Origin of the sequence: Robbsia sp. KACC 23696 (assembly GCF_039852015.1) — a bacterium.
Lineage (GTDB): Bacteria > Pseudomonadota > Gammaproteobacteria > Burkholderiales > Burkholderiaceae > Robbsia.
In genome coordinates this window covers 1,153,252-1,383,937 of record NZ_CP156626.1, presented here as the reverse complement: position 1 = coordinate 1,383,937, position 230,686 = coordinate 1,153,252, and the positions used below count along the sequence as shown (strand labels likewise).

At 62.5% G+C, this 230,686-nt stretch carries 191 protein-coding genes, 2 tRNA genes and 6 pseudogenes (2 of these 199 running past the window's edge); 97 read left to right on the top strand and 102 right to left on the bottom strand.

Going from position 1 to position 230,686, the window contains the following annotated elements:
• The 5 genes from ABEG21_RS05740 to ABEG21_RS05720 all read right to left on the bottom strand — a co-directional run.
• On the bottom strand, positions 1-929 hold the 5' portion of the coding sequence (locus ABEG21_RS05740) for a YihY/virulence factor BrkB family protein (RefSeq protein ID WP_347556274.1). It extends 91 nt beyond the left edge of the window; the window shows 929 of its 1,020 coding nt (coding positions 1-929); the start codon lies at positions 927-929; its stop codon lies beyond the left edge, outside the window.
• 99 nt (positions 930-1,028) lie between these two features.
• Complete coding sequence (locus ABEG21_RS05735; protein ID WP_347556273.1) at positions 1,029-1,706, bottom strand: response regulator; 678 nt, start codon at positions 1,704-1,706, stop codon at positions 1,029-1,031.
• On the bottom strand, positions 1,703-2,095 hold the full coding sequence (locus ABEG21_RS05730) for a chemotaxis protein (protein WP_347556272.1): 393 nt from the start codon (positions 2,093-2,095) through the stop codon (positions 1,703-1,705). The genes ABEG21_RS05735 and ABEG21_RS05730 overlap by 4 nt, the downstream gene beginning before the upstream one ends.
• Before the next feature lie 231 nt (positions 2,096-2,326).
• Positions 2,327-3,724, bottom strand: a complete 1,398-nt coding sequence (gene otsA / locus ABEG21_RS05725) for an alpha,alpha-trehalose-phosphate synthase (UDP-forming) (RefSeq protein WP_347556271.1) — start codon at positions 3,722-3,724, stop codon at positions 2,327-2,329.
• Positions 3,725-3,877: 153 nt separating this feature from the next.
• Positions 3,878-6,913 (bottom strand): ATP-binding protein, encoded by a 3,036-nt coding sequence (locus ABEG21_RS05720; RefSeq protein WP_347556270.1) that lies wholly within the window; start codon positions 6,911-6,913, stop codon positions 3,878-3,880.
• An 894-nt stretch (positions 6,914-7,807) separates the two neighbouring features.
• Here ABEG21_RS05720 and ABEG21_RS05715 point away from each other — a divergent pair.
• The gene (locus ABEG21_RS05715) at positions 7,808-7,966 is read left to right on the top strand and encodes a hypothetical protein (protein ID WP_347556269.1); all 159 of its coding nucleotides are present in this window, start codon (positions 7,808-7,810) and stop codon (positions 7,964-7,966) included.
• A gap of 105 nt (positions 7,967-8,071) precedes the next feature.
• Here the strand turns inward: ABEG21_RS05715 and ABEG21_RS05710 are convergent, their stop codons facing one another.
• The 5 genes from ABEG21_RS05710 to ABEG21_RS05690 form a co-directional block, all read right to left on the bottom strand.
• A complete protein-coding gene (locus ABEG21_RS05710) occupies positions 8,072-9,460 on the bottom strand; it encodes a sigma-54 dependent transcriptional regulator (protein ID WP_347556268.1) in 1,389 nt (462 codons plus the stop codon).
• Between the two features lie 388 nt (positions 9,461-9,848).
• Positions 9,849-10,103 (bottom strand): hypothetical protein, encoded by a 255-nt coding sequence (locus tag ABEG21_RS05705; protein ID WP_347556267.1) that lies wholly within the window; start codon positions 10,101-10,103, stop codon positions 9,849-9,851.
• Between the two features lie 41 nt (positions 10,104-10,144).
• Positions 10,145-10,483, bottom strand: a complete 339-nt coding sequence (locus ABEG21_RS05700) for a hypothetical protein (RefSeq protein WP_347556266.1) — start codon at positions 10,481-10,483, stop codon at positions 10,145-10,147.
• On the bottom strand, positions 10,480-10,857 hold the full coding sequence (locus ABEG21_RS05695) for a phage holin family protein (protein ID WP_347556265.1): 378 nt from the start codon (positions 10,855-10,857) through the stop codon (positions 10,480-10,482). The genes ABEG21_RS05700 and ABEG21_RS05695 overlap by 4 nt, the downstream gene beginning before the upstream one ends.
• A 70-nt stretch (positions 10,858-10,927) precedes the next feature.
• The gene (locus ABEG21_RS05690; RefSeq protein ID WP_347556264.1) at positions 10,928-11,245 is read right to left on the bottom strand and encodes a DUF883 family protein; all 318 of its coding nucleotides are present in this window, start codon (positions 11,243-11,245) and stop codon (positions 10,928-10,930) included.
• Positions 11,246-11,731: 486 nt separating this feature from the next.
• On the opposite strand from ABEG21_RS05690, the gene ABEG21_RS05685 reads away from it, so the two are divergent.
• Positions 11,732-12,841: a sigma-54 dependent transcriptional regulator gene (locus tag ABEG21_RS05685; protein ID WP_347556263.1), complete on the top strand. Its 1,110-nt coding sequence runs from the start codon at positions 11,732-11,734 to the stop codon at positions 12,839-12,841.
• A gap of 53 nt (positions 12,842-12,894) precedes the next feature.
• Here ABEG21_RS05685 and ABEG21_RS05680 read toward each other — a convergent pair whose 3' ends face one another.
• Positions 12,895-14,718: an ABC transporter permease subunit gene (locus ABEG21_RS05680; RefSeq protein WP_347556262.1), complete on the bottom strand. Its 1,824-nt coding sequence runs from the start codon at positions 14,716-14,718 to the stop codon at positions 12,895-12,897.
• 383 nt (positions 14,719-15,101) lie between these two features.
• On the opposite strand from ABEG21_RS05680, the gene ABEG21_RS05675 reads away from it, so the two are divergent.
• The gene (locus ABEG21_RS05675) at positions 15,102-15,368 is read left to right on the top strand and encodes a hypothetical protein (RefSeq protein WP_347556261.1); all 267 of its coding nucleotides are present in this window, start codon (positions 15,102-15,104) and stop codon (positions 15,366-15,368) included.
• 91 nt (positions 15,369-15,459) lie between these two features.
• Here ABEG21_RS05675 and ABEG21_RS05670 read toward each other — a convergent pair whose 3' ends face one another.
• A complete protein-coding gene (locus ABEG21_RS05670) occupies positions 15,460-17,025 on the bottom strand; it encodes an ATP-binding protein (protein ID WP_347556260.1) in 1,566 nt (521 codons plus the stop codon).
• A 4-nt stretch (positions 17,026-17,029) separates the two neighbouring features.
• The gene (locus ABEG21_RS05665; protein WP_347556259.1) at positions 17,030-17,770 is read right to left on the bottom strand and encodes a response regulator; all 741 of its coding nucleotides are present in this window, start codon (positions 17,768-17,770) and stop codon (positions 17,030-17,032) included.
• Positions 17,771-18,021: 251 nt separating this feature from the next.
• Between ABEG21_RS05665 and ABEG21_RS05660 the strand changes: the two genes are divergently transcribed.
• The 5 genes from ABEG21_RS05660 (at position 18,022) to ABEG21_RS05640 (ending at position 22,278) form a co-directional block, all read left to right on the top strand.
• Complete coding sequence (locus ABEG21_RS05660; RefSeq protein WP_347556258.1) at positions 18,022-18,693, top strand: periplasmic heavy metal sensor; 672 nt, start codon at positions 18,022-18,024, stop codon at positions 18,691-18,693.
• A gap of 354 nt (positions 18,694-19,047) precedes the next feature.
• Positions 19,048-19,821 (top strand): ABC transporter substrate-binding protein, encoded by a 774-nt coding sequence (locus ABEG21_RS05655; protein ID WP_347556257.1) that lies wholly within the window; start codon positions 19,048-19,050, stop codon positions 19,819-19,821.
• A gap of 244 nt (positions 19,822-20,065) precedes the next feature.
• Positions 20,066-20,755: a histidine ABC transporter permease HisQ gene (gene hisQ, locus ABEG21_RS05650; RefSeq protein ID WP_347556647.1), complete on the top strand. Its 690-nt coding sequence runs from the start codon at positions 20,066-20,068 to the stop codon at positions 20,753-20,755.
• Positions 20,752-21,465, top strand: coding sequence for an ABC transporter permease (locus ABEG21_RS05645; protein WP_347556256.1), 714 nt, complete (start codon positions 20,752-20,754; stop codon positions 21,463-21,465). Before hisQ ends, ABEG21_RS05645 begins: the two co-directional genes overlap by 4 nt.
• 45 nt (positions 21,466-21,510) lie before the next feature.
• Entirely contained in the window at positions 21,511-22,278 is a 768-nt protein-coding gene (locus tag ABEG21_RS05640; RefSeq protein ID WP_347556255.1) for an ATP-binding cassette domain-containing protein, read from the top strand.
• Between the two features lie 101 nt (positions 22,279-22,379).
• On the opposite strand, the pseudogene glk reads toward ABEG21_RS05640, so the two are convergent.
• From glk to ABEG21_RS05620, 4 genes and pseudogenes are all read right to left on the bottom strand, one after another.
• Positions 22,380-23,414 (bottom strand): annotated as a pseudogene (gene glk / locus ABEG21_RS05635) (glucokinase); the annotation flags it as partial.
• Positions 23,395-24,081 carry a 6-phosphogluconolactonase gene (pgl, locus tag ABEG21_RS05630; protein WP_347556254.1) on the bottom strand — a complete coding sequence of 229 codons (687 nt, stop codon included), beginning with the start codon at positions 24,079-24,081 and terminating at the stop codon, positions 23,395-23,397. The pseudogene glk and the gene pgl, both read right to left, overlap by 20 nt.
• 40 nt (positions 24,082-24,121) lie before the next feature.
• Positions 24,122-25,660, bottom strand: coding sequence for a glucose-6-phosphate dehydrogenase (gene zwf / locus ABEG21_RS05625; protein WP_347556253.1), 1,539 nt, complete (start codon positions 25,658-25,660; stop codon positions 24,122-24,124).
• A 108-nt stretch (positions 25,661-25,768) separates the two neighbouring features.
• Entirely contained in the window at positions 25,769-27,070 is a 1,302-nt protein-coding gene (locus ABEG21_RS05620; protein ID WP_347556252.1) for a Bcr/CflA family multidrug efflux MFS transporter, read from the bottom strand.
• A gap of 368 nt (positions 27,071-27,438) precedes the next feature.
• Between ABEG21_RS05620 and hemL the strand changes: the two genes are divergently transcribed.
• The 7 genes from hemL to ABEG21_RS05585 all read left to right on the top strand — a co-directional run bounded on the left by hemL (position 27,439) and on the right by ABEG21_RS05585 (position 34,498).
• The gene (gene hemL, locus ABEG21_RS05615; protein ID WP_347556251.1) at positions 27,439-28,737 is read left to right on the top strand and encodes a glutamate-1-semialdehyde 2,1-aminomutase; all 1,299 of its coding nucleotides are present in this window, start codon (positions 27,439-27,441) and stop codon (positions 28,735-28,737) included.
• Positions 28,737-29,963 carry a bifunctional diaminohydroxyphosphoribosylaminopyrimidine deaminase/5-amino-6-(5-phosphoribosylamino)uracil reductase RibD gene (gene ribD / locus ABEG21_RS05610; protein ID WP_347556250.1) on the top strand — a complete coding sequence of 409 codons (1,227 nt, stop codon included), beginning with the start codon at positions 28,737-28,739 and terminating at the stop codon, positions 29,961-29,963. Before hemL ends, ribD begins: the two co-directional genes overlap by 1 nt.
• 108 nt (positions 29,964-30,071) lie before the next feature.
• Entirely contained in the window at positions 30,072-30,719 is a 648-nt protein-coding gene (locus ABEG21_RS05605; RefSeq protein WP_347556249.1) for a riboflavin synthase, read from the top strand.
• Between the two features lie 95 nt (positions 30,720-30,814).
• Positions 30,815-32,014: a bifunctional 3,4-dihydroxy-2-butanone-4-phosphate synthase/GTP cyclohydrolase II gene (gene ribBA, locus ABEG21_RS05600; protein WP_347556248.1), complete on the top strand. Its 1,200-nt coding sequence runs from the start codon at positions 30,815-30,817 to the stop codon at positions 32,012-32,014.
• A 212-nt stretch (positions 32,015-32,226) separates the two neighbouring features.
• Positions 32,227-32,730, top strand: a complete 504-nt coding sequence (ribH, locus tag ABEG21_RS05595) for a 6,7-dimethyl-8-ribityllumazine synthase (protein ID WP_347556247.1) — start codon at positions 32,227-32,229, stop codon at positions 32,728-32,730.
• Positions 32,727-33,161 carry a transcription antitermination factor NusB gene (nusB, locus tag ABEG21_RS05590; RefSeq protein WP_347556246.1) on the top strand — a complete coding sequence of 145 codons (435 nt, stop codon included), beginning with the start codon at positions 32,727-32,729 and terminating at the stop codon, positions 33,159-33,161. Before ribH ends, nusB begins: the two co-directional genes overlap by 4 nt.
• 206 nt (positions 33,162-33,367) lie before the next feature.
• The gene (locus ABEG21_RS05585; RefSeq protein WP_347556646.1) at positions 33,368-34,498 is read left to right on the top strand and encodes a pyridoxal phosphate-dependent aminotransferase; all 1,131 of its coding nucleotides are present in this window, start codon (positions 33,368-33,370) and stop codon (positions 34,496-34,498) included.
• A gap of 57 nt (positions 34,499-34,555) precedes the next feature.
• Here ABEG21_RS05585 and ABEG21_RS05580 read toward each other — a convergent pair whose 3' ends face one another.
• A complete protein-coding gene (locus tag ABEG21_RS05580) occupies positions 34,556-35,647 on the bottom strand; it encodes a transglycosylase SLT domain-containing protein (RefSeq protein WP_347556245.1) in 1,092 nt (363 codons plus the stop codon).
• Positions 35,648-36,400: 753 nt separating this feature from the next.
• Here ABEG21_RS05580 and ABEG21_RS05575 point away from each other — a divergent pair.
• Complete coding sequence (locus ABEG21_RS05575; RefSeq protein WP_347556244.1) at positions 36,401-38,044, top strand: UbiD family decarboxylase; 1,644 nt, start codon at positions 36,401-36,403, stop codon at positions 38,042-38,044.
• Positions 38,045-38,186: 142 nt separating this feature from the next.
• Here the strand turns inward: ABEG21_RS05575 and ABEG21_RS05570 are convergent, their stop codons facing one another.
• The gene (locus ABEG21_RS05570; RefSeq protein ID WP_347556645.1) at positions 38,187-38,474 is read right to left on the bottom strand and encodes a hypothetical protein; all 288 of its coding nucleotides are present in this window, start codon (positions 38,472-38,474) and stop codon (positions 38,187-38,189) included.
• 141 nt (positions 38,475-38,615) lie between these two features.
• On the opposite strand from ABEG21_RS05570, the gene ABEG21_RS05565 reads away from it, so the two are divergent.
• The gene (locus ABEG21_RS05565) at positions 38,616-40,487 is read left to right on the top strand and encodes an SH3 domain-containing protein (RefSeq protein WP_347556243.1); all 1,872 of its coding nucleotides are present in this window, start codon (positions 38,616-38,618) and stop codon (positions 40,485-40,487) included.
• Positions 40,488-40,923: 436 nt separating this feature from the next.
• Entirely contained in the window at positions 40,924-41,664 is a 741-nt protein-coding gene (locus ABEG21_RS05560) for a hypothetical protein (protein WP_347556242.1), read from the top strand.
• A gap of 12 nt (positions 41,665-41,676) precedes the next feature.
• On the opposite strand, the gene ABEG21_RS05555 is transcribed toward ABEG21_RS05560, so the two are convergent.
• Entirely contained in the window at positions 41,677-42,363 is a 687-nt protein-coding gene (locus tag ABEG21_RS05555) for a DUF1439 domain-containing protein (protein WP_347556241.1), read from the bottom strand.
• A gap of 237 nt (positions 42,364-42,600) precedes the next feature.
• On the opposite strand from ABEG21_RS05555, the gene trmB reads away from it, so the two are divergent.
• The gene (trmB, locus tag ABEG21_RS05550) at positions 42,601-43,374 is read left to right on the top strand and encodes a tRNA (guanosine(46)-N7)-methyltransferase TrmB (protein WP_347556240.1); all 774 of its coding nucleotides are present in this window, start codon (positions 42,601-42,603) and stop codon (positions 43,372-43,374) included.
• A 34-nt stretch (positions 43,375-43,408) separates the two neighbouring features.
• On the opposite strand, the gene ABEG21_RS05545 is transcribed toward trmB, so the two are convergent.
• Positions 43,409-44,323: an undecaprenyl-diphosphate phosphatase gene (locus ABEG21_RS05545; protein ID WP_347556239.1), complete on the bottom strand. Its 915-nt coding sequence runs from the start codon at positions 44,321-44,323 to the stop codon at positions 43,409-43,411.
• Positions 44,324-44,508: 185 nt separating this feature from the next.
• On the opposite strand from ABEG21_RS05545, the gene ABEG21_RS05540 reads away from it, so the two are divergent.
• From ABEG21_RS05540 to ABEG21_RS05505, 8 genes and pseudogenes are all read left to right on the top strand, one after another.
• On the top strand, positions 44,509-45,162 hold the full coding sequence (locus tag ABEG21_RS05540; protein ID WP_347556238.1) for a protein-L-isoaspartate O-methyltransferase: 654 nt from the start codon (positions 44,509-44,511) through the stop codon (positions 45,160-45,162).
• A 109-nt stretch (positions 45,163-45,271) separates the two neighbouring features.
• A complete protein-coding gene (locus ABEG21_RS05535; protein WP_347556237.1) occupies positions 45,272-45,595 on the top strand; it encodes a rhodanese-like domain-containing protein in 324 nt (107 codons plus the stop codon).
• A gap of 86 nt (positions 45,596-45,681) precedes the next feature.
• The gene (locus tag ABEG21_RS05530; protein WP_347556236.1) at positions 45,682-46,248 is read left to right on the top strand and encodes a YaeQ family protein; all 567 of its coding nucleotides are present in this window, start codon (positions 45,682-45,684) and stop codon (positions 46,246-46,248) included.
• Positions 46,249-46,300: 52 nt separating this feature from the next.
• Positions 46,301-46,627, top strand: a complete 327-nt coding sequence (locus ABEG21_RS05525; protein ID WP_347556235.1) for a putative quinol monooxygenase — start codon at positions 46,301-46,303, stop codon at positions 46,625-46,627.
• A gap of 102 nt (positions 46,628-46,729) precedes the next feature.
• Positions 46,730-46,803 (top strand) — tRNA-Gly (locus ABEG21_RS05520).
• Between the two features lie 176 nt (positions 46,804-46,979).
• Positions 46,980-47,957: a LysR family transcriptional regulator gene (locus tag ABEG21_RS05515; RefSeq protein ID WP_347556234.1), complete on the top strand. Its 978-nt coding sequence runs from the start codon at positions 46,980-46,982 to the stop codon at positions 47,955-47,957.
• Positions 47,958-48,166: 209 nt separating this feature from the next.
• The gene (locus ABEG21_RS05510) at positions 48,167-48,679 is read left to right on the top strand and encodes a flavin reductase family protein (RefSeq protein WP_347556233.1); all 513 of its coding nucleotides are present in this window, start codon (positions 48,167-48,169) and stop codon (positions 48,677-48,679) included.
• Positions 48,680-48,689: 10 nt separating this feature from the next.
• Positions 48,690-49,847, top strand: a pseudogene (locus ABEG21_RS05505) (iron-containing alcohol dehydrogenase); the annotation flags it as partial.
• On the opposite strand, the gene ABEG21_RS05500 reads toward ABEG21_RS05505, so the two are convergent.
• The 6 genes from ABEG21_RS05500 to ABEG21_RS05475 all read right to left on the bottom strand — a co-directional run bounded on the left by ABEG21_RS05500 (position 49,792) and on the right by ABEG21_RS05475 (position 57,956).
• Entirely contained in the window at positions 49,792-50,658 is an 867-nt protein-coding gene (locus tag ABEG21_RS05500) for an O-antigen ligase family protein (RefSeq protein WP_347556644.1), read from the bottom strand. The pseudogene ABEG21_RS05505 and the gene ABEG21_RS05500 sit on opposite strands and share 56 nt — an antisense overlap.
• Before the next feature lie 401 nt (positions 50,659-51,059).
• On the bottom strand, positions 51,060-52,226 hold the full coding sequence (locus ABEG21_RS05495) for a glycosyltransferase family 9 protein (protein ID WP_347556232.1): 1,167 nt from the start codon (positions 52,224-52,226) through the stop codon (positions 51,060-51,062).
• Positions 52,227-52,549: 323 nt separating this feature from the next.
• A complete protein-coding gene (locus ABEG21_RS05490) occupies positions 52,550-54,127 on the bottom strand; it encodes a 3-deoxy-D-manno-octulosonic acid transferase (protein WP_347556643.1) in 1,578 nt (525 codons plus the stop codon).
• Between the two features lie 82 nt (positions 54,128-54,209).
• Positions 54,210-55,091 (bottom strand): Kdo hydroxylase family protein, encoded by an 882-nt coding sequence (locus ABEG21_RS05485; protein ID WP_347556231.1) that lies wholly within the window; start codon positions 55,089-55,091, stop codon positions 54,210-54,212.
• Between the two features lie 233 nt (positions 55,092-55,324).
• Positions 55,325-56,344, bottom strand: coding sequence for a lipopolysaccharide heptosyltransferase I (waaC, locus tag ABEG21_RS05480; RefSeq protein ID WP_347556230.1), 1,020 nt, complete (start codon positions 56,342-56,344; stop codon positions 55,325-55,327).
• Positions 56,345-56,561: 217 nt separating this feature from the next.
• Positions 56,562-57,956 carry a phosphomannomutase/phosphoglucomutase gene (locus ABEG21_RS05475; RefSeq protein ID WP_347556229.1) on the bottom strand — a complete coding sequence of 465 codons (1,395 nt, stop codon included), beginning with the start codon at positions 57,954-57,956 and terminating at the stop codon, positions 56,562-56,564.
• Positions 57,957-58,288: 332 nt separating this feature from the next.
• On the opposite strand from ABEG21_RS05475, the gene ABEG21_RS05470 reads away from it, so the two are divergent.
• The 6 genes and pseudogenes from ABEG21_RS05470 to ABEG21_RS05445 all read left to right on the top strand — a co-directional run bounded on the left by ABEG21_RS05470 (position 58,289) and on the right by ABEG21_RS05445 (position 65,222).
• Positions 58,289-59,806 carry an oligosaccharide flippase family protein gene (locus ABEG21_RS05470; RefSeq protein WP_347556642.1) on the top strand — a complete coding sequence of 506 codons (1,518 nt, stop codon included), beginning with the start codon at positions 58,289-58,291 and terminating at the stop codon, positions 59,804-59,806.
• A pseudogene (locus tag ABEG21_RS05465) lies at positions 59,803-60,060 on the top strand (glycosyltransferase); the annotation flags it as partial. The gene ABEG21_RS05470 and the pseudogene ABEG21_RS05465, both read left to right, overlap by 4 nt.
• 747 nt (positions 60,061-60,807) lie before the next feature.
• Positions 60,808-61,974 (top strand): glycosyltransferase family 4 protein, encoded by a 1,167-nt coding sequence (locus tag ABEG21_RS05460; RefSeq protein WP_347556641.1) that lies wholly within the window; start codon positions 60,808-60,810, stop codon positions 61,972-61,974.
• Positions 61,971-63,068 carry a UDP-glucose 4-epimerase GalE gene (gene galE, locus ABEG21_RS05455; RefSeq protein ID WP_347556228.1) on the top strand — a complete coding sequence of 366 codons (1,098 nt, stop codon included), beginning with the start codon at positions 61,971-61,973 and terminating at the stop codon, positions 63,066-63,068. Before ABEG21_RS05460 ends, galE begins: the two co-directional genes overlap by 4 nt.
• 61 nt (positions 63,069-63,129) lie before the next feature.
• Complete coding sequence (locus tag ABEG21_RS05450; protein ID WP_347556227.1) at positions 63,130-64,245, top strand: glycosyl transferase; 1,116 nt, start codon at positions 63,130-63,132, stop codon at positions 64,243-64,245.
• Positions 64,246-64,364: 119 nt separating this feature from the next.
• Positions 64,365-65,222 carry a hypothetical protein gene (locus tag ABEG21_RS05445; RefSeq protein WP_347556226.1) on the top strand — a complete coding sequence of 286 codons (858 nt, stop codon included), beginning with the start codon at positions 64,365-64,367 and terminating at the stop codon, positions 65,220-65,222.
• Between the two features lie 103 nt (positions 65,223-65,325).
• Here ABEG21_RS05445 and ABEG21_RS05440 read toward each other — a convergent pair whose 3' ends face one another.
• The 6 genes from ABEG21_RS05440 to ABEG21_RS05415 form a co-directional block, all read right to left on the bottom strand.
• Positions 65,326-66,513 (bottom strand): glycosyltransferase family 1 protein, encoded by a 1,188-nt coding sequence (locus ABEG21_RS05440; RefSeq protein WP_347556225.1) that lies wholly within the window; start codon positions 66,511-66,513, stop codon positions 65,326-65,328.
• A gap of 215 nt (positions 66,514-66,728) precedes the next feature.
• Complete coding sequence (locus ABEG21_RS05435; RefSeq protein WP_347556224.1) at positions 66,729-67,757, bottom strand: glycosyltransferase; 1,029 nt, start codon at positions 67,755-67,757, stop codon at positions 66,729-66,731.
• A 138-nt stretch (positions 67,758-67,895) separates the two neighbouring features.
• Complete coding sequence (rfbD, locus tag ABEG21_RS05430) at positions 67,896-68,798, bottom strand: dTDP-4-dehydrorhamnose reductase (protein ID WP_347556223.1); 903 nt, start codon at positions 68,796-68,798, stop codon at positions 67,896-67,898.
• A gap of 140 nt (positions 68,799-68,938) precedes the next feature.
• On the bottom strand, positions 68,939-70,948 hold the full coding sequence (locus ABEG21_RS05425) for a nucleoside-diphosphate sugar epimerase/dehydratase (RefSeq protein ID WP_347556222.1): 2,010 nt from the start codon (positions 70,946-70,948) through the stop codon (positions 68,939-68,941).
• 25 nt (positions 70,949-70,973) lie between these two features.
• Positions 70,974-72,158, bottom strand: coding sequence for a glycosyltransferase family 4 protein (locus ABEG21_RS05420; protein WP_347556221.1), 1,185 nt, complete (start codon positions 72,156-72,158; stop codon positions 70,974-70,976).
• Positions 72,155-73,138 carry an NAD-dependent epimerase/dehydratase family protein gene (locus ABEG21_RS05415; RefSeq protein ID WP_347556220.1) on the bottom strand — a complete coding sequence of 328 codons (984 nt, stop codon included), beginning with the start codon at positions 73,136-73,138 and terminating at the stop codon, positions 72,155-72,157. Before ABEG21_RS05415 ends, ABEG21_RS05420 begins: the two co-directional genes overlap by 4 nt.
• Positions 73,139-73,237: 99 nt before the next feature.
• On the opposite strand from ABEG21_RS05415, the gene ABEG21_RS05410 reads away from it, so the two are divergent.
• From ABEG21_RS05410 to ABEG21_RS05355, 12 genes are all read left to right on the top strand, one after another.
• Positions 73,238-74,359 carry an AGE family epimerase/isomerase gene (locus ABEG21_RS05410; RefSeq protein WP_347556219.1) on the top strand — a complete coding sequence of 374 codons (1,122 nt, stop codon included), beginning with the start codon at positions 73,238-73,240 and terminating at the stop codon, positions 74,357-74,359.
• Positions 74,359-75,468, top strand: a complete 1,110-nt coding sequence (locus ABEG21_RS05405) for a glycosyltransferase family 4 protein (RefSeq protein WP_347556218.1) — start codon at positions 74,359-74,361, stop codon at positions 75,466-75,468. Before ABEG21_RS05410 ends, ABEG21_RS05405 begins: the two co-directional genes overlap by 1 nt.
• Positions 75,446-76,735, top strand: coding sequence for a glycosyltransferase family 1 protein (locus ABEG21_RS05400; protein WP_347556217.1), 1,290 nt, complete (start codon positions 75,446-75,448; stop codon positions 76,733-76,735). The genes ABEG21_RS05405 and ABEG21_RS05400 overlap by 23 nt, the downstream gene beginning before the upstream one ends.
• Before the next feature lie 48 nt (positions 76,736-76,783).
• A complete protein-coding gene (locus ABEG21_RS05395; RefSeq protein WP_347556216.1) occupies positions 76,784-77,953 on the top strand; it encodes a glycosyltransferase family 1 protein in 1,170 nt (389 codons plus the stop codon).
• 153 nt (positions 77,954-78,106) lie between these two features.
• Entirely contained in the window at positions 78,107-79,795 is a 1,689-nt protein-coding gene (locus ABEG21_RS05390; protein WP_347556215.1) for a sugar phosphate nucleotidyltransferase, read from the top strand.
• Position 79,796: 1 nt separating this feature from the next.
• On the top strand, positions 79,797-80,201 hold the full coding sequence (locus ABEG21_RS05385) for a GtrA family protein (protein ID WP_347556214.1): 405 nt from the start codon (positions 79,797-79,799) through the stop codon (positions 80,199-80,201).
• Complete coding sequence (locus ABEG21_RS05380) at positions 80,198-80,896, top strand: glycosyltransferase family 2 protein (protein WP_347556213.1); 699 nt, start codon at positions 80,198-80,200, stop codon at positions 80,894-80,896. Before ABEG21_RS05385 ends, ABEG21_RS05380 begins: the two co-directional genes overlap by 4 nt.
• Positions 80,893-81,495, top strand: coding sequence for a phosphatidylinositol-specific phospholipase C/glycerophosphodiester phosphodiesterase family protein (locus ABEG21_RS05375; RefSeq protein WP_347556212.1), 603 nt, complete (start codon positions 80,893-80,895; stop codon positions 81,493-81,495). Before ABEG21_RS05380 ends, ABEG21_RS05375 begins: the two co-directional genes overlap by 4 nt.
• The gene (locus ABEG21_RS05370; protein WP_347556211.1) at positions 81,492-83,558 is read left to right on the top strand and encodes a uridine kinase; all 2,067 of its coding nucleotides are present in this window, start codon (positions 81,492-81,494) and stop codon (positions 83,556-83,558) included. The genes ABEG21_RS05375 and ABEG21_RS05370 overlap by 4 nt, the downstream gene beginning before the upstream one ends.
• Positions 83,555-84,304 carry an HAD family hydrolase gene (locus tag ABEG21_RS05365; protein WP_347556210.1) on the top strand — a complete coding sequence of 250 codons (750 nt, stop codon included), beginning with the start codon at positions 83,555-83,557 and terminating at the stop codon, positions 84,302-84,304. Before ABEG21_RS05370 ends, ABEG21_RS05365 begins: the two co-directional genes overlap by 4 nt.
• A complete protein-coding gene (locus tag ABEG21_RS05360; RefSeq protein WP_347556209.1) occupies positions 84,301-85,329 on the top strand; it encodes a class II aldolase/adducin family protein in 1,029 nt (342 codons plus the stop codon). Before ABEG21_RS05365 ends, ABEG21_RS05360 begins: the two co-directional genes overlap by 4 nt.
• 336 nt (positions 85,330-85,665) lie before the next feature.
• Positions 85,666-86,658: an acyltransferase gene (locus ABEG21_RS05355; protein WP_347556208.1), complete on the top strand. Its 993-nt coding sequence runs from the start codon at positions 85,666-85,668 to the stop codon at positions 86,656-86,658.
• A gap of 132 nt (positions 86,659-86,790) precedes the next feature.
• Here ABEG21_RS05355 and ABEG21_RS05350 read toward each other — a convergent pair whose 3' ends face one another.
• The 8 genes from ABEG21_RS05350 to ABEG21_RS05315 form a co-directional block, all read right to left on the bottom strand.
• Positions 86,791-88,422, bottom strand: coding sequence for a hypothetical protein (locus ABEG21_RS05350; RefSeq protein ID WP_347556207.1), 1,632 nt, complete (start codon positions 88,420-88,422; stop codon positions 86,791-86,793).
• Positions 88,423-88,544: 122 nt separating this feature from the next.
• Positions 88,545-91,391 carry a glycosyltransferase gene (locus tag ABEG21_RS05345; RefSeq protein ID WP_347556206.1) on the bottom strand — a complete coding sequence of 949 codons (2,847 nt, stop codon included), beginning with the start codon at positions 91,389-91,391 and terminating at the stop codon, positions 88,545-88,547.
• Positions 91,392-91,507: 116 nt separating this feature from the next.
• Complete coding sequence (locus ABEG21_RS05340) at positions 91,508-92,524, bottom strand: FkbM family methyltransferase (protein ID WP_347556205.1); 1,017 nt, start codon at positions 92,522-92,524, stop codon at positions 91,508-91,510.
• 70 nt (positions 92,525-92,594) lie between these two features.
• Positions 92,595-93,818, bottom strand: coding sequence for an ABC transporter ATP-binding protein (locus ABEG21_RS05335; RefSeq protein WP_347556640.1), 1,224 nt, complete (start codon positions 93,816-93,818; stop codon positions 92,595-92,597).
• Between the two features lie 126 nt (positions 93,819-93,944).
• Positions 93,945-94,979, bottom strand: a complete 1,035-nt coding sequence (gmd, locus tag ABEG21_RS05330; RefSeq protein ID WP_347556204.1) for a GDP-mannose 4,6-dehydratase — start codon at positions 94,977-94,979, stop codon at positions 93,945-93,947.
• A gap of 221 nt (positions 94,980-95,200) precedes the next feature.
• Positions 95,201-95,995: an ABC transporter permease gene (locus ABEG21_RS05325; protein WP_347556203.1), complete on the bottom strand. Its 795-nt coding sequence runs from the start codon at positions 95,993-95,995 to the stop codon at positions 95,201-95,203.
• A gap of 227 nt (positions 95,996-96,222) precedes the next feature.
• The gene (locus ABEG21_RS05320) at positions 96,223-97,929 is read right to left on the bottom strand and encodes a hypothetical protein (RefSeq protein WP_347556202.1); all 1,707 of its coding nucleotides are present in this window, start codon (positions 97,927-97,929) and stop codon (positions 96,223-96,225) included.
• Positions 97,930-97,993: 64 nt separating this feature from the next.
• Positions 97,994-98,962, bottom strand: coding sequence for a GDP-mannose 4,6-dehydratase (locus tag ABEG21_RS05315; RefSeq protein WP_347556639.1), 969 nt, complete (start codon positions 98,960-98,962; stop codon positions 97,994-97,996).
• A gap of 499 nt (positions 98,963-99,461) precedes the next feature.
• On the opposite strand from ABEG21_RS05315, the gene ABEG21_RS05310 reads away from it, so the two are divergent.
• Positions 99,462-100,400 (top strand): symmetrical bis(5'-nucleosyl)-tetraphosphatase, encoded by a 939-nt coding sequence (locus ABEG21_RS05310; protein ID WP_347556201.1) that lies wholly within the window; start codon positions 99,462-99,464, stop codon positions 100,398-100,400.
• Between the two features lie 86 nt (positions 100,401-100,486).
• Here ABEG21_RS05310 and ABEG21_RS05305 read toward each other — a convergent pair whose 3' ends face one another.
• The 5 genes from ABEG21_RS05305 to ABEG21_RS05285 all read right to left on the bottom strand — a co-directional run bounded on the left by ABEG21_RS05305 (position 100,487) and on the right by ABEG21_RS05285 (position 104,919).
• Positions 100,487-101,365, bottom strand: coding sequence for a lysophospholipid acyltransferase family protein (locus ABEG21_RS05305; protein WP_347556200.1), 879 nt, complete (start codon positions 101,363-101,365; stop codon positions 100,487-100,489).
• 93 nt (positions 101,366-101,458) lie between these two features.
• Positions 101,459-102,214 carry an amidohydrolase family protein gene (locus tag ABEG21_RS05300; protein ID WP_347556638.1) on the bottom strand — a complete coding sequence of 252 codons (756 nt, stop codon included), beginning with the start codon at positions 102,212-102,214 and terminating at the stop codon, positions 101,459-101,461.
• Between the two features lie 397 nt (positions 102,215-102,611).
• Positions 102,612-103,829, bottom strand: coding sequence for a hypothetical protein (locus ABEG21_RS05295; protein WP_347556199.1), 1,218 nt, complete (start codon positions 103,827-103,829; stop codon positions 102,612-102,614).
• Positions 103,829-104,338 carry a Holliday junction resolvase RuvX gene (gene ruvX / locus ABEG21_RS05290; protein WP_347556637.1) on the bottom strand — a complete coding sequence of 170 codons (510 nt, stop codon included), beginning with the start codon at positions 104,336-104,338 and terminating at the stop codon, positions 103,829-103,831. The genes ABEG21_RS05295 and ruvX overlap by 1 nt, the downstream gene beginning before the upstream one ends.
• Before the next feature lie 5 nt (positions 104,339-104,343).
• Complete coding sequence (locus ABEG21_RS05285) at positions 104,344-104,919, bottom strand: YqgE/AlgH family protein (protein WP_347556198.1); 576 nt, start codon at positions 104,917-104,919, stop codon at positions 104,344-104,346.
• A gap of 31 nt (positions 104,920-104,950) precedes the next feature.
• Here ABEG21_RS05285 and ABEG21_RS05280 point away from each other — a divergent pair, with 31 nt between their 5' ends.
• Positions 104,951-106,534 carry a deoxyribodipyrimidine photo-lyase gene (locus ABEG21_RS05280; RefSeq protein ID WP_347556197.1) on the top strand — a complete coding sequence of 528 codons (1,584 nt, stop codon included), beginning with the start codon at positions 104,951-104,953 and terminating at the stop codon, positions 106,532-106,534.
• A gap of 97 nt (positions 106,535-106,631) precedes the next feature.
• Here ABEG21_RS05280 and ABEG21_RS05275 read toward each other — a convergent pair whose 3' ends face one another.
• The gene (locus ABEG21_RS05275) at positions 106,632-106,802 is read right to left on the bottom strand and encodes a rubredoxin (RefSeq protein WP_024902812.1); all 171 of its coding nucleotides are present in this window, start codon (positions 106,800-106,802) and stop codon (positions 106,632-106,634) included.
• A gap of 129 nt (positions 106,803-106,931) precedes the next feature.
• Between ABEG21_RS05275 and ABEG21_RS05270 the strand changes: the two are divergent.
• Positions 106,932-107,375: pseudogene (locus ABEG21_RS05270) on the top strand (bifunctional hydroxymethylpyrimidine kinase/phosphomethylpyrimidine kinase); the annotation flags it as partial.
• A 477-nt stretch (positions 107,376-107,852) separates the two neighbouring features.
• Positions 107,853-108,020 (top strand): annotated as a pseudogene (locus tag ABEG21_RS05265) (bifunctional hydroxymethylpyrimidine kinase/phosphomethylpyrimidine kinase); the annotation flags it as partial.
• Positions 108,021-108,447: 427 nt separating this feature from the next.
• Here ABEG21_RS05265 and groL read toward each other — a convergent pair.
• Together groL and groES are read right to left on the bottom strand one after the other, a co-directional pair.
• Positions 108,448-110,097 carry a chaperonin GroEL gene (groL, locus tag ABEG21_RS05260; RefSeq protein WP_347556196.1) on the bottom strand — a complete coding sequence of 550 codons (1,650 nt, stop codon included), beginning with the start codon at positions 110,095-110,097 and terminating at the stop codon, positions 108,448-108,450.
• A 188-nt stretch (positions 110,098-110,285) separates the two neighbouring features.
• Positions 110,286-110,576, bottom strand: a complete 291-nt coding sequence (gene groES, locus ABEG21_RS05255; RefSeq protein WP_347556195.1) for a co-chaperone GroES — start codon at positions 110,574-110,576, stop codon at positions 110,286-110,288.
• 545 nt (positions 110,577-111,121) lie between these two features.
• Here groES and ABEG21_RS05250 point away from each other — a divergent pair.
• The 4 genes from ABEG21_RS05250 to ABEG21_RS05235 all read left to right on the top strand — a co-directional run bounded on the left by ABEG21_RS05250 (position 111,122) and on the right by ABEG21_RS05235 (position 115,907).
• Positions 111,122-112,315 (top strand): porin, encoded by a 1,194-nt coding sequence (locus tag ABEG21_RS05250; RefSeq protein ID WP_347556194.1) that lies wholly within the window; start codon positions 111,122-111,124, stop codon positions 112,313-112,315.
• A 1-nt stretch (position 112,316) separates the two neighbouring features.
• Positions 112,317-113,153 (top strand): ABC transporter ATP-binding protein, encoded by an 837-nt coding sequence (locus ABEG21_RS05245; RefSeq protein ID WP_347556193.1) that lies wholly within the window; start codon positions 112,317-112,319, stop codon positions 113,151-113,153.
• A gap of 37 nt (positions 113,154-113,190) precedes the next feature.
• Entirely contained in the window at positions 113,191-114,141 is a 951-nt protein-coding gene (locus ABEG21_RS05240) for an ABC transporter substrate-binding protein (protein WP_347556636.1), read from the top strand.
• Positions 114,142-114,251: 110 nt separating this feature from the next.
• Positions 114,252-115,907, top strand: a complete 1,656-nt coding sequence (locus ABEG21_RS05235) for an iron ABC transporter permease (RefSeq protein ID WP_347556192.1) — start codon at positions 114,252-114,254, stop codon at positions 115,905-115,907.
• A 60-nt stretch (positions 115,908-115,967) separates the two neighbouring features.
• Here the strand turns inward: ABEG21_RS05235 and ABEG21_RS05230 are convergent, their stop codons facing one another.
• Positions 115,968-117,143 carry a hypothetical protein gene (locus ABEG21_RS05230; protein WP_347556191.1) on the bottom strand — a complete coding sequence of 392 codons (1,176 nt, stop codon included), beginning with the start codon at positions 117,141-117,143 and terminating at the stop codon, positions 115,968-115,970.
• A gap of 420 nt (positions 117,144-117,563) precedes the next feature.
• Here ABEG21_RS05230 and ABEG21_RS05225 point away from each other — a divergent pair, with 420 nt between their 5' ends.
• Positions 117,564-117,815, top strand: coding sequence for a GlsB/YeaQ/YmgE family stress response membrane protein (locus ABEG21_RS05225; RefSeq protein WP_347556190.1), 252 nt, complete (start codon positions 117,564-117,566; stop codon positions 117,813-117,815).
• A 32-nt stretch (positions 117,816-117,847) separates the two neighbouring features.
• On the opposite strand, the gene ABEG21_RS05220 is transcribed toward ABEG21_RS05225, so the two are convergent.
• Complete coding sequence (locus tag ABEG21_RS05220) at positions 117,848-118,285, bottom strand: NUDIX hydrolase (protein ID WP_347556635.1); 438 nt, start codon at positions 118,283-118,285, stop codon at positions 117,848-117,850.
• A 249-nt stretch (positions 118,286-118,534) separates the two neighbouring features.
• On the opposite strand from ABEG21_RS05220, the gene ABEG21_RS05215 reads away from it, so the two are divergent.
• From ABEG21_RS05215 to ABEG21_RS05205, 3 genes and pseudogenes are all read left to right on the top strand, one after another.
• On the top strand, positions 118,535-119,557 hold the full coding sequence (locus ABEG21_RS05215; RefSeq protein ID WP_347556189.1) for a zinc ABC transporter substrate-binding protein: 1,023 nt from the start codon (positions 118,535-118,537) through the stop codon (positions 119,555-119,557).
• A gap of 1 nt (position 119,558) precedes the next feature.
• Positions 119,559-120,404 (top strand): ABC transporter ATP-binding protein, encoded by an 846-nt coding sequence (locus tag ABEG21_RS05210; protein WP_347556188.1) that lies wholly within the window; start codon positions 119,559-119,561, stop codon positions 120,402-120,404.
• Positions 120,397-121,167 (top strand): annotated as a pseudogene (locus ABEG21_RS05205) (metal ABC transporter permease); the annotation flags it as partial. The gene ABEG21_RS05210 and the pseudogene ABEG21_RS05205, both read left to right, overlap by 8 nt.
• Before the next feature lie 147 nt (positions 121,168-121,314).
• On the opposite strand, the gene fghA reads toward ABEG21_RS05205, so the two are convergent.
• From fghA to ABEG21_RS05185, 4 genes are all read right to left on the bottom strand, one after another.
• Entirely contained in the window at positions 121,315-122,211 is an 897-nt protein-coding gene (gene fghA, locus ABEG21_RS05200) for an S-formylglutathione hydrolase (RefSeq protein ID WP_347556187.1), read from the bottom strand.
• Positions 122,212-122,364: 153 nt separating this feature from the next.
• Positions 122,365-123,870 carry an efflux transporter outer membrane subunit gene (locus ABEG21_RS05195; protein ID WP_347556634.1) on the bottom strand — a complete coding sequence of 502 codons (1,506 nt, stop codon included), beginning with the start codon at positions 123,868-123,870 and terminating at the stop codon, positions 122,365-122,367.
• A 100-nt stretch (positions 123,871-123,970) separates the two neighbouring features.
• Positions 123,971-127,156, bottom strand: coding sequence for an efflux RND transporter permease subunit (locus ABEG21_RS05190; RefSeq protein WP_347556186.1), 3,186 nt, complete (start codon positions 127,154-127,156; stop codon positions 123,971-123,973).
• Between the two features lie 19 nt (positions 127,157-127,175).
• Positions 127,176-128,423: an efflux RND transporter periplasmic adaptor subunit gene (locus ABEG21_RS05185; RefSeq protein WP_347556185.1), complete on the bottom strand. Its 1,248-nt coding sequence runs from the start codon at positions 128,421-128,423 to the stop codon at positions 127,176-127,178.
• On the opposite strand from ABEG21_RS05185, the gene ABEG21_RS05180 reads away from it, so the two are divergent.
• The 3 genes from ABEG21_RS05180 (at position 128,334) to ABEG21_RS05170 (ending at position 130,912) form a co-directional block, all read left to right on the top strand.
• Positions 128,334-128,591 (top strand): hypothetical protein, encoded by a 258-nt coding sequence (locus ABEG21_RS05180; protein WP_347556842.1) that lies wholly within the window; start codon positions 128,334-128,336, stop codon positions 128,589-128,591. The two genes, ABEG21_RS05185 and ABEG21_RS05180, sit on opposite strands and share 90 nt — an antisense overlap.
• A gap of 310 nt (positions 128,592-128,901) precedes the next feature.
• On the top strand, positions 128,902-129,561 hold the full coding sequence (locus ABEG21_RS05175) for a TetR family transcriptional regulator (RefSeq protein ID WP_347556184.1): 660 nt from the start codon (positions 128,902-128,904) through the stop codon (positions 129,559-129,561).
• Between the two features lie 127 nt (positions 129,562-129,688).
• Complete coding sequence (locus ABEG21_RS05170; protein ID WP_347556183.1) at positions 129,689-130,912, top strand: XdhC family protein; 1,224 nt, start codon at positions 129,689-129,691, stop codon at positions 130,910-130,912.
• 1 nt (position 130,913) lies between these two features.
• On the opposite strand, the gene ABEG21_RS05165 is transcribed toward ABEG21_RS05170, so the two are convergent.
• The 5 genes from ABEG21_RS05165 to ABEG21_RS05145 all read right to left on the bottom strand — a co-directional run bounded on the left by ABEG21_RS05165 (position 130,914) and on the right by ABEG21_RS05145 (position 136,020).
• Positions 130,914-131,384 (bottom strand): carboxypeptidase-like regulatory domain-containing protein, encoded by a 471-nt coding sequence (locus ABEG21_RS05165; RefSeq protein WP_347556182.1) that lies wholly within the window; start codon positions 131,382-131,384, stop codon positions 130,914-130,916.
• Between the two features lie 130 nt (positions 131,385-131,514).
• Positions 131,515-133,077 carry a DegQ family serine endoprotease gene (locus ABEG21_RS05160; protein ID WP_347556181.1) on the bottom strand — a complete coding sequence of 521 codons (1,563 nt, stop codon included), beginning with the start codon at positions 133,075-133,077 and terminating at the stop codon, positions 131,515-131,517.
• Positions 133,078-133,198: 121 nt separating this feature from the next.
• Positions 133,199-134,638: an ATP-binding protein gene (locus ABEG21_RS05155; RefSeq protein WP_347556180.1), complete on the bottom strand. Its 1,440-nt coding sequence runs from the start codon at positions 134,636-134,638 to the stop codon at positions 133,199-133,201.
• 8 nt (positions 134,639-134,646) lie between these two features.
• On the bottom strand, positions 134,647-135,396 hold the full coding sequence (locus ABEG21_RS05150) for a response regulator transcription factor (protein ID WP_347556179.1): 750 nt from the start codon (positions 135,394-135,396) through the stop codon (positions 134,647-134,649).
• On the bottom strand, positions 135,397-136,020 hold the full coding sequence (locus ABEG21_RS05145) for a nucleoside 2-deoxyribosyltransferase (protein WP_347556178.1): 624 nt from the start codon (positions 136,018-136,020) through the stop codon (positions 135,397-135,399).
• Between the two features lie 209 nt (positions 136,021-136,229).
• Between ABEG21_RS05145 and dacB the strand changes: the two genes are divergently transcribed.
• Entirely contained in the window at positions 136,230-137,948 is a 1,719-nt protein-coding gene (dacB, locus tag ABEG21_RS05140) for a D-alanyl-D-alanine carboxypeptidase/D-alanyl-D-alanine-endopeptidase (RefSeq protein ID WP_347556177.1), read from the top strand.
• Between the two features lie 71 nt (positions 137,949-138,019).
• Here dacB and ABEG21_RS05135 read toward each other — a convergent pair whose 3' ends face one another.
• From ABEG21_RS05135 to ABEG21_RS05105, 7 genes are all read right to left on the bottom strand, one after another.
• Positions 138,020-139,240 (bottom strand): 5-(carboxyamino)imidazole ribonucleotide synthase, encoded by a 1,221-nt coding sequence (locus tag ABEG21_RS05135; RefSeq protein WP_347556176.1) that lies wholly within the window; start codon positions 139,238-139,240, stop codon positions 138,020-138,022.
• A gap of 2 nt (positions 139,241-139,242) precedes the next feature.
• Positions 139,243-139,761: a 5-(carboxyamino)imidazole ribonucleotide mutase gene (gene purE / locus ABEG21_RS05130; protein WP_347556175.1), complete on the bottom strand. Its 519-nt coding sequence runs from the start codon at positions 139,759-139,761 to the stop codon at positions 139,243-139,245.
• Positions 139,762-139,847: 86 nt separating this feature from the next.
• Positions 139,848-140,741, bottom strand: coding sequence for a phosphoribosylaminoimidazolesuccinocarboxamide synthase (locus ABEG21_RS05125; RefSeq protein ID WP_347556174.1), 894 nt, complete (start codon positions 140,739-140,741; stop codon positions 139,848-139,850).
• A gap of 170 nt (positions 140,742-140,911) precedes the next feature.
• A complete protein-coding gene (locus tag ABEG21_RS05120) occupies positions 140,912-143,236 on the bottom strand; it encodes a S8 family serine peptidase (protein ID WP_347556173.1) in 2,325 nt (774 codons plus the stop codon).
• A 427-nt stretch (positions 143,237-143,663) separates the two neighbouring features.
• Positions 143,664-144,728 (bottom strand): class II fructose-bisphosphate aldolase, encoded by a 1,065-nt coding sequence (fba, locus tag ABEG21_RS05115; protein WP_347556172.1) that lies wholly within the window; start codon positions 144,726-144,728, stop codon positions 143,664-143,666.
• 89 nt (positions 144,729-144,817) lie between these two features.
• Complete coding sequence (gene pyk, locus ABEG21_RS05110) at positions 144,818-146,248, bottom strand: pyruvate kinase (RefSeq protein ID WP_347556633.1); 1,431 nt, start codon at positions 146,246-146,248, stop codon at positions 144,818-144,820.
• 135 nt (positions 146,249-146,383) lie between these two features.
• Complete coding sequence (locus ABEG21_RS05105; RefSeq protein ID WP_347556171.1) at positions 146,384-147,616, bottom strand: phosphoglycerate kinase; 1,233 nt, start codon at positions 147,614-147,616, stop codon at positions 146,384-146,386.
• A gap of 425 nt (positions 147,617-148,041) precedes the next feature.
• Between ABEG21_RS05105 and ABEG21_RS05100 the strand changes: the two genes are divergently transcribed.
• The 9 genes from ABEG21_RS05100 (at position 148,042) to ABEG21_RS05060 (ending at position 157,750) form a co-directional block, all read left to right on the top strand.
• Positions 148,042-148,236: a zinc-finger domain-containing protein gene (locus ABEG21_RS05100; RefSeq protein ID WP_347556170.1), complete on the top strand. Its 195-nt coding sequence runs from the start codon at positions 148,042-148,044 to the stop codon at positions 148,234-148,236.
• A 206-nt stretch (positions 148,237-148,442) separates the two neighbouring features.
• Positions 148,443-149,468, top strand: a complete 1,026-nt coding sequence (gene waaF / locus ABEG21_RS05095) for a lipopolysaccharide heptosyltransferase II (RefSeq protein WP_347556169.1) — start codon at positions 148,443-148,445, stop codon at positions 149,466-149,468.
• A 57-nt stretch (positions 149,469-149,525) separates the two neighbouring features.
• A complete protein-coding gene (locus tag ABEG21_RS05090; protein ID WP_347556168.1) occupies positions 149,526-149,966 on the top strand; it encodes a nuclear transport factor 2 family protein in 441 nt (146 codons plus the stop codon).
• Complete coding sequence (locus ABEG21_RS05085) at positions 149,950-150,990, top strand: alpha/beta fold hydrolase (protein WP_347556167.1); 1,041 nt, start codon at positions 149,950-149,952, stop codon at positions 150,988-150,990. Before ABEG21_RS05090 ends, ABEG21_RS05085 begins: the two co-directional genes overlap by 17 nt.
• Before the next feature lies 1 nt (position 150,991).
• Positions 150,992-151,732: a DUF2946 family protein gene (locus ABEG21_RS05080; RefSeq protein ID WP_347556166.1), complete on the top strand. Its 741-nt coding sequence runs from the start codon at positions 150,992-150,994 to the stop codon at positions 151,730-151,732.
• Positions 151,733-151,807: 75 nt separating this feature from the next.
• Positions 151,808-152,383, top strand: a complete 576-nt coding sequence (gene moaC, locus ABEG21_RS05075) for a cyclic pyranopterin monophosphate synthase MoaC (protein WP_347556165.1) — start codon at positions 151,808-151,810, stop codon at positions 152,381-152,383.
• Between the two features lie 387 nt (positions 152,384-152,770).
• Positions 152,771-154,000, top strand: coding sequence for an OpgC domain-containing protein (locus ABEG21_RS05070; RefSeq protein ID WP_347556164.1), 1,230 nt, complete (start codon positions 152,771-152,773; stop codon positions 153,998-154,000).
• Positions 154,001-154,178: 178 nt separating this feature from the next.
• A complete protein-coding gene (locus ABEG21_RS05065) occupies positions 154,179-156,107 on the top strand; it encodes a Wzy polymerase domain-containing protein (protein ID WP_347556163.1) in 1,929 nt (642 codons plus the stop codon).
• A gap of 218 nt (positions 156,108-156,325) precedes the next feature.
• A complete protein-coding gene (locus ABEG21_RS05060) occupies positions 156,326-157,750 on the top strand; it encodes a chloride channel protein (RefSeq protein ID WP_347556162.1) in 1,425 nt (474 codons plus the stop codon).
• Here the strand turns inward: ABEG21_RS05060 and minE are convergent.
• The 3 genes from minE to minC are packed head-to-tail and all read right to left on the bottom strand — an operon-like array spanning position 157,741 to position 159,667.
• A complete protein-coding gene (gene minE, locus ABEG21_RS05055; RefSeq protein WP_347556161.1) occupies positions 157,741-157,995 on the bottom strand; it encodes a cell division topological specificity factor MinE in 255 nt (84 codons plus the stop codon). The genes ABEG21_RS05060 and minE overlap by 10 nt on opposite strands.
• A 9-nt stretch (positions 157,996-158,004) precedes the next feature.
• A complete protein-coding gene (gene minD / locus ABEG21_RS05050) occupies positions 158,005-158,820 on the bottom strand; it encodes a septum site-determining protein MinD (RefSeq protein ID WP_347556160.1) in 816 nt (271 codons plus the stop codon).
• A 43-nt stretch (positions 158,821-158,863) separates the two neighbouring features.
• Positions 158,864-159,667, bottom strand: a complete 804-nt coding sequence (minC, locus tag ABEG21_RS05045) for a septum site-determining protein MinC (RefSeq protein ID WP_347556159.1) — start codon at positions 159,665-159,667, stop codon at positions 158,864-158,866.
• Between the two features lie 353 nt (positions 159,668-160,020).
• Here minC and ABEG21_RS05040 point away from each other — a divergent pair, with 353 nt between their 5' ends.
• Entirely contained in the window at positions 160,021-160,317 is a 297-nt protein-coding gene (locus ABEG21_RS05040; RefSeq protein WP_347556158.1) for a hypothetical protein, read from the top strand.
• 53 nt (positions 160,318-160,370) lie between these two features.
• Here ABEG21_RS05040 and ABEG21_RS05035 read toward each other — a convergent pair whose 3' ends face one another.
• The 7 genes from ABEG21_RS05035 to ABEG21_RS05005 form a co-directional block, all read right to left on the bottom strand.
• On the bottom strand, positions 160,371-161,807 hold the full coding sequence (locus ABEG21_RS05035) for a YihY/virulence factor BrkB family protein (protein ID WP_347556157.1): 1,437 nt from the start codon (positions 161,805-161,807) through the stop codon (positions 160,371-160,373).
• 199 nt (positions 161,808-162,006) lie between these two features.
• Positions 162,007-163,116: a flagellar motor protein MotB gene (gene motB, locus ABEG21_RS05030; RefSeq protein WP_347556156.1), complete on the bottom strand. Its 1,110-nt coding sequence runs from the start codon at positions 163,114-163,116 to the stop codon at positions 162,007-162,009.
• Positions 163,113-163,976 carry a flagellar motor stator protein MotA gene (gene motA / locus ABEG21_RS05025; RefSeq protein ID WP_347556155.1) on the bottom strand — a complete coding sequence of 288 codons (864 nt, stop codon included), beginning with the start codon at positions 163,974-163,976 and terminating at the stop codon, positions 163,113-163,115. Before motA ends, motB begins: the two co-directional genes overlap by 4 nt.
• Before the next feature lie 245 nt (positions 163,977-164,221).
• Entirely contained in the window at positions 164,222-165,613 is a 1,392-nt protein-coding gene (locus ABEG21_RS05020) for an arsenic transporter (RefSeq protein WP_347556154.1), read from the bottom strand.
• A gap of 63 nt (positions 165,614-165,676) precedes the next feature.
• Positions 165,677-166,081, bottom strand: a complete 405-nt coding sequence (locus ABEG21_RS05015) for an RcnB family protein (protein WP_347556153.1) — start codon at positions 166,079-166,081, stop codon at positions 165,677-165,679.
• Between the two features lie 189 nt (positions 166,082-166,270).
• Positions 166,271-167,572 (bottom strand): multidrug efflux MFS transporter, encoded by a 1,302-nt coding sequence (locus ABEG21_RS05010; protein WP_347556152.1) that lies wholly within the window; start codon positions 167,570-167,572, stop codon positions 166,271-166,273.
• Between the two features lie 75 nt (positions 167,573-167,647).
• On the bottom strand, positions 167,648-168,343 hold the full coding sequence (locus ABEG21_RS05005) for a GntR family transcriptional regulator (RefSeq protein WP_347556151.1): 696 nt from the start codon (positions 168,341-168,343) through the stop codon (positions 167,648-167,650).
• Positions 168,344-168,499: 156 nt separating this feature from the next.
• Between ABEG21_RS05005 and ABEG21_RS05000 the strand changes: the two genes are divergently transcribed.
• Positions 168,500-169,411: a YihY/virulence factor BrkB family protein gene (locus tag ABEG21_RS05000; RefSeq protein ID WP_347556150.1), complete on the top strand. Its 912-nt coding sequence runs from the start codon at positions 168,500-168,502 to the stop codon at positions 169,409-169,411.
• 128 nt (positions 169,412-169,539) lie between these two features.
• Here ABEG21_RS05000 and ABEG21_RS04995 read toward each other — a convergent pair whose 3' ends face one another.
• The 6 genes from ABEG21_RS04995 to ABEG21_RS04970 form a co-directional block, all read right to left on the bottom strand.
• Complete coding sequence (locus ABEG21_RS04995) at positions 169,540-169,746, bottom strand: hypothetical protein (RefSeq protein ID WP_347556149.1); 207 nt, start codon at positions 169,744-169,746, stop codon at positions 169,540-169,542.
• 181 nt (positions 169,747-169,927) lie between these two features.
• Complete coding sequence (locus ABEG21_RS04990) at positions 169,928-170,416, bottom strand: lysine decarboxylase (protein ID WP_347556632.1); 489 nt, start codon at positions 170,414-170,416, stop codon at positions 169,928-169,930.
• Between the two features lie 148 nt (positions 170,417-170,564).
• Positions 170,565-171,377, bottom strand: a complete 813-nt coding sequence (locus ABEG21_RS04985; protein WP_347556148.1) for an ABC transporter permease subunit — start codon at positions 171,375-171,377, stop codon at positions 170,565-170,567.
• Positions 171,378-171,424: 47 nt separating this feature from the next.
• On the bottom strand, positions 171,425-172,564 hold the full coding sequence (locus tag ABEG21_RS04980) for an extracellular solute-binding protein (protein WP_347556147.1): 1,140 nt from the start codon (positions 172,562-172,564) through the stop codon (positions 171,425-171,427).
• A gap of 73 nt (positions 172,565-172,637) precedes the next feature.
• A complete protein-coding gene (locus tag ABEG21_RS04975) occupies positions 172,638-173,804 on the bottom strand; it encodes an ABC transporter ATP-binding protein (protein ID WP_347556146.1) in 1,167 nt (388 codons plus the stop codon).
• A 21-nt stretch (positions 173,805-173,825) separates the two neighbouring features.
• Positions 173,826-174,599 (bottom strand): ABC transporter permease subunit, encoded by a 774-nt coding sequence (locus ABEG21_RS04970; RefSeq protein ID WP_347556631.1) that lies wholly within the window; start codon positions 174,597-174,599, stop codon positions 173,826-173,828.
• Positions 174,600-174,909: 310 nt separating this feature from the next.
• On the opposite strand from ABEG21_RS04970, the gene ABEG21_RS04965 reads away from it, so the two are divergent.
• From ABEG21_RS04965 to ABEG21_RS04950, 4 genes are all read left to right on the top strand, one after another.
• Entirely contained in the window at positions 174,910-175,809 is a 900-nt protein-coding gene (locus ABEG21_RS04965; protein WP_347556145.1) for a LysR substrate-binding domain-containing protein, read from the top strand.
• A gap of 102 nt (positions 175,810-175,911) precedes the next feature.
• Positions 175,912-176,304, top strand: coding sequence for a helix-turn-helix domain-containing protein (locus ABEG21_RS04960; RefSeq protein WP_347556144.1), 393 nt, complete (start codon positions 175,912-175,914; stop codon positions 176,302-176,304).
• A 381-nt stretch (positions 176,305-176,685) separates the two neighbouring features.
• Complete coding sequence (locus ABEG21_RS04955) at positions 176,686-177,675, top strand: endo alpha-1,4 polygalactosaminidase (RefSeq protein WP_347556143.1); 990 nt, start codon at positions 176,686-176,688, stop codon at positions 177,673-177,675.
• A gap of 231 nt (positions 177,676-177,906) precedes the next feature.
• Positions 177,907-178,557 carry a hypothetical protein gene (locus tag ABEG21_RS04950; RefSeq protein WP_347556142.1) on the top strand — a complete coding sequence of 217 codons (651 nt, stop codon included), beginning with the start codon at positions 177,907-177,909 and terminating at the stop codon, positions 178,555-178,557.
• Positions 178,558-178,694: 137 nt separating this feature from the next.
• Here ABEG21_RS04950 and ABEG21_RS04945 read toward each other — a convergent pair.
• From ABEG21_RS04945 to ABEG21_RS04935, 3 genes are all read right to left on the bottom strand, one after another.
• Positions 178,695-178,784: transfer RNA gene (locus ABEG21_RS04945), tRNA-Ser, on the bottom strand.
• A gap of 164 nt (positions 178,785-178,948) precedes the next feature.
• Positions 178,949-180,241, bottom strand: a complete 1,293-nt coding sequence (gene serS, locus ABEG21_RS04940; RefSeq protein ID WP_347556141.1) for a serine--tRNA ligase — start codon at positions 180,239-180,241, stop codon at positions 178,949-178,951.
• A 190-nt stretch (positions 180,242-180,431) separates the two neighbouring features.
• Positions 180,432-181,328: a CerR family C-terminal domain-containing protein gene (locus ABEG21_RS04935; RefSeq protein ID WP_347556140.1), complete on the bottom strand. Its 897-nt coding sequence runs from the start codon at positions 181,326-181,328 to the stop codon at positions 180,432-180,434.
• 102 nt (positions 181,329-181,430) lie between these two features.
• Between ABEG21_RS04935 and ABEG21_RS04930 the strand changes: the two genes are divergently transcribed.
• The 14 genes from ABEG21_RS04930 (at position 181,431) to ABEG21_RS04865 (ending at position 197,101) form a co-directional block, all read left to right on the top strand.
• Positions 181,431-182,765: an HlyD family secretion protein gene (locus tag ABEG21_RS04930; RefSeq protein WP_347556139.1), complete on the top strand. Its 1,335-nt coding sequence runs from the start codon at positions 181,431-181,433 to the stop codon at positions 182,763-182,765.
• Entirely contained in the window at positions 182,758-184,359 is a 1,602-nt protein-coding gene (locus tag ABEG21_RS04925) for an MDR family MFS transporter (RefSeq protein ID WP_347556138.1), read from the top strand. The genes ABEG21_RS04930 and ABEG21_RS04925 overlap by 8 nt, the downstream gene beginning before the upstream one ends.
• A 200-nt stretch (positions 184,360-184,559) precedes the next feature.
• Positions 184,560-185,960, top strand: coding sequence for an efflux transporter outer membrane subunit (locus tag ABEG21_RS04920; RefSeq protein WP_347556630.1), 1,401 nt, complete (start codon positions 184,560-184,562; stop codon positions 185,958-185,960).
• A 65-nt stretch (positions 185,961-186,025) separates the two neighbouring features.
• A complete protein-coding gene (locus tag ABEG21_RS04915; protein ID WP_347556137.1) occupies positions 186,026-186,499 on the top strand; it encodes an Lrp/AsnC family transcriptional regulator in 474 nt (157 codons plus the stop codon).
• 350 nt (positions 186,500-186,849) lie between these two features.
• Positions 186,850-187,743, top strand: a complete 894-nt coding sequence (locus ABEG21_RS04910) for a GntR family transcriptional regulator (RefSeq protein WP_347556136.1) — start codon at positions 186,850-186,852, stop codon at positions 187,741-187,743.
• Positions 187,740-188,531: an ABC transporter ATP-binding protein gene (locus tag ABEG21_RS04905; RefSeq protein WP_347556135.1), complete on the top strand. Its 792-nt coding sequence runs from the start codon at positions 187,740-187,742 to the stop codon at positions 188,529-188,531. The genes ABEG21_RS04910 and ABEG21_RS04905 overlap by 4 nt, the downstream gene beginning before the upstream one ends.
• A 2-nt stretch (positions 188,532-188,533) precedes the next feature.
• Positions 188,534-189,451, top strand: coding sequence for an ABC transporter permease (locus tag ABEG21_RS04900; RefSeq protein ID WP_347556134.1), 918 nt, complete (start codon positions 188,534-188,536; stop codon positions 189,449-189,451).
• Positions 189,452-189,569: 118 nt separating this feature from the next.
• Complete coding sequence (locus tag ABEG21_RS04895) at positions 189,570-190,631, top strand: ABC transporter substrate-binding protein (protein WP_347556133.1); 1,062 nt, start codon at positions 189,570-189,572, stop codon at positions 190,629-190,631.
• 20 nt (positions 190,632-190,651) lie between these two features.
• Complete coding sequence (locus ABEG21_RS04890) at positions 190,652-191,653, top strand: zinc-binding dehydrogenase (RefSeq protein WP_347556629.1); 1,002 nt, start codon at positions 190,652-190,654, stop codon at positions 191,651-191,653.
• Positions 191,654-191,772: 119 nt separating this feature from the next.
• Entirely contained in the window at positions 191,773-192,210 is a 438-nt protein-coding gene (locus ABEG21_RS04885; RefSeq protein WP_347556132.1) for a PaaI family thioesterase, read from the top strand.
• Between the two features lie 58 nt (positions 192,211-192,268).
• Positions 192,269-193,180 carry a VOC family protein gene (locus tag ABEG21_RS04880; RefSeq protein WP_347556131.1) on the top strand — a complete coding sequence of 304 codons (912 nt, stop codon included), beginning with the start codon at positions 192,269-192,271 and terminating at the stop codon, positions 193,178-193,180.
• Positions 193,177-194,748, top strand: coding sequence for a class I adenylate-forming enzyme family protein (locus ABEG21_RS04875; RefSeq protein WP_347556130.1), 1,572 nt, complete (start codon positions 193,177-193,179; stop codon positions 194,746-194,748). The genes ABEG21_RS04880 and ABEG21_RS04875 overlap by 4 nt, the downstream gene beginning before the upstream one ends.
• 622 nt (positions 194,749-195,370) lie before the next feature.
• The gene (locus ABEG21_RS04870) at positions 195,371-195,685 is read left to right on the top strand and encodes a hypothetical protein (protein ID WP_347556129.1); all 315 of its coding nucleotides are present in this window, start codon (positions 195,371-195,373) and stop codon (positions 195,683-195,685) included.
• 204 nt (positions 195,686-195,889) lie between these two features.
• The gene (locus tag ABEG21_RS04865; RefSeq protein ID WP_347556128.1) at positions 195,890-197,101 is read left to right on the top strand and encodes an SGNH/GDSL hydrolase family protein; all 1,212 of its coding nucleotides are present in this window, start codon (positions 195,890-195,892) and stop codon (positions 197,099-197,101) included.
• 61 nt (positions 197,102-197,162) lie between these two features.
• On the opposite strand, the gene ABEG21_RS04860 is transcribed toward ABEG21_RS04865, so the two are convergent.
• From ABEG21_RS04860 to ABEG21_RS04850, 3 genes are all read right to left on the bottom strand, one after another.
• Positions 197,163-198,488 (bottom strand): replication-associated recombination protein A, encoded by a 1,326-nt coding sequence (locus ABEG21_RS04860; RefSeq protein WP_347556127.1) that lies wholly within the window; start codon positions 198,486-198,488, stop codon positions 197,163-197,165.
• Between the two features lie 5 nt (positions 198,489-198,493).
• Positions 198,494-199,279, bottom strand: a complete 786-nt coding sequence (gene lolA, locus ABEG21_RS04855) for an outer membrane lipoprotein chaperone LolA (RefSeq protein ID WP_347556126.1) — start codon at positions 199,277-199,279, stop codon at positions 198,494-198,496.
• Positions 199,280-199,355: 76 nt separating this feature from the next.
• Positions 199,356-201,686, bottom strand: a complete 2,331-nt coding sequence (locus tag ABEG21_RS04850) for a DNA translocase FtsK 4TM domain-containing protein (RefSeq protein ID WP_347556125.1) — start codon at positions 201,684-201,686, stop codon at positions 199,356-199,358.
• A 453-nt stretch (positions 201,687-202,139) separates the two neighbouring features.
• Here ABEG21_RS04850 and trxB point away from each other — a divergent pair, with 453 nt between their 5' ends.
• Together trxB and ABEG21_RS04840 are read left to right on the top strand one after the other, a co-directional pair.
• Entirely contained in the window at positions 202,140-203,117 is a 978-nt protein-coding gene (trxB, locus tag ABEG21_RS04845; RefSeq protein WP_347556124.1) for a thioredoxin-disulfide reductase, read from the top strand.
• 11 nt (positions 203,118-203,128) lie between these two features.
• Complete coding sequence (locus ABEG21_RS04840) at positions 203,129-203,806, top strand: Smr/MutS family protein (RefSeq protein ID WP_347556123.1); 678 nt, start codon at positions 203,129-203,131, stop codon at positions 203,804-203,806.
• A 64-nt stretch (positions 203,807-203,870) separates the two neighbouring features.
• Here the strand turns inward: ABEG21_RS04840 and ABEG21_RS04835 are convergent, their stop codons facing one another.
• A complete protein-coding gene (locus tag ABEG21_RS04835; protein WP_347556122.1) occupies positions 203,871-204,209 on the bottom strand; it encodes a P-II family nitrogen regulator in 339 nt (112 codons plus the stop codon).
• A gap of 37 nt (positions 204,210-204,246) precedes the next feature.
• Positions 204,247-206,043 (bottom strand): NAD+ synthase, encoded by a 1,797-nt coding sequence (locus ABEG21_RS04830; protein WP_347556121.1) that lies wholly within the window; start codon positions 206,041-206,043, stop codon positions 204,247-204,249.
• Between the two features lie 137 nt (positions 206,044-206,180).
• Between ABEG21_RS04830 and ABEG21_RS04825 the strand changes: the two genes are divergently transcribed.
• Positions 206,181-207,461, top strand: coding sequence for a GNAT family N-acetyltransferase (locus ABEG21_RS04825; protein ID WP_347556120.1), 1,281 nt, complete (start codon positions 206,181-206,183; stop codon positions 207,459-207,461).
• A gap of 186 nt (positions 207,462-207,647) precedes the next feature.
• On the top strand, positions 207,648-208,250 hold the full coding sequence (locus tag ABEG21_RS04820) for an L-histidine N(alpha)-methyltransferase (protein ID WP_347556119.1): 603 nt from the start codon (positions 207,648-207,650) through the stop codon (positions 208,248-208,250).
• Positions 208,251-208,366: 116 nt separating this feature from the next.
• Here ABEG21_RS04820 and ppa read toward each other — a convergent pair whose 3' ends face one another.
• The 4 genes from ppa to hemC form a co-directional block, all read right to left on the bottom strand.
• A complete protein-coding gene (gene ppa, locus ABEG21_RS04815) occupies positions 208,367-208,897 on the bottom strand; it encodes an inorganic diphosphatase (protein ID WP_347556118.1) in 531 nt (176 codons plus the stop codon).
• 88 nt (positions 208,898-208,985) lie between these two features.
• A complete protein-coding gene (locus tag ABEG21_RS04810) occupies positions 208,986-210,176 on the bottom strand; it encodes a heme biosynthesis protein HemY (protein ID WP_347556117.1) in 1,191 nt (396 codons plus the stop codon).
• A gap of 4 nt (positions 210,177-210,180) precedes the next feature.
• On the bottom strand, positions 210,181-212,487 hold the full coding sequence (gene hemDX, locus ABEG21_RS04805) for a fused uroporphyrinogen-III synthase HemD/membrane protein HemX (protein ID WP_347556116.1): 2,307 nt from the start codon (positions 212,485-212,487) through the stop codon (positions 210,181-210,183).
• Positions 212,484-213,641, bottom strand: a complete 1,158-nt coding sequence (hemC, locus tag ABEG21_RS04800; RefSeq protein WP_347556115.1) for a hydroxymethylbilane synthase — start codon at positions 213,639-213,641, stop codon at positions 212,484-212,486. The genes hemDX and hemC overlap by 4 nt, the downstream gene beginning before the upstream one ends.
• Positions 213,642-214,129: 488 nt before the next feature.
• Between hemC and argH the strand changes: the two genes are divergently transcribed.
• Entirely contained in the window at positions 214,130-215,548 is a 1,419-nt protein-coding gene (gene argH, locus ABEG21_RS04795) for an argininosuccinate lyase (RefSeq protein WP_347556114.1), read from the top strand.
• A 49-nt stretch (positions 215,549-215,597) separates the two neighbouring features.
• On the opposite strand, the gene ABEG21_RS04790 is transcribed toward argH, so the two are convergent.
• The 6 genes from ABEG21_RS04790 to apbC all read right to left on the bottom strand — a co-directional run bounded on the left by ABEG21_RS04790 (position 215,598) and on the right by apbC (position 225,769).
• Positions 215,598-217,229, bottom strand: coding sequence for an AcvB/VirJ family lysyl-phosphatidylglycerol hydrolase (locus ABEG21_RS04790; protein WP_347556113.1), 1,632 nt, complete (start codon positions 217,227-217,229; stop codon positions 215,598-215,600).
• 211 nt (positions 217,230-217,440) lie between these two features.
• Positions 217,441-220,182: a bifunctional lysylphosphatidylglycerol flippase/synthetase MprF gene (gene mprF, locus ABEG21_RS04785; RefSeq protein ID WP_347556112.1), complete on the bottom strand. Its 2,742-nt coding sequence runs from the start codon at positions 220,180-220,182 to the stop codon at positions 217,441-217,443.
• Between the two features lie 338 nt (positions 220,183-220,520).
• Complete coding sequence (locus ABEG21_RS04780) at positions 220,521-222,788, bottom strand: arginine/lysine/ornithine decarboxylase (protein ID WP_347556111.1); 2,268 nt, start codon at positions 222,786-222,788, stop codon at positions 220,521-220,523.
• 238 nt (positions 222,789-223,026) lie between these two features.
• Positions 223,027-223,596: a dCTP deaminase gene (dcd, locus tag ABEG21_RS04775; RefSeq protein ID WP_347556110.1), complete on the bottom strand. Its 570-nt coding sequence runs from the start codon at positions 223,594-223,596 to the stop codon at positions 223,027-223,029.
• 190 nt (positions 223,597-223,786) lie between these two features.
• Positions 223,787-224,647 carry a superoxide dismutase family protein gene (locus tag ABEG21_RS04770; RefSeq protein ID WP_347556109.1) on the bottom strand — a complete coding sequence of 287 codons (861 nt, stop codon included), beginning with the start codon at positions 224,645-224,647 and terminating at the stop codon, positions 223,787-223,789.
• A gap of 15 nt (positions 224,648-224,662) precedes the next feature.
• On the bottom strand, positions 224,663-225,769 hold the full coding sequence (gene apbC, locus ABEG21_RS04765; RefSeq protein WP_347556108.1) for an iron-sulfur cluster carrier protein ApbC: 1,107 nt from the start codon (positions 225,767-225,769) through the stop codon (positions 224,663-224,665).
• 509 nt (positions 225,770-226,278) lie between these two features.
• Between apbC and ABEG21_RS04760 the strand changes: the two genes are divergently transcribed.
• Both ABEG21_RS04760 and metG read left to right on the top strand, forming a co-directional pair.
• Positions 226,279-226,881, top strand: a complete 603-nt coding sequence (locus tag ABEG21_RS04760; RefSeq protein ID WP_347556628.1) for an OmpA family protein — start codon at positions 226,279-226,281, stop codon at positions 226,879-226,881.
• Positions 226,882-227,123: 242 nt separating this feature from the next.
• Positions 227,124-229,277, top strand: coding sequence for a methionine--tRNA ligase (metG, locus tag ABEG21_RS04755; RefSeq protein ID WP_347556107.1), 2,154 nt, complete (start codon positions 227,124-227,126; stop codon positions 229,275-229,277).
• Positions 229,278-229,367: 90 nt separating this feature from the next.
• Here the strand turns inward: metG and ABEG21_RS04750 are convergent, their stop codons facing one another.
• Positions 229,368-230,686 carry the 3' portion of a translocation/assembly module TamB domain-containing protein gene (locus ABEG21_RS04750; protein WP_347556106.1) on the bottom strand. 3,070 nt of this gene lie beyond the right edge of the window, so 1,319 of the gene's 4,389 nt are visible here — the last part of the coding sequence; its start codon lies off the right edge, out of view; the stop codon is at positions 229,368-229,370.

The window sequence follows — 230,686 nt, the reverse complement described above, 5'->3', positions numbered from 1 at the left end:
ACCGCCGCGGAATAAAAGAGCCACATCAGCACCACGGCAAATGAGCCGGCAGCCCCGAAAGAATTCGCGGTCCCGGCATGCGCCAGATAAAAGCTAAACACGTTCTTGCCGGCGGAAAATAACACGGCGCTAGTGAAGCCGCCGTAGCTCGCACAGCGCCACTCGAGCAAGGCGTCCGGTACCAATTTCAACACTGCGGTAAAGGCGCCGAGCAAGATCACAAAGCTCAATACGCGCTGAATAATGTCCGCCCACAACACGGCATGCGAAGCGTCGCCGATCATCCAGCGCTCCGCCACTTTGACTACCGTGTCCAGTACCAGCATGAACACGATCAGAAACCCTGCGCCAATGACCAAGGCGAAGGAGATCAGCCGCGCACGAATCAGTTTGGTGATCGTCGCACGAGCGCCGCGCCCCGTAGCGGCCAAGGGCGGACAGATGTCATTCAGCGCGGTATTCAACGACGCGAACGTTGCCGATGCGCCGACGGCGACGACCACCATCGATACGAGCGTCGTGCCGGCGACAACGCGTGCGTTCCACGCACTGCTGATCATCGCCTGAATGCCGGCCGCGGCCTGATCGCCTACGTAATCCTGGATTTCTGCAACCAGACGCCCCTGTGCCGCCTCGGCGCCGTAGAAGAAGCTGACGATGGCAATGATCAACACCAACGTAGGAGCGAGAGAAAAGGCGGAGTAGAACGCAATCGACGCCGACAGCGAGGCGCATCGGTGTTGAAACCACCACTTCACCGGCTCGGAAATCAATGCGCATTTGCGCAACACCGGCGACGCCATCGAGCCTTCCGCGTCTGCTTGCGCGGGCTTGGCTAGATTAGCGGATGGGCCGAGTGAACGCGTCTCGGCGGCGAGCAGCACATCGTCGCGAGGCAGCGCTCCGCGCTTTGAGAGAGGGTTGGACACGTTGCATTCCGATCGGTCGTGACTTCAAACAGGCTGAGCCGCACTCGCCGCCAACGTCACGACCGAGTGCCGCATATCAAACAGTGCAGGGCGCGCCGCTCAACATACGGCAGACAAGCCGAGACGACGCTCGGTGAGGTGATCGTCGCAAGCCGGCTCGCCTTCCCGGTCGGAACGGCCGAATCGGCTCGGCATATCGCCAAGGTGGGAGGCGTAACGCGCCAATAGCGATTCTATCAAAGCCGGGTCACTCGGTTTCACCACGTGGTGATCGAAACCGGCTGCCTTCGCTCGCGCGACATCCTCCGGCATGCCGTAACCGGTGACCGCCACGAGCAGCGCATGCGGCGACGTGACGTCGTCGCTCGGCGCTTCCGGCAAGTGAGATTGCGCTTGCGCCGACGGTTCCGAAGCAGCAGGCGCGCGCTCGGCGAAGGGTTGGGCGCAAGTCGCGCGCGTTTGCGCCTCTCCCGCACGCAGCTTGCTCGCCACGTCGTACCCACTCATGCCTGGGAGACCGATATCCAGCAATACCGCATCGGGACAATAGCCGGCTGCCACCCGAACCGCTTGATGGCCGTCATAGGCGAGGCGCACATCGTAGCCCCAGCACTCCACCAGCAGCGACAATGCCGCCGCCGCATCGGTGTTGTCGTCGACAACCAACACGCGGAGCTTTCGCTCGACCGTTGCGCGCGGCTCCGCTGCCTCATAGGCCGCTGGTGCGCGCCGATACCATGGCGTCATCGCCTCAACCGGATCACGCGCGGCCATCATGCGCGCCTTCTCGCGGCCGAGTCGAGCTCCGCCTGTTCAACGGCATCGTCATTATCATCAGCGGGGTCCACGCCGCTCTCGTCGGCAATGTCGGCGAGCGTATCGGTGCCATCCGGCATCACGTCGGCGTCCAGCACGGTTGTCCCGTCACCGTCGGCCGCTGCGCGCTCCCCGGTTCCCGCCCGATCGGTATCGCTATTCAATTCGAGATCGCCGGTTTCGAGTGCGTGCGCATCGAGCGCATCGTCCACATCGCCCGGGTGACGTACGGCGCCTTGCATATCGCTACCTGAATCACTGGAATCGCTCGGACCGAGCGCCCCGGTACCATGGCCGCGGCCAAGCACCTGCTGACCTTCTTCCGGGGGATTCAATGTGCTTCCTGACATCGCATGCCCTCCTGCATTCGTGTTCGGCCGCCCCGCCTTCTCACCCGCGCGACATTGCGAGTGGGCAACGACCTGTTTGAGTGATCAGACGCAAAAGACGTACCAGCACGACATGACGGCAGCATGACACGGGGCTTGGCGGATTTCGGGGTCGTTCGGCGGTGAAACCGTGCAATTCCGTCAAAAGCACGCAAGCTTTACCGCCCCGTCAGATGGCCAAGATACCGTGCGTCACGCCGTCTGGCGCTTGGCACGCGGGCGTTTCACGGCGCGCAGATCGCGCATGAAGGTATCGCGCCAGACCGACAGATTGTTTTCGCGCAAGCGCTCCATCATGTCCCGATAGCGCGACTGCCGCTCGGGCAGGGCCATCGTCAGCGCCCGCTCCAGCGCCTCGCTCATCTGCGCCACGTCGAACGGATTGACGACGAGGGCACCCTGCATCTCATCGATGGCGCCCGCAAACTGCGACAGCACCAATACGCCCGGATCGTCTGGATCCTGTGCCGCCACATATTCCTTGGCGACTAGATTCATCCCGTCGCGCAAAGGCGTGACAAATCCGACCTGCGACGCGCGGAACAAAGCCATCAGGACGTTGCGCTCGTATTTGCGATTCAAGTATTGGATCGGCGTCCAATCGAGCTGCGCGAAGCGACCGTTGATACGGCCTGCCTCGCCCTCCAGCCGCTGTCGAATACGCTGATAGGTACTGACATCGGAACGTGTCGGCGGGGCGATCTGCACCAGGGACACGCGACCTTGCAAGCCCGGCGATGACAGCATCAAGCGCTCGAACGCGGCGAAGCGCTCGCCCAATCCCTTGGAATAATCGAGGCGATCCACGCTCATGATGAGCGCGCGGCCGCGCATGCTTTCGCGGACACTGGCGACCAAGCGTCGGTTCGAATAGTCGCGCGCGGACGCGGCAATGGCATCGGGATACACGCCGATGGGATAGGCCCCCACCTGCGCGGTCCGTCCGAATGCCTGGACACGGCCGTCGTCCAAGGCGACCCCGCCTGCATCGCGAACGATATAATCCTTGAACGATTGGGCGTCTTGCGCAGTCTGGAAACCGATGACATCGTATTGCATCAACGCCTCGACCAGAGCGCGATGCGGGGGCACCGTGTACAGCACTTCCGGTGCGGGAAACGGGATGTGCAAAAAATAGCCGATCGGCTGCTTCACGCCCAACTTGCGCAGGGCGGCGGCAAACGGAATCAAGTGATAGTCATGTACCCAGATCACGTCGTCGGGCTGCAGCAGCAAGGACAGTTGCTGAGCGAGTGCCTCGTTGACGCGCAGATAGCCGGCATATTCCTGCCGGTCATACCGTAGCAGGTCATTGCGGTAGTGGAACGCAGGCCACAAGGTGTTGTTTGAGAAGCCGCGGTAGTACTGGTCGTAGTCCCGCTTGGTCAAACCTACCGTCGCGAATGTCACATTGCCACGCTCTTCGGCCGTCGGCGCTAGCACCTCAGGGACGATCTCGCCGTTCCAGCCGAACCAAAGGCCGCCTGTTTCCTTCAAGGCATCCAAGACGCCGATCGCCAGCCCGCCAGCCGCCGGCTTGCCTTCCGCGCTGGGCGCGACCCGATTCGATACCACTACCAGTCGACTCATCCACCTACCCGCTTTGATATGACGATTCAATAAATCATGCAAAAATCGTGCCGGAATTGTAAGAAGTGACAAGATTAGCGGATGTGCGCGGCCCATACGCACGGTGCGACGGGGTTCTGTCCGGACAGCATCGTCCTAGAAACGGCTGCAGCCTTACTCGGCCACCGCGGAGCGCCCGCTCAATGCCAGCATATCGACCAGCTGAGAGGACGCGACCGGCTTGACTAGATAGGCATCGAATCCAGCCGTCAATGCGCGTGCGCGATCTTCAACCCCGGCGTAAGCCGTCACGGCGACGGCGAACATCGTGCTCAGCGGCGGATCCATCTCGCGCACCGATTGCATCAAGGCACAGCCGTCGCGGCCCGGTAAGCCGATATCCGACACCAATACATGAGGCTCCCACGCGGAGAGCACCTGAATCGCGGTCTCGGCGTCGTCGACGAGACGGACATCGGCGCCTTCGTCCCCCAACGCCTCCGCGATGATCTCCGCGGCCGCTTGATCGTCCTCGACGACCAGAACGCGCATGCCATGCAAGCGCCCCTCTTTGTAGGCGACGGAATGCTCGCCGCTCACAGGGCCGGTATGCGGCGCCCCACCGTCGGGCGACGTGACGACATACCACCCGCCGCCTCCAGGCGTACTCGCCGCAGACTCCTCGGACGGCACGACATCGCCATCGTTCACTGCCGCATATCGCAGGGTCGGCCGCGCCGGGAAACCGACACGGAAGGTCGCCCCTTCGCCAAGGCCCGCGCTTTCGACCGCCGCGAAACCCCCGTGCAACTCGGCGAGATGGCGCACGATCGCGAGGCCGAGGCCAAGCCCCGAATGGCGCCGCTCAATCGACGAATCGGCCTGGCGGAAGCGATCGAAGACGAAAGGCAGGAAAGCCGGCGCAATGCCTTCGCCGGTATCGGTCACCGACAGCACGAACATCCCGCCGCGGGCCGCGCTCAGACCGTCCACCATTTCGCTCGACGCCATGGCATCGACCGCGCCCGGCGCCACTACTGCTACCGACGCCGCCGACGCTGCCGACGCGGCAGGTGCAACGGCGAAATCGGCCGGATCCCATGCGGTTGGCGAGCGCGGGCCCGCCGCCATGGTTCCGGACTGAACGGATTGGACCGCGACCACGACGGTGCCACCCTCTGGCGTGAACTTCAGTGCGTTCGATAGCAGGTTCCAGGCGATCTGCTGGATTCGCTCCGGATCGCCGTTGACGGGAGCAGCCGTGAGTCGCTGGCGCCCTGCTTCCAGGCCGGCGTCCCGCCCCGGCACCCGCGTATCGGAGAGCGGGGCCACGCCCGTCGGCAGATCGTTCTCGACGACCAGCGAGATGGACTTGGCTTCGGCGGTGGGCCGCAGGGACTCCGCCGTGGCGCGGGCAATATCGAGCAAGTCAACCGGCCGGATGACGAGGCGCGTCTTGCCTTTTACAAACGCGGAAACGTCGAGAATGTCCTCGACGACGCGCGTCTGCGCGCGGACATTGCGGCGCAATACGTCGAGCCCACGCGCCTGCGTTTGCGGATCCGTCTTACGCAACATGATTTCCAGCCAGCCATGCATCGCATTCAACGGCGTACGCAGCTCATGCGACACGGTGGCGAGGAATTCCTCCTTCAATCGGCTGGCCTCCTCCGCTGCACGCCGGGCATCGATCGCATCGGCCAGCAGTTGTTGCCGCTCGGCATCCACGATCTTCATCGCGGAGATATCGACGAAAACCGCGATCGCGCCGACGACACTATGATCCTGATCGATCACCGGGGCCGCATACGCCATGACCGTCCATTCGCGTTGCGCCGTGCGCAATGTCAACTCGGTAGGCGCGATGGCACATCGTCCACGGACGGCGCGATGCAAGGGCGAATCGTTTTCTTCGAGTAACGCATCGCCCTGCCAGATCTCATAGCCGTTCTGGGCGCCCCCAGCGAATGAAAACTCGGCGGCCCGCTCGAGCCCGAGCATCGTCGTCAAGGCCAGGTTCGGGCGCACATGCAGGCAGTCCGGAGAATCGGCAATGACCATGCCCACCGGCGCGATATCGAAGATCGCCTGCAGTTCCTGCGCGCGGCGTACCAACTGCGCGCCGAGATGACGCACGCGCCGCTCGCTGAGTCGTCGCTCGCCGATGTCCCGCAGGACGATGACGGCGCGCGTCGCCGTGCCGGCATCTTCGGGATGGGCGGCCTCAGGCAAGCTCACCGGAAAAGCGGCCAGCGACACGTCGAACTCGCGGCCATCACGTGAGCGCATCGTCAGATCCCGGTCGATCACGCGCTCGCCGGACAAGACCATTTTCACCGTCTGCGAGAGAATCGCATGCCGGTCCGGATTGACCAAAATCCCGATCGATTCCCCGACGACATCCTCGAAATCGAACGAAAACAACGTCCGCGCGCCGGGGTTCCAGCTGCGAATCACTTCATCGGGCGAGATGCCGATGATGGCGTCGACCGTCGCGCCGTTGACGTGCCGGGCTTGCCGGTCGCGCGCCAGTCGGGTCCGCATTGCACGACCGTCGCGCAAGGTCAGACCGACGGCATCAACAACACCCATCGCATCGCGCAAGGCGAGCGGCGCGATCATTAACGGCAAACCCTCTCCCGCCGCGCCCCGCTCCACACGCGGCTCGCGCCCTCGCGCATAGGCGTTCGCCGTGCCGCGACGCAGTATCGGCATCGGGTAGGAAATGGCATCGTCGCTATCCAGGCCGGTAAAGCGCGAGAGGGGCTGTCGCGGGTCGAGCGCCGAACTGGGATCTAGCGGGTCCACCGGTTTGCCGTCCGCTGTCCAGAGCGGCAGCAAGGCACGCATCGGCGCTCCCTGCGCCTCATGCGATCGAATGCCCAACAGCGATTCGGCCGCGGCGTTCAAATACAGCACCGTCCCGGACAGCGAAGCAATCACGGCCCCCGTCTCGGATTCACCGTAGCGGCTTATGGCCTGCGCCCGAATTTGCTGGAGACGACGCGCGCGAAGACGGCGTCCCCGCACGCCCCGCCACACCCCCACGGCGGCGAGTGCCACCAGCGCGGCAGACGCTGCAACGCCCGCCCACGGTGGCATGAACGACAACATCGTCGGCATCGGGTGCGCCACGGTCTCGGCGGCGAAGGCCGGCATGCACGCCCCCGCGCCAACGACAATCGATACCCGCAGCACGCTCAGCGGCATGGGCAGCGCCGGTAACCAAGCGCGCTTGGGGCGGCTCGGTGGTGTGATCGCAGCGGGACGAAGAGAAAACAGAAGCATGCGCGACGAGACGGGAAAATTCGTGCCGCCGGGCGCCCATTTTGGGAAAAACCCGGCCGGGCCGCGTTTACTTCGGCGTTTGAACGAAAGCGCCAGACGAAGGCGACGCTGCCTACTTTACCACTCTGCTTCGCAACGGGACTACCGCACCAGTAAAAATAACCTTAAGCAAAGGCCACAGCGCCTGCTTAACGATTACGCAGGCTCGCACCACGACGCATACGCGCCGAGGCGCGTTGCATAGGCATCGCCGGACGTGACGCAGCCGTGGGTTGCTCTGGACCGCGCGGGGGATCGCCGATGGGCGGCATATCCGGCACCGGCGGTTCCATCGGCGGCGACACCGGATCGGGCGGCTCGATCGGCGGCGACGGTGGGATCGGGGGCACCTCGGGCGGAGTTGGGGGCACCGGGGTCTGGAGGTGCATGCGTGTTCCCCCTAGCAGACCGCAGCGCTGCAGCGGGGCGGCCCCCTCCGCGCTGCCTGGTCCATCGCCGCGCGTTGCGCGATGCGACACGAAGCTCGAATCGATTGTCGCCATTTGCTTCCCCTTGTTTTATGACACGGACAGCCTGCCCGTTTCCAGTCCATCCGCAAGTTGTATGCCCTCCGGGTTTGGCCGTAGATTGCGCAGCGGCGATCGTCACTTCGGGCCGGCAATGGGGGATGGCATAGCGTTTGCTAAAAGTCCGGCAGCGCATCCGCGCGAGGCCGGGACGAGTCCTGGTCTAAAGCCTGCGATGCAGCCGAGTCGCGGTCGAATACCGAAACCTTGGCTGCACGTCCACCATCAACGCACTTCAAGAGAGATGATCATGTCGCACACCGTCCGTCGTCCCCGTCTAAACGAGGATCGGCCTTTCCGGGAGCACGGCAAAGAACGCAAAGCCCAGCGCATGCAAAACACGAAGCGGATGCGCGTGCGCGAACGGGCGTCGATGCAGGAAGATCGGGCACCGGAAGCGCGTTGGTAAGCGCGGTGCGGGAACGAAAACGGGGCGCTCGATAGCGCCCCGTTTTCCGTGATACTCGTCATGCTGTGACCACTTTAATCGCAGCAGGCGTCAGCCGACGCCAGATCAGGCGAGTTCTGTCGACGAGTCGCTTTCGCCCGCCGCATTGCGCGCGTCGTCGCCGTACTCGACCAGGCGGTTGTAGAGCGTTTTCAAACTGATGCCCAGAATTTCGGCGGCACGCGTCTTCACGCCACCGCATTGATCCAAGGTGGCAAGAATCAGCTGCCGGTCCGCTTCCGCCAACGACGTACCGAAGGGGATGGTCACCGCCGTGCCGGCCGACGGCTTTGCCAGCGAGATCTGCAATGGCACCGCCGCCGTGTTTACATCATCCGATGCGGACATGATGTAAGCGCGCTGCACGTAGTTCTTCAACTCGCGGACATTGCCGGGCCAGTTATACGCCAGCATCGATTCGATACCAGTCGCCGGGAAGCGCTTCTTCGTGTTGTACCGCTCGTTAAGGCCGCCGAGGAAGCTATCGGCCAGCAACTGCACGTCGTTATCGCGCTCGCGCAGCGGCGGCAACTGTATCGGGAAAACATTCAAGCGGTGATACAAATCGAGCCGCAGCTTGCCTTCCAGAACAGCCTGCTCCGGGTCGCGATTGGTCGCCGCGATCAGACGCACGTCGGTCTCGATTTCCTTCGCCGTACCGACGCGCATGAAGGTCCCGGTTTCCAGCACGCGGAGCAGCTTGACTTGCAGCTCGATCGGCATCTCGGTGATTTCGTCGAGGAACAGCGTACCGCCGTTCGCGCGTTCGAAATAGCCCTTGTGCTGCCGGTCGGCGCCGGTAAAGCTACCGCGTTCGTGGCCGAACATTTCCGACTCGATCAAGTTCGGCGATATCGCACCGCAGTTCACCGCAAGGAATTCGTGTTTCCGACGCAGGCTCAGCTCGTGTACGGTCTGCGCCGCCAGCTCCTTGCCCGTGCCGCTCTCGCCGATCAGCAACACCGACGCCGCCGTCGGGGCGACGCGATTGATCTGGTCATAGACGCTTTGCATCGCCGACGAGCTGCCCAACATCAGACCGAAGCGGCCGAAGCGTCGCAATTCACCTCGCAGGCTGCCGATCTCGGCCTTCAGATCACCGGCACGCGGAATGCGATTGATGATCGCCTTGACGCGCTGGAAATTGACCGGCTTGACCAAGTAATCGGTCGCGCCCATCTTCAGCGCGTTCACCGCGGACTCGACCGTCGCATGCCCAGTGAAGACGATGATTTCGACACCGGTGCGCGGGTCCAGATCCTCGAACAGCTCCACGCCATTGCCGTCGGGCAACTTCAGATCGGTGAAGACCACATCGGGAATTTGCCGCACGATTTGAATGCGCGCCTCCCGGAGATCTCCGGCCGTGGCGATCGTTAGTCCATCACTGGCAATCACGTCCACCAATGCCTCACGGGTATTGATGTCGTCGTCGACTACGAGAATATGTGGCATGTTTGACTGTTGTAATAGACGGTTCCGCCACGAAAGCCTCACCCTTCCACGCGCCGCGCCTGGGTGACAGCACGCCAGCAAGGCCGCGCTCGGCGACGCGCGCCGACCACGTCGATGCAGCGTCAAACAGTGCGAATCCTCAACGGGACACACTCTGCAGACCCTGCGCCGACAGGATGAGACCGATCGATTATACGGATTATGGAGAGGGATGACAGGGCGCCTCCCCGAACTCTCTGCGCGCCCTACCGGCTGGTGCCGGTTCGCCTGGAAGCCGTTTCGCGGCGACAGCATCCGCCGTCGCCTACGAAAAGCCGACCCACAACCGTCGCATCCGCAGCCTGCTGCGCTGTAGCGCCTGCCTTCTGCGGATGGGTGCTACCCGCAATTACGCGCGGGGAAAGACCCATTCGTCCGGGGTCGAGCCTACGGCCTCGCTGTTCGACGCCGGCAACGGGCGCTTGCTCCGACGCGGCGTTTCGCCGTTGGACGCCGCGGCCGGCGCGCCCCCTTCGTTCTCCCATCGGGACAGTGGACGCGCTTGCTGCGCCTCGCCGGACGAGGCCAGGCTATGTCGCCACAACCAGACCGCGGCGCCGCCCAGCAAAGCCGCGGCAGCCACTACGCCAGATTTTCGATTCATATTGTGTCTCCTGAGAAGGGGTGCCAGCAGGGGTGATTCGGTTACCGAAAATGTTTCACGATGCGCCACACGGCAAACGCGCGCGCAGCCAGTCCCGGCAAGGAGCTGATGCGGGGGCGCAGACGCCACGCGAGTAAAGCGAGAACCGGCGCGGCCGGATACAGCCACTGCCGGCGCTGCCCGGCACCCTGCCGGATGCGATCGATGGTGCGCAGCGGGCCCGCCAAGGTCTGCGCCGACTGCCGCAAACCGATGCGTTGCAAGGCGATTTCGTCGAGTAAGCGCTCGCGGCGCACTGCCAGCGGCGGCTTCTTCGGATGGGATTTCGCCGTGGATTTGGCGGCATCGGCGCCGCTACCGTGTTTCTGCGGCGCGTTCATTCCAAGGTCTCCACCGCGCGGCGATCCTTTTCGAACTCGCTCAGACTGTGATTGAACAGTGTGGTCGGCTTCCTGACGCGGTAAAGGAAAAAGACGACGGCAAGAATCGCCACCACCAAGGCCCCGCCGGCAATCCAGCCGATGGACGCCAGACGGTAAGGCGTGTCCCAATAACTCGCGATCACGAGCACCGCGGCAAAGATCACCGCAAGGAAGACGAAAAAGCAGGCGACCAGAGCAGCCACCAGCAAGGCCAGCACGCGATCGCGCTCTTCCGTGATTTCCAACGCCAATAGCCGTAACCGGCTACTGGTGGTCGCAATCGCCCCGGAAATCAGATGACTAAGGGATTGCACCAGGCTTGCCTGTGCCATACACGCGCTCCTCCAAGGGGAGATGAATTGTGACCATGAAGCGGAATCAATGAGGACAGAGCCGGCGCGATTAACGCGTCAGTAATGCCCCGATGACAATTCCGCCGACAACCGCTGCACCCAAGGCCTGCCACGGATTGGCGCGAACATATTCATCGGCGCTGGTGGCCGCACTGGCGCATTTGGCGGCACCGGCAGCTTGCGTATCACGCGTCCGTGCGCGCAGCACGCCCAGTTGCTCCGTCAGCTTTTCCCGCAGGGCATCCAATTGCTCACCACTCGCCGAGGCGGTCAGACGCAGCAGCTCCTGCGTATCCGACGCGAGCACGCGCAGGTCTTCGTTTACCTTCGCGCGTCCCAATGCCAACTGCACCGATGAATGTGCCATCTCCCCTCCTGAATATGGTTGTCCGTTCTAACATCCCGCCGCAAACGATCACGACGAAACGGCTGAAGCGGCTATGGAATGAAACTTTAAGCATTTTTCATGCCATATATTCATTTTTTGTAAAAAAGCAGTACACTTCTCATTAAACGCTAAGCGGGGTGCTGCGACACCTTGCGGCACAGCGTCGGCATCGCCCCCCGCTAGAGACGCAATGGGCGATCCAATGCCCGTACACTAGGCGTTTCTCGCCTCGGACGTCGAATTCGCGCAGGCATCGAGCGCGGTCTCTGGCGACGATTTCGGCGTATGGGGAGGCCTTGCTTTTGTCGTAATATTTACCGTCGCAATGTAATGGGCGAGAAAACGGCAAGCGCGGTAGGATCGCTGGATACGTTGGCATTGCGTATTCAGCGTCCGTGACGATGTTGCAGAGCAGAACGCACAGGCACAGACCTGTTTTTGTATCGCTGAGGGAACTCACTATTTATGGCGTCATCAGATTCGGCGCAAGCCGCGGCTTCTTCCTCTCCTGCTTCGCCGGACGCGGTTCCGTCCGACGCGGCGGGCACCGCTACGCGCAAGCCGGAATCGGCCCGCAAGCGGGGAAGCGCGAAGCAGACGATCAAAAGTTACGGCTCGCTGTTCGGCGGCTCGGACGCCATGTTGTCGCTCTATGAACAGATCGACCGCGTTGCGGCGACCGACGCGACGGCGCTGATCATCGGCGAGAGCGGTACCGGGAAAGAATTGATCGCACGGACGATCCACGATTTCAGTGCGCGTCGCGATGCGCCGTTCATCGCGGTCAACTGCGGCGCGATTCCGGACAATCTGATCGAAGCCGAGCTGTTCGGTCATGAGCGCGGCAGCTTTACCGGCGCGGCCCAGGCACGAATCGGCTATTTCGAACACGCGCGCGGCGGCACCATCTTCCTCGACGAAGTCACGGAGATGGCACCGGTGCGCCAGGTCAAGTTGCTCCGCGCGTTGGAGACCGGGACCTTCTTCCGCGTGGGCGGCAGCGAGGAAGTGGCGAGCGATGTGCGCATCCTGGCAGCAACGAACCGCGACCCCGCCACGGCCGTGAAGGAAAATGGCCTGCGCGAGGATTTGATGTATCGGTTGGCGGTCTTTCCGCTACGCGCGCCGCCATTACGCGAACGCGATAGTGACCGGGAGTTGCTCGCCGAGCACTTCCTGGCGCAATTGAACGTTCAGCATGGCACCGAGAAGCTGCTGTCGAAGACCGCGATCGAGACGCTTCGTGGCTATTCGTGGCCAGGCAATGTCCGCGAACTGAAGAACGCGGTCTATCGCGCCTACATTCTCGCGGAAGACAGTGTCGAGCTTCCGCACCCTCACCTCAATACGCGCAACCGCAAGGCGATCACGCAGGGTGACAGCATGAGCATCTGGGTGGGGACACCGCTCGCCGATGCACAGCGCCAGATCATCCTGGCAACGCTGCGTCATTGCGGCGGCGACAAACGGAAAACCGCGAAGGCGCTGGGAGTCAGCCTGAAGACACTGTACAACCGCCTCGGCACCTATGAGGAAACGGCGGACGGCCTCGACAGCGACGAGCTATCGTCGTAACGGCCGAACCAAACGGCAGCACGCCGCACGAGCTTCCGTGCGGCGCCGCCGGTTCAGTCGAAACGCAGACGCCGTTCGGCGAAAGCATACAGCGGACGCCATAGCAGGCGATTGAAGAGCGTCACGTACAAGGCCATGACGGCGACGCCGAGCATGATGTGCGCGAAATCGCCCGCCTGCGTCTTTTCCGCGATATACGCACCCAGCCCGTGGCTGACTACACGCTCCGGGCCCCACTGCACCGCCTCGGCGACGATGCTCGCATTCCATGCCCCGCCGGAAGCGGTGATGGCACCGGTGATGTAATACGGCAGCACGCCCGGCAACATCACCTTGAACCACCACTGACGTCCACGAATCCGCAGATTGGTGGCGACCTCACGGAAATCGTTCGGAAATGCCGACGCGCCCGCGACGACATTGAACAGGATGTACCACTGCGTACCTAGCACGATCAGCGGCGACAGCCAGATGTCCGGATTCAACTGAAAGCGGACGATGACGATCACGAAGACCGGGAACAGCAGGTTCGCCGGAAACGCCGCGAGAAACTGCGCGAGCGGTTGAACCTTCTCCGCCAACGCCGGGCGCAAACCCACGATCACCCCTATCGGCACCCAGACAATCGAGGCGAGCAAGGTCAGCACCGTGACGCGAAGCAAGGTCAGGAACCCGAGCCCCAGCACCTCCAACACATCCGCGCCACTGACCGACGCGGACATGAAATGAACGGTGCGCCACGCCAAATAGGCGGTCAGCAATACCAGCAGCCCCGCCAACAGGATATCGCCCTGACGCTGTGACAGACGCGGCGCACGCGCGGTCGAGGTCGCAAGCAGTCGGGCGGACGCGACCGTGGCCCGCACTCCACCCGATGCCAGCGTCCGGTCACGCCAGCGCGCCACCGTCAAGGCGGCCGGCCATCGCATCGGCAGCCGCGCCGCCACGGCCAAGACCCACCCTGCCGGCACCAGCAATTGATGGATCAAACGGGTACGCCGAATCAGGTCCAGCAACCAGGACTGCGGCGCATGCTGGCTTCCCGTCGTCTCCATCCGAAACTTATCGGCCCAGGCGACCAAAGGGCGGAACAGCAATTGGTCATACAGCAAGATCACGATGAGCATCGTCGCGATCACCCAGCCGATCGCCGCGCCGTTCTGCAGCGCGATCGCCTGGGAGAGATAGGCGCCCACGCCGGGCAAGGCAAAGGTGTGATTGCCGACCGTGATGGCCTCCGATGCGACAACGAAGAACCAGCCACCGGACATGCTCATCATCATGTTCCAGATCAGACCCGGCATCGCATACGGCACATCGAGCTTCCAGAAGCGCTGCCACGGCGTCAACTGGAAGTTGCGCGACACCTCGGTCAGATCGCGCGGCAGCGTGCGCAGCGATTGGTAAAAGCTGAAGGTCATATTCCACGCCTGGCTCGTGAAGATCGCGAAGATCGCGGCGAGCTCGGCACCGAGGACACGCCCCGGAAACAGTGCCAGGAAGAAGGTAACAGTGAACGAGATATAGCCGAGCACCGGGACCGACTGCAGGATGTCCAGAATCGGCACCAGGACCTTCTCGGCGCGGCGACTTTTAGCCGCCAGCGTGCCGTAGACCAAGGTGAAGATCAGCGATGCGACCATCGCAGCCAGCATCCGCAGCGTCGTGCGCATGGCATATTCGGGCAAGCGCGTGGGGTCCAACGAGATGACCTCGGCGTCGAGCGTCGACATCGGCGCCAAGGTCTGATGCAGACCGATCGCGACCATCGCAATCGCGCAAAGAATCATTGGAAATGCCAGGAAATCCCAGCGATTTGGCCTCACGCGCCAGGCTGATGCGGTACTGCCGCCCAGCGTGTCTTTGTTATCTGGCACTGACCCACCCCTCCCTAGGAAAAAGCATTGCGGACAAGGCAAATCGATGCGATGCTGTGGACGAAAGCAAGCTGATAAAGCCTTGCTGCGGCTGGAATCTCCGGCCCGGTCACCCTCGTCATAGAGAGCCTGCCCGCCCGTTTCGGCCCGATGCTGCTTCCTCCGCGCCGCCCAGTGCTGATCTGTTTCGCCTGTTTTGCCCGTTTCGATTCGATATCGCCGCTGATCCCTTCCAGACAAAGGATGGTTTGCGGCGACGGCCAGACACTACACCATGCCACGCTGACGGCACAACCGTTAGTCTGAAATTGGCGCGGTAACAGCGTGTTGGTTGCACCGGTAATCAATGTATCATCGTCACTCGCCCAAGCTGGAGATCTGAGATGAAAGGCAACTACGTGGTGGTATTTCGCGACGAAAATGCGGAAGCGTCCGATCCGATCATGGCCGAATACGGCCCGTATCAAACTCGCTTGTCTTCCACGACGTGGATTTTGGACTCGGTCGATGAAGCGGAGGAATTGCGTGAAGCCATCCTCGCACGGCTGGGCAAGCATGGCACCGTGTACGTATTCGAGACCTCCGGCGTCGCCTACAGCACCGTAGACAGCGATGCGAGCACGGCCTTGCGGACGCAATTCCCGCACTGAGCCCGTCCGGGGTCGCTTCGACGTGTTGCCGCGCCTGCGCGGCAACACGGACAGCCCAGCCGACCCCGGCATTCGCCCGGCGAGCCTGTCATCAGAGGCTGCTGCGGACGCTTTCGGTTTGGGCTTGCGGCGGGAAGCGCAGCTCCACATGCAAACCACTCGCCGTCACGGCGGCCCCCTCGATTTCTCCCCCGCTTGTCGCGTCGCCCTCGGATGACGGCCGATGCTGGCCATTCGACAAGAGACAGATCCCCCCGGCGCGGCTCGCGAGTCGCTCAACAATGGCCAGGCCCAGACCGCAGTGCGCCGAGCCGCCACGCGCCGGATCGAGCCGGACGAAGGGACGGCTCGCGGTCCCAAGCGACGCATCCGGAATGCCGGCACCATTGTCCGACACCCGAATAAACCACCGCGCCGCCGATTCGTTTTCGCCATAGCGCTGATCGACGCCGACCGGCGACGCGCATCGTCCGGTCGTAATACACACCGGCGGACTACCGTAGTTGTAGGCGTTATCGACCAGATTCGTCAGCAGCCGATCGAGCGTGGCGACGCTGAGTTGAAAATCGTCCCCGGCCTGCAGGATCAGTTGCAGCGGCGCACGCTGCGGCCAGGCGGTCTGGTAGTTCTTGGCGAAGCGCTCGCAATAGGCATCGACGCTATGCCGCGCGCTCTGGTCCGCTCCATCGTGGGCGAACACCAGAAACTGGTCGACGATATGCGCGAGCGAATCCACGTCGCGGACGAAGCCGTCACGCTGTTTGTCGTTGTCGACCATCTCCGCACGCAGCCGCAGTCGTGCCAGCGGTGCTTTCAGATCGTGCGCGACACCGGCGAGCATGATGCCGCGGTCCGTTTCGTTCTGCGAGATATCGGCGATCATCCGATTGAAGCGCCGGGTCAGCATGCGAAATTCCGCGGGCCCCTCTTCCTTCAACGGCGCCACGTCGCGACCTTGACCGAAGCGCGAAGCCGCCACCGCCAGCTTGCGGATCGGATCCTGCAAGCGCCAGGCGGCAAACAGGGCCAATAGCACGACCGCGGAAAAACTCGACGCCAGCCAGATGAACAGGCGATCCCCCTTCGGTCGCGGCGGCGGCGGTGGCCGCACGGCCATCACGACCCAGCTCGGTTGGCCGGGCGACAATACCCACAACATCGAATCCTTGCCGATCGACGGCGGACTGATGCGAACTTGCGAGCCGTGCGGCAGCCTTGCCTGCAATTGGTCGCGGAAATGCTCGACCGGTGTGTTGTCGTCCGCGGCGTCGTCGACTGGCGGCGGCGGCACCAGCGCGGAATTCAGCGGCACCGTACGCAAACGCCAAGGCAGCGGCTCGGTGGATCCCCGAGCCTCATGCTGCTCCACCGCCTCGATTAGAAAGCGCGCCTCTTCGACCGCGTAACTGCTGCGCATGGCGCTGCGCTCGGCGCTGGTCACCGCATACCACGCGAAATGCGGAAACAGCAGCGCCAGAATCACCAGCATGGCCAGACGCACGAACAGGGAATCGAACGTGCGGCGCACGCGGGCACGGCGCGATCCGCGCTGACGCGCCGACGCGTTGCTTCCCGCGCTGCGACCGATGCGCAGGAATGGTCTGCCCCCAGCCGGAGAGGCCGGAGGACTGAGCGGCGTGTCGGACGCGCGTTTCATCGACTCAGCGCGGGGTGTCGGTCGCCAGCGAGGCCGATTCCGGATCGCCCTCCGGCACGAACACGTAGCCGCGGCCCCGGACAGTTTGAATAAAGCGCGGCAGCGACGGATCCTGTTCCAGGATGCGGCGCAGGCGCCAGACCTGCACGTCGATGCCGCGGTCGGTGCCGTCGTATTCCGGACCGTGCAGCAATTCGAGCAGGCGTTCCCGCGCCAGCGTCCGCATCGGCTGCGAGACGAAAACCTTCAACAGCGCGAATTCGCCGCCCGACAACGGCAACACCTGCCCGTCGCGACTCAGCGTGCGAGCTTGGAAATCCAAGGAAAAACGCCCGAAATTGTAGGGCGCGCGCTGTTCCGGCGCGGCACTCGGCACATTGCGGCGGCGCCGCAGCACGGCCTGGATGCGTGCGAGCAATTCGCGCGGATTGAACGGCTTGCCGATATAGTCGTCGGCACCCAGCTCCAGCCCGACGATCCGATCGACGTCGTCGGCCCGCGCCGTCAGCATGATGACCGGAATGTCGTCGCCGGCGCCACGCAATTGCCGCAACGCGGCCAGTCCGTCGACACCCGGCATCATCAGATCCAGCACGATCAGATCGGGCCGCTCGCGTTCGAGCCGTCGTTCGAGGCCGCCGCCGTCGTGCAGCACCGATACTTCGATACCTTGGCGTTGGAGGTAGTCGCGCAGTAAGTCGCGCAGTTCGGGGTCGTCGTCGACGATCAGGATTTGCGTAGTCATGGCAGAATTTTATCGGGGCTTTCGCGGGAGGGCGACTTATTCGGTACAACGCGGCCGACAAAGCGGTTACGTCATATTACGCGCTCGCGGGTCGCGTAATCGCTGGTAACGTTCTGCTGCAATTGTGCCGCACGTCGTAACACCTTCGTCGCCATCATCGCTTACGCTTTAGCAAGGTCATCGCCGAGACGGGACGCGCTTACCGCGAGGAAGCCTGCCGCCGGCAGACCGCAGACACAGGGAGAATGACTATGTTGAAGAAGACCCGGACCGCTATTACCGTCGCCGCCGCGATGTTGACGCTCGGCGTCGGCGCGCAAGCGGCGTACGCTCAGGATGCCGCATCCACCCCGTCGGCCGGCATGCCCACCGCCGCTGCGCCCGACGCACAGCCGGATGGCATGCACAAGGGGCCGGGCGGCCCGCATGGCGAGCGCCATGGTCCGCGTCGTGGCCCTGGCGGTCCGGGAGGCCCCGGCGGGCCTGGTGGCCCGGGCTTTGCACACATGATGGATCGGCTGCACGCCAGCCTGCACTTGAATGCGACGCAGGAAAGCGCATGGCAAAACGCGCAGCAGACCAGCCGCAAGAACTTCGACACGATGCGCACGCAGCACCAGGTCGTCGAGAAGCAGTTGCGTGAAGCATCGCAACAGCCGATTCTGGACCTGGCGGCCCTGCAGACGCAGCGTCAACAGCTCGAATCGAACGACCTCGATCTGCGCAACAGCACTGAGAAGGCTTTCGTCGATTTCTACAGCACCTTGGACGACCAACAGAAGAAGCTGGTCAGCGACAGCATCAAGGGTTCGTGGAAGCACATGATGGGGCCGCACGGTCACCGCCCGCCGCCGCCGCGCGGCGGTGCGACGCCGGGCGACGCACCGCCGTCCCCGCCGTCGGATGCGCCTCCGGCAAAGTAATCGCCGCTGCCGTTTGATTAACCGCCGATACCCTTTCGAGGGATCGGCGGTTTTACATTAACCTTTCGCCGAATTAAGCCAATCGATCGATTTTCCCCAAATGCCGATTATGCGCGTCAGATAATCCTGATATTGCAGTGTCGCGCAAGTCCCATTTCCCTTCCGCTAAAGCAATTAGAGGCATCCCCCTAAGCGTTTCCCCTAAAAGCACCGCTCACGACGATGACAGGGCGATGACTCGCGGTAAAATGCGCCCGCAAAGAGAATAGCCCCATGCACTCAGCACATTTTTGGCTGCCTAAAATGTCGCTGCTGTTTGCTTGGCGACACGTCTATATGTTTTCGAGGAATTTCATGAAGAAATTGGCATTGTGTTTTGCAATGGCATTGATTGCCACGGGTGCGAGCGCGAAGGAATGGAAGACCGTGCGGATTGGGGTGGATCCGAGCTATGCGCCGTTTGAATCGAAGGCACCGGACGGCAAGATCGTCGGCTTCGATGTCGATCTCGGCAATGCGCTTTGCGCGAAAATGCAAGCCAAGTGCGAATGGGTTCCGACCGATTTCGACGGCTTGATCCCGGCACTGCGCGCACGCAAGATCGACGCGATCATGTCGTCGTTGTCGATCACGGCAGAACGCGAGAAGGCGATCGCCTTCTCGGCAAAGCTGTTCGACGCACCGGCACGCATGATCGCGAAGTCCGGCTCGCCGCTGAAGCCGACGCCGGAATCGCTGAAGGGCAAGACCGTGGGCGTCGAGCAAGGCACGACGCAGGAAGCCTATGCGAAGAAGTTCTGGCAACCGAAGGGCGTCAATGTCACGTCCTACCAAAACCAGGATCAGGTCTACGCGGACTTGAAGTCGGGCCGTCTGGACGCGACGCTGCAGGATGAAGTGCAGGCCGACGTCGGCTTCCTGAAGACGCCGAACGGTCAGGGTTATGCCTTCGCCGGTCCGGAAGTCGAAGATGCGGAAACGATCGGCGCCGGCACGGGCGTGGGTCTGCGCAAGGAAGATAAGGACCTGGTCGCCAAGTTCAATACGGCGATCGCCGCGATCCACAAGGATGGCGAATACGACACGCTGCAGAAGAAGTACTTCGACTTCTCGATCTACAAGAAATAAAATCCCGGGTCGGACCTGCCCGCTTATCGGGCAGGCACAATGACTGATCGGCGCCGCGCGCCGGTCTACCCCGTGCGGGCCGCAGCGACGGTCTGCATGAGACGAAGTGGCCTCGGGTGTTGGTCGCGGGGGCGTTGCCCCACGGCAGCGCCGCCCATTCATCGGCCACACCCAACGCCAGACTCGCGCGGGTACGCGGCATCGGCCATCCCCCCGGATGGCCCCCAAGATGGACCCCCATTCTATGTTTCTCTACGGCTATGGGCCGGTGATCCTCGAAGGTGCCTGGCAAACAGTGCAACTCGCGGTATTGTCGGTCGTCGTTTCAGTGCTGATCGGTCTTATCGGCGCCTGGGGCAAGCTTGCCAGCAACCCGGTACCGCGTTTGTGCGCGACCGTGTACACCACATTGATCCGCAGCGTCCCGGACCTGGTCCTGATGCTGCTGATTTTCTACGGCATCCAGATCTGGATGAATATGCTGACCGACGCGCTCGATCTCGATCAGGTCGACATCGACCCGTTCGTCGCCGGCGTACTGACGATCGGCTTCATCTACGGCGCCTACTTCACCGAAACGTTTCGGGGCGCCTTCCTCGCGGTGCCGCGCGGCCAACTGGAAGCGGCCTCGGCGTATGGCATGCAGCCGTTCCAGGCCTTCCGCCGCATTCTGTTTCCGCAAATGATGCGGCATGCGCTGCCCGGCATCGGCAACAACTGGCAGGTGGTGGTCAAAGCCACCGCGCTGGTATCGATCATCGGCCTCTCCGATATCGTCAAGGCAACGCAGGACGCCGGCAAGGGCAGCATGCGCTATTTCCTGTTCACGATCGTTGCCGCCGTGCTCTATCTGGTGATCACGACGGCGTCGAATCTCGTTCTGCATGCGCTCGAACGGCGCTACAGCGCCGGCGTACGGAAGGCGGAACTGTGATCGATCTGATACACGACTACTGGCGCCAGTTCCTATTCTCGGACGGCTTCCATTACACCGGCCTCGTCATCACGTTGTGGTTGCTGGCGTTTTCGATCACGGCCGGCTTCTGCCTGTCCCTGCCATTGGCGATCGCGCGCGTGTCGCCGCGCTGGTGGCTCCGTGCGCCGGTCTGGTGCTACACCTATGTGTTCCGCGGCACGCCGCTGTTCGTGCAACTGCTGATCATCTATACGGGCTTGTACGGGCTGCAGGTCGTCCGCGATCACGAGACGCTGAATGCGTTCTTCCGCAACGGCATGAATTGCACCTTGCTGGCCTTCACGCTGAACACCTGCGCCTATACGACGGAAATCTTCGCCGGCGCCATCAAGGCGACGCCGTACGGTGAGATCGAAGCCGCGCGGGCCTATGGCATGTCGCCTTTCACGCTGTACCGCCGAGTGATTCTGCCCTCGGCACTCCGGCGCGCCTTGCCGTACTACAGCAACGAAGTGATCCTGATGCTGCATGCCACCACCGTGGCCTTTACGGCGACGGTCCCTGATATCCTGAAAGTGGCGCGCGATGCGAACGCTGCCACCTACTTGACGCTGCAATCGTTCACGCTCGCCGCCCTGCTGTATATGGCGATCTCGTTCCTGCTCGTCTACCTGTTCCGTCGCGCCGAACGCCGTTGGCTGGCCTATCTCGCCGCGCCGTCCCATTAGACCTATCCGATCGTGACTTTTACCGCAGCATCCGACCCCGCCGCCATGTTCAAACTGATCGCCGACGACATTCATAAAAGCTATGGCGAGCACGAAGTGCTGAAAGGCGTCTCCCTGCGCCTACGCGCAGGCGATGTCACCAGCATCATCGGCTCGAGCGGTTCGGGCAAGAGCACGTTCCTGCGTTGCATCAATTTCCTCGAACGTCCCAGCAGCGGCCGCATCCTGCTCGATGGCGAGGAGGTGAAGACCGCACCGGCGCGCGATGGCGCGCTGCGCGTCGTCGACCCGCGCCAGTTGCAGCGCGTGCGCAGCCGGCTTGCCATGGTGTTCCAGCATTTCAATCTCTGGGCGCATATGACGGTGCTCGAAAACGTCATCGAGGCGCCGATCCATGTATTGGGCGTCCCGCGAAAGGAAGCGATCGAACGCGCGCGCCGATATCTGGAAAAAGTCGGCCTCGGCCCGCAGGTGGAGAAGAAATATCCCGCGCATATGTCCGGCGGCCAGCAGCAGCGCGTGGCGATCGCCCGCGCGCTGGCCATGGATCCGGAAATCATGCTGTTCGACGAGCCGACGTCGGCGCTGGATCCGGAACTGGTCGGCGAAGTGTTGAAGGTGATGCAGACGCTGGCCGAAGAAGGTCGCACGATGATCGTCGTCACCCATGAAATGAGCTTCGCGCGCAACGTCGCTAATCAGGTCGTGTTCCTGCACCAGGGCAAGATTGAAGAGGCAGGCGTCCCGCACGAGGTGTTCACGCAACCGCGCAGCGAGCGGCTAAAGCAATTCCTGTCCGGGACGCTGAAGTAGGCGCCCTCGACGCGGTACCCGGACGCAAAAAAGAGCGGCACCGATGACCTTCGGTGCCGCTCTTTTTTATTAGACGCGCCTTACTGCGCGAGCGTCGCCGTCAGGATCTCGGAGGCGCCGATAAAGGCGGGATTCTCCGCGGTGATCACATAGGTCGGAATGATCGACAGGTAGCGCACGAAGCGTCCCTTCTGCTCGAAACGCTCGCGGAACGGCGATGTGTAGAACCGTTCGCCAAGCTTCGGCACGACTCCCCCGCCCAGATAGATGCCGCCTTGCGCGCCGAACGTAATGGCGACATTGCCGGCAAAGCTTCCCAGCACGCCGCAAAAGACGTCGACGGTTTCATTGGCCAGCGCATCACCCTGTTTCGCCCGCTCGACGATGGCGGCGCTGTCCAAGGGCTCGGCCGGCGTCCCGTTCCGCGCGGCCAATGCCGCGTGGATCAGTTCGATGCCGGGTCCCGATGCCACGCGCTCGAACGAAACATGCCCCCATTTCGCCCGCGCGAACGCCAGGATGTGATCTTCCCGTGCATCGAGCGGCGCGAAGCTGGCGTGACCGCCCTCGCTGGCGATTGGCGTCCACTGCTTGTCCACGTAGACCAGTCCGGCGACACCGAGTCCGGTGCCGGCGCCGAGCACGCCGCGCACTTCACCCACCGTGCCGACCGACGTGGGGTGCACGATCCCGGTGCCGACCTGCCGCACCTGATCGGCGCGCAAGGCCGGCACTGCCTGCGCCAGCGCGGCGAAATCGTTGACGACCTTCAGCGTTTCCAACTTCAGCGTCTTGCGCGTGGCTTCGATCGAGAAACGCCAATCGTGATTCGTCATCGTCACCTCATCGCCATCGATCGGATTGGCAATGGCAATGGCCGCGTGACGCGCCGGACCGTATTGCTTCAAGTCCGCGGCGACATCCCCGAAGAAAGCGCCGACGGCGTCGGCGATTCCCGGATAGTCGGCACACGGATAGGTGTGGATCTTGCCGATGCGACCCGGCCCGCATTCCAATGCGAAACGCGCATTGGTGCCGCCGATATCGGCCAGCAGGCGCGGGCCGTCGGCATGCGCGCCCGTCGATTGCGCCGACTGCGCGATGGCCTGCTTATCCTCAGGCGTACCAGTAGGCATCGAGCTTCACTCCCCCGTCATTGGCTAACCGCGAAATCGCGGTACGTTGCGGCGCGGCCGCGGCGCTTTCGAGCACCGCACGCTTTGTCGCGCCGCTGATTTGCAAAAACGTCACCGGCACGCGCCGCAGCGCATGCAGTGACAGACTGATTCGTGCATGCGGCGCACTGCTTGGTTCCGTATAGACGAAACGATCGCGTGTCGTGGTGGCATAGCCCCACTGCGGCGCGTCGGCAAACAGCGAGGCGGTATGACCATCCTCGCCCATGCCCAGAATGGCGACATCCGGCGCGGCAATACCGCTCGCGCCGTTCAGCAGCGCCAGCATCGCCTCGGGCGTTCGCGTGGTGTCGACGATCGGCAGGAAACGCGCCGCGGCGGCGGCATCGCGCAGCAAGGTCTGTTGCAACAGGCCCGCATTGCTTGCCTCGTCGCCGGCCGGCACCCAACGATCATCGACCAGCGTGATATCGATTTGCGACCACGCCAGCGGCGTCTTCGCGAGATGCGCGAAAAAGCGCGCGGGGCTTTTGCCGCCGGATACCGCCAATGTCGCGCGTCCTTGCGGGCCACGCTGCGCCAGCACGGCACGCAGGGCGTCGGCAACGGCCACCGACAGCGCCTCTGCTTGCGCGTCGCCGTCGTCGAACGTTTTCAGATAGAGCATCGACGTCCTCTCCTTGGGATTTCAATCATCGCGCCCGAGATCAATTCTCTTCTTCGAGCCAATAGGTGCCGTCGTGCGCCAACATCGCGCTGGCTGCCGGCGGGCCCCAGGTCCCGGCAGCATAGCCTTTCGGCTTGCGGCCCGGCTTCGACCACTCGTCGAGAATCGGCATCACATACTTCCACGCCGCTTCCTGTTCGTCACGTCGCACGAACAGCGCGAGACGGCCGTGGATCACGTCGAGCAGCAAGCGCTCGTACGCTTCCATCTGCGTGCCCTTGAAGAAGTCGTTGAAGTTCAAATCCATATACACGCTTTGCAACTGCATGCCTTCGCCCGGCTGCTTCGACTGGCAGTAGAGGCGGATGGTCTCATGCGGTTGCAAACGGATCACGAGACGGTTCGGCGGCGCCGTGGACACGCTCGGACCCGCCAACGCCGAGTGCGGCACCGGGCGGAAATTGACGACGATTTCGGCCGTCTTGTCGGCGAGCCGCTTACCGGTACGCAGATAGAACGGTACACCGGCCCAGCGCCAGTTCTCGATCTCGACCTTCAAGGCGACGAAAGTCTCGGTCTGGCTTTCTTCCTTCACGCCCTGCTCTTCGAGATAGCCTGGCACCGATTCGCCCCGCGTCACGCCCTTCAGGTATTGCCCGCGCACCGCCACCTTCTGCACATCGGACGGTGACAATTGCTTCAGCGCGCGCAGCACCCGCAGCTTTTCGTCCCGGACGCTGTCGGTATCCAGCGCATGCGGCGGCTCCATCGCCACGATCGCGAGCAATTGCAGCAAATGGTTCTGCACCATGTCGCGCAGAGCACCCACGCCATCGTAGAAATCGCCCCGGGTCTCGACGCCCAGCTCTTCGGCGATCGTGATCTGGATGCTTTGAATGAATTCACGGCGCCACAGCGGCTCGAACAGGATATTGCCGAAGCGCAGCGCCATCAGGTTCTGCACCGGCTCCTTACCGAGGTAGTGGTCGATCCGATAGATCTGATGTTCCTCGAAGATCTCGCCCACCGCATCGTTGATCGCGCGCGACGACGCGAGGTCATAGCCGAGCGGCTTCTCCAGCACGATGCGCGCGCCTTCGTTCAGCTTCTGACCAGCAAGAGCCTGACAGATGGGAACGAACAGCGACGGCACCGTCGCGAGATAGAACACGCGCGTGCCGCCAAAACCGGATAATGCCTTGGTCAGCTTGGCGAAGTCGTCCTTCGCCGCGTCCAGTCGGACATATTCGATCAGATCGAGGAAGCCCTTCCAGACGGCATCGTCATATTCCTTGCTCTTGACGAGGTGCGGCTTGACGTTTTCCTCGACCCATTTGAGATAGCCGTCGCGATCCGGCGATTTGCGCGCCACGGCGACGATTTTGCCGTTGGGATCGATCAGCTTGTCGCGGTGCGCCTGATACAGCGCCGGCAGGATCTTGCGGTGCGCCAGATCGCCGGTGCCGCCGAACAGCACGAACGTGAAACCGTTCTCGTCGCTCGATGCGGCGTGCGTGTTCGGCTTGGCGGCAGCGCTCCCGCGCGGTGCCGTGCCTTCAGTCGTGTTGTCGGTCTGCATAACTGCGTCGCCCTTCTTGGTTGGGATGATGCGTCGGATCGCTCTGACAGCAGTTTACCCATAAAAGGCGACGTTAGCTGATTACACGGCGCGGCATGGCCGGCGTGTTCAAGAACGCGGAGGGTGCGCGACGATGCCGTCGGCGCTCGACTCCTGATCGTGCAGCCGTTCGGCGGCGGGGGCATTGACCACGGCCTCGCGTGCCGCCTGACGATGGAAACGCAGCAACAGCGTGCGGCCGATGAAGGCGCAGACGCCGCATAGCACGATCAGGCCACCCAGGGCCAGCGGCGTGCCGTTGGACAGCACGCCGAGCAAGCCGCCCGCGCTGGCCCCCAGGCCGAATTGCACGGCGCCGAACAGCGCGGCGGCGGCACCGGCATTGTTCGGATAGCGTTGCATCAGGTCCGTCACGCAGTTGGCGCCCAGCACGCCGGTGGTTGAGACGACGAAGAACAGCGCGACCGCTAGCAAGGGCAAGCCGCCGATGCCGGTGAGGCAGACGAAGCCCGTCACCAGCGCAGCGGCGATCGACACGCCCGAGGCCCACGAAATCATCCGCATCGTGCCGAGCTTCGTCACCAGCTTCGCATTCAGAAAATTGCCGCCGACCAGGCCGACGATGTTCGCCGCGAAGAAGAAGCCGTAATGTTCCGGCGCCACGTGGTAATACGCGATATAGACGAAAGGCGTGCCGGCGATATAGCAGAACATCGCCGCATACGACATGCCGCCGCAGAGCAGATGCGCGAGCGCGGTCTTGTCCGTCAGAAGATGCCCATAGGCACGAAACGACTGGCGCAACGCCGATTTCGCGCGCTTTTCGATCGGCCAGGTTTCCGGAACCCGCTTCCACACCAGGACGCTGCAGACCAGGCCGTAGACCAGCAGCACGGCGAAAACCGCACGCCAGCCGCCCACATGCAGCAATTGACCGCCGATCAGCGGCGCCATCAGCGGCCCCACCGACGTGACGATCTGCAGGAAGGACAGCACCTTGGCCGCCTGGGACGGCGCATGCGAGTCACGCGCGATCGCCCGCGCCAGCACGGCAGCGGCGCCGGCCCCGAGCGCTTCCAAAAAGCGGAACATCGCGAGCGATGTCACCGTGGGCGCCAACAGGCAGGCCAAGGTCGACGCCGTATACAAGAGGATGCCGATCGTCAGGATCGGCCGGCGACCGTAGGCGTCGGACAGCGGGCCGTAGAGCAACATGCCGACGGAGAAGCCGGCCAGGAACGTCGTCAGCGTGAATTGCACGTAGGCGGGCGCGACGCCGAAACTCTGCGCCATCTGCGGCAGGCTGGGAAGATACATATCGACACCCAGCGGGCCGACGGCCGCCAGTGCACCGAGCAGCAGAAGCAAGCGGCGCGCACTGCGCGCCGCCGGGGGAGCATACGTTGACATGGGAACGGGAGAGAGGGTGCCGGGACGCGGCGCGGGCCTGATGGCACGAAGGCATCGATTATAAGGCAGCGCTCCCCCGCCTTCGCCGCCTGACGGGGTAAAACAACTCAAAAGCCGACGATAGCGGCGCCAGGCCGCGCTACCGATCGTCGCAGCGTCGGTCGCGCCCGACGTCGCCGACGCGCGGGACCTTGCCTCGGACCGCGCCGGGCGCAGGGAGAAGCGCCTTGCAGACGGCCCCTGCGGTACAATCCGCGGAGACCCTTCGCATTCCCGGCATTGCGCGGCCGAGGTCGGTGGAACGGGCCCTGACGGCCCTCCCCGCCCGCTTTGCCGCGCCGCCTTCATCGCTTCCACACGCTTTCGCCATGTCCCAGAATCAGGTTCTCTTCAATCGCGCGCTCGACAGCATTCCGGGCGGTGTCAATTCGCCGGTTCGCGCTTTCGGCTCCGTCGGCGGTACGCCCCGTTTCGTCAAGCGCGCGCGCGGTGCTTACTTCTGGGATGCCGACGACAAGCGTTACATCGATTACATCGGCTCCTGGGGCCCGATGATCCTGGGTCATACGCACCCCGACGTGCTGGCGGCGGTGCAACGCGTCCTGGTCGACGGTTTCAGCTTCGGCGCGCCGACCGAAGGCGAGATCGAGATCGCCGAAACGATCCGCAAGCTGGTCCCATCGATCGAGCAGGTGCGGATGGTCTCATCGGGCACCGAGGCGACGATGAGCGCCTTGCGCCTGGCGCGTGGCTTCACCGGCCGCGAGCGCATCATCAAGTTCGAGGGCTGTTATCACGGCCACGCCGACAGCTTGCTGGTCAAGGCCGGCTCCGGCCTGCTGACCTTCGGCAATCCGACGTCGGCCGGCGTTCCCGCCGATACGGCACGCCATACCCTGGTCCTCGAATACAACAACGTCGAGCAGATCGAGGAGGCGTTCCGCTCCTTCGGCGACGACATCGCCGCCGTGATCGTCGAACCGGTCGCCGGCAATATGAATCTGGTGCCGGGCAGCGCGCCCTTCCTGAACGCGCTTCGCGCCCTGTGCACGCAGCACGGCAGCGTGCTGATTTTCGACGAGGTCATGTCCGGCTTCCGCGTCGCCCTGGGCGGTGCGCAGGCGTTGTACGGCATCACGCCGGATCTGACCTGCCTCGGCAAGATCATCGGTGGCGGCATGCCGGCCGCCGCCTTCGGCGGTCGCCGCGACATCATGGCAAAGATTTCCCCGCTCGGGCCGGTGTATCAGGCGGGCACGCTGTCGGGCAACCCGGTGGCGGTGGCGGCGGGTCTCGCCACGCTGAACCTGATCTCGGCGCCCGGTTTCTTCGAAGACCTGGGTGCGCGCACGGAACGGCTGACGCAGGGCATGACGCTGGCGGCAAAAGACGCCGGCGTCGTTTTCAGCGCGGCGACGGTGGGCGGCATGTTCGGTCTGTATTTCGCCGACAGCGCGCCGCAGCGTTTCAGCGATGTACAACGCGGCAGCATCCCCCGCTTCAACGCCTTCTTCCACAAGATGCTCGATGCCGGCGTGTATTTCGCGCCGTCGGCGTTCGAAGCCGGTTTCGTCTCCAGCGCTCACGATGACGCGGTGCTGGACGCCACGATCGCCGCGGCACGCGACGCGTTCGCGCACGTGGCGCAACTCGACCTGGGTGCCTGATGTTCTCGAATGCCGATTTCGCCTATATGCAGCGTGCGCTGGCCCTGGCGGAACGCGGCTTGTTCACGACCACGCCGAATCCTCGCGTGGGCTGCGTGCTGGTCAAGGACGGCAATATCATCGGCGAAGGCTTTACCCAGCCGGTCGGACAGGATCACGCGGAAGTGCAGGCGCTGAAGGATGCGCGCAGCCGCGGGCTGTCGCCGGAGGGCGCCACGGCCTACGTGACGCTGGAACCGTGCAGCCATTTCGGCCGAACGCCGCCGTGCGCGCGCACGCTGGTGGAAGCCGGCGTCAAGCGGGTCATCGCGGCGATGGAAGATCCGAATCCGGCGGTGTCGGGGCGCGGGCTCGCCATTTTGCGTGACGCCGGCATCGTCGTTCGCTGCGGCCTGCTGGAAAAAGCCGCCGCCGAATTGAATATCGGCTTCGTCTCACGGATGACGCGCGGCCGGCCCTGGGTGCGCCTGAAAGCGGCCGCATCGCTCGATGGCTTCACGGCGCTCCCCACCGGGGAGAGCCAGTGGATCACCGGCGAGGCGGCCCGTCAGGACGGACATCGCTGGCGCGCCCGTGCCTGCGCTATTCTCACCGGCGCCGGTACCGCGCGTCAGGACGATCCGCAATTAACGGTACGCGGGGTGGACACGCCCCGTCAGCCGCTGCGCGTGCTCGTCGACAGCCGGCTGTCGGTCCCGCCGACGGCACGCCTGCTCGACGGCGAGCCGCCATTGATCATCCACGCGGGGCCGCCGACATCGGCGAACCGCCAGCCCGGGTCGGACGACGGCAATGCGGACAAATCGATGGACGCTTTCCTGCTGCGCGCGGAAGCGTTGCAGGCCCGCGGTGCGACACTGGTCTCCCTGCCGAACGACGAGGGCAAGGTCGATCTGTCGGCCTTGATGCAATTGCTCGGTCAGCGCGGCATCAATGAGCTGCATGTCGAAGCCGGCACGAAATTGAGCGGCTCGCTGATCCGCGAGGGCTGCGTCGACGAATGGTTGATGTATCTGGCTCCGAGCTTGCTGGGACAGGGCTTTGGCCTGTTCGACATGCCGGCGGCGGACCGATTGATCGATCGCCGCCAACTGGTGTTCGAAAGCGTCGAGCGGATCGGCGAGGACATCCGCATCATCGCGCGGGCCGTCGGTGGCACGAGCGAGGCCGACGACAGTAATGACAGCAACGATGTCGACCCCAATGGCGGCGCGAGAGACCGCTGATAGAGATAGACAAGCCGCGTCGCAACATGGCGGCACGGTTGAGATGACCGTAAGACAGGCCGCTAGCGGCCGGCGATGCACCGAATTCACGAAAGGACAGGAAGCGCGATGTTTACAGGCATAGTGGCGGCCGTGGGCCGCATTCAGACAGTCACGCCGCTGGCAAAGGCCGACGATGTCGGCGAAGCGGGCGTACGCCTGCGCGTCGAAGCCGGCGCCTTGGCCCTCGACGACGTGGCCCTGGGCGACAGTATCGCGATTCAAGGCGCCTGCATGACGGCGATCGCCATCGACACGGCGGCAAATTGCTTCGACGTCGACGTCTCGCATGAAAGCCTGCGCCTGACGGCGGGCTTGGACCAACCCGGCCCGGTCAACCTCGAAAAAGCGTTGCGGGCCAACGACCGACTCGGTGGCCATCTGGTCAGCGGGCACGTCGATGGGCTGGGCGAGGTGCATCGTTTCGAGCCGGTCGGCGAGTCGCATCTGCTTGAAATCATCGCCTCGCACGATATCGGCCGCTACCTCGCCTATAAAGGGTCGGTCACCGTCAACGGCGTCAGTCTGACCGTCAACCGTGTCGACGACACGGTGCGCGACGGGAGCGCCTGCCTGTTTGCGATCAATCTGATCCCGCATACGATCGAGGTCACGACGCTGCATGCACTGCGTCCTGGTAGCCGGGTGAACCTCGAAATCGACCTGATCGCGCGCTACGTGGAACGGATGATGTCGGCGCCTGCGGCGCAACAGTAATACCCATCGGCGCGTATTAGCGGTCGCGTCGGCGCCCGCTTCGCGTAAAATACGTTTTTTTTCAACGGTCGCTCCGCGCGCCCTGCCCTATTGCCATGAAGCTTGCGACCACTCCTGAGATCGTTGCCGAATTGTCGGCGGGCCGCATGGTCATCCTCGTCGACGAGGAAGACCGTGAAAACGAGGGCGATATCGTCCTGGCCGCCGATTTCGTCACGCCGGAAGCGATCAATTTCATGGCCACGCACGCGCGCGGCCTGATCTGCCTGACCTTGACCGCGCATCGCTGCCGCCAACTCGAATTGCCGCTGATGACCGCGCGCAACGGTACCCAGTACGGCACGGCGTTCACGATGAGCATCGAGGCGGCGGAAGGGGTGACCACCGGCATTTCGGCACCGGACCGGGCGCGCACGATCCGCACCGCGGTCGCGCCGCACGCGCGCGCCAGCGATATCGTCCAGCCCGGCCATATCTTCCCGGTCATGGCGCAGGACGGCGGAGTGCTGGTGCGCGCCGGCCATACCGAAGCCGGATGCGATCTCACCGCAATGGCGGGGCTGACGCCCGCATCGGTCATCTGCGAGATCATCAAGGAAGACGGCACGATGGCGCGGCTGCCGGATCTGATGATCTTCGCCGAGACGCACGGCCTGAAGATCGGCACCATCGCCGATTTGATTCAGCATCGTCTGCGACATGAGTCCGTTATCGAGCGGGTCTCACGTCGGGAAATGCATACGCCATATGGCACCTTCGAAGCGACCTTGTACCGCGACACGCCAACCGGCGCGCCGCACCTGGCCTTGACGCGCGGCACGCCGAGCCCGGACACCGAGACGCTGGTCCGGGTGCACGAGCCGCTGTCGGCGCTGGACCTGCTCGAAACGCAGGCATCGGTCCATTCGTGGACGATCGATGCCGCCTTGCGCGAGATCGCCCAGCATCATGACGCGAACGGCGGTGCCGGCGCGGTGGTCATGTTGAATTGCGACGGGACGCGCGAACGGTTCTTCGAGGCATTCAGCGCGCTGGAAGATCCGGAAGCGGCGGCACGACGGGCACGCCGTCCGATGGATTTCAAGACGTACGGCGTGGGCGCGCAGATCCTGCGCGATCTGGGCATCGGTCGGATGCAAGTCCTGTCGACGCCGCGCAAGCTTGGCAGCATGTCCGGCTTCCACCTGGAAGTGACCGGTTTTATCGCCAAGCCGGGCGCCGCTCCGATCATGCCGGAGCATGCCTGTTTGACGGACGAAGCACCCGCCGGGCTGACCGACGACAGCTACGCATAATCCCGCCATCCGTCCCGCATGCATCGCGGCCCGCGTAAGCCGGCCAGCGCGTACGGGACGGATCGCACCTGGCGCTGCCGGCCTCGCGCCGGCTGACAGCCGTAGTTTTCCACACGCGGACACATCACCCGGCCGCGGCGACCGCATGGATCGCCGGAGGCGCCGGGAGACGCACCACACCGCGCCCCCACCCTCTTCATACGGAACCCCACATGGAAACCGGTAAATACGAACTGAATATCGACGGCGCCGGACTGCGGATCGGCATCGTGCAATCGCGCTTCAACACGCCCGTCGTCACCGCATTGCACGATGCGTGCATCGATGAATTGGAAAAGCTCGGAGTGTCGGGCGAAGACGTCCTGCTGGTCACGGTGCCGGGCGCACTGGAAATCCCGTTGGCCCTGTCCAAGCTGGCGCAAAGCAACCAATTCGACGCCCTGATCGCTCTCGGCGCCGTCATCCGCGGCGAGACCTATCACTTCGAACTGGTGTCGAACGAGTCGGGCGCCGGCATTACGCGCATCGGTCTGGATTTCGATCTGCCGATCGCCAATGCCGTATTGACGACCGAAACCGACGCACAAGCCGAAGCACGTACCGACGAGAAAGGTCGTGAGGCAGCCCGTTGCGCCGTCGAAATGGCGAATCTGGTCAACGCCCTGTCCGGCCTGTCGGAGTATGGCGACGAAGGCGAAGACGGAGCCGATGCATGAGAAACGCACGACGCCGCGCGCGCGAACTCGCGACGCAAGCGCTCTATCAATGGCTCGTCGCAGGGAGTGCCGCCAGCGACATCGATGCGCACATCCGCGGCACGCAAAACTTCGAGAAGGCCGACGGCGAGCACTTCGATGCGCTGCTCTATGGCGTCTCGAAGGAGCAGCCGCAACTGGAAGCGACGATCGCTCCCTGCCTGGATCGCCCTGTCGCGGAATTGTCGCCGGTCGAGCGCGCCGTGCTGCTGGTCGGCACCTATGAGCTGCTGCACCACCTCGACATTCCGTATCGCGTCGTGATCAACGAGGCGGTCGAGCTGGCAAAGACGTTCGGCGGGACCGACGGCTATAAGTTCGTGAACGGGGTGCTGGACAAGGTCGCGGCCAAACTGCGACCCGACGAAGCGCAGGCCAGCCGCCGCGGCTGACCGCGGAAGTCCCCTCGGACGGACCGACGCATCGCCGGTCATGCTGTCCGGGGCGGTATCGGCAATTGGCCTTGCCCTTGCCGACGCCTGATTGGAGCACAGTCTTGACTGAATCAGTGTTGCCGTCGGATCTGCCGACGGAATCGTCTTCGACCACGCTCGCCTCGCTGGCAGCCCGCGTCGACGACATCGCCCCGTTCCATGTCATGGAACTGTCGAAGCGGGCCGCCGCACTGGCCGCATCCGGCCGCGACATCATCTCGATGAATATCGGCGAGCCGGACTTCACCGCACCGGAACCGGTCATCGCCGCCGCCGCCGAGGCCCTTCGGCGCGGCGACACCCAATACACGCATGCACTCGGTATTCCCGCGCTCCGGGAAGCCATTGCCGCCCATTATCGCGAAGCGTTCGGCGTCGATGTGGCCGCCGAACGGATCATCGTCACGGCCGGCGCATCGGGCGCCCTGCTGCTGGCCTGCGCCGCACTGGTGAATCCGGGCGATGAGATTCTAATGCCGGATCCCAGCTATCCTTGCAATCGACATTTCGTCTCGGCCTTCGGTGGCACGTCGCGCATGATTCCGAGCGGGCCGGCCCAGCGCTTCCAGCTGTCGGCGGCCGACGTGGCCGGTCAATGGCGCGAGCGCACGCGCGGCGTGCTCCTCGCCTCGCCATCGAATCCGACCGGTACGACGATCGATGCCGCCGAACTCGGCCGCATCGTGGACATCGTGCGCGCACGCGGCGGCGTGACGATCGTCGATGAGATCTATCAGGGACTGACCTATGACGGTCCGGCGCAAACGGCGCTGACCTTGGGCGACGACATCGTCACCGTCAACAGCTTCTCGAAATATTTCGCGATGACCGGGTGGCGTCTGGGTTGGATCGTGGCACCGACCTCCTGGGTCCCGGCATTCGAAAAGTTGACCCAGAACCTGTTCATCTGCGCGTCCGCCGTTGCCCAGCATGCGGCCCTGGCCTGCTTCACGCCGATGGCACGCAATATCTGCGAACAACGGCGCCTGGCGCTGAAGGCGCGGCGCGATTATCTGGTGCCGGCATTGAAAGCGATCGGTTTCGACGTTCCGGTGATTCCGGACGGCGCGTTTTATGTCTATGCGGATTGCAGTGGCGTCAGTCATCCGGCGTCGCAAGACGCGGATGCTCTGTCTCATGCACTGCTGGAAGAAGCGGGCGTGGCCGCGGTGCCGGGGCTGGACTTCGGCACCGATGCGCCGCGGCGTTATCTGCGATTCTCGTACGCGACCGCGTTACCGAGAATCGAGGAAGCCGTGGCACGGATGGATGCGCTGTTCAAGCAGCATCGCTGAGGCGATCAGGGCCCGACATCGCGGGCCCTGACAGGGTCAAGCGCTCGAGCGCTGGACTTAGGTACGGCTGGAGACCATCGACACCGTCGTTGCCGGCTTATCCGCCACCGGCTTGATGACGGCATTACCGCCGGCATCGTTAGCGTGTGTCGTACCGGCCGCGCCCACATCGTGTGTTTGCACGACCTTCGGCTTCACCGATGCCGTCAGCACGGGCGCCGGCCGTTTTGCGGTCAGCGTTCCGCCGCTACGCAAGGCATCACGCAACTTGTCGCGTTCCGCTACGACACGGGCACCGTAGCCATTGTCGCCGGCCGTCGTCGAACCGACGTAACGGCGCAGACCACCGGCGACGGAACCGGTCTGGATGATGTAGTCCTTCAGGATCAATGCCCCCACACGCAGATTCGGCACCGGCTCCAGCGCCGCTTGCGGGCCACCGTAAGAACCGAACTTATCCGCATGCACGACCGGCATCACTTGCATCAGACCGCGTGCGCCCACACCACTTTCGGCATAAGGATTGAAACCCGACTCCACGGCCATCACGGCCAGCAGGAGCAAGGGATCGATGCCAACGTCACGCCCCGTCTGAAACGCGGCGTGCACCAGCACGTCGATTGGCTCCTGCGCGATGTGATAGCGCTGGGCGATCGCAGCCGCGACACGCTGCTGATCGCGACCGGATGCGGCGCCGAACCGGTCGAAACGCGCTTCGGCAACCACTTGCGTCGGCCGTGCGAGACGGACGACTGACGGCAGATTGCTGGGATCGAGCGGCGCCCCGAATACGCCCAGCGATGGGGACTGTGCTGCATCGGCGGCATTCGCGCCCGTCGGCAGTAACGCCGCGGCATGCATCGATGCGGCGCTGCTACCCGAACCCAAGCCCGCCGGTGCGACGGACAACACGTTCATTGCTGCAAAACCACCTACATTGTCACGCGTCGACGCATTGGCCGAATGCAAGAACTTCGCACCCAGCGCCGTACGCCAGGTCGGCTGCATCCACAATGCCAAGACGCTGGCAATTGCCACCAGGCCAATAACGCTGGCGCACTGGTGTCCTACCCGCGCTCCCCGACGCACGAGCGTACGCACGGCATCGGGGACGCGCCTGGCCGGCTGGCCAGAAACTGCTATGTCCATGTATCGAGTCTCCCTCTCAAGGCGCCGTAACCCGCACATACGAACATTCAGGCAACAAAAAGCCCGTCCTTCCCCGTGGAAAGACCTGTCACGCATGCCGAATCACGGCTTGGAAGATGTCCGAGGTGCATCGTGCGCATCAGCGATACGCGCCGGAGCAAACCCGGGTGGCACCGCCGGACAACCTTCCTGATCAGGCAGCAACGTCCAAGGACGGTACGGCTGCCTGCCGCTTCCTTCCCAAGCCCGTGCAATACATTGCGAAGGCCTGGCGTCTGACCGCACGATCGAAGAAAGCTGCGGATCGGAATCCGGCGCCTATGTAGAACGATAAGACCGCATACCACTTTAAAACAGTTGCGGAAATTGCGTCCGGCGCCGGTGTGTTCGCCCGCACAGCATTGGGGTGGCGGGGGGCGAAGGACCGCTATCATGGCCCGCTAGCACGATGACTCAGTGCAGCAGGGTCCCCGGATATGGCCTCGGCGTCAGTGACGCCGGTGTGGTTGACAGCGGATTCTAACAGGCGATCCCGCACGGTCAACACTAAGAAGTGTCAATATGATGACTTTTAGTAATATAGCTTACGTTTGAAACATATTCGATCTGGGTGAAAACCCGGCATTTCCCTTGCCGGTCGGACCTGGATCGCTTGCCGCCTCCGACTGTGGCCCCGGCACGTGTCATTGAACGTTACACAGGTAAAATGAGCGTTTTTTGCCTCCGAGCTTCGGAGGCCGTTCGCGGAGCGATATGAAATACCAGGATCTGCGCGATTTCATGGGGCAGCTCGAGCGCCTCGGAGAGTTGCGGCGCGTGCAGGCGGGCGTGTCGACGCACCTCGAGATCACCCAGGTGTGCGAGCGCGCCCTGCACGCCGGTGGCCCCGCCCTCTTGTTCGAGCAGGTGCACGGCGGCACGCCGGCCCCGGGTCGGACCATGATGCCGGTGCTCGGCAACCTGTTCGGCACGACACGCCGGGTAGCGCTGGGCATGGGCATCGACGCGCCGGCGCAGGCCGATCCCGCGCACGGCGGGGTGGGCGCCCTGTCCGCCGGGGTCAATATCGGCAGCGACACGGCCACGCTGGAAGCGCTACGCGACGTCGGGCGCCTGCTCTCCGCGCTAAAAGAACCGGAACCGCCGCGCGCGTTGAAGGATATCGGCCGTCTGGCCTCGCTGGCGAAGGCCGTCTGGGATATGGCGCCGAAGGTCGTCAGCAGCCCGCCCTGCCAGGAAATCGTGATCGAAGGCAACGATGTCGATCTGGATGCGCTGCCGATTCAACACTGCTGGCCCGGCGATGCCGCCCCGCTGCTCAGCTGGGGCCTGACCATTACGCGCGGTCCGAACAAGCCGCGGCAGAATCTGGGCATCTATCGGCAGCAGAAGATCGGTCGCAACAAACTGATCATGCGCTGGCTCGCCCATCGGGGCGGCGCCCTGGATTTTCGGGAGTTCGCGGCCGCGAATCCAGGCAAGCCCTATCCTGTCGCCGTGGCATTAGGCGCCGATCCGGCCACCATTCTCGGCGCGGTGACGCCGGTGCCGGATACGCTGTCCGAATACCAGTTCGCCGGCCTGCTGCGCGGCGCGCGCACCGAGTTGGCCCGGTGCCTGACGCCGGGTCTCGAAGGACTGCAGGTGCCGGCGCGCGCCGAAATCGTACTGGAAGGCTTTATCTATCCCAGTGACACCGCGCCGCTGCCAGCCGATACGCCCGGCGCGCCGCCCCGGCCCTCGCAGGGCCCGACCGCCGGCTACGAGCATGCGCTGGAAGGACCATTCGGCGACCACACCGGCTATTACAACGAACAGGAATGGTTCCCGGTCTTCACCGTCGAGCGCATCACGACGCGACGCGATCCGATCTATCACTCGACGCATACCGGAAAACCCCCTGACGAGCCCGCCGTCCTTGGCGTCGCCTTCAACGAAATTTTCGTGCCGCTGCTGCAGAAGCAGTTTCCCGAAATCACGGACTTCTACCTGCCGCCCGAGGGTTGCAGCTATCGAATGGCCATCGTGCAGATGAAGAAGAGCTATCCCGGCCATGCCAAGCGGGTGATGTTCGGCGTCTGGAGCTTCTTGCGTCAGTTCATGTATACGAAGTTCATCGTCGTCGTCGACGAAGACGTGCGGATCCGCGACTGGAAGGAAGTCATCTGGGCGATTACGACGCGCGTCGATCCGTCACGCGACACGTTGCTCGTCGACAACACGCCGATCGATTATCTGGATTTCGCGTCGCCCGTCGCCGGATTGGGATCGAAGATGGGCATCGATGCCACAAACAAATGGCCTGGCGAGACGCAGCGCGAATGGGGGCTGCCAATCGTCATGGACGAGGCCGTCAAAGCGCGTGTCGATGGTTTGTGCAAAAACCTGGGCTTTTAACAAAAGCGAAAGGGTCGACCCACCAGGCGGTCGACCCTTATTGAAACGACGTTTCCTGACCCGGCAGGCGGCGGCGCCCCACGCCGATTAGGCGGCGGACCGCGCCCGCACTCTCAGAGTCGAGAGCGCGGACTGGCTGTGCTTAGCGGTGCCATCCCGGACCGTAGCCGTAACCGTGATGCCAATACCGCGGACCGCCATAATAACGCGGGCCGTATCCGTAGTAACGCGGCGGCGGCGGACCGTAATACACCGGCGGCGGGGCGTAATAGGCGGGCGGCGGCGGTGCATAGTAAACAGGGGGCGGCGCGTAGTAACCCGGCACGCCGATACCGATCCCGACCGACACGTGAGCTTGCGCCGGGGCGGCGGCGAAGAGTGCTGCGCCGCCAAGCAGGACCGCGGCGGCTGATACGATGGAATGCTTCATCACGATAGTTCTCCCGATGTCCAGTGGTTCGAACAGTCCCAGGCTTTTTCGCACTGGAACGCGCAACACACTGAACCCATATGTACTGTAGCGAAAAGCGGCGAAAGGAAGCGCAAGGAAATGTTGCAAATTGCAAAAAGGATGACAGCCGTCCGTGATGCCGAGGCGCCTGCGCCTGCACGCGTCCCCTGCGCTTTCGACCCTGTTTGCCACGCTCGATCCGATGCGAGGTCGCATGATACCGGCATCGCCGGGAAGCCGCCGCGCATCGCCGGCGAGGAACACGCCGTTATATTCCGTATTGCGCGAGGCGCCTGTCTATTGGGTGCCACCTTGCTGGCTGCGTGTTCCACCGGTCCGACGGCGTCGTCTTCGCCGGCCGCGCACACGAGCGCTTATATCGCGCCGGCCGGCGTATCGTCGGACGCGCTTCCTCCGGAAACGGTGCTGTCAAAGACCGCATCGATCTTCCCGCTGGACCGCTACGACCAAAACGTCGACCGCTGGATCGATCCGACTCGGCCGGACTATCGGACACCGTTACTACCGGCCGATGTGCAGCAACAGGCGCTGCAAGCGCTGCTTGCCGGCTATTTCGGTCGCGCCGACTCGGGCGCGCACATCAAGGAACCGCGTGCCCTCGCCTCCCGAGACGCGGCACGGACGACCTCTTCGCCGTGGGATCCAGACTACGTCGCGGAGACCCTGGGTCCGGCGGGTCGCATAGCCCTGGCCGCGCGAATCGAAGCGAAGTTGCGAATGTTCTCGACGAATGGCCCGCGCCAGGGGTTTGGCCAAAATCTGCGTCCGTATCCCGAAGCCTGGCTGTCCGCGATCCGCGCCAATATCGCGCTTCCCGGCTTGCTTCACGGCATGGACGGTAACGAGGCGACAAACGCGGGCTACCAGGCATCGCGGCGCGCGATCTCGGTCGTCCAGGCATCGATCCGCTTGCTGCCCACCGACGATCCGTTTTTCTATGACCCGCGTCTGCCTGGCGAAGGCTATCCCTTCGACAATCTGCAGGAATCGACCATTGCGCCGGGCACGCCGCTGTACGTCGTCGGGCAGACGCGGGATCGTGCCTGGGACTATGTCCTCTCCCCCGGCTTGAGCGGCTGGGTCCGCAGCGAGACAGTCGGGAGCGTCGATGCGCCTTTCGTCGGTCGCTGGCGTGGCGCCGCCTATGCGCAACTGGTCGCGGTCACCGGACGGGATGTGACGCTGCTCGACACCGCGGACATTTATCGTTTCGATGCGCCGATCGGCACCGTTCTACCGGCCGGACCGACGCCGGGCACCGTGCTGGCACCGGCCCTCGACCCGATGCGTCGCGCCGTCATCGTCACCGCCGTCGCACCGGCCGCGCAATGGCAGCCGATGCCATTGGCTCCTACCCCGCAAAACATGGCCGCCCTGATGAAAGCGTTGCAGGGACGCCCCTATGGCTGGGGCGGCACCGGCTTCTATAACGATTGCTCACTGGACCTGCACGACTTGATGCTGCCGTTCGGCCTCGTGCTGCCCCGCCACTCGTCTTTCCAGGTAGAAGGGCCGGCCATGGTCGATCTTTCCGACCAGGACGAGTCGGCACGCCTGGCCTTCCTGATGACGCACGGCCGGCCTTTTTTCACGATCATCCATATCGCCGGGCACGTGATGCTGTACCTGGGAAATGGCATGGTCGACGGTCGGCAGGTGGCATTGGTCTATGAAGACATGTGGGGCTTGGCACCGGGCGATCGCAGCCGTCGGGCCATCGTCGGACAATCGGCGATCATGCCGCTCCTGTCGACGTTCCCCGAAGATCCGGCGTTGCAAGGCCAGGCGGGAGGCAAGATCTTCCGTCTCGGCTTCAATGCGCAGGGTCTCGCGCCGCTACCGTTGGCGGATTCCCGCGCCGTCGATCCATCTGCCGGGCGTCCGATCGCGGGCGGCGCGGCCCCGAGTGCCGACGGCACGTTCGACGGCATTCACACCGTCACCCCTGACACGCCGGCCGACGGTCATTGATGCAATAGCAATAAATGACCAGGCGAATGCCGCCTTGCCGGGGGGTATTGTGGGGGCCGTCCCGCCGGATGCGCCGGAGGGTGTAAAATTTCCTGTCGTATTTTCACATCGCACTGCCACGGCAAGTGGCTGTTTTCACGGAAAATTTCTTCGATTTTTCACACTTCGCCGCTACACTGATCTTGCGATGTGGCAGACAGTTGTATGACTGCTCAAAGGTCTAGCCACCGGCCGTGCCGGGCGGCGATAGATCTGATATCGCACTATTCGAGCGGTGCGTTGAGCGTGTCTCGCGACCGACAGGCCTCCTGTCATCACGTCCAGCTTCCGGCATTCCCGGACGTCCGATGGGACCTCGTTCAACGATCCGTTGGACACGCTTGCAATATCGACGGTCTGCGTCGATCCAAGCGTGCCGCGCTGAAAACGTCTCCGCATGACGCTCCTACAGTCCCCACCTTCGCTGCGCACCCGGTACGATTCCGACGAACCCGCGAAGGCCGCTCCGCAAATCCAGCGCGTCACCGACGCGCAGCGACAGATCGATCCGGAAATCGATCCTGCCTACGACAAAGCCAGTTATACCCGCCGTGAAAAGATCGCCGACATGGATCTATTGGATGCGCACGGCATGATGCGGCACGGCGTGCGGTTGGCTGCAGGCGCACTCGGCATCGCCGCGATCGGTCTTCTTATCGGCTTTCATGCGTGGCAGGACCATATGACGCTTGCCGCGGCGGCCGGTGGCGGCAACGATCTGGTGCTCGTCGAAACGGTCTCCGACGATGCGACGACCTTGCTGCTTGCCGGCACCGTCGCGAAGTTGATCGGCGTACCGCGCAATGCCGTAATTCAACGCTTGGACGCGCAACCCGCCGCACCGGCCTCCGGAAAAGTCGCCGCCGCCGTCCATACGATGCGCGAACCGGCTGCGTCGGCCCAACCGGTATGGCTCGCCCGCGCCGTCGATTCGGTCGCGGCGCTGCCGGCGACGCTGTCGCCGTCGCGCTTGATCGATCCGATCACGCAGGCAGTACGGGATCGCGTCCAGCAGGGCTTGCAGCTTGCGGGGATCGCCGACGAAATCGCCAACGTATCGGCACTGATCGATCGCTTCCAAAACACGATCGGACGCACGCTTCCCGATGCATTGGAACGGGCGACACCGCGCCGTTGATCGGCTGACGGATCAGGTCTGTTCCACGATCTTCACGCGCACGCCGGTCCGCTCGACGGTGATATCCGCCGGCGCATAGCGGACGCCCGCGAAGGACAGCTCCTCCGGCTTGAAGGTATGGAGCGGATAGCCTTCCAGCAATTGCGCAACCGCCAAATCCAAGGCCGCTCGCACCTCTCCCTGATAGGCCGGATTCAGATCCGGGAAGTCGAGACTTTCGATCGCTGGTTGCCGCAAGACCACGGCGAGGCGTTGCGCATCGTAGCTGGCGCCCGCCGTCACCGAGAAGCGGCCATCGGCCGGCGCCTGTAACAGCGGACTCTCGATATGCGCATGGGCGGCGACGGCCATCCGGTTCTGCTCCGGGCGTGTACCCACCATCGGCTGATCGACGAGCAAATTGAGCAGCCCGGAGACCTGGCGTCGTATCGGGAAGCGTCGCGCGACGGCTTGCTGAATCTGCGGCAGTGTAAAGGTGTAATGCGTGGGGATAAACGGAAACGTCGCGCAGGCGCCTAGCGGCAGCACGCTCGACAGTGCACCGAAAACGCCGATCTGCAGGACGCGTCGTCGCGTCAGATCGGCATCGCCGCGCAGACCGGTCGCACGCGGCGTCGCCCCGACATGGCCCGTTTCCTGTCCGGCACCCGATTCCAACGGCACCGCCCCGCCCTGCTCATTACGATTCGAACGTCTCACGCCACACTTTCTCCGATGCGGCACCATCGCGGACCCACGGCGGACCGCTTGAAAGCCGCGATCCGCGGCCGGCACCTTGCCGCGCGCGGATAAAACCAGCCACGGCGGCACTTCGGGCGATCTTACCGCGAGCCGGCCATCTCGGCACGCTTCCCGTCGCCTCGGATACCGGGTAAAGTCTTGGGTTTTCTATGGCTTACGTCTGTAAAGGACGTGCCAACGCCTGGCTGCTGAAGTATGACCTCCACTCCGCACACCCCCACCGACGACGATCGCAAAGACGACATCGCCCAGCCGTCCTTGCCTGACGATGCCAGCGAGACCAATGCGCCGGATGGCGTCGCCCACCGCCGCCGTATCCGCAGCTTCGTCACGCGTGCAGGCCGGGTATCCACCGGTCAGCGCCGCGCCATCGAGGAACTCGGTGAACGCTTCGTGCTCTCGCACACGCCCGCGCCGATCGACTGGCCGACGGTGTTCGGCCGAACCGCACCGCGCATTTTCGAGATCGGCTTCGGCATGGGCGCGACGACGGCGGAGATCGCTGCCCGCCGCCCGGACGATGACTTTATCGGCGTCGAAGTGCACGAACCCGGCGTCGGCGCCCTGCTGAAGCTGATCGGCGAACGCGCGTTGCCGAATGTGCGGATTCTCCAGCACGATGCGGTGGAAGTGCTCGAACAGCAAATCGAAGACGGCACGCTCGACGGCGTGCATATCTACTTCCCAGATCCCTGGCACAAGGCGCGGCACAACAAGCGGCGCCTGGTCCAACCGCCGTTTGTCGCCTTGCTCGTCCGCAAGATGCGCCCCGGCGGCTATATCCATCTGGCGACCGATTGGGAACCGTATGCGGAGCAGATGCTGGAAGTGCTGAGCGGCAACGCGGACCTGCGCAATACCGCCACCGACTATGCGCCCCGCCCCGACTATCGCCCGACGACCAAGTTCGAGCAGCGCGGCTTGAACCTGGGACACGGTGTATGGGATCTGGTGTTCACGCGCATCTGAGCGTTTCGCCTGCCGGACGCGGCGTCCGCAGGCGTCAAGCGGTCTGCCACTCGCCGAAGCCGTACGCGGCGATCAGGATCACGAGACCGAAGACGATCCGATAATAGGCGAACACGGTGAAATCGTGATTCGCGATGAATCGCAGCAACCAGCGCACACAGATCAAGGCCGATATCAGCGCCGCGATCAAACCGATCAGCAGCAGTCCGAGATCGTCCGCCTGCAGCGTGTGACGGGCCTTGTACAGATCGTGCGCCGATGCGCCGAAAATGATCGGAATCGCGAGAAAAAACGAGAATTCGGTGGCAACCTTGCGTTCGAGGCCGAACAGCATGCCGCCGATGATCGTCGCCCCTGAGCGCGACGTGCCGGGGATCAAGGCCAGACATTGCGCAAATCCCACTTTCAGCGCATCGGTCCAGCGCAGCGCTTCCAGCGAATGCACGCGCGCCATTGCGTGATGCGCCGCCTCGTGGGCGTGCCCCTCGGGCGCCGGCGTGCGTGCGTCGCCTCCCGCCGCCAGGGCGACGCGGCCGCGGCTTCGTTCACGTCGCTCCACCCACAGAATCACTAAGCCGCCGACGATCGCCGCCAACGCCACCGGGACCGGCGAGAACAGGTGTTCCTTGATAATGCCACCCAAAAGCAGGCCGAACACCACCGCAGGCAGACAGGCGATCACGACATTCAGCGCGAAACGGCGCGCGTGCACGTCGTCGGCCCGGGTAAGACCGCTGACCGTCGCGCCGATCTTGCGGCGAAATTCCCAGCAGACCGCCAAGATCGCGCCGAACTGAATCACGACATCGAACAGTTTCGCGCGCGCATCGTCGAAGTTGAGCAGACTGCCCACCAGGATCAGATGGCCGGTACTCGAAATCGGCAGGAATTCGGTCAAGCCTTCGACGATTCCCATCACGATCGCCTTCAACACCAAAATCACATCCACAGTCGCTCCCCCGATAAAAACACACGTCAGACGCAAAATTTGAAAAGCTGCATCGACAAAAAGTGTAAGGATATTGTCAGACTTCGCATTATCCGACACTTAGGCCCGCGACGTTGCGTCGCAACAAGCGTGTTTTGCTACAATCGGGGCACGAAATTGGGTTAGGCACACGAGGTGGGCGAGAGATGAACTACGAACAAGCGCGTTTCAACATGATCGAGCAGCAAATTCGGCCGTGGGAAGTGTTGAATCTGGACGTACTCGACCTGCTGTCGGTGATCAAGCGAGAGAATTTCGTACCCGAGGCCTACCGCAATCAGGCCTTCGCCGATCTGGATGTGCCACTGCCGCACGGGCAGCACATGCTGTCACCGAAGATAGAAGCGCGTATCCTGCAGGAGCTGGCAGTGCGCAAGCACGAACAGGTACTGGAAATCGGGACAGGCTCCGGCTATATGGCGGCCTTGCTGGCGGCGCGCGCGCAGCGCGTACTGAGCGTCGAGGTGCATGAGGACATCGCGGCCTTTGCACAGCACAATCTGATCGCCAACGCCGTGGCGAACGTCGACGTGGCGGTGGGCGATGCCGCGCGCGGCTGGGAAGCGGCGGCGCCCTACGACGTCATCGTCGTATCGGGCGGTTTGCCGATCCTGCCGCAGGCCCTTCTGGAGCAACTGAAGGTCGGCGGCCGGCTATCGGCTTTCGTCGGTGACGCACCGGTCATGAAGGCACAGATCGTCACGCGCCTGAGCGAGACCGAATTCCGCATTGTCGAGATTTTCGAGACCTACGTCGCGCCGTTGGAACACGCGCTGCAACCGCCGCGCTTCAAGTTCTGACCTGCCAGTCACGCCCACCGTGCGCGGGGATCGAATCGGATCCGTGCGTGCGGGAGAAAAACGCAATGCACGCGGCTGACGGCAACGTCGGCCTCTACGGATGAATTCGATGGAACAACTCGCCCCGGCCGCACTGGCCGAACGTCTGGCCGATCATTCCCGCCCGGCTCCGATCCTGCTCGATGTTCGGGAACCGTGGGAAATTCAGACGGTATCGTTGCCGAACGTCACGGCGATCCCGATGAACCAGATTCCGGCGCGTATCGATGAGCTCGATCCGGAAGCGGAAATCGTCTGCGTTTGCCACCACGGCGGGCGCAGCGCACAAGTGGCGATGTTCCTGGGATCGCGCGGTTTCACGCATCTCTACAATCTGCAGGGCGGCATGGACGCCTATGCCCGGATCGTCGATCCGAGCCTGCCGACGTACTGATCGCGCTATTGCCGGATTGCGGCGATGAGTGGAGTATCATGCGGCCTCTATGACTTTTTACGGCCCACCCGGTCTCTCCCCCCGCCATGGCATTGAAAGCCACCATCCATAAAGCGGAACTGGTGATCGCCGACATGGATCGCCCGTATTACGGCGATCATGCACTGACGATTGCGAAGCATCCTTCCGAAAACGACGAACGCATGATGGTGCGGCTGATCGTATTCGGCCTGCTGGCCTCTGAATCGCTGACCTTCACAAAAGGCCTGAGCGATGCGGACGAGCCGGATCTGTGGCAAAAGGATTTGACCGGGCACATCGAGAAGTGGGTCGATATCGGACAGCCCGACGAGCGTCGCATGACGCGCGCGGCGGCACGTGCGGATCTGGCACTGGTCGTGGCGCATGGTGGGCGCGCTGCCGATGTCTGGTGGCAGCAGAACGAGAACAAGGTATCCCGGCTCGACAAGTTGGAAGTCTGGAAACTCAACGACGACGTGCCGGGTGCCTTGATCGAATTGGCGGCGCGCAGCATGCGCCTCTCGTTGAACCGCCAGGATGACCAATTGTGGGTCAGCAGCATGGATAGCGACACATCGGTGCTGGTGGAGTGGACCGTGTTGAAGGCGGCTCGCAACGGTCAAACGCGCTAGACTGTTGCGAATGGTGCGCTGTAGCGCCGACTTCAACCGATCAGGAGCTTGTATGACTTCCCCAACGTCCTCCGCCGCCAACGTCTTTGTCGTTATCGCCGAATTCACCGTAAAAGCCGGTCAACTCGACGCGTTCTTGAAAGTCGCTGCCGGCGATGCCGATGGCTCTTTCAACAATGAGGAAGGCTGCCTGGCGTTCGACGTGCTGGTGTCCGAGGACGATGAGACGCGCGTGACGTTCCACGAGGTCTATCGTGATCGTGCGGCGTTCGAAGTGCACAAGACGCAGGCGCATTACCTCGAATATGCGAAGAACGCGCCGCCGCTACTCGACGGTACACCGACGGTGCGGTTCTATCTGTCGAAGCCGCGCGCTTGATAAGACATCGGCAGTGGCGCCGGCGCTTTAACGATGTGCAACGCTCGGAGATCCATTTCCAGCTTGCCTGCGCCGGTCAGTCCGTTTATGATGTTGAGCTTCGCGGGCGTCGTATAATGGTAATACCCTAGCTTCCCAAGCTAGAGCCGTGGGTTCGATTCCCATCGCCCGCTCCAGATTCAAAAGGCCCGGAAGGCCTGTCAGATAGGAAATCCTATGTGGCGAGCCTTCCGGGCTTTTGTTTTTCTGGCCCGTCCTGAAAACGATTATCCGTAGACCCCCGAGGCGAAACGATTCCCTATCTAAGATAGACTCATAGGCGTTTCGAATAAAACCAACGGAGACGCGTCCCATGGCGCACGGCAATCTCGACAGGCGGAGCGAGGGCCTGGACGCTGCATCGTCGGTGACGATGCGCTTCGATCTCGTCGAGCTGGAAACCTTTCTCGTCGTTGTCGAGTTGGGCAGCTTCAGTGCCGCTGCGAAGCGCCTGCACATCTCTCAACCGTCGGTGACGAGCCGCGTGCAACGCCTTGAATCCGCCCTTCGCGTACGCCTTTTGATACGCACCACGCGGCATGTCGAACCGACGCCTGCCGGCAAGCGGCTAGGCGCCCGCGCCGAAATCGCCTTGCGCGACCTTCGCGGGCTGCTGCAGGAATTCCAGAACGATGCCGATGCCGCGCGCCTGCGCGTCACGATCGCCGCCACGCCGATGATCTCCGCCGTCATGCTGCCGGCACTGATCCATTCCTTCTGTCAGCGTTATCCCGACGTGCAGATACAGCTGCGCGATGTCCAATACGAAGAGGTCGTCGCGAAGATCGAAGCCAACGAAGCGGATTTCGCCGTGGTCGCGTTCGACAATGAGTCGAGTAAGCTCAGCTTCCAACCGCTGACCGAAGAAGACATGCTCGTCGTGGCGCCGAGCACCCACCCGTTTGCCCATGCCGGCAATATCACACTGCAACAACTCGCCCAGATGCCGCTGATGCTTCTAGAGCGCTACTCGCTGCTGCGCGATACCTTGAGTGCCGCCCTCACGGCGCATGGTTTGTCATTGCGCCCCATGCATCAAGCCAGCAATCTGAGTACCTTGCTCGGCATGGTCGATGCCGGGCTGGGGGCCACCTTTTTGCCGCGCTCGATGGCGCAACGCTACGCGCGCGACACACGTGCGACGCTCCGGGTGACCGACATCCGTCTGCAGCGTCGCTTCGGCATCCTGCGTTCGCGCGACGCCGTTCTAAGCGCGGCTGCCCTCTGTTTCTTGGAACATCTCCAAACCAATTTCGGCGCCGCGATGATCGACGACGTTACGCCGGCATAAGTGCATAAGGCCCACACACCATGGTGCATACCTGTTATCACTGATACGCCTAGCCTATCAAATCGGCATTTATTTGTTTTTTCGATCAATCGATTGCGACATCGAAATTGTCCCGGTGCGTGCTCGCTTCTACACTCGATGTATGGACGGTGGGCATGATGTGCCTTAATCAAGCCGACCAGAGCCGAGCCGAAATCCGGAGACGTTTCATGACATTAAAAGACAAACAAGCTTTTCGCGATGCGTTGAGCGCCTTTCCCAGCGGCGTCACCATCGTCTCGACGACCGATGAAGACGGCCGCCATTGGGGCTTCACTGCCAGCGCGTTTTCGTCGGTTTCGATGGAGCCGCCGCTCGTGCTTGTCTGCATCGCCAACACGGCCGATTCGCATCCCGCCTTCGTCAAAGCGCAACGCTACACGATCAACATTCTGTCGAAGGGCCAGCACGACATCGCCATGCATTTCGCAAAGAAAGGCGCGGACAAATTCGGCGGCCCGCACGCCTTCCGCTTTGGCACGGACGACGCACCGCATCCCCCCGTGCTGCCAGGATCGAAGGCGGCGCTCGTCTGCACCGCGCACGATGTGTACGAAGCCGGTGACCATACGGTGCTGATCGGTGCGCTCGAGTCCGTCGAGCTGGAGGACGCGGAACCGCTGCTCTACTACAACCGCGCTTTCCGTAATATGGAAGATCTTCCTGACGCCCCCCTGCCCTGAGGCACCGCTCATGAACGCATTCCGTTTTACCACCGTTCCCTCGCTGATCGTCGAGTACGGTGCCGCGCGTCGCTTGGGCGCCCTGCTGCGTGAACACCATTCTGATCTGACGCGCCTGGTCCTGGTCACGGATCGCTTTCTTCGGGAAAGCGGCTTGATCGCGTCGGCGCTCGACAGTCTTGCCGCGCATGGTTGGCAGACGACCGTCATCGACGACGTGATCGCCGACCCGCCCGATCACGTCGTCCGCGATGCCGCCGAGCGGGCAAAAGCCAGCGCGGCGCAGATCGTCGTCGGCCTGGGCGGCGGCTCCTCGATGGACGTCGCGAAATTGATCGCCGTGCTCTGCGCCTCGGCGCAGCCTTTGCACGAGATGTACGGCGTCGGCAACGTCCACGGTCCACGCCTGCCACTCGTGCTGATGCCGACCACCGCCGGCACCGGCTCCGAGGTCACGGCGATTTCGATCGTGACAACCGGCCAGACCACGAAAAGCGGCGTGGTATCGCCGCTGCTCTACGCCGATCTCGCCCTGCTCGACGCCGAACTCACCCTGGGCCTTCCGGCAGCGGCAACCGCCGCGACCGGCATCGATGCAATGGTCCACGCGATCGAGGCTTACACCTCGACGCGCCTGAAGAATCCCCTCTCGGACATGCTCGCCAAGGAAGCGCTGCGGCTGCTGCATGCAAACCTGCTGACCGCCTGCCGCGACGGTCGGGATCGCGCGGCACGCGAAGCAATGCTGTTGGGCGCAACCCTCGCAGGACAGGCGTTTTCGAATGCCCCTGTCGCCGCGGTGCACGCACTGGCCTATCCGCTAGGCGGGCACTTCCACGTCCCACACGGCTTATCGAATGCCTTGGTGCTGATGCCGGTCCTACGCTTCAACGCCGAAGCCGCCGCGCCGCTGTACGCGGAGCTGGCCGACGTCATCGGGCGCCCGGTGGCGGCCAACGCTAGCGCGGCGGCAAAGACCGACGCTTTCATACAGGCCATGGAGACATTGGTCATTGCCACCGGCATTCCCCGCACGCTGCGTGAAGTCGGCGTGGAAACAGGCCATCTACCGATGCTCGCCGCGGACGCGATGAAGCAGCAGCGCCTGCTGATCAACAACCCGCGCGAGATGACGGAGCCGTCGGCGCTTGCGATCTATCAGGCCGCGCTCGACCTAACAGCCAGCCAAAGTTCGCCCAGAAGGCCAGCATCGTCGACTGCCACATCAGATCGTCCGTCTGATTCTTGGTGATCAGGCCGACGAGCAAGGCCAGGCCCGCACACATGATCCAGACATTGCCGCCCGCGCTAAGCGTGGCGCGAAACATCATCGAGAACAACGCACATTGCAGTACGAGACCGATGATGCCGACCTGCAGCACTGTGTTGAGGAACAGGTTGTGCGCATGCGTGGTGGCTTGCGGCTCCGCCGTGGTCAGCCATTGCGGCGCTTGCGCGCTGTAGGTGCGCTTCGGCAAGCGTTTGCCGAATCCGATGCCCAGCAACGGCCGATCTTTTACTTTGTCCAGATAGAAACGCCATATCAACGGTCGCGTGTCTTGCGAGACGATGGTTTGCAGTGTCGGGGCGATCGACATCCCATGCTCGGCGGTAATCGCCACAGGGGGCGCCCGCTCTCTACTGGAATAGACGATCATCAACACGGCACACGCACCTAATACGGCAGCCGCGCCCATCGCCCGAGCCCAATGCCGCCTCAGTACGGGCCAATAACCCACCACCAGCACGCATGCCGCGCTCACATAAAAAAAGCGATTCAGCGTGGCAAAGCCTATCGCCAACGCGCAGATCAGACCGAGTACGCCCAGCACGCGCGTTTCGCGCCGGGCGCTCCATAGAATAGCGATCGGCAACACAAAGAGCGGGATCGTACTCGCCTGGCCGACTCCGCCGTAGTAATGCAGCCAGCCTAGTTTTGGCTGCTCGCTCGGCAGCGAATGAAAACCGATAAGGCTCATCGCCGCCAGCAGCAGCGAAGCACCCAACCAACTGAATTCGACCCAGCGCGCCGCGCCCGTGGCGATCTCGGGCGGACCTGCGGCAGGCGCCTGGCAAGCGCCGGCTTGCACGCCGCCCCGCCCCGACGCCAGATGATAAAACCCAATGAAAATCAGAAAGGGGTAGCCGATTTCATCGAACCATCCGGCTGCGCTGAGACGAGGATCGGTCGACCATAAAAGCGAGACTGCCGCCCATCCGGCCCATGCACCAAAGGCGCAGAGGAGATAACACGGCGGGAAGCGGATCGCACGCACACGATTACGCGCTTCGATCCCGATCAGCCCCAGCGCACATGCCATCAATCCGATATCCATGTACACCAGAGCCGTCACATGCCCGAACATCACGCCCCATGCCATCACACATGCGCTGAATAACAAGACGCCGGTTGCGACTGACTGCTGCATGCGACTGAATCCAATAAAGTGCCAAGGCCGAGCTGAACAACGTCCAACGCAATACCGCTCATACACAATGCGCCGGTCGGCGCGCGATTGATGCATTCATCCAGCGCGCGATCGCAGCGACGGGCCCAGCGCACCGGACTGCTGAATATCTTCTGCTGGTTCCGACAAGGCAACGGTTCAAGCGTCTGGGTGGCATAGGGAACATCGGCCCAGAATTCACCGGCACCATGCACCAGCACGCTCCCGGGCCCGAAGAGTGCCAACGTCGGCACCTCGACCATCCGCCCTAGATGGGCCATGCCGGTATCAGGGCATACCAGCGCGCGCGCATGGGCGAGAAGCTGCCACTGTTGCCCGAGATTTAACTGGCCGGCGTAACTCGAAAAATGTCCCTCGGGATCGATCTCCCGCACGAGCGACACTTCGCTATCGAGTCCACTCCAGACCACGCGCATGCCCTGCGCTTCCAGCGAATAAGCCAGCGACCGCCATCGCGACGTTACCCAATGCTTGACGTCACTGCTCGCGCCAGGATGCAGTACGACATAGGGGGAACCCGGCAAATCGAAAGGGGCAAAAAGAGGAACCGGCCATTCGTGCTTGGCGTAACGCGGCGGCGGCGGCCCCTCCACCAAGCGGGCGACGATGTCACCCCATGCGCCCGGTGTGGGCGGATAGGGTCGCAGCTCATCGATGGGCCGACGCTTCCAGGCAGGCATGTCGGCATCCTGCGCCACGATCCACCGACTCCCGGCAGCGAGGGCAAGCCAGGCATACCGGTTATCGCCCAGCACGAAGGCCAGGTCGTAAGGACCACTTGCGATAATGTCGGCGACGGTATCGCCGTCACGCGGTTCGTATGGCAAGACGGTAATGCCGTACGGCTGCCCCGCGAACAGCGAAAGCAGCGACGGGGAACACGTGAGCGCGATATGCGCATCCGGATAGGTCAAGCGCAGCTTTTTTAGCAAGGGCGCCAACAAGAGCGCGTCACCCAGTCGCAATCGATGCACGATCAAAATACGCGCGATGTCCGTGGGACGCCGACGTCTTGCTTTACAGAAAACGCCTGGAAACACGCTACGTAAAATGCGAATACGCCCCGTCAAACGACTCATGAATGCACTTCTCAAAGGTTCGGCGATATCCCTGCGAGCGGTTGCGCCGTCAGGGGGCCTTACAGCGAGGCGAATATCTCCTACCCTGGATTCAAGCGGTCGAATGCGCTTCCTTGCGTCACCTTACAATAATCGGAAAACCAACTCTCCCGATATCTTCGGGAATTCGCTTTTTACGACGGCTATGAAGCAAATTTGAGATTTCTCTCAATCGATACGGGCGACGGGTTGCGCAGGCAGGCGAGGATGGGCACGTGCCAAGAAGTAGCACGTCCTGATGAGGTAAGCGAAGGGAGAGGATCGTCGCGGCGCGACGACCGTAGTCACGCCGTCTTCAGGAATTCCGCTAAAAACGCGACGGTCCGCGCGGTGGCGCCGCGATCCTTTTCCGCGAATTGACGCGCGGCCAAGCCCATTGCCTGGCGGCGACTGTGATCGCGCAGCAGCGACGCGACAGCATCACCCAATGCATCCGGCGTCGCCACACGCATCGCGGCACCCACACCAATCGCATTGGCACTGGCCTGCGTGAAGTTATACGTATGCGGCCCCACCAATACCGGCGTGCCGGCGGCAGCCGCTTCGATCAGGTTCTGGCCGCCGGTCGGCACCAGACTGCCACCGATAAAGGCCAAGTCCGACGCGCCATAGTACGCGGGCAACTCCCCCATCGAATCGCCGATCAATACATCGACATCCTCCGGAAGCACGTCGCGCGGTGCGCGCGAGGGTGCCCCTTCCGCCCACTCGGAGCGACGCACCGTCTTGTACCGCGCCGACGCCAGAGCGTGCACTTCATTGAAACGCTGCGGATGGCGCGGCACGAGAATCAGCAAGGCACGCGTCCCATCCGGTCCCGCACGATCGTCCGCGGTGCCTGCCCCCATCGGCGTGAAGGCACGCGGCGCCGCTTCCGTAACGCGCGTCGATGCGGCAACCGCTCCCGCTTCGTCCCGTTCGACCACGGCCGCTTCCGCGATCGATGTCGGCGCCACCGTGGCTGCACTCACTACCGCGTGGTCCGCATCGATCACCTCGGCGTGATGCGTCGTTGGCACCGCCTGGGTCGCGTGAGCAGACGCCGATGCCGATGCCTCGTCGACGACTGCGCTCGCATGCCGCCATGCCTTCGCCGCCTCGCGTTGCCGCGCGAAGGCATCCAGCACCAGCGCTTCCTCGCCTTCGCGCGTACTCGCCGCCACCCACACCGGGCGATCGCCGATGGCCAGACGCCAGCGCGCGCCCGCATCGATCAACGAGGTATCGCACGGCACATCGAATTTGAGATTGCCCAATACGGCGGTACGCCGCGCGCCCAATTCCTCCAGGCGATGCGCGTCGGCTTCCGTCTGCGCCAAGACCGCGCTCAGACCGGCGAACACGCTACGCGCCGCTTCACCAAAACGTTGCGCCCGACGGAAGGACTTCTCCGACATCCGCCCGTTCACCATGACTAGCGGCACGCCGGCCTGCGCGCATTCGTCGATCAGCGTCGGCCATACTTCGGTTTCCATGACCACGCCCAGTGTCGGACGCTTGCGCTTCAGGAAGCGACGCACGGCACCGCGCATATCGTAGGGGAGATAGCATCGCGTCACCCGATCGCCGAACAAGGACACATTCGTGGCACGGCCTGCCGGCGTCATGCACGTGACCAGCAGCTCCGCATCGGGATGCGCCTGACGCAGCGCATCGACCAGCGGCTGACTTGCACGCGTCTCGCCGACCGATACCGCATGCACCCAGATCAGCGGCTTCGCGTCTTTCCGACGCGTGACGAAACCGAAGCGTTCGCCGATATGGCGGATATAGCCCGGCTCGCGTCGGGCGCGCCAGATCAGGCGGCACACCGCCACCGGCGCGGCAAGCCACCACAGGGTGCGATACAGCGCTCTCAGCAAATGGACGGATGGGGATGGCATCGGACATTCCTCCTCGGCGGAAAGCGGGTGGTTCGAATCGGCCGCTCTCGCGCGGCGACCGTCATACAAGGACCTTGCCTGTCAGACGTTCAAGGACACCCAAAGGGGCACACGCCGGTTCGACCATCGACGCAGCCGGCAAAAAGAACGTTTGTTCCATCATGAACTGGCCGGACATCACGGCGTGCGAAGTTTGATCCGAGAAACACACCCATACACAGCCCGGCGGAAAACGCATTTCCTCCTGCGCGCAATGCTGCTGATACTGGAGATCGGCCTTCATCGCATCATGCAAACCCAGCATCAAATGGTCGTACGGCGTACGGCGTGATTTAGTAATCCGCAACGTCTCGAGCAACCACGCACTGCCCGGCTTCTGCGCGGGGATCTTTGGAACGAACGTTTTAGCGACATCGTCGAACGCTTCCCCTACTCGCCACACCCGCGGCTCACCCACAGGGTTTACATTAGCAAACACGCGCAGGATTCGTTCCCCATGGTTCGGGCGCGACGGAAAGGCATCCACATGCAGGCGACTATCGTCGGCACGCCATGAGGTTTTACGCGTTTCCACACGATGCAAACGCAAGCTGGTGGGAGCCGCGCGCAGCTTGCCGTCGTACTCCGGCAGCAAACCGCCGATCAAGCCGCGCGCCAAGGTTTGATAGCGCGCGATCAAGCCGCGCACGCGCGCCTGACGGCTGTCGTCGCCGAGCACGCCGACCAGACGTGAGCCATCCGGCGAGAGGCTGATGTTCTTGCGTTTGGGATCGGCGATGGCGGGATCGAGCAGCGATCGCTCGTCCGCATCCAGTGTGAAAGCGAGATGGGGGAAATACAGCACGCGGCCACGTTCCAATGCGGCCACCACATCGGTCCGCGGTGCGGACAGGCCATTGGCTTGCCAATCGCCTTCGAGAGTCAATATTTGCGAAGCACTCATGCTGCTGCCTGGAAAGTCGGGGAAACCATAGCGGATCAGGCTGCAGGATAGCCGATTCCGGAACGGCCGACCAACCGCCCCCCTTCGTGTCACCGTTTATGGCTGCAGCGCAGACGCGCGACGGTAAGTCGGGGGGCGTGCCTGATGGCGACATAGCCGTGTCGGACGCGCACCGCGCCGACACGGCGGCTGCAGGCGAACGCATGACATCGCGTCGCCGTCGCAGCCGTGGTTCAAAGCAAGCCGAAACGGCTGACGGCTTGTTTCACATCGCTGAGATGCGGCGGGCGATTCGCCGCGCCGATCTCGACGACCTTCGTCGACCAATAGCCGCCGGTCCGCCAGGCGGTCGAGAAGTTGTACAGCTCGACGGTAGGCCGGCGCAGCGCCGCCGCGATATGGACCAAGCCCGTATCGACGCCGACGACGGCCGCTGCCCCATCGAGCAAACCGACCACCGCATCGAGCGCCAGCTTCGGAGGCACCAGCGCGGCGTCGCCGAAATGGCTGGCGATCCGCTCGCTGCAGGCTTTCTCTTCGTCATTGCCCCACGGCAGCACCAGCGATGCACCGCGACGCGCCAAGGCCTCGCCCAGCGCGATCCATTCGCTTTCCGGCCATTGCTTGTCCTTGCGTGAACTCGCATGGACAAAAACGACGTAGGGCACCGGCAGATTCAGACCGAGCTGCGCCAGGGCCAATGCACCGGCGTCGTGATCGAGACCGAAATCGATTTCAGCGTGGTCCGCGCCGGGCGCCGGCATGCCGAGCGCGCTCGCGACCAACTGACGCGAACGTTCGACCACGTGCGTACGACGTTCGATTTGTACCGATCGCTTGTAGAAATAGCGTGCCGGCCATTCATAACCGGCACCGTCGGTGCGATTTCCGAGCCCGATTACCGGCCCGATACCGCGGGAGGCGATCCAGGCCGTCTTTATCAAGCCTTGGCAATCGATGATCGCGTCGTAGCGCTCCGCGCGGAACGTCCGTTTGAACGCCGCGTATTGCGTCCGCGTCGTCGCCGACAGCGGGGAATGCCGCCAGCGCCGCAGCGCCACCGGGATCACCCGGCGCACGCCGGAGACAAGTTTGACCAGATCGACGAAGGATTCTTCGACGACCCAATCGATTTCGGCGTCCGGATGGTGGCGCAGAATATCGGCGACGACGGGCATGTTATGCACGACGTCACCCAGGGAGGACACCCTGACGATGGCAACCTTCAGTCGAGGGCGATGCGGATCGGTCATGCGAGCGGAGAATGCGAGAGGAACGACCAGAAGCGGGCAGCGAACGGTGCGCCGCCAGCGTGCGCTTTTGCACGCGCTTCGCGGAAAGGGGAGATTCTACCGCCTGCGACTGGTCGCAAACGGGAATTTTTCGCGCTGTCCGGGGAAACGCCCGACCAGCCCGTCACGCCCGCGGCCGAATGCCCGACATCGGCGCCGGCCGGGGCAGGACGCGCGATCAGAACGGTAACTTGACGTCGGACCGCTCGGCCAGGATAACGCGACGGAAGTCGTCCTGGATGCGCTTCAGCGCTTCTTCGGTGTCGGCTTCGAAGCGCAGCACGACGACCGGCGTCGTGTTCGACGAACGGGCCAGACCGAAACCGTCCGGATATTCGACACGCAGACCGTCGATCGTGATGATGTCGTCTGCACCGGTAAACTTCGCGTTCGCCCGCAGCTTGTCGATCAGCGCGACGTTCTCGCCCTCTTCCAGCTTGATCTGCAGTTCCGGCGTGCTCAGCGATTCCGGCAAGTCGTTCAACAGCTTGCTCGGGTCGCTGACGCGCGACAGGATTTCCAGCAGACGCGCGCCCGTGTACAGGCCGTCGTCGAAACCGTACCAGCGGTCCTTGAAGAACACGTGGCCGCTCATTTCGCCGGCCAGCGGCGCGCCCGTTTCCTTCAGCTTGGCCTTGACCAACGAATGGCCGGTCTTCCACATCAGCGGATCGCCGCCGTGCTTGCGCACCCACTTCGCCAGGTTACGCGTGCACTTGACGTCATAAATGATCTGGCCGCCCGGCGTACGCGAGAGGATTTCCTCGGCGAACAGCATCAGTTGACGGTCCGGATAGATGATCTTGCCGTCCTTGGTCACCACGCCCAGGCGGTCGCCGTCGCCGTCGAAGGCGAAGCCGATTTCCATGTCCGACGTTTCCAGCGCGGCAATCACGTCCTGCAGGTTTTCCGCGTGCGCCGGATCCGGGTGATGGTTCGGGAAGGTGCCGTCCACATCGCAAAACAGCGGCTTGATCTCGGCGCCCAATGCCTTGAACAGCTTCGGCGCGATCGCGCCCGCCACGCCGTTACCGGCGTCGAGGACCAGCTTCATGCCACGTGCCGGCTTGATGTCGCTGACGATCCGCTCGATGTATTCGTCGGTGATGTCATAGCTTTCCAGCGTGCCCGACCCGGTCTCGAAACGCTCGTCGACGATGCGTTGATACAGGCCCTGGATGGCGTCGCCATAGATGGCTTGACCGCGCAGCACCATCTTGAAACCGTTGTAGTCCGGCGGATTGTGGCTACCGGTCACGACGATGCAGGAATCCACATTACGCTCGCCGCCTTTCAGCTTCAGCGGCACGTTGGTGGCGAAATAGCCGACCGGCGTCGGGACCATGCCGATGTCGACCACATCGACGCCTGCCGCTTGCAGCCCTTCCGCCAGCGCGGCGGACAGTTCCGGACCGGACAAGCGACCATCCCGGCCAATTACGACCGCGCTGCCACCCTGGGCGCGCACATCGCTGCCGAAAGCCTTGCCGATCTGACGGGCGACGTCCGCGTCCAACGTCTTGCCGATCACGCCGCGAATGTCATACGCCTTAAAAATCGTCTTGGAGATCATTGCTTGCTTTCACCTTTATTGGAAATGTCATCGGTAGCGCGAACCGTCGCGCCGCCTGAGCGTGCCCCTTCACCTTACTCTTTCAATATAATCGCGGATTGTGGATCGTCCGTGACCTGTATTGAATTGTTACAGCTTGCGGTCACCCGAAATAGCAGGTCGATAGTTATTCTATGCGAAGCCAGAAGGCCTCGTCGCTCGTCGGCAAAAAACCATTCCATCATGACGCGACGGCCCGAAAATGCCGTCTACCAAGGCATCCGTTGAAGGCTTCTCCCCGCGTGCGACATACCGCGCCCGATACCGCCACCGCCGCCGTCCCCTCGGGCGCGGTGCGCGCCGCCGCGCATAACCTTTTCTGGCTGGCAGCCGAGCGGCTGACGCAGTTGGGCGTCGCCATCGTCGTATCGGGCCTGCTTGCCCGCTATCTGGGCGCGGACCTCTTCGGCAAGTGGCAGTACGCGAACACGCTGCTGACGGTGGTCGCACCGCTGACCTGGATCTGTGGCGCCGAGATTCTGGTGCCGGCGATCGTCGCCGCGTTGCACGCGCGAACGGATCCGGTCGCGGCGAAAGCGACAGACGCGTCACAGTCGGTCGCCCGGACGCCCGGACGTGACGCCGACGCCGACGCAAACGCCTCGCCCCACCGCCGCCCCCCGATGCTGGGCACCATCCTCGGCAGCGCGTTCGCCTTGCGCTTCGGCGTGTCCGCGATTGCCTTGCTGCTGGTCTGGGGCGCCTTGGCCGGGCTGGTTTTCGGAATGGGCCCAGGCGCGACGGACATCGATCCCCAAGTCGCCGCCATGCTCGCGGGGCTGGCCGCGACGATGCTGTTCCGCGAGCCTTTCGGCGTTATTTCCACCTGGCTCCAGGCGCGGACCTATTCCAAGCCGGCCCTGGTGCTGAGCCTCGGTACGGCCCTTGCCAAAGCCGTGGTGCTGGCGCTGCTGGTCAAGCTGGCGGTCCCAGCCGGCGCGCTCGGCTGGCTCTGGGCGGCGGAATCCGCCGTCATCGCCGCAGGCCTCGCCCTCTACTACCGTCGATTCTGGCGCCGTCATCCCGTCGATGCACAAGATCAGGCCGTCCGCGCGGAGATTCGCTGGCGCGTCGATGGGGGCCTGCTTCGCACTTATCTGCACTCGGGGGCCGTGTTCTGGATCGGCCTCGTCTGCATGTACGTCTTCATGAAACTCGACCGGCTGGTGCTTCAGCACTATGCCGACTATGCGACGCTCGGCCGTTACGCCGCCTCGCAGCAGTTGACCGAAAACTGGATCACCGTCGCCTTGATGCTCGCGCAGACGGTGGGACCGGCCTTCATCTATCGGGCAGAAAACGCCGCTGCGCTGCAACGCAATCTCTGGCGGCTCCTGACCCTGACGCTGATCGCCATGAGTGTGGGCGCCCTGCTGCTGTCGGCGGCCGCGCCCTGGATCGTGCGGCTCGTCTTCGGTCCGGGCTTCGATGCCGCCGCCAGTTATCTTGCCTGGGCAAGCTGGATCGGCGTGCTGGCCGGACTCGAAGCCATCGCCAATCTGATTGCGTTGAAGTTTCAGGCGCGGCGACTGGTCCTGGGCAAGTGGCTGACTGCAATGGTGTTGGCCTTCGGCGTCGATATCGCGCTGGTGCCGCACTATGGCGGCTATGGCGCGCTGGCCGGGCTGGCTGTCGGCTACGTCGCCGCGTTGATCGCCGATCTGCGCTTTGCGCGCAGCGCGATCCGGCGCATGCGGCTCGTCGAGCAGCACGCGGTCGCCGACGCACGTGCGGGCCTGCCGGGCGCCGCCTTGCACGCCGGCCCCGTCGAGACGCCGGGCGGCGACGCTTCTACTACGGAAACACGATGAGCGATTTGCTTCACCCCGCACAGTTGGACGTGCTGATGCCGGTGTTCAATGCGCAGGACGACGCCTGGCGCACGTTGGCGGCGCTCGACGAACCGGCGCTGGCGCGCGTGCGGGTGCTGATCGTCGACGACGGCAGTACGCCACCGTTCGTGGCGCCGCCCACATCGACGCTTGCCGCGAACGTGCATATCGACATCCTGCGCCTGTCGCCGAACGGCGGCATCGAGGCGGCGCTGGCGGCAGGGACACAGGCTTTGCTGGGCGATTCGGCGGCGGTCAACGCGGCGCACGCGGCCGACGTGACGCACCTGGCGCCCGCGTCGCACGTGACGCACGTTTCCCAGCGGGACGACTTGTCCCAGCGGTTTATCGCGCGCCTCGATGCCGGCGATATTCCGCTGCGGGGTGCGCGAACGGCGCAACTCGCTTATCTCGCGGCACATCCGCGCGTCGGCGCGATCGGCATGGCCGTCGATGTGGTGAATCGCGAGGGCCTGCGCCTCTACACGCTGCGCCCCCCGCTCGATCCGGAGACGATCCGCCGGCAATGTTTCGCTCGGAGCTGTTTCATTCATCCGGCGATGACAATCCGCGCCAGCGCCTTGGCGGAGGCCGGCGGATACACGGCCGACTATCCCGCTGCCGAAGATCTCGATCTGTTTCTGCGCATCCTGCGCCGCCACGATTGCGCGAATCTGCCCGATATCGGCTTGCGCTATGAGATCAACGAGCAGGGCATCAGCGCGACGCGACGCCAGCGGCAGATCGACTCCACGCTGCGCTTGTTCCGCCGCGAGTGGACGCTGACGCAAGCGGCGAATCCCTATTACTGGCTCGGTATCGCAAAACACGTCGTGCATCGCGTGGTGCCCTATACCGTGCTGCAAGGAATCAAACGCACGTTGTTCGGCGGCGGCACGCGGGGGAGTGCCGCCCCCGCGGCCCCCGCGTCGACAGCGGCTTCCGCAACGAACGCGTCCGATACCGCGCCGCGCGCCGCGATCCCGTCCCCTGACAAAGCTGTCGCTGGATTGCATCTCTGCCTGGTGTCGAACACCGCCTGGTCGATCTACAACTATCGGCAAGGCCTGCTGCAGACGCTACTGGCGCAGAAGGTGCGCATCACGATCATTGCGCCGGAAGACCGGACCTTCGCGCTTTTGCGCGAAATGGGCTGCGCGTGCCTGCCGCTCAAGATGGCGTCCAAGGGCACGCGCCCCTTGCAGGATGGCGCCACGTTGTTGCAGCTTTACGGACTCTATCGGCGCCTCCGACCGGACACGGTGTTTCATTACACGATCAAGCCGAACATTTACGGCACGTTGGCCGCCGCGCTCGCGCGGGTGCCGTCGGTCGCCGTCACCACGGGCCTGGGCTATGTTTTCCTGCACGACACGCCGGCGGCACGGGTCGCCCGTGCGCTGTATCGGATGGCGTTCCGCTTTCCGCGTGAGGTCTGGTTTCTAAATCCCGATGACCGTAGCGCTTTTCTCGACGGCAAGCTGCTCGCGCATCCGAAGCGTGCGCGCTTGTTGCGCGGGGAAGGCGTCGATCTGCAGCATTTCGCGATGACGCCGCCGCCCGCCCGCCCGCCCTTCCGCTTCCTGTTGATCGGTCGTTTGTTATGGGACAAAGGCGTTGGCGAATATGTCGATGCCGCACGAAAGCTGCGCGCCGAATTCCCCGACGTCGAATGGCAATTGCTCGGTCCGGTAGGCGTCGAGAACCCGTCGGCCATCTCGCGCGCCGAGGTCGATGCCTGGGTGGCGGAAGGTGTGATGACCTATCTGGGCGAGGCGCACGATGTCCGCCCCGCGATTGCGCAGGCCGACTGCATCGTTCTGCCCTCGTATCGCGAAGGGGTGCCGCGCACCTTGATGGAGGCTGCCGCGATGGGCCGCATCGCCATTGCGACCCGCGTTCCGGGATGCGTCGAAGTGGTCGAGGATCAAGTCAATGGCATACTGTGTGAGGTCCGGGATGCCGACGCATTGGCCGATGCCATGCGCGCGGTATTGACATGGCCTTCCGCGCGCCGACGCGAAGTGGAGCGGGCGGCGCGGCAGAAGGCGGAGCGGGAATTCGATGAGCGCGTGGTATTGCAGCAATACCAGCGCACGCTCTCGGACATCACGGGACGAACATTTTCGGTGGAGTACGACAGATGAACAGTATTGCGCAGACACAATCGGGTGCGAGTCAGGCTCTGGGCGGATCGGGGCGCGACAGCGCCGTGAAGGGACGCATCCTCGTCACCGGCGGCGCCGGCTATATTGGTGCGCATACCTGCGTCGAATTGATGAACGCCGGATATGACGTCGTGATCGTCGACAATCTGATCAACAGCAAGCGCGAAGCTGTCCGACGCATCGAACGGATCGTCGGTCGCCCGGTGACTTTCGTCGAAGGTGACGTGCGGGACGCCACCTTGCTCGATGGCATTTTCACCGCCGCGCCGATCACCGGCGTCATCCATTTCGCCGCGCTGAAGGCAGTGGGCGAATCGGTACAAAAGCCGCTCGCCTATTACCGCAACAATATGGAAGGCCTGCTGAACGTCCTCGATGCAATGGAGCGTCATAAGGTCAAGCACTTCGTCTTCAGCTCGTCGGCGACCGTCTATGGCGACCCCGCCTCGGTGCCGATCGACGAAAGCTTCCCGTTGTCGGCGACGAATCCGTACGGTCAGTCCAAGCTGATTGCCGAGCAGATCCTGCGCGACTTGCTGGTGGCGGACAAATCCTGGCGCATTGCCACGCTGCGGTATTTCAATCCGGTGGGTTCGCATGAGAGCGGCCTGATCGGTGAGGATCCGGCCGGCATCCCGAATAATCTGATGCCGTATGTTGCGCAGGTGGCCGTCGGACGTCTGGCGAAACTGCGCGTGTTCGGCGGCGATTACCCCACGCACGACGGCACCGGCGTGCGCGACTATATTCACGTCGTCGATCTGGCCCGTGGCCACCTGGCGGCGCTCGATGCCCTGGTGAAGCTCGACGACAGCTTTGTCGTGAATCTGGGCACCGGTTTGGGCTATAGCGTGCTGGATGCGATTCGTGCCTTCGAGGCCGCATCGGGCCGCCCGGTGCCGTATGAAATCGTCGACCGACGTCCTGGCGATATCGCCGCGTGCTATGCCGACCCGGCAAAGGCCGCCGAACTGATCGGCTGGCGCGCGGAGTATGATCTTGCCCGGATGTGCGTCGATCAATGGCGTTGGCAGTCGCAGAATCCGCACGGCTTCGCGGACGCGCCGGCCTGACCCCGTGTTTGTGCCGACGCCTTGACGGGCGCCGGCACCGCTCCCCCTAACCCTCCGTGTCATGCTCAGTCTTGCTCTAGGCTTCTTTGTCTCGCTGTTGATCACGTTGCTGATCGTCCGTTATGCCCATCTTCACGCCGAACTCTCGGCGGATCGTGACCTGAACGGGGTACAGAAATTCCACGCACAACCGGTGCCGCGCATTGGCGGTGTCGGTATCTTCATCGGCCTCGTCCTGGCCACGCTGCAACTCTATTTCACCCGATACGCCCGCGTCGCCGATGGCTTGCTGATCATGACGGCCTGCGGTCTGCCGGCCTTTGCGTCCGGACTGGTCGAGGATCTGACCAAGCGCGTGACGCCGGTGGTGCGGCTGCTGGCGACGATGCTCTCCGCCTTGCTGTGCTGGTGGCTGATGGGCGTGCGCATCACGCATGTCGACGTGGCGTGGATCGATCCCTGGTTCGGCATGGCATTGATCGGCGTGCCGTTGACGGTGATCGCCGTGTCCGGGCTTGCAAACGCGATCAATATCATCGACGGGTTCAACGGCCTGGCCTCGATGGTCGCTTTTATGATGTTCGTTTCGCTGGCCTATGTGGCCTTTCAAGTGGGCGACCCGGTGGTGTTGTCGGGCTCGTTGATCATGATGGGCGCGATCCTCGGTTTCTTCCTGTGGAACTATCCGGCCGGGCTGATTTTTCTGGGCGATGGCGGCGCGTATTTTCTCGGTTTCATCCTGGGGGAGCTGGCGATTTTGCTGGTGATGCGCAATCCCACCGTCTCGCCCTGGTATCCGGTACTGCTGGCGATGTATCCGATCTTCGAAGTGTGCTTTTCGATTTATCGGAAACGCTTTGTTCGCGGGATTTCGCCCGGCATTCCCGACGGCGTGCACCTGCATATGCTGGTCTACAAGCGCCTGATGCGCTGGGTCGTCGGCGCGAAGACGGCACGGGAAATGACGCAGCGCAACTCGTTGACGTCGCCCTACCTGTGGATGCTGTGCCTGCTGGCGGTGATCCCGGCCACGCTGTTCTGGCGCTCGACGGGCGTGCTGTTCGCGTTTGTCGTGCTGTTCGCGCTGGTGTATGTCTGGCTGTATGTCAGCATCGTGCGATTTAAAGCGCCCAAGTGGCTGATTTTCAGGAAAGGAAAAGCGTCGGGGTCGGTTTGATCGCTTACCTGCGGTAATCCAATTATTAGCGCGGTAACCTGCGCGGTTTTCGCGAAAGCTAGAATCCGGTTCTTATTACGCATCGCCAACGATGCAGGTAAGGATTACGGATATCTGACATGCGCGTCGTCGTTTGCATCACGTCCTACAATCGCGTGGATTGCGCGCGGATATTGGCGGAGATCATCAAACTAAATTGGCAGGCGCCCTGGCCTATCGTCCATGCCACGGCGGCGGCCGATTACGAGCGCACGCTCGAAGACCTCATCGTCTACCGTGATCCGAAGCCACTGGCGCAAGGCGCGCTGGATCTGCTGAAAGTATCGATCGAGGCCGCTATCACGCATTACGCGGCGGACTACATTGTCCACTTGGAGGCCGATACGTGGATCCTCGATCAGCAAGTCGTGCTCCGATATTTGGCACAGCTGTCCAGCAATCCTGCCGCGCTCGTCGCCGCTTCATCGTGGAGCGCGGATCGCCTTCCTAAGTGGCAAGCATCTCGTAATCCCGCGCGGCGAGCCCGTGCGCTATGGGCGCGATTGCTGCGACGCGTCGGAATCCCTTACGGCCTCGTGGATCAGGCATCGCTGGCCACCCAATTCTTTATCGCGAAATGCACGCCTGAAATGCGCGCGATGTTTTCCTCAATGGAAATCGCGGAGCAGGACTGGCTCGAGCGGCTTTTCTATGAGCGGGTGGTCGCCTGCTTCGGACAAGGCGCCATTATCGGCATGCCGGAACGCGAACCCGTCCACCCCCAGTTCCGCAACGCATGCGATGCACTGAGCTTGATTAGCCATCATTGGCCAAGCGTTGCTGACGCGCCGCCAGATGCGTTCCGGTTCTCGGAACGCGTCATGGGGAAGAAAGAAGGATTGGCAGCGGCGGCACTGACGGCGCATGGACCGAATATGACACGCTTGCTGAGTAGTGACGATCTCAGTTACTACAATGGGAACGCGGCACGGCGTTAGCGCGAATGTGCCACGACGCGAAGGACGTAAGCGGCGGCGGGCCCCTCTCGCCTACGCGCGGAGTCTACTCGCCCCCCCCTGATCGGCGAGCGGCAAGCTCAGGTCAGGCCTCGATCGCCACGCCGGTCAGCGCTTGCGCCGTCACGAGCGCGCTGCGATGCCAGCAGAAACGTGACAGGTGCGTCGCCATTTCAGCCGACAAGGACGCGGGTTTCTGCTCGGTCACGTTGAGCATGTCCAGCATGCGTGCACGAATCTCGGTTTGGCACAGCGGATCGTCTACATAAATCGCACACTCCCCCGCCGCCTCCGGCACCGACGCAACGCGACTCGCCAGCACCGGCGTCCCGCAGGCATACGCTTCCAGCGGCGGCATGCCGAAGCCTTCGTAAAGCGGCAGGAAGGCTAGGAAACGCGCGGCGCTGTAGAACGCCGCCATCTCTTCGTCCGCAACGAAACGTGTCGGGCGCAAGATGCGGATGCCCTTTGCTGCTGCACGGGCGATGGCGGCCTCGATGTCGTCGCTCTGCCACCCATCGGCACCGATGATGACCAGCGAGAGGTTTCGCGTTTTTTCGGGAGGCAGCGCTGCAAATGCCCGGATGACGTTTGCGTGATTCTTGCGCGGCTCCAGATTACCAACGGACAACACGAAATCGTCGGTGAAGACACCGCAGGATTCGCGGATACGGCGGCTGTCGTCGGCCGACATCGGACGATAGCATTGCCGATCGACGGCGGGCGTGGCGACGGTGATCCGCGTCGGATCGATGCCGAAGTGATGTGCGATCCGGTCCCTGCTGAACCGTGAAACTGTCACGATGGCACTGGCGTGCATCATGACATGTGGCAAGCTGTAGTCCAGCTGCGCGACATTCCCCTGCTCCACGCAACCACGCATATCGAGATGCGCCATGTCATGGATCACCACGGCCGACGCGCGCTTGTGCATCGGTAGCATTTTGAACGCAGGGAAATAGTAGACACCTGACGGCATGACCCGATCCATTGCCAGCGGCAGCGATCTTTTCAGGATCTGATGCGCGAGGTTCTTTTTCAACGGATGCATTGCGACGCTTGGATCGCGATGATCGAGACCTAGTGCGTCCGCGCGCGGAAGCAGACGCTTCGGTGCGAGCAGAGAATAGGACAAGACGCCGCGAGAGGCAAAGTCATCGAACGCCTTGATAATGCCTAGCGCGTAATGGCCAATGCCGCTGGGGCGATCCGCCAGAATCGATGCAGCGTCGACGATCAGCTTTGGAAACGTACCGCGGCGGTTTGGTGTCATGTACTCGTCAGCTCGGTCGTTTTGACGAGATATCGATCGAGATCGGTAACAACGCGATTCGATCCTTCTCTACGTCACCGCGCCGATTCTAGAGATGCATCACCTATCAAACAATACTCAAGCCCTTACCGCGCATTTGCTATCCTGCTATCCTGCTAGCCAACTCGGCCATCATGGCATCGATGCACACACCGCATGGCTGCCGCAAACGCCAGTCAGCGAACCTTGCGCGCAAGAATGGAAAACTTCAGCCAACAGCGCAATGCGCGCCAGGCCTGGCTCGTATTCCGCGCCTCTTGGAGAAAGACCGGGCCATAACCTGCGTTCACGAATTGCGTCGCATAGCGCGCTCGCGCACTGTCTTCCGTAATACGGCGGCTGACGAGTCGTAGGAGGAATTCTGCATCGAGCGCCGCTTGTCGAAACAACGCCCGCCGAAACGCCGGGGTTGCGTTCTCCTTGCGCGCTACGTCCACGAGCTCGGCCAGTCCACGGAGATATCCCGAAACCTGCTCCCGCACCCGCTGCTGCGATGGGGAGTTGCAGAGCGACGTCGGGTTGGTACGATAGGCGTACTGCGGCTCCGCTATAAATGCCATGCGTTGTGCATGGCGTGCGATATGCAACGTCCAGATCATGTCTTCGTGGACGATACCCGCCTCGAAACGCAGCCCTATCTTCTCGACAAACGCGCGACGCAAGCATTGCAGCCAGACGTAGTGTGGCCATTCCTGGTGTTGCACTGCATGCGCCACCCACGTTTTTCCATCGCAGACGCGCTCCCATGGCTGTTTCGAGAGCAAGGGCGCGGCGCGCTCGAAATCCGGCGCTTGCGCGAAGGCAATGCCATTGCCCAATACGATGTCTAGATGTTCTGCCCGTCCGCGAGCGATCATGCAAGCGAGCATGCCGGATCTTAGGAGATCATCACCGTCGGCGAACAGAATCCATTCACCGCGCGCCAAGGACAATCCGGTGTTGCGGGCAACCGAGGGTCCGCTATTGGGCTGCGAGACAACGATCAAGCGAGGGTCCCGCTCGGCGATGGCCTCGATGACCGAAAGGCTGCCATCCGTTGCGCCATCGCAGACCGCAATGACCTCGAAGGACACGCCCTCCTGGTTCAGTATCGACTCCAGCAGCGCGCCGATATACGACTCGCAGTTGTAGACAGGAACGATGACACTGGCATCGAGTGCCGGGCCCTCGGAGCGTGACTCCGGCCGGACGACAGATTGGTGCATAGAGATCAGGAAAAACGGCGCCCCGAGGGCGCGGCGATGTCACGGGACGCAAGCAAGCGCATATTGTATAAGCGTCATGCCGTCGGTCAACGCACCATTACGGCGCCTGCAGCGTTTTTCCCTCCACTGCCGGAAGACCTAGATGCTTTCGAGGCAATGACGCAGCGCGACTTCCCACTGCGGCGGCTGGATACCAAAGGTTTGCTGCAATTTCTCCGTCGAAAGACGGGAATTCGACGGACGTTTGGCGGGAACTGGATATTCCGAAGCCGGAATTGCCGTCACCTCGCATCCCAGGCCTTTCAACGCGAAGATCGTCTTGGCGTATTCCGCCCAGTTGGTTTCCCCACCGGCGACCAAGTGGTACACCCCACTCTTGGCCTCCCACCAAACGAGCCCCTTATCGCTTGTGCCGCCTGACAACTGCGGAGACGCGGCCTGTGCCACGATGTGTGCGGTGATATCGGCGATCGTGCGTGCGGACGTTGGTGCACCCCATTGGTCACCCACTACCTTCAGCGCGGGCCGATCAGCGGCGAGACGGAGCATCGTCTTGACGAAATTGCCGCCTTGCACGCCATATACCCAGCTGGTCCGGAAGATGACATGCGCGCAACCACTGGCGCGGATGGCTTCCTCGCCGGCCAGCTTTGACGCGCCATAGACGTTCTGCGGATCGGTGGGATCAGCTTCCGTATAGATCCCGTTCTTATCGCCAGCGTAGACGTAGTCGGTCGAATAATGAATCAACGGGATACCGCCACGCTTCGCCTCTTCCGCCAGAATTCCCGGTGCCGTGGCGTTGATCGCGTGCGCGGCATCGCGCTCGGTTTCGGCCTTATCGACAGCCGTGTAGGCGGCGGGATTGACGATCAGGGAGGGCGACACACTTCGCACCACCTCACGAATCTTGTCGGGGCTCGACAGATCCAGTCCCGCACGGTCCAAGGCGACAACCGTGCCCAGTCCTTGAAGGCTGCGCGCCAGTTCGAAGCCGACTTGGCCATTGACGCCGGTGAGAAGAATGCGCTTGTCTGACATAGCGGGTTCCGTGATCGTTTTATTCGAATGCCGCCCTGCTCGCTCGCCTGCCCGTCCTCGGCCGACTATCAGTGAGGTCGGGCCGGCCCGACGCGGGAGCGGCTCTGATAAAACAGTGTAACGGAATCGCTGCGGTGTGCTCAGTGCGCCGGTAATGCGGCGGCATGGGCCGCCAGCGCAAGCGATGCGGGCGACGTGGACGATGCATGCGAGGGCGGTGCATATTCCTCGACCCATTTCACCAACTCCGCACGTACTAAGTCGTCGTCGGGTACGTGGGCCGCCGTCAACCAGTCGAGTACGGACGGCAGGAAGTCATCCGATACAACGCGCGTGCGCGCAATCAGCAACTTTGCATGATGCGTTGGGCGAGTGGTCTCCTCGTCGGCCAGCAGTTCCTCGAACAGTTTCTCGCCGGGGCGCAGACCGGTATAGGAGATGCCGATTTGCTCTTCGGTGAAGCCGTATAAGCGAATCAGGTCGCGTGCCAAATCAACGATCCGCATAGGTCGACCCATGTCCAATACGAAGATTTCTCCGCCGCGGCCCATGCTGGATGCCTGGAGCACCAATTGCGATGCCTCCGGAATAGTCATGAAGAAACGCGTGATGTCGGGATGCGTCACCGTCACCGGGCCGCCCTTCGCAATCTGTTCCTGGAACTTCGGAATCACGCTGCCGGCGCTACCCAAGACATTGCCGAACCGCACGATCTCGAATTGCAGCGACGTATGCTCGGCAGCGGCGTATGGGGTGTCGGCATCGGCGTCCGCTTCCGTGGAGGCGAGACTTTGCGTCGGCTGGGCGCGCTGCTGCAGCGACTGGCAGACCATTTCGGCGAGCCGCTTGCTGGCGCCCATCACATTGGTCGGATTGACCGCTTTGTCGGTGGAAATAAGCACAAAACGCCTGACGCCCGAGCGCATGGCAGCGCTGGCTGTCTGGTACGTGCCGTAGACGTTGTTGCGGACCGACTGCCAAGCGTTGACGTCCTCCATCAGCGGCACATGCTTATACGCAGCCGCATGGAACACAACCGACGGCCGGTACCGCGTCATGATCTTTTCCAGCAAAAGCCCGTCCTTGACATCACCGATCACCTCGATGATCGGCAACTCAGGATGGCGCTCTCGGAACTCCTCGCCCAGCCGATATATCGAAAACTCGGATTGGTCATAGGCGACCAACAGTGATGGCGTGAATTGTGCGATCTGGCGGCACAACTCCGAGCCGATCGATCCCCCCGCGCCGGTCACCATGACAACACGGTTGTGCAACAACTCGCCGACATGCTCCGCATCGATCGATACCGCATCGCGCCCGAGCAGGTCTTCGAGATCGATATTGCGCACCCGCGACAGAAAATTCCCTTCGGCAGACTCGGTCAGTTGGGGTAGCGTCATGACGCGCGCCGGCGAGCGCATACACAGCGCTGCAACACGGCGCTTTTGCTCGGCCGTGGCGCCCGGCATTGCAATGATGATATGGGTGGCGGTACGCCCGATGCCGGAGCTACTCGTCAATTGGTCTATCGCATTGACCGGGCCAAGCACGCGATAACCATAAATTTCCCGGCCGATCTTTGCGCTGTCGTCGTCAAGTAGGCCCAGCAAGCGCCACTCCGGCGAGTACGAAAGCTCGCGCGCCAAAGCGGCGCCCGCCCTCCCCGCGCCTAAGATCAGCACGGGTTTGCCACGCCTAACGCTTTGGCCGCCCCGCGCGCCACGATCCAGATAGAACTCTTTCGCCGCCCGGTAGCATGCGCGGGCCCCCCCCATCACTAAGAGGAGCAGGATGGGCGAGACGATCAATACGGAACGCGGTACCAGCGGTGTCGGTTGTACCAGGACACTGCCGATCATTGTCACGAAGGCAGCGGCAATGACGGCTTTTGCAATTCGAATCAAATCCGGCAGGCTGGCGAACAGCCACATTCCGCGATACAGACCTAACAAACAAAATGCCACCGCGTAAATCGGTAATACCCAGATGAGTTGCGTGCAGACCGGGCTAACGTACTCGGTGGGGAGAGCGCCGTTGAACCGGATCAGATAGGAAATAACCCAGACAGCCGCGACCGCGACGACATCGAACGCTAGCGCAGCAAATGTGCGCCATGTGGTGGTGTTGTGGTTTTTAGTTTCTATCATGCTTGTCGAACAATTCGGCCTGCCCTCAACGCGTCGCAGAAGCACGCGCATACTGCGCCCACCGACGGTCGATGACGACTCCGAGCCCGGCCAATCCAAAGAAACAAAGGGCTATGGCTAACGCCCGGCATAATGGCACATCCCAGCCCGGCCCCTTGTAAGAAGTCGCAACAATCTGATAAACCAAGGCGCAGGCTCCGGCGAATAGCATCATTCCGTACCAGATCAGCAACACGCCGCGACGCGACCATCCCATACGGACCATGCGCTGGTAGTAATGCTCGCGGTGCGCTTCCCAGAATCGCTCCCCACGAAACAGCCGGCGCAACAATGTTACGGTCGCATCGGTCGCAAACGGCGCAAATACCAAGAAGGGGAATGCTGCCGACCACGCACCATGCGTCCATCCCAGCCAACCCAGCGCTGCCGCCAAAAAGCCCAGCGGAACCGATCCGGCATCGCCCAGGAACAGTTTCGCGGGCGGTGCGTTCCACAATAGGAAACCAACCGCCGCACCGGCGATCGCACTGCTAGCCAGCGCTACGTCCCGCAAAGCCAAGAGCTGGTCCGTCGCTCCGTCCGTCTGCACCGCATTGTGCATCGCAAAAAATGCTGCAACGGCATAGATTGAAAATCCGATGGCGGCCATCCCCCCTGCCAAACCGTCCATGCCGTCCATAAAGTTATAGAGGTTCATGGTCCAGACGAAGGCGATCACCACAAACCCCATGATCATCATGGCTAAAAAGCCGCTGTTCTGCACGTCTAATGCGGTGGCCACGGCCGCTATCGCCGAACGACCCGACCCGAGAGACCCGCTCACGCCGACCAGCACCAGCGCGCTAAGCAAGTGCGCCGCAAAGCGCACCCGGGCAGGCAAGCCTCGACGGTCGTCGATTTGCGACATCAAAACGAGTCCCAACGCGACGGTAGCCGCTAAGCGGAAGCTAGGAGCTAAAACGGCCCCAACACACAGACACGCCGGCAGCAGGCCCAAACCGCCCACACGAGGCGTGGGACGCGTATGTAATGAGCGATGATTTGGCACATCGGTTGCAATATCCCATGCCCATCCGGTCTTCAGCAGAATCGCCAGGATGATCCAGCAGATCCCCCCCGCAGCGACGCCGACCGCCAGCGCCTGCGTAACACCCACCGTTCCGCCCGCGGTGACCCAGCCGCCGGACAGTCCCCAAATCGAAGCTGTCATCGTCCTGTCTCACGTTGTAACTGATAGTCGGCCACGGTGTCCATGAGTCCGCGCGACACGGAAAACGGTGGCGACCAGTGCAGCGTGCGACGAATATGTCGAATATCGAGCCGTAACGGCGTGACTAGGCGTTGAATCTGATCACCGCGACCGCTTAGCTTGCCGAGGATGCGCAGCAGGAGCACCGGAACGGGCAGCAGCCTGCTCCGGACATGCACGTTCTCGGCAATGCGTTGGATAAGGCCCGGAACGGTCAAGTCCTCACCATCGGCCACGTTGAACGTCTGCCCTACTGCTGCGGGATGGGTAGAGCACAGTTGGATCGCATCGACCAAATTGCCGACGAAAACCATGCTCCGCGGGGCATCGATCGCACCCAAAGGCAAAGGCCAACCCAATGCGGCCAATCGGATCAACTGTCTGAAATTGGCCTTGACCCCCGGGCCATAGACCAACGGCGGACGAATGACGACGATTTCGAGACCGGTCTCAGCGCCGTACGCATGCAGGGCCTGCTCCGCCTCCCACTTCGAGATGCCATAGGCATCCACCGGTGCCGGCGTATCGGATTCTGACCAAGGGTGCGGTGGCGTACCGGGCTCGGCTTCGCCCATCGCCTTAATGCTACTGATAAAGACAAAACGCGTCGCACCGGCCGCGACGGCTGCTTTTGCAACCCGCAGCGTGCCGGTGACATTGGTTTCGCGATAGGCCGTCAACAACGTTTCCAGCGGCTGGCCGCCCTCGTCGCGCTGATGCACCCGCGCCGCGAGATGGACAACGCAATCGATGTGCGTGTTTGCTGGCCAGGCGCTTGCCGCATCGACGAAATCCGGCGCAAGGGTGCGCCACACGGTAACGCCCGAGGCACACCCTTGCGACTGGCCGCTGAGGGCATAAACGGTCGCGCCGGATTGCAGCAAGGCGCGGCTTAAGGCACGCCCGACAAACCCGCTCGCGCCTGTGATCAAAATTCTCATATTATCTACGTGGTGCTGTAAGACAAAAGCGTGGACACACCCTGGTAGCTATGCGAAGCTCACGGTCGACCTGTTTTTTTACCCTGCAAACGTCAGATTATGCAACAGTCTTCCGCCCCCGGGACACGCGCCGCGATACAAGACGGACTAGGCCTGCAAGGGCACTATGCCGAGGTCGTGGTCCCCATGTGGCGTGGACGCGGCTTCCACCAAGCCATCGGTATCCCGCTGGAAGCGGTGCTGGCCGATCCACTCGCCCCGCCCCTGCCCATCACGCGATTCCGCGCGATGGCCTGTGCCCGGCAGCTTTACGTCTTCTCGGTCGCCAACGACCAGGAACACGCAAAGGGTTTGTTCGACACCTTGGTAAATCGTTTTTCCGACACGCAACATGGCGGGTTTTACTACAGCGTCGACCCGGACGCTCACCCGTTTGAAACGGAAAAAGATCTCTACACACATGCCTTCGTGATTTTTGCTTGTGCGGCGTACTACCGTCTTCTAGGCGACAAACAAGCATTGGCGGTGATCGAGCGCACCCTCGACGTCGTGAACGGCCTCTTCCCGGTCGATCCGGCAAACGGGCTGACGGTCTCCAAATGCAGTCAAGATTTCGCGACGGTCACGGAACTGGCGCGGCAAAATCCGCTGATGCATTTGACCGAGGCATATTTGGAAGCCGAAGCCGCCACCGGCGATGCCCGCTTCGGCGCGGCGCTCGCGACCTTATTGCAGCGCTTCACGCAAGCCTTCGTCGACGCGGAGACGCACTGCATCATGGAGTTGCCGTTACCGTCGGAGAACAATTGGTTGGAGCCGGGGCATCAATTCGAATGGCACTTCCTGCACAATGCCAGTTCGCATCCGGCGTTTGAGACAAGTGGGCTCGCCGCGCATTTGCCTTTTTCGTATGCCTTCGCACAGACGCATGGCGTGATGCCGGACACTGGTGGTGTGGTGGCCGCCCTAAAGCGCGACGGCACCGTGCGCGACCCCAACCAACGGATTTGGGCACAGACCGAGTACCTCCGCGCCATGGCCTGCCATGAAGACGACGGACAACGCGCGCAATTGCCGCAGCAAATCGCCCGTTTCGCGAGCCGTTTCCTGCATGATGGCGGATGGCATGAAATGCTCGACAACGACAATCGCGTGATTCGCGCGGAAATGCCCTCCACGACAGCGTACCACTTGGTTGGTGCCTATCAAGTTCTGACCTGATGCGCGTTCTTCATTTCTATAAAACCTACAAGCCCGATTCGCACGGCGGTGCCGAACAGCTGATTTGGCAGTTGTGTACCGGGGCCGCGCAGCGGGGGATACAAGCGGACGTGCTCACGGTGAGTAAGCACACGGGCACGTCCGACCTAGGCGATCATAAGCACTATCGCGTGCGGGAAGATATCGCGGTGGCATCGGCCAATTTCTCAGCGGCGGCCTTTGGCGCGTTCCGGGCGCATGCGGCAACTGCGGATGTGATTCATTATCATTTCCCCTATCCGTTTGCCGATATGGTGCACTTCGTTACGCGTGTCCGTAAACCGACCGTGCTGACGTATCACTCGGATATCGTTAAGCAGAAGAATTTGTTGCGCGTATATCGTCCGTTGATGAACCGTTTTCTGTCGAGTGTCGACCGAATCGTGGCCACCTCGCCGAACTATGTTGAAACGAGCGAAACACTTCGGCCGTTCCGCAACAAAATCGACGTCGTGCCGATCGGGATCGACCGCGATGCCTATCCACAACCCGATGCGGCAACGCTGGCCAACTGGCGCGACCGCTTCGGTCCGCGCTTCTTTCTGTTCATCGGCAATCTGCGCTACTACAAAGGCTTGCATGTCTTGCTGGACGCGCTGGCGGGTAGTCGATATCCGGTGGTGATCGTCGGAAACGGTCGCGAAGAACACGCGCTAAAAGCACAAGCCAGCCGTCTAGGTCTGCAACATACCCACTTCGTCGGCTCGGTCGACGAAGTCGACAAGGTAGCGCTGCTGCAGCTTTGCGAAGCGTTACTGTTTCCGTCGCATCTACGCTCCGAAGCGTTTGGTATCTCCTTGCTGGAAGCGGCAATGTATGGGAAACCGATGGTGTCCTGCGAAATCGGTACCGGCACCAGCTATGTGAATATTGCAGACGAAACGGGCTTGGTGATTCCTCCGGAACGGCCGGATCTGCTGCGCAATGCCATCGATTGGCTCTGGAATCACCCGGCAGAGGCCAAAACGATGGGTGAGGCCGCCGCTCGCCGCTACGCGACGCGCTTCACGGGACAGCAGATGGTGTCCGGGTATATCGATATTTACCGTGCGCTGGCGCCGGGCCGCTAAACAGACACGCATGCCGTCAAATATCCCGCGGCTCCGCCCGGCCCCAGACAACGCCCCGCTGCTCGAAAAAACCATGCTTGAACCCGATCGTGTCGCCGCATTGCCGGTAGCGACACCTCCCGCCGTCCTGCCGTACCGGATAGCCTTCGGCACGACGGTGCTTGAACGTGCCTTACATTCAAATGGGCATCTGGACGGCATCGGCACGTACACGGCCGAGATGCTTCGCCACTTGCCCGCTGCGGGCATCGTACCGACGAAAGTCGCCTTCGAAGGATTTCGCGGTACCGCGATCGGAGCGGATGTGAGGCCGCTGGCCGGAACCTTCAGTCGAAACTTGCTAAAAAGCGCCCTGCTCGGCCTGCCGTTTTCCGGCAATGCCGAGATGGGTCGTGATTTCGACTTGTTTCACGCGACCGATCACCATATCCCCCGTTACGCCTCGCTGCCCGTGTTGGCCAACCTAATGGATCCGGTTCCCCTCATGAATCCGGAGTGGTCCGACGCGCACTTACGCCAGGTGAAAAACTGGTTCTTTCGCCGCTCGGCGGGATGGGCGGATCACTATGTGACGATCTCTCATTTTGTCGTCGATGACTTGGTTCGCTATTTCGATGTTCCGCGCGAGAAAATTTCGGTTGTCGAACTGGGGGTCGACGAGATCTATTTCGAGCGCCTGTCAGACGCTGTACGGGAACAGACAATGGCAGCATTGGGCATCGCGGGCCCCTTCTTCCTGTTCGTCGGTACGCTGCAACCACGCAAGAACGTATTGCATTTAATCGAGGCATTTAATCGTCTTGCGGAAGCCACCCGACGCGCCTGCCCCTTGATTGTTGCCGGACGGGCGGGCTGGTCTTCGGAGCGCGAGCGCGAGGCGCTGGCGCGGCTTGCGGCAAACGGCACCGGCCGGTGGCTGGACTATGTCACGCCGCTGCAGAAGCGGGCCCTGCTACAAAGCGCGCGAGCACTCGTCCTGCCCTCGCTCTACGAAGGTTTCGGTTTGCCGGTACTGGAAGCCTTTGCATCGGGCTTACCGGTCATCGCATCGAACAGCAGCTCCATTCCCGAGGTTGCCGGCGAGGCCGCCTGTCTGATGGATCCTCAAGACAGCACCGGATTGACCGAGGCGCTTGCGCGCATGCACAGCGACGACGCTTGGCATCTTCGCTGCGCTGAAGCCGGCAGCGTGCGTGCGCGCGCATTCACGTGGTCCAATACGGCTCAGAAGACGATTTCGCTCTATCGCCGTATTCTCGACCGCTGAGACCGCCTAGCGCGTTGCGAAAAAACGACACCTCTGATGGCTTACCCTATGTCGACCACGAATATCTCTCCCGCACCGACCCGCTCGATCCGAGTGGGTCTGGGCGTTTCCGTCCTTGAGCGCGCAATGCAGACGGATGGCCATCTCGACGGCATCGGGATGTACACCTCCGAATTGGTGAAATACCTGCCGACGGCGAATATCGCGCCGCAACGCTTCGCTTTCCAAGGGCGCAGCGGCCTCAACGCGGGACCGAACGTGCAGATCATGCCGGGATCGGTGACCGTCAATTTACTGCGCAGCGCGGCATTCGGCATGTCGTTCCCTTCGCCGCCAGGCTTCGAACAGCAGCTCGATCTATTTCATGCGCCGGATCATCTGGTGCCCCGGTTCCGCAATATCCCGGTGTTGGCGAGTGTGATGGACCCCATTCCCTTGATGCATCCGGAATGGACACGCGTGAAGTACCAGGCACTTAAGAACTGGGTGCTACGCCGCACAGTGCAATCGGCCGATCACTTCGTGACCATCTCGCAATTCGTGATCGACGACATCGCAACCCACTTCCGCATCCCGCGCGAACGGATCTCAGCGGTAGAACTGGGCGTCGATGACGCGTATTTCGAGACGATGCCCGAGGAAGAGCGCCAAGGACATCTCGCTACCTTAGGCCTCCCGCCTGCCTTCTTGCTGTTTATCGGGACGCTGCAACCTCGGAAAAACGTGCTGCGTCTGATTCAGGCATTCGAGCAATTGCCGGTCGATATCCAACGTGCTTGTCCCTTGGTGGTCGCCGGACGGGAAGGCTGGTCATCTGAGCCGGACCGCGCCGCGCTTGCTCGGCTGACGGAGAAAAAAACGGGACGCTGGCTTAACTACGTGACGCCGCGTCAAAAAATGGCCTTGCTGCAATCCGCCCGCGCGTTGGTGTTTCCCTCGCTGTATGAGGGCTTTGGCTTGCCGGTGCTTGAAGCGTTCGCATCAGGCTTACCTGTCGTCGCCTCCAACACGACGTCGATTCCCGAAGTCGCCGGCGATGCGGCACTGTTGGTCGATCCGCTGAATGTGGAACAATTGACGCATGCCATGCGCCGGATCGTTGAAGACGAGGCGCTGCACGCTGCGTTGACCGTCGCTGGACGTGCCCGCGCGGCGCAGTTCACGTGGTCCCGGACGGCAGAGCGGACTGCTGCCTTATATCAACGTATTCTTGCTTGATCCAGCCGAATCGGCATTGGCGAAGCAACACCGTACGATCGACGCAAACGCGTTCTGTCCACGGTACGCCTGCCCTATACTGACGCCATTTGATTGACTCGTGCGATCCGCGCCACCTTTGGCGTGGGTCGACAAGACTGATACAGGTGCTCCGTGCAGATTATCGTGCCGATGTCCGGCTTCGGCGAGCGTTTCCGCAAAGCAGGATACACGCTCCCCAAACCTCTGATTCCGGTGGAAGGCAAGCCGATCATCGCTCATGTGATCGACCTGTTTCCGGGGGAAACGCGTTTTATCTTCATCTGCAATCAGGATCATCTCGATAACCCTGATTTTCAGATGCGCGAAACGCTGCAACGCTATTGTCCGACAGGCAAAGTCGTCGGCATCCCCTCGCATAAGCTCGGCCCGGTCCATGCCGTACAGTCAGTCCGTCAAGAAATCGCATTGGACGAGCCGACCATCGTCAATTACTGCGATTTCACCTGTTATTGGGATTGGCAGAATTTCAAGGAATTTGCGCGGCTGACGGCCTGCGACGGCATCATCCCCGCCTACCGCGGTTTCCATCCGCACACGCTCGGCACGACAAATTACGCCTATATGCGCGAGACCGACGGCTGGGTCGAGGATATCCAGGAAAAACAGCCCTACACGAACGACCGCATGAACGAGTTCGCGTCCAGTGGCACCTATTATTTCAGCAGTGGCAAGACGATGCTCGATGCGTTCGACGCCACCGTCGCGCGCCAACTGAATGTAAACGGCGAGTACTACGTCAGCTTGACGTATAAGCCCTTGCTCGACGCCAGCAAGCCAGTTGCCGTGTATCCGCTGCAGCACTTCATGCAATGGGGCACGCCGGAAGATGTCACCGAGTACACGCGCTGGTCGGAGACGTTTAAGCGGCTGCAAAAAGACGACGTCGCCACCCGTGCGCCTGTCGCGCAAAGCGCGCGCACGGGCGCCGTTGTCGTACCGATGGCCGGCCTGGGTCAACGCTTTGCTAAAGAGGGTTATCGGGAAACCAAACCCCTGATCGCGGTATCCGGTGCCCCCATGGTCGAACAAGCGGTCGACGACCTGCCGGCAGCGCGCATCTATAGCTTTGTTTTACGCGAGGACATGCCCGGACACGATGCCATCGCAGCGACGCTGTCGGCACGTTATCCCAACACGTCCATCGTGAACTTGCCCGGCGTCACGGACGGCCAAGCGCGCAGTGCCTTGCTCGGCCTTGAAGCACTGCTGAAACAGTGGGGCGACGACATTGGCCCCGTCACCTTTGGTGCCTGTGACAACGGTGCCGTCTACGTGCATCGGACGCTGGATGCCTTATTTGCAGACGCCGATGTCGATGTCGCCGTGTGGGCGACACGCGGCCATCCGAACGCGGCACGTCATCCAAAGATGTTTGGTTGGATCGATGCCGATGCGCAGGGTGTCATTCGCCACATATCGGTGAAGCAGCCACTGTCCGATCCGCGACGCGACCCTATCGTCATCGGCACCTTTACGTTCCGCCGCGCTTCGCAAGCAGTCGAAGCAATGCAACGGTTGTTTGCGCGCGATGGCAAGGTCAACGGCGAGTTCTATCTGGATTCCTGCGTCGAAGATGCGATCGCCCTCGGCCTCCAGTGTCGCCTTTTCGAGGTCGATGCTTATCTCTGTTGGGGCACTCCGGACGATCTGCGCACGTTTGAATATTGGCAGTCGTGTTTCGACAAATGGCCCAGCCACCCTTACCGGCTCGCCAACGATCCGCGCGTACCGGCAAGTGCGCTACCTGCGCTGGAAGCACGCTTTGAAAAGAGCGTCCCCGCACCCCTGACGCGGTCGTGACATGGTCCGTCGCGAATTGCTCACCTTCCTGGTCGTCGGCATCCTGACCGTTTGCGTCGATTACACGATTTATCGATTGATGTATGCCGCAGTGCCGCATCAGCCAACCTTGACCAAAGGCATCGGATTTATCGGCGGCACGCTCTTTGCCTACTTTGCGAACCGCTTGCTGACGTTCCGGTCCGCGACGCCGATGCGGGGCGCCATGGTCCGTTTTGCGGCCTTGTATGCCTGCACGCTCGGTATCAATGTGCTGCTTAATCGCCTAACGTTGTCCTGGCTGCAGGGTTGGCACGATGCCGTCGTCTTGGCATTTTTGGTCGCCACCGGCACATCGGCCGTCATGAACTTCGTCGGCATGAAATGGTTCGTCTTTCATGCCCGCCCCTTGAGAACGCCTGCGTGAAACTCTCACTGATCATCCCTTGTTATAACGAGGCCGCAAACCTGCCGGGACTGTTGGCACGGTGTGCAGAGGTAGCGAAGGCTGCCGATGTCGAAGTCATCCTCGTCGACAATGGTTCGACCGATACGTCGCCGAGCGTCCTGCGCGATTTACTGCCGCGCTTTCCGGGCTGCCGTAGCGTGCGGGTCGAGCAGAATCAAGGCTACGGTTTCGGCATTCTCTCCGGCTTACGCGCGGCAACCGGCGACGTTCTCGCTTGGACGCATGCCGATATGCAGACCGATCCGATGGATGCGATTACCGGACTGCGTTTCTTCGAAAAACACGGCCTGGATATCTTCGTCAAGGGCAGCCGTTATGGTCGGCCGGTCTCGGACCGCGTCTTCACCATCGGCATGAGCTTTTTCGAAACGCTACTACTGCGCCAGCCTCTTTGGGATATCAATGCCCAGCCGACGATGTTTTCACGCGCATCTTTCGAGACATGGCGTAATCCGCCTTACGATTTCTCGCTAGATCTGTTTGCCTATTTCGAGGCGCGACGTAGCGGTAAGCGTGTCTATCGCTTCCCCGTGCGCTTCGGCGAACGCGCGCATGGCGTATCGCATTGGAACGTCAACTGGGCGGCCAAGCGCAAATTTATCAAACGCACGATTCAATTCAGTCTCGAACTCCGTCGGAGCCTCAATCAATGAACCTGATTCGCCATCGCCGCAATACGCTGCAGGAACTGGCCGACACGCCAACGCACTATGGGATCGAAGTGGATATTCGCAGCCAGGGCGACCGGCTCGTAATCCATCATGACCCTTACGTAGATGGCACGTCGTTTGATGCATGGATCGATACATATCGCCATGGCACCTTGATTCTGAACGTCAAGGAAGAAGGACTGGAACCCCGTTTGATCGCACTGATGCAAGAAAAAGGCATCGACGATTATTTCTTCCTGGATCAGTCTTTCCCCTTCCTGATGAAGTACGCCGAAGCGGCAGCCGGTCGCTCGGCCGTGCGTGTCTCGGAATTCGAATCCGTTGAAACGGCTTTGACGCTGGCTGGCCGCGTGCAGTGGATCTGGGTGGATTGCTTTACCCATTTCCCCCTGTCGGCCGCCGATGCCAACCGCCTCCAGGCCGCCGGCTTCAAGCTCTGCCTGGTGTCGCCTGAGTTGCAACAGCGCAGCGCCGAGGACGAAATTCCAGCGTTGCGTGCCTTGTTGCGCGAACGCGGTATCACGGCTGATGCCGTCTGCACGAAACGCACCGACCTGTGGGAAGCCACGCAAGAAGGATGAAAAAAACCGTTTGCGATCCGCGGTTCCTGATCGGCCTGGTGCTGCGCATCCTGTTCATCGGACTCGCCTCATCGAGTGCCGTCACACAGTGGTATGCGCCGTTCCTCGACAATAGCCTTGCTCATTTCACGCTAGATCCCTGGCAGAACTGGATCGATCATGGGGGCACGCCGCTGGCATTTCCCTATGGCTATGTTATGTGGATCTGCTTCCTGCCACTCGGCACCTTAGCCCATGCCTTGGGCTTGCCCGCGGCGCTTGCTTACAGCGTAACCCTCTTGCTCAGCGACTTGGCGCTGTTCTGGCTACTGTCGCAAATCAGCGGCGCGCGGCATCGGTTATTACTCGCCGCGTATTGGCTATCGCCCATCGTGCTGGTGGCGACCTACCTGCTCGGATTGAACGATCTGGTACCGGTGACCTTCCTGATCGGCGCGCTGTGGTTGTTCAAGCGGCGACGTTTCTTTGTGGCCGGCGTGACCTTGGTCGCCGCGATTTCGGCCAAGCTCAGCATGGTCATCGCGCTGCCGTTCTTTTTGGTCTACCTGCTTAATAACAAGCCATTGCGGCCGCTGATCCGTTACTTCGTGCACGGCGTACTAGCCGGTACGGTCGTCTTGCTGCTTCCGTTCTTTACCTTGTCCCGCGGCGGCACGGCAATGCTGGTGCAGAATCCCGAGGTGAATAAAGTCTTCGGACTGACCCTCGACTTCGGCACGACATTTACCGTCTTCTTAGTGCCGCTTGCTTATACCTTGGTGCTCTACTCCGCGTGGCGGATTCGTCGCATCAACTTCGATCTGTTCCAAGCGATGTTCGGCCTGGCCTTCATGGTCGTCGTGCTAATGACGCCCGCCTCACCAGGGTGGTTTGTCTGGTTGCTGCCTTTGCTGCTCACGCAGCGCGCAATGACCGATGGCATTGCATCGGCATTGACGATGTTGTTCGCTTCCTTGTACGCGATTAGCAGCTTGTTGAGCTTGCCACCCGACGCACTGCATTTCCTAGGCACGCCCATCCACGCCTTGCAGCCGCAGTGGCTCGCTACGGCTTTTGCCGGCCGTGTTCCGGGCCTACTGCATACGGTGGTCATGGCCGTCGGCGTCATTGTGGCACTGCGTATTTGGCGCGAAACGATTGTTCGCAGCGATTTCTTCCGCTTCAGTCGTAAGCCCTTTGTATTGGGCGTAGGCGGCGACTCGGGCGCAGGCAAAGATACCTATGCCGAAGCGATGCTCGACCTGTTCGGCCATCAGTCGGTCACCGCGCTGACAGGCGACGACTACCACTTGTGGGACAGAAAGAAGCCGATGTGGCAGGCGCTGACGCATCTGAACCCAAAAGCGAACGACCTTGAGCGTTTCTCGGACGACTTGGTCTCGCTCATCGACGGCAAGACGATTCACGCACGGCACTACGATCACGCCACGGGCAAGATGACTCACCCGCGCCGTATCCGCAGCAATGATTTCATCATTGCCAGTGGCCTGCACGTCTTCTTCCTTCCCAATCTGCGCCGTTGCTTCGACCTGAGCATCTTTCTCGATATCGACGAGGATCTACGTCGCTACTTCAAGATCGAGCGCGATGTTCATCAACGCGGACACACATTAGAGCAAGTAGAGGCATCGTTTGCACGTCGCGCTTCGGACACGCAGCGCTTCATTCGGCCACAAGCTGCGCATGCCGATGTCATTTTCTCGCTGCAGCCGATTCATCCACGCATGCTCGACGATGCCGCGCGCGGTGACACCTTGCGTTTCAAGCTTGCCGTTGCGTCCCGGCATGGCATTCGGGACATGACTTTGACCCGTACGTTGATCGGCATATGTGGACTACATGTGGACTCGGTCCAGCATGAGGATCCGAGCCGCACCGCTTTTGTCATCGAAGGTGAAACGTCGGCAGCCGACATCGCTTTGTCGGCATCGATCGTTTGCCCGCGTATTCTGGAATTCCTCGACGTGACGCCGAAGTGGCGTGACGGCCCGGCAGGTCTGATGCAGTTGATTACGCTGACGCATATCAACCAGGCCTTAACCAATCGTATCTTTAAATCATGAAAGTCCTCGCGCCCAATCGCTTCGACCGTCGTCCGGACGCCATTCTCTTCGATACGGACAATACGCTCTATCACTACGATCCGGCGCATGCTGCGGCGATGGCTGCGGTCCGTGAGAAGGTGACATCCCAGCTGTCGATCTCTGCTGCCGTGTTTGAGAAAGCGTTCGATGAAGCCCGACGTCAAGTCAAAGCGCGACTCAAGCATACGGCCTCCTCGCACAGCCGATTGCTGTATATGCAGCGCATGCTCGAGCTGATGGGGCTTGGTTCTCAGGTACTGTTGGCGCTCGATTTCGAGCAGACCTACTGGCGTACGTTTTTAAGCAATGCCACGCTGTTCGAAGACGTCAAGACACTACTCGACGACTTGCGGCTCATGGGGATTCCCACGGCAATCGTCACGGACCTCACCGCGCAGATCCAGTTCCGAAAGATCGTCTACTTCGGTCTGGACCATTACTTCGACTACATCGTGACCAGCGAAGAAGTCGCCTACGACAAGCCGCACGCCGCACCGTTTAAGATGGCGCTGGAGAAGCTGCAACCAAAGGGCGATTGCATCTGGATGATCGGCGACAACCCCGTGAACGACATTCAGGGTGCGCGCAAGGAAATCAATGCGGTCACGATCCAGAAGCTGCACGACGGCGTCGTCGCAGCCGAAGGCGAAGATCGCGCCGACGCTACGTTCCGACATTTTTCGGAACTGCGGACCTTTATTGCGCAATGGAACCGAGGTGCATGATGACATCCGACGCTAATCTGCAGCGCGATACGGTCAACGATTTCTGTCGTCGGATTGGAGAGGATCCGCTCTTGGTACAAGGTGCCGGCGGCAATGTGTCCTGGAAAGACGAGACGACGATGTGGGTGAAGGCATCGGGGCGTTGGCTCGCGCATGCAGCCGACACCGACATTTTTGTCCCGGTCGCGTTGACGCCGCTGCGTGAAGCCGTGGCGGCGGGCGATTTTGCGATTACGCCTGAGGTAGTCGGAGAATCGACGCTGAAACCGTCGATCGAAACCCTGCTGCACGCGTTGATGCCACACCGCTATGTGGCGCATCTGCATGCGGTAGAGCCGCTGGCGCACTTGGTGCGTGACGGCGGGGTCGCGTCCTTATCGAAGGCACTCAATGGTCGGCTGACGTGGCAATCCGTGCCCTACCGGAAGCCGGGAGCAGCGCTGGCGCAAGGCGTGTCAGATGCGCTGCGGCTAGACCCTAATGTCGATATCGTCTTGCTTGAAAACCATGGCATCGTCATTGGTGCCGAATCCGTGCTGGCATTGGAGAAACGCTTACGTGACATCGCCGAATGGACGGCTGTGCCGGTAAGCGGCATTCCTATTGGCGACACTAAATCGCGGGATTCGCACTTTGCGCATCCGGCTTACCATCGTATCGATAACAACACCATTCAACTGTTGGCATTCGATGATGCACGCTTCGCACGCCTGCAACGTGACTGGGCACTGTTCCCGGATCACGTCGTCTTTTTGGGGGCGGCACCGGTGGTTTTCCATAATGGAGACGTAGCCGGTCAGGCGCTTGCCGGTCAGACGGCTTTGCCTGAACTGATCTTCGTCAAAAACGACGGAATCTTCGCAACGGACACCTTCAACATCGCTAAAGTCGTACAGTTGCAATGCTATTACGATGTGATGTCACGTCAACAGGATGACGACCCCATTCACACGCTCAGCGATGTCGACGTTAGCGAGTTGCTTAACTGGGATGCCGAACGGTACCGGCAGTCGTTGAATAAGTGAACTGGTAACAGCCAATCTGTCATTCCGAGCTAAAACCTTCCACTCGGATTGGCCGTGGGTTACAAGGAATACCTAGAACGGTCGATGTCTGTAATGTCGATAGCGAGAGCTAGAACGTCTATTTATCGTAATAAAACGGGTGGATCATCCACGGGATAGATGAAAGGCTCGTTTTCAACGGGCACTCCGCAATTTTATTGATTAAAAATTTTTTTGTAAAATACGGGAGATTGTTTTGATAACCAAATCTTGCGATTAAATCAAGATCACTCCGTTCCGCCTCGCAGTCTTGTTTTGATATAACTGCGATATTGTAATTAATCGATAAAGCCGAATATGGGTATATACAGACTACTTCTCGCAATTATGGTGCTCCTGTCGCACTTAGGCATTGTGATACTTGGTCACAACCAAGGGATATCGGCCGTCGTTTCGTTTTTTATGATTAGCGGGTTTTCCATGACAGCCCTTATTCAACGGAACTATAACGCGCCGACACGAATCTACGCGTTTTACGTCGATAGAGTAATGCGGCTCTTCCCTCAGTTTATCTTCTACATGCTGGCCACCACTGTACTCATATTGCTGGTTAAACCTGAGTCACCATTCCTATCCGGGATAACGATGGGTAAAGCCGTACTTAACTACGCAATGCTGCCGCTTAACTTCTACATGCTCGGCTTTGGAGACGCATTATTGATGCCGCAGGCTTGGTCCCTCGGGCTTGAGGCGTGTTTCTATATTTCGATTCCGGTCCTATTGATATTTCAACTTGAACTTCTTGCATTTATAATATCCGTAGGCATTTTTGTTTTGGCATGTTTTAATGTTATCAATCCGGATTTTTTTGGCTATCGACTATTGCCCGGAACACTTTTTATGTTTTTAATTGGGAGCTTTTTCTATAAGCGCCAAAACTTTATTCGAACAATACTATTAGCCGTATCGTACGTACTCTCCATAGGATTCTTTTTATCTTTAACTTATCATGCAGGTTCGAAAATATCGCCGGCCGTTCACGATGTACTTGTTGGAATAATCGTCGGCTTGCCAATAGTGGCATGGCTCACCAAAATGAAGCTCGGAAAAATCGATTTCATGCTTGGAAATCTTAGCTACGGCGTATTTCTCAACCATTTCTTCTTGATATGGTCGTTTCGAGCGTTTGGTATCGAACCGCATGGATTTCTCCGCGTTTCAGCACTTATCGCACTCTCGATCGCGCTTGCCCTTATTACGTTTTGGTTCATAGAAAGGCCCGTGATTCAATACAGAAGACGAATTCGATACCAACCGAATGCCACCGCGACTCCCGTGGGCACTTCTTAAGTAATCTAAATTCGACTCAGTTTCCTAAACGAGACCGTTCGCGAGCGGTACGCAACTAGCGCTCCGAGTACGATCGATGGAACGCACTTACGGCCTCTCCGACGCTAAGCGACTGTTTAGGTCACTACGCCGTTAGTGATAAAACGGGCTAGCAACGTACCAAGCATTATTCGCCGTCATTAGTTTCTGCAGCGTGTCGTCACGGTAATACCAAATCGCGAGACCGCCAGACCGACATTGATGAATCGACCTGCCCTCGACGGGCAGCCGCGACGTAGAAATCGTTGCTGCGGTCGAATCCTCAGACGCTTTGACAATCGCGAAGTTATAGAACCGTGGGAAGAGACTGGGGTTATTGAACGTACCTGCGTTCATCATCCAGAAAAACGGATGCAAGGTGTCATCGATCTGAAGCATATGATGAGTTGGCAAAACGTACTGAATCGAACGGGCGAACCAATATCCGCCAATTCCGTCGCGCAATCCTGCCCCGCTTGCATCCAGCTCCTTGATACAGTCAATCGCAACTTGTTCTACTGGGACCCCAGACCCATATCGGAGAGAGTCGCTCAAGGAGGCATAGCGCGCCTGCGCTCGCATAACCCCGGCACTAGATAATGCAAGCGTCAGGACTACAGCCGCCGAGATCCAGTACACGCGTTGCAACACCAGCGGCCTCCACGCCTGGTCCAAGCTCACTAGCGCGAGGACGACAAACATCGAAAAAGGAAAAGCAAAATACCGCATCGAGTAAGCATCGACGAATCCGCCAGATGCCACAGCGCCTGCTGCTGTAAAAAACACGCTGCTCGTCGCGAACAACAGCGACCATCGCATGTTCGCTCCAATTGTTACATTTGACGTTTCTTCCTTACCATAAACCAGTATTTGCACGAACGAATAAGTCATAGAAAGCACAATCATAAAAGCAAACACTTTCCCAAATTGACTACCTCGCGTCAGTAACGCTCCCAAATCGGTAAAAAGCCAATGGAGGGAGTTGCGCGCGCCCGCAAATGAGAGCGGGACGCGTCCACTGAGTGCATCGTGAAAGGTGATCACACGGTGAAGAAGAGCCGCCAAAATTTGCCCGACGACGATACCAAGCATGAAGATGGTAATTCCCCTTCGCGACATCGCCGATGGCCGAACGGCCTTAAATGCGAGACTACAACCCAGCGCAAACAGGACAGGCACGGCAACGGCAATCGTATACAAGGCGCTGGAAAGTGTTGCGACCGCTCCCACTATGGCAAGCAAGACGCCGATAACGACCGGCTTTGAACTAACCCGTGAAATTAGCAGCGCAGCAGTTACCAAGCCAAACAAACTCACACTCACGTGAACATTGTTTGAGTTTAGAAAAAGCCACATTCCGGCCCGTGCTGAGTTGACAACGGCTAGTGCAAGCGCCAGCAGAATAGCCGCATAAAACGTCGAAGAACACCTACGGAGTAACGTTCTTCCTAACCATATCGCTGCTAACGCACACACGAGACCTTGAGCAACTGATACGACAAAAAGCCTTGCAGCTGCACCATGCACAAACCAAGTCGCCATCCAGTAAAAAAGCAGGTCTGGAACATAGCCAGGCGCTGGCGGCATCTTCCAGTCGCGCCAGCGGGCCCCGTGACTTAGGCTAGTAAATAGATCGTCGAAAAAGATCCGGTCACTATCTAAATGCAACTTATAGCAAAGTAATGCGAACGCAGCGGCAAGTGCAGCAAATGCAACGACAGGCAGCAGCTTTGGCGTAATACGCATCGGCATTCCTCCGCAGAATGGGCGTGAAGAAAATGTTTGTCCTGCAGAATCTCGCCTGCGCATCGCGACAAAATACGACGGCGTCAAAATGCCCCAGCGAGTGGCAGTCGTGCGCGATATTGTCAGGATTTCGCCGCGAGAGGCACCACGATCACGGTATCTCTTTCGTCCAACGTAATACAGCGCTCGTACGGACCATGCTGCCAGGTTTGGCCCAGCACATCCAGCAGCAAGCTAACCGCATAGCGCGCCACGTCGTTCTCGTCGCGATAAAACGGCATCACGAACGTCGACACAGAATAATCGCGGAGCAACGCTTTCAAATGGGCTTTGGCGACAGCGTCCAACGTCTTGCCATGCCAAGCCGTAGTGTCGAGCAATACACGCGTCAGGGAATCGGCCGGCGCAAGCTGGTCGCGGATCATCTCGCCCACGGCCATGCCATCGGACGGATGCACTGCCAGCCCAAGCCGCGTGACGGCAGCGCCTGCGGGCGCGATATCTCGGTGTCGACGCGCGCGGTGGAACCGTTCGATCGCCTGCCAATACAGCCGCGCCGCTTGCTCGGTCGAATGATGGGCAAGCGCATAGTCACGCGACGCCCGACCACGCGCCGGCAATTGCTCCCGCTCACGCCACAACGTGTTGAACATCTCGCGCAGGCGCGGCACATCGACGTCATCCGGCAGCATCGTAACGGCCTCCGTGGACAGCTCGGCCAAGCTTCCATGCGCGTTTACCACTACCGGGACGCCTGCCATCATCACGTCCAGCACTGCCGCAGAGGTTTCACCACGCGATTGACGCCGCAGTTGGATCGCAGCATCCGCCGCACCAAGCCATTGATGGTATTCTTCGGTTGACGCGTAGCCGGTGATACGAACATTCTTTATATCGGTACGCGCAGCGATCTTTTCGCCCAAGGCTTTGCCGAATGGGCCTGCATCGTTCTGGCCAACAAAGACGAGATGGCACTGCCGATTCCGACCCGGCTCACTCAAGCACCATGCGTCGTAAATGCGGTCCGACAATTTGGTATTCGCAACGAAGCCAAATGAGCAGATGACAAAATCATCAACGCCTACGCCCAACGAAGGGCGAACTTGTTCTCGCGCAGCGATCCCCGTATCGGGCCGCGCCAATGGCACCACCGCCCACCGTTTATCATACGCGGGGCCATACCACGCTTCGGCCAGCTCACCGCTATGCCGAGAGTGACTGATGATGCCGTCGGCATTATCCAAGGTACGTCGATTACTAGGGTACTGGTAAATCGACGCCTCTAGATCGCCACGCTCCAAATGCGCAACGAGCGCCGCCGCGCCATGTGAGTACAACAATTCACGCGAAAACTTATCCGCTTCCTGCGCGGTCAACTGCATGTGCCAAGCCAAGCCACTCAAGAAGAAGTCATGCAGGACGACCGTGCCGGGAATTACCGACAACAGCGCAGGCATGTGGCCGTGGAAGCTGGAGTTACCGAAGTGGTACAGCACACGCTCGTAGTCGTGCGCATATTCGACGAAGAGCGGGACCGAGATAACACGCGTGCCTTCGGGCAAGCCGACCGTGGACACGTCCGGGTCTGGGCAGACGACATCGATCTGATAGTACTTCGACAGGGCGGATAGCAATCCAGCGCTGTAGTCGGCAATGCCGCTGCGGGACGGCGGCATCGGCGACACATACGCCAAGCGCGGTCGGCTCGACGGTCCGCCGTGTCCCTGTTCAGGTCGCGTACGCAGATGACCGGCTAGCGTGCGCTCAAGTGCCACCCACGCCTTTTCAGCACTGATCTTCCACGAGAAGCGACTCGACTGGGTTGTGCTCCATGCGCGTAGATCAGCAAGGAAAGCCGTGTCGGTCAACGCTTTCGCGATCAAATCGCGGATCGACGTCGTCGAGTGAGGATCGAATTGCGCGTCGTCTCGACCGATGACCTCGGGAATACTGGTGCAATTCGAGCCAATCACTGGCGCACCGCAGCGCATGGCTTCAAGCGCCGGAAGACCAAAACCTTCATGCCACGACGGGAAAACAAATAGCGTGCACTCGTTGTACAACGCGATCATTTCCTGGTCGCTCACGAAGCCCGTCAGCACCAGCGCATCGCTCTCTAAGCCCAGCGTTTTTGCCAATGACTCCAGCTTTATGCGCTCGTCCGGCTTAACGGAACAGACGATCGCAAGTTGATGCGCAGCACGGATCGACCCCGGCAATTCGGCGAACGCCGTGATAAGGCCCTCGATATTCTTGCGGAAATCGATGCCACCGGTATACATCACAAACGGCCGCGTCAGCGCAAATTTCGACCGTGCCGCGCTTCGACTGCCATCGGCCGCATCAAGCTTGCGGAACGGTGCATCAGCATCACACAGCACGTTCTCGACGATGTCGGCAGGTGCACCTAGCAAAGAGATGGCTTCCTGCCGCGACGATTCGGAAATAGCGAGTTGCAGATCTGCCTTCGCCAACTCCGATATCTTTCTGCGATACCAGTCGTCGACCTGCGCATGTGCCAAATACATCTTGGCATGTTGCAGCGGAATCAGATCGTATAGCGTCACTGCCGTCATCACCGGCGAAGTCGGGTCGACACTCGCCACGGCATCCGAGTCATAGCCTTCCATCAGGCTGGCAATGTGCACGGCGTCAGGCTTGATCGCTTCGATCAAGGCCAGGCGGAGCGCTTCGGCCGCCATTCTCCGCCAAGCCCGCTCGGGCAGCGGTACATGTCCGGCGAAACGCGGCAACTCCCACACATGCACCCGCGACGGCGGCACCCACTGTGCAAAGCGTTGACGAATGTCGGCAATCGAATCGGGGAAGTTGCCGTTCAGACCAAGATGCACCTCGTGACCGCGGGCGCGTTCCGCCATGGCGAGGGCCAGCGCCATCGAGTACCGGCCAATGCCCCGTGTACGGCTGCTGGGCGTCTGACAGGCCTGTAAGTCGATTAAAAGTTTCATTGTCTTTATTAGCGGCGACGTCCACGCACGTCGAACGGGCGGACCATTTCACGATGCGATCCGGGAGCCAGTCCCGGGGCTGCCTGGCATGACATTCCCGTCACGCACACGGCGCGCTAACGCGCGATCCCGCGAATCTTACGGACGGCAGCCAGCGCAACCGGCCGCAGCTTCATCCAGACCGCTTTTGCAGCGGGACTCCGCCCCGTCAATCGGCTGCCGGCTTCTATCACTTTCAAGAAATAGGGGTAAACACGATATCCCACTGCGCGCACGACACGTCGCGTATTCCAGGTGTTATTCAGTCGCACCAACAGTGTGTGGCTTTCCGCTTCCACTGCAGCAATACGGAGCGTCAATCGAGCGTTCTCGGCCTGGGACGCAGCGTAACCCCGTGTCAACCGCATCACTTCTTGCTGGCGACGCACTTCATCGCTACGCGCAGCGTCTTCTGCCGCCGATACGAAATCATCGAACACATTCGGCGGCACCTCGAAGTACTGCTTACGGTGTACTTGCTCCTTCGCCAGATAGTAGAGATTCAAGCCGTCGAAATAGACGCGCTCATAACCGGCGCCCAACAACGCCGGCTCCCACTCGCACTCCACCAACTCCGGCGATCCCGGTTTGGTCGCTTCGATTACGACAACCCACGGCCGCCACTTCTGGAAATCCATGCCCGCGAGGACACGTACCTCCTCTCCTTCGACGTCGACTTTCAAGAAGTGAATGTCACTGACACCGTAGTGCGTCAGCAATTCGGACAACGTGATCATCGGCACTTCCACGTCGATGACAGTGAAGCCCTGCTCCCGGTACTTCTGCGCCAGCTCGGCATTGGCAGTAGATAATCCGGACGCTTCTACTTCGTGAAAGACCAGCTTCCCTGGTTGGTCGGATATCGCAACATTGACGTTGGTATCCTCTGGGCGGCGACGACAGCATGCGTCGTACCATGTCTTTACTGCATCGATATTGACGCCGCGCCAGCCCTGCTCGTAGAACGTGCGCGTCACGGAAAAAACATCCGGATCTTGTGCGCCGACGTCGACGTACACGCCGTTATCGACGTCGCGGAGCGCGCGGCGCAGCATCACGTCTTCAAAGTTTTGCGCGTAAGTGACGAAGGTCATGGTGGGATCTTTACGTTAAAAAATTCTGTAATGCCATAGACATGCGGATCATGGGCACGCTACCCAGGCATCACGCGCGCTGCACATCCACAGTAGGGTCAAGCCAAGCGAGGCCAGCGAAATGGTCACGGGAAAAATTGGTGACTTGGAATACCAAAGCCAAATCGCGCCATTCGTGATTGCTATCGAAGTGTGTATCGGCACCGACTATTGCCGTGCTCACGGAATAGGTCCCTTCACCCAAATTTGCCAGAAAATCAAAATTGAACGTCAGCCGTTCCCCTCCTACGACGTTTTCGATCGAACAGGATTTGATTTCCGTGTTCGTTCCATACATAACTTGACCAAGGCGGTCTTTGATCATGTAACCAAGGACAAGCCGCGGCAACGCTTTGTTGACAAGGATACCGACTGAAAGCCGCACTGCCGCGCCAACATCAATGATCTCCACCGATTGACCACTGGCGTTCAACAATGCGATGTCACGGAGTTCGGCGCTACCATCCCCCGAGATAGTCTGCGTGCGGCCATCTTCGCGAAGTGTCTGACGGATCGTTTCACCGGTCTTATCGCCGAGCAAGGCATTGTAGTAGTCCATCACCGCCTCGGGATCGCCTTCCATCGCTAGACGGCCACCCTGCAACAAGATCGCGCGATCGCAGATAGATTGGATCGCAGCCTTATCGTGCGAGACGATCAGCAAGGTAGTACCTTGCTTACGGAACTCGCGGATTCGCTCGAAGCTTTTGTGCTGGAAATGGGCATCTCCGACCGACAACGCCTCGTCAACGATCAAGATATCGGGACGATAGGCCGTGGCGAGACTGAATGCCAAGCGCATTTGCATGCCGCTGGAATAGGTACGAACGGCTTCGTCGATCTGTGCGCCGATTTCAGCAAATGCCTCAATCTGTGGAAAGGCCGCCGTGATTTCCTGCTTGCTCAATCCAAGCAGTTGCCCCGCCATGTACACATTTTGGCGGCCACTAAAATCAGGATGGAAGCCCATGCCCAGTTCGAGCATTGCAGCAACACGGCCCGTCATCGTGACGCTACCACTGGTGGGGTGCGTGGTCCCAGTGATCATTTTCAGGAGCGTGCTTTTGCCCGCACCGTTGATCCCGATGACGCCCACGGCTTCGCCGGGGCGGACTTCAAAGCTGATGTCCGTCAACACTGACTTCAGTTGATGTCGGCTGATACGTCGCGGCGACAGCCACTCTAACAAGCGGCCAAAGCGGGACGCATAGATCTTGTAAGACTTGCTGACACTACGAACTGAAATTTGCCCCATGCCCGATACGCCTTGCGGATGCAGAAAAATACAGGAAGACGCGCGCTCGGACATCCGGTGCCGACAAGCCGCCACACTATGCGGTGAGAGACCCGGAAACGCGCGCTTCCGTGCGCGGTAACCGTTTTAGAACGAGAAACCGATTTGGTTACGGCGCAGATCCGCGTCCACCATCATCTTGCACAGCTGTTCCAGCGACGTTTCCGGCTTCCAACCCAATACTTTGAAAGCTTTCTCCGGATCACCAATCAGCAGTTCAACTTCCGCCGGACGATGGAATTTCGGGTTGACCTTCACAACCGTCTTGCCGGAGGAGACGTCGACCGCTACTTCGTCAAGATCCTTGCCACGCCACTCGAGATCGACGCCCGTTGCTTTGAATGCCATCGTGACGAAATCTCGCACCGTTTCGGTGCGATTTGTCGCGAGCACGAAGGTGTCGGGTTCATCGGCTTGCAACATCCGATACATGCCGTCGACGTATTCCTTTGCGAAGCCCCAATCCCGCTTTGCATCCATGTTGCCAAGCTCAAGGACCGATTGCATACCGAGCGAGATCTTGGCCACGGAGTCCGTGATTTTCCGCGTGACGAATTCACGCCCGCGCAGCGGGGATTCGTGGTTGAACAAAATGCCGCTGGAGCCGAAAATATTGTAGGACTCGCGGTAGTTCACCGTGATCCAGTGGGCGTACAGCTTGGCGACGCCATACGGACTACGCGGATAGAAGGGCGTATCTTCCTTTTGCGGTACGGCTTGGACCTTACCGAACATCTCAGACGTCGACGCTTGATAAAAGCGAATCGAACGATCGACGATACGAATGGCTTCCAGCATGTTCAATGCGCCGACACCGGTAATTTCTGCCGTTGTCGCAGGCTGCTCGAAGGACACGCCGACGAAGCTTTGCGCCGCCAGGTTGTACACCTCGCGCGGTTTAGCCATTTCCAAGATTCGGATCGTCGCACCCAGATCCGTCAAGTCATGCTCGATCAGATGCAGGTTCGGGTGTTCGAGCACCCCAACTTCATTGAGGCGCCAGAAATTGACCGAACTCGTACGACGGTATGTGCCGTATACGGTGTAGCCTTTTTCCAGCAAAAGCTGCGTCAAATAAGCACCGTCTTGGCCGGTGATGCCGGTAACAACTGCACTAGTCAAGGATGGCTCCCTTCCTGATAAAACATTGAAAACGCGGGGCTGACGGTCGCGGCCCTCGGAGAATAGGGCAATTCTAAACCGCCATGAATCGGGTAGCTATAAATCATCGTCCAAGAAGAGGCCGCTAATATCCACGATCAACACATTGCCTGCCGGAAAAACGCCCGGGAACGGGCAAAATGAGTCAAAAAAGCAACACTTTCCTAATAGTGGCACGGGCATCACAGCTCGTCGATCATGTCCGCAGCGTGTTTGCGATAAAGCCGCAGCGCCAAAGCGATCAAGAGAGCCGCCTCCACAAGGACTACGGCAATGTCCGTCCATGCAGGCCATTGATGTAAAACAAAAATTGCTTGGTAGTTCACGACCAGCATGGCCATTGGATTGACTTTCAGTAGCCAATGCAATGGGTGCGGTAGCGCGGAGACGGGGTAAACGATCGGTGTCATCCAGAACCAAAAGCTAATGGCAATGGTCATCAACTGCCCGACGTCTCGGAAAAAGACATTCAATACCCCTAGCGTCAACCCTAACCCCACGGAAAATGCTACTTGCACCAGCAATACAGGCAAAAATCCTATAAAACTGAGCCCTGGGAAATTTCCGCTAGTAATAAGAAACACCAGAAACAAACCAAATACGATCGCGAAATTGATCAATGCCGACAACACTACAATAGACGGCAGCGCCACCTTGGGGAAACTGATCTTTTTCAGTAAGTTCGCATTGTCGATGAAGACCGTCAGCGACCGATTCACGATTTCAGAAAAGAGACCCCAGGTCAACGTACCGGCACAAAGATATATGCTATAGGCAAACGAATTCGACTCGCCCGGCATGCGCGCACGCATGACTTCCGAAAAAATCACTGTGTAGACGATGATCATCGCAAGGGGCTGCAGGATCAACCACAACGCGCCGAGCATGCTCGAACGATAACGGGTCTGGAATTCGCGCTTAACGCTGCCGAGGATAAATCCGCGGTATCGAAAGGCAGCAGACAATAACGCAGCCAAGTCCGGTCCTTACAAAGTGCCAGTGGAGAGCGGTGACCCCGCCTAGAAGACAAAATTTAACCCAGCGCCGCTCTCGCGCGCTGATATTACAGCAAATTACCTCGCGGGCCCGGTATTGTACCGAAAGTTGATAGCCCGGCAAAAACGATCTTGTCCGGCGATGCTGCATTAAAAGCTAGTCTGCTCTTCGTCACCAAATGTGCCGCTAGCAGGTAGTGTTGCCGCTCCTAATGCGAGGTATCGCTTACCGCTTGCGCAATCTCGATACTGTCGAGCGCAAGCTGCCCGATGCCGTCATAGTAGACCTGTAATTCGACCCCCTCAGTCCGAGTAGGTACGGTGATATCAGTCGTCATGCGCTGGGCAAGTGCCAGAAGACGTCCGTGCGCGAGCGTAACGCGCGCCGAGCCGCCGAATACACCCATTCGCCAGTCAAAGTCTTTCGCCTGCGCTGGAGGTACTACCGAGGCGGCAGCACTCGCGTCGGCGCTTCGTCGATAACGCAGCGTCACTCGATAACGGCCCGGCGGCAGCGCGATATAGGGGCCATATGACAGAAAGTCGGCGCGCGAGGCTGGGGTAGCGACTCGCGCAGTCCCGGTCACCTTACCGACAATCCCAGGAAGCTCTCTTCCCTGCCATACGAAATCTTTACGACACGTAGGCTGCTCGTCAAAAGAAAGCGCTGCGCATTGACGATCAACCTTGTAAACGATCGGCGCACCGCTAAGGCGGAACGCCCACAACCGCCAACCGAAATAGGCATCCATTACGAGCAGAAAAACCAATAGGACGGCTGGGATCCGCTGCTTACGCCAGGTCATCAAGAACGGGATCAGGAAAACGAAGATCGTCGCCGCTTTCATAAACCCAGAAAAATTCCAAATCACAGAATCGCCAAAACTCATGTAGAGCATGACGATCACAAATGACACCGCGCTCACTTCGAATAGGCCCGGGAACCGTTGGATCAGTTGCTGTCGGCTACATACCGCGCGTACCTGAGCGATAAAAACAGCAGCCATGGCAAGCAACAAGACGACAAAGAAGACAAGATCGACCCCGGCAATACGCGACCACTTACCTTCCGACACGCTCGGATAGTGCCCCGCTAGTCCTGCCGAAAGATGGTGAACCAAACTCTCGAATGGCGGCCCGAGGATACCGGCAGCCTGCGAAGACGGGGCTTTATGGAAATGCAGTCGGATGAATATCTGCCAGACTGCGAAGACCAGCACTGGAATCGCCTGCCAGAACGCCGCCCGAACGAGCTCCGGAATCGGCATGCGCTGCCGCGACGCATTCAACGAAGGCACGACCCCACGCAATAACACGCCGGCACCCAGGGCCAACGGCAACACGACGAACGTCTCGCGCGACAGCGCGGCCATGGCCAATGAAATGGCATATAGCAGGTTGCGTCCTCGGACAAAGGCGACCATGCCCAGGATGACCCACGCATCGGCAAAGGCATCCGGCAAACCGTTGAGCAGCGTCAACTGCGTGCCTGGGCCGAAAGTCCAAAGCAGGATCCAAAATGGCGATACCCCCGCCGACTGGAAAAATCGTGCGCCAACAAAGGTTGCCAACAAAATCAGCAACAAGTCCGCCGCGTAGTACAGCTCAGGACTCACCCATGATTGGCCCAAAACGCTTGCCAGCCCCTTGGCAAACAAGGGCAAGCCGATGCGCTGATAGCGGTAGGCATCCGAATCGATGAACCGACTGGTGCCATGGAGATCCAGCAGATCGTTCGCCGCGTCGTAATAGAACTGCCCGTCCCAACCGGCTTCGGTCCCAGGCAGGTAAAGCGGCGTCAGTCCCTTTTCCTGCAACAACGGCGGCATGCCCCAGCGTTTTGCCTGCATCAGGTGATGCGAGAACTCGCCCGACAAACGCCCATGCACGTACACGCCCATGATGCTGAGTGACACTGCCAGCGCGAGTAAGACGCAAAGCCCCGCGCCAAGATAAGACCTAGAAGTGCGCATTCGTCGATCAATTCCGGCCGTTACCATTTCCCGGCACTTCCGCCAGCATCCAAGCAAGCGTATCGCGCAGCGCGATCGGATGCGCATCGGGCACTAAGCGGCGCAGCTTTTCAGCGCTGCCGATCAGAAACTTGATCTCGTTAGCGCGAACAAAGGCCGGATTGACTTGCACGTCGATCGACTGCCCGGACAACTCCCGGCACAGATCGATCACGTTGCCAAGCGCATGCTCGCTTTCACTGCAGATATTAACCGTCTGACCAATAGCCGCCTGGTTTTCCAGTAAGCCCTTATAGACGTCCGCCACATACCGCACATCCGAGAAATCCCGAACCACGTCCAGATTGCCCAATTCGATACGGTCTTTCTTCTGAATGAAATGCGAGACGATCTTCGGAATCAAAAAGCGCACACTCTGGTGCTGCCCGGTGTAATTGAACGGCCGTGTGATCACGATCGGCAAACGATCTTCCCAGGTGCGGACCAAGCACTCCATGGCCAACTTGCTCGCGCCGTAATGATTGACCGGCGCGGCAACGCAACGCTCGTCGATCGTTCCGGCCGCATTGCCATAGATGTTGGCGCTGCTGGCGATGACGATCCGTTCGGGCACGTGTCCCACCTTTGCGCAAGCTTGCAATAGGTTCAGCGTTCCAAGGACATTGCTGCGATAGAAGCCTAGTGCGTCGTCATCGGCAACAAACGTCCGGGCCGCCAAATGCACGATATGGCTGGGGCGCACCCGGTCGATCAATGCAATGCAGGCGGCTTCGTCGGTAATATCGAGTGACAGAATGGACGGATCCGTTCCATCGGTCTGCGCCGTCGTTCCTTCCGGCACGCGTGTGCCGGAGACCCGATACCCCGATGCGGAGAGCGTCTGCGCTAAATATTCGCCGGTAAAACCTCTAATCCCCGTGATCAGCGCATGCCGAGTGGTCGACTGGGCATCAGAAGGCGATAAACTCAATTCAATTTCTCCGCATCAAAAAGGGATACTGCGACGATGCCGCTCGTCCGCTATGCGCTAAAACCGCCAAACAGCGCACCACACGGCACCTGCTGACGGCGAAAATAACCATCGCTTCGTCGACGGCCTGATGATACTGGACTTCAGGGGTCGGACGAAAATTGCGCAATTCGGAGCAGCCGCCAATGCGCGTCATCTTAAACAAAGGCGCATCGCTCGCCTATCTGCCTTGTGGTACCGGTTTCGCTTGCCGCGGGTGATCCGGAACAACGCGTTACTTGGATACCGGCACATGGCGTCAAGCAGCGGATCCACGTACATGCTATTTCGTTTTCCGGCAAAATAGCAGTGCTGAGCGCGTTCTCCCTGTTGCGTGCCTCCGTCACGGTGACAGTAAATCCGTGGGGACATTCGGCGGTGTCTGGCTCACGGGCCATCCTCTTGATTTTTAGTGTTTTTGGCCATGCCTGTTTTGCTTTCCGAGTCCGCTCCCGACGGCGACCTGATGACATTATCCGCTCCCGGCGCGCAATCCCCCAGGAGTTACGCCGTCCCCAGCGTCCCCATCGCCATCGGTGATCTCCAGGGCTGTCGCGATGCATTCGATCGTTTGCTTGATCAGATCGACGCCGACGATGAGCGACGAATCGCGAACGGGGAAACGCTTGGTCGCTCACCGTTGTGGATCGCAGGCGACCTCGTCAACCGCGGCCATGACTCGCTTGGTACCTTACGTCGACTGATCGCTTTAGGCGACCGCGTCATCTCGATTCTCGGTAATCACGACCTGCATCTATTGGCCGTTGCCGCCGGTGTCCGCACGATGAAACGGGGCGACACGATCGCCGATATTCTAGGTGCCCCCGATTCAGCCGCTTTGATCGATTGGGTCCGGCATCGACCGATGGCGCACTTTGCAAACAACATGCTGCTGGTGCACGCCGGCGTCCCGCCACAATGGGACGCGCACACCACCCTAAGACTGGCCGGCGAACTCGAAGCCGGCTTACGTAGCGACGATTGGCGCACGTTCATTGCCCGCATCTATGCCGGTAACGGCAATGTGTGGCGAGAAGACCTCGTTGGCGACGATCGCTTGCGCGTGATTGCCAACGCCTTGACGCGAATGCGCTTTTGCAATGCTGCCGGCGAAATGGAATTCAAGGCAAATGGCGGCTTAGAGTCTGCGTTGCCCGGCTATATGCCGTGGTTCGATGTCCCGGACCGTAGCACCAACGACATCACGGTGATCTTCGGGCACTGGGCAGCATTGGGCCTTATCACCCGCGATCGCCTGTTGGGCCTCGATAGCGGCTGCGTGTGGGGCCACGCGCTCAGCGCGCGGCGTCTCACAACCGACCCGGAACAACGCACCTTGTTTCAAGTTCCCTGCGATACGTCCAGTGCAGCACACAGCGTGTCCCACGTCCCGGAAGGCAACTGATCCCGCTGAAGACGCGGGGAAGCCACTCCACGTGGATGCCGGCTCCGTCGTCTACGTCGCCATCCGCCCCGCGACAGTGGCACCCTTCAATGATCCTGCGGCGCTTCTAGCGGTGCCTGCATTTCCTGCAGCATCCCCGCGATCGCCGCGTGCGCCGCTTGTGATGCGCTGCGTCTATCGGCGAGACCGGTGAGCGCTTGGCCCACATACAGATGCGCTACGATCGGGCCCTCTTTTAACACGGCCCGCAACGTATCGCCCAAGGACATATCGCCGATATAAGCCGGTGCCAGAGACTGTTCACCGCGCCGCCCGGCATGGGGACGCTCGTAGAGCAGACAGACCGGCTGCACAGGCGCATCGGCTGCAACTGCCGCCTGGAAGATGTTGGCGTGAAACGGCATGATCGTACGCCCGGCACCCGTCGTCCCCTCGGGGAACAGACATACCAAACCGCCGCGCCTCAAGACATTGGATAACTGATCGACGATACGTTTGGCATCGCCACGACGTTCCCGCTGAATAAACACCGTGCCGATCGCCGTCGCTAAAAAGCCGATTACCGGCCAGCGCGCTATCTCGGATTTCGCGACGAATGGCGTTGGACGCCAGGCATTGATCACATAGATGTCGAGCCAGGAAACGTGGTTCGACACCACCATCGCTCCTTGATCCAGCACGGAAACACCCGCAGGCAAGTGCACCTTCAACGTCACACCGCACAGCGCCAGCAATTGGTCGGCCCAAAGGCGCACCATCTGTTGCTGCCTGCCCGCGTCCACCCGTTTGTAGCGCGTCACGATCAGCCAGACACCCTTGACGATATGCGCAATCAAGCGATATTTCGCCAACGCAGGCGCGCGGCGGACCGCGATGTCTCCGTCGTCGACCGGGGACGGGGCTGATACGACGTGCGGCACATCGGCACGATCCGCTTCGGGCGCGGGACTCACTGGACGTTGCATGAAAGACCGTAAACGAGGGACAGGGAACCAGCGCGGAGCATCACACACCGGTCACAAGGAGAGGGAGCATTACGTCTGTCCGTGAAACGCATATTACCGATCCTGCACGCAATCCGTATAGCCTCGCGAATCCCATAATTGAGACATTTTCAGTCCTGCCAGCCAGGTTTCTCGGATAGGCGCGGGTAGCTCGAAGCCTGCAAATGGCGACGCCGCACGATGGTCACTTGCGTTTTCACCTGCGCCATTGCCGTCCTCTACCTGCCAGTAATCGTCCGGATCAAAGAGAGCGAGGTCCGCAACGGCACCCAAGGCGATGCACCCAGCACGACCGCCGACGATCGCCGCGGGCTTCGACGTGATGCGAGACAAGGCCTCGGCCAAAGGCACGCGTTCCTCTGAAGCCCATTTAATCGTTAATGCGAGCAGCAGCGCAAAACTCGGCGCCCCCGCCGGCGCCTGCGCAAACGGCACCTGTTTATCTCGCGCACGGTGCGGCGTGTGATCGGAGCAGATCGCATCGATCGTGCCGTCCGCCAGCCCGTGACGCAGCGCCTCACGATCGCCGGCTGCGCGCAAAGGCGGATCAAAGCGGAAACGGCTGTCGAACCAGCCGATATCGACATCGATCAGATGCAGCTGATGCGCCGCGACGTCGCAGGTCAAGGCAAGGCCGTCGGCTTTCGCGTCGCGCACGCGCATCACCCCTTCCGCCGACGACAGTCGGGACAAATGTACCGCCGCCTGCGTCTCGCGCATCGATGCCACCACAGCGTCTATCGCCTGCGTTTCCGCCGCCTCGGGCACCCCGGGCAAGCCCAGACGCACGGCGAAAGGCCCGCTCGCCATCACGCCGCCTGCCGCCAGCGCACGGTCCCGCGGCCTGACCCATAACGGCACGCCGGCAGCCTTTGCGCGCGACATCGCGGCTTGCAAGCCGGCACGATCGGCGATGCCGTCGAAGCCTGCGTCGAACGTCGGGGAGCCCCAGGCAAAGGGCGCTGTATCGGAATCGACGTCGACGTCGGGGAAATGGGCATCACTCAGCGCGCCCCCGTCGCGATCGCGATCGCGCCCGTCAGCCTCGGCACGCCGATGCATCGCTGCACGACAATCGACCCGCGCGATCCCCGGACTTACAAACGCCGCAATGCCGCACGCCGCGGCTTCCGGCCACGCAGCCGCGGCGGACCCATATCGCGCGCAGAGATCGACCATGGCCGGCATCAGCATCAAACCCCGCGCATCAATGTGTTGCGCGGTGGAACGCGCGAAGCCCGCAGGTTCGGCGCCGATGCCCGCGATGACGCCCGCGTCTAGATAAACATCCGTTTGGACGCGACGCAGGCCCGCGCCGACAGTGCTCGGCAGCAAGACCGTCGCCCCTTGAATCAGCGTCGGTATCGGCCGTGGTGGCAACGTTTCGCCCATCGCTATCGCCCACCCCCGGGTTGATCGGCGGGACGTCGAGCGAATCGTCGGTGTATGGCATGCCCTGCCAACCGATGACGCGATGGACGTTCTCATCGGCGCATCCCGCCAACACCGCGAAAACCGCCATCCAGACCGCTTGGACGACAAGATTCGGCGGCGGCGTCAGTGCAAACGCGTCCCCATCGGCATCCGTCCTTTCGCCAAACCGCACATAGGCTGCTGACGTGTCACCTGCTTGCGCCCGGTCCGTGGACAGCACCACCACCGCATCCATATCGGCCAGGCCAATCTCGGGATCGGCGTACCAAGTCGCTCCTAACTGCGCGATCGCCTCGAAAGACAGTGCGGTCGGTCCGACGACCCGGATTTCCGGCGCGCCCAAGGTCGTCAAGGCATGCAAAGTCGAGCGTGCGACGCCGGAACCGGCGATATCACCGAGAATCGCCACCCGCAGCGCCGCCAAATCCGGCTTGCGTTGCACGATGTCGAGAATATTGCATAGCGCGCGTATCGGGTGCGCATAGCTGCCGTCGCCGGCATTCACAATTTGTTGATGCGCCGCGCAATGGGCGGCGAACAGAAAAGGCGCGCCGTTTTGCCCATGCTGGAGGATCAGATAGCGCGCATCAGCGAGCGCGGGGAGCCAGTCGATCAGACGGCGCGAAGACACGCCATCGCCCGCAACGCCTGCGCCACCGACTAGCGGTTGGGACGCCAGCGATGTCGCTTCCGCCCCAACGAATCCGGGGCAAAACCGGACATCGGCGCCGAGCGCCAGGGCGGCGGCCACGCAGGCGGCCTGCTCCTCCATATCGACGAACATCGGCACGACGCAGGACCCGGCAAGCACACCGTGACCGGCATCATCGCTGCCCGGTGCCGGCGAGACGCTTCCCGCCGTCAGATAAACGAGATAGCGCGCAGCCCAGCGCAGCAGATGCTCCAGGTGCCGACGCGGCAAGCCATCCAAGGTCAGCAGATGTCGCAGCCCCCCATCCGATCCGGCCTGCGGATGCGACGCCCAACTCATCAGGCGCCGCCCTGGCCGCTGAGATCGACTTGGCTAGTGCCGCCGTCGTTCAGGTATTGCTGCAGAATCAAGCTGGCCGCGGCATCATCGATGCGCGGTCCCCGACCGCCCCGCCCGGCACCGCCGCCACTCCGTCCACGACCGCCGCCGCCCTGTCCCGCCTCACGCGCCAATTGCCGTGCTTCGACTGACGTATAACGCTCGTCGACCCACACCACGGGCACATTGAAGCGACCATTCAACTGGTTGCCGAATCGGCGGGCGAGCTGCGTCATCTCATGGGCCGCGCCGTCCGGGTGAAAAGGCAGACCGACGACGAGAACCGCCGGGCGCCACTCGGCAATGACTTTGCCGATTTCCGCAAAACGGTAATCGCGGGAACGGTTTTCGATGATCGCCAGCGGGCGCGCGGAGCCGGTCAGCGTATTGCCGACCGCCAGGCCGATGCGCTTCTCGCCGTAGTCGAATCCCAGTACGACCGAGGCATCGGAAACAAACGCCGGTGCAATGCCAGTCAAGCGTGCCCCGCCTCGCCGGACAACATCGACAAGGAGACGCCCAGCAAGGCCAGTGCGGCCTCCTGTCGCTGCTCGGCCGGAACATCGAAGATGATCGACGGGTCGGCATCGACCGTCAGCCAGCCGTTCTGCGCGATTTCGTTCTCGAGCTGCCCCGCGCCCCAGCCGGTATGCCCCAGCGTCAGCAGGAACTTTTTCGGTCCCTGCCCGCTTGCCACCGCTTCGAGCACGTCTTTCGACGTGGTCATTTCGAGCCCACCCGGTACCGTCATCGACGACGTATATTCGCCGCCCGGTTCGTGCAAGACGAAGCCGCGTTCGGTCTGAACAGGCCCGCCGAAGTACACTGGGAGGGAGGACAGGGTCGCGCTGTCGAGTTTCAGATCGATCCGATCGAATAACGACTTCAAGTCGATATCGGTGGGGCGATTGATCACGAGGCCGAGCGCGCCCTTCTCGCTGTGTTCACAGCAATAGATGACAGTACCCGAGAAATTCGAGTCCGCCATGCCGGGCATAGCGATCAGGAATTGGTTCGTCAGGTTAATGCGATCGGCAGAGGACTTGGACATGATGCAATTTTAGCAAAGACACGGTAACGGTATGCCCGAATTCAGTAACGCCCTGGTGTGGTTCCGGCGCGACCTGCGTACTCGCGACCAGACAGCACTCTACCATGCGCTGGAGGCCGCGCAGCAGGTCCACTGTGTGTTCATCTTCGACCGCGCCATCCTGGACGGGCTTCCCGCCAACGATGCGCGGGTCGCTTTCATTCACGAAAGTCTGGTCGAACTGCAGCGCACCTTGCAGCAGCACGGCGGCGGTCTGTGGATCGGCGAAGGCGATCCCGTCGAGCTGGTGCCCGCGCTCGCGCAGCAATTGCACGTCGACGCGGTCTTCCTCAACCACGATTACGAACCCGCGGCCATCGCCCGTGATGCGCAAGTCGCGGACCGGCTGGACGATGTCGATATCGTGCTGCGGTCCTTCAAAGACCAGGCAATTTTCGAGAAAAACGAGGTCCTGACGGGCGCCGGCAAGCCTTACAGCGTCTACACGCCGTACAAACGGGCCTGGTTGCTGGCCGCGCAAGGCGATCGCGCCTTCGCCGCGCGGCCGTCCGAGCGACATCTGGACCGGCTTGCCGCACCGCCGGCCCGCGCGCCAGCTTTCAAAGACCTGAAAGGGCGCCTGCATCCCCGCGAGCTGCCGTCGCTGCAGGCGATGGGCTTCGGCGAGGCGCAGACGCCCCTGCCGGCCGGCGAAGACAACGCATTGACGCTGCTGGAGCAATTCGAGAGCCGCGTGGGCGACTATCATCGCACCCGGGATTTCCCGGCGCTCGCCTCCACCAGTCTGCTGTCGACGCATCTGCGGCATGGCACGATCTCCCCGCGCGCGCTGGCCCGCACGGCCTATGCCGCCAGTCACGCGGCGCGCGACCGCGAGGGCGCGGAGACCTGGCTGTCGGAACTGGTCTGGCGCGATTTCTTTTTCCAGATCCTGTTCCACAACCCGCGTCTGGTCGTCGAGGACGAGCGCGAATTCGACGAGGACGAACACGCGGAGAAGGACGCGCTTCCCCGCCATCTCCGTACGCCGAAGCCGGCCCGCTACGCCTACAAACCGGAATATGACCGGATCCAATGGCAGAGCGGCAAGACCGCCGAGGCGCATTTCGCGGCCTGGTGCGAGGCGCGGACCGGCTATCCGCTGGTGGATGCGGCCATGCGGCAGATCAACCAGACCGGCTTCATGCATAACCGTCTGCGGATGGTGGCGGCAACCTTCCTGATCAAGGACCTCGGTATCGACTGGCGTCGCGGCGAAGCCTACTTCGAGCGGTTGCTAAATGACTTCGACTTGTCCGCCAACAACGGCAATTGGCAATGGGCGGCGTCGAGCGGCTGCGATGCGCAGCCCTGGTTCCGTATCTTCAATCCGCTGACGCAATCGGAAAAATTCGACGCCAAGGGCACCTTCATCCGCGAATGGGTGCCCGAGCTTGCCGCGCTCGACGACAAATCGATCCACGCGCCCTGGCTCGCAAAGCCCGAGATCCTGGCCCGGGCCGGCATCACGCTCGACAAGCACTACCCGCGTCCGCTCGTCGACCACGCCGAGGCGCGTCAGCGAACGCTGGAGCGCTACGACGTCGTCAAAAAGGTCGGCACCGAAGAAAACTGAGCCAGGCGATCGCACCACGCAAAAAGCCGGACCGCGTCGTGCTGACGGGGTCCGGCCCTATCGATCCATCGCGCGTCGTCAAGACACGCGTTGCGGATCAGATCTGAACCATCTCGAAATCTTCCTTGCGGGCCCCACACTCAGGGCAGGTCCAGTTGATTGGCACGTCATCCCACTTCGTGCCGGGCGCAATGCCCTCTTCCGGCAGTCCTGCCTCTTCGTCATAAATCCAACCGCAAATCAGGCACATCCAGCTTTGATATTCCATTCTTTCGATGCGTCCTACGACGATCCGCTACAATGCAAACCATGATGGTAACGGTTTGGCGCATCGACGAAAAGCCCGACTGGGCTTTTCTCATCGCGCGGAGCACCTGACCGCGCAATAAATTGACGCATGATAAGTTCCCCCCCTCCCATAGTTTTGACTTTCGGCATTGCCGATCCCACCGGCGCCACGGGCATTCAGGCGGACTTGGCCACCTTTGCGAGCATGGGCTGCCACGGCGTGAGCGTCCTGACCGGATACGCGGTCCGCGATTCCCGGGATTGCCTGGGCGTCACGGCCGTGGATCCCGAGCATGTCGCGGCACAAGCCCGCATGTTGCTGGAGGACATGCCTGTGGCGGCCTTCAAGATCGGCGCCACGGTACGCGCCGAGATCGCCAGCGCCATTGCCGAGGTCGTCGCCGACTACGACACCCTCCCGCTGATCCTGCACCCCGATCTGGGCCGCGATGCCAATGGCCATATGCTGGCCGACGAGCATCTGTGCGCGGCGATCGGTGAGCTGCTGGTGCCGCAATCGTCGATCGTCGTGGCCGATGCCTTCCTGGCGCGCCAATTGGCGAGCTACGAGGGCCTGGGCGCCGGCTTCACCGCCGATTTCATCGACGAGGAGCTGATCGAGGAAGCGATGCTGTCCGAAGAGCGGCTCGCCGAGCGCGTGTCCGACCGGCTGGCGCAGCGTTCGGCCGAGCAACGCGACGGCTGGCCCTCCACCGCCGCGATGCCGGCCGGCGCGGGGCTGGACGACCCGATGGGTGCCGATGCCGCCACCGCCGAGGCGGTTGCGCGCATCATCGACGCCGGCGCGGAATTCGTGCTGTTGTCCGCAGCCCACGGCAGCGACTACGCCCATACCGTGTTCAGCGAGCGTGGCCGCATCGGCCATCATCGCTTTGCCGGTGCGGCACCGATGATGGGACCGTGGCACGGCGTGGCGGGTCGGAACAGCCGGGATATCGGACAAGGCGGCAGTTCGGCCGCGGTCGCCGAGGGACGTGTGTCGTTCGCGCGCTCCCAGCCGGGCAGCGGCATCGGCTTCAGCGACACGCTCGCGGCGGCCGTCGCGGCGTTGCTGGCGCTCGGCCACACCGCCCCGGATGCGATTGCCGAAGCGCAACGCTATCTGGCGCAGGCGATGCGGCATGGTTTCCGCCCGGGCATGGGCGCGTGGATCCCGCATCGCTATTTCTGGAGCCGCGGCCCCGGCGCGCCGGGACTGCGTCCCCACGCGGGCAACGATAGCGACGACGAAGGCAACGCCGATCTCGCCGCGCCGCCGGCAGAAGTCGAGAGCACGGAAGAGGCGTCCGACACGCCGACACAGCCTGCCAGTGGCGAGATCATCATCGCCGAGCGTCGGGTCGCACCGATCGATGCCTGGTCGATGCAAGGCTCGCGTCACTAAGCGCGATCGGAGAAGCGGCGCTTGATGCGCCGTCCATAAAAAAACGCTGGTGGATCCAAGGATCCCCAGCGTTTTTTCTTTGTCCGCGGCCCGACTGAGACCGCGGAACACCGTGCGGTGAAGGCACGTGCCGATGAACTCGCCATCGACGCCCCCGCAATAAGACAGACAAGCGAACCTGCCGTCGTCTCGCGAGGTATGCCCCCACGGGCAAGGATATTTACATATCCATGCCCATGCCGCCCATGCCGCCCATCCCGCCCGGCATGCCACCACCTGCCGGCGCGTCGTCCTTCGGCAGATCGACCACGGCGCAGTCCGTCATCAGGACCAGGCCAGCAACCGAAGCGGCGTTTTGCAGCGCGCTACGCGTCACCTTGGTCGGATCGACCACACCCGCTGCGACCAGGTCTTCGTACTTGCTGGTTGCTGCGTTGTAGCCGACGTTGCCGCTTTCTGCCTTCACAGCAGCCACGACGACGCTGGCTTCTTCGCCACCGTTCGACACGATCTGACGCAGCGGCTCTTCCATCGCGCGCAGCACGATCTTGATGCCTGCGTCTTGATCGGCGTTAGCGCCCTTGACCGTTGCCACTGCTGCCAGTGCGCGGATCAGTGCCGTACCGCCGCCAGGAACGATGCCTTCTTCGACAGCAGCGCGCGTTGCGTGCAATGCATCTTCCACGCGTGCCTTCTTTTCCTTCATTTCGACTTCGGTCGCAGCACCGACGCGGATCAGTGCAACACCGCCTGCCAACTTGGCAACGCGCTCTTGCAGCTTTTCACGGTCGTAGTCCGACGTAGCTTCTTCGATTTGCGCGCGGATTTGCTTGACGCGTGCTTCGATGTTCACCGACTCGCCTGCGCCGTCGATGATCGTCGTGTTTTCCTTGCCGATTTCGACACGTGCTGCGTGGCCGAGGTGTTCCAGCGTGGTCTTTTCCAGCGTCAGGCCGGTTTCTTCCGCGATCACTTGACCACCGGTCAGGATAGCGATGTCTTCCAGCATGGCCTTGCGGCGGTCGCCGAAGCCCGGAGCCTTGACGGCAACGGTCTTCAGGATGCCACGGATGCTGTTGACGACCAGCGTTGCCAATGCTTCGCCTTCGACATCTTCAGCGATGATCAGCAGCGGACGGCTCGACTTAGCAACTTGTTCCAGCACCGGCAGCAGGTCACGGATGTTCGAGATCTTCTTGTCGAACAGCAGGACGTACGGATTTTCAAGAACGGCAACTTGCTTTTCCGGGTTCGTCACGAAGTACGGCGACAGGTAGCCGCGGTCGAATTGCATCCCTTCTACCACTTCCAGTTCGTCTTCCAGCGACTTGCCGTCTTCGACGGTGATGACGCCTTCCTTACCAACCTTGTCCATCGCGGCAGCAATCTTCTTGCCGACGGATTCGTCGCTGTTGGCCGAGATCGAACCAACTTGTTCGATTTCCTTGCTGGTCGTGCACGGCTTGCTCAGCTTCTTCAGCTCGGCAACCGCTGCCACGACGGCCAGATCGATACCGCGCTTCAAGTCCATCGGGTTCAGGCCCGCGACCACAGCCTTTTGGCCTTCGCGAACGATGGCTTGTGCCAGCACCGTTGCCGTCGTCGTACCGTCACCGGCGTTGTCGCTGGTCTTGGAAGCAACTTCCTTGACCATTTGCGCGCCCAGGTTCTGGAAGCGGTCCTTCAGTTCGATTTCCTTCGCAACCGAAACACCATCCTTCGTGACCGTCGGGCCACCGAAGCTACGCTCCAGCACCACGAAACGACCCTTCGGGCCCAGCGTAACCTTTACTGCGTTGGCCAGGATGTTGATACCCTCGACCATCTTCGCGCGGGGCGAATCACCAAAAGCGACTTCTTTAGCTGCCATGTTCTCAAACTCCTAGAATGCTTTGTACTTGTCGAACAACAGGATTCCGGCACGATGCGGCGCGGGCTCACGGCCCTCTTTCACTGCGCTGCGCGCAACTCGCGCATCCGTACCGGTGCGGCGCATTCCCGTTCGGCGCCGCGCACTGAAGCGTGGCCGGCCAACACAGGGAATGCGCGACGCGCCTATTACTTGTTCACGACCGCCATGATGTCTTCTTCACGCATCACCAGCAGTTCCTGACCATCGACCTTGACGGTCTGGCCAGCGTACTTGCCGAACAACACGCGATCGCCAACCTTGACGTCGAGGGCCACACGGCCGCCCTTGTCATCACGCTTGCCATCACCGATGGCCAGCACTTCACCTTGGTCCGGCTTTTCAGCTGCCGAATCCGGCAGAACGATACCCGAAGCCGTCTTGGTTTCTTGGTCGAGACGCTTGACGATGATGCGATCGTGCAAGGGACGCAGGTTCATACACACTCCTTTCAATTCAAAACAGGACATGACCACGAGGTAAATCGCGCGTGGCGCGATGCTTCTGCATCGGCGCCCGGTTGACTCCGCGCCACCTGAGACAGGCAGCTGTGGCGGGACGAAAGCCGCGTTTCCGCGGCCCGACGTGGTACTGACAGCCCGAAACCCCCGCCAGATGGCCCTTTCAGGCCTTTCCCGGCGTCTTCTGGGAAGGCTGTTAGCACTCTCCGCCAACGAGTGCTAAGTATAGGGGCGACCTATGGCAATTTCAAGGCGCAGATGCAATTTCCGGGAAAACCTGACCGGACGGCCGTAGGACCGGGTCGCGGGGCAAGCCAAGACGCGTGTATCGCGAACCGGGAGCCTATAAATACGCGAGAAGGAGGGAGAGGACCTATTCCCATCCCCGCCTTGCCTCCCTTCAGCCGTCTCACACACTGTCACGCCCCAGTCATTTCGATTTATTACATTGCAGGCTCAATCGAATCCCATAGAGGACCTGACCTGAAATGAAGAACTTCCCGCTTTGCGTGGAGGGCACCCCTGTGTCCAACGCGTCCATGATCGCCGCTTCGGCAGCATCGTTTGTCCCGCGCTTTCGCGCAACGCCGTCCGCCCGTGCGGTTCGCCGTGCCCTCGCCGCCCTCCTTCCCCTTGCCGTCCTTGCAGCCCCGCACGCCCATGCAGCGTCCAACGTGACCTTGTACGGCCTGATCGACTCCGGCGCCGAATTCCTGACCTCGGCAGCACGCGAGGCGTCAGGCAGCAAGGACAACGTCGTTCGTGCCACCTCCGGCAATATGTCCGGCTCGCGCTGGGGCCTGAAAGGCAATGAAGATCTGGGCGGCGGCACGCAGGCCCTGTTCCTGTTGGAAAACGGCTTCGACATCACCAGCGGCAAATCCCTGCAAGGCAGCCGCGAGTTCGGTCGTCTGGCGTATATGGGCCTGTCGAACAAGACCTACGGTCGCTTCACCTTGGGACGCCAGGGCGGGATCTTCCTCGACTGGGTCAGCAAGTACAACCCGCTCGGCAATGCCGTCTACGCGGTCAAGATGCAAGATCCGGTCTTCTCGGACCGGCTCGACAACACGGCGCGTTACGAGAACGCCTTCGGCCCCTTCCATGTATTGGCCCAGTATTCCAAGGGCTATGACGATGTGAGCTTCGGCACGTCCACGGCCGGCGACAACCGGCGTGCGCAAGTGATCGAAGGGGGCGTCGAATACCGTGGCGGCCCGTTCAGCGCCGTGCTGGCCTATGACCAGAAGAACGGCGGCTCGACAGCGCTCAACGCCGCCAGCACGGCGAAAGTCGGTGGCTATGAAGGCAATGTGAACCGTAGCGTCGCGCTGGCGGCCAAGTACAAGTTCGCCAAGGTCGACGTCTCCGGCGGCTGGCGCTATCGGGACGGGCGCGCCACGCATTTGACGACGCTGACGACGGAAGCCACCGAGATCTCGAACTTCTACTGGCTCGGCGCGACGTACAAATACACGCCTTCATTGTGGCTGTCGGCCACCGCGATGTATCAGGACTTCAAGGATACGAACCGCGATCCGTGGTCCTTCCAGATCAGCAGCGACTACTTTCTGTCGAAGCGCACCGATGTCTATGTCAACGTCGGCTATGTCCTGAATCGCCATGGCTCGAACCTCGGTCTGAATGGCTTCGGCACCGACGTCGTGGCCGGCAGCAATCAGTTCGGCACGATGGTCGGCATCCGGCATCGCTTCTAATATGGCGGCCGACGACGCCTCCGATGTCCTCGATACGCGCCCGCGCGACGCGGGCATCGCGATCCACATCGATCGGTTGAGCCATGCGTTCGTGCCGATGCCCGTGTCCGACGATGCGGCATGGGTGTTGGACGCGCTGACACTGACTGTGCCGGCCGGCACGACGATGGCCCTGCTCGGCCCCTCCGGCTGCGGCAAGAGCACCTTGCTCAAGTTGCTGGCCGGGCTGCTGCAGCCCTCCTGCGGCGCCATTCGCTTCGGTACGCGCTATGTCGCCAGCGGCGCGGTGCGCTCGCCCGCACAGACGCCGTCGGACGCGGCGGACTTTCCGCCGAATGTCTGGGTGCCGCCCGAGGGGCGCTCGCTCGGCATGGTGTTCCAGGACTACGCCCTATGGCCGCACATGACCGTGGCCGGCAACGTGTCTTTCCCCTTGGAAATGCGTGGTGTATCGCGCGCGGAGCGACGCGATCGCGTCCATGACGCATTGACGATGGTCGGCCTCGCGCATCTGGCGGAGCGTCGACCGCAAGCGCTGTCCGGCGGACAGCAGCAGCGCGTCGCGTTGGCGCGGGCCATCGTCGCGGCACCGGACGTGTTGCTGTTCGATGAACCGCTGTCGAACCTCGACCGCGATCTGCGTGTCCGTCTCTGCGAAGACATCGGCGCGATGCTGCGGCGTCTCGGCACCACCGCCGTCTATGTCACCCACGATCCCGAAGAAGCGCATGCCCTGGCGTCTCACATCGCCACGCTCGCCCACGGCCGCGTAGCGTCCGTGCGCCCCGCTCACCTCATTGAAGCTTTTCATCATGACGATCCCCGACGCGCTGGTTAAACTGTTCGCCAGACACGCTTTCCTCCCTTTTCTGACCATGTTGCTCGTCTCTCCCGCCGCGCCGGCGCATGCCGATACGCACGCCATTACTGTTTATACGGCCGGTCCAGGCACGCTGAGCCGTAAGCTCGCCGCGGGCTTCGAAAAGAAGACCGGCATCAAAGTCGATCTGTTCCAGGCCACCACCGGCAAGGTCATGGCGCGCCTGGAGGCCGAGCAGGCGAATCCGCGCGCGGACGTGCTGATTTCGGCGTCGTGGGATGCGGCGCACGACCTCGATGCGCGTGGCTGGCTCGCGCCGTGGCAGACGGCCGGCAGCCATGAAGCCGACGCCGTTCCCGCGCCGTTCAAGGCGCCGCACTACGTCGCGCAAGGCATCTCGGCGCTTGGCATCGTGTGGAACAGCCAGAGCAAGACACCGGAGCCGACCGATTGGCATGACCTGACGCTGCCCGCCTTCCGTGACAAGGTCACGATGCCGGACCCGGCGCTGTCGGGTGCATCGGCGGACCTGTTGCTGGGTCTGCAAGCGCGCCTCGGCACACAGGCCTGGCAATTGTTCGACGCGTTGAAGCAGAACGGCATGCAGATATCCGGCCCGAATGCGCAAGCATTGAATCCGGTGCTGCAAGGCGCGAAAGCGGCAGTATTCGGCGCCGTGGATTACGTTGCCTACGCCGCGGCGGCACAAGGCGAATCGATCAAGGTGATCTTTCCGTCCAGCGGCACCGTGATCGCCCCGCGTCCGATGATGGTGCTGAAAACATCCGCGCATCAAGCGGAAGCGCGCGCCTTCATCGACTATGTGCTGTCGAAGGAAGGTCAACAGGCGGTCGGCGAAGCGTGGCTAATCCCGGCACGCACCGACATCGCGCTGAAGCGCGCATCGTTCAACGATCTGCGCCTGCTGCCGCAAGACGGCGCGACCGGGCATGACAATCGCGCCGACGTGCTGGCGCGATTCAAGACGCTGTTTGCACAGCCGTGAGTCACATCGTCGACGCGCAAGGTCGGCGCGACACCGACAACCGGCCACATCCCGACCATCCCGTCGGCGCACGACGGTCCCCACGGCACGACGCATCACCGCAGCGCGGCGTGCGTCTGGCATCTATCGCGCCCGCGCTGCTGTGGCTGATCTTGTCGATCGTGGTAGCGCTGCCGATTGTCTTCATCGTTTTGCAGGCGATCTTCCCGGCGCTCGCCGATGGCCGCTTCACGCAGCCATTTGCCGCGCTGCCGGCGACGCTCGGTGCACGACAAACCTGGACCCTGCTAGGTAATACGGTGCGGCTCGGCATTGCGGTGGCGTGCGCCGCAACGCTCATCGGGACCGCGCTGGGTGCGGTGCGCGGCCTGTTCGCCTTGCCGTTCGCACGCGTCTGGGACGTGCTCTTCCTGATCCCCTTCTTGATTCCGCCCTATCTCGCGGCACTCAGCTGGATGCTGCTGTTGCAACCGGCCGGCTATCTGCAGCAGCTGACGGGCCTCCATCCCGGCAACGCCTTGTTCTCGTTTACCGGCATTGTCTTCGTCATGACGATGACCACGTTCCCCGTGGTCTATTTCGCGGTCTCGCGCGCCTTCGCGCAGATCGGCGGACGTCTGGCCGACGTCGCGCGCGTCCATGGTGCCTCACCGTGGCGCGCATTCGCACGCGTGACGCTGCCGCTCGCCGTCCCAGCGATCGCCGCCAGCGCACTGCTGGCCTTTACGATGTCGGTGGAGGAATTCGGCGCACCGGCAGCACTGGGGGCACGCGCCGGCGTCACCGTGTTGGTGACCGCCATCGAGTCGCGCTTCTCGGATTGGCCCATCGACTTGCCCGGCGCATCGATCCTCTCGATGCTGCTGGCCGGACTGGCGATCGGCGCGTTCGCCCTGCAGCAACGTACGCTGTCCGGTCGCGATGTCTCGGTGGAAAACGGCAAGCCGGCGGCGGTAGCGGCACGCGCCCTCGGCGTCTGGCGCTGGCCGGTGACGCTGCTATTCGGCCTGTTTGCACTGTGCGCCACGGGGGCCCCGCTCGGCGCGATTCTGGCCACGGCGCTGTCGCATACGCTGTCCGGCGGTCTGCATCTCTCGAACCTGACGCCGGCGCATTTCACCATTTTGTTTTCGCAAGGCGAAGATGGGCTGAGCGCGATCGCCACCAGCGCCGGACTGGCGGCCGCCACCGCCGTGTTGACGGCGGCCCTGGGCCTGGCGTGCGCGTGGTATGCGGTGCGTTCGACGCTGCGCGGTCGCGCTGCATTGGACGCGCTGAGCTTGCTGCCGCACGCGTTGCCCGGCGTCGTCGTGGCCGTCGGACTGATCCTCGCCTGGAATCAACGGTTCTGGCCGGTCACGCCCTATGGCACGTGGTGCATCCTATTGCTGTCGTATAGCTGTCTGATGCTGCCCTATCCGGTCCGCTATGCAGGCATGGCGTTGCGGCAATCCGGCGCGTCATTGGAAGCCGCCGCGCGCGTGCACGGCGCCTCCGCCGCCCGCACGGCATGGCGGATCACCTTGCCGCTGGTGGCGCCGTCCCTGGTCGCGGCATCGATGATCGTTTTTGCCACCGCTTCGCGCGAGCTGGTGACATCGCTGTTGCTCGCCCCTAGCGGCCTGCAGACGGTCTCGATCTTTGTCTGGCGTCAGTTCGAACAAGGCTCCATCGGCGATGGCATGGCAATGGGACTGGTGTCGATTCTGGTCTCCGCGACGCTGCTCGGCATCGCATCCCGTCTGACGTCGTCGCGCGCGCCGTGAGACGCTGCGAGCAGCGCGCTGACATCATGACGGGGGGACGCGGCTACCGCCGCGCCTGCTTCAGCCGTGCACGGCAACCCATTCGGCGATCCGCGCCACGCGCTGGCGTCGGAACGCCTGCGATGCGGCGTAGTTGCGATGCTCGATACGAATCAGATCGATCGGCGTCATCCTTGCCGCCTGCAACATCCAGGCGAACGGACCATCGCGTCGCAACGAGGGACGCGTCGAGATCGCCGAGAAATACACATCGCCCCATGCAGTGGCGATCATATCGATCTGGTAATAGCTTTCGTCGCGAAATGTCCGCGCGAGGCGGCGCGCCGCCTCGTCGACCCGCGCCAGCACCGCGTCGGACAGCGGCAACTGCGTCGGTAGCGCGATGCCGTCGTCGGGGCCGGCCGCAGCGGGCGCGCCACCGGTACGCTGCGTCATCATTGCCTGCTTCACCTGCGCCCCACGCCGGCCGCGCGCGCCCATCGTGACGCCCTCGCTGTGGCTGACGCCCAAGCCGGCGCATATCGGCAATACCGTCCATTTGCCATCGCGAAACAGGACGCCAACCGATAAGGGCAGCCCCCCGACGCACTGCTGAACGAGGAAATGATCGTCGTACGGCGAGATCTCGGCGGCGAAGCGGGCGATCTCGTCGGGCGTGACGAAGGGCAGCGCCCGCACCTGAAACCCGGCACCGGCCGCATTCGGCCGCAATACGACGGGCGTCGCACCAAACCGTTGCCGCGCCGCCTGATACGCCTCGTCGGGCTCGGCGATATTGGCAAGGATCGTCGGCACCGGCATCAGCAGGTCACCGGCGATCTGCTGCACCACGGCCGCCTGCGCATACAGGTCGAAGGCGAGCGCCGCCGTCAGCGTCGAACTGCGGTTATCCGGAAAATCGAAAAACCGCGCCAGACCGTGAAACGTCCCGTCTTCGCCATCCTGCGCCTGCATCAACGAGAACACGATCCCGCCCCCATCCATCAACGCCGTCATGCATTCGACCGCACTGATCGCGCGGCCGTTCCGCAACAGATGCGCCGCGACCGGCAAGCTGTCATGCGACGCCGGCTTGTCGATCCTGATCGTACCGTCCGGCGCGATCAGAACGACCGCCTTCACGACGATATCGTCGGGCGCCCCGTCGCGTAACGTTTCGCGAAGATGGTCATACCCTTGGCACGATGCCCGCCATTCCACGGAACGCCCGCCAAACAAAATCGTCACCATCGGCATGCGGTGCGCCTCCTTGATCGATGTATGCGCGCGCTCGGACGCGCGGGATGGTGCATCGACAACCTGCACCGGACGTAGCGCGTAAAAATGACGCAGCGCCATCGGCGACGGACAGCGCGTCGCCGCCTGGCGCACCGCGACGCAGGACCGGAAAACGTGCCCGCACGGCTTTACTGCTTCGTCATCCTTAGCACTGACAAGCCCCTATTTTATGCAGAACGCGCGGTCGGCAGCGCTACGAAAGTTCGTAAGCTGAATGGGATTTCGCCTAGCCGGTACGCGGGGTGGTCGGCGCGACCGCCCGACCGTTTGCGTAACGCTGCGCGATGTTTCGGCGCGGCGACACGCACCGCGTCCACCGCAAATGGTTGCTTATGGCAAGATAGAGCGATCCCTTATATGGAAAGGAGTGGCGCCGTCATGTTTTCTTTTATCGGAACCGTGGTCGTCGGCCTGATCGTCGGGCTGCTTGCCCGCGCGTTGAAGCCGGGCGACGATAAGATGGGCCTCTTATGGACGATCGTCCTCGGTATCGCCGGCTCCGTCGTCGCCGGCTATGTCGGGCGCGCGCTGCACTGGTATGCACCGGGCCAGGGTGCCGGCTGGATCGCATCGATCATCGGCGCGATCGTTCTGCTCGTCCTCTACGGCATCGTGCGCCGTCGCACATAATGCCTCCGGCAGCCCCGTCCGAGGGCTGCCACTCAGGCCAGTCGCCGGTATAGATCGCGCAGCTTGACGTCGTCGCGCAGGACCCGCGCCATGTTGCGCCCCGTGTACCGCGGCACCGCGTCCAGCGCAATCCACGCGAATTCGTCCATTTCCGGAATCATGCGGCCGTTCCTTCGGCTCGGGAAGAGCGACGTGCAAATACACGCACCAATATCGATGTCCTCGCTGGCGACGCGTTGCGCGAACAGATGCAACGATTTGTCGCTCCGATAGGCATAGACGCCCAGATCACTGAGTCCCGCACCGGCGAGCACGAGCCCCGTTTCCTCCCACAGCTCGCGCAGCGCCGCATCGCGCGGCAGCTCACCGGGGTCCGCCATCCCTTTGGGGATATCCCAATGGTCGGTTTCCGTGGCGTGGCATAAAAGGATTTCCGCGCGCTCGTTCAATAACAGCACGCCCGCCGACATCGTCTTCCCCACTCCGCCTCCTTCGCTTCGCCCGATCCCCGCACCCTTCGCACCCGCTGCAGCCGCGGCCCGCGGCGCGGACGCGCTACCCGCGAGCCCGGTATTTCCGTGGGCTCCATCGCAGAGTCTACGCAACAACGCGCTGTGATGCGCAATGCGTCGATTACAGCCTGTCTCAGCCGATCTGTAGACGCACTTGAAGGTTATGATATATTATTACATTCGTCGCTCCAGCCCATCCTCGATACCATGCCCGTCAATCGTCCTCGCTTTGCCGTCGCCGCTTCGTTACCGTCCGTCTCCTCGCAACGCCGCCCCACGCCCCTTGACGCAAGCACGCGGCTGATGCGCCGCGTGAGCGTTGCCGTCGGCCTCGGCGTCGCCGCCTTGGTATCGGCGCCCGCCGCCTTTGCCGCGCCGACAGCTGCTGCATCGACGGCCGCCACCGCTCCGACCGCTGCACCCGCTGCGCCGTTACGCGTGGTCGCCGCCGAGAATTTCTACGGCAATCTGGTACGCGCGCTTGGCGGCAGCCATGTTCGCGTGGACAGCATTCTGTCGAATCCCAATCAGGACCCGCATAGCTTCGAGGCCAGCCCGTCGGTCGCGCGCGCGCTGTCCGCCGCCGATCTCGTCGTCTATAACGGCATCGATTACGACCCCTGGATGCTGAAGCTGCTGTCGGCATCGCCGCGCGGCGCGCGCCAGCAGATCGTCGCCGCCGACGTATTGGGCAAGCACGAAGGCGACAACCCCCATCTTTGGTACGATCCGGCGACGATGCCGGCGCTGGCCAAGGCGATCAGCGCCTATCTGCAGGCGCATGACCCGGCCCATGCGCCGGAGTACCGTCAACGCCTGCAGCAGACGCTCGACGCGCAACAAGCCATCGTCACGCAAGTCGCGGCGATGCGTGCGCGTTACGCCGGCATCAAGGTCAGCGCCACCGAGCCGGTATTCGGCTATATGGCGCAGGCGGTCGGCCTCGACATGCAGAATCAGCGCTTCCAGCTCGCCGTGATGAACGAGACCGAGCCCGCCGCCAGCGATGTGGCGCGTTTCGAACAGGGCCTGAAAGCCAAGGAAACCAAGGTGTTGATCTACAATGCGCAAACGTCCGACCAAATGAGTCGCCGCTTGCAGCAAGTGGCGAAGCAGGCGGGCGTGCCGGTGGTGCCGGTCACGGAGACCGAACCGCCTGGAGTCAGCTATCCACAATGGATGTTGAATCAATTGAACGCCTTGGACAATGCGCTGAAACACGCGCCGTAATATGCAAGCAGCATCAGAAAACGCCGGCGCGCCGGCGATCGGTATCGATCACCTCAGCATTACGCTCGCGGGCAGGCGCGTCCTAGACGACGTCTCCCTATCGATCGAGCCGGGCGAATTCATCGGCGTCCTAGGCCCGAACGGCGCCGGCAAGACCACGCTGATGCGCGCGCTGCTGGGCCTGGTGCCCGCCACCGCCGGCAGCATTTCCCTGTTCGGCGCGCCGGTCGCGGCCGGCCTGTCGCGCATCGGCTATATGCCGCAAGTACGAGCGATGCAGGCGGCGCAACGCATCTCCGGGCGCGATTTCGTCGCCTGTGTCGTCGACGGTCAACGGTGGGGCTGGCCGTCGCTGGCGGCCCGCTTCGGACGTGGCGCGCGCGCGGAAGCACAGCGCCAGGCCGTCGACGATGCGCTCGATATCGTCGGCGCGCGCAAGCTCGCGGATCGGGCGATCGGCGATATGTCGGGCGGGGAGCGCCAGCGCCTGCTGCTCGCGCAATGCCTGATCGGCAAGCCGCGGATCCTGCTGCTGGACGAACCGCTGATCAGCCTCGATCCGCATCGGCAACAATCAGTGGTCGATCTGGTGACCGACGTCACCCGCACGCTCGGCATCACGACGCTATTCACCGCACACGAACTGAACCCGCTGCTCGGCGCGATCGATCGCGTGCTGTATCTGGGCAGCGGCGCCGCCGCGCTCGGCACCGTCGACGATGTCATCACGGCACCGATTCTCAGCCGCCTCTACGGTGCGCCGATCGATGTCATGCGCATCCAGGGCCGCATTTTCGTGATGTCGGGCAGTCAATTGATGGAAAAGGACGCGCACCACCATGCTTGAGTTCGATTTCATGCGCCACGCCTTCGCGGCGGCCGGGATCGTCGCGGTGGTGGCGGGCGTCGTCGGCTACTTCCTCGTTCTGCGCGGCCAGACCTTCGCCGGCCATGCGCTGGCGCACGTCGGCTTTACCGGCGCCACCGGCGCGGTGCTGCTCGGCTTGTCGCCACTGACCGGCATCGTCGGCTTTACCTTGCTCGCCGGTCTCGGCATGGGCGCCTTGGGCGAGAAACTGTCGGGCCGCGACGTGGCCATCGGCACGATCCTCGCGCTATCGCTCGGCACCGGCATGCTTTTCATGCGGTTTTTCACGTCGTATGCGGGTCAGGTCACGGCGCTGCTGTTCGGCAACGTGCTCGGCGTCGACGATCGCACGCTGATGGCGCTGGCGCTGCTCGGCATCGTGACACTGCTGGCGCTGGCGCTGATTTCGCGTCGCCTGATTTTCGCGACGCTGCAGCCGGAACTGGCGGAAGCAAAAGGCATCTCGCTGCGCGGCATGTCGATGCTGTTCCTCGGCATCGTCGCACTGGCCACCGCGCTGGCGACGCAGATCGTCGGCGTGCTGTTGATTTTTACGCTGATGGTCAGCCCGGCCGCTGCCGCGCAATTGCTGACGCCCCGGCTGGGACGCGGTATCGTGCTGGCCACGGTGCTGGCGCTGATCAGCGCCTGGGCCGGCATCACGCTGGCCTTCTACACCGATTGGCCGACCAGCTTCTGGATCACCGCCGTCAGCGGCGCGATGTATTTGATCAGCGTGCTGATCGCCAAGGCGCGTAGCACCCGCGCCGCCCCCGAAGGGCCCGCGACCAACGACGGGCACGGGCATGATCATGCGCATCATCACTGAGCCACATCGGGCCCTGACGTTCCAGGGCCTTTTCACATCGACGGTCGGCTTACGCGCCGATTAGATCACGGCCTTCAGCAAGGCCGCGTGATGATCGATGTGATCGGCGATATACGATGAGATGAAGTAATAGCCGTGGTCATAGCCCGGCTGCCGACGCACGGTCAGAGCCTGACCGGCAAGCCGGCACGCGGCTTCGAAGCGCTCCGGTTGCAACTGCCCATCGGCGAGAAACTTATCGGCGAGTCCTTGATCGATCAGGATCGGCGTGCCGTTCGCACTGCGTTTGCCCTGCTCGATCAAAGCGGTCGCGTCGTATGCCGCCCAGGTGCTTCGATCCGCCCCCAGATAGCCGGTGAAGGCTTTCTGCCCCCACGCACATTGACTGGGCGAGGCGATCGGCGCAAAAGCGGAAATCGTCCGGAAAAGCGCCGGATGACGCAGCCCCAGCACCAGCGCGCCATGGCCACCCATCGAATGGCCGAAGATCCCGAAACGCGCGCCATCCACCGGCAGCTGCGCGGCGACCAAGGCGGTCAGTTCGTCGACGATATAGGAATACATCCGATAGTGCGCCGACCACGGCGCGACGGTCGCATCCAGATAAAAGCCGGCGCCGACACCGAAATCCCAGGCATCGCTGTCGCCGGGCAGATTAGCGCCGCGCGGACTCGTATCCGGTGCGATCAGCGCCAGACCATGCCGCGCGGCGTGCTGTTGCGCGGCGCCCTTGGTCGGGAACGTTTCTTCGGTGCAGGTCAGGCCGGCGAGATAAAACAAGGCCGGCACCTTGACGGTCGCATCGGCTGCGGCAACCGCGCCCGTATGGCGGTCGACGACCGATGGCGGCAGGAATACCGAGAAGCGCATCGGCAGGCCGATGGTCTCGGACGAGTGTTCATAAAAGCGCTGAATACCGCCGAAGGCGCGGTGTTCCGAAATCAATTTCATCGTCATAGGCCTCTTGTTGCTCCGACGCACAAAACAAAACAGCCCGTCCCACTTGCGTGACACGGGCTGAGCGCGCGCTCGCGGACCGATCAGTGTACACGGGGCGACCAAACCGTCGATCCCCCGCGTGCCACGGCTCGGCGCCGCACAGACGCTTTCTTACTTCGCGGCGGTCTGACCTGCCTTGTCGTCCGCATGCTTCAGCGGATTGCCGTACTGATCGACACCCCAATCCGGATCGCTGTCGGGCGCACGCGGCGTGTCGCCGGTGTGGGCCAACCAGCCGCCGCCGAGGTACTGGTACAACTGCACCAGATTCGAATCGCGCGCCTGCTGCGCACTGACGAGCGTTTGCTGCGCCGTGTACAGATTGGTTTGCGCCGTCAGCACGTTCAGATAGCTGTCGGTACCGCTCTTGTAGCGCAGCTCCGACAGATCGAGGTAAGTCTGCTGCGAGGAGACATAGCGCTGCAAGGCATCGATCTGCAGATCATACGTCCCACGCGCCGCCAAACCATCGGACACTTCCTGGAACGCCGTCTGGATCGCCTTCTCGTAATTGGCGACCGCGATGTTCTTCTCGGCTTCCGTGTAATGCAGATTCGCCAGATTCTGGCCACCGGAGAAGATCGGCAAGGAGATCGACGGTCCGAAGCTCCAGTACGCCTGGCCCGGCTTCAGCAACTGGCCCAACGACGCACTCGCCGCGCCGGCCGAACCGGTCAGCGTGATCTTCGGGAAGAACTCCGCACGCGCCGCGCCGATATTGGCGTTTTGCGACAGCAGCTTGTTCTCGGCTTCGACGATGTCCGGACGACGCATCAGCAGATCCGACGGCAAGCCGGCCGGGATATCGGCGATGATGCCCTGCTTGTCCAGCGGCAACGGTTGCGCCAGATCGTCAGGCAACGGCGCGCCCACCAGAAGTTGCAACTGATTGAGCGCCTGCGCACGCGACCGGATCTGCGCTTGCAGATTCGACTGCGCCTGATCGACGACCCCTTCCGATTGCTTCAGGTCCAGCTCGCTGCCCACGCCGTTGTCGAATTGCAGCTTCGCGATGCGATACGACTCGCCCGCCGTCTTCAACGTGTTCTGCGTGACCGCCAGCTGCGCGTCGTACGCCCGCACGGTCAGGAATTGCACGGCAACCTGCGAGACCAGCGAGATCTCGGTTGCCTTGCGGGCTTCCGCCGTCGCCAGGTAGGTCTGCAACGCGGCATTGCTCAGGCTACGGACGCGGCCGAAGAAATCGAGCTCCCACTGGGCGTTACCCAGCGCCTGATAGGTGTTGCTCACCGTCGGCTGACGCGTGTACGTCAAGTCGGCCGGCGTGCGGGTACGCGTGCCGTTGCCTTCCGCCGTCAAGGTCGGGAACAGCGCCGCACGCTCGATGCGGTACTGCTCACGCGATGCCACGACGTTCAACACCGCGACCCGCAGGTCACGGTTGTTCTTCAACGCCATCCCGATCAGCTGCTTGAGCTGCGGGTCCGTGAAGAACTCGTTCCAGCCCAGATCCGCGGCCGCAACCTGCGTGGCCGACTGCTGCGCCGGCGGCTGCGTGTCATACGGACCACCGGTGGGGTAGCCCGCCTGTACCGGCGATGCCGGACGATGATACTTCGGCGCCAAGGTACAGGCGCCGAGTACCGCCACCGTCATCACGGCCAGCACGCCGGCCGAGACGACGGATGCCGGGCGATGGCGCGCCGTGCGGCCTTCCGCTGCCGACTGCCCCGTCCACGATTGTTGTTTCTTCATATCAGTGTTCATCCTTCCGGTCGGTCGGCTCGGCCTTGCGGTTGTTGCCGTCATTGCCACCGCTCGTACCCGCCGCGCGATGCGCCTTCTCGTGCTCGGAGAACCGGCCCGCGATCACCACGTAGAACATCGGCACCAACGGCACGGCCAGGAAGATCGCGGTCAACATCCCGCCGATCACGCCCGTACCGATCGAGTGCTGGCTGCCGGACCCGGCACCGTTACTGATCGCCAGCGGCAACACCCCGAGGATGAAGGCCATCGACGTCATCACGATCGGTCGTACCCGCAGACGAACCGCTTCCACCGCCGCATCGAAGATGCTCATGCCTTCTTCATGCAGATCCTTGGCGAACTCGACGATCAGAATCGCGTTCTTCGCCGCCAGACCCACGGTCGTCAGCAAGCCCACCTGGAAGAACACGTCGCTCTCCAGGCCCCGCAGCGATGTCGCGATCAGCGCGCCGAGAATACCCAGCGGCACCACCAGAATCACCGAGAACGGGATCGACCAGCTTTCGTACAGTGCGGCCAAGCACAGGAACACGATCAGCACGGACAACGCATACAGTGCCGGTGCTTGCGAACCCGACGCCTGCTCCTGGTACGACAGCCCCGTCCATTGGTAGCCGATACCGGTCGGCAACTTGGCCGCCAGCTTCGCCATTTCCGCCATGGCCTGACCCGAGCTATAGCCGGCTGCGGCTTCACCTTGGATTTCGACCGACGACACGCCGTTATAGCGTTCCAACTTCTGCGGACCGTACGTCCAGTGCCCCATCGCGAACGACGAGAACGGCACCATCGTTCCGGCCGTGTTGCGCACGTACCAGTCGTTGACGTCTTCCGGATTCATCCGGAACGGCGCCGCGCCTTGCAGGTACACCTTCTTGACCCGACCGCGATCGATAAAGTCGTTGACGTACGACGACGCCCATGCGATCGACATCGTCTGGTCGATATCGGACAGCGACAGACCCAATGCGCTGGCCTTGTCCTTGTCGATGTCGACCTTGTACGTCGGCGCATCGTCGAGACCGTTCGGGCGCACGCGCGTCAGGATCGGATCCTGCGCCGCCATCCCCAGCAGCTGGTTACGCGCGGCGATCAACGCCGTGTGACCCAAAGCCGCCTGGTCGATCAGTTCGAAGTCGAAGCCCGCGCCGGTACCTAGTTCCGGAATCGACGGCGGGTTCACCGGGAAGATCATCGCGTCCTTCACTTGCGAGAAGTGCATGAACGAGCGACCGACCAGGGCCTGAATCGTCTGGCTTGCCTTCTTCCGTTCGCTCCAGTCCTTCAAGCGCACGAACGCAAGACCCGAGTTCTGACCGCGACCGGCGAAGCTGAAGCCGTTGACGGTGAAGACGGATTCGACGTTGTCCTTCTCGTCATTCATGAAGTAGTCGTTGACCTGCTTCAACACGCCTTCGGTACGCTCCTGCGTCGAGCCCGGCGGCGTCTGAATGATGACGAACATCGTGCCCTGGTCTTCCTCGGGGAGGAAGGACGTCGGCAACTTCCAGAACATGAAGCCCACGAGGACGCAGATCAAACCGTACAGCACGAAGTAGAAACCCGAGCGGCGAATGATGTGCTTCACGCCGACGATCGTACCGTCGCGACTCTTGTTGAAGTTACGGTTGAACCAGCCGAAGAAACCGGTCGTCTTCTCGTGACCCTTCTCCACCGGCTTCAGCAACGTCGCGCACAGTGCCGGCGTCAGAATCAACGCGACCAGAACCGACAGCGCCATCGCGGACACGATCGTCAGCGAGAACTGCCGATAAATCGCGCCGACGGAACCGGACGAGAATGCCATCGGCACGAACACTGCCGCCAGCACCATCGCCACACCCACCAGCGCGCCGGTGATCTGTTCCATCGCCTTGCGCGTGGCTTCCTTCGGCCCGAGACCTTCCTCGGCCATCACCCGCTCGACGTTTTCCACCACGACGATGGCATCGTCGACGAGCAGGCCGATAGCCAGCACCATCCCGAACATCGACAGCGTATTGATCGAGAAGCCGGCGGCCTGCATGATCGCGAACGTACCCAGCAGCACCACCGGCACGGCGATCGTCGGAATCAACGTCGCGCGGATGTTCTGCAGGAACAGGTACATGACCAGGAACACCAGGACGATACCTTCCAGCAGCGTCTTGACCACTTCCTCGATCGACAGCTTCACGAACGGCGTGGTGTCGTACGGATACTTGACGACCATGCCATGCGGGAAGTACGCCGACAACTGCTGCACCTTGTCACGCACGGCCTGCGCCGTATCGAGCGCATTCGCGCCCGTTGCGAGCTGGATACCGAAACCGGCGGTGGGCTGCCCGTTATACTTCGTGTTGAAGTTGTAGTTTTCCGAACCGAGGCCGATCGTCGAGACATCGCCCAGACGGACCGTCGCACCGGTGGTCGTCGTCTTCAGGATGATGTTGCGGAACTGCTCAGGCGTCTGCAAGCGGACGTTTTCGGTGATGGCAGCGGTCAATTGCTGGCCCGGCACCGACGGCGTACCGCCCAACTGACCGGACGCGATCTGCACGTTCTGGTTGGTCAGCGCGGTCTTCACGTCGACCGGCGTCAGTCCATAGCTGTTCAGCTTGTTCGGGTCCAGCCAGATCCGCATCGAATACTGCGAACCGAACAACTGCACCTGGCCGACACCGTTCACACGGCTGACCGGATCCTGAATGTTCGACGCGACGTAGTTCGACAAGTCGGTCTTGTTCATCGAGCCGTCTTCGGACACGAAGGCCATCACCAGCAAGAAGCTGCTGCTGGACTTCACGACCTTGATCCCCTGCTGCTGCACTTCCTGAGGCAACAGCGGCTGGGCCAGCGACAGCTTGTTCTGGACCTGCACCTGCGCGATGTCCGGGTTCGTACCCGCCGCGAACGTCAGCGTGATGGTCGCATTACCCGAGTTGTCGCTGGTCGACGCCATGTACAGCAAATGGTCGATACCATTCATCTGCTGCTCGATGACCTGCGTCACCGTGTCTTCCACCGTCTGCGCGGACGCGCCCGGATAGGTCACCGACAACTGCACCGCGGGCGGCGCAATGGTCGGATATTGCGAAATAGGCAATCGCGTGATCGAGAGAATCCCCGCGATCATCAGCACGATTGCGATCACCCATGCAAAGATGGGACGATCGATAAAAAACTTTGCCATATTGGGTCAGCCCCTGTCTTTACTGTGCAGCGGACGCGCCGGATGCCGTGGCGGCACCCGAAGCGCCCGAGGCCGGCGACGTTACAACGGCGCTCGATGCGGCATCGGCGGTCTTACCGTCGCTACCACCCATCGCACCGCTGGTGTCTTCCAGATCCTTCGAGGCGGCCGGCAGCTTCGCATCCACCGGTTGCACGGTCGCGCCCGGCTTGGCCTTCTGCGTCCCTTCGACGATCACGCGATCACCGGCTTGCAGGCCGCTCGTCACGACCCAGGAGGAACCCAGTGCCTGCGACGTCGTCAGCGCGTGCACCTGCACCTTGTTGTTCGCATCGACCACCATCGCGATCGGCGCGCCCTTCTGGTCATGCGTCACGCCCTGCATCGGCACGATGAAAGCGTGGTCGTTGATAGCCTGTTGAATGCGCGCGCGGACGAACATCCCCGGCAGCAGATCCCGTTTCGCATTCGGGAAAACCGCGCGAACCGTCGTCGTGCCGGTGCTCTGATCGACCGATACGTCGGTAAATTCGAGCTTGCCCTCGTCCGGCAGCGTCGTGCCGTCGGACAGCACGACCTTGACCTTCGCCGCGTTTTCGCCGGCGTCCTTCAGCGAGCCTGTCTCGATATTGCGGCGCAGGCGCAGCAATTGATCGCTCGACTGCGTCAAGTCGACGTACAGCGGCGAGATCTGCTGAACCAGCGCCATATTCGTCGCCGCGCTGGATTGGACGTAGGCGCCCTCGGTCACCAGCGCCGCACCGATACGACCGGTGATCGGCGAGCGAACCGTGCAATAGCCCAGATTGATTTCCGCGGTGCGCACGGCGGCGCGGCCCGCTTCGACATCGGCCTTCGCCGAGCCGGCGGTCGCGACCGCGTCGTCATAGGACTGCTTGCTGACTGCATTTGCAGCAACAAGTGTCTTATAACGATTCGCCTGCGATTGCGCCGATGTCAGCGTCGCCTGCGCCTTTGCCAACGTCGCCTTGGCGCTCATCAGCGTGGCTTCGTACGGTGCCGGATCGATTTGGAACAGGACCTGGCCGGCCTTGACCTCGGCACCCTGCTGGAAGAAACGCTTCAGAACGATGCCGTCCACGCGTGCATGAACTTCGGCCACCAGGAAGGACGAAGCACGCCCCGGCAGTTCGGTGTTCACGGCAACCGCCTGGGGTTGGACAGTCATCACACCGACCTGCGTCGGCGGCTGCTGCCCGGCCGCCGGTTGGTCTTTCTTTCCGCAGGCAGCGAGCGTGAGCATCATTGCCCCCGAAGCGGCGCAAATAAGACGGTACTTGACCCGATCAACGCGCATGGAACGACCTCTGACAAAAAATTGTTCTTTAAAAACCGCTGTTTTATCACCGTGAAGACGGCGGCCTACTCTATCTATCGCGTCAGAGACTACTGGCTTTCAACGCCGTGGGTGTGACCGCGCCAAAACAACCCTATTCCTGACAAGGTTTTTTTCGACGCGAAACCCGATTTTGTAAGCAATTCCGCACCGGCTAACGCCAAGCGCGGCGGCGTCCGTTCTTAAAATTGTCTTTAAAAACAGATGCCTCCGCGCAGAGTGGATGTTATTATATATACATTCACTAATGTATGTATTACCGTGCATTAATTCCCCAATGGCAAAACGCCGCAGGACGTGCCTACCCGGCTGTGCTGAGGGCCGGCCGACGCCCGTAAGCAAGCGCCGGAAAGACCGTCAACTTTTTTGAGATCAGCGCAGGCGCGCCATGCCCAGAAGAACGAAAGAAGAAGCGCTAGAGACCCGCAATCTGATCCTCGACACCGCGGAGCGCATGTTCTCCGAGCGCGGCGTCGCGCACACTTCCCTGGCGGACATCGCCGGCGCGGCCGATTTGACCCGTGGAGCAATCTACTGGCATTTCAAAAATAAGTGTGAATTGTTCGTCGCGATGGTCGATCGGGAACTGCTGCCGCTCGACGAACTGATGGCCGAGTCGATCGATGCGCGAGAGCCGGATCCGCTCGGCCGTCTGCGCGCGATTCTGGTGCAATGTCTGCTCGATATCGTCCAGAACCCGCGCCGTCGCACCGTGATCGAAATATTGGTGCTGAAGTGGGAACATACGGTGGATATGCAGCCAGTCATCGAGCGCAAGCGCGACAATGCGCGCCGCACGATCGATGCGATGCAGCGCGCGCTGGCCAATGCGGTCGATAAAAACCAATTGCCCGATACGCTCGATACGGCATTTGCCGCCTCGTTTCTTCATGCGATGATTGTCGGTACGGTGACCGACCACATGGCCGCCTACACGCCTCGGGCGCTGCTCGACGATGCGCAGCGGCTGATCGACGGATTCGTCGACATGTTGCGCCGCTCCCCCGCCCTGCTGCATCTCCCGCAGGCCGGCACCGGATTGGCCTAGCTGTCTGCGGCGCCGGCGGTTCCCGCCTGTTCTCACGCTGCGTGGCGTGAATTTTGCTGCTAGTGTCGCTTGATATAGGCTGCGGATCCCCGTGCGCCCGGACTCTCTCGAACAAGGTGCGCCTCGCATGGACAACGTCGACCTCACTGTGATCGAAACCGCTGAAAAATGGCGTCGAGCGGGTCAGCGCGTCATATTGGGAACGGTGGTTCGGACATGGGGCTCCGCACCGCGCCCCGTGGGATCGATGGTCGCGGTACGCGATGATGGCCTCATCGTCGGCTCCGTCTCCGGCGGCTGTATCGAAGACGATCTGGCCGATCGCGCTATCCGGGGCGTACTGACGCCGGACGATGGGCTGCCCTGCGTGGTGCGCTACGGCGTGGATGCAGAGGAGGCCCAGCGCTTCGGTCTACCGTGCGGCGGCACCCTGGTGCTGGTGCTGGAACCGATCGGTGCACGCAGCGCACTCGCCGACTTGATAGCGGCGCTGCGCCAGCCCGCACCGCCGCGGACGGCCGAGGAAATCACCGGCGTCGCGGCCGTGGCGCCACTCGGCTTCCGACGCACGCTGCTCTGCCGCGATCTCGATATGCGAACCGGGGCGGTACGGTTGCGCGACGGCACGTCGGGGGCTGCGCATCACGAACCGGACGACACCGTCGGGGCGACCGACTCCAGCACGGACGTCGATGCCGATATAACGGCCGTCCAGCCGCGTGATTTCGCGTTCGACGGCAAGACCTTGACCACGCTGCACGGCGCCGCCTATCGGATGGTATTGATCGGTGCCGGCGAGATCGCCTCGCACCTGGCCCGGATGGCGGTGCCGCTGGGCTATCAGGTCATCGTCTGCGAACCGCGCGAACAGTATGCCGGTTCATGGGAGGTCGACGGAGTGGATCTGACTCGCGCCATGCCGGACGACGTCGTGCTCGGCATGGGGGTAGACGCCCGCACCGCCATCATCGCGCTAACGCACGATCCGAAACTCGACGACCTCGCGCTGATCGATGCGCTACAGTCAGAGGCTTTCTACGTGGGCGCCATCGGATCCCGCGGACATCGCGAACAACGGGTCGCCCGTCTTGCCTTGTTCGACGTCTCTCCCGAGCAACTGGACACCCTCCATTCGCCGGTCGGCCTCTACCTGGGCGCGCAGACCCCGGCCGAAATCGCCGTCTCGATTCTCGCCGAGGTCACCGCCTACCGTCACAATGTGCCGGTTCTGCAGTCCCATGCGATTCGGGCCCGTGCAAAACCGGAACGTTCGGTTTCGCACGGGCCCGACGACAAGCCGGCCTGCGGTTTGGTGCCGCCTGGCGATATCGCTCAGGCGGACAGCCTCTGATTTATGCGTGCTTCCAGCTGAAGCTCAGGCGTGCATGGCCTTTGCTGGTCACGTTCGTCGTGTGCGAGACTTCCTTGCCGGCGTAAGTGGCATGCACCGTATAGTGGCCCGGCTGCAGGCGCACGAGCATATACGGGCCCTTCGCCGACGTTTCCAGCACGGTCGCGCCTTTCGAGTCGGTAATCTTCACCGCAACATCGGCAACAAAGTTACGGTCGCCGCCGATAAAGCTCAGCGACAGCGGCCAATGCGCCGCCGCTTTTTTGATCGCATCGGACTCGTCCTTACCGACACCGCCCGACAGGAAGGTCACATCGCCTTGCTGCGCCGCGGCGGGCAGACTGCCCTGATCGGTCGACTGTGCATGCACCGCCGGTGCAACTGCCGTCAGCGTTGCCGCCAGCGTAAAGGCCAGGACGCTGGCGCCCTTCGTCCATCCGCTTGCGGAAAGGGGCTTCGATCGTTCAACCATCGGTGTTTTCTCCTCATTTATTGTTTGCTTGGGATCAGACCGTCGGCGGACCCAGGGACTGGGTTGCCGCCGAACTATCGATCCGACCATGCAAAAGCGATGCCAGCTAGATCGCCGGCACGCCACAGGCTTAATTGTTAGCCGCGCCGCTCAAATCCACCGGGACGAAAATCTGCGAGTCGTCGCGTTGGATCAACAAGGCCACGCTGCTGCCGGCCTGGGCGATTCGATCGCGCAATTGCGCCACCGTCGTGACCGGCGAACCGTTGATCGAGAGGATCACGTCCCCCGGTTGAATACCGGCATTCTCCGCCGCACCCACCGCCTGCTGCACCAGCAAGCCGCCGCTGATCTGTGCCTGATCGCGTTCCTGCGGCGTCAGCGGCCGAACCGCAACGCCCAGGCGTCCTTGCGGCTGATCCGGCGTTGCAGTCGGCTTCGCATCGCCGTCCTTGGCGCCCAGCTTGGCCACCGTCACGTCGATCGTCTTGCGCGCCTTATCGCGCCACACCACGATCGATGCCTTGGATCCCGGTGCGATATTGGCCACCTCGGCCGGCACCGCCGCCGAATCCTCGACGGTATCGCCGTTGACCGACAGGATCACATCGCCAGGCTTGATACCAGCCTTCGCCGCCGGACCGCCCGGTTCGACGGACGCGACCAGCGCGCCATTCGAATTCGGCAGACCGAAGGAGTTTGCCAGTGTCTGGTTCATTTCCTGGATCGTCACGCCGATCCGGCCGCGACTCACATGGCCATCCTTGACCAGCGCCTGCTCGACCTTCATCGCCACGTCGATGGGAATGGCGAAGGAGAGACCTTGGAAGCCGCCCGTCTGGCTGTAGATCATCGAATTGATACCGATGACCTGACCATCCAGGTTGAACAGCGGACCACCGGAATTACCCGGATTCACCGGCACGTCGGTCTGGATGAACGGCACATAGGTGTCGTCCGGCAGCGAACGCGATTTCGCGCTGATGATCCCCGACGTCACGGTGTTGATAAAGCCGTACGGCGAACCGATGGCCACGACCCACTGACCGACCTTGCTCTTGTTCGGATCGCCGATCTGCACCGTCGGCAGATCCTTGGCATCGATCTTCAGCACGGCGACATCGGTCGGCTTGTCGACGCCCACCACCTTGGCGCGGAACTCACGCTTGTCCGTCAGCTTGACCGTGACGACATTCGCCCCGTCGACGACGTGCGCATTGGTCAGGATATAGCCGTTCGCATTGACGATGAAACCGGAGCCCAGGCTCATGCTCGGCGCATCTTGCTGCTGCTGATTCGGTACGTCGCCGTAGAAGTGCTTGAAGAACTGGTAGAACGGATCGTCGGGGCTGATCGGCAGCTGTTGCTGCGATTGTCCACGCTTCGACGAGGCGCGCACCTCATGCTTCGCGCTGATGTTCACCACGGCAGGACTATAGGTCTCCGCCAGGCCCGAAAAGTCCGGCACGCCGGTACGTCGGGCTGCTTCGGCGGGCATCAATGCCGGCTGCGCGGGCGCTGTCTGCGCTGCTTGCGGCGCCGGAGCCGATGCCGGCGCGGGGACGCTGGGCGCGGCGTGCGCCGGCTCGACGAAATTCGTTTCGTAATGGTGCGTGCCGGCCAGATAGCCGCCCGCCACCGCCAATGTCAGCACGCCTGCCAGCGCGGTGCGTTTGAATGTCCGTTGCTTCATTCTCGACTCCTCGATCCGATGAGCATGTGCTGCCCTTGGTATCAAGCGTACGAGCAAGCGCTTAAACGGAACTTAAGCACGGTCGCAACGTCGTGCCGGTTCATTGCCGGCGACTAGAAATTCAGACCGAGCGCTGCGACCCGGCTATCTGCACACGGACCGTCAAGCCATGCGGCGCGCGGTCCGCGAGGGTGATCTCGGCGGCGTAACGATCGGCGATCCGTTTCACGATCGCGAGTCCCAGGCCGCTGCCGCGCGGGTTCACCGGATTATCGGCATGCGTGGCATCGGGCGAGCGATAGAACCGATCGAATACGCGGGTTTTGTCGGCATCCGAAATGCCCGGTCCGGTGTCGGCGATTTCGAGCCAGGCGCCTCCGTCGCAGGGCCCGAGCGACACATCGACGCGGCCGCCGCCCGGCGTGTATTTGACCGCGTTGTCGAGCAGATTGCCGATCAGGACCTGCCAATCGTCGGCATCGCCGTCGATGCGAACGCTTTCCGCGCTTCCCATCCCCAGATCGACGCCCTTGTCGATCGCCAACGGTGCCAACAGCGCGACGCAGGACTCGACCATGACGCGCAGGTCGGGGTTCCCGCTCCCCTTGCCCGCCTCGCCCACGATGACACCCGTGACAGGGGAGCCGCCGGAGCCGCCAGGCGGCAACGCCGCCGCGCTGTCTGTACGCGCGCCGACGTTTCGCGCGCCGGCGTCGCCCACCGACGGCGCCATATCCGAGCGGGCGAGCAACAGCAGTTGCTCGACCAGACGCGTGGCGCGTTCGACGCCGTGCTTGAGATCGGTCAACGCTTCGCGCCGTGCGACGTCGTCGCTCGCACGCTCCAGCAACTGGGTCTGGATCCGCAGCGCGGCCAGCGGCGTGCGCAACTCGTGCGCGGCGTCGGCGACGAAGGCTTTCTGCGTATCGAAAGCCACGCTCAAGCGCTGCAGCAAACCATTCAGCGCCTGTACCACGGGGCGGATTTCCGGCGACACATTGCGCTCGGGCAGCGGATCGACCGCCTCGGGCTTGCGCGCCTCCAATGCCCGCGCCAGCCGCGACAAGGGCCGCAAGCCGCGGCCGACGCTGAGCCACACGGCAATGCCCATGACGGGCAACAATACCACCAGCGGCCAGACGGTCCGCCAGGCGGTTTCCGCCGCCAACAGGCTGCGCACGGCCATCGGCTGCGCCAGCTGGACCACGTTGTCGCCGACGATCGCGCTGTAGACGCGCCAGTCGCCGCTCGGGGTGTGCTCGGTGGAAAAACCGAGTTCCGCACGCGGCGCCAGCGGCGAACGGGGATGGGAATAGTAGAGTTGCGCGCCGTCGCGGCTCCAGATCTGGATCACCACGCCGTCGCTGCTCGCCGCGTTATTGCCGAGAACCGAGGAAAACGGCTCCGAGGGCAGCGCCGCCGCCGTCTGTTGCAGTTGATAATCGAACAGCGCATTGGCTTCGGCCTGCGCCTGTCGGTAGATCAGCACGCCGGCCAGGACGATACCCAGCATGACGATGCCGAGCAGCCAGAACAGCAAAACCCGTCGAATCGATCGCATCGGCGCCCTTACTCTCCCGCCCGACCGGACGCATCCGGCGCGGCGGTGGGCGTGGCGGACGTGGCCGACGTCGTTCCGCCGGTGCCGTTGCCCTCGGCGCCTTGCCGCGGAATCAGATAGCCGAGGCCGCGCACGGTCCGAATGAAATCGGCGCCCAGCTTTTTGCGCAGCGCGTGAACATAAACTTCGACGGCGTTGCTGCCGATTTCCTCGCCCCAGCCATAGATTTTCTCTTCGAGCTGCGCTTTCGACAACACCGCGCCCGGCCGTGCCGTCAGCGCCTCCAGTAGCGCATATTCGCGCGCGGAAAGGGCGACCGTCGTACCGTCCACGGCGACCTCGCGGGACGTCGGATCGATCGTCAACGCGCCGAAACGCATCACCGGCTCGCCACGTCCGGCCTGGCGCCGCAGCAGCGCGCGCATCCGCGCGGCCAGCTCGTCGAGGTCGAATGGCTTGACGAGGTAATCGTCGGCGCCGGCATCAAGCCCGCTGACACGGTCGGCCACCGCATCACGCGCGGTGCAGATCAGCACCGGCACCTTGTTGCCCGAGGCGCGCAGGCTGCGCAGCACGTCGAGGCCGTCGCGCTTCGGCAATCCGAGATCCAACAGCACCAGATCGTATTGTTCGAGCCCCAGCGCCGACGAGGCCGCTGCGCCATCGGCGACCCAATCGGTCGCCCAGCCGTCGGCGCGCAACGCCTTACGCACGCCGTCCGCGATCATTCGATCATCCTCTACCAGCAAAATCCGCATTTATCGTGCTCCCTCGGGCATCGCATCGGCCTGCGTTGCGCCCCTGTCCCAGTTAGCGCCTATCCAGCCCGGCACGAAAGGCTGGGTCCGTGCAATCAGCACCGCCCGCATATCCGCCAAGCAGGCATCGACGCCGCCCGCAACCACACGGCTCGAGCAAGACAGCATCAGATTACGCGGCAAGCCAAAGTCCTCGACCTGCCAGTCCGCGCTATCCCGCCCCGCTGCGTCGTGGGCCACCTGCTCGCTGATCGGCTTGTCCGGTGCGCCATAGGCCCAGACGGGGAGCCCCAGCGCCACCGCATAGCCGATTTCGAAGACGGTGCCGGAATCGGGCTCGGCGCCGCGAAAATCCTGCACATTGGCCATGACGGCGTCGCAGCCGCGCAGCAGGGCGATATTCGCGCGATAGATACGCATCGCGCTCCCCGGCGTCGGCGGCAAAGCGGTACTGCCGTCCGGCTGCACGATGTCGTCCGCGTCGGGCGGCAGCGCCGCGTCCAACGGGAAATGGCCCGCGAAGCCGAAAGCGGCGCAACGCGCGCGCAACGCCGCGCCACGGGCAATCGGATCGCGAAAAAACACATCGGGTCCGGCCAAATAGATTTTCAAAGGGGCCTGCATGGCGGCATGAGACGGAGCAAACGAAGTGGGGAGTGTAGCGTGCCGACCGACCGCTCGCGCAAGGCCCTAACGAATTGTCACGAAAGGAGGCGAATTGCCGCGCGCGAGCAAGCCGCATGTAAGCCAGCAGCGGCAACTTATGTCTACAATGTCCGATCCTCTCCCGACCGCCGCCTGCCGCCGGTCCCTTTCAGTCGAGTTGATCTTTCGTGCTGCGTTTTTCCGGTTTGTCGCCTTTCCGTTTTCCTCCCGCTGCGGCCGGCCGTGTGCGGGCCCTCGTCGGATCGCCGCCACGCGCGGCCGCCTCTGCCGTCACGGCGCTCGCCTTGGCCTGCGCCGCGTTGAACGCGTCGGCGGCGCAAACAACGGCCACGCCGACGGAGAAGCGCCACGGGGCGCACGTCGTGCGCGTCGCGGCCCACGCCGACACGCCGAAGAAGCGTCACGCGCGCGCCCGACGGTCCGACGAACCGTCGCCAAAGGCGCGCGTCGCGGCGGCCGAGTCCACGGCGCGTCTTAACGCCCGTGCCGCCAGCGTTCCCGCGCGCGGCCGTCACATCGACGTGCCTGCCGGCCCCTTGCCGCCGGCGGTGATGCGCGGACTGGCACTGGGGCATATCCCGGTCTCATCGGTCAGCGCCCTGGTGGTGCGCCTGGACACGAATCAGCGCGTGCTCGATTACGACACGCAGCGCCCGATGGCGCCGGCCTCGACGATGAAAACGCTGACGACCTACGCCAGCCTGTCGATGCTGGGTGCGGATTACCGCTGGACCACGTCGGCCTTCATCGACGGTCAAGTGCAAAACGGCGTGCTGAACGGCAATCTGTATATCGAGGGCACCGGCGATCCCTTCCTCGTTCCCGAGCAGTTGGTGGACCTGATCAATCAGATTCGCGCCGCCGGTATCAACCGCATCAACGGCGATCTGGTGCTCGACAAGAATTACTTCGATCCCTCGACCGCCAGCGCCGACATCATCGACGAATCGACCGATGCGCCGTATAACGTCGGTCCGGACGCTTTGCTGTATGCGTTCAAATCGTTGACGATCAACGTCGAGCCCGATGTCGACGGCCATGCGCAAGTGTCCATCACGCCGCCGCTGTCGCAATTGCGCGTCACCAACGATATCCGGCCGTTCCGCGGTCCCTGCCGCAGCACGGCCGCCGCGCAACCGCATATCAGCAATGGCCCCGACGGCACGTTGAATGTGGATTTCCAGGGGCCGCTGTCGCTACGTTGCGGCCCGATGCAAAACAACATCGCCGTGATGGACCCCACCCGCTTCTTCTCGGGCGGCTTCCTTGCCTTGTGGCAGCAGGCCGGCGGCACGTTCAACGGCGCGATACGCGAGGCGACGATCCCGGTGGCCGCACGGCGTATCGCCGCGCATCAGAGCCCGACCTTGACCGACATCGTCAAGAGCATGAACAAGGTCAGCAATAACACGATGGCGCGGAATATCTACCTGACCATCGGCGCGGTTGCGTTCAAACCGCCGGCAACCTTGGACGGTGCCGATACCGTCGTCAAGCGCTGGCTGCGGAAGAACAAGATCGAAACCGACGGTCTGGTCATCGACAACGGCTCGGGGCTGGCACGCGATGCGCGGATCAGCACCGATACGATGGGTGAAATGCTGGACTCGGCCTTCCATAGCCCGGTTGCCCAACCGCTGATCGATTCCCTGCCGACGGTCGGCGTCGATGGCACGATGCGTCACCGTCTGGTACGCAGCCCGATTGCCGGACATGCGCAGATCAAGACCGGCACGCTATCGAATGTGCGTGCGATCGCCGGCTTTGTCTATGCCGCGAACGGGCATCCCTATCTGGTGGTGAGTTTCATCAACGACCCGCGCTCGTCCCTCGGCGGCGCCGCGCACGATGCGCTATTGGAGTGGGTGTATAACCAGCCGCAGTGACGGCAAGCGCGCCGCGCGCTAAAAGGCGCGGCGCGTAAAACGCCGCGCTCGGGCGGCGCCTACCGCCTTGCTCAAACGACGGTCGGCAGACCGAGGTCCTGCGCGACCTGACGGGCGCGCTGCTTTGCGCTGGCGGCATCGGGCCCCGTCGCGGTGATATGGCCCATCTTGCGGCCCTTCCGTGCGGCTTCCTTGCCGTACAGATGGATATGCACCTCGGGCAACGCTGCAGCCATGTCCCAGGCCGGCGTGCGTGCCGTCTCGCCGTTGCCGCTCTGAAACCAGATATCGCCCAACACGTTCAGCATCACCGCCGGCGAATGCTGCCGGGTATCGCCGAGCGGCAAACCGGTCATGGCCCGCACCTGCTGCTCGAACTGGCTCGTCACGCAGGCGTCGATCGTATAGTGCCCCGAGTTGTGCGGCCGCGGCGCCATCTCGTTTGCGACCAGCGTGCCATCGGTCAACACGAAGAACTCGATGCACAGCACGCCGACATAGCCGAGCGCCGTCACGATCGTGCGCGCCTGATCGGCGATCTGCGCCGCCAGGCGGGCCTGGCTCAAGCCGCCGGTCATCAGATCCAGCTTGGGCGCGGGCACGACGGTTTCCGCGAGGATGCCGTCGATATGCGTGTTCTGTGCGATTGGATAGACCACCGTGGCGCCGTCCGCGCCGCGCACGACGAGCGCCGACACTTCGTAGTCCAGCGACAGACGCTTTTCCAGGATGCAGGCAGCGCCACCCAACTGGGCGAAGCCATCGCGTACTTCCTGCACCGTCGCGACACGAATCTGCCCCTTGCCGTCATACCCCATGCGGGCGGTTTTCAGGATGCCGGGGAGCACGCCGTTGAACGCACTGTCGTCCAGCGCATCGAGTGCCGTTTGCGATTCGATCACGCGATGCGGTGCGACACCGACACATTGCGCCAGAAACTGTTTCTCGGCGATGCGGTCCTGCGCGATGGCCACCGCACGTCCCGGCGGACTCACGCGCACCGTCTCGGCAAGCTTGTCCAACGCTGCGGCCGGCACGTTTTCGAACTCGGTGGTTACCGCTTCGCACAATTGCGCCAGCGTTTCGAGGGCGTCCGGATCGTCGTATTGCGCCTGGATATGGCGATCGGCAACCATGCCCGCGGGACTGCCGGCATCCGGCTCCAGCACGGCGACCTTATAGCCCATCGCCTGCGCCGCGTGACAGAACATGCGGCCAAGCTGACCGCCGCCCAGCACGCCGAGCCAGGCGCCCGGCAGCACTTTGCGATGTAGGACGTTATCGGTACTCACGATCACGCTTCCTCGTCGAGCGGCAGCGTCATGGCTTCCGCCGCCTTGCGTTGCCTCACACGGAATGCCTCAAGCTGCTCGAGGATGTCCGGTGCATCGGCGGCCAGCAGCGACACCGCGAACAGCGCGGCGTTGGCGGCACCGGCTTCGCCGATGGCAAACGTCGCCACGGGAACGCCCTTCGGCATTTGCACGATCGAGTGCAAGGAGTCCACGCCGCGCAGATACTTACTTGCCACCGGCACGCCGAGTACCGGCACCGTGGTCTTGGCGGCGAGCATGCCCGGCAGGTGCGCGGCACCGCCGGCACCGGCGATGATCGCGCGCAGCCCTCGGGCGCGGGCGCTTTCCGCATAGGCGAACATCTCGTCCGGCATCCGATGCGCGGAGACGACTTTCGCTTCATGGGCAATGCCGAATTCCTTCAGCACCGCCACCGCGTGACGCATCACGTCCCAATCTGAATTGGAACCCATCACGACGCCGATCACCGGCGGCTTGGCTGTTTGTTGTTCGCTCATTGCTGCAAGTCAATTTGGGGGAGTCGGACGGCGGACAGCCGGCGTCATGCGCCGGCTGTCACGCTTCAAGCGTACTGCTGCCGATTTCAGCGCAGGGCCTGGCCAGTTACGCGGGTCAACGCTTCGATGTACTTTTCCGACGTCTTGGCAATCACGTCGGCCGGCAGTGCCGGTGCCGGTGCGGTCTTGCCCCAGGGCTGCGTTTCCAGCCAGTCGCGGACAAACTGCTTGTCGAAAGACGGGGGATTCGAGCCTACCTGGTACTCGTCGGCCGGCCAGAAACGCGAGGAATCGGCGGTCAACACTTCGTCCATCAGCACGATGCGACCGGCGTCGTCGAGGCCGAATTCGAACTTCGTGTCGGCGATGATGATACCGCGCGTGGCGGCGAATGCCGACGCTTCCGTGTAAAGCTTGATCGCGATGTCGCGGATCTGCTCGGCGATATCGCCACCCACGCGCTTGGCTGCATCGTCGAACGTGATGTTTTCATCATGTTCGCCGAGTTCGGCCTTGGCGGCCGGCGTGAAAATCGGTTGCGGGAGTTTTTCCGCGTTGCGCAGACCGGCCGGGAGCTTAACGCCGCAAACCGATTGATCCGCCTGATATTCCTTCCAACCGCTGCCGGCCAGATAGCCGCGCACGACCGCCTCGATCAGGATTGGCTTCAGGCGGCGCGCCACGACGGCACGACCCGACACTTGGTCGATCTCATCGGCTGCGACCACCGATTCCGGCGCGATGCCGGTCAGGTGATTCGGGACGATGTGGCCGAGCTTGGCGAACCAGAAATCGGACAGTTGGTTCAGCACGCGTCCCTTGGCGGGGATCGGTTCACCCATGACGACGTCGAACGCCGAAAGGCGGTCCGAGGTAACAATCAGCAGCTTGTCGTCGTCGACCGCGTAATTTTCGCGGACCTTGCCACGGCCGAGCAGCGGCAGCGAGCGGATTGTCGATTCGTAAAGCGTCGAGGGCATGGGGGTCCTTCCTGTCGTCGTCCGGGAGGCCGCCGGGCCACGCATTGGCCGGGTCCGGGGGCGAAAACGGCGTATTTTAATACTTTTGCCCGACGGGGGGCCGAAATCGCTCAGAACGTGGTGTAAACAGACCACCTATATTCGGCCCCGCCCCCCTGTCACCCCTTGCGTTAGCCGGCGGTCCCGTTTCGCGCCCGTTTCACGGCGGCTTCGGCATCGAGAATACCGGCACCGGGCGGACGCTGACAGATATCCGGGAGGTCTTGCATCGTTTTATTGGCGGAGTCCGTCAGTATGGTCTTGATTTCGTCCGGACGTAAGGTCGGGTTGGCCGCCAGCATCAGAGAGATGACACCGGCCACTTGCGGCGAAGAAAAACTGGTGCCGATGACCTTGGTTTGGAACTCCGTCCCGTCGATCGGTGTACGGCTGGCTACTCGGCCATTTACCGTGAAGGCACTGTCGATCGTGACCGACCAGACATCATCGGCCGGCGCACTGATCGTCACGGCTTTCCCATAGGCGCTGCCCGCATATTTTCGTTGAGGCCGCAGGAAACGACGATCGTTGACATCGGTACCGCCGACAACGATGACACCATCGCAATTGCCTGGAATAGACCACGATGCGGGCGAATCATTATTTCCTGCCGAGGTGACCACGGAGATTCCCTGCGCGTTTGCATACGTGATCGCCTGCTGCAACGGTGCGGGGCATGCCACCAAGACGCGACTACGCGGGTCATTCGTCGGTCGGCCCAAGCTGATGTTTATCACACGCACCTTGACCATCTGAGGGCCATACGATGGGACCGGCTTCCCCGCGACCCAGTAAATGGCTTCGCTCATATCGCTGGCCATGTCCTTGTGCATCAAGAGACCCATGGTGCCCATCATCACCGGCAGCAGGCGGCTTCCCGGATTGACGCCATTCGCCGTGATACCCGGTATGGACGGCGTCGTCGATGCGCCGATGAATCCCGCCACACCGGTGCCATGGAAGAAGTCGTCTACGTCGGAATTCCCCGACGGATCGATCAACCCGACGTTCCGAAATTGCTGGGCGGTCGGTGAAGTCTTACGCATTGCCGAGAAATTCGCCCCGCCTTCGTATCTGGATGCTGTCAGCGACCTATGCTTGACCCATCCACTGTCGATCACCGCCGTCGCGACCGCCTGACGCGCAGCATCGTCCGGCAGCAGTGCCAGGGCTGCGTCTGCTTTGATTCGCGTCAAGTGCCATCGCGGATCGTCGACAGACGCCCCGGTCCCTGGGTCTGCGGTGATGTAGTGCTCGACGATTTCACTGTCCGGATCGGCGGCGAATACGTCGGGATCGCTGACGATATAGTCGAGCAGACGCTGCACTTCTCGACTCGGCACGCGTTGCCCCAGCGTGATCACCGCACTGCCATCGGGAAGGAAGCGATCGATCTTGACCGCTTGTTGGTCGATCGCGCGCGTCAGCATCAATGCGCCACCGAGATCGCCGTCGCGCGCACCGTCGGCATGCATCTTGAGCGCCCGTTTGAGTACGGCGTCGACACGCACGCGATTCCCCTCCGCGTCGTCGTTCTGGCCCTGCGGCTGTAAGGTGATCGTGATTTGCGTCAGCGCCTGCGACGGATCTTCCGCAGCACCGCTGGCGTAAGTCATCACGGAAGCCGGATTACAGAAATCGGGCTCCTGCTTCGCCAAAAGCTGTCGGCGCCGCTCGTCCGCTTCGCGCCGGGCCTTTGCCCGCGCTTCTTCCGCCTCTCGCGCTTTTTGCGCCTCCCTAGCCTCCTGTTCCTGCTGGACCTTCAATCGTTTCTGCTCGTCACGTGCTGGTGCGTCTGCAATCCATTTGCGTCGTTCGTCCAACAGTGTCGCCAACGTTTGCTTTGCATTCTGTATCCGGAGGAGCAACGCCTCGTCCTTGACGACGTCCTTCGAATGAAGCTCGGTTTGAATTTGCTGCGCTTGCGCGGACGCGGCTCTCAAACGGGTGCCGATTTCGCCGGTATCGTGCTTTTTAAGCATGTCATCGGCCAGGGCCAGTGTTGTCTCCTTGCTTCGATCCGACAACGTCTTCGCTGCGACGTTGATGCGTCGTTCTCGTTCTTGTTGATCTTGCAAGGCGACCCGTGCCGCTTCGTCCTTCGCTTTCTGTAGCGCTGCCAGACGGTCCACCTCTTCTTGCGCCTTCCGCAGCGCGGCCAGACGCTCTTGCTCTTCTTGCGCCTTCTGCTGCGCGGCCAAACGCTCCTGCTCTTCCTGCGCCTTCCGCTGCTCGGTCTGACGGTCCTGCTCTTCTTGCGCCTTCCGCAGCGCGGCCAGACGCTCCTGCTCTTCCTGCGCCTTCCGCTGCTCGGTCTGACGGTCCTGCTCTTCTTGCGCCTTCCGCTGCTCGACCAACCGTGCCGCTTCTTCTCTGGCTTTCTGCGCAAGTCCGTTGATGCGCTCCTGCTCGGCGGCGTCGCCCTGTTTCGCCGGAGCCTCCTTATCATTTTGCAAGGGAGTATTTTCGTCCGATGCAGGCTTGTTCGCGTCGCCCCCGCCGCCGCAGCCAGCAAGCGTCGAAGTGAGAATGAATGCCCCGGTGACCGAGACCACGCCCAGTTTTCTTATGAAACGCATTTTTCGGCCACTCGCTAAAAATAAGCTGATTATTGAGGGCGCGACGGCGTTCTTTCTATAAGACAAGACCTAAATTCGCTTAGGTTTTTATGTAAATTACTATGTCATACTAAATGATTGACTTCGCAAGACATTTGCGCAACCGCATCCGCCCCCCCCAAACGCGCACTGCACCCGATAAGCCGGACATCGGTCCGACCCATGGGATGCAGTGCATCGGGGCGGCAGGGCCGTTAAGCCAAGGCGCGCCCAGTCGGCGTCGCGATCGATTCCTGGCTTAGCGCCACGAATCGCAGCTCAACGCTTATTTCACGACTTGGTTCAGCTCACCGGCCTTATAGCGCTCGGCCATCTTTTCCAGCGAAATCGGCTTGATCTTGCCGGCTTGTCCTTCGCAACCGAACGCGATGAAGCGGTCTTTACAGACTTGCGATGCGGCAATCCGGGCCGGCTTCAGGTAGTCGCGCGGATCGAATTTAGACGGGTTTTCGACGAAGTAGCGACGCAAGGCACCGGTGATCGCCAGGCGCAGATCGGTATCGATATTGATCTTGCGCACGCCGTTCTTGATGCCTTCCTGGATTTCCTCGACCGGCACGCCGTAGGTTTCCTTCATGTCGCCGCCGAACTCGCGGATTTCCGCCAACAGTTCCTGCGGCACCGACGACGAACCGTGCATCACCAAGTGCGTGTTCGGAATACGACGGTGGATTTCCTTGATACGCGAAATCGACAGGATGTCGCCCGTGGGCTTCTTCGTGAACTTGTACGCGCCGTGCGACGTCCCGATCGCGATCGCCAATGCATCGCAACCGGTCTGGCGCACGAAGTCGGCAGCCTGCTCCGGATCCGTCAGCAGCTGTTCACGCGTCATCGTGCCTTCCGCACCATGACCGTCTTCCTTGTCGCCCTTCATCGTTTCCAGGGAGCCCAGCACGCCCAGCTCGGCTTCCACCGTCACGCCGATCGAGTGCGCAAGCTCGACCACCTTGCGCGACGTCTCGACGTTGTACTCGTACGACGCGACCGTCTTGCCGTCCGCTTCCAGCGAACCATCCATCATCACGCTGGAGAAGCCGCTACGGATCGCCGCCATGCACACGGCCGGAGATTGACCGTGATCCTGGTGCATCACGACCGGCAGATGCGGATAGGCTTCCACCGCCGCTTCGATCAGATGGCGCAGAAAGGCTTCGCCCGCGTATTTACGCGCGCCGGCCGATGCCTGCATGATCACCGGCGCGTTCACCGCGTTCGCGGCTTCCATGATCGCCTGGACTTGCTCGAGGTTGTTGACGTTGAAAGCCGGCAGGCCGTAACCGTTTTCAGCGGCGTGGTCCAACAGTTGGCGCATCGAGACGATGGGCATGGTTTTTCTCCTTTATATAAAAACTTTTTGCGTGAGGACTACAGCATTCCATTCCGCGCGACGGCATGGCCCGCTTTGGCGGGCCGGCGTTATTCGCCCACCGTCACGATCTTCAGTGCATTCGTACCGCCAGGCTGTCCCATCGGCGAACCGATCGTCAGCACCACGCGATCGCCCGCGCTCGCATATCCCCGTTCGACCAAAACGTTAATGGCATCGGTCAGCACTTTGTCGCGATCGTCGCCGGTTTCCATCGGCAGCGGCGTGACGTTGCGATACAACGCCATCGCCCGCTCTGCCCGAACGCGCGGCGTCATCGCGTAAATCGGCACCTGGGTCCAATGTCGGCTCATCCACAGCGCCGTCGCCCCGGACTCGGTCAAGGCGACGATCGCCTTTGCACCGAGGTGATAGGCCGTAAACATCGCACCGATCGCAATCGACTGGTCGATCCGCTTAAAAGTGCGATCAACGATATCACGATCAAAAGCCACTTCCTGTGTCTTCTCTGCCTCGCAGCAGATTGCGGCCATCGTTTCGATCGTTTCCACCGGATAACGGCCCGCGGCGGTTTCAGCGGACAGCATCACCGCATCGGTCCCGTCCAGCACCGCATTGGCGACGTCCGACACTTCGGCGCGCGTCGGCACCGGCGCCTGGATCATCGATTCCATCATCTGAGTGGCCGTGATGACGACACGATTGGCATCGCGCGCCATCTTGATCATCCGCTTCTGCAAGGCCGGTACGGCCGCATTGCCCACTTCCACGGCAAGATCGCCGCGCGCGACCATGATGCCGTCGGACGCCTCGAGGATTTCGTCGAGCGCCGGAATCGCTTCGGCGCGCTCGATTTTGGCGATCATGCGCGGCTTGATGCCGTGCTCGGCCCCGGCGACGGTGGCCAATTGTCGGGCCATCGTCATATCGGCGGCGCTTTTTGGGAAAGACACCGCGATATAGTCGGCACGGATCGCCATCGCCGTGCGGATGTCGTCCATGTCCTTCGCCGTCAGCGCGGGCGCGGACAAGCCGCCGCCCTGCCGGTTGATGCCCTTGTTGTTCGACAGATCGCCGCCGATCCGGACGCGGGTGTGAATCTCCTCGCCCACCACTTTATCGACGACCAGCACGATCAGTCCGTCGTTCAGCAACAGCACGTCGTTCGGCGACAGATCGCGCGGCAGCTCCGGGTAATCCAGCCCTACCCGCTCGTCGTCGCCCATCTTGCATCCCGCGTCGAGGATAAAAGCCTGGCCGGGGCGCAGCGTCGTCTTGCCGTTCGCGAACTTGCCGACGCGAATCTTCGGACCTTGCAGGTCCGCCATGATCGCGACTTCGCGACCGCAGGCCTGCGCCGCCGCCCTTACGCGCTCCGCACGGTGACGATGGTCGTCCGCGGTGCCATGCGAGAAATTCAGACGGGCGACGTTCATCCCGGCCCGCACCATGCGCGTCAGCGTCTCCGCGTCGTCGGAAGACGGACCGAGCGTGGCGACGATCTTCGTCGCGCGCTGCAAGGTGTGGGCCGGTTGGATCGGGGCCCCGGGCGGCGCGATGAAGTGCGCCGGCGCCGGACCGTGACTGCCGCCGTCGGCGCCATGCGACGGAGGCAAAGAGTCGTGCGTGTCGTTGTTCTCCGTCTTCGTCATGGCTTAGGCCCTCTCTGCAAGAACAGCGACTGCCGGCAAGGTCTTGCCCTCGAGGAATTCGAGGAAAGCGCCACCGCCGGTCGAGATATAGCCTACCTTATCGGAGATGCCGTATTTCGCGATCGCGGCCAGCGTGTCGCCACCACCGGCAATCGAGAAACCGTCCGAGGCGGCGATCGCTTCGGCCAGCGTCTTGGTGCCGTTACCAAAGGCGTCGAATTCGAACACGCCCACCGGACCGTTCCAGACGATCGTCCCAGCCGACTTCAACTGCGTGGCGAGGGCCTTCGCCGTATCCGGACCGATATCGAGGATCGTGTCGCCGGCAGCCACGTCGGCGGCAGCTTTCACCGTCGCCGGCGCCGTCGCGCTGAACTCGGTCGCGGTCACGACATCGGTGGGGATCGGCACCTGGGCGCCGCGGTCGCGCATCATTTCGATGATCTGCTTCGCTTCATCCACCAGATCCGGTTCGGCCAGGGACTTGCCGATCGGCAGTCCGGACGCGAGCATGAAGGTGTTGGCGATGCCGCCGCCCACGATCAGTTGATCCACTTTCGACGCCAGCGACTTCAGGATCGTCAGCTTGCTTGATACCTTCGAGCCCGCGACGATGGCGACCAAGGGGCGCTTCGGCGCATGCAAGGCCTTGCCCAGCGCGTCCAGCTCTTGGGCGAGCAAGGGGCCGGCAACGGCGACCGGCGCGTACTTGGCCACGCCGTGCGTCGTCGCCTCGGCGCGGTGCGCGGTGCCGAATGCATCGTTGACATAGACGTCGATCATCGAGGCGATCCGCTTGGACAGCGTCTCCGAATCCTTTTTCTCGCCGACGTTCACGCGGCAATTTTCCAGCAGCACGACATGACCCGGCTGCACCTCGACGCCGTTTTCGACCCAGTTCTGAATCAGCGGCACCTCGCACCCAAGCAGTTCCGCCAGGCGCTTGGCGACCGGCGCCAACGAGTCTTCCGGCTTGAACTGCCCTTCCGTCGGACGCCCCAGATGCGAGGTCACCATCACCGCCGCCCCTGCCGCCAACGCTGCCTTGATCGCCGGAACCGATGCCTTGATGCGCGTGTCTTCGGTGATATTGCCCTGGTCGTCCTGCGGCACATTGAGATCGGCACGAATAAAGACGCGCTTGCCGGCCAATTGCTTGGCGGCGATCAGATCGTCGAGGCGGCGGATAGTACCAGGGGAGGCAATGGAAGCGTTTGCAGGCGTGTTGGACGTCATGAAGGGTGTCTCGCGTTTCTCGATGTAATCTCGATATGTTTTTGCGGGCGGTCCCCGGCGTCGGGACGAAGAAGGCAGCCAGCATGCCCCTCTCCGCGACGCCCAGCCCGCGCGGCACCGAGTGCGCGCCGAGCCGGACCGCAGCTTTGCGTTACTTGCGTTACGAACGCCGATTATTCTACCGCGATGTGTCCGGCACGCGGCAGATCGATACAACCGGACACAAACCTGGCCGCGCGGCCCCGCAGAAACGCCGGGTGAATTACAATAGACAATATATGAGCGGCGGAGAAGCCGGTCCGGGAACCCTATCCCGGATCGGGCCGAGCCGCCTGGCCGCCCGGCGTCGCTGTCCGCCATCCGCGGCCGCCTCCCCGCCGGGCGCCGCGACGCCCCCATCCGTAACTAGCTGGATTGGCCGTACGATGTCGAACGTGAAAGAGATGCCGCTGGTCGAGGTCGGTGCAAAAGACCTGCCCGTGTATTGCCCCAACCCCGAAATGACCCGTTGGAATGCGCATCCGCGTGTTTTCATCGATGTCACGCACGGCGAGACCAAGTGCCCCTATTGCAGCACGCGGTACAAGCTGCGCGACGGCGAAGTGGTACACGGCCACTGACAGTTGCCGGGCATCGAAGGCTGCGTCGTGCCGGTCGCGCCCTGACGCGGCCGACAGGCAAGCGCCCGCCGGCCCGCTCCGGCAAGGCAGAACGGGTCGCCGCCGCGGCCTTTGCCACTTGCCTGCTGAATGGCCGCCCCCACGAGCGCCGCGCGATGCGAAACCCGCCGCGCGGCAGTTTTTTATTTGAGATGGATTGCTAGCTGATGCGTCGCGCGCTCGTCATCGCCCCGAACTGGATAGGCGATGCGTTGATGGCCCAACCGTTGTTCACGGTATTAAGACGGCTACACCCCCGGCTACAGATCGATGCCGTGGCGCCGGGCGCCGTCGCGCCGGTTTTGGAGCGGATGCCGGAGATCCACACGGTTCACACCACCGACCTGGGGCACGGCAAGCTGCAACTGTGGCAGCGTCGCGCCTTGGCGCAGGAGTTGCGCGATATCGGCTATGACGCCGCCTACGTGCTGCCGAATTCGTTGAAATCGGCGTTGATTCCGTGGATGGCCGGCATTCGACTGCGGATCGGCTATCGCGGCGAGTACCGCTACGGGCTGTTGAATGTGGTGCACGCGCAGCCGCCGAAGGACAGTCGGCCGCCGATGGTGCCGCATTACGTCGCCCTCGCGTATGCGCCCGGCGCGACCTTGTCGGACAGCCTGCCGACGCCACGCCTCGAAACAGACCTGAACGAGAGCGCCCGCGTCTCGCATCGCTTCACGCTGGACAATCGCGTGCCGCTGATCGCGTTCTGCCCGGGCGCTGAATACGGCCCGGCCAAGCGCTGGCCGCCGGAACACTTCGCGCGACTGGCGCAATTGCTCCGTCAATCCTTTCCCTACGCGCAATTTATCGCGCTGGGCTCGCGCAAGGACGCGCCGGTCGCGCAGGCGATCTCGGACGGCGCGCCCTTTGTGCGGAACTTGTGCGGACAGACGGCATTGGGCGAGGCATCGGCGCTGATCGCCCGCGCCGCCTTGGTGGTCAGCAACGATTCCGGGCTGATGCACGTGGCCGCGGCGTTGCGTCGACCGCTGGTGGCGCTGTACGGTTCGACCGATCCGCGCCACACTCCGCCGCTGTCCGATACGGCACAGGTACAATGGCTGCAGTTGGAATGCAGTCCCTGCTTCAAGCGCGAATGCCCGCTCGGCCATTTGAATTGCCTACGCGAGCTCGCGCCGGAGCAGGTTTTCGAAAGCGCGCGCCAGCAACTCGCCTTGCATCGCTGAGTTGCTGGAACGCGCCCGCGCAACGCGATCTCTCGATCCCGATCCCGACGAGCCACGATGCCACGATTCGCCAGACTGTTCGAAGCCGCCGCCGACACGCTGAACGCCTACTATGCCGCCGTTGCCGAGCGCAATCTCGAGGCGGTGATGCAACTTTGGATCGACGAGGAATTCGTCTCGTGTATCCAGGCGGACGGCGCGCATCTGCACGGCCTGGAGAAAATCCGCGCCGGCTATGCGCTGCAATTCAATCAAGGCAGCAAACATATCGAAGCGCTGGATGTGCGCGTCTACGATAGCGTCGGTACCGTCGTCTATGCCGCGGCGGAAATCCATCGCGGCCCGGGTGAGACCGAGTCGATGGTCTTCACCACCTATGTCATGGTGCACGAGCATGGCCGCTGGAAAGTGGCCCATGTGCATGCGAGCACGATGCCGGCCGAGACCGCCAGCCAGTTCGCGGCCAAGTCCCGCAGCCGGCGTGGTCCGCTTCACTGATCCGGACGTCGTGCCGCACCGGAGCGCCCCCCTTCCCCCCTTGCGTTCGCCGGCCTGGTTGCCGGGCGGCCACGCGCAGACGATCGTCCCCTCGCTCTGGCTGCCAAAAGCGGCGGTGCGATATCGTCGCGAACGTTGGACGACACCCGACGGCGACTTCATCGATCTGGATTGGGCTGTTTCCGATACCCTTTCGGACGCGTCGCCAGTAGCGGGCAGCCGGCCGCTGTTCGTGTTGTTTCATGGACTCGAGGGCAGTTCGGACAGCCATTACGCGCGCGCGTTGACGTCGGCCGCGCTCGCACGCGGCTGGCGCGCCGTTATCCCGCATTTCCGCAGTTGTAGCGGTGAGATGAATCTCGCGCCCCGTTTCTATCATTCCGGCGACGCCGAGGAAATCGATTGGATCCTCGCGCGGCTGTCCGCGTCGCTGGCCGCTGGTACCCCGCTGTATGTCGCCGGCGTCTCCCTGGGCGGAAATGCCCTGCTGCGCTGGTTGGGCGAACAGGGGCACGAAGCAAGCCGCAGCGTGCGCGCGGCGGCATCGATTTCCGCGCCGCTGGACTTGGCCGCGGGCGGTCATTCGCTAGCGCGCGGCATCAACCAGATCTATACGCGACACTTCCTGCAAACATTGAAGCAGAAGTCCGCCGCCAAGCTGCGTCAGTATCCACGGCTTTTCAAACAGGAAGCGATGCTGTCCGCGGCGAATCTGCATGCCTTCGACAATGTCGTGACGGCACCGCTGCATGGATTTCGCGATGCCGACGACTACTGGCACCGCGCATCGTCGAAGCCGATCCTGCCCGCCGTTCGCGTGCCGACGCTGGTGCTGAATGCCCGCAACGATCCCTTCTTGCCCCACTCGGCGCTGCCCGTTGCGACGGAGGTTTCATCCGCCATCACGCTGCTGCAACCGCTCCGGGGCGGCCATGTGGGATTTACCGCAAGCGGCGATCAGGCGGACGATACCTGGCTGGCCCGATGCGTGCTGGGTTACCTGGCGCAACACGAGGAGGGTTGAGATGGACCGTATCGTCAAGGAAGCGATGGCGAAATGGCCGAATGTGCCGGCCTGCACCGGCTGGCTGGCGCTCGATCGACGCGGTCGCTTTCGCATGCGCGACGAAGCCTGTCAGGCCGCCGACGCGCCGGGCGAGCCGATCCGCCATGCGGCGCTAAATGCCTTTATCGCCCGCAACTACACGCGCGATGCCGAAGGACGTTGGTTTTTCCAAAACGGCCCGCAACGGGTTTTCGTCGATCTCGACTATGTGCCCCTGGTCGTTCGATTGCACCACGGCACCACCGACGACGGCCTGCCGACGCCGGCCGATGCGCCGCCGGTACTGATCGATCAATGCGCGCAGCCTTTTATTCCGAGCGCCTGCTGGTGTGACGAGCAGGGCAGCATTCTGTTTGCCGGACAGCGCGGACGCCGAATCGACGCGCAGTGGGACCACGCGCCCAGCAGTGCTTCAAGCGGCCCGACGGACAATCCGACCGGCAGCACGCATGACACGGAAGATACGACGAGCACGGTCGCGCTGCTCTACGATCAGGACCTGGATCTGTTCCTGAGGCTGTTTCCAGAAGCCTCCAACAAGATGGCGGCGCTGCTGGAAGCGGCCGACACGGGATCGTCCGACGGCGCCGTCCAGGCAACGCTGCATTGGCCGGGGAAAACGGCTCCGCTGCCCTGCGGCGTCATCGATGCCCACGACGTCCCCGTTCGCTTTGGATTCCATCAGCGCCCCGTCGCCTGAGCGACACGCGGAACGCGCTTTTCGCGGCTTTTCGCGGCTTTCCGCGTTTCTGAAACCGACATCGAGCTCTATCGCATGACTACCGAATCCATGACCCAAAAAGGCGTCTCCGCCATCGCCTCGGCACCGAGTGCGCCCGACGATCTCATCGGTACGGACCCGGCGCCCCCGACGACCGCGTCCCCGCTGACTCACTTCGATGCGTCCGGTCAGGCCCATATGGTCGATGTAGGCGCGAAGGCGGAGACGCGCCGGATCGCGGTGGCGCGCGGCAGCATCGTCATGTTGCCGGCAACGTTGCAGCTCATCGAGAACGGCACGGCGGGTAAAGGCGATGTCATCGGCATTGCGCGCATCGCCGCCATCCAGGGATCGAAGCGCACCGCCGATCTGATTCCCCTCTGTCATCCGCTGGCGCTCACTCGTGTCGCCGCCGATTTCGTGTTGGATCCGGCGCTGCCCGGCGTTCACTGCACCGTCCGCACCGAAACGACCGGCCGCACCGGCGTGGAAATGGAAGCACTGACGGCGGTTCAGGTCGGTCTGCTGACCATTTACGATATGTGCAAGGCGGCCGATCGGGGCATGACGATCACCGACGTTCGCCTTCTGGAAAAACACGGCGGGAAATCGGGCGTCTGGATCGCCTAAGCTGGCACAGTCCCTGCGAAGTAAGCGTGTGGTGTCGATGTCCAATCGATGCGAAACCAGCGAGGCTGCGAGGCCTCCCCTGCAGCTTCTACGCGGATCTCACTGATATCTCAAGCGAACATCGCTTTATCGCCGGAAAGTCGTAACCCTTTGTTACGCAAACGATACTTCGGGTTGACCCGGATAGAAATCGTTTCTAGGCTGGTAAGGGTGTCGCCGGGTAGCGGGGCGTAATTCCGCGTAATGGCGTGAAAAACATGCCGGGTCGTCTGAACGCAAAATTGGCACACAGCACTGCAGCGCCACGCGGATACACCCAGATTCACGTTGGCGATGGCGACAGGGCCCGGCCGGGCGTGTCGCGACGACAGCGGAACGGAGACAAGCATGCCAGCCAGCAACACCGTCGCCCTGGACAGCGCGTCCAGCACAGCCTCTCGCGGCACCATGCCCGGTTCATCGGACAGCCGGCGCAGTGTCGAGGTGGATTTTTTCCGCGGCTTGGCGCTGGTGGTCATCATGCTCGACCATATCCCGGAGAGCCTGGCATCCCACATCACGCTCCATAACTACGCATTCTGCGACGCCGCCGAGATGTTCGTCTTCGTCGGCGGCTATTCCGTCGCGGCGGCTTATACCGCCATCCTGAATCGTCAAGGCGAACGCGCCGCGGCACAGCGATTCTTGAAACGCGGTTTCGAAATCTACCGGGCCTTTCTGTTGCTAGCGGCAATGATGCTGGTGCTTGGCATGGTGTTCCACGGCCTCAAGCTCGATACCGGCGAAGTGATGGCGACTGAATCCGGCACCTTCCTGAACCGACCGCTCGGCATGCTGCTCGACATCGCCACCTTGCGCCGCCAGCCTTTCCTGTCGTCGGTGTTGCCGATGTATCTGCTGTTTGCGCTCGCGGCGCCGGCAATCATGGCGCTTGCCCGTCGTGCGCCCTGGCTGACGCTTGTCATTAGCATCGGCGTCTGGGCCGCCGCACCCTTGCTCGCGGCAGGCTTACCGAGCGCTTACCCGGAAGGCTGGCCGTTCAATCCCTTCGCCTGGCAACTGATGTTCGTGTCGGGCGCCGTTTTCCGGCTCAAGCCGGTGAACGCCGAGATCCTCGCCACCCCTTGGGCGACGGTGATCACGCGCGTGGCCGTCGCCGCGGTGATCGGCTTCGCCATCTGGCATCTTTTCTTCCTGTCGGCACCGACGCCCGGCTATGACAAGCAAAATCTGGCCGTCAGCCGCCTGCTGAATTTCGCCGCCTTGGCATGGTGTGCAAGCTGGATCACGGCCCGGGGCTGGGCGGGTCGTCTCGCCACCGCGCTTCCCGCGCTGGTGCGCACCGGACAACATAGCCTGCCCTGTTTCGTCGCGGGCGCATGTATCTCGGTATCCGTCGATGCGCTGTCGCGCCCGCTCGCCAATGCCCAGCCCTGGCTCGTTGGAGCGATCGACGATGTGACGGCGACGGTGCTGCTGCTCTGCATCGCCGGTATCGCCGCCTCGCTGAAGCGCCGCGCGCGCAAAGCGCCTTCGGCGCGTCATGCGACGACCCCGACCAAGCCCTCGCTCGCGCCTACGGATCGTCGTGCGGCAGCAGTCACTGCCCGCCGTTGAGCGGTGTGATGCGCTCACGTGCGCTTCTTGTCACCCGCGGCGCCCACCGTTTTTGTGCGCACCGCTGTGTTGCGCGTGGATGGCGGCATTGACGGTTCACGCGAAAAGCCGGTCGATCGGTCACAGTCCAACCATCTTTGTGTATAGTCGCCGGTTGCCGTGACCACTTCTTATATCGATGCCGATTTCGACTTCGCGTAGCGGATCCGCCCTCGCGCCCCCGTCCTGGGCGTCTAAAACGCCCGCGCTTCCCCTCGCCTGTCTCGCCTTGCTGGTGTGCGCCTGGCTCGTTCCTTATTCGATCGTCGGCCATACCTATCCGATTCCGACGTTTTACGCGGAATACGCGGCGTTCTGTCTGTACGTCGGCCTCGCGGCCTTGGTCGGCCTCGTCATGTGGCGCACGCCGACGTCGGCGTCCGGCAAAAATGGACCGACGTCGCCGTGGGTAGCCGTCGTGCCACTAGCCCTCGCGGCCGTGCTCTTGCTGCAGACCGTGCTGCTGCCCACCGCCCAACCCTCGATGAATGTCCTGGGTGCCGGGAGCTTATTGGTCGCCGCGCTGGCCATGCACGCCGGGCATTGGCTCGAAAAGCTCGATTGGCGCGCAGAGATCTCGACCTGGATCGCCTGGGCCTTGCTGGCCGGTGGCTGCTTCGCGGTGTTCTGCCAGTGCGTGCAGCTCTTCCACGCCGAGCGCACCTTCGCCCCGTTTGTCGTGTCCTACAACGTGGCGACGTTGCGTCGACCTTTCGGCAATATGGCGCAGGCGAACCACCTTGCCACCTATATATCCTTTGCCCTCGCCGCATCGGTCTATCTGGTGCAGTCACGGCGTCTGCCGCTGGCGCCCTGGATCGTCCTGGCCGCCGTGTACTCCTTCGGTCTTGCGCTGACGGTGTCCCGCACGCCCTGGCTGCAGGTTGCGGTCATCTTGCTGGCGAGCCTGTTGATGGCCTGGGCGGCGCGCCGCGACGTCGCCACTTCGCGTGTGACGCTGGGCAGCGACGGTTTCCTTCTCGACGCCACCGGTCAAGGCGACGACAGCAAATGGATGCGGCTGCGGCGCTGGCTGATCCCGGTGCTGACCTTACTCGTATTCGCCGTCGTGAACGTGCTCGTGCGTAAGCTCAACACCTTCTACGGCTGGCATTTGGACGAGTCGGCCTCGTCGCGCTTTCAGGACGTCGGGCAGATCTCGCCGCGTCTGGCGCTGTGGAAATACGGCTGGACGATGTTCCGCACGCATCCGTTGCTGGGCGTCGGCTGGGGCGAGTTTCCGCGCTTTCAGTACGAATACGTCGAGCAGCTCGGCCATGTGGAAATCGCCAACAACTCGCACGACATCGTCATCGATCTGCTGGCGAAGACCGGCTTGGTCGGCGGCCTGATCGTCGGTATCGGCTTCTTGTGCTGGCTCTGGCGCAATCTCGGCGCGATCGTGCGTCGCGAAGGCGATGTGTTGGCGCGGCTGTTCGGTCTGGCATTGATCGGCGTACTGGCGATGCATGCGCTAGTCGAGTATCCGCAGCAATACCTGTTCTTTCTGTTGCCGGCGGCGTTTCTATTCGGCCTGCTGGAAACGCGATCGATCCGCCGCCTGCCGGTGCCCGCGAGCGTGGCCGGCTATGCGGTGGTCACCGCCGCCGGCGCGGCGATGATCTATCCGGTGCTGGCCGACTATCACCGGGCCGAGACGCTGTATTACGGGAGCGCGCCCGAACAGCAATATCGCAGCGACCCGGCCTGGATCTTTTCCGCCTGGGGACAGTTCGGCCTGAGCACGCTGATGCCGCTCGATCGCGCCGCCATCGATGCGAAGCTCGATGCGCATCGGCAGGCCATCGCATTGCTGCCCGGCGAGGTAGTGTTACGCCGCTATGCCATCTTGCTCGCCCTGGCGGGCGATCAGAATGCCGCGCTCGATCAGGTCATCCGCCTGAAGATCTTCGCGGAATCCCTGCACGATTGGCCCGCGCAGTTGAAATTGCTCTACAGCCTGTGCGCGCAGCGCCCCAATGAACTGAGCGACTTCAGCGCGCAATTGAAAGCGCGCTACGGCGTACCGCCCGGCGATGTGCCCGCGACGGACGACGATGACGACTGACGCGCGCGCGACAGTCGGGCGCCGGGCGCCTTGTCAGGACTGCGCGATATAATTCTGTAGGGCGCTGGCCGCTCCCCCTCGTCATTCGCGTCATACGCGTCGTCCCTACTGGGACGATCGAGGGGCATGGTGTGCATGACGACACCCCACCGTCTTTCAATCCGCTTGCCAAAACGATCCCTCACCGGTCGTTCATGCGCGCTCTTCGACCGTCCACTATGCCGAGATCGTTTGCCTCACTCTCCTCCATGACGCAGCATCGCGTGCACCAACTCTGGCAGGACTACGGCATCATCTGGATGGGTGCGATCGTCGCCGGCTTGATCGCCGTCGGTTATGCCAAGTTGATCGACTACGGCTTCACGCTATTCAGCAGCCTGCGTGACATGTCCATTTGGGCGCCGTTGGTGGTCACGCCCGCCGTCGGCGCCCTCTGCGTGTGGCTCACCCGCACCTTCTTCAAAGGATCGGAAGGCAGCGGCATTCCGCAGGTGGTGGCGATGCTGCATCGCGACGCCTCGCTCGGGAGCACCTTGCTGACGCCGCGCATCATCGTCGGCAAGATCGGCATCTCCTTCATCGCGATTCTCGGCGGGTTCACGATCGGTCGCGAAGGCCCGACCGTTCAGGTTGCGGCGTCCTTGATGTACCAGTTGCGCCGCTTCTATCGCAACTCCACGGTCGCGCTTGAGCGCCAACTGGCGCTGGCCGGTGCCGCCGCCGGTCTGTCGGCCGCCTTCAACACGCCCTTGGCCGGGATCGTATTCGCGATCGAGGAACTGGCGCGCAATTTCGAGCAGCGCGCCAGCGGCGTGGTGATCACGGCGATCATCTTCGCCGGTATCGTCGCGCTTGGCATCAACGGCAACTACACCTATTTCGGCACGATCGAGGTCCGCACCGATTTTCCGAAGATGTTGATTCTGGCGTGCGTCGCCGTGGCCGTCGTCACCGGTATCGCCGGCGGCGGCGCGTGCTGGCTGATCGTCAACAGCACACGCTGGATTCCACAACCGATCGCGCGCATTCGCGCCGAACGGCCGGTCGTATTCGGCGCCCTTTGCGGCCTGCTCGTCGCGGTATTGGGATTATTGTCGTTCGGCGCAAGCTATGGCAGCGGTTATGCGGAAGCCCATGCGGCCTTGGACGGCCGACAGTCGCTGTCGCTGCTCTACCCTTTCCTGAAAATCGCGTCGATGATCGCGTCCTACCTGCCCGGCATTCCCGGCGGCATCTTCGCGCCGTCGCTTGCGATTGGCGCGGGACTCGGCAATCTGCTGCACGAAGTCTTCGGCAGCTTGTCGATTCCACTGCTGATCGCGCTCGGGATGGTGGGCTTCTTGTCGGCGATCACGCAAGCGCCGATTACCGCCTTCGTGATCGTCATGGAGATGATCAACGGGCACGCGCTGGTGATTTCATTGATGGTGACATCGCTGCTGGCCAGCCGCGTGTCGAAACTCTTCGCACCACCCTTCTATGAAACGCTGGCGCTGCGATATGCGGTGCAGCCGGCACCGTCGGCACCGCCGCCGACCGCGGAAAGCGCCACGGCCGCCGCAGTCCACGATCCGTCGTCGGAGGACGACGGCGCAAACAAAAAGATGCCGGATAGCGAAAAACCGCCGACGCCTCAGGTCTGAGGAATCTCAATCTTCACTTCGAGCACTTCCAGGTTGCCCTGGTGCTCGATGTTCAGCTTGATGTCGTCGTCACCGATCTTCACGTATTTGCGAATCACCTCGACAAGCTCCTTCTGCAATGCCGGCAGATAATCCGCCGGCGGCCTGTCGCTGCCGCGCTCGTGCGCAATGATCAGTTGCAGCCGTTCTTTTGCAACGGCCGCGGTTTTTTTCTTTTCGCCCAGCAAAAAAGAAAGAAACGACATATCGTCTCCTTACTTGTTGCCGAAAAGGCGTTGTAACAATCCTGGCTTCGTGTAATCCGTGAAGCGCAGCTCCTTTGTTTCGCCCAGGAAGCGGCCGATCACGTCCTTGTAGGCTTCGGAGACATCGCTGCCTTCGATATGTACTGCCGGCAAGCCTTGATTCGACGCCTGCAGCACCGATTCCGATTCCGGAATCACACCGATCAACGGAATGCGCAGGATTTCCTGGATATCGGTCAGCGACAGCATTTCGCCGTCGTTGACGCGCTTCGGGTTGTAGCGCGTGATCAGCAGATGTTCCTTGATCGCGTCCTTGCCTTCCTTGGCCCGACGCGTCTTCGACGACAGGATGCCGAGGATACGGTCCGAATCGCGCACCGAGGACACTTCCGGATTCGTCACGATCAGCGCTTCGTCGGCGAAATACATGGCCATCAGCGCACCGGATTCGATACCGGCCGGCGAGTCACAGACGATGTACTCGAACTTCGCTTCGATCAGGTCATTGATGACCTTTTCCACGCCTTCCAACGTCAGCGCATCTTTGTCACGCGTTTGCGACGCCGGCAGGATAAAGAGGTTGTCGCACTTCTTGTCCTTGATCAGCGCCTGATTCAGATTGGCTTCGCCCTGAATGACGTTGATCAGGTCATACACGACGCGACGCTCGCAACCCATGATCAGATCGAGGTTACGCAGGCCGACGTCGAAATCGATGACCGCGGTCTTATGGCCGCGCAACGCCAGGCCCGACGCAAAGCTCGCGCTGGTCGTGGTCTTGCCCACGCCACCCTTGCCCGAAGTCACCACGATGATTTTTGCCATACGCTTTTGCCACCTAATGTAAATGGAAGAACCGCTCGTGCCGTCAGGTCAGCCGCAGCGGTTCGAAGATCAATTTTTCGTCATCCAGGCGAACCTGCACCGGCTTGCCGTGCACATCCGCCGCCAAGGGATTTTCCGTCGTCCGATAGATACCGGCGATCGAGATCAGCTCCGGCTCGAGGCACGTACAGAAAATCCGCGCAGCATGATTGCCATGCACCCCCGCCAGCGCACGGCCGCGCAGCGGCGCATAGACGTGAATATTGCCCTCGGCGATCACCTCGGCGCCATTGCTGACCTGGCCGAGTATGACGAGGTCGCCCTCGGCATAGATCCGCTGCCCGGAACGCAAGGGGCGGTCGATGACCAATGTCGGGGTCGCTTTCGACGACGGCGCGCCGGATGCCGGGCTCGACGCGGCGGCATCGCCACCTGTCTCGGTAGTCGCCGTCGCGGCCGCCGCTGTCACGGCCGAGGGCGTTGCAGCGCTGTCCTCGGCCAGCTCGCCATTCCGGCCTCGCTCGCGCGACTCCAGGATCGGCGCATGCTGACTTTCGGCCCAGCCGCGCTGCAACGCGTCGTTCGTGTCGATCACGACGCCCGCGGTGCGCATGCGGAATTCGGTCAATAAGGCCTCGATCTGCACCAGATCAAGACTGGAGAGCGGTGTTTCGAGACGTCGTACGTCGACGGCGACGGACTCACCGGCAAAAAACGCAGGCGTCGATTCGAAACGGCGCGCCAATTCGGCACGTAACGCGCCGACGTCGGCGGTTTTCATCACAAAATGCAATAGATCGACGGTACCACTTCGCAATTCGAAGAACGGCGTTTTTTTGAGCGACATAGATTGCTGACGGGGCTGCAGTCACGGGTTTGTGACAAAGTTTCGCGTATTTTACAGGCATGGCCCCGCTGGTCGAGCGTTGTAACGATTTCTTTTCATTTTATGCGTACCGCCAATGCCCTCGCGCAGGCGTTTGCGCCCCTGTGCGAAGCGGGAGCGCCTTAGCCCAGGCGGCCGGACAGTCGCTGCTACAGTGAGGGAAAATAGCGGGAGGCACGGCGGTTGCCGGCCTTTGCCGAAGCATTCGTTCGCACGCCGTTACGGTATTCGCGGCCGTTACGGGTAAGATAGATAAAAAACTCCGCCGGTCACCGCATCGCACCAACGCGCGGGCCGGCATTAACGATATCTCGATGCAATCCGGAAATTTCTTCGAAGGGCTGGGCAATGTGCTCGGCAGCGTCTTACGGACCATCGTCCACTTGCTGACAGCGGTGATCGGTGGGATCGGCCACGCCCTGCATGAATTCACCCACGGCTTCGCCGACGCCTTGGGCATTCACGCATCCGCCGTCAATATTCTGTTTTTGGTCGTTGGCGTGCTGTTTCTCGTCGCCGGGGTGCGCGCCCTGATTCGCCGCAGCTTTATCGGCGGCATCATCTGGCTGGTCCTAGCGGCCCTGATCCTCGGCAACTTGATCGCCTACTGATCACCGCGCCGCGTCGCCGGTCACGGTGAGCGTCGCGGCGCCGTTGTTCTACCTTATTTCTTCGTCCGATTCGCCAAGCTGGCGATCACGAGACCCGTGCCGGCCGCGAATAGCGCGGTCGCGACCGGGTGTCGGGTGCGCGACGCGACAGCGCGGCCGTACGAGGTTTTCACGCCGGTCACATGCGTGACGCCGCGTTTCGGCGGCGCCGGGCGCTTCTTTCCTTGGAACAAGGCGGCGAGCATCGCCGCGACGACGGCCGACTTTCCACGCCCTTTCGACGGCTCAGCCGTGGCCCCTTTGGCCCCGCGCGCCGGTGCCGCCGGCGGCGTGGCCGCGCGTCGATGCGTCGGCAGCAACAGGCTGATCCCCTGGAGCACCAACGGTGCCGCCTGCGTTGCCAATTTCAGCAGGGTTGGATAGCGCGAGCGGGCAATCGCACGATCGACCGCCGCTTGCAGGCTGCGCGCGGTCGACGGCGGTGCCAGCGGCACCGTCGATGCCGGTGCCAAACTATTCTCCGGATGCTGTACGGCCTGACCTGGTACCAGGCGCGCCGCCGACCTATTCGACCCCGCGCCGCGATGGGCGGTCGCGCTGTCATCGGGAAGATCGAATCCGCCCCGCACGGCCGCGACTTCGGCGCCTAGCAGCAGTACCGCCGCAGAGAAATACAGCCACATCAGCAAAACGGCCAGAGATCCTGCCGCACCGAAAGCGCTGGCGGTCCCGGCATGCGCCAGATACATCGCAAAAAGTTTCTTGCCGATCGTGAACAGCAGCGCCGAGACGGCGCCGCCCCACGCCGCATCGCGCCAGCGCACCAGAGCGGACGCGTCGGGCAGGAATTTGATCAATGCACCGAATGCCGCCAGCATAATGACGAAGCTGACGAGCATCTGCGCGAGATTGCCGAAGAAAACGAAGGGCGTGTTCTGCCAGAGCATGGCGCCGATAAACGTGATCACCGTATCCAGGACGAGGGACACGATCAGCAGGAACGCGACGCCCAGCACAAGGCCGAACGAGATAAGGCGTGTGCGGACCATCTGCACGACGCCGGAGCGCGATTCACGCTTCGGCATCGGGAGGACCACATCGAGAGCGGTATTCAGCGATGAAAACGTCGCGGAGGCCCCGACGACGAGCAGCACGATCGACAGAATCGCAGCAAAGCCGCCACCGCCCTGCTGATGCGCATGTTCGACGATGGCCTGAATCGCGGCGGCGGCGTCGCTACCGAGGAACCCCTGCACCCTGGAAAACAACTGCCCACGTGCCGCTTCGGCGCCGTAGAACCAGCCGGCCACGGCGATCACCATCAGCAGCATCGGCGCGAGGGAAAACGCCGAATAGAACGCGATACCGGCCGCCAGCGTCGTGCATTTATCGGCGCCGAAACGTTTTGCCGCGCGCATGCCCACCGAAACGGACTGCTTACCGTCTTTTTTCAGTTCTCGTGCGATGGATTTGGTATCGACTGCTGGCATGGTGCGGCCCCCGGGAAAGAGACAGGCCGGCACGGTAATGCGCAACGGGCTGAGATGCCCGTCCGATACGCCGTGGCGGCCTTGCGAAGCGAAAGGTTTGCCGGTGATTTAGCACATTTCGTTCCCGGTCCGTCAGCAAGGCGCGATCGCGTGAGGACACCCGACGCGTTAGCCAGAGGTGCCGCGTGGCGGGGTCGGGTCAGTGCGACGCGGCGGCTGGGGCTTCCGCCGGGGCGCTCGCCGCAGCGGGCTTGGCCGCCGTGGCATGGCTGGTCGATGCGGTCGGGGCGGCCGAAGTCGACGGTGCCGCGCTGGTGACGCTGTCGCTGGCCGCCATCGATGCGGCCTTCGCGGCAGCGGTCGGCGTGCCCGAGGCCCCGATCAAATCGGCGGCTTGCTCGCCGTCGCCGACGTCGGTCCGGCCCCCGTCGCGCAGGAAGGCCGCGAGGCTTTCATGGTTCAGCACCAGGATGCTGATCCGTCGATTCATCGGTGCAGCCGGATCCTTGAAATCCAGCGGTAGCGCGTCGGCCAAACCGCGTACCTGAATCACCTTGCGCTCGTTCATGCCGCCCGAGATCAGTTCACGTCGCGCCGCATTCGCCCGTTCGCTGGACAGCTCCCAGTTTGAATACCCCTTCTCCCCGCCGCTGTACGGCGCCGAATCCGTATGCCCGGCGATGGACACGCGGTTTTCCACGTCGTTCAACGCCACGCCGATCTCATAGAGAATCGACTTCGTGTATTGCGCCAGGACCGAACTCCCCGAAGCAAACATCGGCCGGTTCTGCGCGTCGGTAATTTGAATACGCAGGCCTTCGCTGGTGATATCCAGCCGAATCTGGTTCTTGAACGGCTTCAGCTTGATATTCTGATCGATCAGTTGCTCGATCTTCTGCTTCAGCGCGCTCAGCTTGCGCAGATCATCAGCCTTCGTCTGTTGCTGCTTCTTCTCGTCCAGCGGCGACGTCGGCTTGGCCTTCGACTTCACCGGGTCGTCGTGCTTGACGTCGCCGATATTGGTCTTCGTCATGTCCGAGCCGCCGCCTTGCAGAATCGACGTGGCACCGCCCGAATATGCACCGCCCGTCAACGCGACGCGCAGCGGCGTATTGAAGTAATCGGCGATCCCGGCTTTCTCGCCCTTTGTCGTCGAGCCGAGCAACCACATCAGCAGGAAGAAGGCCATCATCGCGGTCACGAAGTCCGCGTAGGCGATTTTCCATGCGCCGCCATGATGTCCGCCGTGATCCCCCTTGGACTTCCGACGGATGATCGTCAGCGAGACGCGATCCTTGTCGTCGCTCATCGCGGCCCCTTGGTCGCCTTGACCGCTTCTTCCAGTTCATTGAAGGAGGGGCGATCCGCGGTGAACAAGACCTTGCGGCCGAATTCCACGGCGATGCTCGGTGCATAACCGCCGAGCGACGCGAGCAACACGCACTTCACGCACTCGTAGGGCTTGCCCGCTTCCTTCGCCTTCGCATTGATCAAGGTCGCCAGCGGGCCGATGAAGCCATAGGCCATCAAGATGCCGAGGAAGGTTCCCACCAGCGCGCCTGCGATCAACTCGCCCAGCACGGCCGGCGGTGCGCCCACCGAGCCCATCGTGTGCACCACGCCCATCACCGCCGCCACGATCCCGAACGCCGGCAAACCGTCGGCCATGCCTTGCAAGGCACCGCCCGGAACGGCGGCCTCGGAGTGATGCGTATCCATTTCCGCGTCCATCAGGTCCTGGATTTCGTGCACGGTCAGGTTGCCCGACGACATCATGCGCAGATAGTCGACGATGAATTCGAGCAGATGATGGTCTGCCACCACGTCCGGATACTTCTGGAAGATCGGGCTGGAATCGGGCGACTCGACATCCGCTTCGAGCGCGATCATGCCGTCCTTACGCGCCTTCTGCAGCAGCTCGTACAGCAGCGAAATCAGTTGCACATAGCGTTCTTTCGTAAAGGCATTGCCCTTGAACGCTTTCGGCAGCGCAGCCATCGTCGCCTTGATCGTCTTGCCGGGATTGCTGATCACGAAGGCGCCGGTGGCCGCGCCCAGGATACAAAGGAGCTCGAGCGGCTGAATCAGCGCGGCGACGTGTCCGCCCGCACCGATGAAGCTGCCGACAACGCAGCCGACGACGAGAACCATCCCAATGATCACAAACATTGATGCACCTTCCGAAGCAAAGAGGGTTCGGGCAACGCCCGGATACCTCGGATTACGACCGGAAAGGGCAAAACTTGAGTGCGACCGTCAGGGCGGCACCCTGCCGCAGCAAGCATTAATGCATTGAATTTGAAGAGAAATTATTCTAACAGTCGCTTTCAAACGATCGCTTCGAAAGGGAATTTTCAGCGTTTTTGTGCGTCTTGGACGCACTGCCGTGGCAAGGGGTCAGCCGATTGGCCTCCTTACTTCAGCCAGGTCTGCACGATGAGGTCCTGCAGCACGAGTCCGGCCAGCGCGGCGAGCAGCGCCGGCACCATGACCACAACGCCGACGCGCAAGAAGCGCCACGCGCTGACATCGAGGTTCTCGCGCCGCAATGCGGTCAGCCACAGCAGCGTCGCCAAGGAGCCGGTGACCGATAGATTCGGCCCGAGATCGATGCCGATGGCGACCGCGCTGGCTGTCAGCGCGGGAACATGCGCCTGGCCGACGATCGTACCGGCAACCAAACCCGCGGGCAGGTTGTTCACCAGATTGCCAAGCAAGGCCGTTGCGATGCCCGCACCGCCCGCGACCATCGCCTGGTTCGTTGCACCGCCGTCCTGTAATCGCTGCTGAAGCCATTGCGCCGCCGCGTGCAAGGCGCCGGTCTGCGCCAACGCTTCGACCAGGACGAACAGTCCCGCCACCATCGGCAGCACGCCCCACGACACGCCTCGCAGGACGTCGAGAACGCCGAATGCATTGGCATCCGCGTTGACATCGGCCCCAGCGGGCTGCTTGCGGCGTGCCGCGATCGAGACGACGGCAAGCACGACGCAGCCGCACACCGCCGTTGGCGCGCCAAGCGCCATATCGCGGGCCGAGGCGGTCAACATGACGACGACCAGTGTAGCGATACCGGCCACGGCCCACCGGCCTGGCAGCGACAGGGTTGCGCCGGCCTCGTCGTGATCGCCATGATCGTCGTGATCGCCCGCATTGCCAACGTCGGATGCGTCTTGCTCTTGTGCCGAGAACGCCTCCCGCAACGCCACGCGTTGCGTGAAACGAAGCGCACCGTATGTCAGGCCGACCGCGAGCAGCGACGGCAAGGCAAAGCGTGCCAACCACGCGCCCAGCGGCGGCATTTGATTTTGAAACACGACGAGATTCGCCGGATTGGCGATCGGCAGGATAAAGCTGGCCGCGTTCGCGACGAAGGCGCAAGCGTAAAGATACGGCAACGGTTCGCGCACCTTTGCCGCTCGCGTGGCCGCCAGAACGGCGGGCGTTAACACCACGGCGGTGGCGTCGTTCGACATCAACGCCGTCACGACGACACCTACCGCATACACCAGCCAAAGCAGTCGATAAGCGCTCCCTCGCGCGCGTCGCGCCGCATGCACGGCAACATAGTCGAACACGCCCGTTTGTCGCGCGATCTCCGACACCAGCATCATGCCCGTCAGGAACAGGTAGACATCCATGCCCTTGAGCACGGCCTGCCCCGCCGCCGCCCACGGCAGCGCGCCACCAAGGCACAAAACCGCTGCGCCGCCCAAGGCAAAAACAGCCTCGGGCAAACGCAACGGTCTTGTCATCACACCCACGATCGATAAGACGATCACGCACCAGATCAATCCAGTCGGCATGAGGCTCCCATATCAATAAGAGGGTGCCAGGACATCATGTCATTCACATCCAAGCGCGTTCGATCAGTGCGAGAGGATGATGCTGGTGATCACGCCCGTCGCCACTGCGGCCAGCACGTAGTCACCATTGACTTGGCGCCATTCATAACCGCGCGGCGGTTGACGCAGGCCATGTGCATGCCAATCGTTCACGACATAGCGGTTGTCGCGATAGTCGTTCGGCAGACGTTGGCCACGACGCCAGTCCTGATGCGGCACCGGCGGACGGCCGCCGTGATTGTCGGCATGCATGTCGCCGCCACGCGGTCCGCCTTGCGGGCCGCCGTGGTCACCGCCTCGCGGTCCCGGGCCGCCATGTTGGTCCGGTCCCCCATGATTGTCCGGTCCCGGACCACCTTGTGCGAAGGCTCCCGCCGACGTGCCCACCAGGGCCGATGCCAGCAACAACGCGATGGCTTTCGATTTCATGTTCTACTCCTTGCAACGTGTTCGTGTGAAACCATCATCGCCTATTTTTCGATCCGTTGCCTTACAGTGCACGTCACAGATGTAACAGCATTGCAGTGATGGGGCGGCGAACGCGCCGATCCCCGACGCCTTGATCGCGCTGTCATCGGCCCCGGGCTGCGGATCATCGTGTGTCATCGCGCCGCACCGTCATGCCCCGCCGGTAGGCGACGACGCTGCATAGCGTTTCGAGAGCACGACATTGGCCGCGGCGCTAAGCGCCATCAATACGGCCGTGCCGATGAAGACCGAGCGCATACCGAATGTGCCGCCCAACATGCCGCCCGCGAGCGGCCCGGTGACCTGCCCCGCGTATTGCGCCGACGTCGAATAGCCGAGCATGCTGCCCGCGATATGCGACGGCACCCGATGCCGGATCACGCTGGCGACGCAAGGCAGCAAGCCGCCCAATGCCAGCCCCATCATGAAACGCAGCAGAACCAACTGCCAGGCGGACTGCACGAAGGCCTGCGGCACCAGCAAAATCGCCGCCGCGATCATGCAGCTGATGATCACGCGCCAATGCCCGATACGGTCGGCGAGCTTACCGAGTCGCGACGCCGACAGCACACTCCCCAGCGCGGCCGCCGACATCGCAAGCCCCGACACCAAGGTGACCTGTGACGCACTGACGAGGTCGCCGACGAACAGCGTGATGATCGGCTCGATCGACATATTGGCGAACATCAACAACATCCCAGTTACGAGCATGGCGATGACCGGCCCCTTCTGCGGGATGGCTGCCCAGCCTTCCTTCCGTGGCGGCGTCGCTGTGTCTCCCGTCGATTGCGTGGCAGCGGTCGCGCCTTTCTTCGGCTGGCGTTGCGAGGCGTCCTCCTTGATCAGGAAAGTGGTGGCTAGAAAGGCGATGAATATCACGCCACCTGCCGCGAGGAAGGTCCAACGAATGCCGATCCATTGCGGCAAGACGCCGCCGATCAACGGTCCGACCAGATTGCCGAGCATGATGCCCGACGACAAGGTACCCAACGCCCAACCGACGCGTGCCTTCGGCGTCTGCGTGGCAACCAGGATCATCGATCCGGACGCATAGCCGCCGAGAATACCGGCCAGCAAGCGGACCGCCACCAATTGCCAGACGTCGTGCACCATGCCGAGCAGCGACATCGCGATCGCCATGCCGAGGCTGGCGCGAATCATCATCAGCTTGCGGCCGTACCGGTCCGCGAGACGCCCCCAGAGCGGCGACAGCAGCGCCGCGCTGAAAAACGTCGCGCCGAATGCCAGGCCTGACCACCGCGCGATCGCCGCCGGGTCATGCACACCCAATTCGGCCACGTACAAAGGCAGGAAGGGCAACAGCAAGGTCATGGCGACCAGCGTCGTAAACGAGCCGAAGACGCATACGGCGAGATTGCGGCGCCACGCCGGATTGAAGTATTCCGGCGCAGCCGGGGCCGGTGCGGGCGAGGATACGGCAGAGCGGGACACGATGTTTTTATCCTGAAGGGGACGGATCCGAACGCAGCCGGGCAACCGGTCTGCAGCGTTCGATAAGCGGCGCGGTCAGCGCAAGGGGTCGTCGACCGCCAACCCTTGCGCGCGAAGATACTGACGATCTTCTCGTAGCGAGAGCAGCAGACGATCGCAGGTGTCGCGGATATGCCGCGTGACGGCGAGCGCCGCCTCGTCGGCCTTGCGCAATTGGATCAGGTCGACGATGCGGCGGTGTTCCTGCCAACTCTGCTCGCGACGCTCCGGCGTCGACACTTCGAGCCATCGCACGCGCGCCAGACGCGTCATCACGCGCTCGATCGATTTGACGATAAAGGGGTTGCCGCTGAGTCGCGCCAGATCCACATGGAAATCGGTGCCGGCCCGGTGCCATTGGTCACGCCATTGCTCGGCCGGCCCGATCGCATTGCAAATATCGCGGACACGGTCGAGACGCGCGCCAAGCGCATCGATGTCCTGATCGCTGGCGCGCACGCACGCGGCCCGCACGCCGGCGATCTCGATCGCCTCCCGATATTCCGCAAGCGCGGCCAGCTCCCCGGTATCGATCGGCATGACGCGCCAGCCGCGCGCGTCGCGCTGGATCAATTCCTCGTTTTCCAGGCGCGTCAACGCGGCACGGATCGGCGTGCGTGACCCGTCGAGTTGCGCTTCCAGCGTCCGCTCGGACAGGCGTTCGCCAGGCCTTAGCGCCAGGCTCAGAATCATCTCGCGCAATTTGTCGTGAATCAGATCGGACTGGTGCATCTACAGGCATTTCAAGATGGTATACCAGTGAAGAATATCACGAACGCACTGGCAAATAAACCGCCTGCGCGACCGACGTTCGGACCCGATTACACGGGTCCGAGCCGGGCACGCAAACTGCGACAGCCGCCTCTCCACCCTGCGACGGAGGCCGCGATGCATACGCGCCTAGGAACGAATCTTCGACGGCTCGGCCAGCATCCCTTCCGTTTTGCTTGGGATACCGCCCGGCACTTTAAAGACAATCAAGGCTTGCTACTGGCGGGGGCAGTCGCGTATTACGCGCTGCTGTCGATCGTGCCCTTGATGATTCTGATCGTCATTGGACTGTCGCATTTCGTGCCGCGCCCGATGCTGCTCGACACGCTGCGGCATTTGCTGGAATGGCTGGTTCCTGGTCAGGCGCGCGCGATCGTGCGGGAGCTGGATACCTTCGTGCAACATCGCGAGGTGCTGGGTTGGCTCCTGCTGGCGACGATGATTTTCTTCAGCTCGCTGGCTTTCACGGTGCTCGAAAAAGCGATGGCCGTGATCTTCACGCATCGGGTCGAGGTGCAGCGGCGGCACGCGGTGATGTCGGCGCTACTGCCCTATTTCTGCAGCATCTGCCTTGGCGCGGGCGTGCTGATCATTACCTTCGTATCGAGCGGGCTGGAAGCGATCGGCGCGAACGGCGTCGTCCTGCTGGGCTATCAGATCCCGCTGGGCGCGGCAACGCGGACCACCTTGTACATTCTGGGATTGGGAGGCGAGGTCTGCGTGCTCACCGCGATTTACCTGGTGCTGCCGTCGCGGCGCCCGTTCTTCAACGACGCACTACTGGGCGCGATCATCGCCGCGGTACTGTGGGAAATCACTCGTCACGTGTTGGTCTGGTACTTCGCGACACTCTCGCAAGTCAGCGTCGTCTACGGGTCGCTGACGACATCGATCATCGTCTTGTTCAGCCTCGAAGCGCTCGCGACCTTGATGCTGTTCGGCGCGCAGATCATCGCCGAATTCGAGCGGCTCGATGGCCGCTTCGCGGGGAAACCGTCTCTGACGCATCGCGCGTCGGAAAGCACTTAGGGCTGTCATCACTGCGCAATCGGATTGGCTCCGCGCTCGCGACACGCAAGCGGCGATCGATGACGCCGCATTCGAGCACGCTCCCCCGCCCTATTCAGCGGGCGAGACGTGCCGAACGAAACAGTCCGCTAGTGTACGGACGAGGGATGATGCCGCGAACGCCTGTCTGCCGCCGCCCCCTGCGGCACCAGCGGTGCGTTTATCGGGGCGAGGGACGGAACAGGCTCCGGCTCGATGGGAAAGGCCGTGATATCGATGTCATGTTCGCGCTGCATCGCGGCATATTCGCCAGCGAAAACGCGTTTCATCAACCGGGAGAAGATTGAGCCGTTCATGGTGAGATCCTATTGGCCGGCACGCGACCCCTATTGCGACCTTACCAATCGTAACAAAATTGAACTGTCAAGTTAGCCGGTGAAAACCCTGTAAGTAGTTGTTTCAAATGACAGGCGTATGTCGATTGCAACAAAAGCCGTGCCGGCGCCCCGCTTCGCCTTGCAAACGGCAAAGCGCGATTCACGCGACATCGGCACGATTGCGCGGTGAATGGGCCAGGTCCGTCGCCAAACGTAACAGCAGGGATTCGACTTCCTCGAAGCACTCCACCCCGGCGATGTCGGGCGCACCTTCGATCGTTAGGACGCGCTTATTCCATTGTCGCCCCAGCGCCATCTCCGAAAGCGTCCCCAAGCCGCCACCCACGGCTATCAGGCACAGCGCCGCGCGCGCGATCAAGGCATTGCGGGTGATGCCGAGACCGGTCGGCAGCGCCACGCTCAGATACGGATTTGCCGCATCGGCATCGTCCTCGGGCAGCAACCCGATCACGAGACCGCCCGCCGATCGAACCCCCGCCGCGCCCGCCTCCATCACGCCGGACTTGCCGCCGCACAGCACCGGCACGCCGGCGAAGGCAAAGGCGGAACCGATCAGCGTCGCGCTGTGTTTTTGGCTCTCGCTAGCCTCACGCGGGCCGATCAGGGAAAGCGGCATCGTGTGCGGCATCGCGGCGGTACGGCCGCGTTGGCGCTCCCGTAGCGCGAACAGCGCGGCACGCGTCGCATCGCTCAGATGCGACAAAGCGTGCGGAAACGTGTCGGCATCATTCAATGATGCGCCAAGTGGGATCGCCGTCTGGCCGACAGCCGCACCGTCAAGCAGAGGTTCGTCTTGCAACACTTTCTCCTAGTGCCAGGATGGCCATACAGACCGCCATCAAAAGCAGCGACAACGCGGCCACCTCGGCGAAATCGGTCTGTCCATCCGACAGTTTCATATACATCAGCAAAGGCAGAATCGTGATCTGCGTCCCGGCCAGCGCCAGCGCCGTCCCGTAAGTGCCAACGGCAATCGACGTCACCAGACACCAGGCGCCGAAGATCGACGGCCACAGTTCGCGCAATGCCACATCGATCAAGGCGCGCCACGGGGGCGCCCCCAATGTCATGGCCGCATCCAAGGGACGACGGTCCAGATTCGCGAGCGTCGGATACAGCATCAGCGCCACGCGCGGCACGAGATAGTAGGCATACGCCACGACAAGTCCCGCAACGCTATAAATCCACGCGCCGATGCGCGCCGGATCGCCACCGACCATCGCCAGCAGAGTCGTGACAAAGCCCGCACGACCAAATGCCAGGATGAAGCCGTATGCCACCACCAGGCCGGAGAACGCGAGCGGCACGCCGAGAATCGCCATCAATACGCGACGCCGACGCGCCGACATGCCCGCGAGGCAGGCCGCCAGCGGCAGACCGATCCCGACGGACACGGTCCCGGCCGCGGCCGCGAGCAACAAGGACTCCAACAAGGCGCGCCGCACGAGGGGGTCGCCGAGCAATGTCATGAACACGGCGCTGCCGCCCTGCGCTGCCGACACGGCCAAGGCGCCGATCGGGAGGACCAGAAACACGAACAGCCCCACCGCTGCCGGCGCCGCTCCCCACCGTCGGACGAGGCCCGTCATGCGCGGACTCACGTTGGGCCGCACGATGTCATTGTCGTCGCGGCGTTTCAATTCGACAGCGCCGCCTGCGCCCACCATTTGTCGATATTCGCTTTTTGCGCCGCGGCCTTTGCAACGTCCAAGGGATGGACCTGCGGTGCATCCGGCATCTTCGCGCGAATGTCCGCCGACAGCGGCACATTCGGAACCGACGGCCGTACATAGCCCTGTGCGAACAAGGCTTGTCCGACATTGCTCATGATCAGGTTCATCCACAGCTGCGCCGCGTACGGATCCGGTGCGTTCTTGACGGCGCTGATCGCATAAGGTGCCGAGACCGACGCTTCCTTCGGAATCACGACGTCGACCGCATCGCCCATCCCATCGGTGTACTTTGCCTTCAGACCATCGTTTTCGTAACCGATCAAGATGGGAATCTCGCCCTTGAGAAACTTTGCGTACGGCGTCGTCCCCTCGACCCGCAGCACATTGCCCGCCGCCTTCAGGCGACCGAAGTAATCGGCACCCGGCTTCGGATTGTCGACATTGCCGCCGAACGCATAGGCCGCCGCGAACACGGCCACCTGCCCTTGTCCGGTCGAGCGCGGATCCAGATAGACGACCGCGTTTTTATATTCCGGCTTCAGCAGATCGTTCCATCCTTGCGGGACGTCCTTGACCAATTTCCGATTGACGAGCAGCGCGACATTCAAGGAATGAATCGCGAACCACTTGCCCTGCGCATCGCGGAAGACATCGGGCAGCGTGTCGAAGTTGACGGGCTTGAATGGCGTGACGACATCCGCCTTCACCGCGTCCAGCGCCGATGCGGCGAAGTAATACGCGGTATCGGCCTGCGGACGACGACGCGCCTTGTCGAGCGCCACCACCGTATTGGCGGAGCCGATATCGTTATAGGTGATTTCGACCTTCGGATAACGGCGCTTGAACTCCGCGAACAGGGCCTTCCAGTTCGCCCACTCGGGACCGGTATCGAACGAGACGACCATGCCTTCGTCGGCCGCCTTTGCGTACAAGGCGGTTTCACCGGGATACAGTTCGGTCGCCGGCGCGGCGATCGCGCTCGGCGTTGCAAAGGGCAAGACGCCGACGCCCAGAAGCGACAGCGTCAATGCGCCGAAGGCGCGACGCAGGAATGGCCGACGCGTCGGCACGCAAAGCGGTAAGGAGGTCGATGCCGTTTTCATAGGTGAGAGGAGCTCGGGAAGTCCATTGATCGAAGCGATTCGGAAAAAGAAAAGCACGTGGCGAGGCACCGCCTCAGCGGTGAACCGGAGGTGCCGATAGCGCACGCGCCAGCACGCGAATGTCGTCCGGCGCAATCGACACCGTGTGCGGCAGCATGTCATCCACAGCCTGCTGCGACAGATGACCGGACGGCATGCCGATGCCGCGCGCTTCACACAGCAAGACATCGTTCGTGTTTTCCGGGATGAAATCGTAGCGACAGGCCGCGCCGAAATAGCGCCTATTGGCAGCCCGCCCGGCAACGACATTCACACCCTGCCGCAACGGATCGGGCAGCACGTGTTCCGGCCGCACGACGATGTCGACCTGTTCTCCGCGTGCGAGACGGCCGGTATCGGCGAACCAGAAACCGAAACCCATATCCACCTGACCATGCGCATGCACCCGTCCGGAAAGCACGCTGGCCGCACCGACAAAGCGCGCTACCGCGGCACTCACCGGTCGTGTGTAGAGGGCGTACGGGCTATCCACTTGCAGCACGCGTCCGCCATCGACGACAGCGATGCGGTCGGCCATGCTGAGCGCTTCCTCCTGATCGTGCGTCACCAGCAGCGTCGTGGCACCGGCGGCGCGCTGAAGGGCGCGGATCTCGTCGCGCAATTGCTGGCGAATCCCGGCATCCAGGGCGCCCAGCGGCTCGTCGAGCAGCAGCACCTTCGGCGCGATCACCAAGGCGCGCGCCAAGGCCACGCGCTGTTGCTGCCCTCCCGACAAGGCGCTCGTGCCGTGCGCCGCATAGGCGGAGAGGCCCACGCGTTCGAGCATGGCTGCCGCTTGCGCGCGTCGCACCGCGCCGGAGACGCCTCGCATCTTCAATCCGTAGGCGACGTTGTCGAGCACGCTCAAATGCGGAAACAAGGCGTACTGCTGGAACACCATACCCACTTCCCGACGCCATACCGGCGTGTTGCCGATATCACGACCGCCGATCGAGATGACGCCCTGCTGTCCGGTGAGGAGCCCGGCGGTCAATCGCAGAATCGTCGATTTCCCGGAGCCACTATGACCAATCACCGCCAGCAATTCTCCTTGCGGCACATCGAACGACACATTGTCGATGCCGTGCGCGCTGTTCGGATAGCGATAGCTGACCGCGTCAAACGCGAGCCCGGACTGTTGCGTGGAGGGTTGCGTGTCCGGGCGCAGGGGCGCGGCGTTGCGCGAGATGGAAAGTGGCATGAAGGATCTCTGGCGTCCGATTCAGTGTTGGCTGCTGCGGCGGGTCCATCCCGCCGCAGCAGAGGACAGCAAGGTGGCCAGCACGGCCAGACAGAGCAAGACGACGGTCGCGGCGCAGGCAACGCCGGTTGCGCCGTAGAAGGCCTGAAGCAATACGACCGGGTAATTGCGATAACGAAAACCGGCGATCAGATTGGACACCTGAAACTCTCCGATCGACAGCGCCGCCACCATGACGAGACCGGAGACGATGCTGTGACGAAGACAGGGCAAGGCCACCGATGTGAACTGCCGCCACGGCGGCGCGCCGAGCGTGGCCGCGCTGGTTTCCAATGCCTCGATACCCAGATGACGCAGATCGCTTAACAGCGTCTGCGTCAGATAAGGCAGCGTCAGCACGACGTGCGCCGCGATCAGAAGCGGCAGGGAGCCGATCCAGGTCATCGGACCATCGCTGAACACGGCGACATAGCCGAAGCCCAGCGTCAGCGCCGGTACGCCTATCGGCAACAAGCTGACCAGTCGCACGAGCAACGACACCGCGCGATGGCCTGCCTGCGCGCCATGATGCAAGGCATAGGCGAGCGGCACGCCGATCACGGCGGTCATCGCGCAGCAGCTCAAGGCCACGATCAAGCTGACGTTGAAGGCACGACGAAAACTGCCGTCCTCGGTCAGCGCCCGGAAGCTGTCGAGGGTGAAGCCGGAAGGCAACAAGGTGTTCGTCCAGCTCTTGCCGAACGCCCCTATCAGCACCAGCATCATCGGCAGCAGCAGATACACGAGGAACAGCATCAAAAATAGCCGCGAGAAAAAGCGCCAGCCCAGTCGCGAGGACGACCCGGTATGCGGGCGTTGCATTGGCATATCAGGACGGACGGCCATCGAGGGCGTCGCGAGGTCGAGCCCTTTCTGGTCCTGCGGACTGGCGATCGTCGAGGGTAACGGGGACATGGAAGGGCACGGAAATCGCGGTATCGAATCGAAGAAGCAACCGGTGCAGTGTCGGCAATCGACATGACAGCGTCATGAAAAGAATCTACAAAGCAGGCACGATACTGTGCGCGTTTCGCACAGCAGCATCCCTTTTCGATACGGCGGCGCGATGAAGCATCACTATCCGAATATGGCCGAGTTGCTGGCATTCACCATATCTGCCAAGCACTTGAACTTCAGCCACGCCGCGCGGGAGCTGGGCCACACGCCCAGCGCCATCAGTCGGCAGATTGCGAATCTGGAATCGTTTTTCGGGGCCGATCTGTTCATTCGGAACGGCCGCCAATTGACGCTGACGCGATCGGGCGCCTTGTATCTTTCACGCGTCGCGGCGCCGTTGCGCGACATCGGCAATGCGTCGGTCGAGTTGCTTGCCGCGCGCGGCGAAGGCGAATTGCTGACGATCGCCAGTGTTCCGACCTTCACCAGCAAATGGCTCGCCCCGCGTCTGCCGGCATTTCTCGCGGCGGCGCCGGGCGTGACCTTGAGCTTCGCAAGGCATCTGGCGCACGGCGATGCCTTCGGTCAGGATCTGGATGCGGCCATTCGCTATGGCGACGGAAAATGGGAAGGGGTGATCAGCGAATACATCGATGGCCGACGATTCGTCGTGGTCTGTGCGCCCGATTTCCGCGATCGCTTCCGCCTGCGTCGCATCGAAGCCGTCATCGACGCGCCCCGTCTGATCCACAGCCAGGCCGAAAACGCCTGGGTCGACTGGGCGCGGCGCTACGGTCTGCACCGGATGCACGCGATGGCGGGGCCGCGTTTCGAGCAATACGCCATCCTGATCCAAGCCGCACAGGCAGGGCTTGGCTTGGCGCTAATTCCAGCCTTCCTGATCGCCGATAATCTGGCGGCGGGCTCCCTGGTCGAGCCATTCGATGCGGGCATCGACGTCGATGACGGACACTATCTGTGCTATTTGCCGGATCGCCTCGCGCTCCGGCCGGGGCTGCGACGCTTTCGAGATTGGCTGATCGGCGAGGCGCACGGAAATAGGTTATGACGGCATCGTCCACCACCAGTGATATATTTGATATATCTAGTGCGATTCCGTACCGCAGCAACACCCTCACGCCCTTACAGAACGGCCAACGCCGCCCCTGCCATGCCCGACGACATTACCGCCGCTCCGTCCGACATCGTCCCGCTGTCCGCGATCAATGCGACACGCCCGATCCTCGAACAGATCACGAATAAATGGTCGGTACTGATCTTGACCGTGCTGTGCACGGCGCCCTCCCGTTTCAACGCGATCAAGCGACGGTTGGATCCAATCACGCACAAAGCGTTGACGGAGGCGCTTCGACGACTCGAACGCAATGGTCTGGTCAACCGGCGGGTCATCGCTTCGTCGCCGGTAGCGGTCGAGTATTCCATCACGCCGCTGGGTCGCACGCTGCAGGGGCCGTTCGTTGCGTTGATCGCTTGGGCGGAAGTACACGGCGGCGGTATCGAGATCGCGCAACAGGCATTCGATGCGCGGGACACGGCGAGTTGATGCGAGGCAGTTTTCTTCGAATGGGATGGCTTCCGCGCATTTGACGCTAGCTGGATGGCTAGCAATGCATTGATACGGTCGATTGGATTTTTAGCGCTTGCCGGCGAGCCGGCATAGCGTGTGTTGGAATGCGACCGACGCCTGCGCCGAAACTTGCAGTGGTATGGTTTCTGCATTAGAAATGGGGGTCTCGTTCGCGCCGTCCGCGCCCTACCATCCGAATGCACCATGCAATTATTCTTTAGAACATTGCAGTCAGACAAAACGTTACGGCCGGTCGGCGCAGTCGCTAGTAACGTCGTCCGCCTTTTCGCCATTTCCCTATCCGGTGTGCTTGCTGCCCGCCTTCGTTCAAGCACAAAACGGCGTGGCTGGCGCCGCATGCTGGTCACGATTCTCTGGACAGGCTTCACGGTAACGGTCGGCGCTTGCGGCGGAGGGGGGAGCTCCAGTAACGACGATTCGAGCAGCGCGGGCGGCGCCAGTGCATCGAGTGCCGCCGCGGTGCCGGGCACCTTGAGCGCCAGTGTTGCCGGATCGCCTTGGCTGACGTATTACGGACGCGCATCGGCGATGGGTTCGCTGGCAACCGTCGCCGATACGTTTCATATCATCGACGTCGACCTCGACCCGGGTCTCGGCACCTTCACCAGCAGCAATGTCACGACGCTGAAGAACGGCGGCAAAAATCTGGTATTGAGTTATTTGAATATCGGTTCGTGCGAATCGTTCCGCACCTATTGGTCGACGGTTCCGTCAGGTTATGTGTCCTGCAGCGCGAATACCGCAGCGCAGCTGGGCAGCTATTCCGGTTTTTCAAATGAAACATGGATGAATCCGGCCAATGCCGATTACCAAAATCTGATCGTCAATTACGTGGCCCCGCAGTTGGTTGCGCAAGGCGCCGACGGTTTCTTTCTCGACAATATGGAAATTGTCGAACATGGTACGGCAACCAGCAATGGCCCATGCAATGCGGCATGCGCGCAAGGCGGTCTTGATCTCGTGCGCATGCTGCGCGCGAAATATCCTTCGCTCGTGATCGTAATGCAGAACGCCACCGGCAATGTGACGCGCCTTGGCACGACGGGCGGCGTGCCGTTTGCCAGCCTGCTCGACGGGATTACCCATGAATCCGTGTATGCCCCCTCCTACGACGCGACGGCGGAGGCGCAGCTGCTCGCGTGGCAGGGCATGCAACTGACGCCCAATGGCCATCCGCTATGGATCGCCACGCTGGATTACGTCGGCAGTTGCGCGCAAACGTCCGCCGCGCAAACCGATTACCAGCGTAGCCGCGCCAAAGGCTTCGTGCCCTATGCATCGGATAAAAGTTCGGGGCTGAATGTCGTGTGTTATTGGGGGTTTTGAAGCAGACGCCGTCGTCGACCGAACGGAAAGCGCATAAGCGCTTTCTTAATGCCGAGCCTTCATTGCCGGCACAATCCTATGCCGTTTGGTCTAATAGATTTTGTGATCCCGGACCGCTATAGTGAGGCATCGACAAACGTCGAAGAAAGCAACTTGGTTTCTTATTCTATTAGTACTCTATATGAATAGCCTTACCAAGGCGCATCAACGTGTATTTTGCAACCAGGCGCCATGATGAGCAACACGCGAACACGACAATCGGATCTGGGTATGCACCGGAAAGTGGATAGCCACGAACATCGCCTCCGACGGGTGGAAGATATTCTTCCAACCTTGGCCACGAAATCCGATCTCAACGAACTCGGCTTGATGACAAAAGCTGATATCAACGAGCTTAGGCTTGCGACGAAAGCCGATCTCAGCGAGTTCAGGCTTGCAACAAAGGCAGAGATCAATGAACTGAGACTTGCAACGCAAGCTGATATCAAGGAGCTCAGTCAGTCCACTAAGGCAGACATCAAGGAACTCAGTCAGTCTACCAAGGCAGACATCAACGAACTTAGTCAATCTACCAAAGCGGAGCTCAATGAGTTCAGTCACTCGACCAAAGCAGAGATCAATGAACTGAGGCTCTCAACAAAGGCGGAGTTCGTCGAACTGCGTCTATCGGTCGACGCAGGATTCGAGCGGGTTTTTAAGCAGATGCACAAAATGGACGCCAGCGCGAAGACGTGGATGTTGGGCACGATGATCGGCATATTCGTTGGCTTTGGCGGACTGTTCCTTGCAATGAATAACAACGGGAAGCGGGAATCCCTCGCTACGACATCTCAAGCGATTGCGCATCACGCGCCCGCGTTGGACGCGCCTTCATTCTCCTAGCCGTCATTGAAAGCGCGCGATAGGAAAGCGACGTGGACCGCCTCGATAGGAAACAATGTCCGCGGCCTACGTTTCGCGCAGACAAAAAAATACCGCCACGAGGGCGGTATTTTCACAAGCGCAAAGCTTGATTTATATGGCGGAGAGGGTGGGATTCGAACCCACGGTACGTTTGCACGTACGCCTGATTTCGAGTCAGGTACATTCGACCACTCTGCCACCTCTCCTGCTTACTACCTCTGCCGGTCGCGCCGCACTCCATCACTGGTAATGCCTTGCTGTTCCGTCAGCGCTTCGCGGGTCGAATCGCGAAGAAGGAAGAGTATAGGTGAGAGTTTGAACTTTGCCAAGCTTTTTTATCAGCGTCGGTCTCTCACCACGATTCAACGCGTTAAACGCTCGGGCGCAACACTTCCAAGCCGCCCATATACGGACGCAATACTTCCGGCACCGTCACGCTGCCATCGGCGTTTTGGTAGTTCTCCAACACCGCCACCAGCGTCCGGCCAACGGCGAGGCCAGAGCCGTTCAGCGTATGCACCAGCTCGACCTTCTTATCGGCGTTGCGGAAGCGCGCCTGCATCCGACGCGCCTGGAAGGCCTCGGTGTTCGAGCAGCTCGAAATCTCGCGATAGGTGTCCTGCGCCGGCAGCCACACTTCCAAATCGTAAGTCTTCGACGCGGAAAAGCCCATATCGCCGGTGCACAGCAAGACCACGCGATACGCCAGACCCAGCTTCTGCAGGATCGTCTCGGCATGCCCGACCATCTCGTCCAGCGCAGCGTACGACGTTGCCGGTTCGACGACCTGCACCATTTCAACCTTGTCGAACTGATGCTGGCGGATCATGCCGCGCGTATCGCGGCCATAGGCCCCTGCCTCCGAGCGGAAACAGGGCGAGTGCGCGGTCAACTTGATCGGCAGTTGCGCCAGATCGAGGATGCTCTCCCGCACCGTGTTCGTCAGCGTGATCTCCGACGTCGAAATCAGATACTGCGTCGTCTTGGTCTCGTCGCCGCCCTTCTGCACCTTAAACATATCGTCGGCGAACTTCGGCAACTGACCGGTGCCGCGCAGTACATCGTCGTTGACGATATAGGGCGTGTAGGCCTCTTCATAGCCGTGCGCGCCGGTGTGCGTGTTCAACATGAATTGCGCGAGCGCCCGATGCAAACGCGCGATCTGACCGCGCAGCACCGTGAACCGGGCCCCGGACAGCTTGGCGCCCGTCTCGAAATCGAGACCTAGCGGCGCGCCGATATCGACGTGGTCCTTTACCTTGAAGTCATAGCTGGGCACCGTGCCGACCCGGCGCACTTCCAGATTCTGCGACTCGTCCTTCCCCACCGGCACATCGGCCGCCGCCAGATTTGGAACGTCCATCAACAGCGCTTCCATCCGCGTACGGATCTCTTCGAGCTTCACTTCCGACGATTTCAGCTCGTCGCCGATACCGCCCATCTCTGCCATGAGCGCGTCGGTGTCTTCACCGTTGCGCTTCATGATGCCGATCTGCTTCGACGCCGTGTTGCGGCGCGCCTGCAGTTCTTCGGTGCGCGTCTGGATCGTGCGGCGCTCCGCCTCCACCGCGTTGAAAGCGGCCACGTCTAGCGTGTATCCGCGGTCGGCGAGGCGCTTGGCCACGCCGTCGATGTCTTTGCGAAGCTGTTGAATATCGAGCATGAGGCTGTCAGGGACGCGATTCGGTGATTCGGTTGCGATGCCGTCGTAGACATCGCGTAAGCGGCGATTTTACCGCAGCAGCGAAACCGAGGGCGTGACAACGCAAGGCAATACGCGGAAGTTTCGGCGCAAATGGCCCTAATCCGCCCCGCTGTCCGGCAGAAAACGCAGAAAACTCGCGCAGGAAACCCTATTTCCGAGTGGCTTCGGTGGCCAATTCGGCGAGCCAGCCGCGCAGTGTCGTCGTGGTCTGTTCCCGGACCATCCTTTTCACGGCGCCGACGCTGTCCGCGTTGAAATCGCTCCAGCCCATCAGATGCAAGGCCATCGGTCGCGCGACGTGGAACACCAACACCTGCCCGAACAACATCAACGACTTCATCCGCAGCGTCGGATTATCGGCAGGCAGGCCGCTCAAGCGAGACAGTAGCGCGGTCGCCGTGCGATTCACCGGGTGGCTGACCTTATTGCGCAGCACCTCGATGCCGTCCTCCGGCGCATGACCGCTTTGCACTCGCGCCATGAACAGATGGCGACTGCGGTAATCGGTCGCGTTCAGCAGATGCTCCGCCAGCACGTCGAGCAGATCGCAAAACAGCGCAATGGCTTCGTCGTCGCTCACGCCCGCCGCCAACTCGGTCTCGACCCGCGCCATGATCGGCTCATAGCGTTCGCGCGACGAACAGGCAATGTGGTCCGCGCAGGCCCGGTACACCCCGTCCTTGTTTTCGAAGTAATACTGCAACGCCGGCGGATTGACGCCGGCGCGCTGCGCGATCTCGCGTGTGGTTGCACCGTCAAAACCGCGCTCGCCGAATACATCGATCGCCGCCTGGATGATCCGCAAACGCGTCTCCTCCCCACGCGCATAGCCACCGCCAGGGGGATGCCGCAGCCGCTTGTCGTCCGTCGCGGAGTCCGTCGCAGCGGCCTGCGCCTCCCCCGACTCATCCACCTCGCGCGCGCGCGTCGCTGCCGCATCCAGGTCTGCGGATCTGGCAACGGAAGCGAACGCGGATGCCGCCGACGGGGCGGTTTTGAGCGCCGACGCGCGACGCGTCGATTTACGGGGAACAGTCGTGGCCACTCTGGGAATCGTCGTTTTGTGGGAGCAGTACGAATAATACCACTTGACACAATTCTTCCAAACGGAATAATTATGCCTATTGGAATAAATTTGGAGCCAAGCGTGGCGACAAGCACTACGCCGCAGACCAGCGGCGGTCCGAACGGACAACCCGCACCCGGTAGCAACAACGGGGCGACCCCGGCCGAGCCGAAGAACAACAAACGCCGGACGCGCGTACTGCTGGGCCTGGTGATCGTCGCCGTGGTCGTCGGCGTGGCGTGGGGCGCGCACTGGTGGTTGGTGGGACGTTTCATCGAATCTACCGACGATGCCTATTTGCGCGCGGACAGCGTGACGATCTCCCCGAAAGTCTCCGGCTATGTCCTGCAGTTGTACGTAGGCGACAACGTGTCGGTCAAAGCCGGCCAACCGTTGCTGAAACTCGACACCCGCCAATATCAAGCGTCGCTGGATCAGGCCAAGGCGACGATCGATGCGCGCCAAGCCGATATCGTGCGTGCGCAAGCCGACATCACGCAGCAGGAAGCGAGCATCGAACAAGCCAAGGCGCAGGCCGAGGCGTCACGGATCAATTACGATCACGCCGCGCGCGAATACGATCGCTATGCACCGCTCGCCGCCACCGGTGCCGAGACCAGCGAGCGCGTCTCCGATCTGCGCAATACGCGTGATCAGGCCCAGGCGACCTATCGCGCCAACCTCGCCGCCGTGAAGGCCGCCGATGCGCAGATCGCCTCGATCAAGGCACAGATCGTTCAGGCGAAGGCGCAGATGGAAGCCAGCCAGGCCAGCATGCGTGATTCCGCCGTCAATGTGGAAGACACGGTCGTGCGTAGCCCGATCGCCGGCCGCATCGGCGACCGTACCGTTCGGGTCGGCCAGTACCTGCAGCCCGGCACGAAGACGATGACGGTGGTGCCGACCGAGCAGGTCTATCTCGTCGCCAACTACAAAGAAACGCAGCTGGGCGCCATGCGCGTCGGGCAGCCGGCTAGCTTGCACGTCGATGCCATGCCGGGCGTCGATCTGCACGGCGTGGTGGACAGCTTCGCACCGGGCACCGGCTCCGAGTTCGCCTTGCTGCCACCGGAGAATGCCACCGGCAACTTCACGAAGATCGTGCAACGCGTGCCGGTCCGTATTCGTATCGATGCCGACGCACAAACGCGCAGCCTGCTATTGCCTGGCATGTCGGTGACGGTCGATATCGACACCAGCGTCACGCCGCAAGCGCAGCCTGCGCAACCGACGACGGCCGCCAGCGATACGACGGCGACCGACGCCACGGCCGCGTCGGCGAACGCATCGACGATGTCACCGACGGCTGCGTCCGGCTCGACTGCATCGGCCGCGTCGGGCACATCGGCCAGCGCGCCTTCGGGCGTGACGTCGGGCCCGACGTCCGCATCGTCGTCGGCAGCGAATCATGGCTGAGGCAGCCGGCGTGCGCCCCGCCGCACCGATCGACGACGACAACCGCCGCGCCAGCACGGCCGACTGGATTGCGGTGCTCGCCGGTGCGCTAGGCGCTTTGATGGCGACGCTCGACATCTCCATCACGAACTCGGCGCTGCCGCAGATTCAAGGGGAAGTTGGCGCTACCGGCACCGAAGGCACCTGGATCTCGACCGGTTATCTGATGTCCGAGATCGTGATGATTCCGCTGGCCGCGTGGCTCACGCGGGTCTTCGGCCTGCGTAATTTTCTGCTGGGTACCGCGGCGTTGTTCACGGTCTTCTCGATCCTCTGCGGCCTATCTCATAATTTGCCGCAGATCATCGGCGGTCGGATCGGCCAGGGATTTACCGGCGGCGCCTTGATTCCGACGGCGCAGACGATTATCCGGATGCGGCTGCCGAGAAAACAGATGCCGGTCGGGATGTCGATCTTCGGCCTGATCGTGCTGCTGGGTCCCTTGCTCGGACCGGTGGTGGGTGGCTGGCTCGCGGAAAACATCAATTGGGCCTGGTGCTTTTACATCAATATCCCTGTCTGCGCCGCGCTGCTGGTGTTGCTATGGGTCGGACTGCCGCCGGAAAAGCCGCAATGGGAGCGCTTCTTCAAAGCGGACTGGCTCGGCATCGTCGGGCTGTCGATCGGGCTCAGCTCGTTGACGGTCGTACTCGAGGAAGGCCAACGCAACCGGTGGTTCGAATCACAGATGATCACGACGCTGGCGATCGTCTCGGCAGTCGGCATGATCCTGATCGCCATCTCGCAATTCGTGGCGCGCGAACCAATGTTGCGGCTTTCGCTGTTCCGCAATCTGCGTTACGCCAGCGTGATCCTGATCGTCTTCGCCGTCGGCATGGGCCTGTATTGCGTGTCCTATTTGCTACCGCAGTTCCTGTCCGGGGTTGCCGGCTATAACGCCGAGCAATCGGGCGTCGTGCTGCTCATCTCAGGACTCCCCGCCTTCATGATCATGCCGGTATTGCCGCGCTTGCTCGGTGCCGTGGATGCGCGCTGGCTCGTCATTACCGGCTTGCTTCTCTTCGGCGGCAGTTGCCTGCTCGATACCGCGCTGACCGCACAGAGCGTCGGCCACGATTTCACGTACTCGCAATTGATGCGCGGATTCGGACAGATGCTGGCGATGATGCCGTTGAATCAAGCGTCGATGGCCGCCGTTTCCCGCGAGGAAGCCGGTGACGCATCGGGGATGTACAACATGGCGCGCAACCTCGGCGGCTCCGTGGGCCTCGCGCTGATCGGTATTTTCCTGGACCGTCACACCACGCTGCACGACAACGTCCTGCGCGAGGCGGTGACGAATAATTCGGTGCTGGCCAACGCCCGGATCGACGGCAGTGCCGCCAGCTTCATCGCGCAAGGCAGCGACCCGGCTTATGCCCACATGCAGGCGCTCGGTCAGTTTGCACAGCAGATTCATGTGCAGGCCACCGTGATGACCTATTCGGAAACGTTTTTCCTGCTGGCATTCGCACTGTTGATCTGCATCCCGCTCGCCCTCTTCCTCCGGTCGCCACGCGGCATGGGCGGATCCGCGTCGGGCGGCGGCCATTGATCATCGTGAAACGCAATTTTGATATGGGCAGCATGACTTCCACCCGCTCCTCCTCGCGCGTATCGGCCTTGACCGATACGACGCCGACGGCCTCGATGCCGCCATCGTCGCTCGCACATTACGCACAACACGCAACGCGCACACCTGCCGTGTCGCGCGCCGCGCGTTCGCCCCGCCCGTTTGCCGTCGCGCTGATCGCGATGTCGGCGGCCGCGACGCTCGGACTGACCGGCTGCACGGTCGGCCCGGACTACAAGGGGGCACCGAATGCGGCCCCCGATACCTTGAAAGCGAATACGTTCCGTCGCACGCCGGACCAGGGAATCGCGACCGCCCCCGGCGTTGCGCAATGGTGGACCACGCTGAACGATGCCGAACTAAACAGCCTGATCACGCGCGCCCTCGCCCAGAATCTGGACATCAAGGCAGCCGAAGCGCGCCTGCGTGCTTCTCGTGCCTCGCTGTCCAAGGAGCAGGCGAACGAGATGCCGAAGGTCAGCGGCAGCGGCACGGTGATCCGTGCGCGTCGCCCGGACTCGCTGAGTAATCTGCTCGGCGGCAGCGGCCCGATCCAGAATTTCTCGGCTTCGTTCCTCGCCAGTTGGGAAGTTGACCTGTTCGGCGGCACCCGCCGCGCGATAGAAGCCGCCCGTGCCGACGCCCAGGCGAGCGAAGCGAATGTGGCGGATGCCCACGTCTCGTTGGCGGCCGAAGTCGCCCAAGCCTATATCGATCTGCGTGCCCAGCAGCAGCGGATCGCGCTGTCGCAGCAATCGGCGGGCGCGGAGCAGAAGATACTCGAGCTGACCCAGCAACGTCGCGATCGCGGCACGGCCGGGGACGTCGATGTCGAACGCACGCGGACGCAAGTGGACACGACGCGCGCCTCGATCGCGCCGATCAGCGCCGACCTCGGCGAATCGCTCGATCGTCTGGCCGTGCTGTGCGGCATGGAACCCGGTGCCTTGGATGCGGAGCTGACAGCGTCGGCACCGTTGCCGGTGGTGCCGGCCGAAGTTGCCATCGGCGATCCGACGACGATGTTGCAGCGCCGCCCCGACATCCGTGCCGCCGAACGCAAGCTCGCGGAAACCACTGCGCAGATCGGGGAACAAAAGGCCGCGTTCTTTCCGAAACTGACGCTCTATGGCGATCTCGGGTTCAGCGCCACGCAGCCGGCGCATTTGTTCCGCAAGAGCAATGCCTCCTGGCTCGGGGTCCCGTACCTGTCCTGGAACATCCTCGATTTCGGACGCAACCTGGCGTCGGTCCATGCGGCAGAGGCCCAGCGCGACGCGGCGGAAGCGGACTATCGCAAGACGGTGCTGGAAGCCTTGCGCGATGCCGACACGGCCCTGTCGCGCTATGGCCATCAGCGCGAGAATGTCGTGCAGCTCATGGAAGTGCAGGCATCCGCGACGCGCTCGGCCGGCTTGGTCGAACAGCGCTATCGTGCCGGCACCGCCAGCATGATCGATTGGCTCGACGCGGAACGGACGCGCTTGTCCGCCGAGCGCGACACGATCTCGGGCCAGGCGCAACTGGTGCAGGATTTCGTCACGATCCAGAAAAGCCTGGGTCTGGGCTGGACCGACCATTAGACGGCGACCGGCGAACGCTCTACCATGTGCCGATAGTGCCGGACCGGCCGGCTATTGGAATTTCGATGGAAGATACCTCGCTCGATGCAATCGACCGCAAGCTGTTGGCGCGATTGCAGCAAGATGCCACCACGCCCGTCAATGAACTGGCGGAAGCGGTCAACCTGACCACCACGCCGTGTTGGCGCCGCGTGCAAAGGCTGGAAAAGGAGGGCTATATCCTGAAACGGGTGGCCCTCTTGAATGCGGCCAAGCTCGGCGTGGGCGTCACCGTCTTTGTGCAAGTCAAGACGAGCAACCATTCGAAGGAATGGTTCAACCACTTCAAAGCCGTCGTACAGGCCATCCCGGAAGTGGTGGAGTTTTATCGGATGAGCGGCGCCTACGACTACATGCTGCGCGTGATCGTGCCCGACATTGTCGGCTATGACCGCGTCTACCAGCGACTCATCGCCCAGATCCCCCTGGCCGACGTGACGGCGAGCTTCGCGATGGAACAATTGAAATACACCACCGAATTGCCGCTGCAAGGCGTCTGAGACAGACAAGTCGCGACCGACGACTTCTGGACACAGGCTTTCCCCTCCTTCGCTTTAACGCCCCGCTCGCCGGCGCCGCCATGCGCGCCACCGTATCGCCCCGCGCGATACTTCCCGTCAGCGCCATATTCTGGCGCACACACCCGTTACGGCAATGCGCCAAATCTGCCGGAAGTCTCGCCTAGCCGCTTCATGCTGTGCTTCTGAGCCGCTTACGAGATGGCGCTCATATATCTTAAACGCGCAATGGATATCTTTTTTTATTCGTTGCCGACGCTATTTTTGTGGGTCTTAATAACGCTTCCGAACGCCTCGCAAGACAGACTCGTAAGCTGCTCACGGAGACGATTATGCCCCTCGCAGAAACCGTGCTGGATCATCGCTCGAACGCCGCCCAGGCGACGCCCGACACAGACGATGTCGCGCCCCGACCGTTCGGCGCGAGCACGCCCGATACGTCGCTCAGCCGCGGCGACGATGCCTACATGCGCCTGCGCAACGACATCATTGCGTGCCGGCTGATGCCCTCGAGCACGATCACCGAGCCCGAGCTGATGCAGGCCTATGACATCGGCAAGAACAGCTGCCGGATCGCCTTGGTCCGCCTGGTGCACGAAGGTTTCGTGAAGTCGCTGCCGCGTCAGGGTTATCGCGTTGCCCCCATTACGCTGAAGGACGTGGAGGAAGTGTTCGCGATTCGCGAGGAGCTCGAACCGTTGGCGGCACGGCTGGCCGTCGGTCGGGTCGACATCGACCATCTGCGTCGTCTGGAAGCAGCGTGCCGCGTGAAACACCCGGTGCCCCTTCCGGAACAGATCGATGTCTTCCTCGATGCCAATAAGGAATTCCATCTGGCGATCGCGGCCGCCAGCGGCAATCAACGCCTGCTGAAGACGCTGGCCTCGCTGATGGACGAGATGTCCCGTCTGGTGGCGTTGGGTTTCGGCGTGCAGCAGACGAAGCCTGAAATCAAACACGATCACAATGCGATGATCGACGCCTTTATCGCAGGCGACGGCAAACGTGCCGAACTGATCGCGCGCCGCCATATCGAGACATTCCGTGCGATGACGATGGAAAAGGTCTACGCCAGCCTGTCGCAAGCCGGCGCCGTCGTGCCGACGCCGCGCGGCGCCCAACGGCGCGCCACGTCGTCCGCACCGGCCTTGTCGGACGTCGGCGCCACGCGCGAATTGGGGCCGGCCGGCAACGATGCGCCGGGCGTAAGCGAGGCGCGGGCATGAACCTCAGCGACGACGCTGTCACCGCACCGCATACCGTGCCACACGCACCCCACGCCGCGCCAGCCCTCGCGTTACGGGGCATCGGCAAACGCTATGGGGACAGCACGGTGCTGTCGGGTATCGATATGGATGTCGGAAGAGGCGAAATCGTGGCGCTGCTCGGCGCCTCCGGCTGCGGCAAGAGCACCTTGTTGAATATCGTCGCCGGACTGCTGGCACCGGACGGCGGCACGCTGGCCTACAACGGCACGCCGGCCGCACGCTTCGACGGTTGGCGCGAGATCGCCTATATGTTCCAGGACGATCGCCTCTTGCCCTGGCGCACCGCGCGCGACAACGTCGCGTTCGGCTTGGAGGCGCAGCGGCTCGACAAAGCGACACGACAGGCACGCGCGGACGCCGCGCTGGCGCTCGTCGGTCTGGCGCATGCAAGCGATGCTTATCCGCACGAGATGTCGGGCGGCATGCGCAGTCGCGCGGCGCTCGCACGCAGTCTGGTGGTGTCGCCGTCGATCCTGTTGATGGACGAGCCGTTCTCGAAACTCGATCCGCAGACCCGTGCGTCGATGCATCAGGAGGTGCTGCGCATCCAAGCGATGCAAGGCACGACGGTCCTGTTCGTCACGCACGACGTCGAGGAAGCGGTCGTCCTGGCAAATCGCATCGTCGTGCTGGCGCCGCATCCCGGTCGAATCAAGGCGATTCACGACAATACGCTGCCAGCACCGCGCGCGGCCACTTCACCGGCCGTGGCCGAAGCGATCCGCACATTGCGCCTGGAGATCTGAGCATGGCCCCGCCGCTTCCCACCACACCAGGAAACAGCGATTCGTTGTCCTCACCAACGGCTTCATCGTCGACCGTACTCGATGCGGCCGGGCATTCAGCCGAGCATTCGGCCGCCGAATCGAAAACATCGCGCCGACGCGCCCGGGCCGCGGCCCGCCGCAGCGGCAGTTGGCAGGGACTGGTCGCGCAAAGACTGGCGTTCGTCGCGCTGTTGCTCGGCATCTGGTGGTTCGCCTCGCTCCGAACGCCCTCCTTCGTGCTGCCGTCGCCCTTGCGTGTCGGCACCGCGATGATCGCGCTCTGGCATACCGACACCTTCGGCCACGATCTTGCCATCACCTTATATCGCGTCTGTTGCGGCTTCGTGCTGGCGACGGTGATCGGCACGCCGATCGGCATCGCCCTCGGCGCAAGTCGCGCACTGGCGCGCTTCTTCGAGCCGATTCTGGCCGTCACGAATACCGTGTCTTCGGCGATCTGGGCCATCTTCGCGATCATCTGGTTCGGCATCTCGAACGGCACGACGATCTTTGTCGTTTTCATGACCGCAATGCCCTTGATCCTGACCAATGTCTGGCAAGGCGCGCAAACGGTGCAAGCCGACTACGTCGAACTCGCCCGCAGTTTCCGGATGTCGCGAACGGCGATCCTCTGCAAGATCTATCTACCGTCGATCCTGCCCTATTTCTTCTCGGGCGCGCGCCTCGCTTTCGGTTTCGGCTGGCGCGTCTCGCTGGTCGCGGAAACGCTGGGGGCATCCGACGGCATCGGCTACCGCCTCAAACAGGCGGCGGATCTGGTGCAGACCGATCAGGTCTTCGCCTGGACCGTCACGCTGGTGGTCCTGATGCTGCTCCTCGAAAGCGGCATCCTGAAACCGCTCGAACGTTATCTGTTCCGCTGGAAAAAAGTGGCCTGAAACACGGCAGGCGTCTTTCGGCGCCCGCCGTCTTGAATAGCCGCATCGATCGGCAGCGGCATTGCCGGACGAACGCTACGCAGCACACGCTCATCTCTCTCACAAAAAGGTTATCGACATGCCATCGTTTCCGCCGCGCCGCCCTGGGCGCACCGCCCTCCTTTCCGTCTTCCAGCCCGGCCGTCGGGCAGCGCTGCTGGCCGGTGTCTGCGCCACCGCCTTGACGGTATTGACCGCGCCGCTGCAGGCGCAGGCGGCGCCGGTGCGCATCGGTTACTGGACCAGCGGCGTGAGCCTCGGGTTCGGCGCGGTGCTGGAAGCCAAGGGCTATCTGAAGGCGCATGGCGTCGATGCCACCTTCGTGCGCTTCTCCGACGTCAACGCCCCCACGCGCGCGCTGGCCGCCAATGCGATCGACCTGGCATTCGGTGCCGCCGCCGCGAGCGTCTTCGCCACCGCATCCGAAGGCGTGCCGGTGAAGATCTTCCTGGCGACGCAACCGGCGGATGTGCAATTCGTCGTACCGGAGGATTCGCCGATCAAGTCGCTGTCCGAGTTCAAGGGCAAAAAAGTCGGCATGTCGCCGGCGGGCAGTTCGGTCGCATCGATCGCCCAGGCGGTGCTGGCAGGCAACTATGGCATCCAGCCTAGCGATTTCTCCTTGGTGGGCGGCAATGAATCGCGCCTCGCGCAGTTCCTGGTGCAGAAACAGGTCGATGGCGCGGCGCTGCGTTCGGTGACCATCGCGCAATTGAAAGAACTGAAAGTGCGGCAGTTGGGCACCTTCGCCGGTGAGTGGCAGAAATACACGAAATCCGACGCGGTCCCCTACATCGGCGTCGGTGCGGTCCGAGGCGATCTGGTGCGCCAGCATCCCGACGACGTGGCGAAGATCATCGCCGCGATGCGCGACACCCTGACCTGGGGCGCCGCGCATCCGGACGAGGTCGCGCAGATTCTGGAGAAGACCGCCAACCTCCCGGCCGACGACGCCAAGGTCTATGCCGCGCAGTGGCGCAATATGAATCGCGCGGCGTTCGACCAGAGCGACATCGACACGTTGAAGCGCGAGGACGCGCTGTTCGTCAGCAGCGGCATTTTAAAGGGCAAGCTGCCTGACGACCTGTTCGTCACCGGCCCCTATCAGCAATCGAAATCGATCAAGGAGATCACGCAATGACCGCCCCCCAGCAAGACACGATGCGCGCACTGGTCCTGCCCGAACATGGTGATCTGGACAAACTGACCGTCCAGCCGATGGCCAAGCCGAGGGCGACCGACGGCCACGTGGTGATCCGCGTCAAGGCATCGTCCTTCAACTATCACGACGTGTTCACGGTGCAGGGCATGCCTGGCATCAAGGTGCCGTTCCCGGTCGTCATCGGCCTCGATATGGCGGGCGAGATCGTCGAACTGGGCAGCGATGTGCAAGGCTGGAAGGTGGGGCAGCGCGTGCTGGTTAATCCGTTGTATCCGGGCAAGGGCCTGATGGGCGAAATGCTCGATGGCGGCATGGCCGAATATTGTTTGGTGTCGGTGCCGCAATTGATCGCGATGCCGGATGGCGTCTCCTTCGAGGACGCGGCGTCGCTGCCGGTGGCCTACGGCACCGCGCACCGGATGCTGATCACGCACAACACCGTCAAGGCCGGCGACAAGGTGCTGGTGCTGGGTGCCAGCGGCGGCGTCGGAACCGCCTGCGTGATGCTGGCCAAGCAATTGGGCGCGGAAGTGATCGCCTGCGCCGGCAGCGATGAAAAGGCCGAAGCGCTGAAGGCCATGGGCGCCGATCATGTCGTCAATTATCGCAACACCGATTTCTCGAAATGGGCGATCGGTCAATACGGCAAGCCGCAACGTAGAAACAATGAAGGCGGCGTCGACGTGGTGATCAACTTCACCGGCGGCGACACCTGGGTGCCGTCGTTGAAGTGCATCAAGCGCGGCGGCACACTGTTGGTCTGCGGCGCCACCGCAGGCTATGACCCGAAGGAAGACCTGCGCTACATCTGGAGCTTCGAACTGAAGGTGATCGGATCGAACAGCTTCTACGAAGACAATCTGTCGGCGCTGATGGACATGATCGCCGCCGGGACGCTGAAGCCGGCGATCGATCGCGTGCTGCCGCTGGAAGAAGCGGCGGAAGGCCTGCGCCTGATCCGCGATCGCGAAGTCTTGGGCAAGGTCGTGATCGCGCCCTAACTGGTGCGCATCGGCCGCGTCATTCATGCGCCGCTGTGCGGCGATCCATCGATGCTCAGCACAGGCACGATGGACGCCGCAGCGGCCTCTCCAGCATACGTAATAGGAAATACCGCATCATGAGCGACACGATTCTTTCGAAGGAAGCCATCACGGAAAAACTCCGTCGTGGTCCGTTTCATCAATGGTTGGGCCTGGAAGTCCTGTCGGTTGCCGATGGCGAGATCGAAATCAAGGCGCAATGGCGTGAGGAATGGGTCGTCAACCCGGACAAGGGTTATACGCACGGTGGCATTCTGGCGACGCTGGTCGATCTGACCGCCGACTGGGCGCTCGTCTCGAAAACCGGCCGTGGCGTGCCCACCGTCGATCTGCGCGTCGACTACCATCGCGCCGCGATGCCCGGCGACCTGATCGCGCGCGGTAAAGTGATCAAGTTCGGCGCGACGTTGTCCGTGGCCGAAGCGCAGATCTTCGATGCCGACGGCAAACTCTGCGCCAGCGGCCGCGGGGTCTACTCGACCGCGCCGGCCCCTGCGCCGAAACCTGCGGCCTAAGCCGTCCATCCACGCCGCCCATCGACGCGCGCCATCGCACCCACCCACCGAGATCGAGATGCAACTCGACCACCTGGTCATCAACACACGCTTCCAGACCGACGATGCCGCGGTGCAATGCGCGGCGCTCGGTTTCACGCTGACGCCACGCGGCCGGCATACCTTGGGCTCGATCAACCATCTGGTGATGTTCGACGATCACTATCTCGAATTGATCGGCTTACCGACCGACGGCGGCACGTTGCGCGACGAAGTCCTGTCGAGCCCCTTCGGTATCGATGGCTTGGTGTTCCAGACCAATGCGCCGGAACAGACGGCCCACGATATCGCGGCGCAGGGCTTCGCGCTGGGTCCGGTGCAGCGCTTTTCTCGCCCCGTCGAGATCGATGGGAACCGCTTGGACGCCACCTTCGTGACGGTGCGTCTGAAACCGGGTCAAGTGGATGCGGGGCGCGTGTATTACTGCCAACACCTGACGCCTGAGCTAGTGTGGCGCGCGCCTTGGCTGACGCATGACAATGGCGTGCAACGCATCGTCTCGCTCAGTGTCGTCGGACACGACACGGGCGCGCTGCAAAAACAGTATGCCGGGCTAGGCGGCGACATCGACACGGAGACGGCGACAGCGACGACGGCAGGGCCGCGTTTCCATCTGCGCATCGAGGACCCGCGGACGTTTGCCGCGCGCTTCGGCGATTTCACCCGATATGCACCGCGCCTCGCAGCCTCCAAAGACGCTGCGACAGATCAGCCCGACGACCCAAGCGCACCCCGCGCCGGTTATTTCGGCGCCATCACGTTTCAGGCAGCGGCGCCCATCACGCTAGCACGACGTGCCGAGGCCGCGGGCCTGCCCTTCTTTGTCGACGGCGTCCCGCACGGGTCTCTGCACAGCGCTGAAGCGGACGGTGCGCGCCGCGTCGTCGTCGCACTCCCGGCGTTTTCGACCCTGCTGGAGTTTCAATCATGAGCGCGGACAATCTCGGTGATGCCGTCTTCTTTCGTGGCCGCGAGGTGTTTGCGCCCGACGATATTGCCTTCGTCGGCCTGGATGCCGAGATGCACGCACGAGAGATCCGCTTCGGCGAATTCGATCGATTGACGGACACGGTTGCGCAAAGCCTGCTGGCGAGCGGCTTGAAACGCGGCGAGCGGGTGGCGATCGTCGCGGCGAATTCGATCAACTACGTGGCGACGCTGCTCGGCACGATGCGCGCCGGCGGCGTTGCCGTGCCGGTGAACTTCAAGTTTCCCGATGCGATGATCGCCTATGTCCTGCAGGATGCCGGCGCCACGCGCGTGTTCTGCGATACGGCCCGCATTGGCGCGGTGCCAGCGGCACTGGCGCCGATCGTGCTGGACGGCCCGTCGGGCCATCCCGGCGCGTTCGACGATTGGCTAGCGCTTCACGGCGACGCCGCGGCGGCGGCCGCGCCCTCGTTCGAACCCGCCCCGGACGACCTCGCGATGCTGCTCTACACCTCCGGGTCCAGCGGCAAACCGAAGGGCGTGCAACTGAGTCATGCGAGTCACGCCTGGGTGGTGCGCACCCGCCTGGCAGCCGATGCCTTGACCGGCGATCGCGTCCTGATCGCGGCGCCGCTGTATCACATGAATGCCCTCGCCCTTGCCTTGCTGACGCTGGCGGCGGGCGCCACCGCCGTGCTGCTGCCGCAGTTCAAGGCGGCGCACTATATCGCGGCGATCAGCCGCTACCGTTGCACCTGGTTGACGGCGGTCCCGCCGATGATCGCGATGATGCTGCACGAGCGGGAAGCGCTGGCCCGGACCGACCTGTCGTCGGTACGGGTGATACGGATGGGCTCCGCACCGGTCAGCGAGAGTCTGCTGGCCCGCACACACGAACTGCTGCCGAACGCGCGCGTGATCAATGCCTACGGCACAACCGAAGGCGGCCCCGTGGTCTTCGGCCCGCATCCGTCGGGGCTGCGCACGCCGCCGCTCGCGGTGGGCGTTCCGCACCCGGCCGTCAAAGTACGGCTGGCCGCAGCCGATGGCCGCACCAGCGATACCGATCCCACCGTCGACACGGGCGTACTGCAGATGGCCAGCCCCGGCGTGATGCGCGGCTATCACCAGCGCCCGGATTTGACGCCGCCGTTTACCGCGGATGGGTATTACATCACCGGCGACGTGTTCCAGCGCGACAAGGACGGTTTTCACCTCTTTATCGGTCGCGCCGACGATATGTTCGTCTCGGGCGGTGAAAACATTTTTCCGAGCGAAGTGGAGCGTATGCTTGAGACGCACCCGGGCGTCCAGCAAGCGGCGGTCGTGCCCGTCGATGACGAGATCAAGGGCACGAAGCCGGTCGCGTTTATCGTCCGCGCCGACCCTGCGCTGAGTGCTGAAGCGATCAAGCAATACGCGCTGGCCCATGCACCGGCATACCAGCATCCACGGCAGGTACACTTCGTCGACGCGCTGCCAATCGCCTCGACGAACAAGATCGACCGCCGCGCCTTGTTTGACGAAGCGCGCAAGCAGGCGCCGACGGCGGCGGACCGTCTGCATTGATAGGCATGGCAATGATCTACGCACCCGCTTTATTTGTCGCGCAAAGCGTACAATCGCTTACATAAGACGCGCTATCGCATTGACAGGACTGATGTTTTTTTGCTACCCTATTATCAGTTTCATTCTCGGAGATTCTCAGTGGACAGTGACTCTCATAGTCACACGCCGGCATCGGCCGGCAAACACTGACGAATCAGCACGACCGCCGTCACTTTTAGTCGGCCTTGTCTGATTCGTCGGAAAGACGGGTCAGCGGGCCACACAGCCGCGTCACCTCGGTTTCACCGTAACGCAGTCCGTGTGCGTTCTAGCGAACGCGCACGGATCGATCTCCGGTGACCGGCTGTACGACACGCTCCCTTTATTTGAATCGATGCCCGTACGCGCTATGCGACGGTGTGTTCGCGCGATTGGTATAGCCGTCGCGGTGTGACCGCGGATGACAGCGACAGTCGAGGTTGAGATCTGTCCTGTTCTCCCGCGGGATCCCCGGGATGGCGACCCTAGCCCGCGTGCGCCGCCGTATCATGTCGATCCGCGCCAGAGCCAATCAGGTTCTGCCAGCGGACAGAAGGGCAGCATCACCGCACGTCCTGTCAGGCGTGCCGGAAGGAGTCGAAACATGCAAATCGCCATCGAACGTCCGATTCACGCTCGTCGCCACGCGCACGAGTTGAGCTTGGTGTGTTCCGTCGACGCCTTGAACATCGTGCGCAAGCACTTGTTCAACGCGCTGCGCGAAATTGGCCTCGACGCGAACCAGGTCGTGGTCAACCGCAGTACCGCCGACGCTTGTGCCTCGCTCGCCGCTTTGATCCGCTGCCGCCCCGGCCAAGACGCACAATTGCAAGCCTTGGCAGAGACGCTGGGGCACCATGAAGGCGTCAGCGACGCGTCCTGCCGCACCTCGCGACGCGAGACCCTGCGCATTAACTGATCGGGCGCTGCCGCGCCATATGAGACCATCCTCGCTTGAACGGATCGACGTTCAAGCGGGGATTTTTTTCGCTGACCGCATCGATAAGACTCTAATCGACAGACTGATTTAAGGCCAAGCCCCATTAAATCGTAGTCCTAATAACGCTAGTCTGCCTTATCGCTGAGGGTGTCGTTCGACGCCTGCGATTCCAAGGAGACGGCAATGCCACTCGCCAGCAATATCGTCGTATTCGGCGATAGTCTGTCCGATATCGGACAGAAATGGAAAACGCCGACCGGGCGTCTCGGTATTATGCTGAAGGAAATGTTTGTCAGCCCCAACGGCCGGTATAGCGATGGCGGAAATTGGACCGACCACATGATCGAAGCCGCGAGCCCGGTGACGTTGCTAAAGAAGACGGCAGAGGCAACGTTCAAGCGAAGTGCGCGGCATCACGGAATGCGCGGAAGCCGCTCGACCATCAGGGGGGCCAGGCCCTTTCAATACGCCAATTACGCGATGGGCGCCGCAGTGGGCGATGGCCAGCACTTCAACAAACTCGCCTCGCAGATGGCATTCACGTCCTTCAAGGATCAAGTCGATCTTTTCGAGCAAGACATTCGGAAAATAACCGGCGACCTCGGCAATACCTTGTTCATCATCTGGTTCGGTGCCAATGATCTTTACACGGATGGGCGGCCCAGCAACACGATGGACAGCACGGTCAAGGCGGTCATAGAACAACGGAATCGCCTGAGCCGGCTCATGACATCGCGCAACAGCCCATGCCAATTCGTCAATGTCGGGCTACTTGGTCCGATGACCATCGTGCGCTACATCAGGCAACTGAAAGAGGCCGTGAATGCAGCAGTCGAGGCATCCAACATCTCTTTGAGTGAAGTCCTCGCGACGTCGACCTGGTTCACCAGTCAATTGGAGAACGCTAAAAAGATTCAAAGAGCGCTCCCCGTCCCACGGACAGCGAGAGCGTTTATCACGCTCGACAAGGTCATCGAGGATATCGATCGGTGCGTCATTGGGGCCGACCTGTACAACGCGAAATTGAGACTAGCCACAGAAACATCGGGCGACGCCTTTGCCGATATCGCGTTCCATTTCAACGAGGCCGTTATCAAACACTTCGTCGAGTTTTATCCGGGAGCACTCGCCGTGGGCGCGCAAGATAGCGTCGCCGCCCATTTCAGCCGCGATGGGTATATCAAAGCGAGCAAGGGAATGGTGCCGATTGCCACCATCGACGAACTCCATCCCACCGATCCCGTCTACGCGCAAATGTGGGAAGTGATCTTTCAGGCGATCCGCGGTACCAACTGGACGTTTGGCGATCTCGACCACCGGTACGCTAACAACATGCTCGGCGACGTCGCCCGTGCAATGCCACGTCCCGTCGGGATGATGCCGCCGCCCATTTGACATCGGAGCGCGCGTCCTGCCGACGCGTCCCCGAACAGTCCCGGTCTATCGATGCGCGCGCTCAGGATGTCTCGTTGTCATCCCGTGCCGCCTCATCGAGGCCGCGTAGCCAGGCCAGCTTGTCGATGATCTTTGTTTCCAAACCGCGCGGCACCGGCTGATACCATCCGGGCTCGGGCATGTCTTCCGGCAAATAGGATTCACCGGCGGCATAGGCGTTCGGTTCGTCATGGGCATAGCGGTAAGCATGGCCGTATCCCAGTTCCTTCATCAGCTTCGTCGGCGCATTGCGCAGATGAATCGGCACTTCGCGCGTTTTGTCCTGCTTGACGAAAGCCATTGCCTGATTGAATGCGTTATACCCGGCATTGCTTTTTGCCGCGCAGGCCAGATAGATCACGGCCTGACCGAGCGCAAGCTCGCCTTCCGGCGAGCCCAGACGCTCGAAGGTCTCGGCGGCATCATTGGCCAACTGCACGGCACGCGGATCGGCCAGGCCGATATCTTCCCACGCCATCCGCACGATCCGTCGCGCCAGATATTTCGGATCGGCGCCCCCGTCGATCATCCGACAGAACCAATACAGGGCAGCATCCGGATGCGATCCCCGCACCGATTTATGCAACGCCGAAATCTGGTCGTAGAAGTTTTCGCCGCCCTTGTCGAAGCGACGAATATTCAACGTCATCGCGCCGGACACGAACTCGCCATCGATATGCTGACGCTTGGTCGACAGCGCCGCCGTCTGCGCCTGCTCCAGCAGATTCAGAAAGCGTCGCGCATCGCCATCGGCATACCCGATCAGCGTCTCGATCGCCTTCTCGTCGAAGGTCAGGTCCTGCAAGGCGATGCCCTGCGCACGCCGCAGCAGCTCGCGCATTTCGTCGTCGTCCAGGGACTTCAGCACATAGACCTGGGCGCGCGACAACAAGGCCGAATTCACCTCGAAACTGGGATTTTCAGTGGTGGCACCGATGAAGGTGACCAGCCCGGATTCGACAAACGGCAATAGCGCATCCTGCTGCGCTTTGTTGAATCGGTGAATTTCGTCGACGAACAAGATCGTGTGTCGCCCGGTGCGGTCCAGCGTCTGCTGCGCCCGCTCCATCGACTCACGGATATCCTTGACGCCGCCGAGCACTGCCGACAAGGCGATAAATTCGCAATCGAAGGCCTGCGCCGTTAGCCGTGCCAACGTCGTCTTACCGACGCCAGGCGGCCCCCACAGGATCATCGAATGCGGTTTGCCAGCCGCGAACGCGAGCTGCAAAGGCTTGCCCGGACCGAGCAGATGCCGCTGCCCCACCACATCGCCGAGCTGCGCCGGGCGCAAGGCCTCGGCCAGCGGACGGCGCGGCGTCGTGGAAAACAGGTCCTGCGTCGGCATGCGGATCAGCCCTTGATCACGTCGGCACCCTTGGGCACCGTGAAGGAGAACGCATCACTCTTCAGCGACGCGGGGTTTTCCTTCAGATTCTGGAAAGACAGCAAGGTGACATTGCCGAACACGTCGTACAGTTCCATCGCGTTCAACTGCCCTTTCTGGAAACCGATGCCGATGCGTTTGAACTGCGTATCGTTGGCCTTCGGCACCAGCTCGACCCAATCCAGGCCGCCCTTGCTGCCACCGTCCTTCACTGTGAAATTCTTGTCCAGATCGTTGCTGCCGAACAGGATGGCCGCCGGGCTCGCCCCCAGCGAGCTGCCCAGTGCACGCTCGGTCACCTGCGCCAGATCCTTGTCATAGATGTACAAGGTCTTGCCGTCCGCCTGCAGCAACTGCTGATAGGGCTGACGGTATTCCCAGATGAACTTGCCGGGACGGGCGAACGTAAAGGTGCCGCTGGACGAGCCCGCCGGTTCCAGCATATCGCCGCCGACTTGCACGGTGTTATTGCCCTTGGTGGCATCGCCGGCGGCCGAGTTCGGATTGCCTGCCGCTGCAGCGGCCGCCTTCGCGCCGCTGCCCTTCACCGGCTTCATTTGCCGTTGTGTGAACTCGCCGCTGGCCGATTTGACCTGGGCGACGAAAGTGTGAAGTTCGTCCACGCCATTGGCCCGGGCGGCCGTGGCAAAGCCCGGCAGCAGCCCGCTCAAAGCGCCGCTGACCAGCAGGGCCGCCGCGGCACGGATCGTCGTCGTCGCGACGTGCTTTTTGAAAAGGGGGTTCGACATCATGATGTGCTCCTCTATTTTGTCGCTGTTCTTGCTGGAGCGATGCCCGGCGGCCGCGCATGCGGCGCGCCCGGCGGCGTCAGTCCGCCTCGCGGTGCGGCACCAGGATTTCGCGATTACCGTTCGAGCCCATTGCCGACACCATGCCGGATTGCTCCATCTGCTCCAGCAGCCGGGCCGCGCGGTTATAGCCGATACGCAAGTGGCGTTGGACCAGGGAGATGGAGGCGCGTCGGTTCTTCAACACGATCTCCACGGCTTGGTCGTACAGCGGATCGGCTTCGGCATCGCCGCCCTCGCCTGCCTCGCCCCCTTCCGCACCACCGGCAACCCCGCCTTCGAGGATGCCCTCGATATAGTTGGGTTCTCCTCCGCGGGCTTTCAAGTCCTCGACCACACGGTGCACTTCCTCGTCGGAGACGAAAGCACCATGCACGCGCACCGGCAGGCCCGAGCCCGGCGGTAAGTACAGCATATCGCCCATTCCCAACAAGGTGTCGGCACCCTGCTGGTCCAGAATGGTGCGCGAGTCGATCTTCGACGACACCTGGAACGCGATCCGCGTCGGGACGTTGGCCTTGATCAGGCCGGTGATCACGTCCACCGACGGCCGCTGCGTCGCGAGAATCAAGTGGATACCGGCGGCGCGCGCCTTCTGCGCGATACGGGCGATCAATTCCTCGACCTTCTTCCCGACCACCATCATCAGGTCGGCCAATTCGTCGATGACGACGACGATCGACGGCAATTTCGACAACGGTTCCGGTGCGTCCGGGGTCAGCGAGAACGGATTGCCGATCTTCTCGCCCTTCTTGTCCGCCTCGTCGATCTTGTTGTTGTAGCCGGCGAGGTTGCGCACGCTGAGCTTGCTCATCAGCTTGTAGCGGCGCTCCATCTCCGCAACGGTCCAATTCAGCGCATGACCGGCCTGACTCATATCGGTCACGACCGGACAGAGCAGATGCGGGATGCCCTCGTAGATGCTCATTTCTAGCATCTTCGGATCGATCAGGATCATCCGCACCTGTTCGGCGCTGGCCTTGTACAACAGGGACAGGATCATTGCATTGATCCCGACCGATTTACCGGAGCCGGTCGTACCCGCCACCAGCAAGTGCGGCATTTTCCCGAGGTCGGCCACCACCGGCTTGCCGCCGATATCCTTGCCGAGCCCCATCGTCAACATCGAACCGGCGGCGTTGTAGACATCCGAGCCCAGGATTTCCGAGAGGCGTACCGTCTGCCGCCGTGGGTTCGGCAATTCGAGCGCCATGAAGTTCTTGCCCGGAATCGTCTCGACCACGCGAATCGATGTCAGCGACAGCGAACGCGCCAGGTCCTTCGCCAGATTGACGATTTGACTGCCCTTGACGCCCGTGGCCGGCTCGATTTCGTAGCGCGTGACGACCGGGCCCGGATAGGCCGCCATCACGGCCGCCTCGATGCCGAAGTCCTTCAACTTCTTCTCGATCAAGCGGGATGTATATTCGAGCGTATCGTCGGAGACCGTCTCTTGCGCGGCTCCCGGCGCGTCCAGCAGCGCCAATGCCGGCAAGGTGCCGTCGCCGGGAAGATCGGTGAACAACGGCACCTGCTTTTCGCGTTCCGCTCGCTCGGAACGCGGCGCCGGCGCCGGCGGCACGATCTGGATCGGCTCGTGATCCTCGACTTTCGCCCGACTGCGCACCACCTTGTCCTCGCGGCGCGTCGCCGCGGCCTCGCCCGCCTTGCGGTCGCGCCCGGCCTCGTGACGCAGCCGCGCCAACGTCACACCGGAGATGATCGCGCCACCTACCCGTTCGCAGACGCTGAGCCAGGAAAACTGGAAAAACAGCGACAAGCCGATGGCCAGCATCAGCAACAGCACCATCGTGCCGCCCGTGAAACCCAGCGCGCCCTGAACGGCGTGCGCCACCACATCGCCGAGCACGCCGCCCGGCGCCCGCGGCAGCGGGATCGACAAGGACCACATCCGCATCGCCTCGAGGCCGACGCTGGACAGGACAACCAAGGCAAAGGACAACACCTCCGCGATCGGACCGATTCGTCCGTGCGAATGCGCGGCCGAATCGTCCGCGACCGGCGCCGAGGACATCAGCGGATGGCCGCTGATGCGTCGATAGTTCTTCGCGACGCGCCGTGCGACGTACAGCAGCAGCCAGTACGCCGAGACGCCGAAAAGCAATAACAGCATATCGGCGGTCCAGGCGCCGACGCGGCCGCCCCAGTTCGCGATATGGTCGACATGGGCGGCATGCGTCCACGCCGGATCGCGCCGGTCATAACTGATGAGCGACAGCAGCAGGAAAATCGAGACGGCGACCTGGATCAGCCAGCGAATTTCGATGAAGAGCCGCGACATCCGATGCGGTAAGGCGGGCGCGCCGGGTGTAAAGGTGGTTTTCGCCATTTATCCAATCAATCTGTCGGGGTGCGCGGCGGCGTGTGGCGGGCCTGCAGGCCCGCGCCGTTCCGTCGGCGCTGCCATTTTAGCCTGCCCGCCCCGGTGATGGACGCGCGGCGTGCGGCAAAGCGTCCTGCGCGCGCACGAAAAGACCCGGCGCCGGCATTGGAGTGCCCCGCTTCGCGCGCCAAAGGGAAACGCTTATCCGTTGTTTTTTCAGCCTTTTCGGGGCATCGGCGGCGGCGCGGGCGGCGCACGACAGATCGGTGACAAGACCCGTGTCGCAGCGCCACACTTTTGTAACACTTTGTCGGGCCAAGGAAATAGCGGCCGATGCTTGCGCGAACAGGCGGCGCCGCAACGAAACCGGCACCCGCGGCCGGGGATTGAAAACGGATCGCACGGCCCCAGGTATCATACCGATATCTGTGGCAACGGCACTCAATAGGAATCACTGTCATGTCCGACACGAAACACGCAAAAGTCCTGATCCTCGGTTCCGGACCGGCCGGCTATACGGCCGCCGTCTACGCGGCACGGGCGAATTTGTCCCCGCTGTTGATCACCGGCATGGCCCAAGGCGGTCAGTTGATGACGACGACCGATGTCGAAAATTGGCCGGCGGACCCCAGCGGCGTGCAAGGGCCGGAACTGATGCAGCGTTTCCTGGAGCACGCCGAGCGCTTCAACACCGAAATCGTCTTCGACCACATCCACACGGCGAAGCTGAACGAACGCCCGTTCCGCCTGATCGGCGATGCCGGTGAATACACGGCCGATGCGTTGATTCTGGCAACCGGCGCGTCGGCGCAGTATCTGGGTCTCGAATCGGAAACCGCCTTTATGGGCAAAGGCGTGTCGGCCTGCGCCACCTGCGACGGCTTTTTCTACAAGAACAAGCCCTGTGCCGTGATCGGCGGCGGCAATACCGCGGTCGAGGAAGCGTTGTACCTGAGCGGCATCGCCAGCAAGGTCACCGTCATCCATCGCCGCGACAAGTTCCGCGCCGAGCCGATCCTGATCGATCGGCTGATGCAGAAGGCGGCCGAAGGCAAGGTCGAGATCCTGTTCGATCATACGCTGGAAGAAGTCGTCGGCGATCCGTCGGGCGTGACCGGTTTGAAGGTCAAGCACAAGGACGGCGCGATCAAGGACCTGACCGTCGATGGCCTGTTCGTCGCGATCGGCCACAAGCCGAATACCGATCTCTTCACGGGCCAGGTCGAGATGGAGCACGGCGGCTACATCATCACCGGCAAGAACAGCCGCAACTACGCAACGGCGACCAGCGTGCCGGGCGTGTTTGCCGCCGGCGACGTGCAGGATCATGTCTATCGCCAGGCCATCACCAGCGCGGCAACAGGCTGTATGGCCGCGTTGGATGCGCAGCGCTTCCTGGAAGATCCGGAAGCGACCGAAAGTCTGCAGGTCTGGTAAGTGCGGGCAGCATGGCGCGCAAGCCCGAACAGGCGGATGCTTCCGCCGGCTTCGCCGCGTGGGCCGAATTAGCCGGCCTGCGGCAAGCGATATCGGACGCCACGGTCGCCCGGGAGGAGGCGCGCCTGGCGGCCGCGGAGCGCGCCGCGCAAGCGATGGCCGATGCCGACCTGTTTCGGCGTACGGTCGGTGTCGTAGCGCCGTTGAATGCGCCCGAGCGCGTGCTGCCCTTCATGCCGCGTCCGCTACCCCTGCCGCTGAAGACGCGCGAGAACGAGCGGGAAATGATGCGCGAGGCGCTGTCCGACGCCTACGATCCCGACGTCCTCGTCGATATCGACGACAGTTTGTCGTTCAAACGCACCGGCGTGGGTCAGGAAGTGGTCCGCAAGCTGCGGCGTGGACATTGGGTCGTACAGGCCCAAATCGATCTGCACGGGTTGCGCACCGATGAGGCGCGCGACGCCATGGCGCTATTCATCCGCGATGCCGCGAAGCGTGGCATTCGCTGCATTCGCGTCATTCACGGCAAGGGGCTGGGCTCGGTCAACCGCGAGCCGGTACTGAAAGGGCGCGTGCGAAGCTGGTTGACCCAGAAGCACGAGGTGATGGCCTTCGTGGAGGCGCGGGAACGCGACGGCGGTGCCGGCGCCTTGCTGGTATTGCTGCAGACCCAGCGTCAGTGCTGACCGATCGCACGCGTACGAACCAACAGGGCCGGAGCATCGCGCGCCGGCCCGCACCTTACAACACTCAGACCGCGTCTTCGTCCTGCTCGCCGGTCCGGATTCGGATCGCACGATCGACCGGGCTGACGAAAATCTTGCCGTCGCCGATCTTCCCCGTGCGGGCGGCCGCGACCACCGCATCCAGCACCGCATCGACCTGACTGTCGGAGACGACGACTTCCACCTTGTTCTTCGGCAGAAAATCCACCACGTATTCCGCGCCACGGTACAGCTCCGTGTGGCCCTTCTGGCGGCCGAAGCCCTTCACTTCCGTCACCGTCAGCCCGGTCACGCCGACGGCGGCCAGTGCCTCACGAACTTCATCGAGCTTGAACGGTTTAATGATTGCGGTAATTTGTTTCATAACGGCCTCCGGTTCTTGATTTGTCTATATCGTATTGTCAAACAGGCACGCGATCTACGTAACGCGACGTCACCGGATAGCGCCAATCGCGACCGAACGCCCGCGGCGTCACTCGGACGCCGATAGGCGCCTGCCGGCGCTTGTATTCGTTGATCTTGATCAAGCGCACGATCCGGTTGACATCCTCGGCGGCGTAACCGGCCGCGACGATGTCCTCCGGCGCCCGATCCTCTTCCATATACATCCGCATGATCGCATCGAGTGTCTCATACGGGGGCAAGCTGTCCTGATCGGTCTGGTTCTCACGCAATTCCGCCGACGGTGCGCGCGTCAGGATGCGCTCCGGAATGATGTCGCGGGTTCCGAAAGCATCGCTCGCGTTGCGCCAATGGCACAGGCGATAGACCAGGGTCTTCGCGATATCCTTGATCACGGCAAAGCCGCCGGCCATATCGCCATAGAGGGTGCAGTAGCCCACCGCCATTTCGCTCTTATTGCCGGTCGTCAGGACGATCGAGCCGAACTTGTTCGACAGCGCCATCAACAACGTGCCGCGGATACGGGCCTGGATATTCTCCTCGGTCGCATCCAGCGGCAAGCCGGCGAATTCGCTCGCCAGCGCGCCCTCGAACGCCTGAAACATCGGCGCGATCTCAACGATGTCGTAGCGCACGCCCACGCGCGCGGCCATGTCCTTGGCGTCCACCAGCGAGATGTCCGCCGTGTAGCGCGAAGGCATCATCACGGCACGGACCCGATCGGCACCCAGCGCATCGCAGGCCACGGCAAGCACCAGCGCCGAATCCACACCGCCCGACAGACCGATGATCGCACCCGGAAAACCATTCTTGCCGATATAGTCGCGCACGCCCATGACCAGCGCCCGATAGACCTGCGCCTCGATCGGCTCGGCACGTGCCAAGGTCGCGCCTGGTGCCGCCACCGGCACGCCCTCTCCGAGCTCGAAATCGATCAGACCGAGCTTTTCCTCGAACTGCGGCAGCTGCGCGACGCGTTCCCCGCTGGCATCCAGGACGAAGGAACCGCCATCGAAAACGAGCTCATCCTGGCCGCCGACCGCATTGACGTAGACCACCGGCAGGCCGCTTTCGCGAATCCGATCCCGGACGATCTGCACACGCGTGTCGCCTTTATCGAGATGGTATGGCGACGCATTCGGGACCAACAGGACCTGGGCGCCTTGCGCCTGCGCCAGCAAGGCGGCGCTGCGGTGCCAGGCATCCTCGCAGATGATCACGCCGAAACGCACGCGGTCCACTTCGAAGACGAAAGGCGTGGGATCCGACGCAAAGTAACGCTTTTCGTCGAATACTTCGCCATTCGGCAGTTCCTGCTTCAGATACGTACCGATGATGTCGCCGTCGACGATCACCGATGCCGCATTGAACGTATCGCGCGGCGGCAGGCTGCGATCAATGGCCGCCAGATTCGGCGGCCCGTCGTGCGCGGCGCGATTCAGGTTGTCGTGGCGGTCATAGCTGGCCTCGCCGTGTCCCGCATGCGGCGTGCCCGACGCGTTGCCGCCGTTTGCGCTAGCATTGCGGCGAAACGGATGGCCGACGATCACGTGCAGACCGGCAAACGGCCGCAGTGCCTCGCACAGCGCCGCCAATGCTTTCTGGCTGGCCGCGAAAAATGCCGGGCGCAGCAGCAGATCTTCCGGCGGATAGCCCGCCAGCGCCAGTTCGGGCGTCACCAGCACGCGCGCGCCCTGAGCGTGCGCGTCGCGGGCGGCGGCAACGATTTTCTCTGAATTGCCGGAAAAGTCCCCGACAGTCGTATTGATTTGCGCAAGCGCGATTCGGATGGGCATGGCTTCGGCCGTTTGACAGTGCGCCGTGCGGTGTAGCGCGGTATCGTATGCGTACCGCGGCGTCCTTTTTGCAGACACGCATCATCGTCTCGCGCGCCGCACGGTCTGGATCGTCCTGTGATCATGAACGGATTTCGATGAATTATCGCATGCGCATTGCGGCCCTGCCCGCCGAAATCAACGCCGCCGCCTGGGACGAGCTTCTCGCCCGGCAATCGCGGCCGACGCCCTTCCTGAAACACGCCTTCCTGTCGGCGCTGACGGCCACCGGCTGCGCCAGCGACGACACCGGCTGGGCGCCGCGCTTCATCACGCTCTGGCGAGATGGCGCGGACGCCGACGCCGCTCCCATGGCCGAGACGGCCTCGGAATCGTCCGAGGGCGGCGACGAACACACGGTCAGTTCCTCGGAGGCGCCGCCCGGGCCGAACGAACGACTCGTCGCGGCCGCGCCGCTGTATCTGAAATCGCATTCCTATGGCGAATACGTGTTCGACTGGGCCTGGGCAAATGCCTACGAGCAGCATGGGCAAGAATATTATCCGAAGCTGCTGTGTGCGGTGCCGTTCACGCCAGTGACCGGCGCACGCCTGTTGGCCGAGGACGATACGGCGCGCTTCGCGCTGGCACAGGTGCTGATCGCGTTCGCGAAACAGTCCGGTCTGTCGTCGCTGCACATCCTCTATCCCACCGAGCACGAAGCCAATATGCTCGACGAAGCCGGGATGATGGCGCGCACCGCCGTGCAGTTTCATTGGCTCAATGCCGGCTATACCTCGTTCGACGATTTCCTGGCGACGCTGAACCAGAAGAAACGCAAGAACATCAAGGCCGAGCGGCGGCGCGTCGCCGAAGCCGGCGTGACGTTCCGGCGCGTTCGCGGCGAGGACGCGACGCCCGAGGATTGGCGTTTCTTCAACCGCTGCTATCGGCATACCTACCGCGAACATCATTCGACGCCGTATCTGAATCTGGCGTTTTTCGAGTCGATCGCCGCGACGATGCCGGAGAATCTGCTGCTGGTGATCGCCGAAAAGGAAGGGCGGCCGGTGGCCAGCTCGCTGCTGGTGTATGACAAATCGATTGGCGGTGACGTGGCAAGCGAGGAGCCGCGCGGCACCTTATACGGTCGATATTGGGGCGCGATCGAGCACATCGACTGCCTGCATTTCGAGACGGCCTATTATCAGCCGCTGTCATTCTGCATCGACGAAGGCATCGCCGTGTTCGAGGGCGGCGCGCAGGGCGAACACAAAATGGCACGCGGCTTCCTGCCGACGGTGACACGCTCGGCGCATTGGCTCGCGCATCCATCGTTCTCGGATGCGGTAGCCCACTTCCTGGCGCGCGAGACGGCGGGGATTGGTAATTATGTAGACGAGCTGCGGGAACATAATCCGTTTCGGAAAGCGGATTGAGATGCGCGGGCACGCGCTTAGATCGTAGGTTGAGCCGTTGTCTCGTATCTGGCACGCGCCGAGCGGGCGCGACCCCGCGTCGGCCTAGCGTTTTTTGAATCGATCGAGTGGGCTGAAGCGCATCGGTCCTACCCTACTGGCGAGACGTCTTTCGCGCTTGCTGCATCAAAGCCTTCACCCGATCACATGACGCAATGCTGGGTTGTCGATCTCGGCTGCGGGTCTGGGCTGAAGACCCGTGTCATCGTGGAAGCAATCGCCGCTTCAATGCCGACCACGCTGTTTGCAATCGATATTTCCGCTGCCGCCTTACGTCAATGCGCCTTCACGATGTCGGACCTCACCGCAGTCAAGGTCACCTCATTCGAGGGCAGCTATTTGCCTGGATTGGAAGCACTACGAGATAGCAGACAGAACGACGCGCCCCTGCTGGCACTTTTTCTCGGCAGCTCGATCAGCCAATTCGCCGTTCACGAAATCGAACCGTTCCTCGGCCAGGTTCGCGCGCTGATGAGACCAGGAGACGCGATCTTAATCGGCGCAGACGGAATCCGTTCCCTGGCCGAGATGATCGCGCAGTACAACGACGTACTGGGCATCGAAGCCGCGTTCGATAAAAATGCGCTCAACGTCGTCAACCGTACCCTCGGCGGCAATTTCGATATCGCGGCATTGGCAGCACGCGCGGGCTTCGTGTTCCAAGCCGAGTGGCGCGACGCCAAGACCGGCTTCGCGGATACGCTGTTGTACTGCCCGGCAAACAACGGCACGACAGACGCGCACAAATAAAAACACCCTTACCAGGACAACGTCGCCGTCCTGGTAAGGGTGCCGATCCCGACAGCGCACGCCGTGTCAGATCCGACCACCATCGTCGGCATCCGAAGCGCGCGCCGCCGCTGCGCTTACTTCTTGAACGCAGCCAGGCCTTCGGTGATTTCCTTCTGCGCCTTGTCCTGACCTTCCCAGCCTTCGACCTTGACCCATTTGCCCTTTTCGAGCGCCTTGTAGTTCTCGAAGAAGTGCTTGATCTGGTCCTTCAGCATCGACGGCACGTCGTCGATCGACTTGATGTCCGCCGTCGCCGGGCAGATCTTGTCCGCCGGCACCGCAACCAGCTTCGCGTCCACGCCGGATTCGTCCGTCATGTTCAGCATGCCGACCGCACGGGCGCGCACGACCGAACCGGCCAGCAGCGGGAACGGCGTGATCACCAGCACATCGACCGGGTCGCCGTCGCCGGCCAGCGTCTGCGGGATATACCCGTAGTTCGCCGGATAACGCATGCCCGTACCGATGAAACGATCGACGAACAGCAGGCCCGTTTCCTTGTCGGCTTCGTACTTGACCGGGTCGCTTTGCGCCGGGATCTCGATGATCACGTTGAAGTCGTTGTTCTGCGGATCCTTGCCCGCCGGGACGTCATTGAAACTCATAGCACACTCTCAGTGTTGTTCAGGTTTTGCAAAAAGGATTCAAACGCGGCCGGCGCGGCCCGTGAGACCCCACGCCGCCGTCATGGCATTAGTGTAAATCAAACGCGCGAGCGCCTTCCCGATAATGCCGCGCCGCCTCGTCGGCATTGCCCAGCGATTCGTACATATCGCCCAGCAGCCGATGCGTGCGCACCGTCATGGCCGGATGATCGGCATATTTCAGCGCCGTCTCGAGGAACGATTGCGCCTTGCCCCATAAGCGCTGTTGGATGCACAGTGCACCCAGCGCGAAACTCAGGTCCGGATCGTTCGGATGGGCAGCCTGCCAGGTCTCGGCACGTTGAATCGCCGGGAGCGGGTCCGAGCCGCCGCAGCCGCCGTACCGTCGCACCAGCTTGCCGTCCCACTGCACCGCCAACGCTTGCTCGACGATCCGGCGTGCATCGTCTGCACGGTCGAGGTCGATCAACAGGCTGGCCGCCAGATCGGCGACGCGCGGCGCAAGCCGCGTATCGGTGGGCAGATTCTTCCAGGCTTCCATCAACTTGACAGCATCATGCCGACGTTCACGCAATGCATGCTCGGCCGCCTGGCGCTTGGTCTGCGCCGCGCTGGCCGGGTCGATCGCTTCGCGCTTCTCCAGCAGCTTGACGATGCGCAATACGTCGTCCCAATGATGCAGATCCTGGTGCGCCCGCAACGCCAACTGCTGCGCGCGTAGCCGTCGCGCACCTTGCGCCTCCAAGGCATTCAGAGAGTTCAATGCCGCCTGCGGATCGTTCGCGTCCTCTTGCATCTCGGCCAGCGCGAGCAGTTTCGCATCCCACCAGGCATTGCCCTTGATACTGTCGAGCCAGGCATCGCGACGCGCCGTCTCCCGCATCCGATGCGCCGCGAGCGCGCCGATCATACCGGCGCTGTCGACATTGTCACGCACCGCGGCGGCACTGCGCGCCGACTTCTCCGCGCGCGAGAACCGACCTGAATGGAAGTGCGCGAGCGCATCGCGTAATGCCGCATTGGCCTTTGCGGTGCGCGAGCGCGAGCGGAAACCGGCGAAACGCTCCGGCATTTTCCAAATGCTGCGCAGCAAGCGGATCGCGATATACAGCACGACGAACAGGGCGACGATCGCACCGATCAGCACGTGCAGCGTCATATCGAGCCGATACGGCGGATACAGCAGAATCACATGCCCCTGCTGCGCATGACCCGCCAATGCAAACCCGACAGCAATCGCGAACAGCGCCGCGATCCAGATCAATCCTCTGAGCGTCATCGTGTCAGCCTCGCGACTTGTTCTGACGCAAGGCCTGCAGGCTGCCGTCGATCGTGGGAACATCGACATGCTGCGCCGCGGCACGTACGCTGGCGATCGTCGTGCGGACCTGCTCGACCGCTGGCGCCGACGGGTCGAAATACTTCGCCAGCGCATCGTCCGCCGCCGCCAGATCCGACTGCATCGCCGCCTCGTTATGCGCAAGCAGCGACAGGCGCGCGGACAGCAGGCGCAACGTGACATTCTCACGCAGATACGCGTCCTGGTCCGGCGCAATCAGCATCGCGTCGGCGCTCGACCGATCGATACGCCGGATCGTGACCATCCGCGATGCCGAATCACCGGCACGATGCGTCAGCTTCGCCCATGCCGCCCGCCAATACGCCGCAGTGAACACGCCGCCCTTGTACCAAGGCGCAATCGCAGCGTCCGCAGCGGCGTCCGACGCGGAGGCGGCGGGCATCGACGCCGCCGTCGAAGACGAGGCCGCCGTGCCGCCGGCATCCGCGCGCGGCGCGACGTCGCCCGAGAGCGGGAGGCCATCCACCTTGGCGATCGCTTGGTCGAGCCGTAACGCAAGGCCCGGTACGTCCACCACCTTCACCGCGTTCAGCTTGTCGATGTCGGACGCAATCGCGCGGCGCACATCGAGGACCTGCGGCGCGCTGCTGGTCGACAGCTCGCTATCGGCGTTCTGCAACGCGTATAACGCCATGTGGACGTTGCCGGTGAGCTGCAACTGCTGGTTCGCGCTCGACAGCGTTTGCTCCGCCTGCGTCATGACCCAATCATCATGGTTGCGCGCCAGATCCTGATACATCTGCCGCAAGGCCTGTTGCTGCGTTTGCGTGTCGCTGACTTTTCCGGACAAGGCGGTCAACTGCGCGTTCAATTGCTGCGCGGCGCTCAACGATTGCGCGCTCTTCTGCTGCGCATCGGACAGCGCCGAATCGCCCGCAGCCTGGTGCGCACGCACAGCGTCCAGCGCATGGTTGAATCGCTCGTTGAGCCACCAGCCGCCACCGGCGGCGCCCGCTACCGCCACAACGACTACGACCCAGAGCAAACCGACGGTTCCGCGACGCGCGGCGCCATTGCCCGCAGGGCTACCGCCCCCCCGATAGGAGGCACCGAATCGCTTGGACGCGCTTGTCTGCGCGCCTTGCGCCGCCGAACCGGAAGCGGCCGTCGCGCCGGGTGAAGCCGCTGCCGTGGCAGCCGTATTGCCTGTCTTCTCTTCTGTCATGCCGTCGGTGTTCTGCTGTTTTGTCAGTCGTTCGGAGGCCGCGAAAATCGTGCGGGCCAGATTCAGATCCCCCGCACCGGGATGCCATATCGTATCAAAACCCGCGCGTTCGGCTGCATCGGCGATTCGCGGATGCGGCGCCAGCACCGGCATGCGAAGCAAGGCCCGCAGGCGTTCGCCCTCGCCAAATCGGGCGCCCGCCAAGGCGCGCAGATTGCGCACCGCCTCGGAACTGCCCAGCACCCACGCTGCTGCCCCAGCCTGCGCCGGTGGCGCGTCCATCGCCGCCTCGATCGGGCGCCACGCCGCGGTGTCCGGGCTCGGCAGCATGCGCCGATACGCGCACGCGATATCGATACGTGCGCCGGCGTCCCGCAACAGGTCCGCGAACCACTCGCGCCCCCCGTCGCCGCGCACGATCAAGACACGCGCGTCCTGCCACGCCGCACGCGGCACGACGGTATCCAAAGCGGCAACGAGGGCTTCCGAATCGAACCGCACGGCATCGCTGCCCTGCGTCGCATCCCCGGAGCGCATCGCGGCCGCGACCGTATCGGCGCCCTCGGGCGCCACGAGGCGGTGGCTGGCCGGATGGATGCCGTGCTCGCCCAGGGCAAGCAAGGTCCCGGGCCCGACCGCGGCGATCAGCGTGCCGCCGCTAAAAGGCGATGAGAGCGAAGGGCGCGACGAATAGGCTTCTGCATCGCCGTCAGCGATTGCCGATGGCGATGGCGACTCGGCCGCCAGGCTGGCGCCTTCGACCGCGGGCCCCAAAGCATTATCGGCACGCCAGACAGCGGCCAGATCGAGACCCTGCGACGCCGCATACGCGAAGGCGTGCGCGACGGCATTCGGCGAGACGAAGAACACCAGACGATAGGCGCGCGGCGACGCCTGCAGCGTCGCCAGGACGCCTTGCAGCGACGCCACATCGTCGGTCGGCGCGATGCCGATCAGCGGAAAATCGATCACCTCGACGCCGCCCCGCGCCAGCAGCGTCGCCAACGGTGCCGATTGCCCCGCCGGACGCGTCAGGATCGCCGCGAAAGGGCGCGCCGTACTCAAACGGGGCGACCCGTTTCGGCATCGTCCGCACGGGGCGCACCGCCACCCGCACCGTTGCCGGTATCGCCCGCGGCAATCGACGACGCCGAGGCGGCGCTCGACACCGGCGGCGCGGACGGATTGCGATCGCCACCATGCGAGACGAGCGCGTTGACAATCTCCAGCGCGCCTTGCTGAATCAATGACTCGGCCACTCTGCGGCCAATCGACTCCGCGGCATCCGGCGTGGTGGCCGCCCCTTCTCCATGCGCTTGCAGTGCATGCGAGCCGTCCGGCATCGCCACGCGCGCGCGCAGGCGCAGCTCGCCACGACCACCGCCGGTACCGGAGGCTTCGTCGGTTGCGTCGGACCAGCTTGCAAATGCGGCGATCGGAACCTCGCAACTGCCGCCCAGCATCCGCGACACGACGCGTTCCGCTTGTACCGCCGATGCCGTCGCGGCATGGTGCAGCGGGGACAGCCAACGCGCCAGATCCGGACGGTCCGCGGCGATTTCGATGCACAGCGCGCCTTGACCAACCGCCGGCAAGCACGCGTCGGTATCGAGCAAGGCGCTGATCCGGTGCGCCAACCCCAAGCGTTTCAGACCGGCCGCGGCGAGAATGATCGCCGCGTAGTCGCCGCGATCGAGCTTTCCAAGACGCGTGTCCAGATTGCCGCGCAGGCTGGCCACCTGCAGATGCGGATAGCGCGCGCGGATCATCGACTCCCGACGCAAACTCGAGGTGCCCACCACCGCGCCCGGCGGCAGATCGTCCAATGCCGTCAGCGTCGTGCCCTGACGCGCCACCAACGCGTCGCGTGGGTCCTCGCGCTCCATCACCACCGTCATCAGAAAACCGTCCGGCAATTGCATCGGCACGTCCTTGACGCAATGGACGGCGAGATCGGCACGCCCTTCGGCAAGCGCGGCTTCCAGCTCCTTGACGAACAAACCCTTGCCGCCCACTTTGGACAGCGTGCGATCGAGAATCTGATCGCCACGGGTGGTCATCCCGAGGATGCGTACGTCGCATTGCGGATAAAGGGCCCGGAGCGTCGCTTGGACATTCTCGGCCTGCCACATCGCGAGACGGCTTTCGCGCGACGCGATGATCAGACTAGAGGGCGGCTGAGCGGATGCATCGCCGAACAAAGAGGAAGAGACATTCATCGACTTGGCGCCCCGGCACGGCTGGACGCACGGGCACCGGTGCCCTCACCGTTCGCGTCGCCTGACATGCAGGACGCCTGGACAAGCGGTGCGGACGCAGTGGCCCGTCGTCCCCGCCTTGCCGCCTGGGCGATTAACAACACAGGGTGATCGACGGAATCAACAGCAGGATTCAGCGTTATTAACCGCGCCGGGAATCGTCGCGCGGCAGGACCGCGACCCGATATCGGCGTCGGCTGCACGGGCTACCGGGATCGATCCCGACAGCATCGCGCAATGCCTTGCATGGTAGCACGGCCGCAACGGCCGGCCGCGCGACCGAATCGCCGGCCCACCGGGGCGGAGCCGAGCCTCCGGGCTTGCTATAATAGCGGGCTTCGCTGCCCCCGGCACCGCATCGCCATCGTCCAGCAAGACCGGCCGACGCGGCACGGTGTCTCGGCAGCGCGCCCTTTTTGCTGTATCCGATCCGCTCCAACGTCATCGCCATGACCACCTCCCAATTTGCCAAGAAAGCCGAAGCGTGGTCCGCGCGCTTCAACGAACCGATGTCCGATCTGGTCAAGCGCTACACGTCGTCGGTCTTTTTCGACAAGCGCCTCGCGCTGGTCGACATCGCCGGCTCGATCGCGCACGCCACGATGCTGGCAAGACAGCAGATCATCGGCCAGGAAGACCTGGCCGCGATCGAGCGCGGAATGGCGCAGATTCGTGGCGAAATCGAACGCGGCGAATTCACCTGGCAATTGGACCTGGAAGACGTGCATCTGAACATCGAGGCCCGTCTGGTGGCCTTGATCGGTGATGCCGGCAAGCGCCTGCACACCGGCCGTTCGCGCAACGACCAGGTCGCCACCGATATCCGGCTGTGGCTGCGCGGCGAGATCGATACGATCGTCGAACTGCTGCTCACGTTGCGTGGCGCCTTGATCGATCTGGCCGCGCAACATGCGGGCACGATCATGCCGGGCTTCACCCACCTTCAAGTGGCGCAACCGGTGACGTTCGGGCATCACCTGCTGGCCTACGTCGAAATGTTCACGCGCGACACCGAACGGATGCGCGATTGCCGCAAGCGCGTCAATCGCCTGCCGCTGGGCGCCGCGGCATTGGCCGGGACGACCTATCCGATCGATCGCGACTTCGTCGCCGCCCAATTGGGTTTCGACGGCATTTGCGCGAACTCGCTGGACGCCGTGTCGGACCGTGACTTCGCGATCGAATTCACCGCGGCCGCGGCATTGGTGATGACGCACGTCTCGCGTTTCTCGGAAGAATTGGTGCTGTGGATCAGCCCCCGTATCGGTTTTATCGATATCGCCGACCGCTTCTGCACTGGCTCGTCGATCATGCCGCAAAAGAAGAATCCGGACGTGCCGGAACTGGCACGCGGCAAGACCGGCCGCGTCACCGGGCATCTGATGGGTCTGTTGACGTTGATGAAGGGCCAGCCGCTGGCCTACAACAAGGACAATCAGGAAGACAAGGAACCGCTGTTCGACACGGTGGACACCGTCGCCGATACGCTGCGTATCTTTGCCGAAATGGCGGCCGGCATCACCGTCAAGGCCGACGCGATGCGTCATGCCGCGGCACAAGGCTTCTCGACGGCCACCGATCTGGCCGACTACCTCGTAAAGCGGGGCCTGCCCTTCCGCGACGCGCACGAAGCCGTCGCGCACGCGGTGCGGATCTGCGTGGACCGCGGCTGTGATCTGGGCGATCTGTCGGTAGCGGAATGGCGCACGGAATTGCCGGCCGTCGCGCATCTGCTCGGCGACGACGTGCCGGACTACCTGACGCTGGAAGGCTCAGTGTCGGCGCGAAACCACCCGGGCGGCACGGCGCCGGAACAAGTGAAGGCCGCCGCCGAAAAGGCGCGGGCGGCGTTGAACGCCGCAGGCTGAATCACCGCGCCGACGGCCGCCTCGCAGAGCGCGGCCGTCGGCAGGTTGCTTACTTCGTGCCGGTCTGCGCTTTCCAGCGGTTCAGAATGGTCTGCGCAAGATCGTCGTAACTGCCGCCGAAATGGTGGCCGCCGTCCATCTTGACGATATTGACGCCACGCTTGGCCAGTTCCGGGCAAGCGGTGTCATCCTCTTCCACGCCGTAGAAGCATTGCAGCAGCGGCACCGGAATCTTGGCGGCTTCGGGCAGCGTGGACAAGGCCGCGCTGCTGGCCTGCATACCCAGCCAGCCGGTCACGCGAATCTGGAAGTCCGCCTTCGGCGAAAAACCCATCAGCGTGATCAAAGACACCTGAACCTTGTCTTCCAGCGGCAGGCGATTGTAGACGAAGGGCATCACGTCCGCACCGAAGGAATAGCCGATCAAGGCCACATGCTCGGTGTGCCAGCGACGTCCATACACTTCGATGATCCGGGCAAGGTCACGCGCCGTCTGCTCGGGCGTGTGCTCACTCCAGAAGTAGCGCAACGCATCCACCCCCACGACATTGACGCCGCGCTTCTGCATCGCCTCGGCCACCGATTTGTCCAGATCGCGCCAACCGCCGTCGCCTGAAATCACGATGGCCAGCATATCGCTCGGTTGGGCCGCAGGCATCGCGACCAGCGGCAAGTCGGAGACGTCGTCTTTGGGCGGCGTGCCCGTCTGCGCCAGATGCGGCGTCACGAGCGTGGTCATGACATCCGCGTCGGGCGTGCCCTTCGGGAAGTACTTCGTCACGAGCGGACGGCCACCGGTCGAGATCGCCGGCATCACGCTCTCGCCGCCGGTGGAAGCCGCGCTCAGGAAGCCGCTGGGGCCGGCACCCTCTTTCATCTCATCGTTCTTGCACGGCGCGAAACGTGGGTCCAGCGTGGCGTCGGGATCGACGACGATGGCCCCCGCCAGCGTGTTGGACGGCGCGCGACCGAGCGCCCGCTCCGCGACCAGCGCACCTTGACCATTGCCGGCCAGGATCGGCAGGAAGTAGCGCGAGGAATGCGCTTCGCGCTGCAATTGGTGACTGACCGCTTCGGCATCGCCCACCAGATAGTGGCAGCCGCTCGGGTCTTCTTTCTCCCGTGCGAGACGCGCGGCGTACCGTGACGTATCGACGCCGACGACCATGGCGCCATTCTTCGCCAAGGCCTGCGCCGCGTCACGATCCGCACCCTGCCACCCGCTCTTGCTCGAATACAGCAAGACAAAGCCGCGCAACGGGCCGACCGGGGCATAGTAAGTGACATCGCCCAACAATCCGCCGGAGATCGTCTTCTCGCCGGTGGCCGCCGGTTGCGGCGGCGCCGGAACCGCAGCGGGCGCCGTTGCCGCTTTCGCCTGGGTGGCGCCCGACGGACCGCCGTGACCACCATGACCACCATGACCGCCGTTTCCGCCATGGCCACCGGCCGCGAATGCGGTGGGTGCCGACAAAGCCGCCAAGCCAAGCAGCGTGGACAACAATGCACGTCCCATCGCACGCATCACCGGCTTGGTCCGTTTGTCTGGCCGGCCCGACGTTTCCGTCGCCACACCGGCCGCTGTCTGTGCGAATGTCATGCCCGCCTTGTCGGCCCGCCCTGCCTGTGTCACATGCTCCGCTTGTTGCAGCGCCATGCGCCCACTTTCTGCCCCGCTCATGCTCGACCCTCTTTCCCGCTGAAATTGATGTCGACAACCGTCGTCGACCTGATCCTGCCTGTGTGATGCGTGTGTGATGCCTGTGTCTTACCGTATCGCACCGATCGCCGCGCCAAAGACCCGCCGTCGTGCAGTCGAAACGCGATTCGATGCACAACGGTTGACATCGGTCATCACCCTGCTGCGCGTTGCCGCACCATCGCGCCGGCCATCAGGAGCGCCAGCCGCCCGCCAGAAGCGACAGGTCCGCCAGCGTCAGCAACACGCCGACCGAGCCCGATGCCGCCAGGTAACGCGGCTCCCAATTCGGCGTGAACTTGTTCTTGAACGCGCGCAAGCCGCGGAAGTTATAGAAGCGGCCGCCAAAGCGCCAAGTCAGCGCACCCAGACGGAACCACGGCGACGCCAACGGGCTCGGCGTCAATCCGGACAACGGCGACATGCCCAGGCTGAGTTTGCGCAGACCGGCTTTCTTGAGGTGCAGCGCCAGCGACGTGAAGAGGAATTCCATCGTGTAAGGCGATGCCTCGTTCAAGTGACGCATCACGCCGATGGTCGCCTCTTCATTCAAATCAGTCGTCATGAAAGTGCTGAAAGCCACCGGCAGGCCGTTCTGCGAGATGACGATGACGCTTTGCGATGCCAGATAGTCGGCGGTAAAAGCCGCGACCGAGAAGCTCTTCTCTTTTGCCGAGCGACTATCGAGCCAGGCGTCGGAGATGCGTCGTAGCGTCGGAACGTACGGTGCAACCGCCGATTTATCGACCACTTCGAACGTCAGCCCATCGCGCTCGCCGCGCTTCATCGCATAGCGCAGATTGGCACGCTGCGGCCCGGTCATCTCGAAGGCATGCAAATCGATTTGCGCCTCTTCGCCCAGTTTGACCAGCGTCAGACCCGCATCCAGATACAGCGGCAGCGCCTCGGCACGGACCTGATAAAACGCCGCGCGGCCGCCATGCGCGTGCGCGAGTGTGACGAATTCCCGGATCAGGCCGGCCCATTCATCGCGTGCGCCCACCGGATCGTGCAAGGCGGCCCAGGTACGGCCCCGCTTCGCATACATCAGGAAGGATCGGCGCGACGTCGAGAACAGGAAACTCTTGTCGCCCATCATGGCGAGACCGGCATCGCTGCGCGGCTGTGCGCGAACGATGCGCCCGGCATCGGCGATATCGGACTCCGGCGGCACGACAAAGCGTCCGCGCGCAGGCCGCAACAATTGCCATACCGAGATCGCCGCCGCCAGCAGCACGGCACCTAGCACCGTCCGCAGCGCACGCGGCGCGCGGTCGTCGAACGCGAATGCGGACCACAAATCGCCGCTATAGGGCACGTTGCGGAACGCATAGAACATCAGCCAGACCGACAAGGCGACGACGATGCCGACCGAGACCATCCAGGCAAAGGTAAAGCGCTCGGCGAACAGCGACGACGAACGATTGAACTGACGCCGGGACAGCAGCAGCAACGCCAGGATGATCAACAACACACCGGCCTCGAAGAACGCGAGGCCCTTCGTTACCGTCAAGGCCAGGTTGACCGCGACCAGAATCGTCGCCAGCCACCAGGCCGCATCGAGGCGCCGCATCAAGCCACGCGCGACGAAGAGCAGTAAAACACCGAACAAACTGGCCAGCACTTGCGAGCTTTCGAGCACCCAGAGCGGCAGCCAGTTTTGCAGCACCACCAGGCGCGTCTTGTAGGCCGGCACCGCCCCCGACAGCACCAGCATGCTGCCGACCGCGAACGTCAGCGTGCTGAGAAACACCGGCACCAGCCAGCTGATTCTTTCCGACGCCAGCTTCGATTTCAGCAAACGCCCTTCGAAAATCGCCAACGCGGCCGCCGATGCCACCAGCGGCAGCACGAAATAGATGACGCGGTAGGCCAGCAAGGCGCCGACGATCGACGACAGCGGTACGTCGCGTCCGAGCGCGAACGCCATGGCGGCTTCGAATACGCCCAGACCGCCCGGCGTATGACCGATCATGCCGAGCAGCAGCGCAGCCGAATAGATCGCGACGAAGTCGACGAAACTGACGCCCGTCGTGTGCGGCAGGATGACCCAGAGCGCGATCCCCGCCGTCACGACATCGGCAATCGAAAACACCATCTCCGCCGCCAGCACGCGTCGTGCGGGCACCGTCAGACCGAGCGCATTGAACCAGCGCTTCCAGCGCGGCAGAGCCGGTGCGGGCGAGGCCACCGCAGGCGCGCCGCTGCCGTCGAAACCCGGGACGATCTCGATGGGCTCCCCCACCAGTTCGATGCTGTTCGCGCGACGCGGCTTGCTGCCCAACTGCACGGCACGCGCTTCCTTGCCGCAGCTTGCAAACAGGGCGACGAAGGCAAGCACGATCAGCGCGCCGATCACACGCAACACCCAGGCGGGCGCGCGGAACATCGGGGCAAGTGCGGTGGCGCAGAACAGCATGCCGGCGCCGGTCATCAAGGCCAGCGTCAAGGCCAGCGTCACGCTGGTGAACGCGGTAAGCCGGCCCACCTGCGCCGGCTGCACGCCATCCGCGCCATAGACGCGCACGCGTACGGCGCCGCCGGTAAAGGCGCCGAAACCGGTCACATTGCCTAAGGCCGAACCGACGCTCGCGCCGATCCACAAATTGGTGCGACTGACCTTTGCGCCGACATACCGCAAACCGGCCCAATCGCGTGCCACGAGCGCCACATAGCTAAGTGCCGTCGCGGCCAGCGAGGCACCCCATACGCTCAAGCTGAGCGCCCGTAATTCGTGGACGATTTGCGGATAGTCGACGCGACGCAGAATATGTTGAAACACCAACAACAGGACAACGCAGATCGCCAGCGCCGCGAGGGGCCCTAGAAACCGCCGGGCCGATCCGTGCACCAGCACGAATGGCTTGCGCCATGCGGCACGCGCGGAGGGAGGGAGTTCTTCGGGGGCTTTCATTGTCGATCCAGGCGGTGACATCCGGCGCCTGGCGCCGGCGCAGTGATTAATATCTCAGACAAGTATCTCAAAGAACGTCGATGCGGTGCGGCTGCTTACTGAATTCGCACAGGGTCTTACAGGTTTGTCACAGATTTGGGGCCAACGTCCCGCCGCCGATGCGGTGAAAAAACGACAGGCGTGCGATGACGCCGATGCCAGCCCTGCGCAATGTCACGCAAACCCGTGGAGCATGCCGCGTGCCGGATATCGCCAGGCGATATCGACCGCGAGGGTGAGAAACCACACGCCGCCCAGTGCGCGCGTGCGATACGAGACGCCGACGCGCAACGACGTCGGCGAGTGATGGACAAACCGGGTCAGCGCACGCAGTCGACGAAATACTCGATGCGACCATTGACGACTTCGCCTACGAGACCGTGGATATCGGTATGGAAGCCCGGGAAGCGCTCGTTGAATTCTCGGGCGAACTTCAGATACTGGACGATGATCTTGTTGAAGCGCTCGCCCGGCACCAGCAAGGGAATGCCCGGCGGGTAAGGCGTCAACAGGATGCTCGTGACGCGGCCGTCGAGCTCGTCGATCGGCACCCGATCGATTTCACGGTGGGCCAGCTTCGCGAAGGCATCGGCCGGTTTCATCGCCGGCTCCATGTTCGACAGATACATCTCCGTCGTCACGCGAGCAATATCGTTCGCGCGGTAGACGCTGTGGATCTGGTTGCACAGATCGCGCAGCCCGACGCGCTCGTACTGCGGGAACTGCGCGGCGAACTCCGGCAGCACGCGCCACAGCGGTTGGTTCGCGTCGTAGTCATCCTTGAACTGCTGCAACTCGGTGACCATGCTGTTCCAGCGGCCCTTCGTGATGCCGATGGTGAACATGATGAAGAACGAATACAAGCCGGTCTTCTCGACGATGATGCCGTGTTCCGCCAGATACTTGGTCACGATCGCGGCCGGGATGCCGCTTTCGCCGAACTCCCCGTCGATGTCGAGGCCCGGCGTCACAATCGTCGCCTTGATCGGATCCAGCATGTTGAAGCCCGCGGCCAGATCGCCGAAGCCGTGCCAGCGGTCGCCTGGACGCAGCATCCACTCCTCGCGGTCGCCGATGCCTTCCTCCGCCAGCGCATCCGGGCCCCAAACCGAGAACCACCAATCTTCGGCGTAATCGTGTCCGACCTTGCGCATCGCGCGGCGGAAGTCGAGCGCTTCGGCGATCGATTCCTCGACCAGTGCCGTGCCGCCCGGGGCTTCCATCATCGCCGCCGCCACATCGCACGACGCGATGATCGCGTAGTTCGGGCTGGTCGACGTGTGCATCAGATACGCTTCATTGAAGCGATGCTTGTCGAACGTTGATTGCGCCGAATCCTGCACCAGAATCTGCGATGCCTGCGAAATGCCGGCCAGCAGTTTGTGCGTCGAGTGCGTCGCGAACACCAGCGCGCGCGTACGCGGCCGATCATGGCCCATCGCGTGCATGTTCTGATAGAAACTATGGAATTCGGCGTGCGGCAGCCAGGCTTCGTCGAAATGCAGCGTATCGACCAAATCGCCGAGCAAGTCCTTGATCATCTCGACGTTGTAGACGACACCGTCGTACGTGCTCTGCGTGATCGTCAGGATCCGCGGCTTCATCGACGGATTCTTCTGCATCGCCTCGCGCGCGAACGGGTTCGCCTCGATCTTCTTGCGGATGTTCTCCGGGCGGAATTCGTCGAGCGGGATCGGGCCGATCAGGCCGTAGTGGTTCCGTGTCGGCGTCAGGAAGATCGGGATCGCGCCGGTCATCGTGATCGCATGCAGGATCGATTTATGGCAATTGCGATCGACCAGCACGATGTCGCCCGGCGCCACCGTGGCGTGCCAGACGATCTTGTTCGACGTGGACGTGCCGTTGGTGACGAAGAAAAGATGGTCCGCCGAGAAGATGCGCGCCGCATTCTGCTCCGAGCGCGCCACCGGACCGGTGTGGTCCAGCAACTGCCCGAGCTCGTCCACGGCATTGCACACGTCGGCGCGCAGCATGTTCTCGCCGAAGAACTGGTGGAACATCTGTCCCAACGGGCTCTTCAGGAAAGCGACGCCGCCCGAGTGCCCCGGGCAGTGCCACGAATACGAACCGTCGGCCGCGTAATGCGTCAGCGCGCGGAAGAACGGCGGCGCCAGCGAATCCAGATAGGTCTTGGCTTCGCGGATGATGTGGCGCGCCACGAACTCCGGCGTGTCCTCGAACATATGGATGAAGCCGTGCAATTCGCGCAGCACATCGTTCGGGATGTGCCGCGACGTGCGCGTTTCGCCATACAGGAAGATCGGCAGGTCGGCGTTGCGACGACGCACGGCATCGACGAAGGCGCGCAACGCGACGATCGCGTGCGCCAGCTCGCCGGACTCGTTGTCGTCGACGAGGCCGAACTCGTCGTCGTCGATCGACAGAATGAAACAGGACGCGCGGCTGGCCTGCTGGGCGAACGAGGTCAGGTCGCCATAGCTGGTCAGGCCGAGCACCTCCATGCCTTCTTTCTCAATGGCTTCCGCCAAGGAACGGATGCCGGAACCCGAGATGTTCTCGGAACGAAAATCCTCGTCGATAATGACAACGGGAAAGCGAAATTTCATGCGGAGAACTCCGTCGAAAGCGCCGAATGCGATGGAAGCACGCTCGGATGGACGAAAACGCGTCAAAAAAAGCGTAGCGGTGTGTTGATCGGAATAGGCAAGCGCCGCGTCACGTAGCACGCGGACCGCCAAGCCTGGCCGAACAATGTGAAGCCTGTGCGAAAAATCCCAACGCGGACCGATTGCCCCCATCGACGCAGGAAGATCGCGCCAATGAGAGCGTCGACCGCCCCGTCGCTCAGGTCTTCGGCAGCGTCACGCCGACCTGCGACTGGTACTTCCCGCCTCGGTCGCGATACGAGGTCTGGCAGACTTCGTCGCTTTCGAAGAACAGGACCTGCGCCACGCCTTCATTGGCGTAGATCTTGGCAGGCAATGGCGTCGTGTTCGAGAATTCGAGGGTCACATAGCCCTCCCATTCCGGCTCGAACGGCGTCACATTGACGATGATGCCGCAGCGCGCATACGTCGATTTGCCGAGGCAGACCGTCAACACATTACGCGGAATCCGGAAATACTCGACGGTCCGCGCCAGTGCAAACGAATTAGGCGGGATGATGCAGACATCGCCCTTGAAGTCGACGAATGATTTTTCATCGAAGTTCTTCGGATCGACGATCGTCGAGTTGATATTGGTGAAAATCTTGAATTCGTCGGCGCAACGGATATCGTAGCCATAGCTCGATGTTCCGTAGCTGACCACCTTCTGGCCGTTCTCACCCACCCGGACCTGATCAGGCTCGAACGGCTCGATCATATTGGTGGCCTCCGCCATACGGCGGATCCAGTTATCGGATTTAATCGTCATCTCGGGCAGGCGTCTTCAGCTAGCGCGCGGGCGCGCCGCGCGGGGGTTCGGTAAAAAGCGGGGCGGCGAAAGCGGTCCGGCAAAACCGGCATTCTACTTGATTGGCGCGCCGCGCAAACGGTGCTTGCGCCGCAGGGGCCGCATTGCCGCATTCGCCAGGCGGCCCTGTCGCTTCCCCGCACGTGTGCGATCAGCGATGCACGATGCCGCAGGCCAGCGCCTCGCCCGCCGGATCGGCCGCCGTCACCGGGGGAAGCGGCCAGCGCAGATGGACGCTCTCGGGCGTATCGCCCGGCACCTCGACGCGTCGCGGCGCCTTGCCCCGGCCCTTAGCCGATGGTTTGGCCGGGTGCGCCGCGGACGCGGACGCAGCGCTTCGATCGGCTGCCTGCTTGGCGGAGGACGCCGATTGCGCCGCGGCAAGGGCCGCCCGGTCGACAAAGCCGGTATGCACCACCAACGTCCGGCCGACGATCGAGCGCAAGCCGTCGAGCGACATTCCCGGCAACACGAAGAAACCGACCGCGCTGCCGGTTGCATCGGCCCAGATCCGCGTCAAGGCATCGTCATGCGCACTGGCGGCAGACGCGCCCGGCGTCAGATCGGGCACGCTGCTGTCCCGCTGCGCCGACAACGCCGTGCCCGGCGGCACGATATCGGCAAGCTCCAGGCGCGGCCCGGCATGACTCGCCTCGGTGCCACCGCAATCGCCGCCCTGATGCAAGGCGAAGGCGTGCGCGGTGTTCGGCGCGAGCCCGACGATATCGTAGGTCACCTGGACGCCCTCGGGGCGCTGCGTCAGGGCGACGGTGCCATGCGCGGTATGCCCCAGCGTCGCACGCAGCGTGGCGTCGGCGCGGATCGGATGAGAGCCGAACACGGCGCAGCCGCCCAGCGCGGCGCTGACCATCCCGACGATGCACGCCGCGCGCGCATGACGCCACCATGGCCGCGGTTCGATTACCGGTGCGAGCGACAGCGCAAACGGAGCCATGACCAGCCGTTCTTCGGGCTGCGCCTCGCCACGGATCGCTTGCTTACATGCGGTCATCTATCCTCCCTGCGCCTAGGTGTTCTGTACGACGATGGTCGGGAATTTCGCGGACATGTCGCGATGCTTACCTGCCACCGAAACCGCGATACGACGGGCGATATCCCGATAGGCCGCGGCGATTGTCCCCTCCGGCGCGGCGACCACCGTCGGCGTGCCGGCATCGGCCTGCTCCCGAATCGCCATGTCCAGCGGCAATGCGCCGAGGAAATCAACATCATAGTCCCCGCACATCTTTGCTGCGCCGCCCGTGCCGAAGATGGGCTCGGCATGACCGCAATTCGAGCATACATGAATGCTCATATTCTCCACGATGCCAAGAATCGGAATGCCGACTTTCTCGAACATCTTCAACCCCTTGCGGGCGTCGAGCAAAGCCAGATCCTGCGGCGTGGTCACGATCACGGCCCCGGTGACCGGCACCTTCTGCGCGAGCGTCAGCTGAATGTCGCCGGTCCCGGGGGGCATATCGACGATCAGATAGTCCAGATCCTTCCAGTTCGTCTGATTCAATAACTGATCGAGCGCCGACGACACCATCGGCCCGCGCCAGACCATCGGATTGTCCTGCGCCACCAGAAAACCGATGGAATTGACTTGCAAACCATGGCCGACCATCGGCTCCATCGATTTGCCGTCGATCGTCTCGGGCTGGCCGCTGATACCCAGCAACAGCGGCTGCGAGGGGCCGTAGATATCGGCATCCAGCACGCCGACGTTGGCACCGTCGGCAGCCAGCGCAAGCGCGATATTGGCAGCGGTCGTGCTCTTGCCCACCCCGCCCTTGCCCGATGCGACCGCGATGATGTTCTTCACGTTGGGCAGCAGCTTCACCCCGCGCTGCACCGTATGCGCGACGATTTTGTGGTCGACGTCGATCTGCACGACCTGCTCGGAAACGACGCCGCCGGCCGCCGCCACGACGGCGCTCACCGCGTCGGACACGACCGCCCGCAGGGCCGGCGCCGCCGACACCGACGGATAACCGACGGTGATTCCGACCGAAATCCGACCGCCCTCGACGCGAACGTCATGGACCGCCTTGGCCGCGCCGAGCGTTCCGCCCGTATGCGGGTCGACGACCGCCGCCACCGCGGCTTCGATGCTTTGTTGACTCACCATCCTGACTCTCCTTCCTCCTTGCATCGGACATTTTGCAAGGCACTGTTACATCGGTTGCTTCAACAAGCGCCTAACGGCATCCTGCTGCTACGATAAATACGATTGCGCGATCAAGCGGCTCGCTCGAGTGCGGTGCAACACGTCATGCCGTCCGCCTGCGCCCGCCGATGTCTGCCGAGTGTGGCTGATCGCGCCATTGTAAGGCGAGCCGGCTTTCTTGATCGGTCGGGCTTACGGCCGATTACAGCCGATCCGACGATTTTCGTGATGTCCAGCGGTGGCGGCCCGAGCCGCCACTGCCTCAAACCCGCTTGGCAGTATCGCACTCGCGTCAGAAAGAGGAGTTCCAGATGAACAGCAAACGTCTTACCGCCCGTCAGCACGCCGGCCTCACGATGTCGCCGGTCGCGCCTTCCGCCCACCACGACGCGATCGGATTCCAGCGCGCTCCGGCGCGCGGCGCCTCGCGCCTGGCCGCGCTGCCGGCCATCGGCCTGCTGTGCGGCGCAATGTTATTTGCTGGCTGCGCAAATCAGCAACAGACGAACACGGCCGTGGGCACCGGCGCCGGCGCGGCGGTGGGCGCCGGCATCGGTGCGCTGCTGGGGAATCGCACCGGTGCGATCGTCGGGGGTACGCTGGGTGCAGCCGCCGGCGGCATCACCGGCTATAACTGGAACGCGATCAAATCCCGCCTGAGCGGCGCCAGCAAGGGCACCGGCACGCAGATCACCGAGCAACAGGACGGCTCGCTGAAGGTCAATATTCCGAATTCGATCTCGTTCGCCACCGACAGCTATCAGGTCATGCCGTCGTTCGCGCCGATCCTCGATCAGGTCGCGCAATCGATGCAGCAGAATCCCGAACTGGTCGCGCAGGTTGTCGGCCACACCGACAGCACCGGTAGCCCCGCGTATAACCAGACGTTATCGCAGAACCGTGCGGGCAGCGTTGCGGGTTATCTGGTTCAGCGCGGCGTTGCGGGCAATCGCTTGACCGCCGAGGGCCGCGGTGAGACGCAGCCGATCGCCGACAATTCCACCGAAGCCGGCCGTGCGCAGAATCGTCGCGTCGAAATTTTCCTGCGAGCCACGCGCCAACACGGACAGTAGAGCGAAGTTGAGCAAAAGATAGGCGACGTTAGGCGGCGTAGAAAATCCTGTAGTTTTTTAAGAAAAACTGCGAACTCTATCGCTCCGCGCATGTCTGACTTAACGGCGGGTGAAGGTGCCTGACCCTCACGCGCCATTCTCCTCTTGTCGTTGTTGCTCCGGGGCGCTATGCCCCGGTCTTTTTGGCGTGGACTGTTAGAATCGGGGGCTTCAGCCTGTACCGAACTTCTTTCGAACGCCTTATGCCAGCCAACGCTTCCCGACGCCTGCTTGTCACGTCCGCCCTGCCCTACGCGAACGGACCGATCCATATCGGCCATTTGGTCGAGTACATTCAGACCGACATCTGGGTCCGGATGCATCGAATGCACGGTCACGAAGTCTATTATTGCGGTGCCGACGACACGCACGGCACGCCCGTCATGTTGCGCGCGGAAAAGGAAGGCCTGACCCCGAAGCAATTGGTGGAGCGCGTCTGGACCGAGCACAAGCGCGACTTCGACAACTTCGGCATCTCGTTCGACAATTACTACACGACGGACTCCCCGGAAAACAAGGCGCTGTCCGACAGCACCTATCTGGCGCTGCGCGATGCCGGTCTGATCGAGACCCGTGACATCGAGCAGTTCTTCGACCCGGTGCGGGCCATGTTCCTGCCGGACCGCTACATCAAGGGCACCTGCCCCGTGTGCGCGGCGAAGGACCAATACGGCGACTCCTGCGAGGTATGCGGGTCGACCTACGACCCGACCGAATTGAAGGATCCGTATTCCGTGGTGTCCGGCGCCACGCCGGTGCGCAAGACCTCGACGCACTACTTCTTCACGCTGTCCGATCCGCGCTGCGAGTCGTTCCTGCGCGAATGGGTCGGCAAGCTGGCCCAGCCCGAAGCGACCAACAAGATGCGCGAGTGGCTCGGCGAAGAAGGCGACAACAAGCTCGGCGACTGGGATATCTCCCGCGATGCGCCGTATTTCGGCTTCGAGATTCCCGACGCGCCGGGCAAATACTTCTACGTCTGGGTCGATGCCCCGCTCGGCTATTACGCCAGCTTCAAGAACCTCTGCGCCCAGCGCGGCATGGATTTCGACGAGTGGGTGCGGCCAGACACGACGACCGAGCAATACCATTTCATCGGCAAGGACATCCTGCGTTTCCACACGCTGTTCTGGCCGGCGATGCTGCAATTCTCCGGCCATCGCACGCCGACGAATGTTTTTGCGCACGGTTTCCTGACCGTCGACGGTCAGAAGATGTCGAAATCACGCGGCACCTTCATCACGGCCAGCAGCTTTATCGACACCGGCCTGAATCCGGAATGGCTGCGCTATTACTTCGCGGCCAAGCTGAACAGCGCCGTGGAGGATATCGATCTGAGCCTCGACGATTTCGTTGCGCGGGTGAACAGCGATATCGTCGGCAAGTACGTCAATATCGCCAGCCGGACCGCCAACTTCCTAGTCAAGCGTTTCGACGGCAAGGTGCTCGACACGGTGATGTCGCATCCTTTGCTGCAAAAGCTGCGCGACGGGATCCCGCAAGTCGCGGCGCATTACGAGTCGCGCGAATACGGTCGTGCGGTACGCCTCGTCATGGAACTGGCGGATGCGGTGAACGGCTTTGTCGATAGCGCGAAACCGTGGGAACAGGCAAAGGACGACAGTCAGACCGCGGCGCTGCAGGAAACGTGCAGCATCAGCCTGGAAGCGTTCCGCTTGCTGACGATTGGCCTGAAGCCGATCATGCCGCGCCTCGCCGAGGCCGTTGAAAACCTGCTCGGCGTGGCGCCGCTGACGTGGGCCGACGTGGCACGACCGCTGTCTTCGTCGCAACCGGTGTCGCCGTATAAGCACCTGACGACGCGCGTCGATACGAAGCAGATCGAGAAGTTGCTGGAGGCGAACAAGGACTCGCTGACGACCGAAGCCGCCAAGCCGACCGCAGCGGAAGCGGCGGCGAAGAAGGCCGACGGCAAGGGCAAGGCCGCTGCAACCGGTGGCGCACCGGCGACGGCGAAAGGCGCGGCCGCGGCGGACGACGAAACGGACCCGATGATCACGATCGACGATTTCATGCGCGTCGATCTACGCGTGGCGCGGATCGTCGACTGCAAGGCCGTCGAGGGTTCGACCAAGCTGCTGCAGTTGTCGCTCGATCTGAACGAAGGCCGTCTGCGTAATGTGTTCTCCGGGATTCAGTCGGCGTACAAGCCCGAGGAGCTCGTCGGTCGATTGACGGTGGTCGTCGCGAATCTGGCACCGCGCAAGATGAAGTTCGGTATCTCCGAAGGCATGGTGCTTTCGGCGGCCGGCAGCAAGGACCAGCCCGCGGAAGGGCGTGGCCTCTGGGTGCTGGAACCGGATTCGGGCGCCCAACCCGGCATGCGCATCGGCTAAGTCCGGCGCTGTTTCAACGAGGCCGTCGCCCTGACGGCCTCCGCCGCGCCGGCACTCGCCGGGGCCTCTCGCGGCCTCTTCGCGCCTTCCCTAATCGAAGCGATGCACGTACAGCAGGAAGGCGCCATTGTAAGTGCCGGCCTGTAACGCGACGGACCAGCTGCGGCTCAGCAGCCAGGTCAGCTTGAACAACGAGCCCGTCGACTGCAGGGCCTGCTCATAGCCGAGGACGAAATGTTCGTTCAGCGCTTTCGCCACCTGGACGACTTGCGCATCGGTCAATCCGGAATCACTCGATCCGATCGTGAATTCGTCGAGCCCCACCGTCTGCGCAATGCGCTTCCCCCCGGCGCTACCAAGCAGTGCCAACGCCGCGTCCACCGTATTCTGCTGACCGAGGTTCTGTCCCGAGTCGGTGCCATGGCCGAACAGCAGCCAGGACAGCTTTTCGTTATCGGGAACGCTGGGCTCGGACACCAGTTGCGCATCGGGTGCCCGTAGCGTCCCGCGCACCCGCACCCCCGCCTCGACTTCCTGGTTACGCCGCATGGCCAACAGATTGATCGCGGGATTGTCGATCGGTCCGTTGAAGGTGAAATAGCCGGTCTCGATGTTCAATTTGCGACCGAAAGCCGAATACGTCGAGCCATTCGTCACATTGACCGAGCCCTGGGCGGACAAGGCCGCATTCGGCGCACTGACGACGGTGAGCGCACCGACGAGGCCGAGATCGGCCCCGGCCCCCCGGAAGCGGAAGTCGTGGCCGAGGTCGATCGTCACATTTGCGTGCGGCGCATAACGGCCGACCGGTTTCTCGGCGCCCGGCACGCCGCGCTTCGGCACCGCTGCGGTAGGCTGTCCGTTCGACCGAACGATGACGACATCGTCGCCCAGCGACGGTGCCGACGATTCGGGCAAGTCGAACAACGCATGATCGACGAGAAACTTGCCGTCGATCGCCACGCCACCGTCGGGTCCGGCGTTTTCCAATGTCGCTTGCCCGGAGAGCTGCAGCTGCCGGTCCGGTGTGCCGAACAGTTCGAGCTTGTCGGCCACGATTTTCGCGGCGATCGTCGGATCGTCGGCATCCAGGCGGACCTTGCCGGTCGCCCCCAAGGTGCCGCTGCTGCCATGGAACAGCACTTGGCGGAACGTGACCAAATTGTCGTCGACGCCGATATCGATCGTGCCGTCACGCAGTTGCACGCCCTGATCCAGTAGTTGGGCATTCAACTGATCGCCCTTCAGCGAGCCCGACAGACGCGGTTTGCCCATCGTCCCGGCAACGGTCAGCCGCAGCGCGAGCGCGCCGTCGAAAAGATAGGCCGGCCCGAGCAGGCCGCCCGTGGTGCGCAGCGACGGCACATCGCCTGACAGCGTGCCCGTCAGCGGCGACGACGGCGCGATCG

Bases quoted from the DNA above. Each gene is read 5' to 3' on its own strand.
- ABEG21_RS05735 (WP_347556273.1), bottom strand. From the start codon at position 1,706: ATGATGGCCGCGCGTGATCCGGTTGAGGCGATGACGCCATGGTATCGG.
- ABEG21_RS05730 (WP_347556272.1), bottom strand. From the start codon at position 2,095: ATGTCAGGAAGCACATTGAATCCCCCGGAAGAAGGTCAGCAGGTGCTT.
- otsA (WP_347556271.1), bottom strand. From the start codon at position 3,724: ATGAGTCGACTGGTAGTGGTATCGAATCGGGTCGCGCCCAGCGCGGAA.
- ABEG21_RS05720 (WP_347556270.1), bottom strand. From the start codon at position 6,913: ATGCCGCTGAGCGTGCTGCGGGTATCGATTGTCGTTGGCGCGGGGGCG.
- ABEG21_RS05715 (WP_347556269.1), top strand. From the start codon at position 7,808: ATGTCGCACACCGTCCGTCGTCCCCGTCTAAACGAGGATCGGCCTTTC.
- ABEG21_RS05710 (WP_347556268.1), bottom strand. From the start codon at position 9,460: ATGCCACATATTCTCGTAGTCGACGACGACATCAATACCCGTGAGGCA.
- ABEG21_RS05705 (WP_347556267.1), bottom strand. From the start codon at position 10,103: ATGAATCGAAAATCTGGCGTAGTGGCTGCCGCGGCTTTGCTGGGCGGC.
- ABEG21_RS05700 (WP_347556266.1), bottom strand. From the start codon at position 10,483: ATGAACGCGCCGCAGAAACACGGTAGCGGCGCCGATGCCGCCAAATCC.
- ABEG21_RS05695 (WP_347556265.1), bottom strand. From the start codon at position 10,857: ATGGCACAGGCAAGCCTGGTGCAATCCCTTAGTCATCTGATTTCCGGG.
- ABEG21_RS05690 (WP_347556264.1), bottom strand. From the start codon at position 11,245: ATGGCACATTCATCGGTGCAGTTGGCATTGGGACGCGCGAAGGTAAAC.
- ABEG21_RS05685 (WP_347556263.1), top strand. From the start codon at position 11,732: ATGGCGTCATCAGATTCGGCGCAAGCCGCGGCTTCTTCCTCTCCTGCT.
- ABEG21_RS05675 (WP_347556261.1), top strand. From the start codon at position 15,102: ATGAAAGGCAACTACGTGGTGGTATTTCGCGACGAAAATGCGGAAGCG.
- ABEG21_RS05670 (WP_347556260.1), bottom strand. From the start codon at position 17,025: ATGAAACGCGCGTCCGACACGCCGCTCAGTCCTCCGGCCTCTCCGGCT.
- ABEG21_RS05665 (WP_347556259.1), bottom strand. From the start codon at position 17,770: ATGACTACGCAAATCCTGATCGTCGACGACGACCCCGAACTGCGCGAC.
- ABEG21_RS05660 (WP_347556258.1), top strand. From the start codon at position 18,022: ATGTTGAAGAAGACCCGGACCGCTATTACCGTCGCCGCCGCGATGTTG.
- ABEG21_RS05655 (WP_347556257.1), top strand. From the start codon at position 19,048: ATGAAGAAATTGGCATTGTGTTTTGCAATGGCATTGATTGCCACGGGT.
- hisQ (WP_347556647.1), top strand. From the start codon at position 20,066: ATGTTTCTCTACGGCTATGGGCCGGTGATCCTCGAAGGTGCCTGGCAA.
- ABEG21_RS05640 (WP_347556255.1), top strand. From the start codon at position 21,511: ATGTTCAAACTGATCGCCGACGACATTCATAAAAGCTATGGCGAGCAC.
- pgl (WP_347556254.1), bottom strand. From the start codon at position 24,081: ATGCTCTATCTGAAAACGTTCGACGACGGCGACGCGCAAGCAGAGGCG.
- zwf (WP_347556253.1), bottom strand. From the start codon at position 25,660: ATGCAGACCGACAACACGACTGAAGGCACGGCACCGCGCGGGAGCGCT.
- ABEG21_RS05620 (WP_347556252.1), bottom strand. From the start codon at position 27,070: ATGTCAACGTATGCTCCCCCGGCGGCGCGCAGTGCGCGCCGCTTGCTT.
- hemL (WP_347556251.1), top strand. From the start codon at position 27,439: ATGTCCCAGAATCAGGTTCTCTTCAATCGCGCGCTCGACAGCATTCCG.
- ribD (WP_347556250.1), top strand. From the start codon at position 28,737: ATGTTCTCGAATGCCGATTTCGCCTATATGCAGCGTGCGCTGGCCCTG.
- ABEG21_RS05605 (WP_347556249.1), top strand. From the start codon at position 30,072: ATGTTTACAGGCATAGTGGCGGCCGTGGGCCGCATTCAGACAGTCACG.
- ribBA (WP_347556248.1), top strand. From the start codon at position 30,815: ATGAAGCTTGCGACCACTCCTGAGATCGTTGCCGAATTGTCGGCGGGC.
- ribH (WP_347556247.1), top strand. From the start codon at position 32,227: ATGGAAACCGGTAAATACGAACTGAATATCGACGGCGCCGGACTGCGG.
- nusB (WP_347556246.1), top strand. From the start codon at position 32,727: ATGAGAAACGCACGACGCCGCGCGCGCGAACTCGCGACGCAAGCGCTC.
- ABEG21_RS05585 (WP_347556646.1), top strand. From the start codon at position 33,368: ATGGAACTGTCGAAGCGGGCCGCCGCACTGGCCGCATCCGGCCGCGAC.
- ABEG21_RS05580 (WP_347556245.1), bottom strand. From the start codon at position 35,647: ATGGACATAGCAGTTTCTGGCCAGCCGGCCAGGCGCGTCCCCGATGCC.
- ABEG21_RS05575 (WP_347556244.1), top strand. From the start codon at position 36,401: ATGAAATACCAGGATCTGCGCGATTTCATGGGGCAGCTCGAGCGCCTC.
- ABEG21_RS05570 (WP_347556645.1), bottom strand. From the start codon at position 38,474: ATGAAGCATTCCATCGTATCAGCCGCCGCGGTCCTGCTTGGCGGCGCA.
- ABEG21_RS05565 (WP_347556243.1), top strand. From the start codon at position 38,616: ATGACAGCCGTCCGTGATGCCGAGGCGCCTGCGCCTGCACGCGTCCCC.
- ABEG21_RS05560 (WP_347556242.1), top strand. From the start codon at position 40,924: ATGACGCTCCTACAGTCCCCACCTTCGCTGCGCACCCGGTACGATTCC.
- trmB (WP_347556240.1), top strand. From the start codon at position 42,601: ATGACCTCCACTCCGCACACCCCCACCGACGACGATCGCAAAGACGAC.
- ABEG21_RS05540 (WP_347556238.1), top strand. From the start codon at position 44,509: ATGAACTACGAACAAGCGCGTTTCAACATGATCGAGCAGCAAATTCGG.
- ABEG21_RS05535 (WP_347556237.1), top strand. From the start codon at position 45,272: ATGGAACAACTCGCCCCGGCCGCACTGGCCGAACGTCTGGCCGATCAT.
- ABEG21_RS05530 (WP_347556236.1), top strand. From the start codon at position 45,682: ATGGCATTGAAAGCCACCATCCATAAAGCGGAACTGGTGATCGCCGAC.
- ABEG21_RS05525 (WP_347556235.1), top strand. From the start codon at position 46,301: ATGACTTCCCCAACGTCCTCCGCCGCCAACGTCTTTGTCGTTATCGCC.
- ABEG21_RS05515 (WP_347556234.1), top strand. From the start codon at position 46,980: ATGGCGCACGGCAATCTCGACAGGCGGAGCGAGGGCCTGGACGCTGCA.
- ABEG21_RS05510 (WP_347556233.1), top strand. From the start codon at position 48,167: ATGACATTAAAAGACAAACAAGCTTTTCGCGATGCGTTGAGCGCCTTT.
- ABEG21_RS05500 (WP_347556644.1), bottom strand. From the start codon at position 50,658: ATGAGCCTTATCGGTTTTCATTCGCTGCCGAGCGAGCAGCCAAAACTA.
- ABEG21_RS05495 (WP_347556232.1), bottom strand. From the start codon at position 52,226: ATGAGTCGTTTGACGGGGCGTATTCGCATTTTACGTAGCGTGTTTCCA.
- ABEG21_RS05485 (WP_347556231.1), bottom strand. From the start codon at position 55,091: ATGAGTGCTTCGCAAATATTGACTCTCGAAGGCGATTGGCAAGCCAAT.
- waaC (WP_347556230.1), bottom strand. From the start codon at position 56,344: ATGACCGATCCGCATCGCCCTCGACTGAAGGTTGCCATCGTCAGGGTG.
- ABEG21_RS05475 (WP_347556229.1), bottom strand. From the start codon at position 57,956: ATGATCTCCAAGACGATTTTTAAGGCGTATGACATTCGCGGCGTGATC.
- galE (WP_347556228.1), top strand. From the start codon at position 61,971: ATGAACAGTATTGCGCAGACACAATCGGGTGCGAGTCAGGCTCTGGGC.
- ABEG21_RS05450 (WP_347556227.1), top strand. From the start codon at position 63,130: ATGCTCAGTCTTGCTCTAGGCTTCTTTGTCTCGCTGTTGATCACGTTG.
- ABEG21_RS05445 (WP_347556226.1), top strand. From the start codon at position 64,365: ATGCGCGTCGTCGTTTGCATCACGTCCTACAATCGCGTGGATTGCGCG.
- ABEG21_RS05440 (WP_347556225.1), bottom strand. From the start codon at position 66,513: ATGACACCAAACCGCCGCGGTACGTTTCCAAAGCTGATCGTCGACGCT.
- ABEG21_RS05435 (WP_347556224.1), bottom strand. From the start codon at position 67,757: ATGCACCAATCTGTCGTCCGGCCGGAGTCACGCTCCGAGGGCCCGGCA.
- rfbD (WP_347556223.1), bottom strand. From the start codon at position 68,798: ATGTCAGACAAGCGCATTCTTCTCACCGGCGTCAATGGCCAAGTCGGC.
- ABEG21_RS05425 (WP_347556222.1), bottom strand. From the start codon at position 70,948: ATGATAGAAACTAAAAACCACAACACCACCACATGGCGCACATTTGCT.
- ABEG21_RS05420 (WP_347556221.1), bottom strand. From the start codon at position 72,158: ATGACAGCTTCGATTTGGGGACTGTCCGGCGGCTGGGTCACCGCGGGC.
- ABEG21_RS05415 (WP_347556220.1), bottom strand. From the start codon at position 73,138: ATGAGAATTTTGATCACAGGCGCGAGCGGGTTTGTCGGGCGTGCCTTA.
- ABEG21_RS05410 (WP_347556219.1), top strand. From the start codon at position 73,238: ATGCAACAGTCTTCCGCCCCCGGGACACGCGCCGCGATACAAGACGGA.
- ABEG21_RS05405 (WP_347556218.1), top strand. From the start codon at position 74,359: ATGCGCGTTCTTCATTTCTATAAAACCTACAAGCCCGATTCGCACGGC.
- ABEG21_RS05395 (WP_347556216.1), top strand. From the start codon at position 76,784: ATGTCGACCACGAATATCTCTCCCGCACCGACCCGCTCGATCCGAGTG.
- ABEG21_RS05385 (WP_347556214.1), top strand. From the start codon at position 79,797: ATGGTCCGTCGCGAATTGCTCACCTTCCTGGTCGTCGGCATCCTGACC.
- ABEG21_RS05375 (WP_347556212.1), top strand. From the start codon at position 80,893: ATGAACCTGATTCGCCATCGCCGCAATACGCTGCAGGAACTGGCCGAC.
- ABEG21_RS05370 (WP_347556211.1), top strand. From the start codon at position 81,492: ATGAAAAAAACCGTTTGCGATCCGCGGTTCCTGATCGGCCTGGTGCTG.
- ABEG21_RS05365 (WP_347556210.1), top strand. From the start codon at position 83,555: ATGAAAGTCCTCGCGCCCAATCGCTTCGACCGTCGTCCGGACGCCATT.
- ABEG21_RS05360 (WP_347556209.1), top strand. From the start codon at position 84,301: ATGATGACATCCGACGCTAATCTGCAGCGCGATACGGTCAACGATTTC.
- ABEG21_RS05355 (WP_347556208.1), top strand. From the start codon at position 85,666: ATGGGTATATACAGACTACTTCTCGCAATTATGGTGCTCCTGTCGCAC.
- ABEG21_RS05350 (WP_347556207.1), bottom strand. From the start codon at position 88,422: ATGCGTATTACGCCAAAGCTGCTGCCTGTCGTTGCATTTGCTGCACTT.
- ABEG21_RS05345 (WP_347556206.1), bottom strand. From the start codon at position 91,391: ATGAAACTTTTAATCGACTTACAGGCCTGTCAGACGCCCAGCAGCCGT.
- ABEG21_RS05340 (WP_347556205.1), bottom strand. From the start codon at position 92,524: ATGACCTTCGTCACTTACGCGCAAAACTTTGAAGACGTGATGCTGCGC.
- ABEG21_RS05335 (WP_347556640.1), bottom strand. From the start codon at position 93,818: ATGGGGCAAATTTCAGTTCGTAGTGTCAGCAAGTCTTACAAGATCTAT.
- ABEG21_RS05310 (WP_347556201.1), top strand. From the start codon at position 99,462: ATGACATTATCCGCTCCCGGCGCGCAATCCCCCAGGAGTTACGCCGTC.
- ABEG21_RS05305 (WP_347556200.1), bottom strand. From the start codon at position 101,365: ATGCAACGTCCAGTGAGTCCCGCGCCCGAAGCGGATCGTGCCGATGTG.
- ABEG21_RS05300 (WP_347556638.1), bottom strand. From the start codon at position 102,214: ATGGCGAGCGGGCCTTTCGCCGTGCGTCTGGGCTTGCCCGGGGTGCCC.
- ABEG21_RS05295 (WP_347556199.1), bottom strand. From the start codon at position 103,829: ATGAGTTGGGCGTCGCATCCGCAGGCCGGATCGGATGGGGGGCTGCGA.
- ABEG21_RS05285 (WP_347556198.1), bottom strand. From the start codon at position 104,919: ATGTCCAAGTCCTCTGCCGATCGCATTAACCTGACGAACCAATTCCTG.
- ABEG21_RS05280 (WP_347556197.1), top strand. From the start codon at position 104,951: ATGCCCGAATTCAGTAACGCCCTGGTGTGGTTCCGGCGCGACCTGCGT.
- ABEG21_RS05275 (WP_024902812.1), bottom strand. From the start codon at position 106,802: ATGGAATATCAAAGCTGGATGTGCCTGATTTGCGGTTGGATTTATGAC.
- groL (WP_347556196.1), bottom strand. From the start codon at position 110,097: ATGGCAGCTAAAGAAGTCGCTTTTGGTGATTCGCCCCGCGCGAAGATG.
- groES (WP_347556195.1), bottom strand. From the start codon at position 110,576: ATGAACCTGCGTCCCTTGCACGATCGCATCATCGTCAAGCGTCTCGAC.
- ABEG21_RS05245 (WP_347556193.1), top strand. From the start codon at position 112,317: ATGGCGGCCGACGACGCCTCCGATGTCCTCGATACGCGCCCGCGCGAC.
- ABEG21_RS05240 (WP_347556636.1), top strand. From the start codon at position 113,191: ATGTTGCTCGTCTCTCCCGCCGCGCCGGCGCATGCCGATACGCACGCC.
- ABEG21_RS05230 (WP_347556191.1), bottom strand. From the start codon at position 117,143: ATGCCGATGGTGACGATTTTGTTTGGCGGGCGTTCCGTGGAATGGCGG.
- ABEG21_RS05225 (WP_347556190.1), top strand. From the start codon at position 117,564: ATGTTTTCTTTTATCGGAACCGTGGTCGTCGGCCTGATCGTCGGGCTG.
- ABEG21_RS05220 (WP_347556635.1), bottom strand. From the start codon at position 118,285: ATGTCGGCGGGCGTGCTGTTATTGAACGAGCGCGCGGAAATCCTTTTA.
- ABEG21_RS05215 (WP_347556189.1), top strand. From the start codon at position 118,535: ATGCCCGTCAATCGTCCTCGCTTTGCCGTCGCCGCTTCGTTACCGTCC.
- ABEG21_RS05210 (WP_347556188.1), top strand. From the start codon at position 119,559: ATGCAAGCAGCATCAGAAAACGCCGGCGCGCCGGCGATCGGTATCGAT.
- fghA (WP_347556187.1), bottom strand. From the start codon at position 122,211: ATGACGATGAAATTGATTTCGGAACACCGCGCCTTCGGCGGTATTCAG.
- ABEG21_RS05195 (WP_347556634.1), bottom strand. From the start codon at position 123,870: ATGACGGTGGCGGTACTCGGCGCCTGTACCTTGGCGCCGAAGTATCAT.
- ABEG21_RS05190 (WP_347556186.1), bottom strand. From the start codon at position 127,156: ATGGCAAAGTTTTTTATCGATCGTCCCATCTTTGCATGGGTGATCGCA.
- ABEG21_RS05185 (WP_347556185.1), bottom strand. From the start codon at position 128,423: ATGATGCTCACGCTCGCTGCCTGCGGAAAGAAAGACCAACCGGCGGCC.
- ABEG21_RS05175 (WP_347556184.1), top strand. From the start codon at position 128,902: ATGCCCAGAAGAACGAAAGAAGAAGCGCTAGAGACCCGCAATCTGATC.
- ABEG21_RS05170 (WP_347556183.1), top strand. From the start codon at position 129,689: ATGGACAACGTCGACCTCACTGTGATCGAAACCGCTGAAAAATGGCGT.
- ABEG21_RS05165 (WP_347556182.1), bottom strand. From the start codon at position 131,384: ATGGTTGAACGATCGAAGCCCCTTTCCGCAAGCGGATGGACGAAGGGC.
- ABEG21_RS05160 (WP_347556181.1), bottom strand. From the start codon at position 133,077: ATGAAGCAACGGACATTCAAACGCACCGCGCTGGCAGGCGTGCTGACA.
- ABEG21_RS05155 (WP_347556180.1), bottom strand. From the start codon at position 134,638: ATGCGATCGATTCGACGGGTTTTGCTGTTCTGGCTGCTCGGCATCGTC.
- ABEG21_RS05150 (WP_347556179.1), bottom strand. From the start codon at position 135,396: ATGCGGATTTTGCTGGTAGAGGATGATCGAATGATCGCGGACGGCGTG.
- ABEG21_RS05145 (WP_347556178.1), bottom strand. From the start codon at position 136,020: ATGCAGGCCCCTTTGAAAATCTATTTGGCCGGACCCGATGTGTTTTTT.
- purE (WP_347556175.1), bottom strand. From the start codon at position 139,761: ATGAGCGAACAACAAACAGCCAAGCCGCCGGTGATCGGCGTCGTGATG.
- ABEG21_RS05125 (WP_347556174.1), bottom strand. From the start codon at position 140,741: ATGCCCTCGACGCTTTACGAATCGACAATCCGCTCGCTGCCGCTGCTC.
- fba (WP_347556172.1), bottom strand. From the start codon at position 144,728: ATGCCCATCGTCTCGATGCGCCAACTGTTGGACCACGCCGCTGAAAAC.
- ABEG21_RS05105 (WP_347556171.1), bottom strand. From the start codon at position 147,616: ATGACGTCCAACACGCCTGCAAACGCTTCCATTGCCTCCCCTGGTACT.
- ABEG21_RS05100 (WP_347556170.1), top strand. From the start codon at position 148,042: ATGTCGAACGTGAAAGAGATGCCGCTGGTCGAGGTCGGTGCAAAAGAC.
- waaF (WP_347556169.1), top strand. From the start codon at position 148,443: ATGCGTCGCGCGCTCGTCATCGCCCCGAACTGGATAGGCGATGCGTTG.
- ABEG21_RS05090 (WP_347556168.1), top strand. From the start codon at position 149,526: ATGCCACGATTCGCCAGACTGTTCGAAGCCGCCGCCGACACGCTGAAC.
- ABEG21_RS05080 (WP_347556166.1), top strand. From the start codon at position 150,992: ATGGACCGTATCGTCAAGGAAGCGATGGCGAAATGGCCGAATGTGCCG.
- moaC (WP_347556165.1), top strand. From the start codon at position 151,808: ATGACTACCGAATCCATGACCCAAAAAGGCGTCTCCGCCATCGCCTCG.
- ABEG21_RS05070 (WP_347556164.1), top strand. From the start codon at position 152,771: ATGCCAGCCAGCAACACCGTCGCCCTGGACAGCGCGTCCAGCACAGCC.
- ABEG21_RS05065 (WP_347556163.1), top strand. From the start codon at position 154,179: ATGCCGATTTCGACTTCGCGTAGCGGATCCGCCCTCGCGCCCCCGTCC.
- ABEG21_RS05060 (WP_347556162.1), top strand. From the start codon at position 156,326: ATGCCGAGATCGTTTGCCTCACTCTCCTCCATGACGCAGCATCGCGTG.
- minE (WP_347556161.1), bottom strand. From the start codon at position 157,995: ATGTCGTTTCTTTCTTTTTTGCTGGGCGAAAAGAAAAAAACCGCGGCC.
- minD (WP_347556160.1), bottom strand. From the start codon at position 158,820: ATGGCAAAAATCATCGTGGTGACTTCGGGCAAGGGTGGCGTGGGCAAG.
- minC (WP_347556159.1), bottom strand. From the start codon at position 159,667: ATGTCGCTCAAAAAAACGCCGTTCTTCGAATTGCGAAGTGGTACCGTC.
- ABEG21_RS05040 (WP_347556158.1), top strand. From the start codon at position 160,021: ATGCAATCCGGAAATTTCTTCGAAGGGCTGGGCAATGTGCTCGGCAGC.
- ABEG21_RS05035 (WP_347556157.1), bottom strand. From the start codon at position 161,807: ATGCCAGCAGTCGATACCAAATCCATCGCACGAGAACTGAAAAAAGAC.
- motB (WP_347556156.1), bottom strand. From the start codon at position 163,116: ATGAGCGACGACAAGGATCGCGTCTCGCTGACGATCATCCGTCGGAAG.
- motA (WP_347556155.1), bottom strand. From the start codon at position 163,976: ATGTTTGTGATCATTGGGATGGTTCTCGTCGTCGGCTGCGTTGTCGGC.
- ABEG21_RS05020 (WP_347556154.1), bottom strand. From the start codon at position 165,613: ATGCCGACTGGATTGATCTGGTGCGTGATCGTCTTATCGATCGTGGGT.
- ABEG21_RS05015 (WP_347556153.1), bottom strand. From the start codon at position 166,081: ATGAAATCGAAAGCCATCGCGTTGTTGCTGGCATCGGCCCTGGTGGGC.
- ABEG21_RS05005 (WP_347556151.1), bottom strand. From the start codon at position 168,343: ATGCACCAGTCCGATCTGATTCACGACAAATTGCGCGAGATGATTCTG.
- ABEG21_RS05000 (WP_347556150.1), top strand. From the start codon at position 168,500: ATGCATACGCGCCTAGGAACGAATCTTCGACGGCTCGGCCAGCATCCC.
- ABEG21_RS04995 (WP_347556149.1), bottom strand. From the start codon at position 169,746: ATGAACGGCTCAATCTTCTCCCGGTTGATGAAACGCGTTTTCGCTGGC.
- ABEG21_RS04990 (WP_347556632.1), bottom strand. From the start codon at position 170,416: ATGCCGCACACGATGCCGCTTTCCCTGATCGGCCCGCGTGAGGCTAGC.
- ABEG21_RS04985 (WP_347556148.1), bottom strand. From the start codon at position 171,377: ATGACGGGCCTCGTCCGACGGTGGGGAGCGGCGCCGGCAGCGGTGGGG.
- ABEG21_RS04980 (WP_347556147.1), bottom strand. From the start codon at position 172,564: ATGAAAACGGCATCGACCTCCTTACCGCTTTGCGTGCCGACGCGTCGG.
- ABEG21_RS04975 (WP_347556146.1), bottom strand. From the start codon at position 173,804: ATGCCACTTTCCATCTCGCGCAACGCCGCGCCCCTGCGCCCGGACACG.
- ABEG21_RS04970 (WP_347556631.1), bottom strand. From the start codon at position 174,599: ATGCTGTTCCTCGTGTATCTGCTGCTGCCGATGATGCTGGTGCTGATA.
- ABEG21_RS04965 (WP_347556145.1), top strand. From the start codon at position 174,910: ATGAAGCATCACTATCCGAATATGGCCGAGTTGCTGGCATTCACCATA.
- ABEG21_RS04960 (WP_347556144.1), top strand. From the start codon at position 175,912: ATGCCCGACGACATTACCGCCGCTCCGTCCGACATCGTCCCGCTGTCC.
- ABEG21_RS04955 (WP_347556143.1), top strand. From the start codon at position 176,686: ATGCTGGTCACGATTCTCTGGACAGGCTTCACGGTAACGGTCGGCGCT.
- ABEG21_RS04950 (WP_347556142.1), top strand. From the start codon at position 177,907: ATGATGAGCAACACGCGAACACGACAATCGGATCTGGGTATGCACCGG.
- serS (WP_347556141.1), bottom strand. From the start codon at position 180,241: ATGCTCGATATTCAACAGCTTCGCAAAGACATCGACGGCGTGGCCAAG.
- ABEG21_RS04925 (WP_347556138.1), top strand. From the start codon at position 182,758: ATGGCTGAGGCAGCCGGCGTGCGCCCCGCCGCACCGATCGACGACGAC.
- ABEG21_RS04920 (WP_347556630.1), top strand. From the start codon at position 184,560: ATGTCGGCGGCCGCGACGCTCGGACTGACCGGCTGCACGGTCGGCCCG.
- ABEG21_RS04915 (WP_347556137.1), top strand. From the start codon at position 186,026: ATGGAAGATACCTCGCTCGATGCAATCGACCGCAAGCTGTTGGCGCGA.
- ABEG21_RS04910 (WP_347556136.1), top strand. From the start codon at position 186,850: ATGCCCCTCGCAGAAACCGTGCTGGATCATCGCTCGAACGCCGCCCAG.
- ABEG21_RS04905 (WP_347556135.1), top strand. From the start codon at position 187,740: ATGAACCTCAGCGACGACGCTGTCACCGCACCGCATACCGTGCCACAC.
- ABEG21_RS04900 (WP_347556134.1), top strand. From the start codon at position 188,534: ATGGCCCCGCCGCTTCCCACCACACCAGGAAACAGCGATTCGTTGTCC.
- ABEG21_RS04895 (WP_347556133.1), top strand. From the start codon at position 189,570: ATGCCATCGTTTCCGCCGCGCCGCCCTGGGCGCACCGCCCTCCTTTCC.
- ABEG21_RS04890 (WP_347556629.1), top strand. From the start codon at position 190,652: ATGCGCGCACTGGTCCTGCCCGAACATGGTGATCTGGACAAACTGACC.
- ABEG21_RS04885 (WP_347556132.1), top strand. From the start codon at position 191,773: ATGAGCGACACGATTCTTTCGAAGGAAGCCATCACGGAAAAACTCCGT.
- ABEG21_RS04880 (WP_347556131.1), top strand. From the start codon at position 192,269: ATGCAACTCGACCACCTGGTCATCAACACACGCTTCCAGACCGACGAT.
- ABEG21_RS04875 (WP_347556130.1), top strand. From the start codon at position 193,177: ATGAGCGCGGACAATCTCGGTGATGCCGTCTTCTTTCGTGGCCGCGAG.
- ABEG21_RS04870 (WP_347556129.1), top strand. From the start codon at position 195,371: ATGCAAATCGCCATCGAACGTCCGATTCACGCTCGTCGCCACGCGCAC.
- ABEG21_RS04865 (WP_347556128.1), top strand. From the start codon at position 195,890: ATGCCACTCGCCAGCAATATCGTCGTATTCGGCGATAGTCTGTCCGAT.
- ABEG21_RS04860 (WP_347556127.1), bottom strand. From the start codon at position 198,488: ATGCCGACGCAGGACCTGTTTTCCACGACGCCGCGCCGTCCGCTGGCC.
- lolA (WP_347556126.1), bottom strand. From the start codon at position 199,279: ATGATGTCGAACCCCCTTTTCAAAAAGCACGTCGCGACGACGACGATC.
- ABEG21_RS04850 (WP_347556125.1), bottom strand. From the start codon at position 201,686: ATGGCGAAAACCACCTTTACACCCGGCGCGCCCGCCTTACCGCATCGG.
- trxB (WP_347556124.1), top strand. From the start codon at position 202,140: ATGTCCGACACGAAACACGCAAAAGTCCTGATCCTCGGTTCCGGACCG.
- ABEG21_RS04840 (WP_347556123.1), top strand. From the start codon at position 203,129: ATGGCGCGCAAGCCCGAACAGGCGGATGCTTCCGCCGGCTTCGCCGCG.
- ABEG21_RS04835 (WP_347556122.1), bottom strand. From the start codon at position 204,209: ATGAAACAAATTACCGCAATCATTAAACCGTTCAAGCTCGATGAAGTT.
- ABEG21_RS04830 (WP_347556121.1), bottom strand. From the start codon at position 206,043: ATGCCCATCCGAATCGCGCTTGCGCAAATCAATACGACTGTCGGGGAC.
- ABEG21_RS04825 (WP_347556120.1), top strand. From the start codon at position 206,181: ATGAATTATCGCATGCGCATTGCGGCCCTGCCCGCCGAAATCAACGCC.
- ABEG21_RS04820 (WP_347556119.1), top strand. From the start codon at position 207,648: ATGACGCAATGCTGGGTTGTCGATCTCGGCTGCGGGTCTGGGCTGAAG.
- ppa (WP_347556118.1), bottom strand. From the start codon at position 208,897: ATGAGTTTCAATGACGTCCCGGCGGGCAAGGATCCGCAGAACAACGAC.
- ABEG21_RS04810 (WP_347556117.1), bottom strand. From the start codon at position 210,176: ATGACGCTCAGAGGATTGATCTGGATCGCGGCGCTGTTCGCGATTGCT.
- hemC (WP_347556115.1), bottom strand. From the start codon at position 213,641: ATGAATGTCTCTTCCTCTTTGTTCGGCGATGCATCCGCTCAGCCGCCC.
- argH (WP_347556114.1), top strand. From the start codon at position 214,130: ATGACCACCTCCCAATTTGCCAAGAAAGCCGAAGCGTGGTCCGCGCGC.
- ABEG21_RS04790 (WP_347556113.1), bottom strand. From the start codon at position 217,229: ATGAGCGGGGCAGAAAGTGGGCGCATGGCGCTGCAACAAGCGGAGCAT.
- mprF (WP_347556112.1), bottom strand. From the start codon at position 220,182: ATGTCACCGCCTGGATCGACAATGAAAGCCCCCGAAGAACTCCCTCCC.
- ABEG21_RS04780 (WP_347556111.1), bottom strand. From the start codon at position 222,788: ATGAAATTTCGCTTTCCCGTTGTCATTATCGACGAGGATTTTCGTTCC.
- dcd (WP_347556110.1), bottom strand. From the start codon at position 223,596: ATGACGATTAAATCCGATAACTGGATCCGCCGTATGGCGGAGGCCACC.
- ABEG21_RS04770 (WP_347556109.1), bottom strand. From the start codon at position 224,647: ATGACCGCATGTAAGCAAGCGATCCGTGGCGAGGCGCAGCCCGAAGAA.
- apbC (WP_347556108.1), bottom strand. From the start codon at position 225,769: ATGGTGAGTCAACAAAGCATCGAAGCCGCGGTGGCGGCGGTCGTCGAC.
- ABEG21_RS04760 (WP_347556628.1), top strand. From the start codon at position 226,279: ATGTTATTTGCTGGCTGCGCAAATCAGCAACAGACGAACACGGCCGTG.
- metG (WP_347556107.1), top strand. From the start codon at position 227,124: ATGCCAGCCAACGCTTCCCGACGCCTGCTTGTCACGTCCGCCCTGCCC.